This window comes from Streptomyces blastmyceticus (assembly GCF_039521185.1).
Taxonomy (GTDB): Bacteria; Actinomycetota; Actinomycetes; order Streptomycetales; family Streptomycetaceae; genus Streptomyces; species Streptomyces blastmyceticus.
Window position 1 is genome coordinate 57672 of the sequence record NZ_BAAABW010000013.1, and the last position, 230686, is coordinate 288357.

General features: G+C 69.2%; 188 protein-coding genes and 11 pseudogenes (1 of these 199 running past the window's edge). 82 read left to right on the plus strand and 117 right to left on the minus strand.

The window, feature by feature from the left end:
- The first annotated feature begins 58 nt into the window (after positions 1 to 58).
- Positions 59 to 559, plus strand: a complete 501-nt coding sequence (locus tag ABD269_RS10520; RefSeq protein ID WP_344117519.1) for an SRPBCC domain-containing protein — start codon at positions 59 to 61, stop codon at positions 557 to 559.
- A gap of 19 nt (positions 560 to 578) precedes the next feature.
- Here ABD269_RS10520 and efeB read toward each other — a convergent pair whose 3' ends face one another.
- The 12 genes from efeB to ABD269_RS10580 all read right to left on the minus strand — a co-directional run bounded on the left by efeB (position 579) and on the right by ABD269_RS10580 (position 15595).
- Positions 579 to 1856 carry an iron uptake transporter deferrochelatase/peroxidase subunit gene (gene efeB / locus ABD269_RS10525; protein ID WP_344117520.1) on the minus strand — a complete coding sequence of 426 codons (1278 nt, stop codon included), beginning with the start codon at positions 1854 to 1856 and terminating at the stop codon, positions 579 to 581.
- A 41-nt stretch (positions 1857 to 1897) separates the two neighbouring features.
- Positions 1898 to 3967 (minus strand): iron uptake transporter permease EfeU, encoded by a 2070-nt coding sequence (gene efeU, locus ABD269_RS10530; RefSeq protein WP_344117521.1) that lies wholly within the window; start codon positions 3965 to 3967, stop codon positions 1898 to 1900.
- A 164-nt stretch (positions 3968 to 4131) separates the two neighbouring features.
- The gene (locus tag ABD269_RS10535; protein WP_344117522.1) at positions 4132 to 4530 is read right to left on the minus strand and encodes a VOC family protein; all 399 of its coding nucleotides are present in this window, start codon (positions 4528 to 4530) and stop codon (positions 4132 to 4134) included.
- A 140-nt stretch (positions 4531 to 4670) separates the two neighbouring features.
- On the minus strand, positions 4671 to 5288 hold the full coding sequence (locus tag ABD269_RS10540) for a class I SAM-dependent methyltransferase (protein WP_344117523.1): 618 nt from the start codon (positions 5286 to 5288) through the stop codon (positions 4671 to 4673).
- Between the two features lie 57 nt (positions 5289 to 5345).
- On the minus strand, positions 5346 to 7235 hold the full coding sequence (locus ABD269_RS10545) for a hypothetical protein (RefSeq protein ID WP_344117524.1): 1890 nt from the start codon (positions 7233 to 7235) through the stop codon (positions 5346 to 5348).
- 182 nt (positions 7236 to 7417) lie between these two features.
- Positions 7418 to 8662, minus strand: coding sequence for an MFS transporter (locus ABD269_RS10550; protein WP_344117525.1), 1245 nt, complete (start codon positions 8660 to 8662; stop codon positions 7418 to 7420).
- 63 nt (positions 8663 to 8725) lie between these two features.
- Positions 8726 to 10021 carry an ATP-grasp domain-containing protein gene (locus tag ABD269_RS10555; protein ID WP_344117526.1) on the minus strand — a complete coding sequence of 432 codons (1296 nt, stop codon included), beginning with the start codon at positions 10019 to 10021 and terminating at the stop codon, positions 8726 to 8728.
- Positions 10018 to 11196 carry a DegT/DnrJ/EryC1/StrS family aminotransferase gene (locus ABD269_RS10560; RefSeq protein ID WP_344117527.1) on the minus strand — a complete coding sequence of 393 codons (1179 nt, stop codon included), beginning with the start codon at positions 11194 to 11196 and terminating at the stop codon, positions 10018 to 10020. Before ABD269_RS10560 ends, ABD269_RS10555 begins: the two co-directional genes overlap by 4 nt.
- Positions 11193 to 12350, minus strand: a complete 1158-nt coding sequence (gene blsG / locus ABD269_RS10565; RefSeq protein WP_344117528.1) for an arginine 2,3-aminomutase — start codon at positions 12348 to 12350, stop codon at positions 11193 to 11195. The genes ABD269_RS10560 and blsG overlap by 4 nt, the downstream gene beginning before the upstream one ends.
- Before the next feature lie 56 nt (positions 12351 to 12406).
- Entirely contained in the window at positions 12407 to 13351 is a 945-nt protein-coding gene (gene blsF, locus ABD269_RS10570) for a CGA synthase-related protein (protein WP_344117529.1), read from the minus strand.
- Positions 13339 to 14328: a cytosylglucuronate decarboxylase gene (gene blsE, locus ABD269_RS10575; protein WP_344117530.1), complete on the minus strand. Its 990-nt coding sequence runs from the start codon at positions 14326 to 14328 to the stop codon at positions 13339 to 13341. The genes blsF and blsE overlap by 13 nt, the downstream gene beginning before the upstream one ends.
- A gap of 73 nt (positions 14329 to 14401) precedes the next feature.
- Positions 14402 to 15595 carry a hydroxymethylcytosylglucuronate/cytosylglucuronate synthase gene (locus ABD269_RS10580; protein ID WP_344117531.1) on the minus strand — a complete coding sequence of 398 codons (1194 nt, stop codon included), beginning with the start codon at positions 15593 to 15595 and terminating at the stop codon, positions 14402 to 14404.
- A 511-nt stretch (positions 15596 to 16106) separates the two neighbouring features.
- Between ABD269_RS10580 and ABD269_RS10585 the strand changes: the two genes are divergently transcribed.
- The 3 genes from ABD269_RS10585 (at position 16107) to ABD269_RS10595 (ending at position 20362) form a co-directional block, all read left to right on the plus strand.
- Entirely contained in the window at positions 16107 to 17708 is a 1602-nt protein-coding gene (locus ABD269_RS10585; protein ID WP_344117532.1) for a M48 family metalloprotease, read from the plus strand.
- A 64-nt stretch (positions 17709 to 17772) separates the two neighbouring features.
- Positions 17773 to 18834 carry a hypothetical protein gene (locus ABD269_RS10590; RefSeq protein ID WP_344117534.1) on the plus strand — a complete coding sequence of 354 codons (1062 nt, stop codon included), beginning with the start codon at positions 17773 to 17775 and terminating at the stop codon, positions 18832 to 18834.
- Between the two features lie 241 nt (positions 18835 to 19075).
- Complete coding sequence (locus ABD269_RS10595; RefSeq protein ID WP_344117536.1) at positions 19076 to 20362, plus strand: condensation domain-containing protein; 1287 nt, start codon at positions 19076 to 19078, stop codon at positions 20360 to 20362.
- 28 nt (positions 20363 to 20390) lie between these two features.
- Here the strand turns inward: ABD269_RS10595 and ABD269_RS10600 are convergent, their stop codons facing one another.
- Positions 20391 to 21410, minus strand: coding sequence for a helix-turn-helix transcriptional regulator (locus ABD269_RS10600; protein ID WP_344117537.1), 1020 nt, complete (start codon positions 21408 to 21410; stop codon positions 20391 to 20393).
- 183 nt (positions 21411 to 21593) lie between these two features.
- On the opposite strand from ABD269_RS10600, the gene ABD269_RS10605 reads away from it, so the two are divergent.
- From ABD269_RS10605 to ABD269_RS10630, 6 genes are all read left to right on the plus strand, one after another.
- On the plus strand, positions 21594 to 22838 hold the full coding sequence (locus ABD269_RS10605) for an MFS transporter (protein WP_344117869.1): 1245 nt from the start codon (positions 21594 to 21596) through the stop codon (positions 22836 to 22838).
- Between the two features lie 310 nt (positions 22839 to 23148).
- A complete protein-coding gene (locus tag ABD269_RS10610; protein WP_344117538.1) occupies positions 23149 to 24183 on the plus strand; it encodes a TauD/TfdA family dioxygenase in 1035 nt (344 codons plus the stop codon).
- Positions 24180 to 26048, plus strand: a complete 1869-nt coding sequence (locus ABD269_RS10615; protein WP_344117539.1) for a non-ribosomal peptide synthetase — start codon at positions 24180 to 24182, stop codon at positions 26046 to 26048. The genes ABD269_RS10610 and ABD269_RS10615 overlap by 4 nt, the downstream gene beginning before the upstream one ends.
- A 65-nt stretch (positions 26049 to 26113) precedes the next feature.
- Positions 26114 to 26890 (plus strand): thioesterase II family protein, encoded by a 777-nt coding sequence (locus ABD269_RS10620; protein ID WP_344117540.1) that lies wholly within the window; start codon positions 26114 to 26116, stop codon positions 26888 to 26890.
- 57 nt (positions 26891 to 26947) lie between these two features.
- Complete coding sequence (locus tag ABD269_RS10625) at positions 26948 to 27148, plus strand: MbtH family protein (RefSeq protein WP_344117541.1); 201 nt, start codon at positions 26948 to 26950, stop codon at positions 27146 to 27148.
- 28 nt (positions 27149 to 27176) lie between these two features.
- A complete protein-coding gene (locus tag ABD269_RS10630; RefSeq protein ID WP_344117542.1) occupies positions 27177 to 34859 on the plus strand; it encodes an amino acid adenylation domain-containing protein in 7683 nt (2560 codons plus the stop codon).
- A gap of 291 nt (positions 34860 to 35150) precedes the next feature.
- Here ABD269_RS10630 and ABD269_RS10635 read toward each other — a convergent pair whose 3' ends face one another.
- The 5 genes from ABD269_RS10635 to ABD269_RS10655 form a co-directional block, all read right to left on the minus strand.
- The gene (locus ABD269_RS10635) at positions 35151 to 36497 is read right to left on the minus strand and encodes a cytochrome P450 (RefSeq protein WP_344117543.1); all 1347 of its coding nucleotides are present in this window, start codon (positions 36495 to 36497) and stop codon (positions 35151 to 35153) included.
- Entirely contained in the window at positions 36481 to 37677 is a 1197-nt protein-coding gene (locus tag ABD269_RS10640; RefSeq protein WP_344117544.1) for an acyltransferase family protein, read from the minus strand. Before ABD269_RS10640 ends, ABD269_RS10635 begins: the two co-directional genes overlap by 17 nt.
- Before the next feature lie 29 nt (positions 37678 to 37706).
- Positions 37707 to 38705, minus strand: coding sequence for a terpene synthase family protein (locus ABD269_RS10645; RefSeq protein ID WP_344117545.1), 999 nt, complete (start codon positions 38703 to 38705; stop codon positions 37707 to 37709).
- Positions 38706 to 38741: 36 nt separating this feature from the next.
- Positions 38742 to 40130: an FAD-dependent oxidoreductase gene (locus tag ABD269_RS10650; RefSeq protein ID WP_344117546.1), complete on the minus strand. Its 1389-nt coding sequence runs from the start codon at positions 40128 to 40130 to the stop codon at positions 38742 to 38744.
- A gap of 329 nt (positions 40131 to 40459) precedes the next feature.
- A complete protein-coding gene (locus ABD269_RS10655) occupies positions 40460 to 41311 on the minus strand; it encodes a LysR family transcriptional regulator (protein ID WP_344117547.1) in 852 nt (283 codons plus the stop codon).
- A gap of 122 nt (positions 41312 to 41433) precedes the next feature.
- Here ABD269_RS10655 and ABD269_RS10660 point away from each other — a divergent pair, with 122 nt between their 5' ends.
- On the plus strand, positions 41434 to 41907 hold the full coding sequence (locus tag ABD269_RS10660; protein ID WP_344117548.1) for a cupin domain-containing protein: 474 nt from the start codon (positions 41434 to 41436) through the stop codon (positions 41905 to 41907).
- A gap of 73 nt (positions 41908 to 41980) precedes the next feature.
- Here ABD269_RS10660 and ABD269_RS10665 read toward each other — a convergent pair whose 3' ends face one another.
- The gene (locus tag ABD269_RS10665; protein WP_344117549.1) at positions 41981 to 42889 is read right to left on the minus strand and encodes an SCO4651 family lipoprotein; all 909 of its coding nucleotides are present in this window, start codon (positions 42887 to 42889) and stop codon (positions 41981 to 41983) included.
- Positions 42890 to 43145: 256 nt separating this feature from the next.
- Here ABD269_RS10665 and ABD269_RS10670 point away from each other — a divergent pair, with 256 nt between their 5' ends.
- Positions 43146 to 43547 (plus strand): hypothetical protein, encoded by a 402-nt coding sequence (locus tag ABD269_RS10670; protein ID WP_344117550.1) that lies wholly within the window; start codon positions 43146 to 43148, stop codon positions 43545 to 43547.
- Here ABD269_RS10670 and ABD269_RS10675 read toward each other — a convergent pair.
- The gene (locus ABD269_RS10675) at positions 43544 to 44131 is read right to left on the minus strand and encodes a hypothetical protein (RefSeq protein ID WP_344117551.1); all 588 of its coding nucleotides are present in this window, start codon (positions 44129 to 44131) and stop codon (positions 43544 to 43546) included. The two genes, ABD269_RS10670 and ABD269_RS10675, sit on opposite strands and share 4 nt — an antisense overlap.
- A gap of 166 nt (positions 44132 to 44297) precedes the next feature.
- Positions 44298 to 44537 (minus strand): DUF7848 domain-containing protein, encoded by a 240-nt coding sequence (locus ABD269_RS35505; protein WP_486387800.1) that lies wholly within the window; start codon positions 44535 to 44537, stop codon positions 44298 to 44300.
- 201 nt (positions 44538 to 44738) lie between these two features.
- Here ABD269_RS35505 and ABD269_RS10680 point away from each other — a divergent pair, with 201 nt between their 5' ends.
- Positions 44739 to 45476 (plus strand): XRE family transcriptional regulator, encoded by a 738-nt coding sequence (locus tag ABD269_RS10680; RefSeq protein WP_344117870.1) that lies wholly within the window; start codon positions 44739 to 44741, stop codon positions 45474 to 45476.
- 307 nt (positions 45477 to 45783) lie between these two features.
- Here the strand turns inward: ABD269_RS10680 and ABD269_RS10685 are convergent.
- The 7 genes and pseudogenes from ABD269_RS10685 to ABD269_RS10715 all read right to left on the minus strand — a co-directional run.
- Positions 45784 to 45978: pseudogene (locus ABD269_RS10685) on the minus strand (recombinase family protein); the annotation flags it as partial.
- Positions 45979 to 46129: 151 nt separating this feature from the next.
- Complete coding sequence (locus ABD269_RS10690; protein ID WP_344117552.1) at positions 46130 to 47311, minus strand: FAD-dependent monooxygenase; 1182 nt, start codon at positions 47309 to 47311, stop codon at positions 46130 to 46132.
- Complete coding sequence (locus ABD269_RS10695; RefSeq protein ID WP_344117553.1) at positions 47308 to 48165, minus strand: SDR family NAD(P)-dependent oxidoreductase; 858 nt, start codon at positions 48163 to 48165, stop codon at positions 47308 to 47310. The genes ABD269_RS10690 and ABD269_RS10695 overlap by 4 nt, the downstream gene beginning before the upstream one ends.
- Complete coding sequence (locus ABD269_RS10700; protein WP_344117554.1) at positions 48162 to 49727, minus strand: class I adenylate-forming enzyme family protein; 1566 nt, start codon at positions 49725 to 49727, stop codon at positions 48162 to 48164. The genes ABD269_RS10695 and ABD269_RS10700 overlap by 4 nt, the downstream gene beginning before the upstream one ends.
- Positions 49706 to 50299, minus strand: a complete 594-nt coding sequence (locus ABD269_RS10705; protein ID WP_344117555.1) for a hypothetical protein — start codon at positions 50297 to 50299, stop codon at positions 49706 to 49708. Before ABD269_RS10705 ends, ABD269_RS10700 begins: the two co-directional genes overlap by 22 nt.
- Positions 50300 to 50572: 273 nt before the next feature.
- Positions 50573 to 53530 (minus strand): FAD-binding and (Fe-S)-binding domain-containing protein, encoded by a 2958-nt coding sequence (locus ABD269_RS10710; protein ID WP_344117556.1) that lies wholly within the window; start codon positions 53528 to 53530, stop codon positions 50573 to 50575.
- 57 nt (positions 53531 to 53587) lie between these two features.
- Positions 53588 to 54754 (minus strand): pyridoxal-phosphate-dependent aminotransferase family protein, encoded by a 1167-nt coding sequence (locus tag ABD269_RS10715; RefSeq protein ID WP_344117557.1) that lies wholly within the window; start codon positions 54752 to 54754, stop codon positions 53588 to 53590.
- A 97-nt stretch (positions 54755 to 54851) separates the two neighbouring features.
- On the opposite strand from ABD269_RS10715, the gene ABD269_RS10720 reads away from it, so the two are divergent.
- Both ABD269_RS10720 and ABD269_RS10725 read left to right on the plus strand, forming a co-directional pair.
- Entirely contained in the window at positions 54852 to 55616 is a 765-nt protein-coding gene (locus ABD269_RS10720; RefSeq protein ID WP_344117558.1) for an IclR family transcriptional regulator, read from the plus strand.
- 205 nt (positions 55617 to 55821) lie between these two features.
- Positions 55822 to 57612: an L-lactate permease gene (locus ABD269_RS10725; RefSeq protein WP_344117559.1), complete on the plus strand. Its 1791-nt coding sequence runs from the start codon at positions 55822 to 55824 to the stop codon at positions 57610 to 57612.
- Positions 57613 to 57679: 67 nt separating this feature from the next.
- Here ABD269_RS10725 and ABD269_RS10730 read toward each other — a convergent pair whose 3' ends face one another.
- Positions 57680 to 58093, minus strand: coding sequence for a hypothetical protein (locus ABD269_RS10730; protein ID WP_344117560.1), 414 nt, complete (start codon positions 58091 to 58093; stop codon positions 57680 to 57682).
- A 241-nt stretch (positions 58094 to 58334) separates the two neighbouring features.
- On the opposite strand from ABD269_RS10730, the gene ABD269_RS10735 reads away from it, so the two are divergent.
- The 3 genes from ABD269_RS10735 to ABD269_RS10745 all read left to right on the plus strand — a co-directional run bounded on the left by ABD269_RS10735 (position 58335) and on the right by ABD269_RS10745 (position 61197).
- Positions 58335 to 58907: a TetR/AcrR family transcriptional regulator gene (locus ABD269_RS10735; RefSeq protein ID WP_344117561.1), complete on the plus strand. Its 573-nt coding sequence runs from the start codon at positions 58335 to 58337 to the stop codon at positions 58905 to 58907.
- A gap of 136 nt (positions 58908 to 59043) precedes the next feature.
- Complete coding sequence (locus tag ABD269_RS10740; RefSeq protein WP_344117562.1) at positions 59044 to 59478, plus strand: hypothetical protein; 435 nt, start codon at positions 59044 to 59046, stop codon at positions 59476 to 59478.
- A gap of 495 nt (positions 59479 to 59973) precedes the next feature.
- The gene (locus ABD269_RS10745) at positions 59974 to 61197 is read left to right on the plus strand and encodes a glycosyltransferase (protein ID WP_344117563.1); all 1224 of its coding nucleotides are present in this window, start codon (positions 59974 to 59976) and stop codon (positions 61195 to 61197) included.
- Between the two features lie 67 nt (positions 61198 to 61264).
- Here the strand turns inward: ABD269_RS10745 and ABD269_RS10750 are convergent, their stop codons facing one another.
- Complete coding sequence (locus ABD269_RS10750; RefSeq protein ID WP_344117564.1) at positions 61265 to 61771, minus strand: hypothetical protein; 507 nt, start codon at positions 61769 to 61771, stop codon at positions 61265 to 61267.
- A gap of 188 nt (positions 61772 to 61959) precedes the next feature.
- Here ABD269_RS10750 and ABD269_RS10755 point away from each other — a divergent pair, with 188 nt between their 5' ends.
- Positions 61960 to 65304: an ALF repeat-containing protein gene (locus ABD269_RS10755; RefSeq protein ID WP_344117565.1), complete on the plus strand. Its 3345-nt coding sequence runs from the start codon at positions 61960 to 61962 to the stop codon at positions 65302 to 65304.
- A gap of 67 nt (positions 65305 to 65371) precedes the next feature.
- Here ABD269_RS10755 and ABD269_RS10760 read toward each other — a convergent pair whose 3' ends face one another.
- Positions 65372 to 66508 carry a trypsin-like serine protease gene (locus ABD269_RS10760; protein ID WP_344117566.1) on the minus strand — a complete coding sequence of 379 codons (1137 nt, stop codon included), beginning with the start codon at positions 66506 to 66508 and terminating at the stop codon, positions 65372 to 65374.
- Positions 66509 to 66741: 233 nt separating this feature from the next.
- On the opposite strand from ABD269_RS10760, the gene ABD269_RS10765 reads away from it, so the two are divergent.
- Positions 66742 to 67437: a maleate cis-trans isomerase family protein gene (locus ABD269_RS10765; RefSeq protein ID WP_344117567.1), complete on the plus strand. Its 696-nt coding sequence runs from the start codon at positions 66742 to 66744 to the stop codon at positions 67435 to 67437.
- Between the two features lie 33 nt (positions 67438 to 67470).
- Here ABD269_RS10765 and ABD269_RS10770 read toward each other — a convergent pair whose 3' ends face one another.
- Positions 67471 to 67851: a YybH family protein gene (locus ABD269_RS10770; RefSeq protein ID WP_344117568.1), complete on the minus strand. Its 381-nt coding sequence runs from the start codon at positions 67849 to 67851 to the stop codon at positions 67471 to 67473.
- A gap of 136 nt (positions 67852 to 67987) precedes the next feature.
- Here ABD269_RS10770 and ABD269_RS10775 point away from each other — a divergent pair, with 136 nt between their 5' ends.
- Positions 67988 to 68911, plus strand: a complete 924-nt coding sequence (locus ABD269_RS10775; RefSeq protein WP_344117569.1) for a helix-turn-helix domain-containing protein — start codon at positions 67988 to 67990, stop codon at positions 68909 to 68911.
- An 88-nt stretch (positions 68912 to 68999) separates the two neighbouring features.
- Here ABD269_RS10775 and ABD269_RS10780 read toward each other — a convergent pair whose 3' ends face one another.
- The 4 genes from ABD269_RS10780 to ABD269_RS10795 form a co-directional block, all read right to left on the minus strand.
- Positions 69000 to 69860, minus strand: a complete 861-nt coding sequence (locus ABD269_RS10780) for a geranyl diphosphate 2-C-methyltransferase (protein ID WP_344117570.1) — start codon at positions 69858 to 69860, stop codon at positions 69000 to 69002.
- 27 nt (positions 69861 to 69887) lie between these two features.
- The gene (locus ABD269_RS10785) at positions 69888 to 71075 is read right to left on the minus strand and encodes a family 2 encapsulin nanocompartment cargo protein terpene cyclase (protein ID WP_344117571.1); all 1188 of its coding nucleotides are present in this window, start codon (positions 71073 to 71075) and stop codon (positions 69888 to 69890) included.
- Between the two features lie 50 nt (positions 71076 to 71125).
- The gene (locus tag ABD269_RS10790) at positions 71126 to 72541 is read right to left on the minus strand and encodes a family 2B encapsulin nanocompartment shell protein (protein ID WP_344117572.1); all 1416 of its coding nucleotides are present in this window, start codon (positions 72539 to 72541) and stop codon (positions 71126 to 71128) included.
- Positions 72542 to 72984: 443 nt separating this feature from the next.
- A complete protein-coding gene (locus tag ABD269_RS10795; protein WP_344117574.1) occupies positions 72985 to 74019 on the minus strand; it encodes a PucR family transcriptional regulator in 1035 nt (344 codons plus the stop codon).
- Between the two features lie 108 nt (positions 74020 to 74127).
- Between ABD269_RS10795 and ABD269_RS10800 the strand changes: the two genes are divergently transcribed.
- The 7 genes and pseudogenes from ABD269_RS10800 (at position 74128) to ABD269_RS10830 (ending at position 80839) form a co-directional block, all read left to right on the plus strand.
- Positions 74128 to 75024 carry an alpha/beta hydrolase gene (locus tag ABD269_RS10800; RefSeq protein WP_344117575.1) on the plus strand — a complete coding sequence of 299 codons (897 nt, stop codon included), beginning with the start codon at positions 74128 to 74130 and terminating at the stop codon, positions 75022 to 75024.
- A 207-nt stretch (positions 75025 to 75231) separates the two neighbouring features.
- Positions 75232 to 76356, plus strand: a complete 1125-nt coding sequence (locus ABD269_RS10805) for a serine hydrolase domain-containing protein (RefSeq protein WP_344117871.1) — start codon at positions 75232 to 75234, stop codon at positions 76354 to 76356.
- A 46-nt stretch (positions 76357 to 76402) separates the two neighbouring features.
- Positions 76403 to 76792, plus strand: coding sequence for a cupin domain-containing protein (locus tag ABD269_RS10810; RefSeq protein ID WP_344117576.1), 390 nt, complete (start codon positions 76403 to 76405; stop codon positions 76790 to 76792).
- A gap of 43 nt (positions 76793 to 76835) precedes the next feature.
- A pseudogene (locus ABD269_RS10815) lies at positions 76836 to 77065 on the plus strand (IS5/IS1182 family transposase); the annotation flags it as partial.
- A 121-nt stretch (positions 77066 to 77186) separates the two neighbouring features.
- A complete protein-coding gene (locus ABD269_RS10820; RefSeq protein WP_344117577.1) occupies positions 77187 to 78731 on the plus strand; it encodes an alpha/beta fold hydrolase in 1545 nt (514 codons plus the stop codon).
- 45 nt (positions 78732 to 78776) lie between these two features.
- A complete protein-coding gene (locus ABD269_RS10825) occupies positions 78777 to 79475 on the plus strand; it encodes a response regulator transcription factor (RefSeq protein ID WP_344117578.1) in 699 nt (232 codons plus the stop codon).
- The gene (locus ABD269_RS10830) at positions 79472 to 80839 is read left to right on the plus strand and encodes a HAMP domain-containing sensor histidine kinase (protein WP_344117579.1); all 1368 of its coding nucleotides are present in this window, start codon (positions 79472 to 79474) and stop codon (positions 80837 to 80839) included. The genes ABD269_RS10825 and ABD269_RS10830 overlap by 4 nt, the downstream gene beginning before the upstream one ends.
- Positions 80840 to 80963: 124 nt before the next feature.
- Here the strand turns inward: ABD269_RS10830 and ABD269_RS10835 are convergent, their stop codons facing one another.
- Entirely contained in the window at positions 80964 to 81338 is a 375-nt protein-coding gene (locus ABD269_RS10835; RefSeq protein WP_344117874.1) for a cupin domain-containing protein, read from the minus strand.
- Between the two features lie 67 nt (positions 81339 to 81405).
- Here ABD269_RS10835 and ABD269_RS10840 point away from each other — a divergent pair, with 67 nt between their 5' ends.
- On the plus strand, positions 81406 to 81846 hold the full coding sequence (locus ABD269_RS10840; protein WP_344117580.1) for a MarR family winged helix-turn-helix transcriptional regulator: 441 nt from the start codon (positions 81406 to 81408) through the stop codon (positions 81844 to 81846).
- Between the two features lie 63 nt (positions 81847 to 81909).
- Here ABD269_RS10840 and ABD269_RS10845 read toward each other — a convergent pair whose 3' ends face one another.
- The 3 genes from ABD269_RS10845 to ABD269_RS10855 form a co-directional block, all read right to left on the minus strand.
- Positions 81910 to 82917: a JmjC domain-containing protein gene (locus ABD269_RS10845; RefSeq protein WP_344117582.1), complete on the minus strand. Its 1008-nt coding sequence runs from the start codon at positions 82915 to 82917 to the stop codon at positions 81910 to 81912.
- Positions 82918 to 83073: 156 nt separating this feature from the next.
- Positions 83074 to 84129: a cytochrome P450 gene (locus tag ABD269_RS10850; RefSeq protein WP_344117584.1), complete on the minus strand. Its 1056-nt coding sequence runs from the start codon at positions 84127 to 84129 to the stop codon at positions 83074 to 83076.
- A gap of 219 nt (positions 84130 to 84348) precedes the next feature.
- On the minus strand, positions 84349 to 84486 hold the full coding sequence (locus tag ABD269_RS10855) for a hypothetical protein (RefSeq protein ID WP_344117585.1): 138 nt from the start codon (positions 84484 to 84486) through the stop codon (positions 84349 to 84351).
- Positions 84487 to 84799: 313 nt separating this feature from the next.
- Here ABD269_RS10855 and ABD269_RS10860 point away from each other — a divergent pair, with 313 nt between their 5' ends.
- Both ABD269_RS10860 and ABD269_RS10865 read left to right on the plus strand, forming a co-directional pair.
- Complete coding sequence (locus tag ABD269_RS10860; RefSeq protein ID WP_344117586.1) at positions 84800 to 86113, plus strand: cytochrome P450; 1314 nt, start codon at positions 84800 to 84802, stop codon at positions 86111 to 86113.
- 123 nt (positions 86114 to 86236) lie between these two features.
- Entirely contained in the window at positions 86237 to 86662 is a 426-nt protein-coding gene (locus tag ABD269_RS10865) for a DUF3592 domain-containing protein (RefSeq protein WP_344117587.1), read from the plus strand.
- A 93-nt stretch (positions 86663 to 86755) separates the two neighbouring features.
- Here the strand turns inward: ABD269_RS10865 and ABD269_RS10870 are convergent, their stop codons facing one another.
- The 3 genes from ABD269_RS10870 to ABD269_RS10880 all read right to left on the minus strand — a co-directional run bounded on the left by ABD269_RS10870 (position 86756) and on the right by ABD269_RS10880 (position 88133).
- The gene (locus ABD269_RS10870) at positions 86756 to 86926 is read right to left on the minus strand and encodes an FHA domain-containing protein (RefSeq protein WP_344117588.1); all 171 of its coding nucleotides are present in this window, start codon (positions 86924 to 86926) and stop codon (positions 86756 to 86758) included.
- Positions 86927 to 86943: 17 nt separating this feature from the next.
- Positions 86944 to 87339 carry a hypothetical protein gene (locus tag ABD269_RS10875; protein ID WP_344117589.1) on the minus strand — a complete coding sequence of 132 codons (396 nt, stop codon included), beginning with the start codon at positions 87337 to 87339 and terminating at the stop codon, positions 86944 to 86946.
- Between the two features lie 206 nt (positions 87340 to 87545).
- On the minus strand, positions 87546 to 88133 hold the full coding sequence (locus ABD269_RS10880) for a TetR/AcrR family transcriptional regulator (protein ID WP_344117590.1): 588 nt from the start codon (positions 88131 to 88133) through the stop codon (positions 87546 to 87548).
- Positions 88134 to 88203: 70 nt separating this feature from the next.
- Here ABD269_RS10880 and ABD269_RS10885 point away from each other — a divergent pair, with 70 nt between their 5' ends.
- Positions 88204 to 89097, plus strand: coding sequence for an NADP-dependent oxidoreductase (locus tag ABD269_RS10885; RefSeq protein ID WP_344117591.1), 894 nt, complete (start codon positions 88204 to 88206; stop codon positions 89095 to 89097).
- Positions 89098 to 89203: 106 nt separating this feature from the next.
- On the opposite strand, the gene ABD269_RS10890 is transcribed toward ABD269_RS10885, so the two are convergent.
- Positions 89204 to 89767 (minus strand): cysteine hydrolase family protein, encoded by a 564-nt coding sequence (locus ABD269_RS10890; protein WP_344117875.1) that lies wholly within the window; start codon positions 89765 to 89767, stop codon positions 89204 to 89206.
- 119 nt (positions 89768 to 89886) lie between these two features.
- Positions 89887 to 90930 carry a serine hydrolase domain-containing protein gene (locus tag ABD269_RS10895; RefSeq protein WP_344117592.1) on the minus strand — a complete coding sequence of 348 codons (1044 nt, stop codon included), beginning with the start codon at positions 90928 to 90930 and terminating at the stop codon, positions 89887 to 89889.
- A gap of 314 nt (positions 90931 to 91244) precedes the next feature.
- Between ABD269_RS10895 and ABD269_RS10900 the strand changes: the two genes are divergently transcribed.
- Both ABD269_RS10900 and ABD269_RS10905 read left to right on the plus strand, forming a co-directional pair.
- A complete protein-coding gene (locus ABD269_RS10900; RefSeq protein ID WP_344117876.1) occupies positions 91245 to 91967 on the plus strand; it encodes a VOC family protein in 723 nt (240 codons plus the stop codon).
- A 100-nt stretch (positions 91968 to 92067) separates the two neighbouring features.
- On the plus strand, positions 92068 to 93456 hold the full coding sequence (locus tag ABD269_RS10905; RefSeq protein WP_344117593.1) for an alpha-amylase family protein: 1389 nt from the start codon (positions 92068 to 92070) through the stop codon (positions 93454 to 93456).
- A gap of 77 nt (positions 93457 to 93533) precedes the next feature.
- Here the strand turns inward: ABD269_RS10905 and ABD269_RS10910 are convergent, their stop codons facing one another.
- Positions 93534 to 94274: a class I SAM-dependent methyltransferase gene (locus ABD269_RS10910; protein ID WP_344117594.1), complete on the minus strand. Its 741-nt coding sequence runs from the start codon at positions 94272 to 94274 to the stop codon at positions 93534 to 93536.
- 451 nt (positions 94275 to 94725) lie between these two features.
- Here ABD269_RS10910 and ABD269_RS10915 point away from each other — a divergent pair, with 451 nt between their 5' ends.
- From ABD269_RS10915 to ABD269_RS10940, 6 genes are read left to right on the plus strand one after another with little or no spacing between them, the layout of a single operon-like run.
- Positions 94726 to 101538 carry an SDR family oxidoreductase gene (locus ABD269_RS10915; protein ID WP_344117877.1) on the plus strand — a complete coding sequence of 2271 codons (6813 nt, stop codon included), beginning with the start codon at positions 94726 to 94728 and terminating at the stop codon, positions 101536 to 101538.
- Between the two features lie 41 nt (positions 101539 to 101579).
- Positions 101580 to 106013: a beta-ketoacyl synthase N-terminal-like domain-containing protein gene (locus ABD269_RS10920; protein ID WP_344117595.1), complete on the plus strand. Its 4434-nt coding sequence runs from the start codon at positions 101580 to 101582 to the stop codon at positions 106011 to 106013.
- A complete protein-coding gene (locus ABD269_RS10925; protein WP_344117596.1) occupies positions 106010 to 106330 on the plus strand; it encodes an acyl carrier protein in 321 nt (106 codons plus the stop codon). The genes ABD269_RS10920 and ABD269_RS10925 overlap by 4 nt, the downstream gene beginning before the upstream one ends.
- On the plus strand, positions 106327 to 107121 hold the full coding sequence (locus ABD269_RS10930) for an alpha/beta fold hydrolase (protein WP_344117597.1): 795 nt from the start codon (positions 106327 to 106329) through the stop codon (positions 107119 to 107121). The genes ABD269_RS10925 and ABD269_RS10930 overlap by 4 nt, the downstream gene beginning before the upstream one ends.
- Complete coding sequence (locus ABD269_RS10935; RefSeq protein WP_344117598.1) at positions 107118 to 108299, plus strand: glycosyltransferase; 1182 nt, start codon at positions 107118 to 107120, stop codon at positions 108297 to 108299. Before ABD269_RS10930 ends, ABD269_RS10935 begins: the two co-directional genes overlap by 4 nt.
- On the plus strand, positions 108296 to 109360 hold the full coding sequence (locus ABD269_RS10940; RefSeq protein ID WP_344117599.1) for a class I SAM-dependent methyltransferase: 1065 nt from the start codon (positions 108296 to 108298) through the stop codon (positions 109358 to 109360). Before ABD269_RS10935 ends, ABD269_RS10940 begins: the two co-directional genes overlap by 4 nt.
- Before the next feature lie 204 nt (positions 109361 to 109564).
- Here the strand turns inward: ABD269_RS10940 and tgmC are convergent.
- The 9 genes and pseudogenes from tgmC to ABD269_RS10980 form a co-directional block, all read right to left on the minus strand.
- A pseudogene (tgmC, locus tag ABD269_RS10945) lies at positions 109565 to 110611 on the minus strand (ATP-grasp peptide maturase system methyltransferase); the annotation flags it as partial.
- 18 nt (positions 110612 to 110629) lie between these two features.
- A complete protein-coding gene (locus ABD269_RS35315; protein WP_425572870.1) occupies positions 110630 to 110800 on the minus strand; it encodes a hypothetical protein in 171 nt (56 codons plus the stop codon).
- A complete protein-coding gene (gene tgmB / locus ABD269_RS10950) occupies positions 110797 to 111762 on the minus strand; it encodes an ATP-grasp ribosomal peptide maturase (RefSeq protein ID WP_344117600.1) in 966 nt (321 codons plus the stop codon). The genes ABD269_RS35315 and tgmB overlap by 4 nt, the downstream gene beginning before the upstream one ends.
- Positions 111762 to 112022, minus strand: coding sequence for a putative ATP-grasp-modified RiPP (gene tgmA, locus ABD269_RS10955; RefSeq protein ID WP_344117601.1), 261 nt, complete (start codon positions 112020 to 112022; stop codon positions 111762 to 111764). The genes tgmB and tgmA overlap by 1 nt, the downstream gene beginning before the upstream one ends.
- Positions 112023 to 112326: 304 nt before the next feature.
- Positions 112327 to 112758, minus strand: a complete 432-nt coding sequence (locus tag ABD269_RS10960; protein WP_344117602.1) for a hypothetical protein — start codon at positions 112756 to 112758, stop codon at positions 112327 to 112329.
- 57 nt (positions 112759 to 112815) lie between these two features.
- Positions 112816 to 114045 carry a helix-turn-helix domain-containing protein gene (locus ABD269_RS10965; protein WP_344117603.1) on the minus strand — a complete coding sequence of 410 codons (1230 nt, stop codon included), beginning with the start codon at positions 114043 to 114045 and terminating at the stop codon, positions 112816 to 112818.
- Positions 114046 to 114338: 293 nt separating this feature from the next.
- Positions 114339 to 115277: a GDSL-type esterase/lipase family protein gene (locus ABD269_RS10970; protein WP_344117604.1), complete on the minus strand. Its 939-nt coding sequence runs from the start codon at positions 115275 to 115277 to the stop codon at positions 114339 to 114341.
- A 122-nt stretch (positions 115278 to 115399) separates the two neighbouring features.
- Positions 115400 to 116251 (minus strand): peptidoglycan-binding domain-containing protein, encoded by an 852-nt coding sequence (locus ABD269_RS10975; RefSeq protein WP_344117605.1) that lies wholly within the window; start codon positions 116249 to 116251, stop codon positions 115400 to 115402.
- Between the two features lie 28 nt (positions 116252 to 116279).
- On the minus strand, positions 116280 to 117323 hold the full coding sequence (locus ABD269_RS10980) for a peptidoglycan-binding domain-containing protein (RefSeq protein ID WP_344117606.1): 1044 nt from the start codon (positions 117321 to 117323) through the stop codon (positions 116280 to 116282).
- 160 nt (positions 117324 to 117483) lie between these two features.
- On the opposite strand from ABD269_RS10980, the gene ABD269_RS10985 reads away from it, so the two are divergent.
- Positions 117484 to 118026 (plus strand): hypothetical protein, encoded by a 543-nt coding sequence (locus tag ABD269_RS10985; protein ID WP_344117607.1) that lies wholly within the window; start codon positions 117484 to 117486, stop codon positions 118024 to 118026.
- A 20-nt stretch (positions 118027 to 118046) separates the two neighbouring features.
- Here ABD269_RS10985 and ABD269_RS10990 read toward each other — a convergent pair whose 3' ends face one another.
- The 4 genes from ABD269_RS10990 to ABD269_RS11000 form a co-directional block, all read right to left on the minus strand.
- Entirely contained in the window at positions 118047 to 122528 is a 4482-nt protein-coding gene (locus ABD269_RS10990) for a hypothetical protein (protein ID WP_344117608.1), read from the minus strand.
- Between the two features lie 61 nt (positions 122529 to 122589).
- Positions 122590 to 125418, minus strand: coding sequence for a hypothetical protein (locus ABD269_RS10995; RefSeq protein ID WP_344117609.1), 2829 nt, complete (start codon positions 125416 to 125418; stop codon positions 122590 to 122592).
- A 306-nt stretch (positions 125419 to 125724) separates the two neighbouring features.
- Positions 125725 to 125826 (minus strand): transposase, encoded by a 102-nt coding sequence (locus ABD269_RS35320; protein WP_425572876.1) that lies wholly within the window; start codon positions 125824 to 125826, stop codon positions 125725 to 125727.
- 125 nt (positions 125827 to 125951) lie between these two features.
- Entirely contained in the window at positions 125952 to 126317 is a 366-nt protein-coding gene (locus ABD269_RS11000) for an iron chaperone (protein WP_344117610.1), read from the minus strand.
- Positions 126318 to 126616: 299 nt separating this feature from the next.
- On the opposite strand from ABD269_RS11000, the gene ABD269_RS11005 reads away from it, so the two are divergent.
- Complete coding sequence (locus ABD269_RS11005; protein WP_344117878.1) at positions 126617 to 127627, plus strand: alpha/beta hydrolase; 1011 nt, start codon at positions 126617 to 126619, stop codon at positions 127625 to 127627.
- 42 nt (positions 127628 to 127669) lie between these two features.
- On the opposite strand, the gene ABD269_RS11010 is transcribed toward ABD269_RS11005, so the two are convergent.
- Genes ABD269_RS11010 through tdh form a run of 3 tightly spaced genes read right to left on the minus strand, consistent with a single transcriptional unit; the run spans position 127670 to position 130852 of the window.
- Positions 127670 to 128578: a LysR family transcriptional regulator gene (locus ABD269_RS11010; protein ID WP_344117611.1), complete on the minus strand. Its 909-nt coding sequence runs from the start codon at positions 128576 to 128578 to the stop codon at positions 127670 to 127672.
- 4 nt (positions 128579 to 128582) lie between these two features.
- Positions 128583 to 129776, minus strand: a complete 1194-nt coding sequence (locus tag ABD269_RS11015; protein WP_344117612.1) for a glycine C-acetyltransferase — start codon at positions 129774 to 129776, stop codon at positions 128583 to 128585.
- A gap of 47 nt (positions 129777 to 129823) precedes the next feature.
- Positions 129824 to 130852 (minus strand): L-threonine 3-dehydrogenase, encoded by a 1029-nt coding sequence (tdh, locus tag ABD269_RS11020; RefSeq protein WP_344117613.1) that lies wholly within the window; start codon positions 130850 to 130852, stop codon positions 129824 to 129826.
- 243 nt (positions 130853 to 131095) lie between these two features.
- On the opposite strand from tdh, the gene ABD269_RS11025 reads away from it, so the two are divergent.
- Positions 131096 to 131548, plus strand: coding sequence for a hypothetical protein (locus tag ABD269_RS11025; protein ID WP_344117614.1), 453 nt, complete (start codon positions 131096 to 131098; stop codon positions 131546 to 131548).
- A gap of 63 nt (positions 131549 to 131611) precedes the next feature.
- On the opposite strand, the gene ABD269_RS11030 is transcribed toward ABD269_RS11025, so the two are convergent.
- The 3 genes from ABD269_RS11030 to ABD269_RS11040 form a co-directional block, all read right to left on the minus strand.
- On the minus strand, positions 131612 to 131848 hold the full coding sequence (locus ABD269_RS11030) for a hypothetical protein (protein ID WP_344117615.1): 237 nt from the start codon (positions 131846 to 131848) through the stop codon (positions 131612 to 131614).
- A gap of 86 nt (positions 131849 to 131934) precedes the next feature.
- Entirely contained in the window at positions 131935 to 132387 is a 453-nt protein-coding gene (locus ABD269_RS11035; protein ID WP_344117616.1) for a nuclear transport factor 2 family protein, read from the minus strand.
- A complete protein-coding gene (locus ABD269_RS11040) occupies positions 132384 to 133232 on the minus strand; it encodes an NmrA family NAD(P)-binding protein (protein ID WP_344117617.1) in 849 nt (282 codons plus the stop codon). Before ABD269_RS11040 ends, ABD269_RS11035 begins: the two co-directional genes overlap by 4 nt.
- Before the next feature lie 110 nt (positions 133233 to 133342).
- Here ABD269_RS11040 and ABD269_RS11045 point away from each other — a divergent pair, with 110 nt between their 5' ends.
- Positions 133343 to 134281 (plus strand): AraC family transcriptional regulator, encoded by a 939-nt coding sequence (locus ABD269_RS11045; RefSeq protein ID WP_344117618.1) that lies wholly within the window; start codon positions 133343 to 133345, stop codon positions 134279 to 134281.
- A gap of 138 nt (positions 134282 to 134419) precedes the next feature.
- On the opposite strand, the gene ABD269_RS11050 is transcribed toward ABD269_RS11045, so the two are convergent.
- The 4 genes from ABD269_RS11050 to ABD269_RS11065 all read right to left on the minus strand — a co-directional run bounded on the left by ABD269_RS11050 (position 134420) and on the right by ABD269_RS11065 (position 137359).
- Positions 134420 to 135307: an NAD(P)-dependent oxidoreductase gene (locus tag ABD269_RS11050; RefSeq protein ID WP_344117619.1), complete on the minus strand. Its 888-nt coding sequence runs from the start codon at positions 135305 to 135307 to the stop codon at positions 134420 to 134422.
- A 372-nt stretch (positions 135308 to 135679) separates the two neighbouring features.
- Complete coding sequence (locus ABD269_RS11055; protein ID WP_344117620.1) at positions 135680 to 136420, minus strand: class I SAM-dependent DNA methyltransferase; 741 nt, start codon at positions 136418 to 136420, stop codon at positions 135680 to 135682.
- 166 nt (positions 136421 to 136586) lie between these two features.
- The gene (locus tag ABD269_RS11060; protein WP_344117621.1) at positions 136587 to 136901 is read right to left on the minus strand and encodes a putative quinol monooxygenase; all 315 of its coding nucleotides are present in this window, start codon (positions 136899 to 136901) and stop codon (positions 136587 to 136589) included.
- 83 nt (positions 136902 to 136984) lie between these two features.
- On the minus strand, positions 136985 to 137359 hold the full coding sequence (locus ABD269_RS11065; RefSeq protein ID WP_344117622.1) for a nuclear transport factor 2 family protein: 375 nt from the start codon (positions 137357 to 137359) through the stop codon (positions 136985 to 136987).
- Positions 137360 to 137491: 132 nt separating this feature from the next.
- On the opposite strand from ABD269_RS11065, the gene ABD269_RS11070 reads away from it, so the two are divergent.
- Together ABD269_RS11070 and ABD269_RS11075 are read left to right on the plus strand one after the other, a co-directional pair.
- Positions 137492 to 138310, plus strand: coding sequence for a MerR family transcriptional regulator (locus tag ABD269_RS11070; protein ID WP_344117623.1), 819 nt, complete (start codon positions 137492 to 137494; stop codon positions 138308 to 138310).
- Between the two features lie 238 nt (positions 138311 to 138548).
- Positions 138549 to 139016 (plus strand): nuclear transport factor 2 family protein, encoded by a 468-nt coding sequence (locus ABD269_RS11075; protein WP_344117624.1) that lies wholly within the window; start codon positions 138549 to 138551, stop codon positions 139014 to 139016.
- A gap of 492 nt (positions 139017 to 139508) precedes the next feature.
- Here the strand turns inward: ABD269_RS11075 and def are convergent, their stop codons facing one another.
- Positions 139509 to 140171: a peptide deformylase gene (gene def / locus ABD269_RS11080; protein ID WP_344117625.1), complete on the minus strand. Its 663-nt coding sequence runs from the start codon at positions 140169 to 140171 to the stop codon at positions 139509 to 139511.
- Positions 140172 to 140282: 111 nt separating this feature from the next.
- Here def and ABD269_RS11085 point away from each other — a divergent pair, with 111 nt between their 5' ends.
- Positions 140283 to 140861, plus strand: a complete 579-nt coding sequence (locus ABD269_RS11085) for a winged helix-turn-helix domain-containing protein (RefSeq protein ID WP_344117626.1) — start codon at positions 140283 to 140285, stop codon at positions 140859 to 140861.
- Positions 140862 to 140978: 117 nt separating this feature from the next.
- On the opposite strand, the gene ABD269_RS11090 is transcribed toward ABD269_RS11085, so the two are convergent.
- From ABD269_RS11090 to ABD269_RS11120, 7 genes are all read right to left on the minus strand, one after another.
- Positions 140979 to 141788: a hypothetical protein gene (locus tag ABD269_RS11090; protein ID WP_344117628.1), complete on the minus strand. Its 810-nt coding sequence runs from the start codon at positions 141786 to 141788 to the stop codon at positions 140979 to 140981.
- A gap of 270 nt (positions 141789 to 142058) precedes the next feature.
- A complete protein-coding gene (locus tag ABD269_RS11095; protein WP_344117629.1) occupies positions 142059 to 142397 on the minus strand; it encodes a hypothetical protein in 339 nt (112 codons plus the stop codon).
- Positions 142398 to 142488: 91 nt separating this feature from the next.
- A complete protein-coding gene (locus tag ABD269_RS11100; RefSeq protein ID WP_344117630.1) occupies positions 142489 to 142920 on the minus strand; it encodes a DUF6924 domain-containing protein in 432 nt (143 codons plus the stop codon).
- A 72-nt stretch (positions 142921 to 142992) separates the two neighbouring features.
- A complete protein-coding gene (locus tag ABD269_RS11105) occupies positions 142993 to 144135 on the minus strand; it encodes a barstar family protein (RefSeq protein ID WP_344117631.1) in 1143 nt (380 codons plus the stop codon).
- Complete coding sequence (locus ABD269_RS11110; RefSeq protein ID WP_344117632.1) at positions 144132 to 144455, minus strand: CPCC family cysteine-rich protein; 324 nt, start codon at positions 144453 to 144455, stop codon at positions 144132 to 144134. Before ABD269_RS11110 ends, ABD269_RS11105 begins: the two co-directional genes overlap by 4 nt.
- A gap of 473 nt (positions 144456 to 144928) precedes the next feature.
- The gene (locus tag ABD269_RS11115; RefSeq protein ID WP_344117633.1) at positions 144929 to 145318 is read right to left on the minus strand and encodes a fic family toxin-antitoxin system, toxin component; all 390 of its coding nucleotides are present in this window, start codon (positions 145316 to 145318) and stop codon (positions 144929 to 144931) included.
- On the minus strand, positions 145315 to 145611 hold the full coding sequence (locus ABD269_RS11120) for a type II toxin -antitoxin system TacA 1-like antitoxin (RefSeq protein WP_344117634.1): 297 nt from the start codon (positions 145609 to 145611) through the stop codon (positions 145315 to 145317). Before ABD269_RS11120 ends, ABD269_RS11115 begins: the two co-directional genes overlap by 4 nt.
- A 298-nt stretch (positions 145612 to 145909) precedes the next feature.
- Here ABD269_RS11120 and ABD269_RS11125 point away from each other — a divergent pair, with 298 nt between their 5' ends.
- Both ABD269_RS11125 and ABD269_RS11130 read left to right on the plus strand, forming a co-directional pair.
- Positions 145910 to 146317, plus strand: a complete 408-nt coding sequence (locus ABD269_RS11125; protein ID WP_344117635.1) for a YciI family protein — start codon at positions 145910 to 145912, stop codon at positions 146315 to 146317.
- Positions 146318 to 146325: 8 nt separating this feature from the next.
- The gene (locus ABD269_RS11130; protein ID WP_344117879.1) at positions 146326 to 147501 is read left to right on the plus strand and encodes an RNA polymerase sigma factor; all 1176 of its coding nucleotides are present in this window, start codon (positions 146326 to 146328) and stop codon (positions 147499 to 147501) included.
- 165 nt (positions 147502 to 147666) lie between these two features.
- Here the strand turns inward: ABD269_RS11130 and ABD269_RS11135 are convergent, their stop codons facing one another.
- Entirely contained in the window at positions 147667 to 148374 is a 708-nt protein-coding gene (locus ABD269_RS11135) for an SDR family oxidoreductase (protein WP_344117636.1), read from the minus strand.
- Positions 148375 to 148980: 606 nt separating this feature from the next.
- On the opposite strand from ABD269_RS11135, the gene ABD269_RS11140 reads away from it, so the two are divergent.
- Complete coding sequence (locus ABD269_RS11140) at positions 148981 to 150063, plus strand: aminotransferase class I/II-fold pyridoxal phosphate-dependent enzyme (protein WP_344117637.1); 1083 nt, start codon at positions 148981 to 148983, stop codon at positions 150061 to 150063.
- On the opposite strand, the gene ABD269_RS11145 is transcribed toward ABD269_RS11140, so the two are convergent.
- Positions 150053 to 150799 (minus strand): serine hydrolase, encoded by a 747-nt coding sequence (locus ABD269_RS11145; protein WP_344117638.1) that lies wholly within the window; start codon positions 150797 to 150799, stop codon positions 150053 to 150055. The genes ABD269_RS11140 and ABD269_RS11145 overlap by 11 nt on opposite strands.
- Before the next feature lie 289 nt (positions 150800 to 151088).
- Here ABD269_RS11145 and ABD269_RS11150 point away from each other — a divergent pair, with 289 nt between their 5' ends.
- Genes ABD269_RS11150 through ABD269_RS11160 form a run of 3 tightly spaced genes read left to right on the plus strand, consistent with a single transcriptional unit; the run spans position 151089 to position 155193 of the window.
- The gene (locus tag ABD269_RS11150) at positions 151089 to 151388 is read left to right on the plus strand and encodes a trypco2 family protein (RefSeq protein ID WP_344117639.1); all 300 of its coding nucleotides are present in this window, start codon (positions 151089 to 151091) and stop codon (positions 151386 to 151388) included.
- Positions 151389 to 151438: 50 nt separating this feature from the next.
- A complete protein-coding gene (locus ABD269_RS11155; protein WP_344117640.1) occupies positions 151439 to 154294 on the plus strand; it encodes an NACHT domain-containing protein in 2856 nt (951 codons plus the stop codon).
- A 29-nt stretch (positions 154295 to 154323) separates the two neighbouring features.
- Entirely contained in the window at positions 154324 to 155193 is an 870-nt protein-coding gene (locus tag ABD269_RS11160; protein ID WP_344117641.1) for a DUF6801 domain-containing protein, read from the plus strand.
- Between the two features lie 80 nt (positions 155194 to 155273).
- Here the strand turns inward: ABD269_RS11160 and ABD269_RS11165 are convergent, their stop codons facing one another.
- Entirely contained in the window at positions 155274 to 155648 is a 375-nt protein-coding gene (locus ABD269_RS11165; RefSeq protein WP_344117642.1) for a hypothetical protein, read from the minus strand.
- Positions 155649 to 156184: 536 nt separating this feature from the next.
- Here ABD269_RS11165 and ABD269_RS11170 point away from each other — a divergent pair.
- Positions 156185 to 157183 (plus strand): PI-PLC domain-containing protein, encoded by a 999-nt coding sequence (locus ABD269_RS11170; protein WP_344117643.1) that lies wholly within the window; start codon positions 156185 to 156187, stop codon positions 157181 to 157183.
- A 185-nt stretch (positions 157184 to 157368) separates the two neighbouring features.
- Here ABD269_RS11170 and ABD269_RS11175 read toward each other — a convergent pair whose 3' ends face one another.
- The 3 genes from ABD269_RS11175 to ABD269_RS11185 form a co-directional block, all read right to left on the minus strand.
- Positions 157369 to 158034: an N-acetylmuramoyl-L-alanine amidase gene (locus tag ABD269_RS11175; RefSeq protein ID WP_344117880.1), complete on the minus strand. Its 666-nt coding sequence runs from the start codon at positions 158032 to 158034 to the stop codon at positions 157369 to 157371.
- Between the two features lie 109 nt (positions 158035 to 158143).
- A complete protein-coding gene (locus tag ABD269_RS11180; protein ID WP_344117644.1) occupies positions 158144 to 159130 on the minus strand; it encodes a GlxA family transcriptional regulator in 987 nt (328 codons plus the stop codon).
- Positions 159131 to 159868: 738 nt separating this feature from the next.
- Entirely contained in the window at positions 159869 to 160918 is a 1050-nt protein-coding gene (locus tag ABD269_RS11185; RefSeq protein ID WP_344117645.1) for a sphingomyelin phosphodiesterase, read from the minus strand.
- 307 nt (positions 160919 to 161225) lie between these two features.
- Between ABD269_RS11185 and ABD269_RS11190 the strand changes: the two genes are divergently transcribed.
- Both ABD269_RS11190 and ABD269_RS11195 read left to right on the plus strand, forming a co-directional pair.
- Positions 161226 to 161867: a response regulator gene (locus ABD269_RS11190; protein WP_344117646.1), complete on the plus strand. Its 642-nt coding sequence runs from the start codon at positions 161226 to 161228 to the stop codon at positions 161865 to 161867.
- A complete protein-coding gene (locus ABD269_RS11195) occupies positions 161860 to 162912 on the plus strand; it encodes a sensor histidine kinase (protein WP_344117647.1) in 1053 nt (350 codons plus the stop codon). The genes ABD269_RS11190 and ABD269_RS11195 overlap by 8 nt, the downstream gene beginning before the upstream one ends.
- A 348-nt stretch (positions 162913 to 163260) precedes the next feature.
- Here ABD269_RS11195 and ABD269_RS11200 read toward each other — a convergent pair whose 3' ends face one another.
- Positions 163261 to 163461, minus strand: a complete 201-nt coding sequence (locus ABD269_RS11200) for a hypothetical protein (protein ID WP_344117895.1) — start codon at positions 163459 to 163461, stop codon at positions 163261 to 163263.
- Between ABD269_RS11200 and ABD269_RS11205 the strand changes: the two genes are divergently transcribed.
- Positions 163387 to 164541 carry a lipase/acyltransferase domain-containing protein gene (locus ABD269_RS11205; RefSeq protein ID WP_344117881.1) on the plus strand — a complete coding sequence of 385 codons (1155 nt, stop codon included), beginning with the start codon at positions 163387 to 163389 and terminating at the stop codon, positions 164539 to 164541. The two genes, ABD269_RS11200 and ABD269_RS11205, sit on opposite strands and share 75 nt — an antisense overlap.
- 182 nt (positions 164542 to 164723) lie before the next feature.
- On the opposite strand, the gene ABD269_RS11210 is transcribed toward ABD269_RS11205, so the two are convergent.
- Complete coding sequence (locus tag ABD269_RS11210) at positions 164724 to 164978, minus strand: thiamine pyrophosphate-binding protein (protein WP_344117648.1); 255 nt, start codon at positions 164976 to 164978, stop codon at positions 164724 to 164726.
- A gap of 339 nt (positions 164979 to 165317) precedes the next feature.
- On the opposite strand from ABD269_RS11210, the gene ABD269_RS11215 reads away from it, so the two are divergent.
- Positions 165318 to 165713, plus strand: a complete 396-nt coding sequence (locus tag ABD269_RS11215; RefSeq protein ID WP_344117649.1) for a nuclear transport factor 2 family protein — start codon at positions 165318 to 165320, stop codon at positions 165711 to 165713.
- 221 nt (positions 165714 to 165934) lie between these two features.
- Here the strand turns inward: ABD269_RS11215 and ABD269_RS11220 are convergent, their stop codons facing one another.
- Positions 165935 to 166942 carry a hypothetical protein gene (locus ABD269_RS11220; protein WP_344117650.1) on the minus strand — a complete coding sequence of 336 codons (1008 nt, stop codon included), beginning with the start codon at positions 166940 to 166942 and terminating at the stop codon, positions 165935 to 165937.
- A 247-nt stretch (positions 166943 to 167189) separates the two neighbouring features.
- Between ABD269_RS11220 and ABD269_RS11225 the strand changes: the two genes are divergently transcribed.
- The 4 genes from ABD269_RS11225 to ABD269_RS11240 all read left to right on the plus strand — a co-directional run bounded on the left by ABD269_RS11225 (position 167190) and on the right by ABD269_RS11240 (position 171424).
- A complete protein-coding gene (locus ABD269_RS11225; RefSeq protein ID WP_344117651.1) occupies positions 167190 to 168074 on the plus strand; it encodes a LysR family transcriptional regulator in 885 nt (294 codons plus the stop codon).
- 72 nt (positions 168075 to 168146) lie between these two features.
- Positions 168147 to 169202 (plus strand): tartrate dehydrogenase, encoded by a 1056-nt coding sequence (locus tag ABD269_RS11230; protein ID WP_344117652.1) that lies wholly within the window; start codon positions 168147 to 168149, stop codon positions 169200 to 169202.
- Positions 169203 to 169339: 137 nt separating this feature from the next.
- Positions 169340 to 170731, plus strand: coding sequence for a C4-dicarboxylate transporter DctA (gene dctA, locus ABD269_RS11235; protein WP_344117653.1), 1392 nt, complete (start codon positions 169340 to 169342; stop codon positions 170729 to 170731).
- Between the two features lie 219 nt (positions 170732 to 170950).
- The gene (locus tag ABD269_RS11240) at positions 170951 to 171424 is read left to right on the plus strand and encodes a flavodoxin family protein (RefSeq protein ID WP_344117654.1); all 474 of its coding nucleotides are present in this window, start codon (positions 170951 to 170953) and stop codon (positions 171422 to 171424) included.
- 51 nt (positions 171425 to 171475) lie between these two features.
- Here ABD269_RS11240 and ABD269_RS11245 read toward each other — a convergent pair whose 3' ends face one another.
- A complete protein-coding gene (locus tag ABD269_RS11245) occupies positions 171476 to 177451 on the minus strand; it encodes a WD40 domain-containing protein (RefSeq protein WP_344117655.1) in 5976 nt (1991 codons plus the stop codon).
- 68 nt (positions 177452 to 177519) lie between these two features.
- On the opposite strand from ABD269_RS11245, the gene ABD269_RS11250 reads away from it, so the two are divergent.
- Positions 177520 to 178728 carry an ArsB/NhaD family transporter gene (locus tag ABD269_RS11250; RefSeq protein ID WP_344117656.1) on the plus strand — a complete coding sequence of 403 codons (1209 nt, stop codon included), beginning with the start codon at positions 177520 to 177522 and terminating at the stop codon, positions 178726 to 178728.
- Positions 178729 to 178803: 75 nt separating this feature from the next.
- Here the strand turns inward: ABD269_RS11250 and ABD269_RS11255 are convergent, their stop codons facing one another.
- The 7 genes from ABD269_RS11255 to ABD269_RS11285 form a co-directional block, all read right to left on the minus strand.
- Entirely contained in the window at positions 178804 to 179670 is an 867-nt protein-coding gene (locus ABD269_RS11255) for an inositol monophosphatase family protein (RefSeq protein ID WP_344117657.1), read from the minus strand.
- On the minus strand, positions 179651 to 180331 hold the full coding sequence (locus tag ABD269_RS11260) for a hypothetical protein (RefSeq protein WP_344117658.1): 681 nt from the start codon (positions 180329 to 180331) through the stop codon (positions 179651 to 179653). The genes ABD269_RS11255 and ABD269_RS11260 overlap by 20 nt, the downstream gene beginning before the upstream one ends.
- A 20-nt stretch (positions 180332 to 180351) precedes the next feature.
- Entirely contained in the window at positions 180352 to 181314 is a 963-nt protein-coding gene (locus ABD269_RS11265) for a hypothetical protein (RefSeq protein WP_344117659.1), read from the minus strand.
- An 854-nt stretch (positions 181315 to 182168) separates the two neighbouring features.
- Positions 182169 to 183614, minus strand: coding sequence for an NRAMP family divalent metal transporter (locus tag ABD269_RS11270; RefSeq protein ID WP_344117660.1), 1446 nt, complete (start codon positions 183612 to 183614; stop codon positions 182169 to 182171).
- The gene (locus tag ABD269_RS11275) at positions 183584 to 184288 is read right to left on the minus strand and encodes a Tellurium resistance (RefSeq protein ID WP_344117661.1); all 705 of its coding nucleotides are present in this window, start codon (positions 184286 to 184288) and stop codon (positions 183584 to 183586) included. Before ABD269_RS11275 ends, ABD269_RS11270 begins: the two co-directional genes overlap by 31 nt.
- Before the next feature lie 663 nt (positions 184289 to 184951).
- The gene (locus tag ABD269_RS11280; protein ID WP_344117662.1) at positions 184952 to 185527 is read right to left on the minus strand and encodes a TerD family protein; all 576 of its coding nucleotides are present in this window, start codon (positions 185525 to 185527) and stop codon (positions 184952 to 184954) included.
- Between the two features lie 1130 nt (positions 185528 to 186657).
- Positions 186658 to 189462: a ribosome-inactivating family protein gene (locus tag ABD269_RS11285; RefSeq protein ID WP_344117663.1), complete on the minus strand. Its 2805-nt coding sequence runs from the start codon at positions 189460 to 189462 to the stop codon at positions 186658 to 186660.
- A 1125-nt stretch (positions 189463 to 190587) separates the two neighbouring features.
- Between ABD269_RS11285 and ABD269_RS11290 the strand changes: the two genes are divergently transcribed.
- A complete protein-coding gene (locus ABD269_RS11290) occupies positions 190588 to 190938 on the plus strand; it encodes a hypothetical protein (protein WP_344117896.1) in 351 nt (116 codons plus the stop codon).
- 57 nt (positions 190939 to 190995) lie between these two features.
- Here ABD269_RS11290 and ABD269_RS11295 read toward each other — a convergent pair.
- From ABD269_RS11295 to ABD269_RS11320, 6 genes and pseudogenes are all read right to left on the minus strand, one after another.
- Positions 190996 to 191172: pseudogene (locus ABD269_RS11295) on the minus strand (serine hydrolase domain-containing protein); the annotation flags it as partial.
- Positions 191141 to 191545 carry a hypothetical protein gene (locus ABD269_RS11300; RefSeq protein WP_344117897.1) on the minus strand — a complete coding sequence of 135 codons (405 nt, stop codon included), beginning with the start codon at positions 191543 to 191545 and terminating at the stop codon, positions 191141 to 191143. The pseudogene ABD269_RS11295 and the gene ABD269_RS11300, both read right to left, overlap by 32 nt.
- A 12-nt stretch (positions 191546 to 191557) precedes the next feature.
- On the minus strand, positions 191558 to 192556 hold the full coding sequence (gene gap, locus ABD269_RS11305; RefSeq protein ID WP_344117664.1) for a type I glyceraldehyde-3-phosphate dehydrogenase: 999 nt from the start codon (positions 192554 to 192556) through the stop codon (positions 191558 to 191560).
- 107 nt (positions 192557 to 192663) lie between these two features.
- Positions 192664 to 193620, minus strand: coding sequence for a GlxA family transcriptional regulator (locus ABD269_RS11310; RefSeq protein ID WP_344117665.1), 957 nt, complete (start codon positions 193618 to 193620; stop codon positions 192664 to 192666).
- A 285-nt stretch (positions 193621 to 193905) separates the two neighbouring features.
- Positions 193906 to 195441 (minus strand): AMP-binding protein, encoded by a 1536-nt coding sequence (locus tag ABD269_RS11315; RefSeq protein ID WP_344117666.1) that lies wholly within the window; start codon positions 195439 to 195441, stop codon positions 193906 to 193908.
- 167 nt (positions 195442 to 195608) lie between these two features.
- Positions 195609 to 196067, minus strand: a pseudogene (locus tag ABD269_RS11320) (TetR-like C-terminal domain-containing protein); the annotation flags it as partial.
- 258 nt (positions 196068 to 196325) lie between these two features.
- Here ABD269_RS11320 and ABD269_RS11325 point away from each other — a divergent pair.
- Positions 196326 to 196604: a hypothetical protein gene (locus ABD269_RS11325; protein ID WP_344117667.1), complete on the plus strand. Its 279-nt coding sequence runs from the start codon at positions 196326 to 196328 to the stop codon at positions 196602 to 196604.
- A 9-nt stretch (positions 196605 to 196613) separates the two neighbouring features.
- Here ABD269_RS11325 and ABD269_RS11330 read toward each other — a convergent pair whose 3' ends face one another.
- On the minus strand, positions 196614 to 197729 hold the full coding sequence (locus tag ABD269_RS11330) for a serine/threonine protein kinase (protein ID WP_344117668.1): 1116 nt from the start codon (positions 197727 to 197729) through the stop codon (positions 196614 to 196616).
- A gap of 184 nt (positions 197730 to 197913) precedes the next feature.
- On the opposite strand from ABD269_RS11330, the gene ABD269_RS11335 reads away from it, so the two are divergent.
- From ABD269_RS11335 to ABD269_RS11350, 4 genes and pseudogenes are all read left to right on the plus strand, one after another.
- Positions 197914 to 198435 (plus strand): Imm63 family immunity protein, encoded by a 522-nt coding sequence (locus tag ABD269_RS11335; RefSeq protein WP_344117669.1) that lies wholly within the window; start codon positions 197914 to 197916, stop codon positions 198433 to 198435.
- A 158-nt stretch (positions 198436 to 198593) separates the two neighbouring features.
- Positions 198594 to 199052: pseudogene (locus ABD269_RS35325) on the plus strand (winged helix-turn-helix domain-containing protein); the annotation flags it as partial.
- Between the two features lie 105 nt (positions 199053 to 199157).
- Positions 199158 to 200786: a benzoylformate decarboxylase gene (gene mdlC / locus ABD269_RS11345; protein ID WP_344117671.1), complete on the plus strand. Its 1629-nt coding sequence runs from the start codon at positions 199158 to 199160 to the stop codon at positions 200784 to 200786.
- 138 nt (positions 200787 to 200924) lie between these two features.
- The gene (locus tag ABD269_RS11350; RefSeq protein WP_344117672.1) at positions 200925 to 201287 is read left to right on the plus strand and encodes a transposase; all 363 of its coding nucleotides are present in this window, start codon (positions 200925 to 200927) and stop codon (positions 201285 to 201287) included.
- 2 nt (positions 201288 to 201289) lie between these two features.
- Here ABD269_RS11350 and ABD269_RS11355 read toward each other — a convergent pair whose 3' ends face one another.
- Complete coding sequence (locus ABD269_RS11355) at positions 201290 to 201757, minus strand: hypothetical protein (protein WP_344117673.1); 468 nt, start codon at positions 201755 to 201757, stop codon at positions 201290 to 201292.
- Between the two features lie 313 nt (positions 201758 to 202070).
- On the opposite strand from ABD269_RS11355, the gene ABD269_RS11360 reads away from it, so the two are divergent.
- Positions 202071 to 202670, plus strand: coding sequence for a hypothetical protein (locus ABD269_RS11360; protein WP_425572877.1), 600 nt, complete (start codon positions 202071 to 202073; stop codon positions 202668 to 202670).
- 25 nt (positions 202671 to 202695) lie between these two features.
- Here ABD269_RS11360 and ABD269_RS11365 read toward each other — a convergent pair.
- From ABD269_RS11365 to ABD269_RS11380, 4 genes and pseudogenes are all read right to left on the minus strand, one after another.
- Positions 202696 to 202976, minus strand: a pseudogene (locus tag ABD269_RS11365) (IS5/IS1182 family transposase); the annotation flags it as partial.
- A 504-nt stretch (positions 202977 to 203480) separates the two neighbouring features.
- A complete protein-coding gene (locus ABD269_RS11370) occupies positions 203481 to 205556 on the minus strand; it encodes an NACHT domain-containing protein (protein ID WP_344117882.1) in 2076 nt (691 codons plus the stop codon).
- A 153-nt stretch (positions 205557 to 205709) separates the two neighbouring features.
- Positions 205710 to 205850 (minus strand): annotated as a pseudogene (locus tag ABD269_RS11375) (helix-turn-helix transcriptional regulator); the annotation flags it as partial.
- A 238-nt stretch (positions 205851 to 206088) separates the two neighbouring features.
- Positions 206089 to 206409, minus strand: coding sequence for a winged helix-turn-helix transcriptional regulator (locus ABD269_RS11380; protein WP_425572872.1), 321 nt, complete (start codon positions 206407 to 206409; stop codon positions 206089 to 206091).
- Positions 206410 to 206551: 142 nt separating this feature from the next.
- Here ABD269_RS11380 and ABD269_RS11385 point away from each other — a divergent pair, with 142 nt between their 5' ends.
- Entirely contained in the window at positions 206552 to 207391 is an 840-nt protein-coding gene (locus ABD269_RS11385) for an SDR family oxidoreductase (protein WP_344117676.1), read from the plus strand.
- Positions 207392 to 207548: 157 nt separating this feature from the next.
- Here the strand turns inward: ABD269_RS11385 and ABD269_RS11390 are convergent, their stop codons facing one another.
- A complete protein-coding gene (locus ABD269_RS11390) occupies positions 207549 to 208682 on the minus strand; it encodes a serine hydrolase domain-containing protein (protein WP_344117677.1) in 1134 nt (377 codons plus the stop codon).
- Positions 208683 to 209134: 452 nt separating this feature from the next.
- On the opposite strand from ABD269_RS11390, the gene ABD269_RS11395 reads away from it, so the two are divergent.
- From ABD269_RS11395 to ABD269_RS11405, 3 genes and pseudogenes are all read left to right on the plus strand, one after another.
- Positions 209135 to 210274, plus strand: coding sequence for a TolB family protein (locus ABD269_RS11395; RefSeq protein ID WP_344117678.1), 1140 nt, complete (start codon positions 209135 to 209137; stop codon positions 210272 to 210274).
- Positions 210275 to 210347: 73 nt separating this feature from the next.
- Positions 210348 to 211348, plus strand: a pseudogene (locus ABD269_RS11400) (IS5 family transposase).
- 197 nt (positions 211349 to 211545) lie between these two features.
- The gene (locus ABD269_RS11405; RefSeq protein WP_344117883.1) at positions 211546 to 212772 is read left to right on the plus strand and encodes an IS701 family transposase; all 1227 of its coding nucleotides are present in this window, start codon (positions 211546 to 211548) and stop codon (positions 212770 to 212772) included.
- Between the two features lie 450 nt (positions 212773 to 213222).
- On the opposite strand, the gene ABD269_RS11410 is transcribed toward ABD269_RS11405, so the two are convergent.
- On the minus strand, positions 213223 to 214146 hold the full coding sequence (locus ABD269_RS11410) for an alpha/beta hydrolase (RefSeq protein ID WP_344117679.1): 924 nt from the start codon (positions 214144 to 214146) through the stop codon (positions 213223 to 213225).
- 67 nt (positions 214147 to 214213) lie between these two features.
- On the opposite strand from ABD269_RS11410, the gene ABD269_RS11415 reads away from it, so the two are divergent.
- On the plus strand, positions 214214 to 214690 hold the full coding sequence (locus ABD269_RS11415; protein ID WP_344117680.1) for a MarR family winged helix-turn-helix transcriptional regulator: 477 nt from the start codon (positions 214214 to 214216) through the stop codon (positions 214688 to 214690).
- 141 nt (positions 214691 to 214831) lie between these two features.
- Here the strand turns inward: ABD269_RS11415 and ABD269_RS11420 are convergent, their stop codons facing one another.
- The 4 genes from ABD269_RS11420 to ABD269_RS11435 all read right to left on the minus strand — a co-directional run bounded on the left by ABD269_RS11420 (position 214832) and on the right by ABD269_RS11435 (position 217509).
- Positions 214832 to 215311 (minus strand): HIT family protein, encoded by a 480-nt coding sequence (locus ABD269_RS11420; protein ID WP_344117681.1) that lies wholly within the window; start codon positions 215309 to 215311, stop codon positions 214832 to 214834.
- Between the two features lie 40 nt (positions 215312 to 215351).
- Positions 215352 to 215849, minus strand: a complete 498-nt coding sequence (locus ABD269_RS11425; RefSeq protein WP_344117682.1) for an NUDIX domain-containing protein — start codon at positions 215847 to 215849, stop codon at positions 215352 to 215354.
- Between the two features lie 126 nt (positions 215850 to 215975).
- The gene (locus ABD269_RS11430) at positions 215976 to 216314 is read right to left on the minus strand and encodes a MazG nucleotide pyrophosphohydrolase domain-containing protein (protein ID WP_344117683.1); all 339 of its coding nucleotides are present in this window, start codon (positions 216312 to 216314) and stop codon (positions 215976 to 215978) included.
- 100 nt (positions 216315 to 216414) lie between these two features.
- Positions 216415 to 217509 (minus strand): NUDIX hydrolase, encoded by a 1095-nt coding sequence (locus ABD269_RS11435; RefSeq protein ID WP_344117684.1) that lies wholly within the window; start codon positions 217507 to 217509, stop codon positions 216415 to 216417.
- Positions 217510 to 217732: 223 nt separating this feature from the next.
- On the opposite strand from ABD269_RS11435, the pseudogene ABD269_RS11440 reads away from it, so the two are divergent.
- From ABD269_RS11440 to ABD269_RS11460, 5 genes and pseudogenes are all read left to right on the plus strand, one after another.
- A pseudogene (locus ABD269_RS11440) lies at positions 217733 to 217858 on the plus strand (IS5/IS1182 family transposase); the annotation flags it as partial.
- 313 nt (positions 217859 to 218171) lie between these two features.
- Complete coding sequence (locus tag ABD269_RS11445; RefSeq protein ID WP_344117685.1) at positions 218172 to 218483, plus strand: hypothetical protein; 312 nt, start codon at positions 218172 to 218174, stop codon at positions 218481 to 218483.
- 641 nt (positions 218484 to 219124) lie between these two features.
- Positions 219125 to 220708 carry an AMP-binding protein gene (locus ABD269_RS11450; protein WP_344117884.1) on the plus strand — a complete coding sequence of 528 codons (1584 nt, stop codon included), beginning with the start codon at positions 219125 to 219127 and terminating at the stop codon, positions 220706 to 220708.
- A gap of 68 nt (positions 220709 to 220776) precedes the next feature.
- A pseudogene (locus ABD269_RS11455) lies at positions 220777 to 221373 on the plus strand (arsenic resistance protein); the annotation flags it as partial.
- On the plus strand, positions 221366 to 221779 hold the full coding sequence (locus ABD269_RS11460; protein ID WP_344117686.1) for an arsenate reductase ArsC: 414 nt from the start codon (positions 221366 to 221368) through the stop codon (positions 221777 to 221779). The pseudogene ABD269_RS11455 and the gene ABD269_RS11460, both read left to right, overlap by 8 nt.
- 247 nt (positions 221780 to 222026) lie before the next feature.
- On the opposite strand, the gene ABD269_RS11465 is transcribed toward ABD269_RS11460, so the two are convergent.
- The 4 genes from ABD269_RS11465 to pqqD all read right to left on the minus strand — a co-directional run bounded on the left by ABD269_RS11465 (position 222027) and on the right by pqqD (position 228627).
- The gene (locus tag ABD269_RS11465; RefSeq protein ID WP_344117687.1) at positions 222027 to 225575 is read right to left on the minus strand and encodes an IucA/IucC family protein; all 3549 of its coding nucleotides are present in this window, start codon (positions 225573 to 225575) and stop codon (positions 222027 to 222029) included.
- A 141-nt stretch (positions 225576 to 225716) separates the two neighbouring features.
- Positions 225717 to 226709: a TauD/TfdA dioxygenase family protein gene (locus ABD269_RS11470; protein ID WP_425572873.1), complete on the minus strand. Its 993-nt coding sequence runs from the start codon at positions 226707 to 226709 to the stop codon at positions 225717 to 225719.
- 578 nt (positions 226710 to 227287) lie between these two features.
- On the minus strand, positions 227288 to 228409 hold the full coding sequence (pqqE, locus tag ABD269_RS11475; protein WP_344117688.1) for a pyrroloquinoline quinone biosynthesis protein PqqE: 1122 nt from the start codon (positions 228407 to 228409) through the stop codon (positions 227288 to 227290).
- Positions 228406 to 228627 carry a pyrroloquinoline quinone biosynthesis peptide chaperone PqqD gene (gene pqqD / locus ABD269_RS11480; RefSeq protein ID WP_344117689.1) on the minus strand — a complete coding sequence of 74 codons (222 nt, stop codon included), beginning with the start codon at positions 228625 to 228627 and terminating at the stop codon, positions 228406 to 228408. The genes pqqE and pqqD overlap by 4 nt, the downstream gene beginning before the upstream one ends.
- Before the next feature lie 861 nt (positions 228628 to 229488).
- On the opposite strand from pqqD, the gene ABD269_RS11485 reads away from it, so the two are divergent.
- Together ABD269_RS11485 and ABD269_RS11490 are read left to right on the plus strand one after the other, a co-directional pair.
- Positions 229489 to 229641: a LuxR C-terminal-related transcriptional regulator gene (locus ABD269_RS11485; protein ID WP_344117887.1), complete on the plus strand. Its 153-nt coding sequence runs from the start codon at positions 229489 to 229491 to the stop codon at positions 229639 to 229641.
- 130 nt (positions 229642 to 229771) lie between these two features.
- On the plus strand, positions 229772 to 230230 hold the full coding sequence (locus ABD269_RS11490) for a VOC family protein (RefSeq protein WP_344117690.1): 459 nt from the start codon (positions 229772 to 229774) through the stop codon (positions 230228 to 230230).
- Positions 230231 to 230259: 29 nt separating this feature from the next.
- Here ABD269_RS11490 and ABD269_RS11495 read toward each other — a convergent pair whose 3' ends face one another.
- Positions 230260 to 230686, minus strand: partial view of a radical SAM protein gene (locus ABD269_RS11495; protein ID WP_344117691.1) — the end only. Its footprint extends 563 nt past the window's final position; 427 of the gene's 990 nt are visible here — the last part of the coding sequence; its start codon lies off the right edge, out of view — the gene reads right to left on this strand; its stop codon occupies positions 230260 to 230262.

Genomic DNA, 230686 nt, shown 5'->3' on the forward strand with positions numbered 1-230686 from the left:
GAGCTCCATTCGACCCCGGATCCCGACCGGCACCCATCACAACATCGGAGTCACTCCCATGAAGAACGGCACCATCACCTACACCACCTACATCAACACCACGCCCGAGCACGTCTGGCAGGGCCTGACCGACCCCGAACTCACCGTCCAGTACTGGGGCATGCGCTTCGAGACCGACTGGAAGCCGGGCTCGGAAATGCTGTGGGACGAGCGCGGCGGCCGCTCGGCCGACCCGGAACAGGTCGTCCTCGACAGCACCCCGCACCGGCGCCTCGCCTACACCTGGCACACCTTCACCCCGGAGTGGGCCAAGGCCCTCGGCGTCAGCGAGAACCTGCGCGCCGAACTCGCCACGGAGCCCCGCACCCAGGTCGCCTTCGACATCGAGCCGACCGGCGGCATGACACGGCTGACCGTGGTCCACGACGGCTTCGACCCGGACGGTGTCATGATCGGCATGTGCAGCGGCACCTGGCCCCTGCTCCTCTCCAGCCTCAAAACCCTGCTGGAGACCGGCACCCCGCTCCCCGAACCCGACGCGCCCGTCCACGAAGGCTGAAGGAGAGCCCAGGACCGGCTCAGCCTTCCAGAAGCGTTCTGCCCAGCCAGTCCTTCGTATCCCTGACCCCGGGCAGGGCGAAGAAGTAGCCGCCCCCGGTCGGCGAGATGTAGTCGACGAGAGGCTCGTCCTTCAGCCGTTCCTGGTTGGCCTCGAACTGCCGCTGCACATCCTGCTGGTAACAGCAGAACACCAACCCCATATCGAGATTGCCGACCTGGTCGATACCGCGGTCGTAGTTGTAACCGCGCCGCAGAATGCGGGAGTCGTCCGTCTTGGCCGTACGGGGATTGGCCATGCGGATATGGGCGGTGAGCGGAATGGCCTCGCCCTTGGGGTCCTTCGCGTAATTGGGGCTGTCGGTCTCCTTCGCCCCGTCGAGCGGCGCACCGGTGTCCTTGCGGCGGCCGAACATCTTCTCCTGCTCGGTGAGCGAGACCCGGTCCCAGAATTCGACGAGCATGCGGATGATGCGGATCACCTGATAGCTGCCGCCGACCGTCCAGGCCGGCTCGCCCAGCTGGTCCGTCACCCACACCAGACGCTTCATCTCCCGCGCGGACTCCGTGTCCGGGTTGACGATGCCGTCCTTGAACCCGAGCAGATTGCGCTGCGCGCCCGTAGGACGCGGCGCGTTCTGGAACCCGTCGATGCGCCACTTGATCTGCATCGCGCCACGCGTGTGGCGGGCGATGTCGCGCAGGGCGTGCAGGACGACATCCTGCCGGGCCCCGCAGATCTGCAACGAGAGGTCGCCGTGGCACTCGGCGGCCTGCAGGTCGTCATTGGGGAAGGTACGCATCGGGGTGAGCTTGCGCGGCTTGGAACGGGCGAGCCCGTACCGGTCGTCGAAGAGTGAGGCGCCGACGCCGAGGGTGACGGTGAGGTCGTCCGCGGGGACCGTCGGACCGAGGATCCCGCTGTCCGAGGGCGGTGCGCCGACGCCCAGGTCGGCCGGGGTACCGCCCGCGGTCAGCAGGCGGGCCCGATCGGTGATGGTCCGGAAGAGATCCGCGAGGTCCTTGCGGTTGTCGGCTATGAGGTTGAAGGACACGAAGCTCGCGGCGGCGGGCTGCGGGGTGGTGACGCCCGCCTGGTGCACTCCGTGGAAGTCGACCTTCCGGCCTTCTCCGTCCTCGTTCCCGGCGGCGTGCGCCTGCCCGGCACCGGCCTGGCCGAGCGCGAAGCCGCCGCCCGCCAAGGCGGCTCCGGCCGCGCCCGCGCCCAGCGCCGTCCTGACGAAGCCCCGGCGGCTGGCGGCGAAGCCGTCCTGTGGGCGTGCGGAGTCGGCGGTCATGTCGTGGTTCCTTTCGGGGACGTGCAACTGCGAAGCGCGGGTCAGGCGGACTTACGGATCTCGAGGAGGTCGGGGATCGGGGCCAGGTCTTCCAGCAGTTGCCCCGTGGCCCCGTTGAGCCGGGCCCGGCCGTTCGCGTCGAGCCGGTCGACCGGCGTCCACCGGCTGTCGTGGTGCGCGTTGTCGAGGAGCTTCTGCACCCGGGCGACGTCGTCGTTCACCGTGTCGACCAGCTTCGGGTCGCGCCGGACGAGCAGGGGGTGCAGGACGTCGAGGAGCTCACGGGTGCCCGCGAGATTGGCGTCCGCGGTGGCCAGAGTGGAGCCACTGCCCTGGTCGGCGGCCCCGGTGAGCTCGAACTGGAGGGTGTTCTCAAGGATCTCGTGCGTACGCAGCGGCAGGTCGGCGGGGTCGAAGTCCTGGCTGGGGAACGCCTTCTGCAGCCCCTTGGCGTCCTCGGTCAGCTGCTGCGCCGGTGCGCGCAGCTCGTCGGCGGACTGCCCGTGCCACAGGCCGTACTCGACACGGTGGAAACCCGTGAAGTCCTTGTCCCGCACCCCGTCCGGGAGCCCGGCGGTACGCCCGTTGATCTTCTTGTCGAAGTCCTGGAAGGTGCCGTAGGCCGCGCCGAGGGAGGAATAGGTGCGGTGGGCGGTGAGCCAGTCCGTACGGGCGGCGTCGAGGTCGCCGCCCTGGACGTCGGCGTTGAGCCTGTCGGTCTGCTCGGTCAGCGTGGTCAGGCCCTTGCCGACGTACTCCTTGTAGGAGCGCAGCGGGGCTTCCAGGTCCGCCTCGGAGACGGGCACGACGGCCTTGGCGTTGCCGCCGCCGCTGACCCGGACCGGCGCGGAGGTGACGGCCTTGCCGCCGGTGGGGACGCAGCGCCAGGCGTACTGGCCGCCGCCGACGGTGGCCACCAGGTCGCGGGTGGTGCCGGGGGCCAGGCCCTCTATCTCGCCGTAGACGGCGTTGGAGGCCGGGTCGACGAGGTAGACCTCGGAGGCCTTGTCGCCGGTGTTGTGCATACGGAACGTCTGACGGCCGGGCTCCGGCGCGGAGAAGCCCTTGCCGCACTCCTTCTCGGAGACCGCGATGGTCTGCCCGTCGGAAGGCTTCGAACCGCTGAAGGCGACGACGGCACCGGCGACCACGGCGGGCACGGCGACGACGGCCGTGGGCACCACCCACGCGGGGCGGCGGCGCGGGGCCTTGTCCTGGGGGGACTCGCCCTGCTCGGTCTCGCCTTCCGCCACGGCCGCCTTGGCCGCGGGCTTGGGCTGCACGCCCCGTACGCCCCGTACGCCCCGTACGCCTCGCACGAAGAGGGACAGCACCACGGCCAGATAGGCCACGTAGGCGACCACCTGCAGCCACGTCATGGCCGGGGTCAGGTTGAACACGCCCTGCACGAGCGTGCTGTACCAGGAGCCGGCGTCGATGTTCTGGCTCACGTCGAACGCGAAGGCGGCCTTGCCGGGCAGCACCCCGCCCTCCTGTAGATCGCGCAGGCCGTAGCCGAGCACGCCCGCGGCGATGACGACGAGGACGATGCCGGTGGCGGTGAAGAACTTCGTCAGGTTGATCTTCAGTACGCGGCGGTAGAGCCCCCAGCAGAGGGCCGCCGCGATCACGAGCCCGACACCGGCACCGATCATCGGGCCCGCCGACTCCCCGGCGGCCCGCGCCGTCGTCCACAGGAACAGCGCCGTCTCCAGCCCCTCGCGGCCCACCGCGAGGAACGAGGTGACGATCAGCATCCCGGAACCCATGGCGAGCGCGCCGGTGACCTTCTCCCGGATCTCCCCGGAGAGGTTGCGGGCCGAGCGCCGCATCCAGAAGACCATCGCGGTGACGAAGGCGACGGCGACGACACTGAGGCTGCCGCCGAAGGCTTCCTGCGCGGTCGCGGAGAGCGTGGCCGCGGTGAACGTGAGCACCGCCCCGAAACTCAGGGACAGCGCTATCGCGGCCAGCACACCCGTCCACACCTGCGGCAACCGGGACTTCGCTCCCGCGCGCACCAGGGTGGCGACGAGAACGGAGACGATGAGCCCGGCCTCAAGCCCTTCTCTGAGACCTATCAAGAAGCTGGGAAACGCGTCGTCCCACATACCTGTCCTTCCCGGCCCGGAGCCGGTCCACTCTGGTTAGCGAAGGCATACCTTAGCCAGGCCGACCTTGGGTGATGGCCAAGTAGTGGTCAAAAGGTCGTGTTATTCCAGCATGGTCGCTTGACGATGTGATTGTTGATCATGAATTCATTACCGGGCCACCGTCACTCGGGCAGGTTGAGCTGCCAGGAGACGCCGAAGCGGTCGTTCACCCAGCCGAACTTGGCGCTGAAGCCGTACGAGCCCAGCGGCATGAGCTCCGTGCCCTGTTCGGCGAGGGCGCCGTAGAGACGGTCGAGCTCGGCCTCGGTGTCGCACTCGACGAACAGGGACACCGCCGGGGTGAACCTGAAATCGTGCTTGACATAGCTGTCGATGCACATGAACCGCTGTCCGGCGAGTGCGAACGTGGCGCGCTGGACGGTGCCCGCTTCGCCGGGGCCGTCGGCTCCGTAGCGGGAGATGTCGACGACCTCGGCATCCTCGAACAACGACGTGTAGAAGGTCAGCGCCTCCTCCGCCCTGCCCTCGAACATCAGGAAAGTGGTGATCTTCTGCGGCATCGAGGCCACGGTGCTGCCCTCCGGGTACTGGCGTCAGCCCTTTGAGGACGAGATTAGGGCCTGCTTCCAGTACGGCCCGGGTGATCTACGTCAGCAGTCGGCCTCCGCCCAGCAGGACCGTACCTGAGGAATCGGCACGGTCAGTCCTTGCGGAAGCACTGGATGTAGGCGTCACCGCTGGTGCCGTGGGTGTACTCGGTGGTGTCGTAGGCCACGTAAGGATGGCGTTCGACGCGGATCGTGCGGAAGTGCGTCACGTACTGCCACCGGAGTTCGGGCTTGGTGCTGAAGAAGGGGATGAAAACTCCTCCGGGCCGCAGCACTCGTACGACTTCGGGCATGGTCCTGGCCCAGAGGTCTTTGTCCGTCCAGATGTGCATGTCGAGGGCGGGGTCGAAGAAGATGCCGTCGTAGCTCTCGGATGGCAGTTCGAAGATGCGCTGGAAGAAGTCGCCGCGCTCGATGGTGAGGTTGTCCGGCACCTCGGGATGGCGGGCGCGGAAGAGGCCTTCGACCTCGTCGAAGAGCTCGAGGACGCGGTGGCTGCGGGTGGCGGGGTTGCGGGCGATGCGCAGGGCCGACAGGCCCAGGCCGAGGCCCACTTCGTAGAAGTCGTGGCCGTGCTCGCACAGCATGTCGGCGCTGGCCCACATCAGGTCGCGCTCCCATGCCTGCATGGCCTGTTCGCCGCCGATGCTCAGGGTCACTTCGCCGTCGTGCTCGATGAGTTCGATCGCGGGCTCGGTCTGGTTCTTCATGGCAACCGTCCTTCCGTCCGTCGGGTGAGCAGCTGGGGCGGTGGTGCCGGGGCCGTGTCATGTGCGACGCGGTACGACCCCGAAGTGGCGCCTGGCGGTGGAGACGGCCAGGTCCTGTACGGCGAAGACCGTGAAGTAGTACGCCTGCGGCGCGGTGGCGGCTGCGAACCGCACCCGGAAGTGCACGTCCTGGGGTTGCCTGCCCGTCCCCTTGACCTTGACCGTGGCGGGTTCGGCGACGGTGTCCTCGCGCAGGTAGGTCGGTACGAACAGGCCGAGCCGCACGGGCCCGGTCCGGGACGCCGTGAGCGAGGCGCGCACCTCCAGCACGCCGCCCTGCTCGACCTCGTCGGCGGCGAACGCGAGCAGCTCCGGCGCGTCCGGGACGCGGAAGGTGACGTCCCCGCAGCGCATGCAGACCGCGCAGGTGGTGTCCAGGACGTGCGGCAGCAGTCCGCGGCGGGTGAACTCCTGGGCCGGCCGGCCGCAGTGGCAGGTGACCTGGCCGACGCGCGGGTCGAGGGAGCTGCGGTCGCCGAAGTGCGCCGGATAGTTCATGATCTCGTCTTCAGGGTGGCGGGAGACCTGTTCGGCGATCGCGTGGTCGAGGGACTGCAGGTCCGCCGCGAGCGAGGAGGTGATCTCGTCGGGTGACTGATCGGCCTGGTGGGTGGGGCGGGCCACCCACAGGTCGACCTTGCGCGCGAGCTTGGTCAGCCGGGCGCGCAGCGGGTGCCGTTCCGGCAGCAGGCCGGAGGCGAGCAGGGCGGTGAGCCGACGGCCCGTGGTGAGGACCAGGGGATCGGGCCGGTGGTCGGACGGGCCCGGCGCCGCGGGGGTGCGGTCGGGGTCGCCCGGCATGCCGAAGCGCATGAACGCCGGATACGGGTGGGAGCCCGTCAGGCTGGCGTTGAGGGTGTCAACGGAGTCCGCGCCGGTGAGCGCGGCCCGCATCCAGGCGACGTTCTCCGGCCGGTCGGAGTCGTGGACGGAGACGGCGGAGACGACGGTACGGGCGGGGCCGTCGAGGGCGTTGAGGAGCAGCTGGTACTTGGGGTCGTAGAGCGCCAGGTCGGCGAGCGGCCCGCTGTTGCAGGCGCTCAGTACCACCTCGACGGCCTCGACCCGGTGGAGGGGGACCAGCTTGTCCTCGGGTTTGTAGCACGGCAGCCCGTAGGCGCAGCGCGGGCCGAGCAGCCCCGGTACGGCGGGCACGGCCGGATTGAGGCCGCAGATGGTGAACTCGCCGAGATTGACGCTGTCGTCCTTGCCGTGGCCCTGGAACACCACGCTGCGCCACCGCGTCCCGAGGATCTCGGCCTGGATGTCGGCCCGTTCGAAGTCGCGGTCGTCGAAGACGCGCATCCCCGGCAGATGCGGCGGCCGGTCCGTGTCGGTGAACAGGCCGAGTGCCTCGACATCCGCGTCCGGGCATGCGTACTGCTTGGCCACGTGCCAGGCGACCGAGATGCCGTCGCGCCCGCTCAGCAGCGTCAACGCCCGCTCTCTGCCCCGGTGGCCCGCCAGGAGCAGGGCCCGCACCGGGGAGAGGTTGAGCCGGTCGTAGCTGCCGACGATCAGCAGCGTGCCGGGGTGCCGGTGGTGGAATCCCGTGCCGTCGCCGAGCTTCTCCTCCGTCACCCACCGGCGGGCCAGTGGCCGGGCGAGGAGCGCCACGCCGTCGGGCAGCTCGTCGGCGCCCAGGACGACGCCCACGTCCAGCGGCTGGGGGGTGCGGGTGGTGTTGTACAGCTTGTTCGCGGCGGTGAGTGCGGGCAGCAGGTCCGTGCGGCCTTCGACCGGTACGGGAACGGGCGCCGTCCCGGGGTCCGCCAGGAACTCCTCGACTGCGGCGGGGAACGCGTCGAGGGCGACGGGCCGGAACGGGGCGGTGTCCGCCACGGCGGATGGCTGTCCGTACTGCTGTCCGGTGACGGCAGGATTCATGGAGGGGTACCTCGTGTTCGTGCGCCGACCTGGAGTTCCGGCGGCGCTGGTGGCGGTGACGGTGGCGGCATTCGGCACTGACCGGTGAGCCCGGTTGCAGGGAGGAGTGAACCGGGGCAGCGGGTGGAAGGGCGGGGAACGACCCTCCCCGGCCCCGGCCTTGGCCCCCTCGCCAGCCCCGGTCATGCCGCGCACCCGGCCGTCGCGGCCGGGCCGCCGTCCAGCAGGCCGCGGCAGGCGAAGGCCACGGCGGCCGCCGCCAGGGCCGTCATCGATGCCACGGCGAACACCCCGCGCGGGCCGACGGGATCCATCAGCAGCCCGCCGACCTGCTGGCCCACGGCATCGCCGACGACGGTCGCCAGGGACGCCCAGGTGAATGCCTCCGTCAGCAGACGGGTGTCCGCGACCATGCTCACGAGTTTCATCTCGGTTGCCGACACCAGGGCGATGGGTGCACTGCCCACCGCCAAGGCCACTGCGAGAGTGAGCGGCGAGGAGGCGAACAGAGGCAGCGCCGTCCCCGCGGCGAAGGCGAGCACCAGCCACGGGAAGCGCCGGTGTGCCGCCACCTCGGACTGCGACCGCCCCAGCCACAGCGCTCCGGCAGCGCTGCCCACGCCCCAACAGGCGTAGACCACGCCGGTGCTGCCGACCGTCCCGTGCTCGTCGACGAAGGCCGGGATGGCCAGCGTCATCAGACCGATGGGCATGGCGCACACGGCCATGACCGTGGCGAGCGCCAGCATCGCCGGGGCCCTGAGCGGTCCCAGCAGACCGGACGGACCCGCGCCGTTCCCGTCCGGGCCCCTCTCCTCGCGGACGTCCTGCGTCCCAGGGGGCAACGGGGTGAGCGCCAGCCCCAGCGCACCGACGCCGCCGACGAGGGCCACCGTCGTCAGCGCGCGCCCGGCGGATCCGGAGAGCATCAGGCCGGCCAGCATCAACGGAGCTCCGATCACCAGCACTTCGGTGAGCAGGGCCTCCCACAGGTAGGCGGTCTCGCGCTCCTCGTCGGAGAGCGGCAGGCGCGCCCACAGCGACCGCATGCACGCGTTGGCCGGCGGCAGGACGGTCCCGGCGGCGAGGGCCACGGCCGGCTGTGCCCAGCTCCGCGGGCCGGTCGCCCACACCAGCGCCGCGAGCGCGGACGGGTGGAGCAGACCGGTGGCGAGGAGCACCGGACGCTGCCCCGCGCGGTCGACGCACCGGGCGACGAGCGGCCCGCCCAGCGCCATGCCTGCGGTGTACAGGGCGGCCACCAGCCCGGCTCGCGCGTATCCGCCGCCCTGCTCGTGGACCGCCAGCACCATCGCCAGCGACATCAGGTACACGGGCAGCCGGGCGGTCACGCTCCACCAGGCAGGTCCGGCCACATGACGGCGCGTGAGGAGGGAGAGGAAGCGGCTGGGCAGCCCGTTCGTCACGGTCTGGGTCTCCGTTCGGTGGCCGGCGGCGGACGGGACCGGGGCATCCCCGGATGCGGCGGGTCAGTGGTGCACGGTGCCGGCCCCCCGTGTCTGCCGGTCCGTATCCGTACCCGCCTCGGGGGCCACTTCGATCGTGAACGTGTCGAGAACTTCCCGCATACGGCTCTCCACCTCGTGGATCGTCGCTCCCGCCACGTGGACGTACCCCGAGGCGTTGTGGGAGGCGCGGCGCGCCGTGACCGGATCGCCCGCTTCCACCTTGAGAACGGCGTCGATGACCCCGGGGATACGCAGCAGTTCCTCACGAGGGGTGATGCGGCGGACGACACCCGACCCCGGCAGGGGCAGCAGCAGGTCGCCCACGCAGCGGCGCGTGCCGTAGCGGAGCGCGGGGCGACGGCCGAGGTAGACGTCGAGCGTCGCGCCGAAGACGTCGAATCCGTAGGCGTGTCCGTGGTTGGCCGTGATCTCGCAGCCCGCCGGCCGCACGCCGATCTCGCCCGCCCGGATCTCCCCGCCGGTCTCGAAGAACTCCATGTGGAGATAGCCGTGGTCGATGCCCATGCCGGTGGTGATGCACTGGAGCAGAGCCCGCAGGTCCGCGGGAGGGCCCTCACCGGTCGCGACGCTGATGTTGGCGTTCATCGCGCCGTCGACGATGTCCAGCGGGCGGCACGGCATCGCGCTGGGCCAGGCGTCCAGGACCTCTCCGGCGTGGACGAGCCCGCACACCTCCCATTCGGTGCCGCCCAGATGCTCCTCCACCATCCACTCCCGCGCCCCGAAATCGACCTCTGTCAGGGATCCGGGCCCGGTCAGCCGGAAGGTGTCCACGCAGGCGAACGAGTCGACGGGCTTGAGCACCAGCGGCCAGCCGCACAGGGCGGCGAACCGTTCTACGTCCCCCGCGTCCGCGACCCGGGCGTACCGCGCGGTCCGCAGCCCGAGCTCCCGGAAGCGGTCCTTCATGGCGGCCTTGTCCCGTACCCACCGCACCTGTTGCTCCGTCAGGTGCGGCAGGCCGGCCAGCCGGGCGAACCGCTGGGCGACGGCCTGCCGGGGTTCGGAGGGGTTGCAGAAGCGGCCGGGCCGCTCGGGAAGCCCGTCCGCCCATGTGCGATAGCGTGCGGCCTCGTCCTCCAGCGGCACGCCCTCGCGCACCCAGAACGCGGGCAGGTGCGCGGTCGCGCGCAGGTAGTCGTCCGACAGGTCCCGGCGGAGCTCGGCGAAGCGCAGCAGGACGAGCCGGACGGCCAGGGCCTCGGCCGCGTACCGGGTGAAGGTGCAGGCACGGTCGTCCGCCATCAGCAGGACGGGCCCGTCGTCGCTCATGGAGGCGCTCATGGAAGCGCTCATACGGTCTCCAGGACCTGGCGCAGGGTCTTGACGGCGAGGATGCGGTCCTGCTCGGACAGTTCGGGCGACAGCGGTACGCACAGGGTGCGGTCCAGCAGGTCGCGGGTGCGGGCGAAGCCGTCGCGGCTGAGCGCCAGGGGCCCGTCGGGGGCGAGGCTCCAGGGGAAGCCGTCGGCGTAGAGGGACCGTCGTCCGGTGAGTACGGGGTGTTCCGGCAACAAGTATTTGCCGAGGGTCCAGTTGGCGATGCCGTGTGCGGTGAGCGCTGTCACTGCGGCGTCGCGCAGTTCGCGGCTCTCGCACCGGAACCGCAGGCTGATCTTCACGTCCCCCGCGGCGCGCGGCAGGACCTGCAGGTCCGTGCGGGCGGGCAGGGCGCCCATGGCGAGATCGTGGTGGCGCTCCAGGCCGTCGAGGAGTTCGTCGAGGTGGCGGAACTGCTGGAGCTGAACAGCCGCCACGCCCTCGCTGGTGACGAGGTTCTCCCCGTAGTGGGCGTCCGGGTTCCAGGTCGGGTAGCGGCCGGGGACCCTTGCCGAGCCGTGGTCGTGGTAGCCGCGCATGGTCGCCCACGCGGCGGGGTCGCCGGTGACGAGCAGCCCGCCCTCGCCGGAGGTGAGCACCTTGTTGTGGTGGAAACTGAACGTTCCCGCGTAGCCGGCGGTGCCCACGTGACGGCCGTCGGGGAGGCGCGCGCCGAGCGCCTGGGCGCAGTCCTCGACGACGTACGGAATCCCCTCCGGGACCGGGGCCGCCGCGCCTTCCATGTGCGCGACGATCACCCGCTCGGTGTCCGGGGGCAGCAGCGTGGCGTCCAGGGCGAGGGATTCGTCGACGTCGACGAGCACCGGGATCAGCCCGCTGGAGAGGACCGCGCCCGCGACGGCCACGAAGGTGACGGCCGGGATGTGGACGAGGGCTCCGGTGCGCGGGCGGCTGGAGATCAGGGCGAGGCGCAGGGCCTCCGTGCAGTTGTGCACGGCCAGGACGTGGGCGGCGCCCAGACGTTCGGCGACGTGGCGCTCCAGCCGGGAGGCGAGGCTCTCGTCCTCCGTCTGGTAGCGGAAGAGCACGCCGTGCCCGATCGCCTCGCGCAGCTCGTGCATGTCGTGCCAGTCGAGGTAGTTGGCCCCGTAGGGCAGGAAGCGCTGTCCGAGCCTGTTGCGAAGGGTCATGGCGCATCGGTCTCCGTGATCGGGTACACCGCGGGGTCGACGGTCATCTCCCGGCCCTGGTGGTTGCGGAGCAGCAGACCTTCGGTGGTGCGGGTGAAGTACGGCCGGGCGACGGGGATCTTGCCGAGCTTCGTGGTCAGGACGTACTGGGGTACGCCGAAGCCGGTGATGTGGCCCTGGAGGCCCTCCATGATCTCCCAGCCCTTCTCGACGGAGGTCATGAAGTGCGAGACACCGGTGACGTTGTCGCAGTGGTAGAGGTAGTAGGGGCGCACGCGGATGCGCAGCAGCTCGGTCATGAGCCTGCGCATGGTGGCGACGTCGTCGTTGATCCCGCGCAGCAGCACGGTCTGGTTGCCCACCGGGATGCCGTGCCGCAGCAGGCGGTCGATCGCCGCGGCGGCCTCCGGTGTGATCTCCTTGGGATGGTTGAAGTGCGTGTTCAGCCACACCGGGTGGTACTGCTCGAGCATGGCGCACAGTTCGTCGGTGATGCGCTGCGGCAGCAGCACAGGGAACCGGCTGCCGATACGGATGATCTCCACGCTGGGAATCGCCCGCAGGGCCGAGACGATCTCCTCCAGTTTGCCGTCCCGGTACGACAGCGGGTCGCCGCCGGTGAGCAGCACGTCCCGGATCTCGGGGTGGTCGGCGATGTAGCGCAAGTCCTCGTCGTACGAGCCGCCTTCGTCGTCCCGGAAGTAGGTCCCGTCGACGTCGGTGGTGTGGAACTTGCGGGTGCAGTGCCGGCAGTAGACCGGGCACGCCTCGGTGACCAGCAGGATGACCCGGTCCGGATACTTGTGCACCACTCGGTTGGTGCGGCGGTAGTAGGTGTCGCCGACCGGGTCGGTCTCGGCGCCGTGGAACTCGGCCAGTTCGCCGGGTGCGGGGACGGCCTGCAGGCGGACGGGGCAGGCGGGGTCGTCGGGGTCCATGAGGGAGGCGTAGTACGGGGTGATGCTCCACCGGTACTTCCCGGCCGTCCCGGCGATGGCCTTCTCCTCTTCCGGGCTGAGCCGGATCCACTGCCGGGCCTTGTGCGCGGTGGTGATGCGCTTGCGCATGTGCCAGTGCCAGTCGTCCCACTGCGCGGCCGGCACCCGGGGGCGGAAGCCGGTGGGGTCGGTTGTCGTCTCGGGCGTCCCGGACATGGCGGCTCCAGGGTCGAAGGTGCCCGGTGGTGCCGTCGGGCACCGGGGCGGGGCGCTCACCGCGGGGCGAGCGAGAGCTGTCGCAGGGTGCGGGCGACGCGCTGGGCGCCCCGCAGATCGTCCAGGGCCGGATCGAGTGCGGCCCACGGCCCGTCGCCGACGTGCGCCGCCCAGGCACCGGGGCCGTCCGCCGACGGCAGGGGAACCACGCGGGCGACGCGCCCGGCCAGGTCCCGCTGGGCGTCCCCGAGCGGCGGGAGGAGGGCGAGGGGCGAGCGGCGGGCGTGAGCGAGCGTCAGGGCGGTCAGCGTGGGGGAGGACAGGAAGGCTTCGGACGAGGCGTGCAGCGCGTCCACGTCCGCCTCGGCGGCTCGTACCGCTCGTACGGCATCGTCGTGGCGGCCGTCGAGCGCACGGCGGACCATGGTGAGCCGGGTGTCGCACACCACGGTGCAGTGCCCCGTACGGCGGACCGCCTCCCGCACCAGTGCTTGCAGCGGTCCGGCGGTGAAGGCGGCCGTCTGCTCGTCCGGCACTCCCCACAGGGACATCAGCAGCAGGGTGCCCGAGCGGACCCGGTTCCGCGCCGACCGCACCGGGGCGACCGCCCCCGTGGGCCGGCCGTCGTCCTGCGGCCAGGGACCGGGCAGCCAGCCCGGCCGGTGCACACGGATCTCCCGGTGCGCGCGGAACGCGGAGTGCTCCGGCGGGCGAGGGCCCTCCGCGCCCGGATGCCCCTGCCCCGAACGCAGTTGAACCACCGCGACGCCCTTCTCCAGCAGCCGGTCGGCGGCCGCCGTGTCGTCGCAGACCAGGGCGACGTCCGGTGGACCTGCGTCCGCGCACATGCCCGCCGTGGACAGGTCGCCCAGGTGGGCGGCGATGCGTCGGCGGACCAGCAGGGAGTCCAGTTCGTCGTCGCGCGAGATCAGCAGCACCCGGCGGCGCGGGGCGGCGGACGGGAGGGCGCGGGCTCCCTCTTTGGGGGTCAGTACTGCCACGGCGCCGCCGATCCGAGCCGGGCGACGTCGTCGCTGTACCCGGCGGCCGTCGTGGAACAGCCACTGCACATCTCAGGACCGCGTTCGCGGAAGAGGACGGCGTGCTCGCGGAACGCCGGGGTGTCCAGCCGGATCGTCCCGCCCTCACGCAGCGGGGCACCGCCCGGTCCGCCGTCGCCCTCGCGGTGCGGCAGGCAACTGCACGCGTACATCCGCCCGTACTTGCCGTCGACGTAGATGACGTCGTCCACGACATGGCACAGCGGGCGGGACGCGCGCGGGGTCATCGAGTGGACGAAGTAGCGCTCCTGCTCCTCGGGTGTGTCCCCGTAGAACCGCTTGCCCATGGGAACCAGCAGTTTCCCGGGGTCGGCGTCGTAGACCGCGTCGCACACCGCCCGCACATGGCCGGGGTCGGGATAGGTGATCGACCGGTCCAGCTTCAGCGCGGACAGCTCCCACTGCCGGACGCCCGCTTCGGTCAGCACCTCCTGCAGCCGCGGCATCTCGGTGTAATTGTGGGGCCCCACCACGGTGTTGACCCTGGGCAGGACACCGAGCCCGGCGGCGATGCGCAGCCCGCGCAGCCCTCTGTCGAACATGCCGGGGGAGCGCCGGTAGACGTCATGGGTCGCACCCGACGCGCCGTCCAGGCTCACGATCACCTGGGCGAGCCCCGCCCCGGCCAGACGCTCAGCCATCTTCGGCAGCATCGCCCCGTTGGTGATGAGGGACATCTTCATCCCGGCCGCGGCGCCGGCCCGTACCAGTTCGACGACCTCCTGGTGCATGAGGGGCTCCCCGCCGGTGAAGCGCACGTACCCCACCCCGGCTTCCCACGCCTTGGGCAGCAGATCGGCGAAGTCCTCCACGGAGAAGCGGAAGGCGTCGCGGGAGAGCGCGAACTCGCACATGAAGCAGTCGGCGTTGCAGGCTTCCAGGATCCGGATGAACAGATAACGAGCGCGTTCGTGCATGCGGGACGAACCCTCCGGGCCGTTCACGGGCAGGGGCGGTACGAGTCGCGGGCGTGAAGTGCGGGGGCGGGGGTCAGGCAGGCAGGGACGCCCGCCGGAGTATGCCGAGCAGCTCACCGGCCACCTGGGCCGCGCCGCCCGTGCCGACGGCGGACGTGAGCGCACCCCAGTCGGCGCCCGCCTCGGACCGCCGCAGGGCGGCCAGGAGACGGCTGCCGAGGGCGGCGGACGTCCGCGGTCCGCGCGCTTCCCCGGCGGACCGGGCGATTCCGCCGTAGATCAGTTCCAGCGCGCTGTCCTCGCCGCCCAGCGCGCGCATGGCCAGGACCTGGTCCTCGCGGAAGACGTCGGCGGGCCAGGTGACGCGGACGGGGGCACCGACGGCCCGGCTGTGGAAGCGGCCGTTGAAGATCTGGCTGAGGTTCTGGGGCGGCAGGCAGACCGTGGGAACCCCCATGCCGCCCGCCTCCAGCAAAGTGGTGAGCCCCGGAGAGGCGACGAGGACGTCGCAGTCGGCCAGCATGCCGAGAAACTCGCCGTGGACCAGCGGCCCTGCCGTGACCCGCAGTGGTACGGGCCGTTCGGCCACGAGCTGCGCCACCGGGCCCGCGGGCAGGTTGCCCGCCACGTGCGCCTCGCGCACTCCGTACGAGGCGAGAGCCGCCAGCGCCGCGGGGAGGACGACGCGCGGGTAGACCGTCCAGTCCGCGAGCCGCGGCGCGCGCAGACCACCCAGGCTGACCAGGGCCCTGCGATAGGGAACACCTTCCCCGGCCGGGCGCCGGGCTGCGGCCGCGCCGTCGTCGATGACCGCTTCCACCCAGCGCAGTGTCTGTACGTCCTCCAGTACCTTCCGGGACTCGTCCGGAAGGTCCACGCAGCGTTGGGCGCAGTAGACGCTGACCTCCAGCGGCAGGGCGGCACGGTCGGCGCCGGTCCACAGGAAGGGCAGGCTGTCGACGAAGACGGTGGGGATCCCGGCCGATTCCAGAGCCTTCGCGACGTCCCCGTCGAGAACGACCACCGCGGCCCGCACCCCTTGCGAGCGGACGATGTCCCGGACGGCCCGCGGGACTTCACCGGGAGATGCCGGCAGGTCGTACCAGCGCTCGACCGCGTGCCCGGCGAGCACCGTGCGCCCGATCCCCGAGGCGAGGCCGACGAACCGCAGGGGAGCGGACGTCCGTTGCCGCAGAGCGGCCAGCACGGCACTCAGCTTTCCCGAACTTCCCCAGCCGAACTCGACTCCTGAGACTGCCACGGTCACGGGTGAGTCGTGCCCGGCATCGGATCGTGGGCCGGGAGCGGATCGCATCACGGAGGTCTCGACTTCCTGAGCTGCCGGGTGTCGCCGAACAGGCTTCACCGTCGCGGGCAGCCGGGGCAAGGCCGCTTACCTTTGCATTCCAGCCAGAAAACAATGATCGATGCAGTATCAATGCATTGTAGGACCATACGACCTGTCTGGCCGGGTCGGAAAATGGGAGAAAGGTTCGTCCCGAAGGGCTGCTGCGGACCGAAAGGGGGGCCTCGCGCCGCCGCGGGCAACAGGCGCGCGCCGGAGTGTGTGTCCGCCACGGGAAACGCCATGTGACGGAAAATGATGCAGAGCCGGTGCGCGCGTGACCAGTGGCCGCCGGCTGGGAGTGGGGCCGCGCAGCGGGATTCGGCGTCTGGCGAAAATGATCCGATCCGTGCGCGATTCGCACATATGATCCTCTCACTCTGATACTTCTTGATGTGGGGGGCTCTGCTCGGTGGGCGCATCTCCGCGCGCGGTGCGCGCATTCGTCCTGTTGGCCGGCTTCTATCTGGTTGCCCTCTGCGTGCTCGGCGTGCTCGCCGGGGCCGGTACCGCGGCCTGGGTCTGGGCTCCGCACCTGGTCGCGATCAAAGTGACCGTCATCTGCGCCCTGCTGGGATTCCCGGTCCTGCGGGGTGTCTTCGCGCTGGGCACGGGCACGGGGGACGGGGAGGAAGCACTGCCGGTCACCGAGACCGATCAGCCCGAACTGTGGCACGCCGTACGCTCGTTGGCCGAGCGCTCCGGGACCCGTGCGCCCGACGAGATCCTCCTCACCGGGGAGGTGAACGCGGCGGTATCCGAGGACGCCCGGCTGCTGGGCCTGTTGCCCGGCCGGCGCCGCCTGTACCTCGGCGTACCGCTGCTGACCGGCCTGACCGAACCGCAGCTGCACTCCGTGATCGCCCATGAGCTGGGCCACTACGGCAACGCTGACACCCGCCTCGCGGGCATCACCCGGCGCGGCCGCGACTGCGTGATACGGACCGTGGCCGCCTTCCAGGAGCGGGAGCACAAGCGGATCGGCAAGGAGCGCTCCCGGCAGGAGGAGGCGGCCGCCAGGCGGCTGCGCAAGGGCCGGAAGGCCAAGCGCGTGGACACCCGGGGTGCCGGTTTCGGGTACCGGATGACGGCCAAGCCGTTCCAGGCATACGCGCGGTTCTACCTGCGGGCCACCAGCAGCGTGGGCCGGCAGCAGGAGCTCGCCGCCGACCGGATGGCGGTCCGGGTCGCGGGCCGCGACGCCACGGCCTCGGCACTGCGGGAGATCGCGGCGCTCGACGCCGCCCACGACTTCTACCAGAGCCGGTACGCCCTGCTGGGCGTCGAGGCGGGCCTCCTCCCGCCGCGCGGTGAGGTCTTCGGCGGCCTGCGCCACCTGCTCGCCGACCCGCGACGCCGGTCCGATCTGGCGGAGCTGCGCTGCGAACTGCCGCCCGGCGAGAAGTCCCCGTACGACTCGCACCCCCCGGTCGCCGAGCGGGTGCGCCTGATCGAGGCGCTGCCTGACGACGGCCTCGCGGCGGCCCCGGCGAGGCCCGCGCTGACACTGCTGCGCGAGGCCCGACGGGTGCTGGCACAGCTGGAAGACATCATCCTCACCCCGGAAGCGCTGACCATGGAGCGGGCGGACTGGCCGGAACTGACACACCGGGGGATGCACGCCCTGGCGGCGGCGGCCGCCGAGCCGCTGCGGACGGCACTGGCCGCGGCGGGTGTTGCCCCGGGCAGCGCCGCGGGGGACCTCACGGCCCTGCTGGACCGTGCCGATGCGGGACAACTCTGGCTGGTCGCAAGCCACTTGCCCAAGTCGCCCGAGGCGGCGCGGGCGACCGGCCGGGCGGCGCAGGAGTTCCTGCGGCCGGCACTCGAAACCGGAATGCGGCGCCTGACGGAGCTGGCCCTGGTGGAGAAGGCCGGGGCGTACTGGGAGCTGTCCTGGTCCGACCAGGCGCGGCTACGGCTGCCGGGGGCCGCATACGCCGGTGGGACGGAGGAGACGGTGGCGGCCGCGGTACGGGCGGCTGCCGCGGGCGCTCCGGACACCGCACCGCTGCGAACGCTCCTCATGCACTGAACCCCGACTGAACCCCACAATTCGCAAATCCACGAACTCGCAACTGATCGGACCGTAGAAACCCATGCCCGGGATCCTCCCGCTCATCGTCCTCGCAGCCATGCTCTTCTTCTGGCTGCGCTCCAGGAAGCGCGCCAAGCGCGCGGAGGGACTCGCCGCCGAACTCGGCGCGGGCCTGCTGCCGCCGGAGCGCCAGAACACGGACCGGGCATACCCGGACCCCGAGGCGGAAGCCGTGCTGGCGGCCCTCTCCCGGGGCGAGTGGCAGCCCGCCGCCCAGGCGCTCGCCGCCGCGGGCACCGACTGGGAACGCCGCTCCTACCTCGTCGGCGTCGTCGCGAGGCAGGCGGCCGAGGACGACACCTGCCTGCGGGCCTGGCAGGCCGCACGCCCCGACGACCCGGACGCGGCCGTGGTCCACGCGGACGCGAAGGTGTCGCTGGCCTGGCAGATCCGTGGCTCGGGCTGGGCCAAGGACACCACCGACGAACAGGCCGCCGGTTTCCTCCGGGTGCTGCAGGAAGCCAGGGAGGACTTCGCCAGGGCCGCATCCCTCGCCCAGCCCGGCGACCCCACCCCGTACCTCCTGCAGATCCCGCTGTACATGGGCCTGGGCGCACCGCACGAGGCACTGCACCAGCTGTGGGCCGAGGTCACCGCCCGCGCCCCGTACCACTACGAGGCGCACTGGTACGCGCTGCAGTACTGGAGCGCGAAGTGGTGCGGCTCCAACGACCTCGCCCGCAACTTCGCCGCGCAGGCCGCGGCGACGGCCCCGCGCGGCAGCCTGCTGACCATGTTCCCGCTGGTCAGCTGGTACGAGCACAACGACGACGAGGCGCCGCAGGAGGCCTACGGCTGGCCGGAGATGCTGGCGCTGACCGATGCCGCCCAGGCGGATGTCGCCGCGGCGCGGCCGGACCACCCCAGGGTCGCGGAGGTCCGGCACCTGCTGGCCTACTGCCTGACCAAGCAGGGCCGGCACGAGGCGGCCCTGGGACAGTTCCGGCTGGTGGACGGCTACGTGGAGGCCCTGCCGTGGCGCTACTACAGCGACCCGGCCAAGATCTTCTGCCACGTCAGGGACAGCGCGCTCAAGGGCGCGGCAGCGAAGGCCGATGGCTGAACCCCACGGCTGTTGAGGCCGGCGGGCCGGGGGAACAACCGCCGTTGAAGGTCCGCCGGAGCGAGGTCGGCCGGCGGTGCCGGTGCGGCGGCCCGGCCCTGCCCGCCGCGCTCTGCCCCTCGGGTGCACGACAGACGCGAACACCACCCCCACTTCGGCCTGTGCCCCGGCCGATGTGGCTGCAAGGGTTGGGCTCACGACGGATTCCGAGACGTCTGGAGCGACGAACGTGCATGTCCCCTTGACCGCATTCCAACTGGAGATCTGGATATCCCAGATCCTGGAACCGAGCAGCACGGTCTACAACGTCGGTGACTACTACGAGATCACCGGCGTCGTCGACGCGGCGCTCCTGGAACGGGCCGCCCGTATCGCCGTGGACGAGGCCGGGTCGCTGGGCGCGCGGTTCGTCATGGGGCCCGACGGGGCACCGGCCCAGGAACTGGCACCGGCGGAATGGGACTTCGACGTCCTCGACCTGAGCGACACACGCGATCCCGAGGCGGAGGCCCTGGCCTGGATGCGTGCGCAGTTCGACCGGCCGGTCGACCTCACCCGCGGCCCGTTGCTCACGGCAGCCCTGATCAAGGTGTCGGCCGACCGCCACTTCTGGTACCGGCGCTTCCACCACATCCTGATCGACGCCCACAGCTTCGCCGCCCTTGCCCGCAGGACGGCGGATCTGTACAACTCCCTGCAGAGCGGGGCGCCCTCGACCCCGAATCCCTTCGCGCCCGTCACGGTCGCGGTCGAGCACGAACGGGCCTACGCGGCGGGCCGCCTGTGCCGGGCCGACCGGGACTTCTGGGAGAAGGAGGCTGCCGAATGGCCGGTCACGGGGCGTCTGAAGGCGGCCGCGCCGCCCGCGCCCGTCGCCCGGCACGGCGGCCACCATCTGCCGCGGCCCGTGGTGGATGCGATCAATGAGCAGAGCGAGCGGTTCGGGGTGTCCCCGGCGCACTTCCAGATCACGGCGGCCGCCCTGTACCTGTGGCAGGCCACCGAAGCCGACGAGGTGACCTTTGGTTGCTCCGTGTCGGGCCGCACCACCCGCAAGCTGCGGGACGTCGTCGCACCGATGTCGAACATCCTGCCGATGCGGGTGGCGGTGGAACCGGACCGGTCCGTACTGGACACGTTCCGGCAGGCGGACGGCCGGATCCGGCAGGCGCTGCGCCACCACCGATACCGCTACGAGGAGTTCCGGCGCGCGCTGTCCGCCAGACCGGGCCCCCCGGAGCAGCACGGTGTCGGACCGCTGGTCAACATCATGAATTTCGACCGCGATCTGCGCTTCGGAGCGGCCACGGGCGTGGTGCACACACTGGTCACCGGCCCCATCCCGGACCTGAGTTTCTTCTTCGACGCACGCGCCGTGAGCGAGGGTGCCGCCATCGGGGTGGAGGCCAATCCCGCCAACTACTCGGTGGAGGAGGCACAGCGCCACGCCGACGGCCTCGGCCTCCTCGTGAGGCAACTGGCCTCGGCCGAACCGGCGACGGCCGTGCGCACTGTAGGCCGGGGCTGACGGGCCGGTGCCGACGGAGCGCCGGGGCTCACTCCTGGTCCCGGACGGCCCCGCCGGCACGGAGCTGTCCGAGGAGGTAGCCGGCCTGGAAGCGGCTCGTGGCGCCGACGGCCTTCATGATCTCCGAGACATGGCGCTGGCAGCTGCGTACCGACATGCCCAGACGCCGTGCGATGGACTTGTCCTCCAGGCCCTCGGAGAGCATGGCGGCGATCGACTCCTGGATCTCACCGGAGATGCGCAGAGCGGACGCCGAGTCGAAGGTGACGGGGAACGGTGAGGCACGACGCCAGCAGCAGTCGAAGAAGGCCCGCATGCAGTGGATGAGATGGGGCTCGCGCACCACCAGCGCCGCGTGCGGATCGTCCGGCAGACCCAGCAGCGCCACCCGGTGGTCGAAGATCAGCATGCGGCAGAGGCCCTCGGCCTGGGTGCGGACCTCCGCTCCCAGCCCCGTCGTCCGCCGCACGTGCTCCACGGTCGGCTGGTGGTAGCGGGCGGTGTGCTGATAGAGCGTGCGCATGGCGACGCCGCGCGCCAGTCCTCGGCGGTCCCGTTCGGCGGCCTCCTCCAGGGCAAGGGGCGAGCGGGGGCCGCCCGGTTGCGCGGCCAGTACCTCTTCCTGGCAGGAGAGCATCAGTTCCTCGATGGTCTCCTGCACGACACAGAGGTCGGTGATCAGCTCCAACGGTTCCGCGTCGGATCGGTGTGCCCAACCCGACTCGTAGACCGGGAGCAGTGACTCGAACGTCCAGCGGAGCTGCTCGATCTCCTCGTGCTGTTCCCGGATATAGCGTTCCATCGGGCGCAGCAATCGGTCGGCGGCGACCCGTGGTGGTACGACGGTGAAGTGACCGGGCTCCTTTTCGGCGCGGGACAGCAATCGCATTTCCAGAAGTTCTTTGAGCACCCGTTCCGCGGTGTCGTAGTCAAGTCCGAGAGTGCCGAGGTCCTTTGGGCCGCATACGGCCCGCTGTGCCGCGAATTCGAAGACACCCAGAGCTTCCTGGCTCAGCTCGATCTGGCCGAACGGCCTTGAGATATTCATGGCTCTCCTGTTGTGCCGGCGCTGTCCGCCGATGAGAAGAAGCCTAGGCACGAGTGGTCAACAACCAGTCAACGTCGAGCAGAGGGGAATCTTCACGTGAAAGTGAGAGGCCGGGAAGAAAGGCAGGCCGAGGCAGGCGCGGACGGCACCGGCCGGACGGCGGGGCGGTCGGGTCGCGGCGGACTGCTGCGCCGGCACCGGGATTTCCGGATGCTGTGGTGCGGTGAGTCCGCCGGTAAATTCGGTGCCTCGGTCACGAGTGTGCTGCTGCCCCTGGCCGCGGTCTCCGTGCTCGACGCCGGCACCTTCGAGGTGAGCCTGCTCAACGCCGCCACATGGTTGCCCTGGCTGGTGATCGGACTCCCCGCCGGGGTCTGGGTGGACCGGCTGCGCCGCAGGACGGTCATGCTGGTCAGCGACGCCGTCTCCGGCGCCCTGTTCCTGAGCGTACCGGTCGCTGCCTGGCTCGGAGCGCTGGGCTTCGGTCAACTCCTGGTCGTCGCCCTGCTGGCCGGGTCGGCGGCGGTCTTCTTCCAGACCGCGTACACCGCTTATCTCCCCACGATCGTCAGCGCGGCCGACCAGGCGGAGGGGAACGCGAAGCTGCACGGCAGCGCCTCCGCCGCGCAGATCGTCGGATTCGGCTCCGGCGGACTGATCGCCCAGTCCGCCGGAGCGGTCAACGGGATGCTGACCAACGCGGCGACCTTCCTCGTCTCCCTGGTGTGCGTGGCCCGTATCCGGCACCGGGAACCGCCCCCTCCGGCCGTCGCGGCCGAACGGGGGCGCGGCGCGCTGCTCAGAGAGGTGAGGGAGGGCGTGGACCTGGTCGTACACGATCCGTACCTGCGAAGTCTCACGCTCTTCGGGGCCACCTCCAACCTCGTCCTGGGCGGCTGCAACTCGCTCCTCGTGGTGTTCCTGGTCCGGGAGGTCGGCCTGTCCTCCGGCACGGTGGGGGCCCTGGCGGCGGTCGGCGGAGCCGGTGGGGTGCTGGGCGCGCTGCTGGTACGACGGTGCGTGGCCCGCTTCGGGACCGCCCGCTCCCTGCTGTTGTTCGAGCTCGGAGTCCCCGCGCTCGCCCCGCTCACCGCGCTCACGACCCGAGGTGCCGGACTGGTGTTCTTCGTCGTGGGCTACGCGGCGGTCTCGCTGGGCGTGGTGGCGGGCAACGTCATCAAGGCGGGCTTCATCCAGGGGTATTGCGCCTCAGGGGTACTCGGCCGGGTCACCGCGTGTTCGGCGTTCCTCAACTACGGAACGCTGCCGCTCGGCGCCCTGGCCGCCGGGGGGCTGGGGACCTGGCTCGGGCTGCGCACGACGATGTGGCTGCTGACCGTGGGCATGCCGCTGGCCGCGCTGATCCTGTACTGCTCACCGATCCGCGCCCGCCGGGATCTCCCGGTGCGGGCGGCCGGGACGAACTGAGCGATTCGTACACCACCGTTCCGTATACCCCTGCCCGCCCCTCTCGTATATGTGACAGGCGCGAACACCATCCCCGAACACCCCTGGGGCGCGGCACTTTTTGCTGACAACGTGAAACCCCTCGGACCCGGCCGAGGAATCGCCATCGCATCCGGACGGGGGAGGAAGCACACCATGAATCATTCCTGGGGCCCTGCGCAGAACACGCCCCACCTTTTGACGAAGCAGTGCGACACCGGATGGGGATGAACTCTCCGGAACAGCACATGAGGAATTTCACAAGCAACGCCACGAAAGGAAGCGCACCACGATGAGTTCTGCCCAGTCCGGCAGCGTCGGCATACCCACCTGGACCGTCGAGCCCGGAAAACCGGCGACGACACAAGTCCCCAGGTTCGCCCAGGCCGACGAGGCGTGCCAGTGGCTCACCTCGATCCACTCGGAGCTGCGCGAGGCACTCCACCGGTACGGCGCGCTCTACCTCCGTGGCCTCCCGGTCAACGATGTCGACGACTTCGCGAAGGTGCGCGATGCCCTGGTGCCGCGCCGCACGGCCTACCGGGAGAAGGCCACCCCGCGCAGCAGCTACGGCAACGACGTCTACTCCTCCACCGACCTCCCGCCGAACCAGCCCATCCGGATGCACAACGAGAACAGCTACACCCTGACCTTCCCGGGGCTGCTGCTGTTCTCCTGCCTCACCGCGCCGGAGGAGGGCGGGGCGACACCGGTCGCCGACTGCCGCGAGGTGCTGCGCCGCCTGCCCGCCGACCTGGTCGCACGGATGCGCTCCGCCGGCTGGCTGCTGATGCGCACCTACTCGGAGCACATCTCCCTGGACTGGCGGACCGCCTTCGCGACCGACAGCCGGGAGGGCGTCGAGAAGTACTGCGCGGACAGCCTCATCTCCTGCGAGTGGGACGCGTCCGACGGCCTGAGCACTCGGCAGCTCCGGCCCGGCATCATCCGGCACCCGGAGACGGGCGAGGAAGTCTGGTTCAACCACATGGCCTTCTGGAACTCCTGGTCCCTGGACGAGGAGCTCCGGCAGGCCCTGCTCGACGAGTTCGGGCCCGACCGGCTGCCCTTCGAGACCGCCCTCGGCGACGGAGCGCCCCTGACCCGGGAGGACATCGACACGATCAACGCCGCATACGAGGCCGCGACCGTACGCGAGACCTGGCAGCCGGGCGACGTGATGCTCGTCGACAACGTCCTGAGCACCCACGGCCGTGACCCCTTCCGGGGCGACCGGCGCATCGTCGTCGCCATGGGCGACCCCGTGGAACTCGCGGACTGCCGGCCCACGGTGGCCCCCGCCGCACGAGAGGAGCAGGCCGCGTGACCACCATTCCCGAAGGGCCGAACGACAGCACGCAGGCCCCGGAGCCCCGCCGGGACCACCCCCTCGACCTGCTGGCCCGCTTTCAGCAGGCGGTAGTGGCCACACCGGACCGGACGGCGGTGCACGACGGAGTCAGCAGCCTGACCTTCGCCGAACTCGACCGACGAACGGCCCAGGTGGGCGAGGCGCTGACCGCACGAGGCGCCGCCCCCGGTGAACGGGTCGGCGTCAGCCTTCCCCGCAGCACGGACCTCGTTGTCGCCCTCCTCGCCGTATGGCGGATCGGCGCCGCCTACGTCCCGCTCGACCCCGCGTACCCGTCGGAGCGCCTCCACACGATGGTGCGTGATGCGGGCATCAGGACCCTGCTGACGGGCGGCGACGACCGGAGGACGTGGCCGACGGACGTGCACCCCCTCCCCGTCACGGAGCTCCCCGCTCCGGCGGACGGGCACCCGGCGCCGCCGGTCCGCACTCCCGCGCACGCACCGGCGTACGTGATCTACACCTCCGGCTCGACGGGCACCCCGAAGGGCGTCGAGACCACCCGGGGCGGCGTGGCATCCCTGGTGGCCGGGCTGGAGGGGGCGGGCATGTACGCCGAGCAGCCCCGCGTCGTCGCCTGGAACGCCAGCGTCTCCTTCGACGCCTCCGTTCAGCAGTGGGCCCGGGTGTGCCGGGGCGACACCGTGATCGTGCTCGGCGAGGACGAGCGCACCGACCCCGGCCGACTGAGCGAGATCCTGGACAGGCACGGTGTGCAGGACCTGGACCTGACGCCGTCGCACTGGCACCTGCTCCGCGACGACCTGCTGGTGCGCGCCGCCGAGGGACGGCGACTGAGGCTGTTCATGGGCGGCGAGCCGGTGCCCGAGCGCACCTGGCGGGAGCTCGCGGCCGAATGCGCCGCCGGGCGGCTCGAAGCGCTCAACCTGTACGGTCCCACCGAGTGCACGGTGGACGCCACCGCCACATGGGTCGAGGGCGACTTCCCGCACATCGGCCACCCACTGCCGGGCGTCCGCGCCCATGTCCTGGACGCCGCACTGCGGCCGGTGGCGGACGGTGAAGAGGGCGAACTCTACCTGGCGGGCGCCGGAGTGGCGGCGGGGTACGTGAGCCGGCCCGCGCTCACCGCGACACGGTTCGTCGCCGACCCGTTCGCGGCCGACGGCACCCGGATGTACCGCACCGGGGACAAGGTGCGCCGCCGCGCCGACAAGGCCCTGGAGTACCTGGGGCGCATCGACCGGCAGGTGAAGATTCGCGGCTACCGCGTCGAGCTGGGGGAGATCGAGGCCGCGCTGACCACCCACCCCGGTGTGGCGACCGCCGTGGTCACGCTGCACAGCAGCCCGACCGCCGGGGAGCAACTGGCCGCGTACCTCGTCGCGGCAGACGGCACCGAGGGTCGCACAGCGGCTGCCGTGCCGACCCCGGACGCCCTGCGGGAGCACCTGGCCGGAATCCTGCCCCAGTACATGCTCCCGACCGCGTATGTCACCCTCGACGCCCTGCCGCTGACGGTGAACGGCAAGGTCGACCTCGCCGCCCTTCCCGCCCCCGAACAGGCCGCGGATGGGCAGCCGGCCGCACAGGCGGAGGAGGGCGCGGCGCAGCACCACGCCCCGGACGGCGAGGTCGAGACGCTCATAGCGGATGTGTGGTCCGAGGTACTGGGCCGTGCGCACATCCGGGCCGACGACGACTTCTTCGCCATGGGCGGCCATTCGCTGATCGCGCTGCGCGTCGTCGCCCGGCTGAAGAAACAGCTCGGTATCGCCCTGTCCACGCGCGAGGTCTACCGGCACCCCCGGCTGAGGGACCTGGCGCAGCACGTCGAGACCGTGCGCGCCGGTCACTGAGCAGTCCCGCCGCCCCCGGCCGGTCATGCCCCGGCCGGGATCCGTTCGAGAAAGAGAGGGCCACGATGGCCGTACGACAGGACACCACCGTCATCCGGATCAAACAGCCGGACCACACCACCCGGCGCACGCTCCTCTGCCTGGGCTTCTGCGGCGGAGGCACCGGGCCCTACCACGCGTGGAGCGAGAAAGTCCCCGCGGACGTGGCCCTCTCCGCCATCTGCTACCCCGGCAGGGAAGGCCGTTTCCTGGAGCCGTGCGCGACCGACTGGGAGGAGCTCGCGGCCGACACCACGGCGGCCGTGCTCTCGGCCGTCGACGGACCGTACGTGCTGTTCGGCCACAGCATGGGCGGTTGGATGGCGTTCGACGTGGCGGCCCGTATCGAGAACTCCGGCGGTCCGCTGCCCGAGGCACTGGTCGTCTCCTCGTGCAACGCGCCCGACCGCGGCCTGACGCCCCGCGACATGTTCCCCGCGCGCCAGGACAGCGACGCGGAGCTGCTGGACTGGATGCTGAGCAACGGCTTGATGCCCGCGCACGTCCTGGAGGATCCCGACCTCCAGGAGATGGCGGTCGAGCTCATGCGCGACGACATCCGCGTCCGTGACACCTTCCGCTACAGGGCGGGAACCTCCGTGAGCGTCCCGGTGCAGATGCTTTCCGCGACCGACGACGACGTCATCGAGAAGGACGCCGGAGACCAGTGGCGCAGGGTCGCGCGCGGACCCTACCGCCACGACGTACTGCCCGGCGGGCACTTCTACACCCCGGACATCTGGCGCGACCTGCCCGTCCGGATCACCGCGCTCACCACTCCCACGGCCCCGGCCCCCGCCTGACCCCGCCCGTCCTCCCGCTCGTCCCCACCCTGCTCCTGGTCAGAAAGGACCCCTCTCGTGACGAACCCCTTCGAGAACCCTGACGGCACCTACCTGGTCCTGGTCAACGAACACAACCAGCACTCCTTGTGGCCCTCGCACCTGGCACCCCCCATGGGCTGGACCGTGACGCGCGGCGCCGCCGGCTACCAGACGTGCCTCGACCACATCGAGGCGAACTGGACCGACCTGTCGCCGAAGTCCCCCGTGGGTCACTGAACCGTTCCCGGATCTCCAAGGAAGTGTCATGACTGAAGTGCAGAACCTGCCGGTGGAACAGACCGCCGACACGGGGTACGGCAACGGCGGCTCCGGACGCGGCCGTGGACCGCGGTCGGTGCAGGAGGAGTTGCTGTGCGGACTGTTCGCTCAGGTGCTCAACGTTCCCAGCGTAGGGGTGGATGACAACTTCTTCGCCCTGGGTGGCCACTCGTTGAGGGCCGCTCAGCTGCTGAGCCGCATCCGTTCGGTGCTGGGTGTGGAGTTGGGGGTTCGGGAGTTGTTCTCCGCGCCGACGGTGGCGGGTTTGGCGGGGCGGTTGGTGGAGGGGGCGGTTGTTCGTCCTTCGGTGGTGGTGCGGTCGCGGCCGGAGGTGTTGCCGTTGTCGTTTGCTCAGCAGCGGTTGTGGTTTCTTGACCGTTTGGAGCAGAGTCCGACGTACAACGCGCCGTTCGCTTTCCGGGTGCGGGGCGGTGTTGATGCGGGAGTGCTGCAGGCTGCGGTGAATGATGTGGTGGCTCGTCATGAGGCGCTGCGTACGGTATTCCCCGCGGTTGACGGCGAGCCTTCCCAGCGCGTGCTTGGCACGGATCAGGCACGCGTTGATGTGAAGGTGGTGCGGTGCTCCGCCGAGGAACTGCCCGTGCAGCTCCAGGCCGCCGCTTTCTCCCCCTTTGATCTTGCTGTTGAGTTGCCGTTCCGGGTGTCTTTGTTCTCGGTTGATGCTGATGAGCATGTGTTGTTGTTGGCGTTGCATCACATTGCGAGTGATGGGTGGTCGGAGGCGCCGCTGCTGCGGGATCTGTCGACGGCCTATCGGGCTCGTCTTGGTGGTCAGGCTCCTGCATGGCAGGCGTTGCCGGTGCAGTACGCCGACTACGCGCTGTGGCAGCGTGAGCTTCTTGAGGGTGTAGGGGCGGAGCAGGCGGAGTTCTGGACCCGTGCTCTGGCTGGTCTCCCGCAGGAGCTTGCTCTTCCCACCGACCGTCCGCGTCCCGCGCAGGCCACCTACAACGGTGGGCTCGTTCACTTCCACATCCCCGCCGAACTCCACGCCCGCCTGGAGTCCGTGGCCCTCAACCATGGAGCAACCCTCTTCATGGTCCTGCAGGCCGGCCTGGCGACGTTTCTGACACGTCTGGGCGCGGGCACTGACATCCCCCTCGGCACGGCCACGGCCGGCCGTGGAGACGAAGCACTCGATGAGCTCGTGGGGTTCTTCGTCAATACGCTGGTGCTGCGTACTGACACTTCGGGGGATCCGACGTTCTCGGAGTTGCTGCGGCGGGTGCGGGAGAGTGACCTGGCGGCCTTCGCTCATCAGGATCTGCCTTTTGAGCAGTTGGTGAAGGAGCTCAACCCGGAGCGCACCGCCGCGCGGCATCCGTTGTTCCAGACCATGCTGGTCCTCCAGAACAACGCCGAGGGGACCCTCGACCTCCCGGGCACCACCGCCACCCCTCGGCAATTCGACACCGCACCCACCAAATTCGACCTCGGCTGGAGCCTCGCGGAACAGCGGGATGCGGACGAGAGACCTGCGGGGATCGCGGGAATTCTCCAGTTCGCCACCGACCTGTTCGACCACTCCACCGCCGAGTCCCTGTCGCGCTGCCTTGTACGCCTCCTCGATTCCGTCACCGCGGCTCCGGATGCTGCTGTCGGTGTGCTGGAGGTTTTTGAGTCGGTTGAGCAGGAGCGGGTGTTTGTGGGGCGTGCGGGTGAGCGCCGTCGTGCGATTGAGGCTGCGGGGGTGATGGAGGAGTGCGGTGATGAGCGTGGTCCGCGGTCGGTGCAGGAGGAGTTGCTGTGCGGGCTGTTCGCTGAGGTCCTCAAGGTTCCCGGTGTAGGCGTCCACGACAATTTCTTTGCTTTGGGGGGTCACTCGCTGCTTGCTACCCGGTTGCTTGGGCGTATTCGTTCGGTGCTGGGTGTGGAGTTGGGGGTTCGGGAGCTGTTCTCCGCGCCGACGGTGGCGGGTTTGGCGGGGCGGTTGGCGGAGGGGGCGGTTGTTCGTCCCGCAGTGGCGGTCCGGTCACGGCCGGAGATGGTTCCGCTGTCGTTTGCTCAGCAGCGGTTGTGGTTTCTTGACCGTCTGGAGCAGAGCCCGACGTACAACGCACCGTTCGCCTTCCGGGTGCGGGGCGGTGTTGATGCAGGGGTGCTTCAGTCAGCGGTGAATGATGTGGTGGCTCGTCATGAGGCGCTGCGTACGGTATTCCCCGCGGTTGACGGCGAGCCCTTCCAGCGGGTGCTCGATGCCGACCAGGCGTGTGTCGATGTGAAGGTGGTGCGGTGCTCTGCCGAGGAGCTGTCCATGCGGCTCCAGGCCGCCGCTTTCAGCCCTTTTGATCTTGCTGTTGAGTTGCCGTTCCGGGTGGCTTTGTTTTCGGTCGATGTTGATGAGCATGTGTTGTTGTTGGCGTTGCATCACATTGCGAGTGATGGGTGGTCGGAGGCGCCGCTGTTGCGGGATCTGTCGGCGGCCTACCGGGCTCGTCTTGGCGGTGAGGAGCCTTGGTGGCAGCCGTTGCCGGTGCAGTATGCCGACTATGCGCTGTGGCAGCGCGAGCTCCTGAACAACGTGGAGACAGAACAGAACAAATTCTGGACCCGTGCTCTGGCCGACCTTCCTCCGGAGCTTGCTCTTCCCACCGACCGTCCGCGCCCCGCGCAGGCCACTCACACCGGCGGGCTGGTCCACTTCCACATCCCCGCCGAACTCCACACGCAACTCGTATCGTTGGCCCGCGACCACGGCGCGACGACCTTCATGGTCCTGCAGGCAGGTCTGGCGACGCTGCTGACCCGCCTCGGTGCGGGCACCGATATCCCTCTCGGTACGGCTACGGCCGGCCGCACCGACCAGGCGCTCGACGACCTCGTGGGGTTCTTCGTCAATACGCTGGTGTTGCGTACCGATACTTCGGGGGATCCGACGTTCTCGGAGTTGCTGCGGCGGGTGCGGGAGAGTGATCTGGCGGCCTTCGCTCATCAGGATCTGCCTTTTGAGCAGTTGGTGAAGGAGCTCAACCCGGAGCGCACTGCGGCGCGGCATCCGTTGTTCCAGACCATGCTGGTCCTCCAGAACAATGCGGAGGGGACCCTCGACCTCCCGGGCGCCACAGCCACCCCTCAACAGCTCGACATCGCACCCACCAAGTTCGACCTCAGCTGGGGCTTTGCGGAGCATCACGGCGAGGACGGGGCGCCATGCGGAATGGCCGGTTTGCTGCACTACGCCGCCGACCTCTTCGACCACTCCACGGCGGAGACCCTTGCCCAGCGCCTGCTGCAACTCTTCAGCGCCATCACCGCGGCTCCGGATGTCGCTGTCGGTGTGCTGGAGGTTTTTGAGTCGGTTGAGCAGGAGCGGGCGTTTCTGGGGCGTGCGGGCGAGCGCCGTCGCGTGATCGAGGCTGTGGAGGAGGAGTGTGATGATGAGCGTGGTCCGCGGTCGGTGCAGGAAGAGCTGCTGTGCGGACTGTTCGCCGAGGTCCTCAAGGTGCCCGGTGTAGGCGTCCACGACAACTTCTTTGCTTTGGGAGGTCACTCACTGCTCGCTACCCGGTTGCTCGGGCGTATTCGTTCGGTGCTGGGTGTGGAGTTGGGAGTTCGTGAGCTGTTCTCCGCCCCGACGGTGGCGGGTCTGGCAGCGGGGTTGGCAGAGGGGGCGGTTGTTCGTCCCGCGGTGGCGGTCCGGTCACGGCCGGAGACGGTTCCGCTGTCGTTTGCTCAGCAGCGGTTGTGGTTTCTTGACCGTCTGGAGCAGAGCCCGACGTACAACGCGCCGTTTGCCTTCCGGGTGCGGGGTGGCGTTGACGCGGGAGCGCTGCAGTCAGCGGTGAATGATGTGGTGGCCCGTCATGAGGCGCTGCGTACGATATTCCCCGCCACGGGCGGTGAAGCCTGCCAGGTGATCCTGGCGCCCGCGGATGCGCGGGTGAAGGTGACAGTGGTGGAGTGTGCTGCCGAGGACCTGCCTTCCATGGTCCAGGCGTCGGCGTTCGCTTCGTTCGATCTTGCTGTTGAGTTGCCGTTCCGGGTGTCTTTGTTCTCCGTCGACGCTGATGAGCATGTGTTGTTGTTGGCGTTGCATCACATTGCGAGTGATGGGTGGTCGGAGGCGCCGTTGCTGCGGGATCTGTCGACGGCCTATCGGGCTCGTCTTGGTGGTCAGGCGCCCGCGTGGCAGGCGTTGCCGGTGCAGTATGCCGACTACGCGCTGTGGCAGCGTGAGCTTCTTGAGGGTGTAGGGGCGGAGCAGGCGGAGTTCTGGACCCGTACTCTGGCCGGCCTTCCTCAGGAGCTTGCGCTTCCCGCCGACCGTCCGCGCCCCGCGCAGGCCACCCACACCGGTGGGCTCGTCCATTTCCACATCCCCGCCGAACTCCACGCACAACTCGAAAACCTCGCCCGCAGCCACGGCGCGACCCTGTTCATGGCCCTCCAAGCCACGCTGGCCGGACTGCTGACCCGCCTCGGTGTGGGCACCGATATCCCCCTCGGTACGGCCACGGCCGGCCGCACCGACCAGGCGCTCGACGACCTCGTGGGGTTCTTCGTCAATACGCTGGTGCTGCGCACTGACACTTCGGGGGATCCGACGTTCTCGGAGTTGTTGCGGCGGGTTCGGGAGAGTGATCTGGCGGCGTTCGCTCACCAGGACTTGCCTTTTGAGCAGTTGGTGAAGGAGCTCAACCCGGAGCGCACCGCGGCGCGGCATCCGTTGTTCCAGACCATGCTGGTCCTTCAGAACAATGCGGAGGGGACGCTCGACCTCCCGGGCGCCACCGCCACTCCTCAGCAGTTCGACACCGCACCCACCAAATTCGACCTGGACTTCACCTTCGCCGAGAGCCGCGGCGAGAAGGGCGAGCCCCGTGGCATCGACGGTCTGCTGCACTACGCCGCCGACCTCTTCGACCACTCCACCGCAGAGTCCCTGATCCGACACTTCAACCGCGTCCTCAACGCCGCCATCACGAACCCCGAGGCCACCATCGGGTCCCCGGAGCTGCTCTCTCCGCCGGAGCGGGAGCGTGTCCTGGTGCAGTGGAACGACACCGCTCGCCCACTGCCCGACGACCGGTTGCTGCACGAGATCTTCGAAGAGCAGGCGCGGCGCATCCCCGGTGCCACGGCGCTCGTGGACGTGCAGGGTGCGTGGACGTTCCAAGAGTTGAACAACCGGGCGAACCAGCTGGCCCGGATGCTGATCGGGCAGGGCGTGGGACCGGAACAGCATGTGGCCACCCTGCTTCCGCGTACCGGAGAACACCTCGTCGCCATGCTGGCCGTGCTCAAGGCAGGCGCCTGCTACGTGCCGCTGGACCCGGAGTACCCGGTGGACCGGCTGGTTCTCATGCTGGAGGACGCCGCACCGGCGGTGCTGCTGACGGACACGGACCACGCTGCCCGGCTCCGGCCGCACTGTGGGACGACACTGTCGCTGCTGGCCCTCGACGACCCCGCCGTGCGCGCCACCCTCAGCCGGTATGCGTCCGTGGACCTCGGCCCCGGCGACCGGTCCGTCCGGCCGAGCCCGGACCATCTCGCCTACGTGATCTACACATCCGGTTCGACCGGTCAGCCGAAGGGCGTGGCGGTCGAACACCGCAGCCTTTCCAACCTGTTCCACGGCCACCTCGGCGAGGTCTACGCGTCCCAGCCGGCGGACGGTCACCGGATCCGGGCCGCACTGACCGGGCCGTTGACGTTCGACTCCTCCTGGTGCCCGGTGCTGTGGATGATGGGCGGCCACGAGCTGCACCTGATCGACGACGAGACCCGCCGCGACCCGCAGGCGCTGGTCGAGTACGTCGCCGCTCAGGCCATCGACTACCTGGAGGTGTCCCCCACCTTCTGCCGCCAGCTGATGGCCGCGGGGCTGCTGTCCGACGGACAGGCGTCGCGCCCGCGCATTATCGAACTCGGTGGTGAGGGCTGCGACCAGGCCCTGTGGACCGACCTGCGGGCTGTGTCCGGCACGCGGGTCGTCAATGGCTACGGCCCGACCGAGGGAACGGTGTACGTCTCGTACGCGACCGTCGCGGACCACGATCGGCCGACGATCGGCCGTCCCATGGGGAACAACCGCGTGTACGTGCTCGACGAGGGCCTGCGGCCGGCTCCGGTCGGGGTGATCGGCGAGCTGTACCTGGCGGGCACGGGCGTGGCACGCGGTTACGTGGGCCGCCCGGCCCTGTCGGCGCAACGGTTCGTGGCCTGCCCGTTCGGGGAGCCGGGCGAGCGGATGTACCGGACCGGGGACTTGGTCAAATGGCGCGCCGACGGGGTGCTGGAGTACGTGGGCCGCGCCGACGACCAGGTGAAGATCCGAGGGTTCCGCATCGAACCGGGCGAGGTGGAGGCGGTCCTCGCCGGGCACGACGCGGTCGGCCACGTGGCCGTGACCGTTCGCGAGGACCGCCCGGGCGACCGCCGCCTGGTGGCCTACGTGGTCGCCGGGCGCGACGGCGAGGCGGGCTCCGATCTGGACCCGGGCGCACTGCGCCGGTTCGCGACGGAGCGGCTGCCGCGGCACATGGTGCCGTCGGCGTTCGTCCTCCTGGACGCCCTGCCGCTGACCTCTCGCGGAAAGCTGGACCGGCGGGCACTGCCCGCGCCGGGCGACGGAGCGGCGGTGAGCCGCCGCGGTCCGCGGACGGTGCGTGAGGAGCTGCTGTGCGGGCTGTTCGGGCAGGTGCTCGGGGCGCCCGCGGTGGGTATCGACGACGACTTCTTCGCGCTCGGCGGCCACTCGATGCTCGCTACGCAGCTGATCAGCCGGGTGCGTTCGGTGCTGGGAGCCGATCTGGACATCAGGACCCTGTTCGACGCCCCCACCGTCGCCGACCTCGCCGAGCGGCTCGACGAGGCCGAAGGCCGGAGAGAGGACTCCCTCGCCGTTCTGTTGCCGCTCCGCAGGGTCCGTCGGTCGTCCGGCACACCTCTCCCGGGCGATGCCTCCTCGCCCCGGCCGCTCTTCTGCGTCCACCCGGCGGCGGGCGTCAGCTGGGTGTACTCCGGCCTGCTCCGTCATCTGCCCTCGGACCAGCCCTTGTACGGTCTCCAGGCGCACGGGCTCACGCAACCGGATGCTGCTCCGGCGAGCCTGGCCGAGATGGTGGAGGCCTATCTGGCGCAGATCCGGTCCGTCCAGCCGGAGGGCCCGTACTCCCTGCTCGGCTGGTCCTTCGGCGCTGTCGTGGCCCACGAGATGGCGGTGCGGCTCCAGGAGGAAGGGCAGCGCGTCGACTCCCTGGTGCTGATGGACGGCTACCCTGCCGACGGCATCCCGGTGGAGCGAACTGAGAGCGAACCGGGTGAGGGGACCGAGGACGCGGCGGAGCTCACGCACGCCCTGTTCGCGTCACTGGGACATCAGCCCGAGTCGTCCGCTGAGGACACCGGCCCGCTCGCTCTGCTCGGGGACCAGGGCCTTGCGGCCATGATCCGGGTGTTCGCCCACAATGCCCGCTTGCACGACGGCTTTGTGCCGAGGACATTCCAAGGGGACGTACTGGTCTTCGAGGCGACCGAGGACAAGGCCCCGGGCTCGGCCCGCCCGGACGACTGGCGGCCCCATGTGACGGGCCGGATCGAGGTCACCCCTGTACGGGGAGCGCACGGCGAGCTGACCCGTCCGGACCAACTCGCCCAGATCGGCCCCGCACTGGCCGACTGGTTGGCCCGACACGGGCAGTAAGGTCCCCACCGAAGTGGCCAGGTCCCGCCCGGGTGCTGCGACAGCGCACCCGGGCGGGACCTTTGGCATGGCCTCCGGTCGCGGTAACGGGGGAGACACAAGACGGTGGCACATGCAGTCGCCGGCGAGGAAACCGGGACGGCGCTTGTTCCATACGCCGTTACCTGCAGCAGATCCCGCGCCCCCCGCGGGTGCGACCGGCAGGCCACAGGCCCGGCGGTCAGGGGACCACCGGGCCTGTGTGCTGCGGCTTCTTGCGCCGCGGAAGTGTACTTCGCGAGATTGCCGCCCTCAGACCCCTATCCGTGGCTCCACGACCATGGTGAGCCCCTTCGGGTGGGTGGTGGCCGCTGCCACCTCGGGGATCGGGCGGAGGGAGCGGGAACGCAGGCGCAGGCGGGAGCAGATGACGGCCAGGGCGATGGTGATCTCGGTGGTGGCGAAGACGTCGCCGACGCACTTGTGGACTCCGGCGCCGAAGGGGATGTGGGCGCCGCGCGGTTGGGTCGCTGCCCGGTCGTCCAGCCAGCGGTCGGGGTCGAACCGGGAGGGGGCGGTGAAGAACCTCGGGTCGTGCTGGAGGGCGTACGGGCTGTAGATGACCTCGGCGCCTTCGGGGAGTGTCGCCTCGCCGAGCCGCACTTCGCGCAGGGTGCGGCGGAGGATGAGCCAGGGGGCGTGCAGGCGCAGGGTCTCGCTGATGACGCGGCTGGTGTAGCGCAGCTCGCAGAGGTCCTTCCAGGTCGGGGGACGGCCGGCGAGGACGCGGTCGAGCTCCTCGTGCAGCTGCTTCTCGACCGCGGGGTGCCGTGCGATCTCGTAGAGGGCCCAGGCGATGGTCGCGCCCGTCGTCTCCACACCGGCGAAGAGGAAAGTGATCACCTGGTCGCGGATCTGCTTGTCGGTGAGGCCGTCGCCGTCGTCGTCCCGGGCGGCCAGCAGCAGGGACAGCATGTCGTCGCGCTCGTGGCCCGGGGTGCGGTACGTGCTGATCGTCTCGTCGATGATCCTGTTGGCCACGGTGATGGCCCGCCGGTAGCGGTGGTTGCCGGGTGTGGGGACCTTCTCCCACGCGGTGGGCAGCAGCGTGCGCAGCACCGCGCCGTGGAAGAGGGTCAGGATGCTCTCCCGGAATTCCGCCGAGGCGCGCGGGCCCATCTCCGTGTCGAAGAGGCAGGCGGTGACGGCGGTCAGCGCCATGTCGTTCATGGCGCTGTCGACGGCGATCTCCTGGCCGGGCCGCCAGTCGGCCACCATGTTCTCGGCCGCGGTCCGCATCGTGTCGGCGTACTCCGCTATGCGGTCGCGGTGGAAGGCGGGCTGGATCAGGCGGCGCAGCTTGCGGTGCTTGCGGCCGGAGGTGGTGCCCACGCCCTCGCCCAGGAACTGGCTCAGTTTTTCGTAGACGCGGCCCTGGGTGAAGTCGTGGTCGCTGGTGACCAGCACCCGCCGGACGAGCTCCGGGTCCGTGACCACGTACGCGGGCATGCGGGCGACGTCGATGCGCACCACGTCGCCGACGGTGGACAGCGAGGTCATGAACGACAGGGGGTCGCGGAGCAGGGGAAGGATGTGGCCGATGCCCGGGAGGGAGCCGGGGGCGGTGGGTGGGGAGAGGGTCTCAGTGCGAGGGGACATGGGTTTCTCCTGCTGTCGCGGGGGCGGGGAGGGGAGCGGGACGGGGCCGTGCGTAGCGGCGCATGAGCGGCACCTCGCAGTACCGGTGGAGCAGGTGCGCGACGGCGAGGGACGCCGCCATGATGCCGAGGACGAGCAGGGTGGCCGTGCCCGTCCCGAATTTCCGTCCGGTTCCGGCGACTTGACGGACCGTCATGATGATCGGGTAGTGGATGATGTACAGCGCGTAGGAGGAGTGCCCGAGGGCGACGACGCGCCGGTGGCGGAGTGCGGATCCGCGCCGCTCGATGTCCTTGAGGGCGAGGGCCGGGATGACCAGGGCGAGCGGTACGCACAGGGCCGCGCCGAAGACGAAGGTCGGGGGCAGCACCGGGACGAGGAGGAAGGCGGCCACGGGCAGCCCGATGAGCACCGGACGTCGCATCCTGACCCAGCGGCCCTCCTGCACCAGGCGGGCGGTGAGGATTCCCAGGGTGAATTCGAGGAGCCGCACCGGGGGGAAGGCGTAGATGAACCAGAGCCGGGTGCCGTTGAGCGGCAGCCAGTCGTAGAGCGTGGGCCCGTCGACGAGGAGGCTCACCAGCGCCATGAGCGGGATCGCCGCGGCGACGGCGGTCCACCATCGCCACAGGTTCCCGGCGGCGATCCGGCGCAGGCCCCGCAGGAGGAAGGGGAAGAGCAGGTAGAAGAACGCCTCGCAGGATATCGACCAGGCCGGCACGTTGGGGCCGACGAAGTAGTGCGCGTCCGGTACCCAGTTCTGGACGAGGAACAGGTTCGCCAGGGCAGGGCCCAGGGGGACGTCCGTCGGTGTGGACAGCATGGGCGACGGTGTGGTGGTCACGAGGAGGAAGAGCACGGCGGCGGCCCAGGCGACCACGTGGTTCGGCACGATCTTCCAGAACCTGCGCCGCCAGAACCCGCGCGTGGTGTCGTTCCGGGGCGCCGACCAGGTCAGGATGAAGCCGCTGAGCATGAAGAAGGAGGCAACGGCGCCCGTGGCCAGCGGCAGGGTCAGGCCGAGGAGGCCGTGCAGTGCCTTGTCGCGGAACACGGAGGAGATGAAGGCCGCGTGGCAGAAGAGCACCACGAAGGCCAGGACGAAGCGGTAGCCGGTGAGGGTCGGCAGGTCCATCGGACGGGGGTCCGGCGCTGCCGGTGCGGGGGAGGCGGTGGGCACGGGGGGTTCCCTTCGGGGTCCGTCGGCCGTCATTCGCCGAAGTGCTGCGGACCGGTCACCCCGAGGTCGGGGTTGTCCACGTGGTAGCGGCCGCAGGTCAGGCTCCAGTCCTGGTTGCCGCGGGTCCACGCGGTCAGCCCGTCGAGATAGCGCCCGACCCGCGGGTCGTCGGACGTACGCCGGAGCCGTTCGGCCATGTCCAGGAAGGCGCCGAGCTCCCGGTCGTGGTACGCGACGGCCATCCCGATCGCCTCCGTGGGAGCACAGCCGTGGTGCTGCGCGAGGACGGTGATCAGGTTGATGGCTCCGGGCCAGTGCAGCTCGCGCAGGCCGGAGAGGATGTCGTTGATCCAGGAGTTGACGCGGCTCGCCGAGAGGGCGAGCGACTGGATCTCCGTGCTGCCCCAACGGTCGCCCGGCAGAGGGCAGTTCATGCCGCTCTCCAGGAGGACGAACATCACCGAGCGCAGGGCGATGCTCGACTCGCGGAGTGCGATGTATTCCTGCAGGGACGGGATCTCCCGGTTGCAGAGGTAGATGACCTCGGCCCCGGCGCCGGTGAAGTACTCGTGCAGTCCGGCGACGAACCGCTGGAAGTGCTCGGGGCCGATCTGCCGTCTGGTCCGCGCGCACAGCTCGTGCAGGGCGAGGATGTACGGGTCCTCGCCCGGCGGGGCGTCGGGGTCGTGCAGGACGCGCAGGCAGCGGAGCGTGTGACGCGCGTAGTCCATGGGCCGGCCGGCCTCGGCGGCGCGTTCCATGTACTCGTCGTCCTGCAGGAACAGCCAGATCATCCAGTCGCAGGCCAGCTGAGCGCCCTCGGCGCTGGCGTGCGGGTAGGTCAGGGCCGCGAGTCTGCCGAACTGGGCGGCGCGTGCCGCCTCTTCCTCGGCGGCGTCGCGGATGAAGCCGAACCGCCGCATCCACGCGACCGCGGACTCCTCCAGGTGTGCGGCGGCCGGGTGGACCGCGGACGGGAACGGGCAGCGCAACTGCGGTACGCGTACCGGTGCGGACTGATCGAGCATGGTGGGGGGTCCTCACTGAAGGGGGCCTACGGGGGTCTACGGGGTGCCGGACGTTGCCGGTGCCGGGCGGCCCTGCCCCGCTCCCCGTCCGGCCAGGGCGCTGAGCGCGATGCCCGGCGCGAGGAGGCTCGACGGCGGGCGCAGGGAGTGGAGAACTTCCAGAAATGTCAGGTGGACCCGGGGGTCGCGGGTGCAGGCGGCCTGCACCCGGTCCATGTAGCGCGAGGCCACGCGCTGGGACCAGGACGGCGGGGTGCCCTCGGTGTCGGGCAGGACGTTGTCGGCCGCCGCGGCCATGTCCCAGAAGCTGTTGGTGAGCGTGGTGAGCCGGCTGTGGTAGCGCGGTGAGATCCCGGACAGCTCCGGACGCCCGGTCAGGCACTCTCCGAGCAGGGCCGCGCCGAGGGCGGCCGCGGTCATGCCCTGGCCGTACACCGGGTTGAAGCAGCACAGGGCGTCACCGGTGAGCAGGAGATTGCCGGGCAGCCGTGCCCCTGGGCGGATCAGCCGACGGCGGTTGCTGGTCGCGTGGCTGCCCGTGATGCCGGTCAGCGGTTCCGCGTGGGCGATGGAGTCCGCGATGAGCGGGTCGGCCAGGCCGCGCGCGTACGGCAGGAAGTCCGGCTCCCGAGTGGAGGGCCGGTCGGCGCCGCTCCCGATGAGGGTGACGATCCACCGGCCGCCTTCGAGGGGCGCCAGCACACCACCTCGGTGCGGGCCGGGCGGCCCGCCCTGGATGTAGCAGGCCTGCCACGCGGCGCGGTGCCCCTCGGGGACGCGGTAGATGCGGCTCGCGTAACCGATGTGCGGGTCGATGACCTCTTTCGGTGGCGGCACACAGCCGAGTTGCTCCAGCCAGGTGTCCACGGGGGAGCCCCGGCCGGTGGCGTCGACCACGAGGTCCGCGGTGAGTGTCGGTCTGTCGTGGTCCGGGCCTTCGGTGGTGTGCAGCCGCACTCCGGTGACGGCCGATGTGTTCCCGGTGAGGCCGGTGACCCGGGTCCCCTCGTGGAACACGATGTTGGGTGCCGTGCGGACCATGCGCCGGACCGTCCACTCCACCAGGGGGCGGCTGGCACACACGAAGCCCAGCCCGGAGGGGAAGACCGCGGCCCACCCATGCGGATTGCGCATCGCGAGATCCCCGGCGAGGTCCAGCATGGGCGCCCCGGCACCGGTCAACTCACCGGTGAAGCCGGGCAGCAGCCGCTCCAGCGTCCGCAGCCCGCGCACCCCGAGGCCGTGCACATGAGTGGACTGCGGCACCCCGCGCCGCGGTACGGGCCCTTCGGGCAGTCGGTCCTGCTCCACCACGACCACGCGTGCAACGTGCTGGGCGAGCACCCGCGCCGTGAGCAGCCCGGCGAGGCCACCGCCGATCACCACAGCCTGGGCATCTCCAAGGCCGGCCTTGAGAGTAGTCATGATCCTCCTTGGAGGCGGATCATTGCCCTTGCGTCACTTGAGTCACAAGGGTCACATCAGGCCACGGTTGTTTGAAGAGAAGGGCCTGGTGGGCGGGGGTTGGTGAGTGCTCGGCGTATGCCCGGAGCCGAGGCGGGAGAACACGAATGGGAGTGTCGGGGGACGAGCGATCACATGGGAGCTGGACAGTGGGTAACCCGATGTTTTCAGCCAACACGAGCGAGGCCGGGCGCCCGCCCGCGCTGAGGTTGGCCGCTTTAGGTCAACGCGCTGTGGACACTTCCGCGACGCGCCGAGCCGGCGGGCCGCAGTCGTCGGCCGCGAGGCGCTCAGTCGCGGTAGACGGCGCTCGCGATCCGGACGAACGACCGGATCAGCGGGTTCGTGTCGCCTTCCTTCCACACCGCCACCACGCGGGTCGGCGCCATGTCGACCAGCGGTACGACGGCCAGCTCCTCGGGCAGGGCGTGCCCGAGCGGGGCCATCCCGACCGTGCCGTTCCAGAGCACGGCCTGCACACACTCCTGAACGGCGCGCACCACCGGACCCTCGCGGGCCTCACCGCCGCTCCAGTACGACCGCCAGACGGGGTCGGTACCGTCCGGGAACCGGAACCAGCGCCGGCCGGCCAGGTCGGCCAGTTCCAGGCGATCGCGGCGGGCCAGCGGATCGTCGGCACGCAGCACCGCGCCCACCGGGTCGACGCGCAACTCACGCACCGTCAGGCCGGTCTCGTCGAACGGCCCGAGGGTCAGAGCGACGTCGACCAGCCCGGCGCGCAGCCCACAGGTCGGATCGGTCAGGCCGGTCTCGCGGACGCGGACCTCGACACCCGGGTGCCGTCGGCGGTACGCGGCCGCCAGCCGCGTCGTACCTCGGTCGGCGCTGTCGGCCAGGATGCCGACGGTGATGCTCGCGGCGCCGGCCTCCGCGGCCACGCGCTCGCGTACCCGGTCGGCCCGGCCGAGCAGGATGCGCGCCTCGTCCAGCAGCACGGCCCCGGCCGGGGTGAGCGCGACGCCCGCGGCGGAGCGGTGCAACAGAACGGCGCCGACATCGGCCTCCAACTGCTTGATCGCCCGGCTCAGCGGCGGCTGGCTCATGTGCAACCGGGCGGCCGCCCGGCCGAAGTGGAGTTCCTCGGCGACGGCAACGAAATAGCGCAGCGTGCGTAGCTCCATGACCAGCGACGATACCCCCACGGTATCGACACCACCTCATCGGTCCTGTACAGCCTCGGCGCCCGGACGGTGGAATCGGAACATGAAAGCCGATGCGGTGAACTCCCCTGAAGGAGCGGAGAATGACTGAAGTATCGGTGGTCGGCCCGGGCGACGGCGAGACGATCCTCCTGGGCACCACCCGACTGCGCGTCCTCGAGGACGGCAGCACCACCGGACACCGTCTCGGCGTCGCCGAGACCATCCTCGCCCCGCACACGGCCGGGCCACCGCAGCACCGCCACGCCCAGCACGACGAGGGCTTCTATGTCATCTCCGGCACGGTGCGGTTCACGGTGGGGGAGAAGAACTACGACGCGGCCGCGGGCACGCTCGTGATGATCCCGCCCGGAGCCCCGCACACCTTCGCCAACCCGGGCGACCAACCGGCCGTCATGCTCACCACCTTCACACCCGACCTGTACCTCCAGTACTTCCGCGACCTGCGGGACATGATCACCGCCGGCCAGGAACCGACCGCACAGACGACCATCCGAACCATGAGCCGCTACGCCACTGTGCCCGCCACCGAGTTCGCCCCGAAGCCGGAAGACTGACGTCGGCAAGCGTTGTTCACGTCACTGGATGCAGGGCGCACTGTCACATGCCGCACCCTGCATCCCTCTCATCTCAGCCGTGCGTCCGGTAGTTCTTGCCGGCCGACGCCACGTATTCCGACCACGTGGCGACGTCCTTGCGGTCGGGTGCCTTGATCTTGGGGTCGACGCCGTAGTCCGAGAACTCCTCGGTGATCCGCCCGTCGCCCTTGGGAGACCTGCCCCTCTCCTCCTCCTTGGCGATGAGGCCCTTCTCGTCGACCCAGACGTCGATTTGCGTCTTGTCCATGCCGGACTTCTTGGTCTGCAGCAGGTACCGGTCCCGGTAGTCCTTCGTCATGGCCGGGCCCTCGTAGTGCTCCAGGTCGGCGAGCACGACCGTCCCCCGGTAGTGGTCGGCGGCACGGCCGCCCACCGTTTCACCGCCGACGTGCCGGAGATCCTTGGAGACGGCCAGCAGCGCGCTGACCCACTTCTTCATGGACCCCTGAACGCGCCGCCCGGGGTTCTCCTTCGGCTTCTCCCCGGACTTCCCCTGGGAGGGCTCCGGCGTCTTCGGGGCGGAGTCGAGATCGTCCATGGTGTACCAGGACTTGCCCGGTACGTCGCTCGTGGCCATGTACATCACCCCGCCGATGGAGAGGAGATGGGTGCCGCCGGAAGCGGTTCCCTTCGACTTCTCCCCGGAGGTCTTGGTCTCGGTGGCCTCGGGCTCGTTCTGGAACGTCATCTCGGCACGGGACTCGGGCTCGTTACCGGTCTTCCCCGTCTCGACGGTCCGGTACGAGTTCTGCTGCGTCATCTTCTCCAGGGCCGCCTTCAACACGGCAGGGGCGTCGGCCCGCTTGCCGGTCGCGTCGTCGGCGCGGCCGGAGGAACCGCCCTTGCTCTCCGACGACTTGGTGTCGCTCCCGCACGCCGCCAGGCCCATGACCAGAGCGGCGCTGGTCACCGCCATGGCGGTCTTCCGGATCGTCTTCACAGCTTTTGCTGTCCTTTGTCAGGGATGAAGGAAACGGATGGAGGCTACACGTTTTCACCGTGCATGTTCGATTTATTTACCTACTGGGTCGATCGGCCGCGGCGCGGGCTGAGAGCTGGCGTGTCCTGGCCGACCTGAACGCTCTCGACTTACCGTTCTACGGTGCCGGGCGGTCGGCGGTGGCAAGAAGCCCCGCCCATGCGCCTCGGGGGAGAAGCGCACAGACGGGGCGACCAGGGGCCTAGGCTTCGGTGTCATGGCTGAGGCTTACGTCACCAGCGACGAGCACCCGGCATGCGGGATCTGTCCGTCGCGCCGCTTCCCCCTCGGGGCCTTCGACGTGCTCGAACGGCCCTCGCGCGACTGCCCGTTCAATCCCGCCGACGGGCACCGGTACACCACTGACGGTGTGCCCGTGTGCGTGCATCCGGAGAAGGTCGGCATCCCTGCGGGGAGATACAGGACCGATGGCCTGCCCGTGGCCACGAAGCTTGCGTTGCCTGACGACGTTGCCGAGCTGGACTCGTACCTGCGCGACATGATGCACAGCGCAGCGCCGGGAGTGCTCGAATTGCTGATCGAGCAAGCCGCCACCGAGATTCCCCGTACCTTCCCCGAAGTGGACGTCATCACGGCGCTGCGCCGCGCTCTCAGTTAGCTCGCTGTGGCGAAGCCGGGGGCGAACCTTCGTCCGCCTTCGAAGATGCCCAGCGGCTCATACTTCTTGATGGCGGCGGCGCGCCGCTTCTCGGTTTCGTCCTTGCTGATCCAGAACCGCTCGTTCACCGGTCCCCATGCGGCCCGGTAGACCTGGTGCGTGTAGTCGCCGTGGTCCCAGCCGCCGATTTCCTCGCGGTCCGTGGCGTGAACGAACTTGATCCCGGTCCGCTCCTGAACACGGCTCAGCACGGTGAACTGAGCGGCAAGAGCGTGGATCATCTCATCTACGGGGACGGAGACGGGAACCTCTGCCGCGTACTCGTCACCATCCGTCATCTCGTAGACGGCCGACTTGATCGCCATTGCCCGGAGGGCTTCCGGGAACAACGGAACGGTGTCCTTCTCGACGTCGAAGCCGTCGACAAGCGCGTAGCCCGTGAAGCTCTGCCAGTCCTTGTCGTACTTGGCGCACCCGGTGCGCAGACGCTCGAACTCCGGGTCGGCCTCAATTGCCGAGAGGATCTCTCGTGCGCGCTCGGACACCCTCTCGGGAGCGGGACGAACAAGGGTAGTGTCGACCACTGCACTCTCCTTTTTGGTTGCGTGTATTTGCCGCCTCGGCCATCGAGGCGGAGGGCTCATCGGTGATACGGGTTGCTGATGATCGCAAGCAGGATCGCCAGGGCGACGGAGACGACGACCGTCGTGGCCCAGATCGCTCCGGCCCATCGGAGGGAGGCGCGTCGGATCACGGCTGCCTCATCCACGCGTGGAACGGGCGCTTAACGATCTGCGTGTAGGAGTGGTGCGACGGGTTGGCCCTGACGTGCTCCAAGATCCAGAGCGAACCAACCTCCTGGTCGGTGCTCCGGGGGGAGCCCTCGCCACACACGTCGCACTCCTGGGCGTAGGTGTGGGGCTTCGCGTCCGGCTCACGGTCGGGCCGAACGGTCCAATCAGCGTGTGCGATCACGGCACGTGTGCTCATGCAAGCCAATCCCTTCGGGCGTTGCCCCCGTCAGTGCCACAGGTGTACCGCCGGGTGCAGAGGCAGCGCGGCGACCGTCAAGGCGTCATACCGGCGTCATACATCGGTCAAAACCCGTGCCCAACTGTCGCCCAGCGCCCTACTGTCGAAGACGTGGCCGAACCCAACACGATCCTTCGCGCTGTCAGAATCAGCCTGCGCATGTCGCAAGATGATCTAGCTCTCGCCATACGTCAGGCAGGGAAGGAATCAGGTGAACCGAACGACTGCGCCAAACGCAACGTTCAGCGATGGGAGTCAGGGAACGTCCTCAACCCCCGACCCGTCTACGCCAGGGCCCTGGAGCGTGTAACAGGTCTACCGATCGAGGCTTTAGGGTTCGCCCCACCAGGGCCGAACGCACGAGCGGCAGAGTCAGCCGTGCTGAACGGTCGTGAACCAGAACAGCGAGAGGCGGCGAAGGCGCGAGCCGCAACAGCCCCAGGAGGTATCGCCCCCATGACCAAGCACGACGATCACGGAACCCTGTCCGGCATCTGGCTGTCCCGATACGAGTACCACTCGTCGGGGCGGGAATCCGACTTCACCGGAGAGCACTATGTAGTGGTACTCCAGCACGGCAACAAGCTGACGGCGCGCTCGCTGCCGGAAGGCTCTTCGAACCCGAATTCTCCGCTGATGCTCGACCTGACCGTTGAAGGAAACGTAGTCACGGGAACATGGCGCGAGGAAACAGCACGGGATGGCTACTATGCCGGGGCTGTTTATCACGGGGCTATTCAGCTCCTTGTCGAACCTACGGGCCGGAAGATGAGTGGTAAGTGGGTCGGCTTCGGCAAGGATTTCGACGTGAACACTGGCCCATGGGAACTGACCTTCAAGGACGCATCAACCTCTAAGCCCACAATGGCCGAATACAACCGGTCGCCCGGGGAATGAGGTAACGCCTGCCGTCCCCAATCGGGGATAGGCTCGGGTTCGCGCCCAACGCAGAAAGCCCCCCGCCGGCCGCCCAGCACGGGCAGTCGTCGGGGGCAGTGGCCATAAGTGCTGGGGGGCAGCAGTCCAGCTTGTACAGGTCAAGAGGTCCGGGGTCCGTGCCGACTTCGAGCCGATACAGTGCGGCGAGCACAGCCCCAGGGGGGCTGGCGCCTCACAGTCAGCTAACTCGCAGCAGATTTGCTTGAGTTCATCACATGCCACGTCGATAGGTCTCCAACGCTGCCATGGCTGCCGCGCGGGTGGCTTCCTTCGGGTCGAACGGGCCCACCTTGGACGCGCTCACGTCCAGGTCGACGGCTTCACGTCCGTCGAAGTCGATGCCGAGAGCGGCAGCGGCAAGGTCATCCGCCTCGCGCTGCCGCTCCGGGGAAGTCGTCTCGTCGGTCAGCACGGACAGGCGCACGGCATGTACACCTCCGAGTCGGGCAAGGGTCTCCACACCCGAGGTCTGATGAGTCGATTGCCCAGCGCGAGTCGATCGCCTGCCCGCGCTGGTCCGAGGGGGAAGGTTCACGTGCTCGCTAGAGCGCAAGGGGCGAGTTCTGTCTCTTGCGCGCGCAGCCGAAGCCCACCTGACGTCCTGTCGCAAATCAGTAGCCATTGGCGGGCGCGTGGTTGAGGCGGGGGCCGTAAGGAGCGCTGTCGAGCCATTGGCCGGCGCGAGGCCAGTGGGGGGCGAGGAGGGCGGCGGCGTGTTGGTGGGCGCGGGTGGTGAGCCGGTCGGCTTCGAGGTGGGCCAGGGCGGTGGCGGCGGCGGAGGAGTTGTGCAGGGCCGCGGTACGCCGTCGGCCGGCGTAGTGGGGTACGGCATCGTGGGCGGGAGTGGTGAGGGCGGTGTGGATGGCGGTGGCGGCGGCGTGGGCGTCGGCGATGCCGGAGTTCATGCCGCGTGCCCCGAAGGGCGGGAACTGGTGGGCGGCCTCGCCGGCCAGCAGGACGCGCTGGTGGGGGTCGGTGAAGTGTTCGGCGACGCGTTGGCGGAAGTGGTAGGAGGAGGCCCAGGTGACGCGGTTACGGTAGGCGGGCCCGAGCAGTGCGTGGGCGAATTGGGGAGCCAGGTCGGTGAGGTGTGCCGGGTCGTCGTCGGGGCGGCACTGGATGTCCATGCGCCAGCCGCCCTGGAACGGGACGAGTAGCACGTTGCGTTTGCCGGCGGCGGGGTGGCGGTAGTGGAAGATCCGGGCGGGTGGGAGCGGGAGGCCGGGGTCCTCGGCGACGTCGGCGATGACGAACGCCTTGCGTGAGGTGCCGCCGCTCAGGCGGATGCCGAGGCTCGTGCGGACGGTGGACCGGGCGCCGTCGGCGGCGATCAGGTAGGGGGTGTGCAGGACGGTGCTGTCCGCGGTGTGGAGGGTGACGGTGTCGCCGGTGGTCCGTACGGCGGTGACGGGGGCGTCCCAGCGGATGTCGACGCCTGTGGTGCGGCAGGCGTCCAGGAGGTGCTGTTCGATGGCGGGTTGGGGCAGGCTCGCGAAGGGAGCGCGGCGCACCTGGTCGGCGGTGTAGGCGCGTTCGAAGACTTTGCGGCCGGCCCAGAGGGTCTGTTTGACCGGCCAGACCAGGCCGTCGGCGGCGATGCGCGCACCCAGGCCGGGGTGCGCGGCGTCGAGCAGGTCCAGGGTGCGTTGGTGGATGAAGATGGCGCGGCTGCCGCGCCGGTCGCGCCCGGCGCTCTCGGCTTCCAGGACCAGGGGGTGGTGTCCCAGGGCCTTGGCGTGCAGGGCGGCGGCAAGACCGGCCGGGCCGGCGCCGACGATGATCAGGTCGGTCACGCGGTGGGGGCCAGTTGGGCGCGCAGGTGGGCGGGCATGCCGACCGAGCTTCCGCCGTCCAGGGGGATGACCGCGCCGGTGACGAACCGTGAGGCATTGGAGGCCAGCCACACGGTGGTGCCCAGGACGTCGCCGGGCGGGGCCCAGCCGCCGAGTGGGACGGCGGCGGCGCCGGTGGCCCGGCGGCGGGCGGGGTCGGCGGTATAGGCGCGGTTGACGTCGGTGTCGATCCAGCCGGGGCAGATCGCGTTGACGCGGACCCCGTGCGGGGCCCAGTCCGCGGCCAGTGAGCGGGTGAGGCTGAGCAGGGCGGCTTTGGCCGCGCAGTAATGGGAGATCTCCGGCCACTCCTGCAGCGCGCCGATGGAGGAGATGTTGATCACCGAGCCGGTCCCGCGCTCGACCATGCCGTGGCCCAGGAGCTGGGTGATGCGCACCACGCTGGTCAGGTTGAGGTTGAAGACCTTGTCCCAGCCTTCCTCGCGGACATCGAGGAACTTGGCCTGGAACAGCGGTCCGCCGGCGTTGTTGACCAGGATGTCCACGCCGCCGGTGCGCTCCAGGACCTCCTGGCAGGCGTGCGCTGCCTGGCTGCGGTCGGTGAGGTCGCAGGCCACGGGAAGGGCGGTTCCCCCGGCGGACCGGATCCGGTCGGCGACCTGCTCCAGCCCTTGGGCGGAGCGGGCGATCAGAACCACCGATGCGTGGGCAGCGGCCAGTCCCTCGGCCAGGACCGCGCCGATGCCCCGGGAGGCTCCGGTGACCACGGCAGTGCGCCCGTGCAGCCCGAACAGGGAGTTGATCCCCAGCTCGGCGGCGGCCTCGCGGGGGGCGGGGGTGTCGGTGAGGGTCACGGTCGCTCCAGGACGGTGGGTGCGGCCGGAGCCGCCATGACGGAAGGGGCGGCCAGCTGCTGCAGGGCGGCTCGGTCGAGCTTGCCGACCGCGGTCAGCGGCAGCACGGGGACGAAGTCGATGGTGCGGGGGACCTTGTAGCGGGCGAGGACGCTGCGGCAGTGCGCGATCAGGTCGTCCACGGGCACCGGCTCGGTTCCGTGCGGCACCACCAGCGCATGGGGGGCTTCGCCGCGTTCGGGGCAGGTGCGTCCCAGCACAGCGGCGTCGTGCACCGCGGGGTGTGCGCGCAGGACATCCTCGACCTCGGCCGGCTGGACGGTGTAACCGCCGGTCATGATCGCGTCCTTGCACCGGCCGGCGATGCGTACGCAGCCGTGCTCGTCCCGGGTGACCAGGTCGCCGGTGTGCAGCCACCCGTCGCCGTCCGTGGCGGGGGTGGCCTGCCAGGGGTCGACCCGGTAGCCGGGGGTGACCTGCGGTCCGCGCACCCACAGCTCTCCGGTGCCACCGGAGCCGGTCTCGGCGCCGGGGTCGGCCGGATCGGCCAGCCGGATCTCCAGGCCGGGCAGCGGGACCCCGACGCTGTCCAGGCACTCGGGACGGTCCGCATCGGCACACAGGCCCGGCCCGGACAGTTCGGTCATGCCCCAGTTCTGTACCAGCGCCACTCCGGTGCGCCGTTGCCACTCCTCGCGCAGGACGCGCGGGGCCCCCTGGCCTCCGGTGATGCAGCTGCGCAGGCCGGGCAGCGCCCCGGGGGCCAGGGCGGGCTGTCGGAGCAGGCGGGTGTACATGGTGGGTACGGCCTCGACCACTGTGACGCGGCAGTCGGTCAGCAGATCGGCCCAGCGGGCCGGGTCGTTCGAGGACGACACGATCAGCGTTGCCCCGGCCAGCAGTGTCGCGGCGGCGGCCACATGGCCGTAGGTGTGCGCCAGCGGCAGAGGTACGGCCACCACGTCGGTGGGCAGGCGGTGCTGTCGGCGCCATTGGTCCGCCACCAGGTGCAGGGCCGCACCGGTCTGCACCACGCCCTTGCAGTCCCCGGTGCTGCCCGAGGTGTGCATGATCAGACACGCGGCGTCCGGATCGCCGACGGCCTTGTCCCACTCCTCCTGCGGCATCGCTATCGTGGACGGCTCTGTCCTATCCGCTTGCGTCCCGGGCGCAGGTCCCGGGGTTCGGACGCGGGTGGCCAGGTCCAACTGCTCGCACAGCGCGGTGATTTCGTCGGCCCGTTCCACCGTGGTCAGCACGGTGCGCGGATGCGAGGTCGCCAGGATCCGGGCGACCTCCGCGCCGGTCAGCGCCGCGTTGAGCGGCGCCACCGTGCCTCCGGTCTTCAGCACACCCAGGTAACCAGCCACCCATGCCGCGCTGTTGGGCAGCAGCAGCACCGTGCAGTGCGGCTCGTGCCCATGGCCTGCCACGCCGAGATCGTGCGCGATGGGGTCGGACCACTGGTCCAGGTCACGGTAGGAGGTCGTGCCGAAGTCATCGACCACAGCCGGGTGTTCTCCCGCTCCGCGTATGGCGGTCAGGAGGGTCGGGCGGAACATGGGGCGCCTTCCGGGAGCAGGACGAGAGGGGTGCGCCGCCCGCCGCTATCGGCGGACTGCCGCGCCGGGGTCGGTGCGGCGGAGATGAACGAAGGGTTGAAAAGCTCCTGGATGCACAGCACCGGCACCGTCGGCGTCCGTGCGGTCAGTACGTAGGTCTTGCTCACGCACCGCGGTGTGCCCGGTGCCAACGGCCAGTGGGCCGCCCCCGCAGAGACAATCCTTCGCTCGTGGATCAGATCTGCCTCGGCCAGGGCGAAGCCGATCGGCCGGGATCCGTCCGCTGCCACCGCGTCGATCCGCGGATCCACCCCCAGGCGCAGGACCACCGTGTTTTCCGACACCGGCTCACCCGAGGGCAGGACCAGGGTCGTCTGCCGCACCAGGAATCGGTCCCGCTCACCCGCGCACAGCAAGAACCGGGCTGCGGCGGACACTCCTCGCCCGTCGACCGCCTCGATCCGGTGCACTTGGGCCGCGAGTGGCCAACCCACCGCGGCCTGCAGGAGCGTCGTCGTCAACCCGTCGCTGGCCAGCAGTATCCGGGTAGCCGGAGAGGCGAACACCGCCACTGCCGACTCCAGGCGCCGACGGATGCCCGCCGACCCGGGAACCGTCGCCGGGCCCGGCGGAGAGGGCGCGAGGAGAACGGGAGACGGCATACGCGACGATGCCTTTCACCTTTGTGTACGGCTGGATCCACGGCCCTCTGGACGCGACCACACGGAGGATAAACGGAAGGTGATCGGGTAGTCACATACGGCATCACCCGTTCGGGTAACGCGTCTTCCACCAGGAGCGGATGCCGGTCAACAGCTGTGCCCGCTCCCCGCGTACCAGCACGCTCACCGTGGATGGCAGTGGGGTGACGAGGAGGGGACCAGTGCCTCCTGGATCAGCTGTACGGGATGCCAGGCATCATGCCGGGTGCCGTGGAAGATCTGCTGCCGGCACGATGCCCCGGAGGCGACGACGACGGTGGAACGGGGTTCCGCCTCGATGGCGGGGAAGAGCCGGTCGTCGCCCACGGCCATGGACACCGCGTAGTGCTCGGACTCGAAGCCGAAGGATCCCGCCATGCCGCAGCATCCGGCGTCGAGTTCCTCCACCTGGGCGCCGGGGATCAGCTTGAGCAGCTCGATGGTCGCCGCGGTGCCCACCTCGGCCTTTTGATGGCAGTGGCCGTGATACAGCAGCCTGCGGCCCGCCGGCCACGAGTCCTCGCGCAGGCGCAGCCGCCCCTCTTTCACGGCTGCGGACAGCAGCTCCTCGACCTGCCGTACGCGTCCCGCGATGTCCTTCACCTTCGGATCACCGGGGAGCAGCGCCAGGTGTTCATCGCGCAGTGTCATGAGGCAGGACGGTTCACAGCCGACGATCGGCGAGCCCGGCTGTGTGGTGGCGAAGAGCGAATGGACCATGTCTCGGGCGTTCGACTTCGCCTTCTCCACCAGCCCCTTGGACAGGCTGGACCTGCCGCAGCAGCCCGTACTGGCCAGCCGGACCTGCCAGCCTGCCTGTTCGAGGAGCTCGATCGCGGCCTGCCCGATGCCCGGCTCGGTGTAGGTCGTGAAGGAATCCGCGAGGAAGGTGACCTGTCCCTGGGCGGCGGAGGCCGGAGTGGGTTTCGCGCCTCGGTGCCGGAACCACCGTATGAGGTTGCGTCGTTCGAACCGTGGCAACGGACGGGCCGGCGTGATGCCCAGCAGGCTGTCCGCCAGGCGCCGCAGAGAAGTGATCCGTCCCGGCAGGTTGGAGAGCGGCGCCGCGGCCGATCCCACTTTGTTGAGGAACCTGATGGATCCGAAGATCCTGGAGCGCAGCGGCACCCCGTGGATGTCGTGGTGGTGCGAGAGCGTTTCGCTCTTGAGGGTGGCGATGTCCACTCCGAGAGGGCATTCGCTCTTGCACGCTTTGCACATCAGGCACAGGTCCAGCACCTCATGGAGGCGCTCGTCACCGAGTGCCTCCCTGGGGTTCGGTTCCGAGAGAGCCTTGACGAGGGCATTGGCGCGCCCGCGGGTCGAATGCTCCTCCTGCCGCGTCGCCATGTACGACGGGCACATGGCGCCGGTGTCGGTCTTGCGGCAGACGCCGATGTTCATGCAACGGTCCGCGGCACCGCGCATTCCGCCGACGACCTCGAAGTCCAGCCGGGTGCGGAACCGCTCGGCGGGTGGCAGCGCCGCGTCCCGGAGGTTGTCCGTCATCGGCTGAGCGTCGACTATCTTGCCGGGGTTCATCCGGTTGTCGGGGTCGAAGAGGTGCTTGACCTGGCGCATGGCCTCGTACAGCTCGTCGCCGAACAGCTCCCGGTTGAACTCGCTGCGTGCCAGGCCGTCTCCGTGCTCGCTGGAGTTGGCCCCGCCGTACTCCTTGACCAGATCCTTGATCTCCTCGGCCACCGCACGCATCTTCGTCACCTCCGCGGGGTTGCTGAGGTCCACGAAGGGCCGGATGTGCAGACAGCCGACGGAGCAGTGTCCGTAGAACCCGGCGGTGAGTTCGTGCCGGTCCAGTACTTCCTGGAAGCGCCGGGTGTATTCGGGCAGGTGGGCGGGGTCCACCGCGGTGTCCTCGACGAAGGCCAGCGGGCGCCTGGTTCCCTCGCTCGCGGCCATGAGCAGGCCCAGGCTCGACTTTCGCACCTTCATCAGGGCGCTCTGCTGCTGAGGGGTTATCGCGTGCAGTGTGTGATAGCCGTGGCCGTGTTCCCGCCACAGCGCCGTGAGCTGTTCCAACTGACCGAGCAGCGCCGCTTCGTCGTCGCCGGAGAAGGTCACGAACAGCAGGGCGCCCGGGTTCCCGGCCAGGATCCGGCCGAGCGACGCGTACTCGATCTTCTTGCGTGACAGGTCCAGGATGGTGCGGTCCATCAGCTCGACGGCTGCCGGATCGCACGCCATGGCGTCCTCGGTTGCGGCGATCGCGGTGGCGGTCGAGGTGAAGTGCCCGACGGCGATCACTGTCCTGCGGGGTTTGGGGACGAGGCCGACCAGCGCGCGCGTGACCACCACGAGGGTGCCCTCGGACCCCACGACGAGCTTGGACAGGTCGGGCCGTTCCTCCCGGGCGATACGGTCCAACCGGTAGCCGCCGGCCCGGCGCCAGAACCGTGGGAACCCGTCGGCGATGGCGGTGGAGTTCGCCCGCACGATCTCCGGGAGCCGCCGGTGGATCTCGCCTTCCAGCGTGGGCAGGGACGCTCGGCGCGTCCATTCGGCCGTGTCGAGCGGGCCCAGACGCGTCCGGCTGCCATCGGCCAGGACCACGTCGAGCTCGCGGACATGGTCGATCGTCATGCCGTACCGGACCGATCCGCTGCCCGCCGAGTTGTTCCCGATCATCCCGCCGAGCGTGGCGCGGTTGCTCGTCGAGGTGTCGGGGCCGAACATCAGGCCCAGAGGCGCGGCCGCACGGTTCAACTGGTCCTGGACGACTCCGGCTTCGACCAGTGCCGTGCACCCTCCGGGATCGATCTCCACGATGCGGTTCATATGGCGTGACAGATCCACCACCAGGCCCGGTCCCACCGTCTGTCCGGCCAGGCTCGTGGCCGCGCCGCGGGGCGTCAGCGGGACTCCGTGCTCGGCGGCGGCCTTGACGGCGGCGGCCACATCGTCGGCGTGGCGCGGGAAGGCCACACCGGCCGGGGTGATGGAGTACATGCTGGCGTCCCGCGAGAACAGGTGCCGCGTGTAGTCGTCGAAGGCGACCTCGCCTTCCAGGTCGCGCCGCAGCCTGAGTTCCAGGTCCGGGTGCGATGTGCCACTGCCGGGCGAGGACTTGCTGGTCACGCTCATGATCCGGTCTCCTTGCGGGGGGTCGGGGGAGAGGCGGGACTCGGCGAGCGGTGCGCGTCACGGGGAACGCAGGACGTCCAGGGCCGCGTTGACACCGGACGGGTCGGTGGGCACCCCGGCCAGTTCGAGCCCCATCTGGACGCCCGCGAGGGTGCCGGCCAGGCTCAGGTCATTGAGGTGGCCGAGGTGGCCGATGCGGAAGATACGGCCGGTGAGCTTGCCGAGGCCGGCTCCGAGGGACATGTCGAACCGCTCCAGGATGATCTTGCGTACCTCGTCGGCGTCGTGCCCTTCCGGCATCAGCACCGCGGTGAGCGAGCCCGAATACTCCCGTTCGTCGGCGCAGAGCACCTCCAGGCCCCACGCCCGTACGGCCGCGCGGGTCGCCCTGGCATGGCGGGCATGGCGGTGGAAGACCTGCGCAAGCCCCTCTGCCAGGAGCATCTGCAGCGCCGCGTCGAGTCCGTAGAGCAGGTTCGTAGCCGGTGTACAGGGGAAGAATCCGCGCTTGTTCGCCTCGATGACGGGCTTCCAGTCCCAGAAGGACTTCGGGTGCGAGGTGGTCCTCGACGCTTCGAGTGCCTTGGCGCTGACGGCGTTGAAGCCCAGTCCCGGCGGGAGCATCAGACCCTTCTGGGATCCGGCCACCGTCACGTCGACGCCCCACTCGTCGTGGCGGTAGTCGATCGAGCCGAGCGAGGAGACGGTGTCGACGAGCAGCAGCGCCGGGTGGCCTGCCGCGTCGATCGCCCGACGGATGTCGGCGATGCGGCTGGTGACGCCGGTCGACGTCTCGTTGTGGACGACGCAGACGGCCTTGACGGTGTGTGAGGTATCGGCGGCGAGCTTGTCCTGGACGGACCCCGGGTCAACCCCGTGCCGCCAGTCGCCGGGCACGAAGTCGACCACGAGGCCGAGCGAGCGGGCCATGTCCTGCCACAGGGTGGCGAAGTGGCCGGTCTCGAAGCACAGCACGCGACCCCCCGGGTCGAGGGTGTTCACCAGCGCCGCTTCCCAGGCGCCCGTGCCGGACGCGGGATAGATCACCACGGGTCCCGTGGTCGCGAATACGGTCTTGACCGCTTCCAGCACGCGGAGCGTGAGGGCCGAGAACTCCGGTCCACGGTGGTCGATCGTCGGTGCCGACATCGCGCGAAGTACGCGGTCGGGGACGTTGGTCGGGCCGGGGATCTGCAAGAAGTGCCGGCCGGTGTGTGTGGTCATGAGGGTCGACCCCCATCCTGTTGTGCCGCATCGTGGCATGGCGTACCGTATGGCGACACGATGGAGCTTAGGCACCGGCCGGGGGAGGGGTCAACGGATGCAGAGTGTCCTCAACGCGCTGCGTGTCCTGGAGGAGGTGGCGGCGCGTCAGCCGATCGGTGTCGGGGAGCTGGCGCGGGCGCTGGAGATCCCGAAGAGTTCGGCGCAGCGCGCGCTGGTCACCCTCCAGAGGGCCGGGTGGATCCGGCAGGCCGGCGGGGGCTCCACCAGCTGGGTGGTCACCACCAAGGCGCTGCACGTGGGCCGGCGGGCCAGTGGCGAGCTGGGTCTGCGCGATGTCGCCGTGCCGGTGATGGAGGAGCTGCGCCGCCGCACCGACGAGACGGTTCATCTGACGGTGCCCGAGGGGGCTGACGGGGTGGTCCTGATCGAACGGCTCGAGACGTCCAAACCGGTGCGCATCTTCCTGCAGCTCGGGATGCATTTGCCGCTGCACGCCTCCGCCAACGGCAAGGCGGTGCTGGCCGCCAGCCCGGCCACCGCGATCGAGCGGTACATCGCCGAGGGCCTGCCGCGCTTCACCGGGACGACCATCGACGATCCGGGCCTGCTGCGGGCCGAGTTGATGGCCACTCAGGTCCGGGGTTTCGCGGTCAACGGTGGCGAGTGGCGTTCCGATGTCTCCGCGGTCGCGGCGGCCGTGATCGGTGAGGCCGGGCTGCCCGTGGCGAGCATCAGCGTCAACATGCCGACCAGCCGGATGACCGACGAACTCGGCGCCGAGTACGGCGCTCTCGTGCGCGGCGCCGCGCAGCAGGTCAGTGAAGCGATCGGGGTTCCGGGGCAACGGGCGGAGCCGTGAGCGGATGAACGCGGCGGAAGTCCCGCGCGGCGGCGATCTGTTGGGCGCCGGCTGCCGGACCTCTTGACGACAGGTTCCGCCACTCTCATGCTGGCGTCTGCCGGAATTCGCTTTCCGTATGGTGAAATCCGACGGTCGTATGCTCGCGGAGGATCGAGCGCTCTTGCCACACGGTCATCACCGACCGAGAAAGCGAGACTCATCCGTGTACCGCCAAGTCACAGACCCCCTGGGACATCCGGCTCTCACCGCCCTTGTCGCCGCCGCACCACTCGTGGTCCTGCTCGCCCTGCTCGGCGTCCTGCGCATGAAGTCGCACCGGGCCGCACTCATCGGCCTCGCCACCGCGCTCCTGATCGCCGTCACCGTGTACCGCATGCCACTGAGGCAGGCCGAGGGCAGTGCCCTGGAAGGAGTCGCCTTCGGACTGTTTCCCATCACCTGGATCGTGCTCAACGCGGTGTGGATCAACAAACTGCAGCGCGCCAGCGGTCACTTCGACATCATCGGACGCACCCTCACCTCCCTGTCCGGCGACAAACGCATCCAGGCCATCCTCATCGCCTACTGTTTCGGCGCGATGATCGAATCGCTCTCCGGATTCGGCACCCCCATCGCGGTCACCTCGCTCATCCTGCTCACCCTGGGGATGAAGCCGATCAAGGCGGCAGTCGTCGCCACCTTCGCCAACACGGCCCCCGCGGCCTTCGGATCGGTGGGCAACCCCATCCAGGCGCTGGCCAAGGCGACATCGCTCCCCGAACACGGTCTCGGCATGATGGTCGGCCGCCAGTCCGCGATCATCGCCGCGCTGGTACCGCTGGTGCTGCTGCTGATACTTGACGGACGCCGCGGCCTGCGCGAGGTCTGGCCCGCCGCACTGACCGCAGGGGTCGGCTTCGGCGCAGGTCAGTACCTGTGCTCCAACTTCTTCGCCTACCAACTCACCGACCTCGTCGGAGCAGTTGTGTCGACCCTCGCCCTCGCCGGACTTCTGCAGTTCTGGTCGCCGGACCGACGCCGCGCACCGGCCGACACGGAAACGCCTCTCGGTGGGTCCGTACGGGAGGTGTCCGTCGGCGGAGCCGCACCACTTGCCGCGGCATACGACGAGGTAGGCGCGGTCACCGGCAGCACCGGCACTCACTCCTCCGCAACGGCCCAGGACACCCGCGAACCCGCCGCAGGTTCGTCGGCCACGGACAGCGGCGGGCGGCCCGGCGCCGTCGGCACGATGGCACCCCCGCCCAAAGCCTCCCGCCGTGACGTACTCAAGGCATTCTCCCCGTACGCCCTGCTCACCGCGTTCTTCGGACTGGTCTGCGTCCACGGCCCGGTCCAGCGATTCGTCCAGGCCCAAGGAACCTCCTTCCCCTGGCCCGGCCTGCACGTCGCCACCGCGGCCGGGCAGCCGGTGCGCGCGGCCACTTTCGACTTCGAGTGGCTGGGCGCCGCGGGAACCGTGCTCCTGCTGACGGGAGCGCTCACCGCGCTCGTCCTGCACGTACCACCGGCGCGCGCCATGCGCTGCTACGGCCAGGCGTTCCACCAGATCCGCTGGGCCATCCTCACCATCTCCTGCGTGCTGGCCCTGTCGTACGTGATGAACCTCTCCGGCATGGCCAACTCCCTGGGCACCTGGCTTGCCGGAATCGGCGGCGCCTTCGCTCTGCTGTCCGGCTTCCTCGGCTGGTTCGGCGTCGCCCTCACCGGATCCGACACGTCCTCCAACGCCCTGTTCGGAGCCATGCAGACGGCTGCCGCGCACCGCATCGGCATCGCTCCACTGCTCATGGCCTCCAGCAACAGCACCGGCGGCGTCCAGGGCAAGGCGGTCGCCATGCAGAACCTGGCGATCGCCGCCAGCGCCGTCGGACTCCCGGGAAGAGAAGGCGACATCCTGCGCAAGGTGGTCGGGTGGAGCGTCGCGCTGCTCGTGGTGTTCTGCGTCCTCGCCTGGCTCCAGACATCCGTCCTGTCCTGGATGGTGGTGTGACCCCGGATCTGCGGGGTGAGGTCGGCGGCGCACCAGCCACGGTGCGGCCGGTGCGCCGCCGGCAGGCTCACCAGCGGGTGATGCCCATCGTCCGCGCCGCGTCGTGGATGGCCAGGTAGTGGTAAGGCGTCATGCCCGACTGTTTGACCGGAGCATTCCGGTCGTCGCGCCGGAACTCGTCCCGTGAGCAGGCCAGGAGGCTGGTTCCGTACCGGACCGGTACGGAACTGACGCCGTGGACGGGATGGGACTTGGCCGCGGTCTGGCTCCCGGCGCGGGCCAGGATGCTCCGGGCCTGGTTGTACGCGGCGGCGCTGATCTGACTCGGGTTCGCCGGCGTACGGGTGGCGAGCGTGTCGAAACAAGGCACCCTCGCCGGTTGGTTGACCTCGGCGTTGGCGGCGACGGCCGGGGGCATGGCTACTGCGAGGGCCGCGGCCGCTACTGCGGCGGCCAGTGCGGTGCGTAAGGCATGCTTCATGGTTGTGAGTCCTGACGCTGGCGGATGGTTGCGATACGAGTTCGCGATGACGGCTCGTCGGCAAACCGGTGACGGTGTGGCCGGCCGCATGAGCTCGCCGATGACGGCAGGGCCGGTCATGTCAGAACTGCCGGGTGACGAACAGGCGCATGAGACCGCCAAGTTGATCGGACCAGTATCGTCAGTCGCTGACGATACGCCTCAAAGTCAGTGACTGTCGATACCGGGGTATGCTGATCGCATGGCCGGAAGTAGAAAAGACGTGCGTGCCCGTCTCCAACGAGCCGCGCTGGAGCTCTACTCCGAGCGGGGATTCGACCGGACCACGGCCGCGGAGATCGCCGCCCGCGCCAACGTGACGGAGCGGACCTACTTCCGGCACTTCCCGGACAAGCGCGAGGTGCTCTTCGACGGGGAGGCCGCCATGACGAGGTCACTCGTCGATGCCGTGGCGAACACCCCTGCAGGGCTGGCGCCCCTCCCGACGCTGCTCGACGCCTTCCTCTCCGTCGCACCGATATTCGCCGAGAGCGACCGGGAGCTCAGCGAGCGCCGGCACCGGGTCATCTCGGCGACACCTGAGCTGAAAGAGCGGGAGCTCGCGAAACACGCGCACGTGACCGACGCGATCACCACCGCGCTCGAACATCGGGACGTGCCACCGCACCTGGCGTCGCTGGCCGCGAGGTGCGGCATCGCTGTCCTCGCCCGGGTGAGGGTCGAGTGGCTGGCGGGTGATACCCGCGACTATCCGACCCTCCTTTCCGACGCCTTCGCGGATCTCGCCTCCCTTGTCGATCCGAGCGCCGGGTAGGGCTTCTCGTCGACAGCGGTCCGCGAAGGGCTGCCGCCTTGTCGCACGCGGCTGGTGCAGCCCAACGGTGCGCGAAATAGGGTGAATTCAAGGGAAAGCGGGTCCGCGAAGCACCGTGGGGTTATAGGACGTAACCATGAAACCCGCCACGTATGTGATCGTTCCCCTGGCTCTGGGCATGGCGCTGACCACGACAACGGTCTCCGCCTCCACGGCCGCGTCCACCGCGCCCCACCCGCACCACACCCTGATCGCCCGCACCGCCACGCTCACGAACGGGGACAACGGCCGCACCGTGACCGTGGCCCATGATGACGTGATCTCGGTCAAGCTGACCGGCATCCGGGACCAGGGAAACACGTGGGTATGGAGTGCGCCGGAGGCCACTGCACGCGACGTCCTTCAGCGGACCGAGGACGGTACGTCGCCCGGCGGTGACGCGACAGCGGTCTTCCATGTGGTCGGCAGCGGCAAGAGTGACGTCACCGCCTACCGGCACTGCGTGGCCGGTCATGGCCACGTGTGCTCCCATGCCGTCGTTCAATGGAAAACCGCGGTCATCGTCAAGTGAGGACGGTCTCTCACACCGGGCGAAACAAGTGGGGCCGTCACATGCCGCAGCCGTCGGCGCTTTGCTCCAGCCGGTAAAGACCCGCCTCGTGGCTCACCACGCCCTCGCAGCCCTCGCCCGAACCCTGCCCGGCCTCACCCTCATTTCCCGGGCCCCGGCACCCCGCCCCGCCAACGTCATCCTGCGGCGACCCACTCGGCTCCACGTCACCTGGTAATACCCGGGCACTGTCGGGCGCCTGGATGGGCATCTCTGTGAGTTCGGCTCCGGGTTTCATCGGGGTTTCATCGATCGCTGCCACTGTCATCAGGTGACCTTGGCCGATCACGCTTCAAGCCGGTGCTGCCCCGAGCGTCGGCACGGTCGAGGACCCGCTGAAAACCCACACATCACACTCTCCAACGAACCCGGAGCGGTTCACCTCCGTGAGCTATGGAGAGCCCGAGTTCTGGTGGAGAGGTCGTTCAGTTGCTTCCGCGTGCCGAATCAGACCCGATGACCGTAGCCTGGATCACCGCGAGCTTTCCGCCTGAGGTCAGCGGCATCGCGCTGGGAAATATTGCGCGAGCTCAGTGGTTCGCCGCGCAGCGGGATGTACGTCTATGCCTGCTGGTCCCCGAGCCCACCGACGGAAGCCCCCTGGCCGGGGTGGGCACGCCCGGCCTGGAACTGTTCCCTTACGCAGCCAAGCCATGGCTGCCCTATCCGATGCTGCGCGTCCCGCGCCGATCCGCACTCGCGCAGATCGACAGCGCACTGGAAAAGATCGCGCCGGACCTGGTGGTTGTCATCGACCCTGAACGATCCTTCATATTCGGCTCGTGGGGAATTCCAGGACACGCTTACGCACGGCGGCACGGCGTGCCCTATGTGGCTCAGTACCAAGGTGATCACTTCAACTTCGCCCGCAGCTACCCGGTCTGGCGTCACCTGGCGACCGCGATGTTCCCGCCCATCATGCGTTACGTGTATCGCCACTTCGACGCCGCCATCTGCGCGACCCCCTACGCTGCGGACACCCTGGGCGGCCTCAGCGACGTGCGGATCGAGCAAGTTCCCTTCGACAGCGTCGACATCGACTCTTTCGGCGCCGACCGTGCCGACCCTGCCGTTCTCTCCAAACTGGCACCTGGTTACGACGGCCGCGGCAAGCGCGTGCTCTACCTGGGCCGACTCGCGCGTGAGAAGCGTCTGGACCTTGTCATCGGGGCCTTTCTCAGGCTGAGCGCCATGCCCGGCAACGAGGACCTCTCACTCTTCATCGCCGGTGACGGCCCGGCCGACATCACCGCCCAGATCAGACAGCTGGCCGCGGCCTCACCCCGGATCCACCTCCTCGGCTTCGTCCGTGGCGCCGCCCGCAGCGCCCTCTACGCCTCCTGCCATGCGTTCTGCACAGCCTGTCCCTATGAGACCTTCGGCTGCACCGTCGTCGAGGCGATGGCCTCCGGGATCCCTGTGGTCAACCCCTCCAGCGGAGGCATCACCAGTGTCCTCTCCAACGGCCGCAACGCCTACCTCTTCCAGCCCGACAACCCCGACGCACTGCTCAGCTCTCTCCGCGCAGCTCTCGACGACAACGGTCGCGTCACCGCCCAAGCACGTATCGACGCCGCCCAATTCACCACAGAAAGGTGCTGTACACATCTCCTCACCAGCTACCAACGCCTCACCGCCATGACCACCCGCAAGCGCGAGATGTGTGACCACTGCGGATGAGGAGACAGGTCCCGTCCGCGACGGGGCGTGGCGGGGGAGGGCGACCCGGCGGCGGTGCCGCCGGATGTCACTTCGTGGCGACAATCTCCCTCAGGGAGAACTCGCGCCGCTGCGGATTGTCCGCACTTTCTCCCACCGGCGTCCAGAGGTTCTTCTCCAGCTTGAACGACTTGTCCTCGGCGGATGAGCCCGTGCCCGTCCGCATGTTGACACTGGTGTCGTAGTCGTTTCCCTTGGCGCCGTACACCCGGGGGAGTTCCAGGCTCAGATATCCGGAATTGCCGCTTACGTGGAAGCAGAACTTTCCCTGCCCGACTTTGTCCACGTCCTGCATGCCCCGCGCATAGACCTCGATCAGGCCCGCCCGGTTGTCGCACGCGACGAGCACGATGTGCCCGTCGCCGCGCTTCAGTTGTATGCCGCGCTCCTGGTAGATCTTGTCGGCGTGCGGGTACGCGTAGTCCTCCACGGCGGGAGGCGGGCTGTCGGCCGCGATGGCGCCGGGGGTGCCTGTCAGTGCTGTGACGCCCATGACGGCGCCGACGGTGGCCAGCAGCCGGGATATCGGTCTCATCGATTCCTTGCCTTCGTCAAAAGTGTGTCAACACCTGGCGCCAGGCTGGCGATTCGCCATTGATACCACCGTCGACACCCGTGGGGAACATGGCAGGCCCAACCATTTCGCTATACGATCCGGCACGCTGTCGACAACTGCTCTTGCACGTCTGATCTTTGGTAGTCCCATTGAGCTTTCGAGGGGAAATGACCAGACACAGACCGGTACGGCGTGCGCGCGCCCGGAAGCTGCGCATCCAGTTCATGACGACGACGGCCCTCGCCCTGGCCGTCACGGTTTTCGGCACGACGGCCGCGAGTGCCGCCCCGACCGATCCCGGCGGTCCTCCGCTTCCCGCCGACGCGCGTGCGAAAGTGGTCGAGGCGTGGCGGACCGGTGGCCTGGCGGCCAAGGACGCCGCGGAAAAGGCCCTCACCGGCACCGACGCGGACATCATCGGCTTTCTCGGCGAGGGCCTGCAACGGGCGAACACCGAGGACGAACGCTTTGCCGTCCTGAAGATGCTCAGCTCCGCCGGAGCGGGCGTCCGCGCCGCGGCCTCGAAGGCCCTGAGCGGGTCGGACGCCGACATCGAGGCGTTCGTGAAATCCGGCTACCAGGCCCCGCTGGACGACGACAGACGGGTCGCCGTTCTGACCGTACTCAACAACAGCGAACGCGGTGTGCACGATGCCGCGCAGAAGGCACTCGCCGACGGCTCCGCGAAGGCGCTGGACGACTTCCTCGGCTCGGGTCGCCGGAAGGCCCAGGAGGAGGACGACCGGGTCCAGACCCTCACGATCATGCAGGCCGGCGGGCCGGAGGTGAGGAAGCTCGCCCAGCGCGCGCTGGACGGTACCCCCGAGGATGTACGGGAGTTCCTGGAGACCGGACAGCACCTGGCCCGGTCCCGTGACCAGGAGACGCTGACCGTCTCCGAGCTCGCCGGCGTCGCCACCGAGGCGGGCAAGCGGGCCAAGGCCGAGACCGAGGCGGCCAAGGAGGCGGGGGCCCGCGCCGAGGAGGCCGCCGCGAAGGCCAAGGAGGCCGCGCAGCAGGCCGCCCGGGAGACCGCCGAGGCCAAGAACGACCTCCTGAAGGCCGGCCGTGCCGCCAACCGCGCCGCCGCTGCCGCCCAAGGAGCCGCCGAGGCCGCGCGGACCGCGATAGCCGCTTCCAACACCGCGGTCTCCGCCGCCCGTACGGCCGCGTCCGCCGCCCAAGCCGCGGCCGTCGCCGCTGCCGCCGCAGGCCAGGCGGCCGCGCGGGCGTACTCCGCCGCCGCCTCGGCCGCGGGCAACGCGGGCGAAGCATCGGCCGCCCGGCAGGCCGCGCAGGCCGCGCGTGATGCGGCGGCGGGTGCGCGCACCGCCGCAGCCGCCGCCGGGAACGCCGCCGACGCCAGCGCGGAGGCGGGCCGTTCCGGTGCCGCCGCCGCTCGTGCCGCCCAGGACGCCGCAGCCGCTGCCGGCGCGGCGGCGGACGCGAGCGGTTACGCGGGAGAGGCCACCGCCCAGTCCCGGCGGGCCCGGGAAGCCGCCGACCTCGCCAACAGCGCGGCGGCCACGGCGACATCGGCGGCCGGCCGGGCGCAGACGCTCGCCGAGCGCGCCGCCTCCGCCGCCCGTGACGCGCACGCCGCCGCCAACAGCGCCGCCGACCACGCCGAGAAGGCCGCCGCGGCCGCGGACAAGGCGGCGGCCGAAGCGGGCAAGGCCCAGGACTGGGCGGACAAGGCCACCGAGCACGCCAACGGGGCCATCGCCGCGGCCAGGACCGCCTCCGACGCGGTGGTCCAGGCCCAGAATGTGGAGAAGCTCGCACGCGACAGCGAGAAAGCCCGGCTCGACGCCAACACGGCGCTCGGCATCGAAGAGGCCAAGAAGCTCGGGCAGGCCGACACCGAGGACCACAGCGCTCTCGCCCGCGCGCAGAGCCAGAGCGCCCTCACGGACGCCGCCGCCAAGCAGCTGATCGACCGGGCCTCCGCGCCCGGAACCGACATCAGGACCGTGGCCGAGCTCGGCCGCAAGGCGGCCGTCACCCTCCTCGGCAACAGCGGGACGTGGACCCGCGCGGCGGCCGAGACCGCGCTCTCCGGCCCCGACGAGGCCGTCGCCACCTGGGTCGGGACCGAATACAAGCGGGCCCAGCAGCAGGACGACCGGGAAAAGGTGCTCGCCGTCGCCAAGGTCGCCGGCCCCGCGCTGGCCGACGCGGCCGCGAAGACCCTGCGCAGCAGCGACCCGGCCCAACTGGAGAAGTTCCTCACCGACGACGTCTACAGCGTCCAGACCGACGACTACCGCGTCCAGACGCTCGCGCTCATGAACGGTGCGGGCAAGGCGGTCAAGGCGGCCGGCAACGCCGCGCTGGGCGATGGCGGGGTCAAGGCCCTGTACGTGTTCCTGAGCACCGGCTACCGCCAGGCCCAGGCGGAGGACGACCGGGTCGAGACACTCAGGATCCTGGGCGCCGGTGGTCCCGCGGTGCAGTCGGCCGCCCAGGTCGCGATGGCCGGACCCGGCTGGATGCAGCACGACTTCGACACCCGTGTCCAGTACCGGACCGCCCAGCAGGACCAGGACACCGCCACGCACATCGCCGCCGTCCAGTCACTCATCGCCGGGGCCGCCCGCATCGCGGCGACGGCGAACCAGGACGCCTCCCTGGCCTCGCAGGTCGCTGCGAACGCACACAACAAGGCCAAGGAGGCCGGCGAGTGGGCCACCAAGGCCCGGGCCTCGGCCGACGAGGCCGGCAGTTACGCCCGGCAGGCGGCGGACAAGGCCAAGGAGGCCGACGTCTCGGCGGCCGCGGCCGCCGAGTCCGCCAAGAAGGCCAAGGCCGCCGCGGCGACGGCCAGGCAGGCCGCTCGCCAGGCCAACTACTCCGCGACTCAAGCGGCGACATCCGCCGCCGACGCCGTGGCCTCCGCGGACGAAGCCCAGACCTCGGCCGCCAACGCCAGCCGGTCGGCCACAGCCGCGGGCAAGGACGCCGCCGCGGCGTCCCGGGCCGCGAGCGAGGCCCAGGCCATCGCGGTACAGAAGCGCTCGGAGGAGGAAGCCGCGGCGGCGGACAGGGCGGCCGCGGAGGCCAGGGAGAACGCGAGGCAGGGCCACGTTCCCGCCGACGACCCGAAATACGACCACCCCGGCACCGACAGCCCGCCGACCGGTGACGGCAAGGACTGGGCCCGCGACGTCGCCCTGTGGGCGGGCCGCGCGAGCACCGTGCTGGGCATCGGGGCGGCGATCACGGCCTTCCTCCCGGGCGCGGACCTGCTCATCACTCCCACGCTGGCCGGGCTGTCGCTCGACGCGGCCTTCCTCAGCATCGGCCTGTACTGGTACGCCGACGGGTTCGGCAGCTCTCACATGATCAGTGCCGTGGAGAACTGGGCGGTCAGCAGCGCCGGAAACATCGGCGGTAGTCTCTCGCCGTTCGCGGGCACTCTCGCCGGCAGCCGGGCGGGCAAGGTGGCATCGAAGACCGCGGAGGTCCTCTTCCAGGTCTCCTCACCCGTGGTGGGTCTGTTCGGCTGGTGACCTGTGCGCACCGGACGGCCGTTGGCTGTGAGGTCCGCCGCGGCGGACCTCACAGCCAACGGTGATCTCACGACCCGCGCTTCCACCGCTGATCGGGATTGCGGTGGCAGTCCCACAGCACCAGCGGCGTACCGTTCGCCGTGCTGCCGCCGTTGGCCAGCCCCACGCACTTCCGCGTGGGCGGGTCGGCCGCGAGGCTGCGGACCGTGTAGTCGTCCAGGAGTTGCCACCGCTGGTCGGAGCGGCCGTGGCAGTCCCAGACGACCAGGTGGGTGCCGTTCTTCGTGCTGCCCGCGTCGGCCAGGCCCACGCATCTGCCCGGGCCCGCGAGGCTGTGCAGCAGGTGGGTTTCGGGGTCCACGGTCCACCACTGGTCGGCGTGCTTGTGGCAGTCCCACAGCACCAGTTCCGTGCCATTGACCGTGCTGCCGGCGTTGGCCAGCCCCACGCACTTGTTCTGGTCGGGGACGGCGAGGCTGCGCCAGGTGAAGCGGGCGTCGGTTCCCTGGGAGACGGTTTCCCGGATCCACGGCCCGATATCGTCCAGGCGGCTCCCGACGGCGCCGGTGCGGGTCTCGTCACTGCCGAAGCAGCCCGCCTGCCAGGAGGTGCTGGCGATTCCGGCCAGCTCGGCGCGGCCGTCGCCCTCGCGGAACACCGGCCCTCCCGTGTCGCCCTTGCACAGACCGGCATCGGCCGGCGCCTTGGCGGCGAGACCCAGCGTGGTGGCGTCGACCGAGGTCACGGACAATGCGGCGGTCTGCAGGCGGTCGGGCACCCATTCGTCCTTGGTCCGCCCGTAGCCGGTCACCCGCAAAGTCTCCCCCGAAACCGGGGCGCCGGCCGCGACGGGGACCGGCACGACGTCCAGGACCGGCCGGGCCAGCCGCGCCAGCACCACGTCCCGGTCGGCGTGCGGGACGATTTCGACCACGTCGTCGACCTGCCCGGCGCTTGTGGTCAGGTCGGTACGGCCGATGGTCGCCCTGGTCTTCTGCGGCGGCGCTCCGGCGGCGGAGTCCAGCCCGCCGGGGTCGGCGAAGCAGCTGGCAGCCGTGACCAGCCAGGAGGCGTCGACCAGGACGCCCGAGCAACCGCGCTGCCCACCGCCGATGTCCAGCTTCGCGGTGAAGGCATAGGCCCCGTCGGCAACCGGCGAACCCACCACGGCGTGCGCCGTCGGCACGGCAAGTGAGGCTGCCACGACAGCCGTTGCGAAGAATCCCGATAACCGTCTTCCGAGCGAACGTCCCAACGTCATGCCCTTCCTCGGTCCACCGCACTCCGGTATCAGGTGCGTACCTAAGCACGGGTGCGAGGCCAGGGCCAGAGACTGCGCAGGCCGGGTGAAGCAGCACATGCCCTTGACGCGCCTGCTGCGCCCCGGACACTGGCGCATCAAGGGGACGCGTCAACGCTCTGAGGAAGGACAACGCCATGCCGGCCACCGAAACGCCCTCTCTGCCCCGCGTGGGCCTGCTCATCCCGTCCTCGAACACGGTCATGGAGCGAGACCTGCGGAGCAGCCTCGAGGACGTCGCCGACCTGTACTCCGCGCGGATGCACCTCGTCGAGACGACCGAGGACGCCGAGGCCGCGATGCTCGACACCTATCTGCCCCAGACCATCGAGGACATCGCGTCGCTGCGGCCGGCCGTCACCGTGTTCGGCTGCACCAGCGCCGGGGCGCTGCGCGGGCCGGACTACGACCGGGACCTCTGCGCCAGGATCGCGGATCGGACTCGAAGCCGTGCCGTCAGCACGATCGCGTCGGTGAGCGCCGCGATCTCCGGGACCGGTCGCCACCGTGTGGCCGTGCTGACACCGTACGTGGACGAACTCAACGTCAAGATCCGGAGCAGCCTGATCAGCGGTGGCCTGGAGGTCCTGGGTATCGAGGGCTTCGGCATCGAGGACAGTTTCCGTCTCGCCGAGCCGACTCCGCGGGAGATCGCGGACCGCGCACTGACGCTGATCGGGCGAGTCCGCCCCGAGGTGCTCTTCATCTCGTGTACGAACTTCCGGGCGCTGGAGGCGGTTGACGAGATCGAGTCGGCGGCCGGAATCCCGGTCGTCACCAGTAACGGCGCGGTCGCCGCGGCGGTGCGCAAGGCGTTGAGTGAGGCCCGCTGAACACGCGCCACGCCGCGCGGCCGCGGCGCGGGCTCAGGCGGTGCCGAGGGGGTTGAGGAGGGTGAAGCGCCAGCCGCCGTCGGCGTCTCGGCGGGCGATGTTGGCGGTGGTTCCGGTCGGGGCGATCCGTTCGCCTCCGGGGCCGTCGATCTCCATCGTCCAGTCGGTGACCAGGAGGGCGGTTTCCGCGCCGATGAGCGTGTGCCGCCTGACGTTCGTCAGCCTGCCGTGGGCGGCGACGGTTCCGCCGATCTCCGCACGCAGCGCCTCGGCGCCGGCGATGTGCTCGCCGGTCACCGTGCGCATGCCCGCATCCGGGGCGAACAGGGCCAGCACACTGTCGACGTCCCCGGCGTTCAGGGCGTCCTGGAACAGGATCGGCAGCTTCGCGGGGTCGGTGACGACAGAGAACATGATGAAGGTCCTTACTTCACGAAGGGAGTCGGTGACGGCTTTCCGGCGCGGTGCCCGGTGTGGCGCCCGCCGTCCGGCCGTGACTCCACGATGCCCCCGCGGCCGCCCTCAGGCCGAGGTAGAGTCAGGACCCGAGATGGTCGAAAGTGGACAGCGCGATGTCATCGACATCGCCTACGACAACCCCGACCGGTTGCACACCGGCGTCGAGGTGCTGACCTTCGATGCGCTGAAGCTGCGGCTGAAGGGGTCGGTCGCCCGTCGGCCGAGCCGCCTCGACTTCCACCAGGTCATGCTCGTGCGCGGCGGCGAGGGCACCTCGATGGTCGATTTCGTCACGCACCCGTGCACCCGCGGCACCCTGCTGCACCTGCGGCCCGGTCAGGTGCAGCGCCTGCCTTCCGGCGCGAACGGCCGCCCCGCGGACCTCGACGCCGTCCTGCTGCTGTTCACCGCCGACTTCCCACCGCCTCTGCCTGCGATGCACGAGGTGCTCCACGGATTCGGCCCGGCCGCATGGCAGCTGCCGCCCGACGCGTTCGACGCCTTCGACCGCACGGTGACGGAGATGGACGCGGAATACAGGACACTGCGAGATGAGCGGCCACCCGGCGCAACAGCGCTCGCCGGCACCGACATCGAGCTGACCGGAGCGTTGCTGCGCCAACTCCTCGGCGCGCTGCTGATCCGCATGGCGCGCCTCGCGGACCCGGCCGGACGCCTCGTCCCCGCCGGGCCCGGTACCGAGGTCTATCTCGCCTTCCGACGCGAGCTGGAACACTCCTTCGCCACCACCCGCAACGTCGAGGACTACGCCGCGCGGCTCGGCTGCTCCCCTCGGACCCTGACGCGCGCGTGCCTGGTCGCCACCGGCCGCAGCGCCAAGCAGCTCGCCGACGCCCGCGTCGCCCTGCAGGCGCAGCGGCTGCTCGCCCACACCGACCTGCCCGTGGCCGCGATCGGCCGCGCGCTGGGCTTCACCGAGGCCACCAACTTCGGCAAGTTCTTCGCCCGCGAGACCGGTCGTCCCCCGGGCGACTTCCGCCGCGCCCAGCGGTGAGAGAGGACCCGAAGCGGGCCTCCCCAGCGTCCCGTAAGGCCCCGGCACCGGGGGAGGGTCCGGTGCCGGGGCCTCGTGGGGGAGGAGGTCAGATGCGGTCCGCCGCGATCAGGAGGTAGTGGAAGCTGCCCTCCTTGTACGCCGTCAGGAAGGGGTCCTCGATCCCGGTCGCCACCGAGGAGCGTGCCCGTAGCTCCCAGTACGGAATGGTCTGGGCGGTCAGATCGACGACGTCGATGGGGACGAGGCCGTTGGCGGCGAGGGCCTTGAAGTAGGCGCTGCGGGGGTGGACGTTGCAGGTGTAGTGCTCGTCGATGCGGCTGACGGCCTTGGAGCGGCCGCCGGTGACGTCGTTGTAGCAGCCGGTGATGCAGACGTACCGGCCGCCGTACTCCAGCAGGCGGGAGAACTCGCCGAAGAGCTCGGTGAGATCGACGTACATCGTGGTCTCGTTGGTCCAGACGGCCCGGCGGGAGCCGGTTCGGAGGCCGGTGTCGAGCATGTTGCGGAAGTGGAAGCGGACCCGGTCGGCCACTCCCCGTTCCTCGGCCTGGGAGTTGGCGAAGCCGACCTGGTACTCGGAGATCGTCACGCCGTCCACCGTGCAGCCGAAGCGCTGGTGTGCCATGAAGCTGGTGCCGCCGCGGCCGGACCCGGCGTCGAGGAGCCGGTCCTGGGCCGTGATGCCGCCGAGGTGGTCGAGAAGGATCTCGGCCTGGGCGGTCTCCAGCCGGTGGAGTTCCTCGATGACGCGCCGGTCCCGGGTGTCCTCGGGGCCTTCGAGCACGGACGGGTCGTAGTCCCCGATGCCGTAGTGGTGGTGGTAGAGGCCGTCGACCTCGCCGAGGCGGAGGTTGACAGGGGCCTGCTCACTGTCCCAGTACGCCGCGACCGACTTCTGGTAGGAGGTGCGGAGGACCTTGGCGGTGTGTCCGGTCAACGAGGCCATGGGGAACTCCTCTGTTCTGCGCGGCGATCATGCCGCGTTGTAGCGTGGGGTGGTGCTGTGCCATTCGCGGTTGCCGCCGAGCCAGGCCCAGGTGCCGGCCAGGAAGCGGCGCAGCGAGGGCGAGCCGTCGGCGGCGAGGACGGCGGCCTCGGCCTCGAAGGTGTGGACGAGTTCGTCGTGGACGAGGACGCTGCGGCGTACGGCCTCTTCGAGTGAGCATTTCTCCTCGGTGGCGATCACGGTCGGGAGGTTGAACTCCAGGCCGGGGCCGGCGCTCTCGCGTGCCATCGAGTAGAGGTCGTTGACGAGGGTGGCGGCGGTGCAGGCCATGCTGAAGGCGCGGCGCACCCGGGGTGCGTAGTACTCGGCGGCGGGGACCTCGTAGCCGCCGACGGCGTCGACGAGGGCGACCATCGGCAGAAAGCTGTTGCACTGGCGGTTGACGAGGTACTCCCAGACCGGGGGCACGCGTTCGGCGGTGCGCCAGCCGGCCTCGGCGTTGAAGCCGGCGAAGAGGCCGGACATCTCGTGGGCGAGCCGTCCGAGCTGGGCGGGGGCGGCGTAGTGGGCGATGTGGTCGAGGGCCGAGCGCAGGGCGGTCAGGACGGGGTCGGCGCGCATGGCGCGTTCCAGCTCCGGGGCGTAGCGGAGCGGAAGGTGGGCCGGGTCCACGGCGGCGTTGGCGACGCACAGCCGGGGGCCGAGCGCTCGTGGATCGGCTCCGGCGGATTCGTCGTCGCAGTAGTGGTCGTCGGCCGCCCATTCCGCGAGCCCGCACTTGGCGGCGGCCAGCAGGCGGTCGGGATCGTCGGTGTCGGGGTGGGTGAGCATCAGCAGGCGTCCGAAGTCGGTGGCTCGCAGCTCCTCCGACCGGTCCGGATAGATGCCCACACCGGCGGCCCAGGAGACCAGGCGGTCGTTCACCTCCTTCGCGAGGGCGGGGTCGTCGCGGATGGCGGGTGGGCAGTACAGCGGGGGTACCGGCGCGCTCGATGCCGGTCGTACGGGTTCCGTCCGGGGCGGCTCGGCCGCCGGTGCTATTCGGGCGGCGGACGTCCCCAGCCCGGTGGGACCGGTGGGGAAGCGGGCCGGCACCCGGCGGGGTGCGGTCGGCAGGGTGGGGGTGGCGTTCCCCTGGTGGGCCAGCAGCGCGGTCACCAGGCCGGCCAGCTCGTGGGTGGCCGCGGTGGAGAAGGCGCGGGACAGCAGCGACAACCGGGTCTCCTTACGTTCTCGCTCGCCGGAACGGCGAGGCGGCGGACGCTTCAGTCGCGGTGACGGGAGACCTCGACGTTCTCGAGCAGGCCGATGGCGTCGGGGACCAGGACGGCCGCCGAGTAGTAGGTGCTGACGAGGTAGGACATGACGGCCTGGTCGTTGATGCCCATGAACCGTACGTTGAGGCCGGGTTCGTACTCGTCGGGGAGCCCGGTCTTGCGGAGGCCGATGACGCCCTGGTCGTCCTCGCCGGTGCGCAGGGCGAGGATGGAGGAGATGTTGTGGCCTCCGCCGTTGATGGGGATCTTGCCGCAGGGGAAGATCGGCACGCCCCGCCAGGCGGGCAGCAGGTGCCCGTTGACCTCGACGCTGTCGGGGTAGATCCCGCGTTTGTTGCACTCGCGGCCGAAGGCGGCGATGGCGCGCGGGTGGGCGAACATCATCCGGGTGCTGCGGCGCATGCACAGCAGTTCGTCGAGGTCGTCGGGGGTGGGCGGGCCGGAGCGGGTGGAGATGCGCTGGCCGTAGTCGGCGTTGTGGAGCAGACCGAACTCGCGGTTGTTGACGAGCTCGTGCTCCTGGCGCTCGCGGAGCGCCTCGATGGTGAGGCGCAGCTGTTGTTCGACCTGGTCCATCGGGTCGTTGTAGAGGTCGGCGACCCTGCTGTGTACGCGGAGCACGGTCTGCGCGACGCTCAGCTCGAACTCACGGGGCGTGAGGTCGTAGTTGACGAAGGTGCCGGGGAGTTCGGGCTCGCCCACGTGGCCGGAGGCGAGCTCGACGTCGGCCTCGCCCTTCTTGTTGACCGACTGCTGGTGGGTGGTGAGGTAGCTGTCGATGTGGCCGCGCAGCGCCTCGGAGCGGTAGAGGAGCTGCCGGAAGGCCGCCCAGGGCAGGGCGAGGACAGTGCCGTTGGTGGTGGCCTTGACCGTGTGCCCCCAGACCGGCTCGTCCTGCCGGAGGGCCTCCTCGCCGAGGTGGTCGCCGTCGGCGACGGTGCCGAGCACGGTGGGCTCGCCGTACTTGCCGGCGCCGATCCTGCTGAGTTTGCCGTGGGCGACGAGGAAGACCTCTTCTATCGGCTGCCCGGCCTCGACGAGTACGTCGCCCTGTTCGAAGTCCCGCTGGGTGAAACGCGAGGCCAGTTCCGTCAGGAGGCTCTCCTCCTGGAAGCCGCGCAGTGGAGGCACTTCGGTGAGTGTGGACGCCACGACGCGGACATCCGCGCCGGTCTTGATGAAACTCACCCGCCCTCGCCCCACGGTGTAGGTCAGTCGCCGGTTGACCCGGTATGTACCGGCGGTGACTTCGTTCCAGGGCAGCATGCGGGTCACCCAGCGCGAGCTGATGCCCTGCATCTGCGGTGCGGACTTGGTGGTTGTCGCCAGATTGCGGGCGGCTGCCGTGCTGAGGCTCAACTGCTCCTGTTCTGCGGCCTGTTGTTGTTCTGCGGGTGTCGTCATGGGTTTCCTCTCGCCTTGGGCGCCTTGGCGATTCGTATGGAAGCCCGATGAGGTAACCCTTGGCTACGGCGTGCCGGGAAGCGGAACGCAACCCGGCAAAACAACTGCGCCTGCCGAAATCGCAGTTGAGGTTGTTCACCTGGGAGTTTGTGGCGGCGCATGTGCCGTAGCCGGGTATTCGCTGAACTTCTCATGGGTTGGTGGATACAAGGGATTCGAATGCGCGCTCCCATTGGGTCGCAAGCTCGATCGATCTGTGCCCTGTCGGCGTCCGATGCGTGTTCCGGGCCGTGCGACGGCCGTGTCGGTGATCTCGCGCCCGGTTCGGCAAGGCGTACGTGCGTGGTGACCACACTTCGGGAGAGCTCGCGGGGCTGTAGAGAATCTTGTGAGTCCCATCGGGGCCTGCCGAGTCCGCGTCCCGGCGGCGAGGCGGATCTTCCTCAGTCGTTGAGCAGCCGCCATGCGGTGAGGGCGAGCCTGGCCCGTACCAGCCCGGTGGGTTCGGTGAGGTCGATGCCCAGGGGCTTGCCGATCTGTTCGAGCCGGCGGGCGACGCTGCTGTGGTGCAGGTGGAGGAGGTCGGCGGCCCGGCGCAGGGAGCCGGTGGCGCAGTAGGCGTCCAGTGTCTCCAGATCTTCCGGCCTGCCCGCGATCCGGGCGATCGCGGCCACGTCGGCGTTGTCCCGTGCGGAGTCCTGGGGGATCTCGGCCAGGAGCGCGAGCGCACCCAAGTCGGTGTAGCGGATGACAGGTTCGCGTGGGGTGGCGAAGCGGAGGGCGGTGCGGGCTTGCCGCCAGGATCGGTCAGGGCTTTCGGCTGTGCCGATGCCCGCGCGTACGCCTGCCGGAAACCAGGCCCGGTCGACGGTGGTGGCCAGGATGACGCCGACATCCGCGAGCCGTGCCGCCTTCACCGGGCGGGCCGGGCAGACCAGGCCGCCGAGCTGGTCGAGCGGGAGCTGCGACCGTACGGCGACGACGTGGACCGGCACGCCGGCGGTGAAACCCAGGAGCCGTAACGCCCGTGCTCTGGCTGCCTCGTCGCAGTCGGAGCTGATCGCCAGTTCGACCAGGGCGGGATCGGCCATGGTGGTGCGGGCCGGGCCGTACCGCTCGACGGCCGTCGCGGCGGCGATGGCGAGCCGGTCGAGGAGGACGTCGTCGAGCGGGTTGGGCGGGCCGGGGCGTTCGAGCCACACCGTGCCGATCTCCTCCTCGTCGAGGATGATCGGCGCCGTGGCTGACGCGGGTGACGGCGGGGTGGACGCTTCCTTGCCGTGGGGCGAGACGCGGGTCGCCCGCCCCGTGCCGTGGAGTCGTATCCCGGCGACGCACTCGGCCAGGCCCGCCGAGGCCCGGACGAGTGCCGCGAGATCCACCCGCCGGCGCATCAGCGTGTCGTAGAACGCGACGATGCGGATCGCGCCGTCGACGTACGGATCCAGTCCCGACAGCCGTACTGCCAGTGCCTCCATGGCAGAAGGATAGAAGAGCAGGGGCGCGCCGATCGGTGCGTGACCGGGGTGGGATGCGCGACGCCCGGCGGATGACCCCTCGGGGGGAAGGCCGTGAGGATGGTCGTCATGGATCCCGAACTCGAAGCATTCATACCGTTGTTCCCCCGGACCGACCTGACCGACCCGGTCGCCGCGCGCAAGAACTTCGCCGAGCTGGCCGCCGCGGTGCCGGCATCGGACACCGCGGACATGGAGGTCGAGGACCGCACGGTGCCCGCCGACCCGGACGTGGCGGTGCGGATCCACCGCCCGCGCCGGGCGCAGGGTGCCATCGTCTGGCTGCACGGCGGCGGATTCGTCATGGGCGACCGGGAAACCGAGCACCCGTGGGCCACCCTGATCGCAGAGGGCTCCGGCGCGGTGGTGATCTCGGTGGGCTACCGGCTGGCCCCTGAGCACCCGTTCCCCGCCGCCCTGGACGACGCCTACGCCGTACTGACCTGGACGGCCGGGCACGCGGCCGAACTCGGCATCGACCCGGCGCGGATCGCGGTCGGAGGCCACAGTTCCGGCGGCGGGCTCGCGGCTGCGGTGGCGTTGCGGGCGCGTGACGAGCAGGGGTCGGCGATCCGCTTCCAACTGCTCAACCAGCCGGCCCTCGACGACCGGCAGGAGACGTGGTCGGCGCGGAACTTCACCGACACGCCCTGGTTCGACCGCGCCAAGGCCACCGCGGCGTGGCGGCACTACCTGGGCTCCCGGCCCGCCACACCGTACGCCGCCCCCGCGCGGGCCGCCGATCTGTCCGGCCTGCCACCGGCCTACATCGCCACCGCGGAGCTCTGTCCGAACCGCGACGAGGACCTCGCCTACGCGCTGCGCCTGTTGCAAGCGGGCGTGTCGGTCGAGCTGCACCAGTGGCCCGGCACCTTCCACGGGTCGCAGGCGATCCTTTCCGCCGAGGTCTCGCAGCGGCAGAACGCCGAACTCGGCGCAGCTCTGCGCCGTGCTCTGGCCGAGTGAGCGGTGCATGTCGAAAGCACGGGGAGAGCCCCCGTGGCCATTGCTCAAGAAAGGACGCATGTCTTGAAGATCCGACTGGTGTTATGCGGAAGTGTGGCCGCGCTGAGCGTCTGTGCGGGCACGGTGGCGGCGGCTCCCGCGCCCGATGGGACAAGGGCCGCGCCGGTCGCCGAGACGAGCCCGGCGAGTGGTCTCGATCCCGTAGAGCTGAAGTCCGCCGTGGACGGTGTCCACCGCGCAGGGATACCGGGGGTGTACGCCGAGGTGCGCGATACCGGCCGGACATGGCGCGGTGCCTCCGGGGTCGCCGATGTCAGGACCGGCCGTCCCGTCACGCCCGGCATGCGCCAGCGCGTCGGCAGCATCACCAAGACCTTCACCGCCGCCGCGATCATGCAGCAGGTCGAGCAGGGCCGGGTCCGGCTCGACGCACCGATCGGCGACTATCTGCCGCGGCTGGTGCCGGGAGAGCGCGGGAGGAAGATCACGGTTCGGATGCTGCTCAACCACACCAGCGGGATCCCCGATTACGTCCGCTACGCGTTCCCTTCTCTGCAGGACATGTCGCCCAAGAGCTTGGACGACAACCGGTTCAGGCAGTTCCGCCCGGCCGAGCTGATCGAGATGGGGGTCGACGCGCCGCCGGCAGGCGAGCCCGGAGCCACTCCGGGGGTGTACTCCAACACCAATTACCTGCTTCTCGGCCAACTCCTGGAGCAGGTGACCGGTACGACGGCCGAGGAGTACATCACCCGGAACGTGATCGAGCGTGCCGGGCTCCGGCACACCGGGTTCCCGGCCGGGACGCGTATCGAGGGACCGCACTCGCGGATGTACGAGGCTCTGTGGGGCGTGCTCGACCCGCCGCGCGACTACAGCGTCTACAACATGTCCTGGACGGGAACGGGGGCCGCTCTCGTATCGACCATGGACGATCTCAACCGTTTCTACCGCAGGCTGCTCGACGGCAGGATCGTCAACAGGTCGTCGCTGGCGCAGATGCAGCACACGCTCCCGGTCGTCGCCCTGGACGGATCGACGATCGAGTACGGCCTCGGTCTGCACAAGGTCGGCATCCCGGGGTGCGGCACCTTCTGGGGCCACGACGGCACTGTCTGGGGGGCCTCGACGATGTCCCTGACCCGCGCCGACGGCAAGCGGCAGATGTCCGTCGCGGGGAACCTCGCGAGGTGGAACAAGGCGGACTCCTCGGGGAAGCCGCAGCACCACCCCATCGATGACGCGCTGTCGACGCTGTATCGGCAAGCGATGTGCGGTAAGGGAAACACCCAGGCCAAGAATGCCTCGCAGACCCCGGCGTTCAACTCATAGCCAGAGCACCACAGATGGAGTTCACCGCAGGAAAGGACGCATTCACATGACTGTTACCCCGATCGATCTCTTCGCCTCCTTCATCCACCTTCAGCAAGACGGCCAGGCGCACGCCGTGCAGCCTGTGTTCGACTCCGAGAGGGACGGCTGGCAGGTGATGGCTTTCCACGTCGAGACCGACGCCGACGTTCACGCAGACCATTGGGAAGTCCACCCCGAAGCGGACGAAGTCGTCACCTGCCTCACCGGCGGGATACGCCTCTGCCTCCGTCCGGAGCAGCCGGGAGACAAGGAGGAGGAGACCAAGCTGGCGGCTGGAACCGCGGTCGTCGTGCCGCGCGGGCGATGGCACCGCATCGCGCTGGACGCCCCCGGCGACATCATGGCCATTACCCTGCCGCGTGGCAGCCGCCTGGAGAAGCGCACCGAAGCCTGAAGGTCGTCCGGTAGCTGCTGGTCACGGGCGAGATGATCTTGCCGTGGCTGGTGTCATCACGGCGTCGGAGCCGTCCTGGACAGCCCCGTTCACCGGGCTGAGCCGGCGGCAGTCCGGCAATCTCGTTACCGTGCTCCGGCGGGAGGGCGCGGGCCCGGTACGCAAAAGCCGGCCGTGGAGCCTGCCGCCGGGGCACCGGGAGCGCTGGTGGCCTTGTCCTGGCGGCAGCTCGCCCCGCTGTTCAGGGTGTCCGAGTCCGCCGCCGACCGCATCCCGAACGACTTCTGATGCACCGTTCCGGTTCTTACACATTTTTGCCGTCGCTCTGCCATGCCTGCGAAGTACGCCCGGCAACGTTGTGCCCGCAACGGAGTCCGAGGCAGAGGAGAGGGCAATGACGTACAAGAGAACGGCGCGACGTGCGGGTCTGGCTGTGAGCGTGATGGCAGTGACGGCCTTGGTGCTACCGACGGCGACCGCCACCGCCACCGCGCCCATGAGTGGCCCCGCAGCCACGGCGGCACCCACCTGGTGCCCGACCGTGGGCGGGCACCAGGTCGACTGCGGCCGGCTGGACCGTCCGCTCGTCGCGGGGAAGCCGGAGCTCGGCAAGGTCAAGGTGAGTTACGCGGTCGTACGCCACAGCGCGCCCGGTCCGGCCAAGGGCACCGTCGCCGTCAACCCCGGCGGCCCGGGCGAGACCTCGATCGACAAGGCCGAGGCGTTCGCCTGGGGCCTGGAGGGCCTGCTGAAGGACCACGACCTGCTGCTCGTCGACCCGCGCGGCACCGGGAAGTCGCAGCCGATCCCGTGCGGGGTCACCGACGCCGAGTACCGCTTCGGCACGCGGGTCCAGCAGCGGGCCGCGGTCGAACGGTGCGCCAAGAACCTCGGCCCCAAGGCCGCCGGATACACCTCGGCGGCCACCGCCGACGACATCGACGCGATCCGCGCCCACATCGGCGCACCGAAGCTCAGCCTGTACGGACTGTCCTACGGCACGTACCTGATGCCGGTCTACGCCTCCCGCCACCCCGAGCGCGTGCGCTCCATCGTCCTGTCCGGCGCCTACCCCCTCGCGCTCGACCCGCTGGGGCGGCCCAGCGCCCAGGCGGTCTCGTCCAACCTGCGCCGGGTGTGCGAGCGCAGCGTCCCCGTCGCCTGTGACGGCGAGCAGGCCGTGCAGGACCTCGCCACCACGGCCGCGCGACTGCGGGCCGAGCCCATGACGGTGCCGATCACCACCGACCACGGCGTCTACCAGAAGCGGTTCACCGAGGACAAGCTCGCCAACCTGCTGTTCGAGGCGGCAAGCAGCCAGGTCGGCCTCGAGCCGGACAAGCCCTCGCTGCTCGGCCAACTGCCCCACGCTCTCGACCGCTTCGTGAAGGGCGACGCCGCGCCGCTGCGGACGCTGGTCCAGGAGGAGGGGAAGACGGGCAGCACGGTGGACCAGGCACCGTACATCGCGGTCACCTGCAACGACTACCGCAAGGCCTGGTCGAAGAACGTGCCGCTGTCCGAGCGGTGGAACCAGTACAACGCCGCGCTGGCCGCCGTACGCCCCGGTGAGCACGGGGCGTTCAGCGCCAAGGGCTTCACCGAGGGCACTACCGACGCCGGCGACGTGTGCATCGGCTGGCCGCGTGAGAACACCCCCGACCCGCAGCCCACGAAGCTCAAGCTGCCGGACGTCCCGGTCCTCGTCCTCTCCGGCGATCTCGACGCCAACACGCCCGAGGCGAGCGGGAAGAAGGCCGCCGAGCAGTTCCGCAACAGCCGGTACTTCTCGGTCCGCAACATGGGGCACGTGCCCGAGCTGGAGCTGAGCGGCTGCGTCACCGGGGTCTCCTCGCACTTCCTGCGCACCGGCGAGCCGGGCGACACCTCCTGCCTGCGCACCCTCCCGCCGATCACCGTCACTCCGGTCCGCGGCTGACGGGCCGGTGCCGTGACCGCCTCCACCACCGGCGAAAATGATCACATGACTGAGGAAACGGGGCACCGCCGGACGGTGCTGGTCGTCGAGGACGACCCGGGAGTGCGCAGCACCCTGGACCAGCTGCTGCGCTTCGAGGGCTACCGGGTGCTCGTGGCCTGCGACGGCCTGGAGGCCCTCGGCCTCCTGGAGCAGGAGCGGCCCGACCTGGCGGTGGTGGACGTGGTCATGCCGGGCCTCGACGGCCTCGGCCTGTGCCGGATGCTGCGCAGGCGCGGCGACCGGCTGCCCGTCCTGGTCCTGACGGCCCGGCACGAGGTCGGCGACCGGGTCGCGGGGCTCGACGCGGGCGCCGACGACTACCTCGCCAAGCCGTTCGCGACCGAGGAGCTCTTCGCCCGCATACGCGCGCTGCTGCGGCGCACCGAGCCGCCCGAGGACAGCGGGGCTCTGACGGTCGCGGACCTCACCCTGGACCCCGCATCCCGGCAGGCGTTCCGCGGGGAGCGGCAACTGGACCTGACCAAGACCGAGTTCGATGTTCTGGAACTGCTGCTGTGCCATCCGGGCGTGGTCCTCAGCCGGTCGCAGATGTACGAGCGGATCTGGGGATTCGACTTCGACACCACCTCCCGCTCCCTCGACGTCTACATCGGCTACCTGCGCCAGAAGACCGAGCAGGGAGGCGAGCCCCGGCTGATCCACACCGTCCGCAACGTCGGCTACACGATCCGGCCCGCATGATGCTCCGTACGAAGATCACTGCCGTCGTCGCCGCGGCCGCCGCGCTCGCCATTTCCCTCGCCGCCTTCATGTCGTACCGGGGCGTGAGCGGCCTGGTCGCCGACGAGCTCGAGCGGGGCCTCGACGACCGCACGAACACCGTCATCACCCTCCTCGCCGCCGGCCTGACCCCGCCCACCCGGCCGGACACGATCGAGCAGGTCGTGTCCGCCCAGGGGGAGGTCAGGCTGCTGGCGCCCGGTCGCGACGCCCTGCCGGTCACACCGGACGCGCTGCGCGTGGCCCGGACGGGGAAGGGAGAGAGCAGCGCGGACGTCGTCGTCTCCGGCACCGAGTACGGCACCCTGACCAGACCCCTGCCCGGCGGCGGGGCGGTCATGGCCGGCCAGAGCTACGAGGGCGCCGCGCGCGTCGACAACCAGTTCCTGTGGCGGATCTCCTGGACCACCGCGGCCGCCATCGGCTTCGCGGCGCTCCTCGGCTGGCTCGTCCTGGGACGGATCCTGCGACCGGTCCGCCGACTGGCCACCACCACCCGGCGCATCACCACCACACAGGACCTCGCCACGCCGCTGCCGCCCGCCGGATCCGACGAGATCGGCCAACTGACGTACAGCTTCGAGCACATGCTCGCCGCGCTGCGCCGCTCCCGCGCCCAGCAGCAGCAACTGGTCCAGGACGCCAGCCACGAACTGCGTACGCCGCTCACCTCGGTGCGCGGGAGCGCCGAACTGCTGCAGCGGGCGCGCGGCAGGCTCGACCCCGAGGACGAGAAGCAGATCCTCACCACCCTGGTCACCGAGACCGCCGCCCTCGACGACCTGGTGCGCGAGCTCGTCGAGCTGGCCACCGACCGCTACACGGAAGAGCAGCCCGAGGCCGTCGACCTGGCCGTCGCCGCGGAGGACAGCGCACAGCGCTTCCGCCTGCGGACCGGGCGCACCGTCCTCGTCATCGAGGACCACGCGAACCCACCGGTGCCGGTGCGCGCCCGGCCGCGCGCGCTCCAGCGGTGCGTCGACAACCTGCTGAGCAACGCGGTGAAGTTCAGCCCCGAGGGCACCCCGGTCGCCGTGCACATCGGCGGGGGCAGGCTGACCGTACGGGATCAGGGTCCGGGCATCGCCCCCGGCGAGCAGCACGCCGTCTTCGACCGCTTCTACCGCGGCCCCCGGACCCAGGCGACGCCTGGCTCCGGTCTCGGCCTGGCCATTGTGTACGACATCATCGCGGCCGACGCCGGAACCGTCTTCGCCACCACGGCGGAAGGCGGCGGCGCGGAGGTCGGCTTCGACCTCCCGCCTCACGGCCAGGACGGGCCGAACGGTGCGATGGCGCGGAGGCGTTCCTGGAGAGCGCCGTGAATCATCCCTTCTTTGAAAGGCTCCGTTGGGAGATACGTGATTCGGCGCGCCTGCGTCGTTGGTCTTCTTGAGAACGGACGTCGTGACCAGAGGCTTCGTGGGCGGCCCGGCTCGGCGGCAGTTCCTAGTTGGCCCACGGCGGCGTGAGGGTGCTGCCGTCGGGGAGTGTGGCGTTGAGGCCGACGCGGGTGGTGACCCAGATTTCCGCGGACCGGTCGGTGAGGTTGCTCAACGACAGTTCGGAGCCGGCGGGGGCCACCGCCGCGTCACCGGTGCCCAGTTCGGCCGTCTCGCCGTCGATGCTGAACTGCGGCCGGCCGGAGAGTACGTAGAACGCCTCCTCGTGACTGATGACGTGCGCGGGGGCTACTGTCCCGGCGGGGATCTCGGCGCGCCAGCCGGCCAGGTCGCCGCTGCCCGTGGCTGGGCGGATGTACGAGGTGAAGCGAGCTCCGTGGATCTCGTGGACGACGGTCTCCGTACTGCGGACAAAAGGCATGGCAACCTCCAGATGGTCAAGTAGCTTGTCCATGTAGACAAGCAGCTTGACCAGATATAGTCAAGGCATGGATGACGCCCTCGCCTTCTCCGCGCTCGTGCTCGCACTCTCCGGTCAGCTGGTGCAGGAGATCGATGCCCGCGTCTCCCAGCAAGGTTTCGAGAACCTCCGGCCGGTGCACGGCTTCGCGTTCGCCCGCGTCGCCGCCGGTGACGCCACCACCGCCGACCTCGCCGTACACCTCGGCGTGACCAAGCAGGCCGCCGCCCAACTCGTCGCGGACCTGGTCCGCACCGGATACCTGGACCGACGCCCGCACCCCGGCGACGCACGCGCCAAGCTCCTGGAACTGACCGAGCGCGGCTGGGCCGCCACCCGCGCCGCCGACGAGGCAGCGCGGTCGGCCGTCGCACCGTGGCGCGAGGCGCTGGGGGAGGCCCGATTCACCGAACTGGTCAGCGACCTGACCCGGATCGCACCACGCGGACCGATCCGGCCGGTGTGGTGAGGCGACGGGCGCCCTCGAGGCCTGAGGACTCCTGGGCATGCCGGGGAACGTTCTGGCTGCGCGTCAGTTCGCTGTGCGTGCCGCGTCGCGCAGCCTGCGCCACGTACGACTGACGGACGCCAGCCCGGCGCGCCCCGCGCCGGGGCCACCGGTATCCCAGTTCCGGGCCGTCTCGGTGAAGGTCTCCGCCCGCGTCGGTGCGACCGGTCGTCGCGTCTGCGCGGCCCGTGCGGCGAGCCGCAGGTCCTCCGGTTCGATCGTGTCGAGCTTCGCCCGGACGTGGCTGAGCAGCGTGGCGCAGGCGTCGGCGATCGCGGCCTCGCCCAGCGGGCGCGCCGGGAGGTCCAGCCCTTCGGTCAACAACTGCTCCAGGGCCGTCCTCAGGTCCTGCAGGGAGATGTCGCGGATCGTCAGCGACAAGTGGGCGGACAGTCCGGCGGCGCCCACCGCGCGGTGCGCGAAGCCGCGCGGGATGTAGAGCACGTTGCCGGGCTCGAGGACGGTGTGCAGGAGCCGTGGGGAGTGCTCGCCGTCCGGGAGCTCTCCCAGCGACCAGTCCGCCACCGCCGGTGCGTCGTGGACGTGCCAGGTCTTGCGTCCTGCCACCTGGAGGACGAACACGTCGGCGTCGTCACGGTGCACCGCGAGGCCCTGACCGCCGACGGGCGTGACGAAGAAGAACGCCTCCACATGTCGGCCGATCTCCTCGGACAGTCGCGCCGGCAGATCGCCCGTCGGGCGGTGCCATTGATCGACGTGTCGCAGAAGCAGTGTCGCCCCGGCGCGCAGGAGCGCGACGACTTTCGCACGGTCGGCGAAGCCATGGTGCGTTATGCCGTTGACCACGCGTGACGTGGTGTAGGCATCGGGCGGGACGACAACCTTGTTGGAGCGGACCATCTCCAGATAGGGGGTGCGCAGCAACCCTCCGTCGAAGGCGGCGTCCAACTCGGCAAGGTCGAATGGCGAGGCGAGTGTCTCCGGCGTGAAGACCGCAGGCTCGCGCTGCCACTGGCGGCCGGCGAAGCTCTCGACGTCGCCGACCCAGTCGGCCAGTGTGGGCGATTCCATGGTGTTTCCCGTGGTGTCAGGGGGTTCGGTGCTCGCGGCCGGCAGCGTCCGCGACGGAACGGGGGCGTGTGCGGGCTCCGTGGCGGGAGGAGTTCTGCGTGGTGGTCCCACTGCCCTCGTCGGGAACGGCAGGCGGTGCGAGGGCGCGACGCCGGATCATGCCCCGGCTTCCGCCTCGAACCGCACGGAGAGCAGGGAGCGCAGGGGAACGTGAGTCTCCTGCTGCGGGCTGCGAATGACGAGTCGGTTGTCGAAGGCGACGGTCAGCAGGCGCTCGGCCAGGGGCACGATCAGGTGCTTGGCCCAGCAGCGGGCGCCGTCGAACCCGAACGGCATGAACGCGGGCGTCTTCTCCGGGTCCGCCACACCGGCCCATCGCTCGGGCCGGAACTCCATCGGGTCGGACCAGTAATCCGGATGACGATGCATCAGGAGCGGGAAGAGCGCGACGTTGTCCTCGGGACGGATCTCGGGGTGCAGTTCGGTGTACGCGTCCCCGCCCTTGCGGAACAGCATCCACGCGGGCGGGAGCAGCCGCAGCGTCTCCCACAGGACCGTGGTGAGGTCGTTGCGGGCTCCTTCCTGTTCCCGCGCCGGGCCCATGAGCCACAGGGCGTTGCCGGCCAGTGCGGCCACGCCGTCGCAGAGGGTGGCCGTCGCTCGCCGGTACATGGCGATGGCCTGTCTTCTGTCCCGGGTGTCGGAAGCACTGCTGATCAGCTCGGCCAGCGCGGTGCGCCTGCCCTCGGCATCGGATCCCGGCCAGACGGTGACGGCGCGGTCGACGATCCGGGAGAGCGTGTCGGAGCGCGTGACGCCGCGTTTCGACAACAGGGAGACCGGCAGGGGGTCGGATGAGAAGAGCCACTGGCGCAGGTAGGAGGTGGCCGCGTAGGGCCAGGCACCGGACAGACCGCGTGCCGGGGGCGGTGGGGTCCGGATGCCCGCCATGACGTCCTGCCCCAGCGCGCGGATCGTCCGTGTCGCGCTGTCGTGGTGGATGTCGGCTCCTGCGGCGGGCTTGTAGACCGAGCGCTCCGTCGACAACACGGGGCGTGCCGCGACGATTTCGGCTATCAGGTCGCAGTCGGAGACGCCGACCGTGGTCGCGTCGATCCGGAATACTTTCTCTTCCCTGGCCAGCAGGTCCTGAATCCGCGGGGCGTATACGACGGAATGGCCGCGCACTGCTGCCGACGCTATTTCTTCCACGGGAATCCCGTCTCCATTGGAATGGCAATGAAATGCGTTTCCCGTGGCAGGCGGAGAACTCCGGGCATGGAACGGGCAGGACCGCCGCTCCGCGCCGCGGCCCGGCCTGCGGCGGAATCCGACACGGTCGTGGCCGCCGCGGACCGCGCCGGCCAGGGGGTACTCTGCGCCGTCGGCGGAGGCAGCGGCATGGCCGCGTCCCCCGCCGACGGCGGTGCATCAGATGACGTGCAGAACCCACGCGTGGTTGGCGAGGTCCTCGTCCTTCTTGAACTTGCTCACGAGCGCCTTGATCATCTTCATGACATCTCCATTCTCGGTATCGCGGGCACGACGGAAAAGGCGTGCCCGCGCCATAGTTGGAATTCGATATTCCTGTCCGGAACCCGAACTGGATCATCTAAAACCGGACCCTAACCGAAAGCGAGCGCCCCTGACACCCCTTCACGGGCGATGATTTGATCCCGGGGTCGTGCGCAAGGAATACGCAAGCAATACGCAAGCCGTGCGCAAGTCGCCTCCCCGCGACCGGTCCGGTCGCACGTAGCAGGCGTTTCCCGCCGACCGGCCGGTGCCACGGAGCCGTTGCTCGGAGGTTTGACGCTTCACCCGCGCCGTTGAGGGCACCCCTCAAGGGGAAGAAGCGGGCTGTCAGCCAGGAGGTGTGGCCATGCGTATCCCCGGTCCCGAGCCCCGGGCGGACGGTGGGGTGGGCGCTGTCGCGGCGGCGGGCGGACTGCACAACTACCAGCTGCGGCTGCACGCCGAGTACGGTCCCGTCGTGCAGTTCCAGCTTCCGGGCGCGGAGACGGCCGTTTCGGTCGCCGACCCCGTACTGCTGGAGGCCACGGCTCACCTCAACAGCCGGCCGGAGCGGCTGTTCGAGTTCCTGGACCCGCTGTTCGAGGCGGGCAATGTGCAGGTGATGGCGGCTGACGAGCACGCCCCGTGGCGGCGCCTGCTGCTGTCGGTGCTGGCCGGGCGCCCCTCCCACGAGCGGCACTTCGCGCAGTTCACCGCGCTGACGACAGCACTCGCGGACCGTTGGGCCGGCCGCGAGCCCGTCGCGCTGCAGAAGGATCTCACCGCGCTGACACTGCGGATGATCTGCGAGTACGCACTGGGGGGTGATGCCGCGGACCCGGACAGCGTCGTCGCCGCCTTCGAGGAAGTGCTCACCGAATCCCTGGGGCAGCTCTACCAGGTGCCGGTCCCGGGCACACAGAAGCAACGTGCTGAGCGGGCGGCAGAGGCTCTCGCCTACCTGCGCGCGACGGTCGACCGAGTGGTTGCCGCGCATCGCTCCGGCAGCCGGACAGACACGAGCGATCTGATCGGGGCACTTGTCGACGCCGGTGAGCGGCCCGCGCGGATCCGCGACACCGTCATGGTGACGATGCTGGCCGCCCACCACACCACCGGGGTGGCCGTCTCATGGACCCTGCATCTGCTGGGGCGGCATCCCGAGGTGGCCGAACGCGTCGCCGACGAGCTGGACCGCGTCCTCGGCGACCGTGCGGCGCCCGAGTACGCCGACCTGCGACGGCTCACATACCTGGACATGGTCCTGAAGGAATCGATGCGGCTCTACCCGCCCGGCCCGTACGGTGCGCGGGAGACGGCCGAGGCCCTCGTCCTGGGCGACTACGAGATCCCGGCCGGGGCGACGGTCTTCTATCCGTTCTGGGCCGTCCACATGAACCCTGACCACTGGCCCGAGCCGGAGAAGTTCGTACCCGAACGGTTCACCCCACAAGAGGCCGCCAAGCGGCCGAGGTTGGCCTACATCCCGTTCGGAATCGGGCCGCGCAGCTGCGAAGGCGCCGGTCTGGCCATGGTCAAGGCCGAGCTCGTCCTGGCCGTACTGCTCAAGCGCTTCCGGTTCCGTCCCGCGCCAGGACACGAAGTGACGCCGATCGAACGGTTCGTGCTGTGGGCGGCCGACGACATCCGCATGATCGTGAGCCCGCGGGTGCCGGGGTAGCGGTCGACGGGCTATCCCGACGTCTTCGTCGTCGCCCCGAGCGCGTGGTCGACCCCACCCACGAGCGGCTGCCACAGCCGCCCCACGCGCAACCGACAACTCTACGTACACGTCGTACAGCACATGGAACGCGAATGGCTCTTCTCGCTCATCCCGCTGACGATTGGCGTGATCTCCCTCAGCTTCGGCGTGTACGGACTCCGCCGTGCCGCCGCGCTCCGTCGCACAGGTGTCACCGCACAGGGTCGGATCGTCCGCCACGAAGTCAGTCGAAGCGACGAAGGAGCCACGTTTCACCACCCGGTCGCAGCCTGGACGACCCGGGACGGCCGCGAGTGCGAGTACTCATCCAGGTTCGGCCGCGGTTCCGTCGCAGGCCACTTCGGCGTGGGGTCCTTGGTCATGGTCCAATACGATCCGGAGGATCCACGCCGGTTTGCGATCCAGGGCTGGGACGTAACAACGGTCGACCTGTTGTTCACCGTGTTGGGATCGGTGTTCACAGCGGGCACGTTGGCGGTGTTGCTCGTTCGGCTGCTCACTCTCTGACCCAAGCCTGAGCCGCCCAGGCTCGCCCGAGAGCCCTGACGGCGACTGCCAGCCGTCTACCGCGGGCCCTTCGCGCCTGGCTGCCCAGTGGCCTCAGACGTGAGGCGGCAGGACCTCGATGATTTCGGCGATGCCGACGGCGGGTTGGGCCTCGTGCATGGTGATCACATCACCGGGCTTCAGATGGTGCCACTGCCCGATCTGCAGGGGAGCCAGGCGAACGTCGGCTATCTCTCCGGGGCCGAGCTGCGGCTCGAACTCCACCCAAAGCCGTGCGACGTTCAGATCTTGTCGTCCGTCTGCGGTGCGGTTACCGATGCCCCACAGAGGCCTGAGCCGACCGTCCCCTGAGAAGGCACTCTGGCGTCCGCCCTCGTCGGCCCGAGCAGAGACAAGGTCGCACGGATCGTGCCGTGTTCGGCTTCCCAGCCCCGCCACTCGCACCAACGGCGGCTGCGATCAAGCATCATCTGCCGAGCGGCCTCGGAGAGCATCTTCCAGAAGGTAATGGATACCGGATGGATATCCGCGATCTCGATGAGCACGTCGAGCGCCATCTCCCATTCCTGGAGCTCGATCTCCTTGCGAGCATCTCCGGCCGTCTGGCCGTTCTCTGCCACGGCGTCCTCGGGCAGTAGGTCAACGGCCTGCCGAAGGAGTGTGAACGCGTCATCCATGTGCTGGATTGTCGCCTGCTCCCGGGCGCCTTGTCACAGGGTGGACACTGACGAGAGGCGCACCTGACCCGTGGGGCCGTTCGTTGTATCCCGCGAAGGCCGGGCTTCGCCGTCCCCGGGGGCGAAGTGAGGAGAACGCGATCACGAGCACGATCGCTCCGGACGCCGAATTCGGCGGCGGCCTCCCAATTTGGAGGAACAGTTCCTCACGCACGTCGAGAAGGGCAGGTGACCTCCCAGGCCGCCTCGACCATCCGGAAGATCTCGTCCACCGCGGCTTCCGGATCGGCCGCCTCCCGGGCCAGCGAATAGGCGTCGATCACGAACCTCGCGATCGTCCGGCTCGCCGTTGTGGTCCGGGACAGTTCGGGATCGGCGGCGATGGCCGCGGCCAGCGTCTCCGCGTGGCGCAGCCTCATCGACTCCTCGTATTTCCGCAGGGCGGGTGATTCGTCGATCATGCGCCAGATCGGGGCGGCGCTGTCCGCTGTGCAATGTCGCACCAGGGCCTGGATCTCGTGGCGCAGCGCAGGGATGAGGGGCTCGTGCGGGGCCCGGCCGGTGACCGCCTGCGTGAGGCGTTGCTCGAAGTGGTCGTCCTGCTCGAACACCAGGGCCTCTTTGGAGGCGAAGTGGGAGAAGAGCGTGGTGACGGCGACGTCGGCGTCAGCGGCCACGTCACGGATACCCACCGCGTCGTACCCGCGTTCCAGGAAGAGCCGCAGGGCGCTGTCGGCGATCTTCTGACGGGTCGCGGCCTTCTTACGCTCACGGCGTCCGGACGGCACGGTCATGTCCTGAAGCTATCAGATACGAAGCTGGAGTGGTTCGAAAACACTAACTGTTAGCGCTACGGTCCGCCGCATGAAGAAGGTGAGCTTCGCCGAGTTCGGCGGTCCGGACGTGCTGCAACTCATAGATGCCGAGGAGCCCCACGCGGGCCCCGGCCAGGTGCGCATCGCCGTGCGGGCGGCGGGCGTGAACCCCGTCGACTGGAGGGTCCGTGAAGGCCAGATCCTGAAGGCCCATCCGATCGAGTTGCCCGCCGGAGTCGGGCTGGACGCCGCCGGGGTGGTGGACGAGGTCGGCGAGGGCGTCGAAGGGGTCGAGGCCGGCGACCGTGTGTTCGGCGAAGGCTCCAGCACCTATGCCGAGTTCGCCGTGCTGTCGGCCTGGGCCCGCATGCCCGAGGGGCTGACGTTCGAAGAGGCAGCCGGGTATCCCTCCGTGGTGGAGACCGCGCTGCGCGTCATCCGCGAGGTCGGTGTGCAGCCTGGGCAGACGCTGCTGGTCAGTGGTGCGTCCGGGGGAGTCGGATCGGCGGTGCTGCAGATCGCCCGCGACCGCGGCATCACGGTGATCGGCACCGCCGGGGTCGCGAACCAGGACTATCTGCGCGGCCTGGGTGCCCTCGCCACGACGTACGGCGAGGGCTGGGTCGAGCGGGTGCGGCAACTCGGCCACGTCGACGCGGCCCTCGATCTGGCCGGCTCGGGCGTGATCCGCGAGCTCGTCGAGCTGACCGGGGACCCGCAGAAGGTGATCTCCATCGCCGATCTCGGTGCGCCGGAGCTCGGTGTCCGGTTCTCCGGCGTGGCCGGGAGCGTGCCGGATGCGCTCGCCGAGGCCGTCGGCCTCATCTCGCGGGGAAAGCTCCACATCCCGGTCGAGAAGTCGTACACGCTCGTCGAGGCCGCGGCGGCGCACATCGACAGCCAGGCCGGTCACACACGGGGGCGCCGGGTCGTGGTCGTCTGAGCCGTTCGCGACCCCGGCCGCGCGGCGCTCAGCTCGGCTCCTGGATCCGAGGCCGCGCCTCCCCGACCGCCAGGAGTGTCGCCACGAGGGTCCCGGCGTCCTCCCGCTATTGCGGTGCGGTGGCTTTGAGCCAGTCCTCGACGGCGATGACATCCGCCCACTGCGGGAACAGTTTTTCGGTGAGGAACCGGTGCACCTCGGGGTCGGTGTCGAGGCAGGCATCAGGCAGGACGGTGAGGTTGAAATCCAGGTCCATGGCTTGGCACAGGGTGTACAGCACCACACCACTGGTGGCGATGCCGGTGAGAACAAGGCTGTCAATGCCGCGCCCCCTGAGCACCAAGTCGAGATCGCTGCCGGAGAACGCGCTACCCCGCCTCTTGGCGACCACGACGTCCCCCTGCCGGGGCGCGATGTCGTGATGGATCTCGGTGCCGGGGTCGCCTTCCGTGAACAGGCCGGCCCGCACAGCGGCGGTGAGCACCCTGTTGCGAGGGCTGACCTCTGGATTGCCCGGCCGCAACTCGATGACCACGTAGATCACCGGGATGCCCGCCGCGCGGGCGCCGTCGATGGCCCTGCTCAGGCGTGGCAGATATCCGGAGCCATCGTCGGCGATGTCCACGATGTCCCGTTGGACGTCCATTACGAGGAGCGCGCTGTTCGCCATGCTTGCCGTCCCTTTGTTACTGAGGTGGCTGAACCAGATCAACTCATTCTTGTCCAACGGTCGGCATCCATGCCTGCGGGGCCAGTTGAATTGAGAGGATCGCCGTCCTGAGGCAGCGGTCAGCTGAAGGCGAGCTCGCGGAAGCGGTTGCGGGTCTCGGTGAGCGGCTGACGGTCACGCGTGTAGTAGAGCTTGTTCGTCAGGAGGACGGCCCACGTGCCCTTCTTCGGCGAGAGCCACATGCCGGTACCTGTGAAGCCGTAGTGCACATACGTGCGGTCTGCTGGATCTGTGCCGGGGGCGAGGTGCCAGAACAGGCCGCGTACGGGCTCCAGGGCACCGGTCTGGACGGTCAGGGACTCCTCGACCCAGCTCGGTCCGAAGCCGGGCTGCGCAGGGGCCATGGTGGGGTCGAGCATGTACCGCAGGAAGCGGGCGAGGTCGTCGAGGACGGAGAAGACGCCGGCGATACCGCAGACGCCCCCGAGGAGACGGGCGGAGAAGTCGTGGACGCTGCCCCTGAGATGGCGCCCGGTGTCCTCGACGAGCTCGGTGGAGGCACACCGGGCCGCGAGGTCGGTCGGCAGAGGGCCGAAGCGGGTACGGGTCATGCCCAGGGGCTGCCAGACGCGGGTGTGGGCGAGCTGGTCCAGGGTCTGACTGGAGAGGTGTTCGGCGAGGTAGCCGAGGACGAGGGCGGCCCGGTCGGTGTATTCGACGGCTTCGCCGGGCGGCCGGTGCAGGGCCTCGTGGAGGACCCCGGCCCGGACGGCGGCCGGGTCGGTGCCGTAGAGGTTCTTGAGCTGGGCCTGCAGCGGGACACCGGCGGTGTGGGTCAGCAGCTGCCGGGCAGTGACCTGGCCGAGCGGGTATCCGATGACCTCGGGCCAGAAGCCCTCGAGGGGTTCGTCGAGAGGGAGGGAGCCGTCTTCCCAGAGGGCGCCGATGGTTGACCAGACGGCAAGGATCTTGGTGAGGCTGGCGACGTCGAAGACAGTGTCCGGCCGCATCGGGATGTCCGGCTTGGCGGGGTCGAGGACACCGGCGGTCCCTCCGGCCCTCATGCCCGCGGCGTCGCCGACGGCCCAGACCGCGCCGGGGTAGACCTTGCCGCGTACGCCGTCCGCCACGAGCTGCTTGATCCGGTCGGTGCTGTCTGCCATGAGCATCTCCGATGTCGCCGTACGGGCCCGGCTCGTCAGCGTAGTGACGGCGCCGGGCCCGGGCGGGGAACTCGGCGGGGCGGTCAGCTGATCCGGTGGCCGGGTTCGGTCAGGGCTCTGGCGGTGGCGCTGAGCGGGTAGCGGGCGAGGTTGCCTCATCCGGCCTTGAAGCCGATGGTGGCCGGCCTGTTCTGCCTGCCGTCGAATATTCGGCTGCGGGTGACGCCGGCTCACCTCTAGGCTTCCGCCCGTTCGAGGGGTTGACGAAGCGCCCTGTCGACAGCGGTCAGTCAGCGGATCGGAGATGCACAGGAATGACTTGTCAACTGTTCGCGGTCTGCTTCAATGCGAGCGAGCCGCCGAGTCTCGCGCGGTTCTGGTCCGGGGTCCTGGGGTGGGAGATGGTCGACGATCCACAGGGCGGAGCCGCCCTCCTGCCCAGCGATGACACCGGGTTCCGAATCCGTTTTCTTCCGGCCCAGGAACAGAAGGTCGGGCAGAACCGGATGCACTTCGATCTGACCAGTACGTCCCTGGAGGACCAGCAGCAGACAGTGGCCAGGGCGCTGGGGCTCGGCGCGCGGCACATCGATGTCGGCCAGCGCCCGGAGGAGGGGCATGTGGTGCTCGCCGACCCCGAGGGCAACGAGTTCTGCGTCATCGAGCCGGGCAACAAATTTCTCGCCGACTGCGGCTTCATCGGAGCGCTGGCTTGCGACGGTTCGCAGGAGGTCGGCTACTTCTGGAGCGAAGCGCTGGGGTGGCCGTTGGTCTGGGATCAGGATCAGGAGACCGCGATCCGCTCGCCGCACGGCGGTCCGAAGATGACGTGGGGTGGTCCACCGCTGATGCCGAAGGCGGGCAAGGACCGGCTGCATTTCGACCTCGTTGCACCTGACCGCGATGATCGGCAGGCAGAGGTCGAGCGTCTGCTCTCCCTCGGGGCGGCTCGAATCGACACCGGCCAGGGCAAGGGCAGCTGGGTGGCGATGACCGATCCCGACGGCAACGAGTTCTCCGTGTCGACGCCCCGGTAGCCCGGCCGGGCGTCAAGTCCCCGGGCCTGTACGGCGGTTCTCGGGCGCATTGGTGCGTGCGTGGGTGAAATCCGGATGATGGCGCATATTCTTGGATGCCGTGGGACGACATGACGTGGCACAGCCGATGGTGTCCGGCGCGGGGCGATGGCGGCTCGGTGCCCTGCTCGGCGCGTGCGGAGCGGTGGCCCTGACCGCCCTGCCGCTGGCGATGGGCTTCGGCCGGCGGGGCGGTGGCGCGTCGTCGAAGGCGGTTCGCCATCAGGGGAGCACACACCTGGGCTGGGGCTTCACCCACACCCAGCACAGCGCGGACCACGGCGAGCCGGAGGCCACGCGCAGGGCTGCCGATCTGCTCTCCGCGCGGCCCCTGCCGCAGAACCAGCACATCATGGGCTGGGGGGCGGAGAACCCCGAACCAGCGCCCGGGCGCTACGACTTCGAGGCCCTTGACGAGCGCGTCGCCCTGATGCGGGCCACCGGCGCCACCCCCGTCCTCACCCTGTGCGGAGCCCCCGACTGGATGAAGGGCGGGCGGAAGGGCCGCACCGACTGGTCCCGGCTGGAGGCCGCTCCCGACCGCCGGCACTACGCGGACTTCGCCCGGCTGGCGGGCAGGATCGCCCGCCGCTACCCGGACATCCGGCACTTCCTCGTGTGGAACGAGCTGAAGGGGTTCTACGACGAGGACCGGCGCCGCTGGAACTACGAGGGGTACACCGAGCTGTACAACCTCGTGTACGCAGAGCTGAAGCGGCAGAACCCGGACAGTCTGGTCGGCGGCCCCTATGTCGTCGCCGATCACGATCCGCCCGGCGACGGGGAGGGAACGCCCGAACTCAGCGGCGTATGGGGAGACTTCGACCAGCGCTCGGCCGATGTCGTCCGGTACTGGAACAAGCACAAGGCGGGCGCGGACTTCGTCGTGGTCGACGGGGCCAGCTACACCCGCGAGGGCCACCGGACGATCCCCGACGAGTTCGCCGCCACCGAGAAGTTCGCCGACGTCACCCGCTGGCTGGGGCGCGTCACCGGACTTCCGGTGTGGTGGGCCGAGTGGTACGTCGAGCCGCCCGCCGAGGACGACCGGCCGGGCGGCCGGGACGGCTGGAGCGAGCGGCACCGCATCGCCGTCCACGCTGTCGCGATGATGCGGCTGGCGGAGAGCGGCGCGTCGGCCGCCCTCTACTGGAACCCGCAGCAGACAGGGGACGACTGCCCGGGCTGTCTGTGGCGGAGCACCCAGCTGTACGACGGGGGCCATGAGCTGCCCATGGCACAGCTGTTGGGACGGTTCGCCCACGAGTTCCCGCCGGGGAGCGCCTTCCGGCCGGTCGTCGCCACCGCGGGGGCCGGGGCCAGGATCCAGGTCCTCGCCGATGACGCGGCCGTGCTCGTGGTCAATGCCGAGTGCCGACCGGTAGAGGCGCGGGTGGACGGGCAGGCACTGTCCCTCGCCCCGTACGAGGTGCGCTGGCTGACCCGCTGACCCGCTGACCCGCTGACCCGCTGACCCGCTGACCCGCGCATTCCGGAGGTCGGGCCGCCGGGGTGTCCGGTGCGTCGTCAGGCGCGGCAGCGCAGCATCTCCAGCGGAGGGTTGGCGAGGAAGTCCGCCCAGAAGTCCGCACCGAACTCGCGCACGCCGGCATCGGACACCGTCAGCGGAACCCAGGTCACCTCGCTGAATCCGGCCGTTCGCAGACACTGCTCGTAGACCTCGCGGCGCGGGAGAGTACTGACGATCGTGATCGGCGGGTCGAGCAGCGCCGTGGTCCGGACGCGCGGTCCGGCCTCGGCCCCCTCGCCGGTCAGCTCGGTGACGAAGCCGTACTTGGCCAAAGAGGGCCCGTCGAAGTCGTAGTCGGGTGATTGGTTGAACAGGAAGAGCTCGGCTCCGGGTGCCAGACTCCGGTGCACGTTGCGGCACATTCGCTCCATGGCGGCGACGCCCTCCGCGTAGTTCAGCAGCTGAACCGCCACGGCGACGTCGAAGCGCTCTCCGAGGGGCCGCAGTTCGGACACATCGCCGACCTCGTAGCGCACGCCCAGCGGATTGCGCTCTTCCATCTCCCGTGCCACGGCGACCATTTCACCGGAGATGTCGACTCCGAGCACCTTCCCGGCGCCGCGCCGTTTGAACTCCCTGCTGTAGAAGCCGGTGCCGGAGGCCAGGTCGAGGACCGACTTGCCGCGTACGTCCCCGACCATGGCCAGGAAGCCGGGCACCTCCGCGTACTGCATCAGCGGCAGGGCCTTGAAGCCCTCGAACGCCTCGCCGATCTGGTCGTACTGCTGCGCACTCATCGTGCTGTCCTCTCCTGTGCTTCGTCATGCCCTTGGCCCCGGCTCCCACCTCGGGGTACGCCGTGGCCTCTGGCGGGCAGTCTCTCCACACTCCGGTGGACCGTCGTACTGGCAGAAGCCACGAAGATGCCGGCATCGTCCCGGCCTCGTGTACAAGCGGGCGCACGAACTCGAGCCGATGTTCATGGGAATGAGTGAACGGATGATCCGTGAGTGAGGCCTTGAGGCTTGCTGTCAAGCGGAATATGATGCGCGGGCTCTGGCAAGTCCCCGTACGTGCAACTGTGCGCCCCAGAACCGGACTTGCTCCTCCGGTTGCGGCGTGAAACGGTGATCCGGAACGTCGTTCTGTGGGGAAGAAGCGACTGCGGAGGCGGGAGCGATCGCCCTTGCAAGCGGCTCCTCCGGCATCGTCCAGATTACGAGTCCCTGGTGGGGAGCCGCCCTCGTGGTGCAGTCCGTGATCGGTGTCAGTCCGTTCGGAGAGGCCGACGCGCGGGTCGTCGCGGCCGTCTGCAGAGCCGGTGGGACCGGTGTCCTCGACCTCGGCAGCGGAGACCGCCGCGTCCGTGAGGCCCTCGCTCTCACCCGCCGCCGGACCGGCGGCGACTTCGGCGTGCGCGTCCCGGAGGACTGTGCGCTCCGCCCGGACGAGCTGTACGGCCCGGACGGCACGGGGCCGCACACCGTCCTGCTGGCCCCGGGCGTCAAGTGGCCGGAGGACGAGGGCCGTGGCGTCACCGTGCTGGCCGAGGTCCGTTCGTTGGCCGAGGCCCGCGCCGCGGTACGGGCGGGGGCGGCCGGTATCGTCGCGCGTGGTGGCGAGTGCGGTGGCCCGGCCGGTGAGCTGTCCACCTTTGTGCTGCTGCAACAGCTGCTCTCCGACCCGGAGACGGACGTCCCCGTCTGGGCGTGCGGCGGTATCGGGCCGAACACCGCCGCGGCGGCCGTCCTCGCGGGCGCGGCCGGCGTCGTACTCGACGTACAGCTCGCGCTGCTGGAGGAAGCCGCCACCCCGCCTGCGCTCGCCCGCCTGCTGCGCGCGGCGGACGGCACCGGGACGGTCCTGGCCGACGGGCGGCGCCTGTTGGACCGCGACCGCCCCGGTGTGCCCGCCGAATTGCGCGACCGCCCCGTCCCGCTCGGACAGGACGCCTTCCTCGCCCGCCGCTTCGCCGCGGACCACCGCACGGTGGGCGGCGCCGTACGGTCGGTGCGCGAGAGCATCGACCGGGCGCTGCGGGACCCCGGCGCGGTGGAGGCTCTGCTTCCCGGGTCGGCGCTGAGCCGCTCGTTCGGCACCGCGCTGCCCGTCGCGCAGGGGCCGATGACGAGGGTCAGCGACCAGGCGCGGTTCGCCGCCGCCGTCGCCGAGGGCGGCGGCCTTCCGTTCATCGCGCTGGCCCTGGCCGGTCCGGAGCGGACCAGGTCCCTCCTGGAGGAGACCAGGGCCGTGCTCGACGGGCGGCCCTGGGGCGTGGGCATCCTGGGCTTCGCGCCCGAGGAGGTACGCGCCGCCCAGCTGGAGGCCGTGCGTGAACTGCGGCCCACCCACGCCGTCCTGGCCGGTGGCCGCCCCGCGCAGGCCGCCGCGCTGGAAGCCCAGGGAATCCGTACCTTCCTGCAGGTCCCGACGCCCGGGCTGCTCGGCCAGTTCCTCGACGCGGGGGCCAGGCGGTTCGTCTTCGAGGGCGCCGAGTGCGGCGGCCACGTCGGGCCCAGCAACTCCTTCCCGCTCTGGGAGGCCCAGCTGGCCGTCCTGACGGACTTCCTGGACGCCCGGCCGGAACGAGGCGAAGATCCGGGGATCGAGGTGCTCTTCGCGGGCGGGGTGCACGACGAGCGCTCGGCGGCGATGGTCGCGGCCCTGTCCGCCGGGCTCACCCGGCGCGGTGGTGCGGTCGGCGTCCTGATGGGCACCGCCTACCTCTTCACCCGCGAGGCGGTGGAGTGCGGTGCTCTCCAGCCGCTCTTCCAGCACACGGTGCTCACCGCGCAGAGCACCGTCCTGCTGGACACCGCACCGGGACACGTCACCCGCTGTGTACCGAGCCCGTTCACCGACACCTACCGGACGCACCAGGAGGAGCTGCGCGCGCAGGGCGTCCCCCGGCGGCAGGCATGGGAACGGCTGGAGCGGCTCAACCTCGGGCGGCTGCGCATCGCCAGCAAGGGCGTCGAGCGCGTGGACGGCGAACTCCGCGAGGTGGACGAACGGCGGCAGTTCGACGAGGGCATGTTCATGGCCGGGGAGGTCGCGGTGCTGCGCGACGCCACCACGACCGTCGCCGAACTGCACCGCGACGTCACGGACCGCGCGGCCGCCTTCTACGAGCGGCGGGCCGCGGAATGGGGCGCCGCCGAGCCATCCGGCGCGACGGCACAGCCGCCCGTGCCGCAGCCGCTCGACGTCGCGATCGTCGGCATGTCCGCGATGTTCCCCGGAGCCCCCGACCTGCCCGCCTACTGGGCCCAGGTGCTCGGCGGCGCGGACGCGGTGACCGAGGTGCCCGAGGACCGCTGGAACCCGGCCCTCCACTACGGCGAAGGGGCGCCCGCGCACGACGTCTCGGTCTCCCGGTGGGGCGGCTTCCTGCCGGGGATCCCCTTCGACCCGCTGCGATTCGGCATTCCGCCGGCCTCGCTCGCCTCCATCGAACCCGTGCAACTGCTCGCCCTGGAGGCGGCCCGCAGAGCCCTCGCCGACGCGGGCTACGCACACCGGGACTTCCCGCGCGAACGCACCGGCGTGGTCTTCGGGGCCGAGGCCGGCAGCGACACTTCCCACGCGACCACGCTGCGCACCGTTCTGCCGACCTACCTGGGCGGGCGGCTCCCGGAGGACCTGGCGGAGCAGCTGCCCACCCTTACCGAGGACTCCTTCCCCGGGATGCTCGCCAACGTCATCTCCGGCCGGATCGCCAACCGGCTCGACCTCGGCGGGGCCAACTACACCGTGGACGCCGCCTGCGCCTCCTCCCTGGCCGCCGTCGACGTGGCCTGCAAGGAACTGGCGACGGGCGCGGCGGACCTCGTCCTGTGCGGCGGCGCCGACCTGCACAACGGCATCAACGACTATGTGCTCTTCTCTTCCGTGCACGCGCTGTCGCCCACCGGCCGCTGCAAGACCTTCGACGCCGGGGCGGACGGCATCGCGCTGGGCGAGGGCGTCGCCTGCGTGGTGCTCAAACGACTGGCCGACGCGCAGCGCGACGGGGACCGGGTCTACGCCGTCATCAAGGGCGTCGGCGCCTCCAGCGACGGACGCTCCCTCGGCCTGACCGCGCCCCGGCCCGAGGGCCAGCGCGCGGCGCTGGAGCGGGCCTACGCCCAGGCCCGGATCTCACCGGCCCGGGTCGGCCTGGTCGAGGCGCACGGCACCGGTACGGTGGTCGGCGACCGCACCGAACTCGACGTGCTCACCAAGGTGTTCCAGGAGTCGGGCGCCGAGCCGGGCCGGTGTGTCATCGGCTCGGTGAAGTCGCAGATCGGCCACACCAAGTGCGCGGCCGGTCTGGCCGGGGTGATCAAGACGGCCCTGGCGCTGTACACCGGGGTGCGTCCGCCCACCCTGCACGTCCGGCGGCCCAACCCGGCGTGGCAGCCGGAGAGCAGCCCGTTCGTCTTCCACCAGCGGTCCCTGCCCTGGGCCGAGCCGTCCGGCGAACGCGTCGGCGGCGTGAGCGCCTTCGGCTTCGGCGGCACCAACTTCCACGTGGTGCTGCGCGGCTGCGACGGCGAGGCGCCACCGCGCCGGGCCGGCGACGCCTGGCCCGCCGAGCTGTTCCTCTTCCGAGGCCGGGCGGCGATCGAGGATCTGCTGCGGCTGGCGGAGGCGAACGCGTCCCACGAGCCCGCCGCAACAGCCGCCGCGGACATCCAGGACGCGACCCGCTGGCGGCCGTGGCGGCTGCGCGACCTGGCACGCACGGCGGCGCGCCGGGCCTCGGACCCGGCCGCCGGGCCGGTCACCGCGGCCGTGGTCGCCTCCGGCCTCGCCGAGCTGCCCGGGCTGCTGCGCTCCGCGCTGGCCGACCGGACGGCACCGGGCGTCTTCACGGCCGGGGCCGAACAGACCGGCGGCAAGCTGGCCTTCCTCTTCCCGGGCCAGGGCAGCCAGCGGCCCGGCATGCTGGCGGACCTGTTCACCGCCTTCCCCGAGACACACGGACACCTGCGCCACGCCCCGGCCGCCGCGATGTTCCCGCCGACCGCGTTCGACCCGGCCGCGCGGGACGCACAGCGCACCCACCTGGCCGACACCCGCAACGCCCAGCCGGCCCTGGGCGCCGCCGGCCTGGCCGTCCATGACGTGCTGTCGGACCTGGGCATCCGTCCCGACATGGCGGCCGGCCACTCGTATGGGGAACTCGTGGCGCTGTGCGTGGCCGGCGCGTTCCCCGCCGAGGCACTGCCGGAGCTGAGCAGGCTGCGCGCCGAGGCGATGTCGAGCACCATCGGGGACGAACCGGGCGCCATGGCCGCTGTCACGGCGGGGGCGGCCGAGGTGGAAGCCGCGCTGGCCGAGGCCGGGCTGGCCGGGCAGGTGGTGGTCGCGGGCCACAACTCCCCGTCCCAGACGACGATCTCGGGGCCCAGCCAGGCGGTGCGGCAAGGAATGGCCGCATTGGAAGACGCAGGCTTGCGCGTCCGGCCGCTCGACGTGGCGTGCGCTTTCCACAGCCCGATGATGGCTGGCGCGGCGCAGACCTTTGCCGAGGCGCTCTCCTCCCGTCCCTTGCGGGCTCCGGACCTCCCGGTGTGGTCCGGCCTGACGGCGACCCGGTATCCGGCGGACACGGCCGAACTGCGGGCCCGCCTCGCCGGGCAGATCGTGGCACCGGTGCGGTTCGCCGAGCAGATCGAGGCGATGTACCAGGACGGCGCGCGGATCTTCGTCGAGGCGGGCCCGGGCACCGCGCTCACCGGTCTGGTGCGCGCCACCCTCGGCGACCGGCCGCACCTGGCCGTCCCCTTCGAGCCCCACTCCGAGGCGGGACTGCGCGGCCACCTGGAGGCGCTGGCCCGGCTCGCGGTCTCCGGCGGCGTCCAGGTCGACGCCGAAGCGCTGTTCGCGGGCAGGGACGCGGTGGTGGCCGAGCCTGGGCGGACACCGGAGCGCCCCGGCTGGATCGTGGACGGGCACCTGGTCCGCACTGCGGACGGCGGGCTGCTCCCCGGCGGGCTGCGCCCGGCGCGGCGGATCGCGCCGCTGACGGGGGCCCCGGCCCCAGGTGGTGACGGGGCGAACGGGGCCGGGCGGGTGGACCGCGAGGTCCTGCTGCAGGACTTCCTGCGCGGCAGCCGTGAGCTGATCGCGGCACAGAAGGATGTCCTGCTGACGTACTTCGGCGGGGCGGGAGCGCTCCCGCCGCAGGCCCCCGCGCCGGTGCCGGCCCCGGCCGTCATTCCGGCCCAGGCCGTGGAGACGGCCGCGGCGGCGGAACCGGTCCGCCCCGCGGACACCGACGAGCCGGTGGATCTGTTGCGCACGGTGGTGTCGGTGATCAGCGAACGGACCGGCTACCCCGTGGAGATGATCGATCCCCAGCTCGACCTCGAGGCCGACCTGAGCATCGATTCGATCAAGCGGACGGAGATCGCGGGCGAACTCGTGAAACGGCTGGGAGGCACCGCGACCGGGCCGCAGATCCCGCAGGACGCGGACCTGGAGAGCCTGACCCGCGCACGGACCGCGGCGTCGATCGCCGAATGGATGGCATCGCGCACGGACGGCCCCGCCGGGCAGGCAGCCGACGAGGACCCCGCCCGGCAGGAGAACCAGGAACCGGACGACGCCATGCCCGCCGAGCCTGTCGGAGTCGCGCCCAGGCGGTACGTGCCACGGAGCGTGGCACTGGACGACGCGCCCGCACCACACGGCTCCGAGGCTCTGCGGAACAGGCACTTCCTCGTGCTCGGCGAAAGCACCGGCCTCGCCCGGGCGCTCCTCGCCCGGCTCCAGGAACACGGGGCACAGGCCACCCGTGCCGACGGGCACCCCGACCCCTCCGCCGGGCCGCTCGACGGCGTGATCCTGCTGGCCGGCACCGCCGGTCCGGTGCTGCCGGACGCCTTCCCCCTCCTGAAAGACCTCCTCGGACGCGGGTTGCGCTGGCTGCTGTACGTCCAGCAGGCCGAGGACGGTGACCGGGGCGACGGGCTGGGCGGTTTCTTCCGTACCGTCGCCCGCGAGTACTCGGACACGGTCGCCCGCCTGGTGTCCGTGCCCGGCGGGGAAGGCGACGGGACGGCGGGCGCGATCGTCGGGGAACTCCTCGCACCGGACCGGACGCCCGTCGTCGAACGCACCGAAGACGGCCGACGGCTCGGCACCGAGCCGCAGGAGGCCCCGCTGGGCCCGCTGTTCACCGACGACGAGTCGACCGGGGCCCGGGCCGCCGAGGCCCTCGGGCTCGGGCCCGAGTCCGTCCTGCTCTTCGCGGGCGGGGCCCGCGGGATCGCCGCGCGCGTCGCCGTCGCCCTCGCTGCGGCCTCCCGCTGCCGGGTCGAACTGCTCGGCCGTACCGGCATGGCCGACGCTCCCGAGCCGCCCGACACCGCGGGCATCACCGGACGCACCGCACTGCGGGCCGCGCTCGCCGCGCGCGGTGATCTCCGTCCCGCACAGATCGAGCGGGAAGCGGGCCTCATCCTGGCCCGCCGTGAGATCGAGGCGACCCTCGCCGGGATCCGCGCGGCCGGCGGCGAGGGCGCGTACCGTTCCGTCGACCTGCGGGACGCGCAGGCCGTCGAGCAGGCGGTCAAGGAGACCCACGCCCGCCACGGACGCATCGACGGCCTGGTGCACGCCGCCGGAGTCATCGAGGACCGGCTCATCGCCGACAAGGACCCGGCGTCCTTCACCCGGGTCCACGGCACGAAGGCCGAGAGCGCCCGCGCCCTGTTCACCGCACTGCGCAGGCTCCCCGAACCGCCGCGCTTCACCGTGCTGTTCGGCTCCGTCGCGGCCGTGCACGGCAACCGGGGCCAGGCGGACTACGCCGCCGCCAACGACGCCCTCGCCGCACTGGGCAGACAGTGGCACCGCTCCACCGGCACCCGGGCACTCACCGTGCACTGGGGGCCGTGGGCCCCGGACGGCGTGCACGGCGGGATGGTCGGTCCGGAACTCGCCCGGGAGTACGCCCGGCGCGGCATCGGCCTGATCGACCCGAGAGAAGGGACGCTCGCCCTGCTGCGCGAACTGACCTGGGGTGACGACGACACGTGCGAGGTCGTCCACACCGCGCCGGGGTGGTGACGGTGAATCCAGGGCCTCCCCGGACTCCCGCGCAGGAGCCGGTGGCCGTCATCGGCATGGCGGTCACCCTGCCCGGCGCGGACGACCTGGACCGGTACTGGCACAACCTCCGCACCGGCGTGGACGCCATCTCCGAGGTGCCGCCGGGGCGCTGGGACCAGGACGAGTACCGCTCCGGTGCCGTCTACTGCCGGCGCGGCGGATTCGTCGACGACCGGCTCCCCGGCTTCGACCCCGCCTCCTTCGGCATCATGCCGGACTCCGTCCCCGCCACCGAGCCCGACCAGCTGATCGCCCTGCGCACGGCCGCCGCCGCGATCGCCGACGCGGGCGGCCTCACCGCGGCCGATCCCGCGCGGGTCGGAGTGATCCTGGGCCGCGGCGGCTATCTGACGGCCGGGCTGGCACGCCTCGACCAACGGGTGCGCACCGCAGGCCAGCTGACCCGCACCCTGGGGGAGCTGCTGCCCGAGCTCGGCGAGGAGCGGCTGGCCCAGGTCCGTACCGCCTTTGAAGAGGCCCTGGGACCGGACAGCCCCGAAGCGGTCATCGGCCTGGTCCCCAACTTCACCGCCTCGCGCATCGCCAACCGGCTGGACCTGCGCGGCCCCGCCTACACCGTCGACGCGGCCTGCGCCTCCTCACTGCTGGCGGTCGGCCAGGCGGTGGGCGAGCTGGCCGCGGGACGCTGCGACGTGATGCTCGCCGGAGGCGTGCACCATTGCCACGACGTGACCCTGTGGTCGGTGTTCGCCCGGCTGGGGGCACTCTCCCGCACGCAGCGCATCCGCCCCTTCCACCGGGATGCCGACGGTGTGCTGATGGGCGAGGGCACCGCGGTGGTCGTCCTCAAACGGCTCGCCGACGCGGTGCGCGACGGCGACCGGGTGTACGCGGTGGTGCGCGGCACCGGGGTGGCCGGTGACGGGCGGGCCGCGGCCCTGGTGAACCCGGACCCCGAAGGCCAGACCCGGGCGGTGCGACAGGCCTGGGATGCCGCCGGGGTGGACCCCACGGCCCCGGGATCGATCGGCCTGCTGGAAGCGCACGGCACGGGAACCCCGAACGGGGACGCGGCCGAAATCACCACGCTGCTCCGTGTGTTCGGCACCTCGCCCGAACCGGATGCGGTGATCGGCTCGGTCAAGTCGATGATCGGCCACACCATGCCGGCGGCGGGCGCGGCGGGCCTGGTCAAGGCCGCCCTGGCCCTCCACCACCAGGTGCTCCTGCCCACCCTGCACTGCGAGGACCCCCACCCCTCCCTGCTCGCCACCCGCTTCCGCCCGACCTCGGTGGCCCGCCCCTGGGAGGCGGAGGTGCGCCGGGCCGGGGTGAACGCGTTCGGCTTCGGCGGCATCAACGCCCACGTGGTCCTGGAGGAGTTCCTCCCCACGTCCGGGAGGAAGAGATCCGCGGCCACGGCGCTCCGGGTCGCCGAGCCCGAACCCCTCCTGCGGATCGCCGCGGACACCACCGAGGGGCTGCGCGCGGCGCTCGAAGCCGAGGACGCCCACCTGCGCGCCGGAGGCGACATCGGCGACGGAGGCACCCGGCTGGCCGTGGCCGGGCCCGGCGCCGAACGCCTCGCGCTGGCCCGCAAGGTGGTCGCCCGCGGCCTGGCCTGGGGCGGCCGCCGCGAGGTGTGGTTCGCCCCCCGGCCACTGCTCGGTGCGGCCGGGGGCGGACGCACCGCCTTCCTCTTCCCCGGCCTGGAAGCCGGGTTCACCCCCCAGGGCGAGGACATCGCCCGCCACTTCGGACTGCCCCGGCCCACCTGGCAGCAGGCCCGGGTCGGCGCCGTCGCCGAGCACGGCGCCGGTGTCGTCGACGCCGGACGGCTCCTGGCCACCGCGCTGCGCCGCGCCGGTGTCGCCCCCGACGCCCTGGCCGGGCACAGCGTGGGGGAGTGGACCGCCATGGCCGTCGGCGGGATCTTCGCCGACAAGGAAGTGGACGCCTTCCTGCGGGACTTCGACCCCTTGGCCCTGAAGGTCCCGGACCTGGTCTTCGTGGCCTTCGGGGCACCCGCCGACCAGGTGGAGGCGGCCCTGGCCGGTATCGGCGAGGTGGTGCTCTCCCACGACAACGCCCCGCACCAGTCCGTGGTCTGCGGCCCCGTGGCCCAGGTGGAGAAGGTGACGGAACGCCTGCGCCACGACGGCGTACTCGGCCGTGTGCTGCCCTTCGAGTCAGGCTTCCACACCCCCATGCTGGCGCCCTACCTGGGGCCGATCCGCGAGGCGATGCAGCGCTTCACCCTGCACCCGCCCTCGGTACCGGTCTGGTCGGGCACGACCTGCGCGCCCTTCCCGCACCCGGAGACGGAGGTCCGTGAACTGGCCGTGCGCCACCTTCTGGAGCCGGTCCGCTTCCGCGGACTCGTCGAATCCCTCTACGCGGCCGGGTTCCGGGCCTTCGTCCAGACCGGCCAAGGCCAGCTGCCCGCCCTGACCGGCGACATCCTCGCCGGACGCGAGCATCTGGCGGTCACGGCCGCAACCACCGGGAGCGACGGCCTGAGCCAACTGCGACGGGCCGTGGCCGGGCTGTGGGCGTACGGGGCGGAACCCGACTTCGCCGCCCTGGCCCCCGGAGGAGGCCGCACCACCGCTACCGTCCCGCCACCATCGTCCGCGGCGTCGGTTCGGCCGGGCGTACGGCTCGGCCTGGACGCCGGGCCGGTCCACCTCGAACCCGCCACCCGCGACCGGCTCCGTACGGTACTGCGCGGCGCGCTCACCGGCGAGGGGACGGCGGCACCCGGGGCCGGGCAACTCGAGGACGCCGCACGGCGGTTCCCCGAGGCGGCACAGCTGAGTGCCCTGCTGACCGAGACGGCCGACGCGGCAGCGGCCCTCTTCGCGGCGCACGACGCCCCCCGGACGGCCGCACCGGTCCCGGAAGCCAGGGCCTCCGGCCCGGCGGCGGACCCCGCCCGGACCACCACGGTCCGGGTCGCCCTCGACACCATGCCGTATCTCACCGACCACTGCTTCTACCGCCAGCGGCCGGACTGGCCCGACATCGGCGACCGCTGGCCGGTGGTCCCCGCGACCACCATGATCCAGCGCATGACCGAGGCGGTCGCCGCGCCCGGCTCCGACGTCACCGTCGCCGTCCGCGACGCCCGCTTCCTCGCATGGCTGGTCGCCGAACCGGCCGTCGATGTGACCATGACCGTCCGGAACACCCCGGGCCGTCCGGGCCGCCGCACCGTGGAGTTCGGCCGGTACGCGCGCGCCGAGACCGAGACGGCACCCCGCCACCCCGTACCGCCCGACCGCTGGCCCGTCCCGCCCGACGAAGAGGCGCCCACCGTCTCGGCCCGGCGGATGTACGAGGAACGCTGGATGTTCCACGGCCCGCTCTTCCAGGGCGTCACCACGATCACCGCACTCGGTGCGCGGCACGTCCGGGGCGTGCTCACCGCACCGCCCGCACCCGGTGCGCTCCTCGACAACGCCGGACAGCTGCTCGGCTACTGGCTGATGGCCACCCACCCCGACCGTACGGTGGTGCTCCCGGTCGGCATCCGCGAAGTCCGCTTCCACGGCCTGGAACCCGCGGCCGGCCAGCGCCTCGACTGCCACATCCGGATCACCTCCCTCACCGAGACCGTGCTGGCGGCGGACATCCAGCTCAGCCACCGCGGAACCGTCTGGTGCGAGATCAACGGCTGGGAGGACCGCCGCTTCGACTCCCCACCCGCCACCGACGCCATCCGGCGCCGGCCCGAGCACAGCACCCTGTCCCGGATCCGGCCCGGCGGCTGGCACCTGGTCTTCGAGTACTGGCCCGACCCCGCCTCCCGCGAGCTGATGATGCGCAACCTGCTGGGCGGCGCCGAACGCGACGCCTACGCCGCCCGCCCGCCACGGGGCAGACAGCAGTGGCTGCTCGGCAGGGCCGCCGCCAAGGACGCCGTACGCCACCACCTGTGGCAGCACGGCGAGGGCCCGGTCTTCCCCGCCGAGATCCGGGTGCGCAACGACGACAGCGGCCGGCCGCACCCGGAAGGGGTCCACGGCCGTGAACTGCCACCCCTGGACCTGTCCCTCGCCCACTGCGCGGAAGCCGCCGTCGCCCTGGTACGCCCGGCCGGCACTGCACCCACCGGCATCGACATCGAGGAAATCACCGAGCATCCGGAAGCGACCCGCGACGCGATCCTCGCCCCCGAGGAGCTCCCGCTCTTCGACCGCCTCGGCGGCGACGCGCGCACCCTCATCCGTTTCTGGACGGCCAAGGAGGCCGCGGCCAAGGCCGAGGGCACCGGACTGCAGGGCAGACCGCGCGACTTCCGCGTCACCACCGCCGCCGACGACCGGATGACGGTCCGCACGCCCTCCGGCCGCATCCACCCCGTGTCCCTCACCGAGGTCGGCAACCCCGCGGGCCTGCGGCCCCGCCGCTACATCGTCGCCTGGACCGCGGACACCCACCGGCAGCACCACGAGGAGAACCCCTCATGACCACCATCCCCACACCCGACGCCGTCACCCCCCTCCCGGGAGCCGACGAGTGCGCCGTCCTCACCGAACTCACCGAGGCACTGCACTCCGTGCTCCCCGAGATCGGCCTCGAAGGCACAGCCGTCACCATGGACACCCGCTTCGTCGAGGACCTCGACCTGGAATCCATCGACCTGATCACCCTCACCGGCGAGCTCGGGCGCCGCTACGGCGACCGGGTCGATTTCCCGGCCTTCTTCGCCTCCCTCGAACTCACCGAGATCATCGAACTCTCCGTCGGCCGGATGGTCCGCCACATCGCCGGGCGCCTGGGGTGACGGCGCCGCGCCGCCCGCGCCTGAACACCGTCCGCATCGGACCGTCCGGCCGGGACACCGTCGTCCTGGTGCACGGCATCGCCACGGACAACCTGACCAGCTACTACTTCACCATGGCCCCGGACCTCGCGGCGGCCGGACACGACGTGGTGATGTACGACCAGCGCGGCCACGGCCGCAGCGAACGCCCGTCCACTGGCTACCACTTGGAGGACTTCACCGACGACCTCGCCACCCTCGTCGACGACCTGGATGCCACCGGGCCGGTCCACCTGGTCGGGAACTCCTTCGGCGGCACCGTCGCCTTCGACTACGCCCTACGCCACCCCGACCGGGTCGCCAGCCTCATGGTCGTGGAGTCCGAACCACCCACCGCGGCCTGGGCGACGAAGATGAGCACCCTGCTGGCGGGCTCGGCGAACAGACTCCGTGACGAGCAGGTCCTGCCCTGGATCGAGGGGACCTACGGCTGGCACGCGGCCCGGCTGGTCAGCCGGTCCCGCCCACTGCTGCAAGGGACGACGATCGCCGCGGACATCGCGGCCAGCCGCATACCCGCCGAGGAACGCTGGCGGGAACTCGACCTGCCCGTCCTCGCGGTGTACGGGGGCACCTCCGACCTCGCCGGCATGGCGCCCTGGCTGGAGTCCCTGCTCCCCGACTGCCGCACCCGCCAGGTGCCTGACCACGGCCACTCCGTGCTCGTGGGCGACCCACGGACCGTCGGAAAACTCATGCTCGACTGGATCGGGGCGGGACACCGGCACCAGGCGAAAGCCGTCCGCGTATGAGGCGGTTCCTCTTCGTGGTGCCACCACTCGTCGGACACATCAACCCCGCCGTCGCGGTGGCCGCCGAACTCACCGGGCGCGGACACCGGGTCGCCTGGGCCGGACTCCCCGGCCTCGTCGAGGAACTGGCAGGGCCAGGAGCCGAAGTCCACTCCTGCGAGGCACCCCTCGATCTGCGCCGACCGCCGGGGCTCCGAGGGGTCGCGGCGCTGCGCTTCCTGTGGCAGGACTTCCTCGGACCGCTCGCCACGGCGATGGCACCCGGCGTGGAACGGGCGGTCGCCGCCTTCCGCCCTGATGTGCTGGTCGCCGACCAGCAGGCGCTCGCCGGGGCTCTGGCGGCCGAACGGCTCCGCATCCCCTACGCCACCTCCGCCACCACTTCCGCCGAGTTCTCCGGCCCGCTCGCCGGAATGCCGAAGGTGGAGGAGTGGATCCGCGGGCTGTTGGGCGAGCTGCGCGGCACCATCGGCGACCCGTCCCGCACCCACGACCCCCGCTTCTCGCCGGACCTCGTCCTCGCCTTCACCACCACCGCCCTGACGGGCGAGTGCACCGCGCCCGCGCAGACCCGCTTCGTGGGCCCCGCTCTCGCCCGGCGGCCCGAACCGGAACCCTTCCCCTGGGAGCGGCTGGACCCCCGCCGGCACACCGTCCTGATCTCCCTCGGCACCGCCAACACCGACACCGGCGACCGCTTCCTCACCGAGTGCGCGGCAGCCGTACGGGAACGCGCGCGGCACGTCCAAGCCGTCATCGCCGACCCTGGCGGGGCACTCGACGGCACCGTGGGCGACACCGTGCTGGCCGTGAAAAGGATGCCCCAACTCGCCCTGCTGCAAAGGGCGTCGGCGGTCGTCTGTCACGCCGGACACAACACCGTCGCCGAGTCCCTGCTGCACGGGGTGCCGCTCGTCGTCGCCCCGATCCGGGACGACCAGCCCGTGATCGCCGCACAGGTCACCGCGGCCGGTGCCGGAATCCGTATCCGGTTCGGCCGCAGTGACCGCCATGCGATCGGCGCCGCGCTGGACGGCGTGCTCACCGACCCCCCGTACCGCGAGGCCGCCCGGCGCGTGCAGGAATCCTTCCGCGCCGCGGGAGGCGCCGCCGCGGCCGCAGCTCACCTCGAAGAATTCGCCGCCTCCACACGACAGGGAGAACCAGGAAAACCATGAACCGTACCCAGGAGGTCGCCCGGCTCCGCGTTGACTACCAGCGCGAACTCGAACTCGGCACGGAACGCTTCCACGCGCCGAAACGCACCGAGTGCCCCTGGTGCGGCTCCTCCCGGCTGCGCACCCGGCTGCGCACCGCCGACCTGCTCCAGCGCAAGCCCGGCAGCTTCGTGATCGACCAGTGCCGCGACTGCTCCCACTCCTTCCAGAACCCCCAACTCACCCCCGAGGGACTGGACTTCTACTACCGGGACTTCTACGACGGACTGGGAGCCGACCTGGCGGAATGGGTCTTCGCGGGCACCGGCAGCCGTAAGCGTTACCTCGCCAGTGCCCGCGCCCTCCTCCCGTTCGGCGCCCCCCGCCGCTGGCTCGACGTCGGCACCGGGCACGGGCACTTCCCCCAGTCGGCCAGGACGGTTCATCCGGCCACCGTCTTCGACGGTCTCGATATGAGCGCAGGAGTCGACGAGGGCAAGCGCCAGGGCCGGATCGACGAGGCGCACCGCGGCCTCCTCACCGACCTCGCCCCCAAGCTGGAGGGCAAGTACGACACGGTGAGCATGTTCCACTACCTGGAGCACACCATCGACCCGCGCGCGGAGCTGACCGCCGCCCGGACGGTCCTCGCCCCCGGCGGTCATCTGATCATCGAGGTTCCCGACCCGGAGTCCGCGATGAGCGGGATCCTGGGCCGCTGGTGGATGCCGTACTTCCAGCCCCAGCACCTGCACCTCATCCCGCTCGCCAATCTCCGCCGTGAACTGGAGTCACTCGGCTACACTGTCGTCGCCGTCGAACGGCACGAGCCGCACACCCCGTTCGACATCACCGGCGCCGCGGTTCTCGCTCTCGCCTACGCCCTGCCGACCGCCGACGACCCCTGGCACCCCGCCCCGCCCAGCGGCCTCCAGCGGAAGGCCCGCACGGCCCTGTTCTGGTCGGCCGTCCCCTTGCTGGCCGGTATGTACGGTATGGAACAGCTGCTCGCCCCGCTCCTCCGCCGGACACGGCTCTCCAACGCGTACCGGATCGTGGCGCGCAGCGGAGACGCGGCGTAACCGCCGAGTTGGCGCGCTGCCGCACGGCTCTGGCCTCCGGGATCGGGCCAGCTGTGGCCTGTCGGCGCGCGGGCCACTGACCGCGCGCTTCAGGCGAACCGCAGGAGGGGCACCGCGGGGGAGACGCCCCGCAACGGCGACCTGAACGATCAAGGTCATCGCGTACTCGGAGTGACCCCCGCCGAGTGCCCTCACCCGTGTGTGTCAGTCGCTCAGGGGCTGGTGCCGGTGCCTCCAGCGGAGCGCGGGCCTGTGCTCGATCCCGTGGGAACGCGTCGCCGTCGTGATCTTCTGGCCGCCGATCCAGTAGGCGTTCGCCTCCCGGGTGACCTGCATCCGCACTGAAGTGATGTCAGGTTTACCCGCCTCTCTCCAGGCGGCCACGGCCTCCTCGACAGCGTCCCAGAGTGCCACTGGCCCCCCTTGTCGGACGGTCCATCCCTCTTTGTCAGCGGTGAGCGCGGCGAACGCTTCCCGCCCGGTGTCGAAGAGGTACACCGTCTCCCGGCTGTCGCTGAGGGCGCGGACGAGCTGGGCGCCCGGTGCGGCGAGCTGGGCCAGGAATGCGGGCATCCAGTCCTTGAGCAGGTCGGGAGAAACACCGGTCGTGCGCTCGGTGTCGGCGTAGGCCGCGCGGGCCGCCAGGTCTCCGGAGAGAAGAGCAGGCGCCTCCGCGCGGGCCGGCATGAACGAAGTGCGGCCGATGATCCGGCCCTCAGCGGTGCCGTCTTCCTGGACGGTGAGCTTCGCCAGACCGGTGCCGTAGGACCAGGAACTGGGGCCCACGGTGGCGAGGACGATCCCGCCGGGCCTGGTCTGGCGGACCCAGGTGTACGGGATGCGGCGTACGGCACACGTGGCGATCGTCCGGTCGTACGGCGCGTTGCGGGGGTGCCCCAGGAGTCCGTCCCCGGTCACGGTCCAGGTGGAATACCCAGCCGCTTCCAGGGCCGTGTCCGCGCGCCCGGACACAGCCGGGTCCACTTCCACACTGGTGACGTTGTCCTCCCCCAGCCGGTGGCACAGCAGACCGGTGGAATAGCCCGTGCCCGTCCCGATCTCCAGGGCCTTCATGCCGTCGTCCACGTCCAGGGCTTCCAGCATCCCCACCACTGTGGAGGGCATGGTGGAGGACGAGGTGGGAAAGCCGGTGACCGGGCCGTCGGTGGCATCAGGGGTCACGTGGCCGTCGAGCTGGGTCACCCAGGTCTCATCGCGGTAGACGAGGGTCAGCCACTCGTTCTCGTCGGTGTCCCGACTGACGGGCGTTTAGTGGAAGAGGCCGTCCGGACCTGTCTCGTCCTTGAAGAACGTAGGGAGGAACAGTTCCCGGGGGACGGCTTCGACAGCCTTCCGCCAACCGGGGGTCTTCAGAACGCTACCCTCTTCCAGGCGCTCGGCCAGGGCCTGGCGGAGGCGTACGGGGTCGGGAAGTGTCACAGTGCGGCTCCTTGCTCCAGGAGATCAGCGAATGCGGCGGCGATCGGCAGTCCGGTTGCGCTTTCGAGCCAACCCCATTGGCCATTGGGGTTCAGCTCCAGCCAGTGGAGGTCACCGTCACGGGTGATGCACAGGTCGAAGCTGCCGGAAGCGAGGCCGAAGTGTTCCAGGTGGGCGGTCAGGGCCTTTTCCATCCCGGTGGGGAGGTCCATGGCCCGGTAAGTGAGGGCGCTGTAATCGGCTCGCCAGTCCAGCAGGCCGGAGTCGATCCGGATGGCGAACACCTTCGGGCCGACGACGACCACCCGTAGGTCCGCAACCTTGTCGACGCGGGCCTGGAAGAGGTGCGGGACCACGGTCACGCTGTCGTCCACCTCGTCGGCGGTGACCGGTTCGGTCCACGTGGTCAGCCCCACGCCGTCGCTGCGCCGGTAGGGGGTCCAACGCAACGCCTTGTAGATCACGTGCTGGTGCTCGGCGATGAACGCGCGTACGTCGGCCGGGTCGTTGGAGATCAACGTGGGCGGGACGGTGAGGCCGAGGCGTTCGGCCACGGCCAGTTGCATGGGCTTGTGTTCCGCCGCGTAGTTGCTCAGCGGGTGGTTCACGTAGCGGCACTTCGGCAGGGCGTACAGGGTGCCCCCGAGGCCGTGGCGGACCTGGGCGGTTGCGAACCGGGCATCCGCGTCGTCCAGGTGCGCGAAGTCGGGCCAGGTCGGGCGGCGCCAATACACGGACCGCACCCCCTCCAGGGCGGTTTTCCTGGAGGGGGTCCGGAGGTGGCCGGCTGGGGAGGCAGCCGGGCTGGCGCCGAACCGAGCCGACAGTGAGAGATGGTCACCGATGTCGGAGGGGTCGAACCGTACGACGGGGACACCGCGCTTGTTCAGCTCGGTGATCACCATGTCGGCGGTGACATCGTCCACTTCGGTGACGACCGCGACCGGTCCAGCGTCGATCATCAGTCCGGCACGCTGTCCTGGTCGTGGTCCGTGTCGTTACGGCTGTCCAGGTTGGTGGACTCGGGATGGGTCTCGGTGCCCTGACTTGAGCCGTGCTTGCCCATCTCCATGACACCGCCCCGCGCGTCGCGGAAAACGGTGGTCTGGGTGGTGGGGTCGAGTTCGGCGGTGGTGTATCCGGGCTGGTGAGCGCTGGGGTACGGGCGCATCCGGCTGACGCCCCAAGGGACGCCCAGTTGTAACGACGTAGTGGTCTGCATGGTCTTTCCTCTCCTTCCGATTCTTGTGATGGTGGTGCACCGTCCCCGCCGGGATTCCCGAACAGGCATGGAAGGGAATTCGGTCACGTCCGGCGGGGACGGAGTTCATGGGGTGGAGCAGGCCCCGGCCGCTCCGACGGCCGGCCGGGGCGTACCTCAGACGGCCGGAGCGCGATCCGGTGCCGACAGAGAGGTCGTGACGTGTTGCCCCTGATCGTGGGCGACCTCTGCGCCGAGGAGAGCGAGTGTGCCGACGGTGCCGAGTGCCCAGAGCCAGGCCAGACCGTGAAGGGTTTCCGGCGCTTCACGGGGCATCCGCCGCCCTGCGGCCCTGCACCAGTCGTTCCAATTGGTCGACGTGGGCAGCCAGTTCGTCGAGCGTGACGACGAAGGTGGATTCCTCGGAGGTGCCGTCTTCGTGATGCAGAAGGATCGGAACGGCGCCCTGCCTCGCTCGGGCGTCGTACGAGACTTCGCCCGCGGGGGTGGCGTGGGTGATCGTGCAGGCGGGGCGGAGCGTGGAGCCGTCGGCGGCGGCCGACCATTCGCCGCCGCCCTCCGGGGGCCGAAGGTGGTACGTCAAGCAGGGGTCGCCATCAGGGATGCCCACGACGATGCCGCGCTTGCATCGCTTGATGTCATAGGCGAGATCCCCGAGTTGGGGCCTCCAGCCGGGGGCCGCCTCGTGTAACGCGCGACGCCTGGCTGTGTCTTGCTCGGTGCGTCGTCCGGTCATGCCTCAGGAGGGTAGGGACTCCCCGGGGCTCGAATATGAGCCGGAGGAATACGACCCCTATCCGTCCAGGTGGAAGCGGTCGGACATCCTTCGCAGCTGCTCGCGGGTGGTCGTCCGCTCGGCGTAGACGATCCTTCGGAGCGTGGCACGGGCGATCGGGTGGTTGCGGATGAGCTGGGGCGCAATACGCTCGGCCTTCTCCAGCTCGACCAGGGCCTTGTCGCGGTTGCCGTCCCACAGCCACGCACGTGCGATGTCCATGTGGTGGTGACCCTTGCGGGAGTTGGGCAGGGCTGCCAGAGCAGCGGCGTCGGAGCGCCGGTTTATGGCCAGGGCCTTCGTCTGATCGCCGAGTTCAAGAGCGACGCTGATGGAGTGGATCTGTACGTTCCCGGCGGAGAACGTCAGCGAATGCCGGTCGTAGACGGGTGTGCCCCGACCCTCGGTCACACGGTCACTGGCCGCGCGGGCATGCTGGATACGATCCTCGGTCTCCTGCGGGTTCTGTGCACGAGAGGCGGACACGGCGGCCCGCAGTTGCAGCGAACCCCACAGGCGAAGGGCCAAGGGGTCGCCCTGGTCGTACTCGCTCTGGACGCTGCGCAGTGCCTTGTCCGACAGGGCCAGTGCGTCGTCCCAGTCGGCGGTCGCCCACATGTCCCACACCCGCATCCAGTCGGCGACAGCCGGCATGAGCGGGTCTCCGGAGAACTGGGCCGACCACGCGGCACGTTCGCAGGCCATGGCGACGAGTTCAGGGTGCCCCATGGCGTGTGCGGCCGTGTGGGCGAACTTGCAGCACACGGCGTAGATGGCGAATGCTTCCTCCCGCTCGTGTCCGGTGGAGACCTCGGCGAGCGCTCGCGCCTCGCGCAACAGATCCGGCAGGCATCGCAGGATGGCAACGTTCGCCGCGGCGTCCCGCAACCGGTGCAGCCGCTTCATGCCCTGCCACAGCTCGCCCGAGGACCGCGGGGTTCCGTCGAAGACCGGCGCCAGGTCGTAACGGCGGAGCTCGCGCAGGATCGACGTCGCCGCGACCTGCCACTGGTTCTCGGACGGTGAGCTCGTGTACGGGCGTCCTATCAGGTCGTTCGGGTGCAGGTGCAGTTCGGATGCGATCTGGTTCAGCAGTCCCACGCGGTCGAGCTCGATCTGGCCCCGCTCCATCTTGGAGACCCACCCCTGCGACTTGCCCAGGGCGGCGGCGAGGTCGGCTTGCGGCATTCCCAGACGGAGGCGGGCACGGCGTACGCGGCGGCCGATCTCCTCGGCTTCCTCCAGCATCAGCACTTCCCCCGCCCCGCCGTTGCGGGCACGTGCCGACGGTTCTTTTGGGTTCGCAGGCAAGGCATCGTGGCTCCGTCCGGTTCGCGTCATGCTCGTACGCCGAACGGTACAGAGGCGGCGCCCTGGCTGGTAAGCGTCTTCTTCTCCGACGGCACCCCTGCCCGTCACCAAGTGCTGGTACTGGATGAGCCGGACTGTCACTCCGCGGCCGCTTTCCATGGCTGGCGCCCGCACGCCCGTGATGCGCGGGCGCACCGAGTCACGCGATCGGACGCCTCCGTCTTCCGGGGTCAGCGGCTGAGGGCGTCGAGGTGCCGGTAGAGAGCCTGATGCCCGTCGGCGGTGGGGTGCAGGCCGTCGGTCAGCAGCTTGGTGTTGTCGTGCAGCGGTTCCCACATGTCGAGGTAGTCGATGTGGTTCTCGGCGCACCAGGCACGCAGAAACTCGCGCAGGGCCAGCGCTCGGGTCCGGGTGAATCGCAGACCCTCGTAGTCGCTGGTCCGCGTTTCATCGAGCCACGTCGGCCCTGCGACGACGAGTCGCGCGTTGTGGTCCAGGGCCATGGTGGCCAGCGAGCCGAGACTGTCCGCGATGTGCGTCGACAAGTCGCCGTGAGGCTGAGGAGCGGCGAGCGGAAGGGCGGAGTCGTTGATGCCGGCGGCGACGAGAAGGGTGTCGGGCAGGCGAGGGGCCAGGAGCGTGGGGGTCTGCTCGCTGACGTCGGTCAGGGTGCTGCCGGGGATGGCCAGGTTGAAGACCCGGTGTTCGGCCTCGTTCTCGGCGATGTGGGCGGCCGCCAGGCGGCCGGCCCATCCACCGTCCGGATCGCAGCGCCCGTAGGCGATGCTGTCGCCCACGATGACAATGCGAGCTGCCGAGCGCAGCGGTTTGGCATCCAGATAAGCCCAGGCGATCTCCCCGGAGGATAGGCGAACCCGTCGGCGGACGTAGTCGTCGACCTCGTAGGCATCGGCTGCGGCGAGGTCCTGGTCGGTGAGGTGCAGGACGGCGCCCTCGACCACGGCGCCGTGCTTCCGTGACAGGGTCAGGTGGACCTCAAGGCCGCTGGTGGCGATCACGGATGGGTCGGTGATCGGCAGCGGCCTGGTCGTGTAGCCCGTCAGCGACGCCGCGGAACTGGGCACGGCTTGACCGAAAAGAGCGGTCTGGACCCGCTCGTCCATCAGCGTGCCGAAGGAAAACAGGGTGTGAGGGCGGGACTGGGTCACCTTGGGCGCCGTGGCCTTTCTTCCTGGAATGATCGCGCCATCTTATGGGCCGGGTGTTCACCAGTCCGCGGCGCCCTGCGTGGGGCCGGTGGGGTCGCCCAGCGGTTCCGGCACTGGTGCGGTCACGCCAGCGGGACTCCCTCGCCCAGAGCCGCCCAAGTGAGCTCGGCGACAACTCCGGTCACGGGGAAGCCGGATTCCCCGCTCTGGAAGCCTCTCACCGCGGCGTCCGTGGCGGCATCGAACTTCCCGGGATCAAAGCTGCCTGGAGCCAGTAGGTTCAAACGGGACGGCTGGAACATTCTTTGCAGGGTTCCCACGTCATCGTCAGAGGGGCCGTCGACGGAGTTCAACTGGAGTTGAGGCCGACTGCCCGGGATCGGCAGCAACAGTGTCTCGGGGTCGCTGGGCGGCGGCTCCACCGATACGGCTGCGTTGCGGAAGAGTCCACGGTCGACCGCGTTACGCTTCACCAGATCGGCGCCTGCCATGTTGCACTCCCGTGCGGCGCGGAACCAGTCCTGGGTGTCCACGGCATTATGGAAATTGGGGAAGTTGGGCGATTTCAAGCGGTTCGGCCCCATGGCCCAGCCCAGGCTGAGGAGTCCCATCTGAGCGTCCGCCGGCCAGTCCGCGAATCCGGAGAAGAACGGGGTGAGAGCCGATTCGGTGTCGGTGAGCTTGTTGTCCACCAGAGTGTCGATCCCGGAGTCGTCGAGGTGCAGCTGAGTCGGACCGGAAGAGGTCTTGACGCGGTTCCATTCGTCTGTGATTTCGGCGTCGCTGGCGGGGGTGCCGTCGTTGCGCAGCAACTGCGCACCTGAAGCGGCCAGGTTCAGGGCATCGCTCAACGGGTCGATCTTGTTGCCGATGGCTATCGTGACGTTACCGAGGCGGTCCAGGTACATGTGATCCACTCTGCCTTCGAGCCGGGCAGAGAAGGCGGCGAAATTGGCACGTACCGAATTGCGCATCTTGCGTCTCCTCGTAGGCGGTCGGCACTCAGGCCATGACCGGTTGCACCCCGGGGTTCGGCTCGAAGGTCTCGGGCAGCAGGCCGCGCAGTGCGATGACGATCGCCACTACCAGGGCGGCCAGACGGACGGTCTGCAGGAGCCGGGCCAAGTCGCCGTGCAGGCACATGGTGTAGGTGATCAGGCCGGGCGTGTCCAGGCGGACCCCGAGTCGGACATCCACGGCGATCCCCTGGACGGTGAAGGAAGCCACCGGAAGCTCGGCGGTGGGTTTGTATGTGGTGCCCCGGGTGTACGGCAGGCCGACCAGGCCGTAGGCCGCGCTGATCTTCGCGATTTTGCTTAGCCCTTTGGTGATGCCGGTCAGCGAACGTGGCTTGACCTCATAGAACTCCTGCACCGGGGGCCGGTCCGAGAGGAAATCCGGGCGCTGGGAGAGCAATATGGTACGGGTGGGCAGGCTCAGCGTCGGATGATGGCTCTTGAGGAAATCCGCGTATCCAATGAGCCAGCCGGTGACATCGCTCCATTCGGTGGCCAGAGTGCAACCGCCGAGCTGGGCACAGTAGTCCCGGAAGACGATCGCCTCCGCGATGAACCCGAACCAGGCGGCTCCCTGTGAGGTGATGAACTCCGATACGGGGAAGCAGAGTTTGTTCGGGTCCAATTGCAGGAGGTCGTTCTTGAGGGAATCCTCGAAGCTGGACGCGAAGAGCAGATCCGCCGACGAAGCGGTGAGCAGGTCCGTCTGCGACAGGTTGGCGGAGGAGAGCTCCACTGCTCCCTCGGCCAGCCCCACCACGACGTCGAGCGCAGAGACGGTGTCCACGCCCACCACGGGATCGGTGGGGCTGAGCCCTTGAGCCGTCTTGAAGGCGGTGACGGCAGTTTCGGTCTCCGGTCCGAAATTGCCGTCGACTCCCGAGCCCGGCAGCGGCTGTCCGGCCGCCAGGAGCGCTGTCTGGACGCGCGTGACCGGATCCCCGGTGTCGCCGGACCGGAGCGTCCGGTTTCCGGCCTCGACATCGACGAGTTCCGGGCTGTCTCCCAGCAAGGCGGATTGCAAGGTCACGATGACGCTCCCATGCTGCTCCAGCGGCCTCCCTCTTCCCCACGATAGTCCGGCACGGACCGACCGCATCTTGGTCCGTGTGGCGCACCCGGCTGGGAAATCGAAAAAGCGCATGAGAAATTGGATATCCGCGATCCACACCTCGCTGAATGGGGCTCGCATGCCTGCGTATCTCACTTCGCCGGCGGCTCCGGTGGTGACGTCGGCCTCCGTTTGGGCAATCCTCGGCTGCGTGGCCGCGGCCGGTGCGGTGGGCGGCGTCATCAATGCCCTGCTGAGCGACAGCCAACTGATCCTGCCGAGGGAGAAAGCAGGGATTTTGCAGCCAGGATTCCTTGGCAACGCGCTGCTGGGGGCTTTTGGAGCGGTGATCACCTGGGGCCTGTACGGCCCCCTCAAGGATGCCGTGCTCCTGGGATCGCACTCGGTGGGTGAGCTCCCGGTGAACATGACGGTCACCGCCCTGGTGGGGGCGGCTCTGGCGGGAGCCGGCGGTGCCAGGGTTGTTTCCGCCGAGGTCGACAAGCGGTATCTGAGAAGCGCGGGTGCCAGCGCGGCCATCACCCCGGTGGACCCGCAGCTTGCCACGGCGCTGCGGACGGCCTCACCGTCCGAGGCCGCCCAGGCGGCCTCGGAGAAGTTGCAGACGGGGTCAGGAGCGCCCGCGGCCACACCGGCTTCACCGACCCGTCCTCCGGTCTAGTCCGCCGGGCGGGGTGGAGCTCAGAACTCGACGGTCTCGGCGAACACCAGGCGGTCGGCACCCGGCATCCAGGTGTAGGTGACCGTGCCCAGGTGCGGTGGCTTCTGGAGGTGAAGCGGCAGCTCGGGATCGGGAAAGATCATTTTTCTTTCCCTTCTGGTGTTTTGCTGATCCGTCGCGAGGTGCTCGTTCTCCAGGATGACGACACGGAATTGGCCCGGCTGCCGGTTCGTCGGCAGCGTCACTTGCCCGCGCCACAACGGCGAGCCCGGTGCTCCCGCAAGCTGAGCGGCATCGACGCGTACGCCGGCGCCCTGGAACCACCGCCAGCCGAGATCGTCCTGGGTGCCCGGGATGCGCTGCTGGATGCCCACCTCGATCAGGGGTGGAACGGGGTGCTCCCTCGCACCGTCGTCGTCCGGGCCGGCGCCGATGGCCGACTCGTCGGGAGACCAGTCGACACCGAGATAGCTCGGGCCGTCGACGGTGATGCCAAAGGTATCGGGGTTGCCGGGAAGGGGACTTACCGTGACGGTCCGCGGCGGCGAGAGCTGTACGAAGTCTGTCTGGACGACCCGGGACAGCTCCTGGGCGGGAAGCGAGTAGGGCTGGTAACGGGCCAGCGCCAGGCGGAGGAAGGGACAGTACGTCTCGGTGGGGGCACCGGCCACCTCGATGTCGCAGAACCACAGTGCACGCTGTGGGTCGAACTGGACCGGGTGCCCGGCCACCGAGGCCGACGGGCCTTCGGGCAGTTCTCCGAGGATGAGTCCGCTGTCCGTGCTGACCGCATTGAGGAAGCCTGTCACGCTCGGGAAGGTGGCAATCGGTCCCGACTTGAAGACGGGGTCCTCACCGTAGTGCGTGAGGTACGGTGCCAGCACATCGGGCGCCGGATACTGGATTCCGTCCGTGACCAGTACACCGAGCAGCTCCTCGTCGCCGGAGGAGAACCACGGGCGCTTGAGGTAGACGCGTACCCCGCCGGTGCGACGGCTGACACGGGTGCCGTCCGGCTGGGTCTCCCGTGACCAACGTTGGGTCGGCAGGACCGACACCACCGCCGGTGCCGCGGGCCGTGCCGAGCTGAGAATGTCTCTCCGCACGGTGTTGCCGGTGACGGTGATCCGCCGTGGGTCGTCGGCGACCTCGGACGGGAAGTACTCGCGGAACCGGCTGGTGGCGACCGCGTGGTAGTCGACCTTGCGGTGCTTGGTGTCGCCGAACTCATGCCGCGAGAGATAGGCGCGGCCCGACTCGTCGTCGGGGGACGGTGCCTGGAGGGTGATGAGGTCCTGGGGGAACGGCTCGTATGCCGCGATGGGGACGGTATCGGGACCGGTGTCGCGGGCGGGCTCGTCTTCGCCCGGCAGGTGGACCGGGATCTCGAAGACGTGCGCACTGCGGCCGGCCGTCACCGGTCCGTCCGCGTCGATGTCGTCGATCTGTTCACTCCATGACGCGAGCAGGTCCACCTTGGCCGTGCTCTTGCCATGGACCAGCAGCGTCCCGCCGATGTAGGCGAAGGTCGTTCCGGCCTCTCGGGGAGTGGTCAGGTCATCCCCGTTCAGCTTCGGCTGACCGAGGGGAGCCTCGGTCGCGTGGACCAGTTTGACGGTGCGGAACGGAGTGATCATGCGGTGACCGCCCTGTAGCGCGGTCTCCACCTCGCCCGGCCCGAGCTGCTGACCCGCCTGCTGGCTCTGCTCGACCACCCACTGCCAGATCCCCAGCTGTTCCAGGCCGCTCAGGTTCCCCTCGATCGAGAGGTAACAACTCAGCTGGAAGGTCGTCTGCTCGGCCTGGCGCAGGAAAACGGTGAGCACCCGTGCCTGAGGGTCCCAGCTCGGTGGGGGCGCGGGCGGAGGGGCTGACGGGTCGGCCACCGGGCCGGGGTCGGCAAGTTGAATCCGGAAAGGCTGCCGGTCGGGCCAGTTCTCGCCGAAGTCGATGTGCACCGACGAGCCGCCCAGGACGCCGAGGGTCTCGGGGGTGAGCTTGGAAGGGGCGAAAGCGAGGCTGCCGTCGGCACCCGGCAGGCCCGCCGGGCCCCCGCCGACAGGGAGCCCGGGCAGGCCGAACAGGGCCACACCCCGGGCGAGCGGGTCGGGCAGGTAGGGCGACTTGAGCTGGGGTTCGTGATGCAGCACATACCCCTGCTCCCCGGAGGAGGTGGTCCCGGTGGCGACCGACTCCACGCATGGGCGCCAGGTCTGGGCACCGGTGAGCGGATCGACGTCCGGGGTGAGCTTGGGCTGCCCGGTGGTCTCGTCCAACACGGGGTCGCCGATGCTGCCGCGCTCCCTGCGCGCCAGCTCGTAGGTGCTCCCGAAGCCGCTCCCGGTACCGAAGGAGGCGTCGAACACGCCGTGGGTCTCGGCCATCCCCTGCGAGGATTTGGGAGGGACGGCGTGCCGTTCGCTGGTGCCGCGGTAGCGCGTGCCGGCCGTCGGCCGGGCGGCCCTGATCTCGCCGGTGAGCGCGTTGGCGTAGTCCGCGGCGGCGGTTCCGCTGCGGCTCCGGATCACCAGCCGTTCCAGGGATTCCCCCTCGTTGAACCGTTCGCGCGGGACCAGAACCGGTGAGGACACCGGCTCGTACCGCGCATAGGTGAACTCCGTGCCGGCGGTGGGCAGAACCGGTGGGGTCTGATCCACGACGTGCTGGAAGAAATCCAGCAGCTCGGTGGCCTCGTCCACCGACAGACTGTTGCCCGCGAGATCGACCGCTCGCGCGCGGAACCGGTACCGCCGCCCGAACCGGAGCCGCGGCAAGGTCCCAGGCTCCGCCTGGAACGTGGCCTGGAGCGGCACTCCGTCGGCCATCGGCCGACTCGTCACCGTGTCCGGTCCGCTGTCGGTGACGGTCTTTCCGGGACGGGGGGCGGCCATGCTCCAGCCCTGCCAGTGCAGCAATGACTCATGGATGTGGAAGGGGGCGCCGGGATCGGGGGTAATGCCGTCCGGCCCGGGAGGCCGGGTGACCACGGGCTGCACTGTGCCCTCGTCGGTGAAGGTCAGGGTGGTCGGCCCGCCGGCGTGCTGGGGCAAGGAGTACGTCCCGATGCGCCGGTGCAGTGAGTGCCAGGTCGTCCCCGAGGCGACGTCCTGCACATCGAACCGGTAGCCCCGGACGAGGTCCTCGACGAAGAAAGTGACCTCCTGGCCGCCGGCGAGGCTGTCGTTGGCGGTCTTCGCCGCCGACATGCGGTTCATCAGCAGCGCGGCGTGTCCCGACCGGGCGATGGTCACCCCGCTCGTACGCAGCGCCGGTACCCCGGTCGCGGCCGCGCCCGAGGCGGCTGTGCCGTTCTGCCCGATCAGCGCGGAGACCATGCCGAGCACTTTGAGTGCGCCGCCGTCGACGTCCAGCTGAATCGCCTCGAAGGCACCGTCGAGCGCCAGGTTCAGCATCCCGCGGACGTTCTCCGTGGGCGCGGGCGGCGCGGAAGCGGAGCCGGGGGCGGGGGCGAACGGTGTCGCGGACGCGGCTTCGAAGAAACGGTTGCCTTCCAGCAGGTACGCGGTGAACGGGCTGTGGGACTCCGCGACGATCGGCTGGGCGAACTTCGGGACGACTTGAAGGCGTTGGGGCTGTGCCTGGCCGCTCACCGACTGGGGGAGGGCCCCTTCGGGCACCTCGAGGTCGATCACCAGGCCGAGCAACCGCATGAGCGGCGGATAGTCCGCAAGGAAGGTCAACGTCTCGTGGAAATCAAATCTGGGCGGCGTCGACAGCTGCCTCGTTGTCGGCAGTGCCTGGCCGTTGCCGCTGTGGAAGGCCAGTGCCTGAGCGAAAGGGCTGGCCGGATGTCCGGTGTCCGCCACCACAGGCGTGGGCGCATCCGGGGCGATCTCGGCCAATCGCCCGGCCACGGCCGTCGCGTCGGCGATCCGCTGCGCCGGGTCGGTGGTCCGGTCGGCGCGCAGCAGGCTGCTCGCCGCATCGATGTGAAGGGCTTGAAGCCGTGCGATATCGACTTCGGAGGCCAGGTTCGCCGGGGTGAAGGCGGTGCGTGCGATGCGCGGCTCGGTCGGGGCGGCGGCTTGGACGACGCCGGGGTAGGCGAGCCTGATGCGGTCATCGGTGAGCCGGAGAGCCGAGTTGTCGGCGGCGAGTTGCTGATGCCCTTGCTTGATCGCGGCATGCAGGGCGGCCATCGGGTATGAGCTGTATACGCGTTGACCGCCCACGTCGTCGGGGTTGGGCGGGGCTTTCACGGTCGAGTTGCCGAACAGGGCGGCCCACAAGGACGAATCCGGTGGCTGGCTGACGACCTTCGCGTCCACGGGCGGCGCACCGGGGACCTGAACCGAAAAGGTGACCCGGCCGGGCAGCAGATTCGACGGCCAGTCGGCGAAGTCCCCGCTGAGCGGGGACTCCGGCTGGTCCGCCTCGAGCCTGGGAGAGACGAACACGGACAGCCGCAGCCTGCGGTCGGTGGGGTCGCCGGTGATGCCACCCGGCAGGGCCGTCCAGATGACTGTCTGGCGTAGCGTCATTTTCTCTCCGGCTCGGGACGGCACGACGGGCCGCGCGCTGGGCTTGGGGTGTGAAGACGTGTCATACGAAGGTCCGGCAGTACATCTCCCAGTCGGGGGGAGCGATCAGGTCCTCGAACGTGGGGTCGACGGGGCCGCCCACGGCGGGGTGAGGGCTTGATCCCCGTGGAGGGAAGGCGAAGCGGCGTTGGGCGGTGAGGCTGACGTGCTTGGTGAACATCAGGAGGTGGACTCCGACGCTGACGGTGGCCTGGCCACCGACGCTGTTGGGATCGACATGCGGGTCGTATGTCAACGCCAGGTAGATCTCGACCGAGATGCCTGCCACACCAAGCAGCTCCACGGATCCACCGATGCGCAGATAGGCGGAGAAACTGAGGGAGCCGTCCGCCTTCATGGCGAAGTAGAAGCCCGCCATGACGTGCACATTGGCGGCCACCAGGCCGAGGTCCACGCTGAGGTTGGCACCCAGCTCGATCTGGCCCTCGATCGTCAGCACCCTGGTGGAGTCGACCTCGATCGCGAAGAAGCCGCTGCCGCCCACCATCGCCACGGTGACCAGGAAGGGGTTGCCGCGTTCGGAGAACGCCAGACGCAGACTCGCGGGATGCCCGTCGAACGGCAGTGAGACCACGGCCGACAGCAGAATGTTCTCCAGGCTGAAGACGGCCAGTCCCGCGCCGGGCAGCCCGAGTGAGTAACCGGCGATCACACCCTGGGGAGAGATGCGCAGCTCGGGCTGTCCGTCGAAGCCGCCGCTGGGGATGATGTCCGCGAGTTCGTTGAGGAATTGCAGCTCGTTGTCGAAGGTGATGTCCATGCCCTTCGGGACGACACTGACCTTTTTCCCCGTGCCGGCCGAGAAGTCGAGTGAGCCGAAGGAGACGTTGACGACGCCGCCGAAGTCGAGCGCGAAGTCGGTGAGCTGTCCGGTGACCGTGGTGGTGGGCTCGCCGGGCTGACCGGTGGACGACAGCGGAACAGTGGTCTCCGCGTCGATGCCCAGCGTTGAGGACTTGTTCAATGTGAGCGGGCTGGGAGCCGGAAGAGCCAATGGCGGAGCCCAGTGGAACTTCGTGGTCACCGAATCCGGCAGGCTCACCTGCTGGAGAGCCGGCAACTTCGTCAGGTCGGTCACCGGGGCGACGACGTTCGCCAGTTGGATGCCGCCGAGAAGGTTGGCGTTGAGCAGGTCGTGGAAGAGCTGACCGGCCGGGATGGCAGTGTCGCCGATGCTGTCGGCGCCGGGCGGCACCGGCCCCAGGGAGCGGGAGAGGCCTGCGATGGCGAGCTTCGGGGTCGTCAGTCCGCCGGCTTTGTCGGTGGGGATGTCGAGGGGGAGGCCACTGGCGAGTTGAGCGAAGACGCCACCGGAATTGCCTTCCGGATCCAGCAGGGTCACCTCCACCGTGTCGACCGGCTTGGAAGAGCCCAACAGATGGTCAATGGCGGGCACCCGTACGAAAGCGCGCTCCACGTAGGGGAAGCAGGGAGGATTCAGTGCCCCGGGGAAGTCGGCGGCGAAGTGGAGTGCGCCGACCGGCAATGTCGTATCGCCCGGAGTGTCCCCTTCCGGCCCGAGTGCCACATGCTGTCCGCCGAGGTCCAGCTGCCCGGATGCCCCGTACAGCTGCTGCATCTGGTTCTGAGTCATTCCCGGGGGGACGAAGAGCAGCGGCATGGTGAAGTCGAGGGTGGAGTTGGACCAGTCCGTGGTGATCACGTGGAAGGGGACGGGTCCGCCATCCGGGGCGACAGCCGCTGTCTTGGTCGTGATCCGCACCTGCCGCAGTGGCATCTGCCGATAGTGGGGGATTTCGGTGTCAGGCAGGCTGTCGTAGTCACGGTCCGGCTCCAGCACGGCGATCCAGGAGCTGGTCACAAGGTATTCGCCGTGCCCCGCGTCCTGGGGGCTGGACTTGGCCAGCTTGCGTTCGGTGATGTCGATCTGTGCTGCGCGGTTCCCCAACGGATAGAGAAAGCCCAGCTGTACGACCCGTACGCTCTGGTCACGGCCGCCGGCGACGACGTGGCGCCACGATTGGATGCCGAGCTGGGGTGCGTTCGGATCACCATCGGAGAGCCAGATCCCTTGCAGGTCGGTCCAGGCTCCCAACGGTGACAGTGCGAAATGGGTGGCACGCAGGGGTGGGGCCGGATACGCGCCTCCCGCCGGGCCTGGGGCGAAATCCGAGGACCCGGTGACGATGTCCCGGCGGAACTCGGGCTTCAGAGTGCTTTCGATCTGCGAGTCGTCGTGGCCGACGAGATCGGACGTGTACACCGCACGCAGGGCCGGAAGCACGGATTCGTCCACCGGACCATCAGGGGCGTCCGAGTCGATGACTCCCAGGCGGGTGTGCCACAGCTCGGTGACGCCGTTGTGGGTCACGGCGCCGATGGCATGGGACCACCGGCCGGACGCGTCCGGCGAGAGGTCCAGTCGGTAGGGAACCTCGAGATCGGTCTGTTGATCCGCGGGTGGACCGGGTCGGGGCTGGCGCGCTGTGAGGTCTGGAGGGTCGGGCAGGGCGTTGTCCGGAACATTGGGAATCAGGCTGTTCCAGTCGAGGAGGGCCTCCAGTGTGAATGGGATGGCCGTCACGCTGTCCGGCACTCGGAAGCCGAGCCGACTCGGATTCGCCATCCTGGACATGACGGGCGGATCAGGTTGGCCGAGCAGGATGCCGCTTCCCGGATCCACTGTGAAGGCCGGCTCGGCGATGTGCTGCGGTGGGAGGCGGACCACCATGAACGCGGGCTTGCCGGGGTCGACACGCACCAGCTGGGGTGGTTGTCCGGCCATCTCGTCCAGATGCAGATTGAAGAAGTCGAAGGTGAGGTTGAGAAGGTCGTCGGCACGTACGATGCCGGTGCTGAAGTCGGCCATCGAACCCTCGCTCCGGTGCTCTGTGTGCGACCTGGACAGATACCCTGGATATCGAACTGCCGACGGAACACCTTGAGGGGCTGAACGGGCGGTTGCCCGCCACACCGGCCGTCCGGGCGCGTCCGGACCGGATCGTCAGCCCTTTTGCGGGCCCCGGCCGCGTGCTGGTGGGTCCGGCAGACAGGCAAGTCGACGGACACCTCCCACTCGATAACGCCATCTGCGTCCGCTTCGACGTGCAATTCTTGCGCGGGTCCAGGTGCTATTGAGCTGCCGGCGGCGGAAGACCGAGTGCACCGTCTCCCACTACCCGTACCGCTGGGGTACGGCCCGCCAGGGCGAGCCGGTCCCGGCCCGCCACCAGATCCCGTCGAAGACCTGCCGCCGGTCGCGCGGCGGGCGCCCCATCCCCGGTGTCGGCAACAGCGACTCCAGCCGGCTTCCACTGTTCGTCCGTCAGATCCCCGCGAGCCGTTACAAGATTGTTCTACGTTGCCGGCTCGTCCCGGGCGGCGCTCCGGTGCCTGGCGGTGTCAGCAGATCTTGCCGGGCCGGGCCGCGGTGGCCTTGAGCAGATCCCGCAACAGGCCGAAGTCGATGTTCTCCGGTCTGCGGAACCGTAGGCAACCCTTGCCCATGTCCTGCCCGGCCAGTCGTTCCTCGAACGCCTCACGGATGTCACTGCGCATGAGATAGAAAGTGATGTACCGCTTCTGGCTGGCAAACGCGATCTCGCAGGCGCCGTCCCGCTCGTATGCGGGCATCCCGTACGCCATGACCTCGTCGAAGCCCACTAGCTCCGCTCGGCACAGCTGCTGCACCTTGGCCAGCACAGTCCTGCGTTCCTCAGGAACCTCAGTCAGGTAGCTGTCGACGTCGCTTGCCTTGCTCTGCGCCATTCTGTGAGGTTATGCCGGGTTTGAAGCCGTTATCAACATTTCAAGCACTACCTAGGTCAAGAACACCCCTCGAATCGCCTTCTTAAAGAGCTCTTAGCAGGGCTTGAGATACATGGTCCGGAGTTATCCCTCGGGGCCAGCCATCACCGGGATCCGCGGGATGCGCCGCATTGCCCCGCTCTCAGGTACCAGCACTATCCGGAGTACACACGATGACATACCCCGATACCGAAACTCCCCGTGCTGAGGGCCGCCGCCGAGGCCCCCGCACCAAGCGCTGGATCCTTGTGTCGGCTGCGATAGCCGTGCTCGGGCTGATTGCGTGGCCGGTGCTCGACTACGCCGGGGTGTTCTCCGACAAGGGCGATCCCATCAGCTTCGGCCAGGAGGACAAGCCGGGCGGGACGGGCAGTGGCAAGGTGTCCCTGCCGACCGGGCCGGAGGCGAAGTTCACCGTCTCGGGCACGGTGCCGGAAGACGGCAGCAAGATCGCGGTCACCGAGTACGCGGGCAAGAAGTCCGGGTTCAAGGGGAAGGTCTGGGTCTGGGTCCCGCCGCAGTACAAGGACCCCAAGTACGCGAAGAGCGGGTTCCCTGTGATGATCGCGCTGCCCGGTGGCGCCGGGTACCCGAACAACTACTGGATGGGCACCGACCTCAAGCTCGAGGCGAGCATCTCCAAGTGGTCGCAGGAGGGCAAGAGCCTGCCGTTCATCGTGGTCATGCCGGTGCTCAACCCCGAGGACCACGACAAGGACGCCAAGGATCCCAAGGCGGGGCAGTATTGGGACGGCAGTGACATTCCCGGCCAGCCGAAAATGGGCACCTGGCTGACCGAGGACGTCCCGGACCTGGTCAAGGAGAACTTCCGCACGATCGACTCCCGCGACGGCTGGGCCTTCATGGGGTCGTCCACCGGCGGTTTCGCGGGCCTTAAGTCCGTGCTGCAGAAGCCCGACAAATTCAAGGCCGTCATCGCCTCGGGACCGGACATCGTTCCGGACTCCCGCCTGTGGGCCGGCCACGGCAAGGAGAAGGCGGCCAACAACCCGAAGGTGCTCGCCCCCGAACTGATCCGGGCCGGGGGCCCGGACGTCTACCTCGGCTTCCAGGTCGGCACCAAGGAAACCTCAGCCATGCCCCCGATCGAGGACTTCGTGCAGCAGTACACCAAGGGCCCGATCCATACCAAGCTGAGTGTCATACAGGGCGGCAGCCACAACGCGAAGACGTATGTGCCGAACATGGAGACGGGTGGCCTGATCCAGTGGATCAGCGAGCACATGCAGGGCCCCGTCCCCTCTTCCTGACCCGGGACGCCGCATCCCGGGGCGTACCCGCTGGGCCGGCCCTCACTTCTGCGGGACGGCCGCCTTCGCGAGAGCGGCCAGCACCGGCCGGAGCAGCGGGTGGGCCTCGGCGCCGCGGCGTACCGCGGCGAAGACGCGGCGGGTCGGGGCCGTACCGTCGACCGGGCGGACCACCACGCCCGTGAGGTCCATCCCGCGGAGCGCCGAGCGGGGGACGAGCGCCACCCCGGCCGCGGCCGAGGCGAGGGCGACGACGGCGCGGAAGTCGTCGGAGGAGTGCTCCAGGGAGGGTTCGAAGCCGGCGTACTCGCAGGCCAGCATCACCACGTCGTGACAGGGGTTGCCGGGGTACGGGCCGATCCAGGGGTCCTTGACGAGGTCGGCCACCGCCACACGCGGGGAGTCGGCGAGCCGGTGGCCGACCGGGAGCACGGCGTCGAACGGCTCGGCGTAGAGGGGGACCCGGGTCAGTCGCGGGTCGTCCTTGCTCGGGGCGCCCCGGTATTCGACGGCCACCGCCACGTCCACCTGCCGGTCGAGGACCATCATCAGGCTGGCGTCGCCCTCGGCGTCCCGGACGCGGACCCGGATGCCGGGCGAGGAGGTGGCGAGCTCCGTGATCGCGGGCGAGACGACCTGCGTGATGCCGGTCGCGAAGGCCGCGACGGTCACGGTGCCCGCCTCGCCCGCGCCGTACGCGGCCAGCTCCGACTCGGCCCGTTCCAGATGTGCCAGCACGGCGTTGGCGTGGGTGAGCAGGATCTCGCCCGCGGCGGTCAGCTGCGTGCCGCGGGCGCTGCGCTCCACCAGGCGGTGGCCGGTCTCCTGCTCCAGGGCGGCCAACTGCTGGGAGACCGCCGAAGGCGTGAGATGAAGCGCGGCGGCCGCGGCCGTGACGGTGCGGTGGTCAGCCACCGCACGCAGGATGTGCAGCCGCCGTGCTTCGATCATGGCCTCAGTTTTGCATGGCGGCCCTCGCGTCGACGAACGCGTCGACCGCGCGGTTGACGTCCTCGGTGGAGTGCGCCGCCGACAGCTGTACGCGGATGCGGGCCTGACCCTGCGGGACCACCGGGTAGGAGAAGCCGATGACGTACACGCCGCGCTCCAGCAGCAGCTCCGCCAGGCGCGCCGCCTCCGCCGCGTCACCGATCATCACCGGTGCGATGGCGTGGTCGCCGGGGAGGACGTCGAAGCCCTCCTCGGCCATGCGGGTGCGGAACAGCGCGGTGTTGGCGTTGAGGCGCTCACGGAGGTCTCCAGCCGACTCCAGGAGGTCGAGCACCTTCAGCGAGGATGCCGCGATCACCGGGGCGAGCGAGTTGGAGAAGAGGTAGGGACGCGAGCGCTGGCGCAGCAGGGCGACGATCTCGGCGCGGGCGGCGACGTAGCCGCCGGAGGCGCCGCCGAGCGCCTTGCCGAGGGTGCCGGTGATGATGTCGACACGGTCCATCACGCCGTGCAGCTCGGGGGTGCCCCGGCCGCCGGGGCCGACGAAGCCGACGGCGTGCGAGTCGTCGACCATCACCATGGCGCCGTAGCGGTCGGCCAGGTCGCAGATCTCCCGCAGCGGGGCGACGTAGCCGTCCATGGAGAAGACGCCGTCGGTGACGATGAGCTTGCGGCGGGCCCCGTCCGCATCCTTCAGCTGCTGCTCCAGGTCCGCCATGTCGCGGTTGGCGTAGCGGAATCGGCGGGCCTTGGAGAGCCGGATGCCGTCGATGATGGAGGCGTGGTTGAGGGCATCGGAGATGACCGCGTCCTCCGCCCCGAGCAGCGTCTCGAACACGCCTCCGTTGGCGTCGAAGCAGGAGGAGTAGAGGATCGTGTCCTCCTGGCCGAGGAAGTCGGAGATGCGCTGCTCCAGCTCCTTGTGGACCTCCTGCGTACCGCAGATGAAGCGGACCGAGGCGAGTCCGTAGCCCCAGCGGTCGAGCGCCTCGTGGGCGGCGGCGACGATCTCGGGGTGGTCGGCGAGCCCCAGGTAGTTGTTGGCGCAGAAATTGAGGACCTCGCCGGGGCGGCCGCCCGCGGTGACCGCGACGGAGGCGGACTGCGGGGTGCCGATCACGCGCTCGGGCTTGTGCAGCCCCGCGGCACGGATCTCGTCGAGGGTGCTGCGCAGCTCATCGCGAACGGAGTCGAACATGAAGGATTGTCTCCAGAAAACGGGGGAGGAGCGGACGGGTGTGGGGCTCAGGAGGTCCAGTCGAGGATGACCTTGCCGCCGAGGCCGCTCGCGGCGTCCTCGAAGGCGGCTTCGAAGTCCTGGTGCGCGTACCGGCCGGTGATCACCGGAGCGAGGTCGAGCCCGCCTTCCAGCAGTACGGACATCGCGTACCAGGTCTCGAACATCTCCCGGCCGTAGATGCCCTTGATCGTGATCATCGAGGTGACGATGCGGGCCCAGTCGACGGGGAACTCCTGGGTGGGCAGGCCGAGCATCGCGATCCGGCCGCCGTGCGTCATGTTGGCGATCATGTCGCGCATCGCCTCGGGACGGCCGGACATCTCCAGGCCGATATCGAAGCCCTCGCGCAGCCCCAGAAGGCGCTGGCCTTCGGCGATCGGGGTCTCGGCGACATTGAGGGCGAGGCTGACGCCGACCTTCCGGGCCAGCTCCAGGCGCGCCTCGCTGACGTCGGTGATCATCACCTTGCGGGCGCCCGCGTGCCGTGCGACGGCCGCGGCCATGATCCCGATGGGACCGGCGCCGGTGATCAGTACGTCCTCGCCGACCAGCGGGAAGGACAGGGCGGTGTGTACGGCGTTGCCGAACGGATCGAACACGGCGGCGATGTCGAGGTCGACGGGGATCCGGTGCACCCACACATTGCTGGCCGGCAGCGCCACGTACTCGGCGAACGCGCCGTCGCGCCCGACGCCGAGACCGACCGTGGCGCGGCACAGGTGGCGGCGGCCGGCCAGACAGTTGCGGCACGTCCCGCACACCAGGTGGCCCTCGCCGCTGACCAGGTCGCCTTCCTTGATGCCGGTGACGTCGCGGCCGATCTGCGCGACCTCGCCGACGAACTCGTGACCGAGGGTCAGGGGAGTGCTGATGGTCTGCTGCGCCCAGCCGTCCCAGGCCCGGATGTGGAGGTCGGTGCCGCAGATGCCGGTGCGCAGCACCTTGATCAGGACGTCTGTCGGGCCGATGGTCGGCTCCGGTACGTCCATGAGCCACAGACCGGGTTCGGACTTGTGCTTGACCAGTGCCTTCACGCGACGGCTCCCGTGCTTCAAAGTGCTGTGACTTCCCGGGAGCCCGATGCTTCCCGATCCCAGGTAGGAAGCCTTCCTTACATCGGGCCGCCCGGTCCATCGAGGATTTCTTAACAGCAGCCACAGCTTCCCTTCACGCTCCGCGAGCGCAGGGACGGACACGCGGCGGCCTCCGGCATCAATGTCAGTGGCCGGCTCTACGCTCGGCGATCACTGTTGTCCGCCCGGATCGAGGGGAACCAGATGACCGACCCGATGATGGCCGAGATCGGCCGTGGCATAGAGCTGAGCCAGAGCGGCGAGAGGGAAGCTGCCCGCCGCTTGTTCTCCGGCCTCTGGGGCGTGATCGGCGCTACCGGTGATGCGCTTCATCGCTGCGCCCTCGCCCACTCGATGGCCGATGTCCAAGATGACCCGCACGAGGAACTGGTCTGGGACTTGCGGGCGCTGGAGGCGGCGGACCTGGTCACGGACGAGCGGGTGCAGCAAGCAGGTGTCGCGAGCCCCGTGGCCGGCTTCTACCCGTCTTTGCACCTCAATCTCGGAGACGTCTACCGGAGGCTCGGCGACCTTGATCGTGCGCGCGATCACCTCGCGCGCGGACGTGCCGCGGTTGGTGAACTCGGTGATGACGGATACGGGCAAATGATCAAAGGAGGGCTGGACCGGCTCGCGGACCGGTTGTCGACGACCTGACGCTTCGCCCTGACCTCATGCGTTCACTGTCTCGTCACCGATTGACTGGCCTTCCTGGCGGGGTTATTGGGGGGACAGGCTGCCCGTCAGGAGGATCACGGTCACGGGTGGCAGCAGTGCGCACCAGGCGGTGAGCTTGCGGGCTATGGCGTAGCGCATGCGTCGCGGGAGGACCCAGGCAGTCAGGAGCAGGGCGGGCGTGACGATGATGGTCGCGTACAGGCCGTAGACGATGTCTTCATCCCCGGGCAGTGCTTGGTCGACGGTGCGGCGGGCGGCCAGGCCGCGCTCGGCGCGCATCAGCCCGGGGCCCTCTTGCGAGGAGCGCCCCGGGTGGGAAGCGGATTCCAGTGGGCGATGGCGGCCTCGTCGGGCTGTACCGGCTCTTACGGGCGACCGCCCTGTGGCCATCCCTGTGCGTCGAACACGGCGACGGGGTCCAGGTAGTCGCGCCAGTGCGTCACCTTGCGGTCCTTGATGGTCACGACGGAGACGAAGCGGTTGTCGTAGGGCCGCCCCGTCCGGACCGACGTGCCGTGGACTTCGTACTCCAGGACGACCGTCGAGGTTTCGGGGTCCCGGTGCACGCGGAGGTTGTCCGCGCTGTGCAGCTTCATGTAGTCGCCGTAGCCGCTGTACAGGTCGACGATCCCCTGGCGTCCCTCGACCCGCCGGGGATACCCCGGCACGGTGATCACGTACTCGAAGACCACGTCCTCGGCCAGCAGGTCGTAGTAGTCCTCCCCGTCGACCAGGCCGTCCAGCCCCTCCTTGATGATGCGGAAGAACGGACTGTTCGCCCCGACCAGGGGGGTGTCGTCGCTGACGGTCTTGGTCACTTCGCCTCCGAGGCCCAGGCATGGGCGTTGCGCTCGGCGAACTCGCGGAAGGTCGTGGCAGGCCGTCCGGTGACCTTCTCGATGTCGCCGGTGGGCGTGGCGCCGTTGCCGGTGATGATGGCGCCGGTGAGCCAGCGCAGCATCACCGCGTAGTCGGCCGGGACGCCCGCGGCGACCGCGCCGTTGATCCACGCCTCCTGGTCGATGTCGCTGTAGAAGACGGGCCGGCCGCTCACGAAGGCGATGGTGTCCGCGACCTCACCGAAGGTGAGGGCCTGCGGGCCGGTGAGCGAGTAGGTGGAACCGGCGTGGGCAGCGGGGTCCAGCAGCGTCTCGGCCGCGACCGCCGCGATGTCGGCCGCGTCGACGAAGGCCTCCCTGCCGCCGCTGCTCGGGGTCGTGATCACGCCGTCGATGAGGGGGATGTGGCCGTCGGCGAAGTTCTGCATCACCCACGCGGGACGCAGGACTGAGTGCGTGATGCCGGGCCGGGAGGCGAGATCGGCCTCGACGGCCGCGATGTCGACCTCCGCCGGTGCCTGGTCGGCGTTGTGGACGCTCAGGTAGCTGACGTGGTGCACGCCGGCTGTCTCGGCGAGATCGAGGAAGGCGGCGACTTGATCGGCGTAGCCGAGGCGCAGGGTCGGCGTCACCAGGTAGAGGCGGTCGACGCTGGCCAGGGCGTTCGCGTGGGTGGCCGGGTCGTCCCAGTCGAACCGGACGTCGGACCCGTGGCGTGCCGCGGTACGCGGGGTGATTCCTCGCTGGGCGAGTCGGCCGGCCAGCAGCGAGCCGGACCGGCCGGTGCCGCCCAGGATGAGTGCGATGGGTGCTTCGTTGTTCATAACTCCATGCTCAAGGCCCTGAGCGAGATAGACCATGTGTAAATCGCTCGGCTTTATACGTGAAGCTCTCATGCCTTGACCCTGATGGTTGTCCTGCTCAAGCTGATCCCATGGACCTGTTGTCTGACCACCTGGTGCGGGCGCGCGCCACCGGCGCGGTTTTCGCGCGTACGGTCGCCGAACCGCCGTGGGGACTGCGGCTGGGCGGTTCGATACAGCTGTCGGTGCACACGGTCGTCCGCGGCCGGGGCTACCTCTGGCTGGACACCCCCGGCAGCACGGTGGAGCTCATACCGGGAAGCGTCACGCTGGTACGCGGCGGAGTGGACCACTACATCGGACACGAGCCGGGCGCCGAATGCCTGGAACCGGAGGAGTTCCGGGCACGCCACGCCCACGCGGGTCCCGCCGACAACCCGCGGGCCACGGTGTTCCTGTGCGGCGCCTACCGGTTCTCCGGCGACGTCGGCGGCGGACTGCTCGACGCGCTGCCCCAGGTCATGACCCTCTCCGCGGCCGACGACGACCCCCTACGGGAGGTCATCACTCTGCTGTCGCGCGAGCTGGTCCGTACCGAGCCCGCCCAGCAGATCGTGCTGGACCGCCTCCTGGACCTGCTCCTCGTGCTGGCCATCCGCAGCGATTTCCGCCGCAGCGCGACCGCACCGCGCTGGTACCGGGCCGCAGCGGACCCGCGGCTGGGCGCCGCGCTGCAAGCCATGCACGAGAACGCGGCCCACCCGTGGACGGTCCCCGAACTCGCCGGGATCAGCGGCCTGTCCCGGGCCGCCTTCGCGCGGGTATTCCGGGAGGCACTCGGCCAGGCCCCCATGCAGTACCTGACCGAATGGCGCATGACCCTCGCCCGCGACCACCTCCGCGCCGACGATCTCAGCCTGGCCCAGATCGCCGATACGGTTGGCTACGGCTCGCCCTTCGCATTCGCCGCAGCCTTCCGCCGCCACCACGGAGACCCACCCGGAACCTGGCGGCAGAGGGAACGAGCGACCGCAGACGCGCGACTGCTGACCACATACCCCGGCTCGTGAACGGTCTTCGGCCCCCGGCGGCCGAGCAGCGGGACCCCATCGTCCCACCGCAAACCAGGGTCGGGCGGTGACTCCCGCAACCAACTCGGAACGACCCTCCACCCTCGCCCATAAAGCCATGCCCGTGCCGGTGGCCGACTACGCCGACGGTCGGCCGAGTACCTCGGTCAGCCGGGAGAACCCGTCGTCGCCGTGGCCCTCGGCGACCGCTCGACGGGCGGTCGCCTGGGCGGCCCTGAGTACGCCGGCGTCGATGCCACGGTCCTCGGCGGCGTGGATGATGTGCTCCATCCCGGCCACGGCCGATGTGATGCTGGAGATGTCGCCGGGGTAGTTCCCCTCGTCGATCTGCTCCACGTAGTCGGTGACGAGATCGGGCAACAGGCCGATGATGCCCTGCGCGAACGGCCCCAGGTCCTTCGCCGCGATGTTCTCGGCCCTGGCCAGGGCGAAGGCGTGGACGACGCCGCTCATGGCAGTCCAGAAGAGGTCGAGCAGGGCCACGTCGTGAGCGGCCGCCCGGCCGTGGTCGGTGCCCAGGTGCGCGGCGGTGCCGCCCAGGCTCGCCAGCGCGGGCTGGTGGGTCCGGTAGACGGACTCCGGGCCGCTGTACAGGACGACGGCGGCGGGGCCGCCGATGGTGACAGTGGGAGTCATGATCGCGCCGTCGAGGTAGTCGAAACCGTGCCCAGCGGCCCACGCGGCCGTCTCGCGGGCCTTCTCGGGGGAGTCGGCGGTGAGGTTCACCAGGGTCCGGCCCTTGAGGGCGTCGACCTCGGGGTCCAGGATCGTGTGCACGACGTCGTAGTCGATCACGCAGACGAGGACCAGCGGGCTGGCGGCGATCGCCTCGGCGGCCGTGGGGGCGAGTACCGCGCCCTGCTCGACCACGGCGCGGGCCTTGTCGGCCGAACGGTTCCACACCGTCGTCGGATGACCGGCCTTCAGGAAGGCACCGGCCAGCGCCTGGCCCATCGGGCCCAGGCCGATGACGGTGACGGGCGATTCAGCAGGGGTGTTGGTCATCAGGTTTCCGTTCGTCGTCCGGTGATTCCAGAGGCCTCGGTGCCGACGGGCCAGATGGCTCGGGCAGCGAGTACGGCGCGCACGGTTCCTCGACCGTGCCTGGCGCGTCCCTACGAGCATCAGCGCTGCTCGCGTTGCGCTCAAGTACCCACAAAAAAGTGCGCACTTACCCTGAAGTTAGTGCTGAGCGGGGCGGAGACGATGCGGGAGCGAGGCACTGCGGCGCCTCGTGCAGGAGACGGTTCGGCTGCCTGCATGAGCAGACCTTGGAGCAGCCTTGAGATCATGCGCGAGGCGGTGCTGGAGCCGACAGCCGAGGACGGCACCGGGCCAGCCGAAATCTGACGGCCTCGCCCGTCCACCTGGCCACACTCAGTCGGCGGGCTTCTCCCAAACTGAGACGTGCTTGTGGCTCTCGTGAGTGAATGACGCCCGGGTCCATCCATCCCACCGGTCGCGCAGCCGCAGCCCGGCGAGCTGTGCCATCAGGTCCAGCTCGGCCGGCCACACGTACCGGAACGGGATGGACGAGTACTCGGCGCGCCCGTCGACGATCGTGACGTAGTTCGAACTCATCGCCTGAGTCGCGACGTTGTAAGTATCGAATGCCCACCGCGTCGGGCTGATGTGGAACGGCACGGCGTTCTGCCCCAGTGGCAGCCGACGTAGGTCTGGTACCCCCACCTCGACGACGAAACAGCCGCCCGGCCCGAGGTGGGCGGCGACGTTGCGGAAGCAGGCCACCTGCGCGTCCTGCGTCGTCAGATTGTTGATCGTGTTGAAGACGAGGTAGGCGACTGCGAACGTGCCCGCCACTCGTGTCGTCGCGAAGTCGCCGATCGTCACGCCGATGGCGTCACCGCCTGGCTTGGCGCGCAGCCGGGCTGCCATGGCCCGGGACATGTCGATGCCGTGGACCGGAACTCCGCGGCGGGCCAGTGGCAGCGCGATACGCCCGGTGCCGACGCCGAGCTCGAGCGCCCGACCGTCGCCGGCGAGCTCGGCCAGCACGTCGACCGCCGGGTCCACCACCTCCGGCCGGAACATATCCGCCACGGACTCGTCATAGGTGGCGGCGACGTCTTCTCCGAAGTAGCCGTCCTCATCGTCCATGCCCGGACCGTACTGCTCACGGCCTCGCCGACGCCTTGGTTTCTCGGGACGACCGAGAGGATCGGGTCCCCGTCCTCGCCATCCACCTCATCACCGACTCGGCGAGTTCCTCGAGCATGAGTTCCCAGTTGCCCGGCCGATCCCCGGCAGTCCTGACCTGGGGCGCTCAGCGCGCTGCGATGCCCTGGCCCTGATAGATCTCGTCGTAGTAGTGGATCACCAGGGGGCGGGTGAGCATGGCCTCGAAGGTGGCGGTGAAGCCATGTGCGGTGCGCCAGGCGAGGTAGTCGGTGTAGTTGTGCGCCTCGGTCCACTGGGTCAGGCCTGTGACATGGTCGGCGTCGTTCTGGTCGCGCAGGATACGGATCTCCTCGCAGCCCGCATGCTTGAGGCTCTCGCCCAGGATGTCCAGCAGCAGCTTCGCGACGTCGTCGCCGCAGCCGGGCCGAGCGAAGAGCTCGGCGGTGACCAGTGTGCTCATGGGGATGTTCCTTCCGCGAACGGTGGCGATTCCGGCCCGCCACAGGGAAGCAGCTGGGCGGGGCTTGAGGTTGGGCAGCGCCTTCAGTAGGGAGACGGTTCGTTGTGCACGATGATCAGGGAGCTGATCTTGCCGTCAGCGACCGTGAGGTAGTTGGTCAGGATCAGCTCGTCGGGCAGGTTCGTCTTGTCGTAGTCGCCGTCGTAGCGCGCCCGCACGATCGTCAGGGTGCCGTGGTGCGCGACCTCCGTCACGTCCATGGTGACTTTGTCGTCGACCAGTTCGCGGCGCGCCCAGGCGCGGATCGATGCGGTGCCGACGAATTCGCGGCGCGCGTCGTTGACCAGGGCGTCGTCGCAGAAGGTCGCCATGATGGCATCCAGGTCGAAGGCGTTGACCGCTTCGATGTAGGCGACGAGGATCTCGGGCAGTGCAGCGGCCCGGTCGGCGGTGTTCATGGGGGCTCTCCTTCGATGATCTCGGCACCGTGCGGTGCCTTCTCCAAAAACGTTGCGCCCTACCTCCACAGGAGAGTCAAACGGGGGTCTTCTGCTGGACCCTCCCGCGTGGGGAGGGTTGATACTGGCGCCATGCACACAGGCTTGACGGTCGGCGAGTTCTCCCGGGTGACCCATCTCAGCATCAAGACGCTGAGGCACTACCACGACGTCGGATTGCTCGCGCCGGCCGACGTCGACCCGGGCACCGGCTACCGGTACTACTCCCTGGATCAGGTGCCCACCGCACAGGTGATCCTGCGCCTGCGCAACCTGGACATGCCCGTGGCGGACGTGAGAGCGGTGCTCACCGCAGAGGACGTGAGCACCCGCAACGAGTTGATCAGCGCGCATCTCGCGCGGCTGGAGGACCGGCTCGTGCAGGCGCAGAGCGCCGTCGAGTCGCTGCGCGAGCTCCTGTCCCGGCCGGCGCACGGGTCGGCCATCGAGTACCGCACGGTCCGTGAGCAGCCGGCGATCGGCATTCGCGAGGTCGTCGACCGGCAGGACGCGGTGAGCTGGTGGCAGGGCGCCCTCGGCGAGCTGCACGGCTTCGTCACGGCCCGAGGACTGCGCCGCACCGGCCCGATGGGCGGTCTGTTCGCGAGCGAGCTGCTCCAGGACGAGCGCGGTGAGGCGCTCGTGTTCGTCCCTGTCGACGGCGACGCGCGCCCGGTCGGCCGGATCGACACAGTGGTCGTGCCCGGCGCGGAACTCGCGGTCGCGGTCCACCACGGACCTCTCCAGACCATCGATCTCACCTACGGCGACCTGGGCACCTACGCCGCACGCCACGAAATCGGCGTCGACGGCCCGCTGCGCGAGTTCTACCTGCGCAGCCCCCTCGACGCGGCCAACGAGCACGACTGGGTCACCGAGGTCGGCTGGCCCATCTTCCGCTCGAACGGCTAGCGGTACTTCGCTCGCGCCGGAGCGGTTGCGGCGTTCCTTGCTCCCGGCCCACATCTTCGCGCCGCGCCCGGACAGCGGTCTGCCGGGCTCTTGGAGGCGAGCGATCCGGCCCACACGCCCCCTCGCATGGAACCGCCCGGCAGTTCCCGACCGCTGCCCTCAGGCCTCCACCACCGGTTGAGCGGCCCCGCCACCGGTGCTCTCCTACAGGTGTCACATACTTCACGAGGGAGTCGCCATGTCCTCTCACGATTCGATCTCACCCCAGGAGGCCGCCGACCGGCTGGCCATCAGGGAGCTCATCGACGCCTACGCCCACTGCGCCGACCGTCGGGACGCCAAGGGACAGATGGCCCTGTTCACCGAGGACAACCGCTTCCTGGTCTTCATGGACGCCACCGCGTCCGAGCCGACCCAAGAACTGCACGGGCGCGAAGCCCTCGCGCCGGTCTTCGACAACCTGAACGCCTACAAGGCCACCACCCACTTCAACGGTCAGAGCACCGTGACCCTGGACGGCGACCGCGCGAGCGGCGAGAGCTACTGCCTGGCCCACCACATCTCCTACGGCGCGGATGCCGAGCGCACGATCATGATCGCGTCCATCCGCTACCTGGACCAATTTGTCAAGCGCGAAGGCGAGTGGTTCTTCGCCGAACGACGCCTGATGGTCGACTGGACCGAGACCCGCCCCAGCACTCCCTGAACTCCTCGGCCAGGCCCACCCGCACTCGGGTCCAGCTGGTTCAACCGGCGCGCGAATGCATCCGGGCACGGCCAGGGGGCGTACGGGTCGTCGAGCCCGCGCTCGATCCCCAGCTGCCCGCTGCCATGCTCGGGCGAGCCGCCTCCGCGCGCGGGCTCACTGGTGGTGAGCCGGCTCAGGATCACGAGTCCGGACCATTGCCAGCGCTGACCATGGGGCCCTGGAGGCCATGCCTCCAGGGCCCCATCGCAGTCGCGGAGCCTGCGCAGCCGCTCAGGAAATGACACAGCCGTGAGGCAGGCTGCTCCGGCCGAGCCGTGAGACAGCCAGAGAAATCGCATGTCACAGCGCTACCGCATGACAACGAAGCGGAGAACCTGCAACGGTCCGCAGGGTCTCAAAATTCGTGGGCTCCTGGTCGAGCGAGCTGAACGGGGCCGCATCCTGCGGCCCACGCCCTTCGGCAGAAGGTGGTCGCTGCCGCCAAGCGTCTCAGTTGCCCAGGCGGGCGGCCCTGATCGCGCGTTGCGCGAAGACATCTTCGCGGCGGTCTGTCATCTGCCGCAGCGCGTCCTTGCGGTCCCGCTTGGACAGCCGGTCGAGATACGTGTGGCCGAAGAGGTGGTCGGTCTCGTGTTGCAGGCACCGCGCGAAGTATCCCGTTCCTTCGATAACAAGGGAGTTGCCGTCCTTGTCGAGCCCGCGAACGACGGCGCGATCGGTGCGGGGAACCGTCATGACAGCACCCGGCACGGACAAGCAGCCCTCGGAGTCTTCAACGAGCTCGCGGCTTCCCGGGTCGGGTTCGTCCAGGACCGGGTTGATGACGTGGCCGACATGCCGGATCCCGTCATCGTCCGGGCAGTCGTACACGAACAGCCGCAGGTCGACACCGACCTGATTGGCGGCCAGGCCGGCGCCGTCGGCCACATGCATCGTCAGGAACATGTCGTCGATCAACGCCGACAACTCCGGAGTGCCGAATTCGGTCACCTCCTGGCACGGACGGCGCAGGATCTCCTCGCCCACCACCGTGACCCGGCGCACCGAACCCCGTTCCGCCTCCGGAGAGAGAGCCGGATAGGAGTCGACGGGTCGGCCTTGCACACGGACCCTCCGGTCGACGGAATGGGACCGGTCGTGACGAACAGACATCGCTGTCTCCCCCTTCTGCGAACGCCACACATGCCGCGGACGTCATCGCAGCCTGACGCCCTGGGCAAGATCCGCTTGTAAGATCCTTTGCAAAGTAGCAGACTTTGCAAAGTGACTGAAGATGACCTCAACACTCCGTCCGACCGAACCAGCGACACGGGCAACGAACTGCGCGAGCACGAGGTCCGTACAGCCCTGCTGGACCTGCTGGCCGAAGTCGGCACCGTCACGGCGACCGAAGCCGCCGCACGACTGGGCTACAGCTCCGGGCTCTGCTCGTTTCATCTGCGGCAGCTCGCACGCCACGGACACGTCGAAGAAGCCCCACACCGCGGAGGGCGCGCACGCCCCTGGCGCCTGAAGCAGCACACCCCCACCACCGGTGCACCCGCCAAGGAGCAGTTCGACGACTTGGCCCGAGGACTGGAGGACGAGAGCTGGCAGCAATGGCTCACCCAACGCGACCAGGCGCCGACCGAATGGCGCCACGACGAAGCCTTCAGCGCCGTCGCCTACCTGACACCCGAAGAGATGAGCCGTGTCGCGGACGCCATCCGACGGGCACTCGTCCCCTACCAAGACCGCGAACAACGCCCCCTGGCCCGGCCTGACGGCGCCCGACCGGTGGCCCTCATCACCCGGCTGTTTCCTTTGCTTCCCCATGCGAAAGACGAGACGAGTCAGGCCTGAGAAGTCGAGGACTGCACAACGGCTCGCCCGAGAAAATGCCACGAATCTGAGACGGCAGGCAGATGCAACGACCCGGGGGTAGCTCAGGAGAGTGAGCCACCTCCTGCTGTATGCCCCTCACCGCTTGCGAGGCACGGTGTAGTAGCCGCGCCAGGACGAGTACGCCTTCTGGCCGATATTGAAGGCCAGCACGGTTCCGTACTTGGCGCGCACGGCACGAACGGTCGCAGTAGCGTCCGGGGTGATGTCGCAGCGGAGGTAGAGGTATCCCGGTGGCGGGCACGCAGGTGCCTCCTCCACCAGCCTGTAGGGCGCCACATCCCACCTGATCGTCAGATCAGGGGCCGCGAGTTCCGGTTCGCCCATCTTTCGTCCGTCCGGATACTTGCCGTGGTTGCGGTAGTAATCCAGCGCGTAGCGCACCGACCCACCCGCGTACGGCGAGTCCTCGCCGTTCTCGTCCTGGGACCCCCATTTCGCGATGGAGGCTGCGCGGACCCTGGGAAGTACTTCGACTATGTCGTCCCGGACGCCGAAGTAAGCTACTGCCTCCATATCGCAGACGAGGGAGTGCGTGGGGTCATCCGAGCCCCACAGAGCCTGCGAGCCAGGTCTGGCGCAGTCGTCCCTGAAGCGGGTGAACACATGGTCAAGGCCGGTCACGGAACCGAGACGGTTGACCAGTGCCTGGAGCTTCTGCTCCTGCTGTGCTCTCTTGGCCCGCGCCTCGTCCGAGACGGCCAGAGAGTGCAGTTTCTGGTCATCGGGCCCGTGAGAGCAGGCCGCGGTCGACACAACCAGGGCCAGCAGGAGCAGCACCCCGTATGCCCGCCCACCGCGCCACTGCCGCCTGCCTATCCTGCTCCGCTCGAGTCCTGGCACGGCCACCCCAACCTGAATCCGCTCATCATGCACCAGCTCGAGCACCTATCAAAGCGCAGGGTTCCAGGAATCCGCAGCCGGGCGCCATGACGACGTGGGCCGGGTAGAGATCAACGGCGGATCAGGAAAAGATCCCCAACGGGTCTCGGCGCTGCCCGTCAGGCATATTTGTGAACACCCCAGAACCCATTGGCAGTTGGGGGTGCCGACGAGCATCTTCTAGAGGCCCCCCTCGCCTCCAGTAGTTGCCCCTTGCTTGGAGTCCTTCGGGGGCTCTGTACATGTCGAGTGGCCTTGGCTCAGAGGGGGCAGTGATCAGGGCGGAGGGATCGGGCCGGGCAACGGATCGGTGTCCGGGGACGGTCGCCAGAACTGTCCATCGGGGAGGTCCTGGCGCGCTCCGAGAAAGTACTCCAGTCCCTCTTGGAAGTCGATGGATCCAAGGGCGGCGTGCATCGGGCCCCAGATGTCAGGAGCGACAGGGTATTCACCGCCCATCATCCACTCGTCATCACCCAGATCGAAGAGGTGCCTGACATCAATGATCTGCTCGCGGGTCAGCGGAATGGACACCTTGAGCCAGTCATCGGCGCCGAAGCCGGCCAGGTCCCAGGCGAGATTCTTGCCGTCGACGAAGGGATAGTCGTTGGTCATTGGACCAGCCTAGTTCGGCCTCACGACTTTGGTGGGCGCAGGCAGTACGGCTTCTCCTCCAATGGCATGTTGACCTTGAGGGGCGTCGTAGTCAGAAGCCGCGGAAGATGCCGTCTTCGTCAGCCGCGTCGGCGAATTCCTCGAAGTCCATGTTCGCTATGGACAGGTTGTTCTCGATGCCCCAGAGCTCGGTCGCGATGACGCGGACCGTGCGGCCCCGTTCCGCCCAAAGGTCGACGCAGAGCAGGGGCATCTCGGGCGATGCTACGGCGACAGCGTCCACCACCACGAGAAGCGCACACTGGGGTTCGTCCGGGACCAGAGCGAGGATTTGCTCCGGCGTGAGGCCCTGGAAGGCGGGGTCGTGGAAGTACTCCACGTTCGCCAGGAAACCCTCGCCGCTGGGTGTCGCGATCGTCCGGCGGATCGCCTGCCACGCCTCCTCGTCGGTGAAGTCGGTTCTGATAACCGGGGCGCATTCGTTCATCGACGCGTCGGTCAGAGGCAGCATCTCGATCGGCATGATCCTCACACTCTCATACTGGAAGGGGCGCAGAGTATGCAGACGATGGCGAAGCGGCGCTGGGCGGCCTCTTCATTTCAGTACCACTGTCACGCCCCATCGGCGCATGAGGTCCACGACCTCCTCGGCATATGAGAGCCCGTTCTCGGGATTGATCGTGCCTGCCAGTGCCTTCAGCGTGACCTGGGAATCGTGCCAGACGAGCGTGAACGGCAAGCCGACGCCGTAACCGCCTTCCAAGTACGCCTTGAACGAGTACCAGTCCCGGCCGAAGTAGCCGCCAGGGCCCTTGAGCGCCTCGCCCACGGCACAGTGCAGGCCTGCCTCGTCCGTCACGTACCGGCCGTCGAGATGGTACGTACCGCCCTTCTCGTCCTCCTCTGGTTTCCACCGCGGGAATCGGCCCGGAGCGCTGAACTTGAGCCACTCCTTTCGCCCTTCCGGCGGGTAGCCCGCCCAAGTGTTGACGGTGCTTGGCATGCTGCGCTCGTACCAGTCCTCCCATGCCTGGCGGGCCGCGGGCGGTACGGGCTCGTCGACGCCGTCGCTGAGGACGATGTCGACGAGCGCGCCGCCGAGGACGGAGGGGCGTGTCTGCCGGACGTGCCAGTAGAAGGAGCGGTCGGCCATGGACCGCCCCTGGCGGTCGAGTACCCCGAGCATCAGGTGCTCGGCCTCGCCCTCGGTGAGCGCGGACAGCATTGGTACCCCGGGTCGGCAGCCCACCAGCGTGATCGGGATCTCCGGAGGTTCGGGTCGCTCCTCATACAGCCCGTTCACGCTCAGACAGGTCCCGTAAGAGACGGACTCGGGCCACCCGCCGTCCAGCTCGAACTGTGGCGAGTCCGGCAACTCATGCTGCCCGCTGTCGGGTCCGCTCACCACGACCTCGAGGACAACGTCGACCAGTTCGGGGTCGAGTGCATGCGGGCGTCGCGCCAGGACGACAGCCTCCGTAAGCCCCCACCACTGCAACGGCCGCACGTCATTCGACACTATGAGGCACAGCTCGCCGAGCTGCGTTGCCCCCGCTGCCAGTGGCCTGGCCTGCGCACAGCCGACGAGTGTCAGAACCTCGCGTGTCGGTGGCATCGGCTCGCGGAACAGCCCGGCCACCGCGACGCAGTGGCCCCACGCCGTCTCTTCGCCCTCAGCGTCGATATACGAGATCTCGTAGTCGAACTGCACATGCTCCCCAATGATGAAAATGATCAAGAAGTATTCACGCGCTCACTCAGGCTCAGACCCCCGTTCGGACCGGTCTGCGCCCAGGGGTACCGGAGTTGGAATAGGTCGTCCTGCCAGAAGCAGACGGCGCAGATCTCGTCAGACCAGAACCCGCTGAACATCCGGTGTCCGCAGCATGGGCATGGGAACCATCCGTCGGGAGTCGCCTGGACAGGTTGTGGCTCCGGGACAGGACCGAGCGATCGTCGCGGTCCTGCCTCCCCGACCTCCTGCTTCGCGGGAGCGACGAGACCGGCGGCTATGCCGTTCGGACCGGTGAAGTGGCCCGGGCCCTCTGAACTGGCCATTCGCGTAATCCTAGTAAAGCGCTCTTTTATCGGGAAATTTGGCGGTCCTCGATACCCTTGGTCGCCGGGACGGTTGGGGCCCCACCCGAATCATCGCGTGATGCTTGAGCGGCGTCCCGGGTCTGCAACGCGGGCGGTCCGGGCGGCGCATGTGCGGGGGCCGGGTTGCCGGCCGCCATGGCAGCCCGGGCCGCAAGGACGACTGGGATGCGGGCCATCACCCTGAGGTCGTGGTCGCCCGCGGCAGGACCCGCGTTCACGGCCAGGGCGATCAGCCGGGCCGAGAGGGACAGTTCGTGGGCAAGGGTGGCGGCAGACGTCTCGGCGTACTCAGCCAGCAACCGCTGCTCATCCACCGCCGGGGTCGCACGTTGTTCCTGCTGGTGGGCCCGGTACGCCTTGGTCTGGCAGGCGCATGGTCGGAAGGCTTCGCCATCGGCCTTCCGAGCCCCCGGGCCTCGTGCTGGCGGCGGTCAGTGGCCGGCGCTGGTCCAGGTATGCAGCTGGCGGGCGATCTGCGCGACGCCGACAGTGCCTGAGGCGGCCTCCCTGACGAGTACGACCGCGTCCTTGGGCACGTAGTCGAGGGAGTGTCCGTTCAGGGCGAGGAACGCTTCGGTCGCATGCCAGGCGAAGGCGTCGTTGGAGTGTTCCAGGCACGGCATCCGTACGAGGCTGTGCAGCAGCGCACCGGCCTTCAGGTGCTGGGAGCCGTAGATGTCCCGGCTCATCGCTCTGGCGTACACGCGGGCCACCGCCCCGTACAGCGGTCCGTAGTCGTCAACCTGCGGGTCGCCGGGGAGCAGCTCCGCGGCGTGCAGCAGGAAAGGGACGTCGATCCGCAGTGGCGGGTTCTCGCTCACGCGGCGCGACCCTCTTCCTGCTGTGGGAGGCCGGCGCGGGCCTGTTGCTCGGCGGCGCGCTGCTCGGGGGAGGGGTCGCAGTCCCCGGGCTCGGCGGAGAAGGCCTCGCCGCTGCGGGCCATTGAGGCCTTGAAGGCGTCCAGGAACTTCACTTCGACGGCCGTGGCACGCTCATAGGCGGCCGAGAGGATGTACTCCTGCATGCTGACGCCGGCTTCCTTGGCCGCGGCCGCGATGGCCTCACGCTGCTCGGGGTCGGGGAAACGCAAGCTCATGGCTTTGGGATCAGACATGATACCGACGGTATCAGTGATACCGAGGGGTGGTCAGTACAACTGTGGCGGACTTCTTCGCCCAACATGGGCTCGCCCTGCGCACTGGCCACACGGAACGGCGACCACGCGGTTCCGTGCCGATCTTCGAAGCTCTCGCCCTCGCGCCACGATCTGGACCCGGACACCGCGAGATGGCTCACCCGGGCTCATCCACGAGAGCCCAAAAAATTCGGACGGCGATGTCGAGAACCCGCGTCCGGCTCCGTCCCCGAGATGAACGCGACCACAATGGGCCGCACCAGCGAGGAGAAACACGATGGCCAAGTACCTGATGCTGAAGCACTACCGCGGCGCCCCGGCTTCGGTCAACGACGTGCCGATGGACCAGTGGACCCCGGAGGAGATCTCGGCGCATGTGCAGTACATGAACGACTTCGCGGCCCGGCTGGAGAAGACGGGCGAGTTCGTCGACGGTCAGGCGCTCGCCCCCGAGGGAGCGTGGGTCCGCTACGACGGTGAGGGGCGCCCGCCGGTCACCGACGGACCGTTCGCCGAGACCAAGGACCTCATCGCCGGCTGGATGATCATTGACGTCGACAGCTACAAGCGCGCCGTCGAGCTGGCCGGGGAACTGTCGGCCGCCCCTGGAGCGGGCGGCAAGCCGATCCACGAGTGGCTGGAGGTGCGCCCGTTCCTGGCGGCGCCACCCACCATCACGGAATGACGTCACCGATGGACGAGGCCCTGCTCAGGAGCCTCACGCCGAGCGTGCTCACCGTCCTCGTCCGCCGCGGAGCCGACTTCGCGGCGGCCGAGGACGCCGTGCAGGACGCGCTGGTCGAGGCGCTCCGGGTCTGGGCGGTCGGCCCTTCCCCAAGCTCTCGGCTGCGCTCGAGCAGGGGAGACCCCATTCGGGATGCCAAGGGCTGGCTGGTCACCGTGGCCTGGCGCAAATTCCTCGACGCGACCCGGGCGGACACCGCCCGCCGCCGGCGTGAGGACCGCGTCGAGGAGGAGCCGGCGCCCGGGCCGGCGCCCGCGGTGGACGACACGCTCCAGCTCTACTTCCTGTGCGCCCACCCGTCGCTGACCCCGGCATCGGCGGTCGCGCTCACGCTGCGCGCCGTCGGCGGGCTGACCACCCGCCAGATCGCTGAGGCCTACCTGGTGCCCGAGGCGACCATGGCTCAGCGGATCAGCCGGGCCAAGCGCACTGTCTCCGGCGTGCGCTTCGACCGGCCCGGTGACGTCGCCACCGTGCTGCGCGTCCTCTACCTCGTCTTCAACGAGGGCTACTCCGGCGACGTCGACCTCGCTGCCGAGGCCATCCGGCTCACCCGGCAGCTCGCGGCGGCCGTCGACCACCCAGAGGTGGCGGGGCTGCTCGCCCTCATGCTGCTCCACCACGCCCGGCGTGCCGCCCGGACCGCGTCCGACGGCAGCCTGGTGCCGCTCGCCGAGCAGGACCGCGGCCGGTGGGACACCGGGTTGATTGCCGAGGGCGTCGGGCTCCTGCAGGCGGCGCTCGCCCGCGACCGGCTGGGCGAGTTCCAGGCCCAGGCCGCCATCGCGGCACTTCACGCTGACGCGCCCACCGCCGAGGAGACCGACTGGGTGCAGATCGTCGAGTGGTATGACGAGCTCACGCGCCTGACCGACAGCCCGGTCGTCCGGCTCAACCGCGCGGTCGCCGTCGGTGAGGCCGACGGGCCGCGCGCCGGCCTGACGGCGCTCGCGGAACTGGATCCCTCACTGCCCCGCCACACCGCAGTGGCGGCATACCTCCACGAGCGCGATGGCGACCTGGCGACGGCGGCACGGCTGTACGCCGAGGCGGCCCACAAGGCACCCAACCTCGCCGAGCGCGATCACCTGACGCGCCAGGCCGCCCGGCTCAACGCCCGCTGATGTCGCTGACGGGTGGCGCTCGGATTTTTCCCGTGGCACTGGGCGCGCCCCCGTGGCCGGAGCGGCCGGGACTCCCTGGACGGGGCCAGGCAGTAAGTAAGGCCGGCCAGCCGGTCTCCGGGGGCCGTCGCCGACAGTGGAGCCGGTGCCTGTGGGGTTCGCCGGTTACCAAGGAACGGACGTGTCATCCCAGTTGACAAATGTTCCTGACGGCCCGTCATCAGGTAGCAGTGCCAGCCGGACCGCACCCGCGGCGGCCTCGGCGGGATCCCCGCCGTCTGTGGTGGTGGTGTTCAGATCCGTCCGTCGCAGTCCGGGGGCCAGGGAGTTGACCTTGATGTCGTCGTCGACCAAGCTCTGGGCGTAGAACACGGTCAGGGCGTTGAGCGCGGTCTTGGAGGAGCGGTAGGAGGCGAAGGCGCCGCGGTAGTGTGCCATGCTCGCGGTCGCCTGGGCCAGCGATCCGGTGCCGCTGGAGATGTTCACGATCCTCGGGTGCTCGGAACGGCGCAGGGCCGGCAGGAAGGCATTGGTGACCGTGACCACGCCGAAGACGTTGGTCTCGTAGATACGCCGGAAGGTATCGGCGTCCTCGTCCTGTGCGGCCCTGCCCTGTGCCGGGGAAATGCCCGCGTTGTTGACCAGGACGTCCAGGGTGTCGACACGCTCGGCCGCCACGGCGACGCTCGCCGGGTCGGTCACGTCCAGGACCAGTGGCCTGGCATCACCGCCGATGTCGGCCGCCGCGCGCTCCGCGCGTCCGGCGTCCCGCGAGCCGATGTAGACGGTCAGCCCCGCCTGGGCCAGCTGACGGGCGATTTCCTTGCCGATGCCCTTGTTGGCACCCGTGACCAGTGCGATCGAGATATCCATACCCTCAGCTTCACCGGGCGCCCGGTGGTCTGCCAGGGGTATTCGATACCAGGCAGTCACCCACACGGGTGGAGGCGGTGACCGGTGGCGAGGGGGTCGAGCTCGCGTATTTCCTGCGCAGCCGCCGCTGGACTCTGGGACTGCGCCGAGAGGAAGTTGCCGAGTCGGCGAACATGTCGGTCACTACTACGTCCGCCTGGAGCAGGCCCGTCGACTGGCGGCCTTCCCGGCGGATCCTCGACACCCTGGGGTCCTGCAGCTGGCCCCAGCCGAGCGCACTTGCTTGTACCGCCTCGCTCGGTAGACCGGGTACGTACGAAAACGGCACCCGCGCCTTGCGGGCTGGCCACCGCTCGAACTGCACCAGGAACACGGATCGCGGACGGAGGGGTGGCGGCGCTTCGGCCGAAGCGCGCGGCACAACCCGCGCCGTATCTCGATGAGGCGTTGGCGTAGCAGTGAGCCGCCCGCAGATCGATAGTTGGGTCCCCTTGCGTTCCCTGCACCACCCTGTCCACGTTGCCAGTGCCACCGCGGCGCCTGACACTGAAGTCGACATGGCTGTCGAGGACCTTAGGGGTGTACATGAGGCCGCCGCTGTTTCGCATGCTGGAGTGGCACGAGCGCATCGAGGCGGAACGGCAGCAGCCCGGGGCCCGGGTCTTTGTTTCCGACTACAACGGGGGACACCCGTTCGTCGAGGAGTATCTCGGGGAGCTCGCCGACACCGCCCCACACCGCCTCGCGGACGTCACCCGCTACTCCGGACTTGACGAGGACACCACGCTGCGGTCCAAAATCGCCGCGATGCACGAGCGGTATGACGGCGTGCGCTACACCATGCAGAACGTCATCCCGGGCGGCGGGTCCAGCAGCCTCCTCGGGACGTTCACCACGTGGCTGGCCCTGACCGGCCGCCGGCGGGTCCATTACGCGCCGCCCGTCTACTACAAACTCGCCTATCTCTTCCAGCGGATGGGGATCGAGCCCGTCCCGGTCGCCCGCCGCCACGCCTTCGAGCCCGATTTCGACCTCCGTCTGCCCGGCGAGCGAACCGTACTGGTGCTGACCGATCCCGTCTGGTACGCCGGACGCCGGGTCCCTTCAGCGGTCTGGGAGACCATCGCCGCGTGGCAACAGGCCACCGGATCACTCGTGTTCGTCGACGGCACCTTCCAGTACATGCCGTGGGACGGCGAGCAGGGTGAGGCGAGTGCCCGGCTCCTGGTGCAGCAGACGCTGCGCATGATCTGCCCCACCAAGTACCTGTCGATCCACGGCTACCGTTGCGCCCACCTCCTCGCCCCGCAGCACCTGCGCGAGGAACTGGCCGAACTCCACCTCAACCTCCACGGCGATGTCGCGGTCTCCGACCGGCTCTTCGCCCATCGCGCCGCCGATCTCATGCTCTGCAAGGGCAACGGTGCACTGGTCCAGCATGTACGGGACAGCCATGCGGCGCTCTCGGCCACCGGCGCCCTGATCGCACAGATGCCGATCGAGGCCGGTTTCTTCCTCTTCGCACGTACACGGGTACCGCACCAGTGGTTCCTGGCCCTCGACGCGAAGTTCTTCGAATTGGACGGCTATCGGGGCTACATCCGCATCAACCTGCTCAACACCCCCGGTGTCGAGGCACTGATGGCCACTGTCACTCCACCGGAGCGGCCGGACGGCATCAGCGGGTGAGCTGGTGCCGACGACGCCAGACACCGGCAGAGATACGGGCCAGTAGCCGGGCGGCGGGATCGTCGGCATCGTCCCCGGACGCGAGCGGTCCGGTGTAGCAGACGGCGAGCGTGTATGGGGCGGCATCCTGCGGGTGGACCACGCCGACGCTGTGCCGTAAGCCCGGGAACCATCCGTTCTTGCCCGACAGTCGGGTGCCCGGTGGCAGCTCGGCGGCGAGGTCCACCCGGTGGGCGTTGCCCTCCAGCAGCAGGAGCAGCCCCGGCTCCAGCGATTCCAGTAGTCGCACCAGGTCGAGGGCGGTCACCCGGTTGTGGACGCCCGCCGCGCGGCCGGCGTAGTCCTCGATACCGCGTGGACTGGCGCTGTCCGTGGCACCCGCCTGCCTCCAGACCCGGGCCACGGCCTCGTGCCCCACCAGCTCCAGGCACAGATTCGTGGCCAGGTTCGATGAGTGGGTGACCATCCGCCCGGCGAGCCAGCGCACCGTCGCCGTGCCGCCCAGCCGGCTCCAGGGCAGCGGATCGCTGTCTGCCGCGCGGCTGTTTCCGTACGTCTCACCGGTGACCGACCTGAAGCGATTCACCACGGGCACAGCCGCGTCCAGGTCCATGCCGCTGCGGTACAGCGCCGCCAGCACGGCCACCTTCATGGTGCTGGCGGCATCATGCGCAACCTCCGCATTCCGCAACACCACCGGAGCGCACCGCCAGGGCGCTACGACCACCGAGAGCATGCTTCATCGTAAGCCGGGGCCGGTCGTGATGGTGGCCAGTCGGGATTGGGTCTCGCAAGGAAAATCTTGCGAGACCCATTCGAGCTGACCGCCGTCACACTCACAGCGCTGCTGGTGACGTTCATGCCAGGCCTCGGCACGCTGACGCAACCGGCTGCCATCGGCCCACCAAGTCACCCTATTCCAATGTGAGTTACCAGAAACTCTCGACGTTCGCCATATGACCCCGGCACTGCAACACAGGGAGTAGAGTCCTCGGTTACCGGTGGGATAGGTGAGGGAGCACGGAGTGATCGAGTTGGCCGATGTGATCAGGGATCTGCGGGAGGAATTGGAGCGGGCGGTCGTCGCGGCGGAGGGTGAGGCGCTGCGCTTTGAACTGGGGACGATCGAGCTGGAGGTGTCGGTCGCTCTGGAGCGAACCGGGCACGCGGAGGCGAAGGTACGGTTCTGGGTGGTGGAGTCCGGTGCGGAGGCGGCCGTGGGCGCCACCTCGACCCAGCGCATCACACTGGCGTTGAAGCCGACCCTCAGAGGGTCGGGCACCGGGCCGTTCGTCTCCGGGCCCACTGCTCCTCACGAACAATGAGTCCCATGGGCAGCAGGGCATCCGAGCCGGACGGGCCCGACCCACGACGCGTGGTCCAGATCGTCACCACACAGCGCGCGGGCACGGGACGGCGCGGGTCGGGCTACCGGGTGAGTGGGGATGCGGTGCTCACCGCAGCGCACGTGGTGAGTGACGCGGTGTCAGTGCGGCTGCGATTTGTCACCGAGGACGGTGGCACAACGGAGTTACCCGGCGAACAGGCCTGGGCCGACTCCGCCTCCGATATCGCGGTGCTCAAGATCGCGAGGGATGCGAGCACCGACGGATTATGCGCAGCCGAAGTCTCGCCGGTGCGGTTCGCCCAGGTCGCTCAGCCGGTGGACTGCGAAGCAGTGGGATTTCCACGGTTCAAGCTGCGCCCCGATACCGTGTCACCGGACCGTGATGCTCCCACCTGGTACCGGGATTCCCACCACGCGCGCGGCACGACCACACCCTTGGCGAACCTGCGAGCGGGCAGCCTGGAGATCTCCGTTCATCCTCCCGAATACGACCCCGAGCCGGGCCGTTCCCCTTGGGAGGGAATGTCGGGGGCCGTGGTGTGGAGCGGCGGGTGCGTGATCGGGGTGGTCGTCGAGCATCACCGCTCCGACGGGCTCGGCAGGCTCGCGGCAAGCCAGGTGAAACGCTGGTACCGCCTCACTCCGGCCCAGGTCGGCCGACTCAACGAGCTGATCGGCCTGCCGGCCCGGGCCGACCGGCTCGCGCAGCTCCCGCCCCCGTCACGGCCGGTCACGTCGGAGCTGGACGACGCGCCGGAAGTGTGGGAGTCGGTCAGGAGACTCGCCCGCGAGGTGGACACGCAGTGGCGTCACGAAGAGCAGCGACGGCGGGTGCACGCCCCGTACCCGCTCGCCGTGCGCTTCCGGTGCACCCCCACTCGGAATCTGTTCGATCACTGGGAGAACATCCGCAAAGCCCCGCCCGGAACGGAACCAGGGTCCCTCCCGCTGGACGGCCGGCTCGACCAGATCACGGAGGTGTACGGGTCCATCCCGTCCCGTCGGCTGGTGGTGCTGGGCGAGGCCGGGTCGGGCAAGACGATCCTGACCCTGCGCTTCGTCCTCGACTGGCTGAGGACCCGCGCACCCGGCGAACGCGTGCCGGTGATCTTCGGTCTGGGAGCATGGGATCCGAGCACCACGTCACTGGATGACTGGATGTGCGGCCAACTGGTCCGCGACTACCCCTTCTTGGGGGCTCCGTCCAGTCACGGAGGAATGGCGGCCGACGTCCTGCTCGACGAGAACAAGATCCTGCCCGTTCTCGACGGATTCGACGAAATCGCAGACGGCCTGCACGGTGCGGCGCTCCGAGTGCTCAGCCGCACTGCCACGCCGCTGCTGCTCACCAGCCGCAGTGCGGAATACAGCCGGGCCGTGACGGAAACCTGTGTGCTCACCGACGCCGCCGTCATGGAGCTGGAGGGGCTCACCGTAGACGACTACGCCGGCTACCTGCACCGCGCCAGCCAACCGGCCGCGGAGGGCGGCACGCACAGCACTGTGTGGGGACCGGTCCTGGCCAAGCTGCGCGAACAACCGGGCAACCCGGGGGCGGCGAACCTCGCCGAGGTGCTCACCACCCCGCTGATGGTCGCTCTGGCCCGCACCGTCTACAGCGATTCCCCCCGGCGCGACCCCTCGGAGCTTCTGGACACCACGCGGTTCACATCCCCCGAGGCCCTGCAAGACCATCTGCTGGCAGCCTTCGTCCCCGCCGTCTACGACCCCACACCGACCGGCCGCGGCACCGGCCACCGCCCTCGCTGGCACCCCGAACGAGCCCAGCGCTGGCTCGAATACCTTGCCGCTCACCTGGATCAACTCGACACCCACAACCTCGCCTGGTGGACACTGGGCACCACCATGCGCCGTTCTTCGCGCATACTGGCGGTCGGATTCCTGGCCGCGCTGGCCTTCGGGCTGACGATGGGGATCGGGAACCTCCCCGTGGACCTGGTCGCAACGTCGAACGGGCTCCGGTTCGCGATCGAGCGGGGGCTCATGGTCGGGCTCCTGCACGGGCTCGTCGTCGGGCTGGTCTTCGGGCTCGCGTACGGGGCCATGTCCAGAAGCACACCGGTCGAGCCGTCGCGCGTACGCATACAGTTCTTCGGCGGGGACAGGGAGAGGCGTGCCACGTCCGCCTGCAGATTCAAGCTGGGGCTCGGGGCCGGGTTGCCGACCGCGCTCGTGCTGGTGCTCATCGACAGGGGCGTGGTCGAGCCGCTGGGGTTCGATGACGGACTCAACGGCGGGCTCGCGGGCGCGGCCCTGTTCCCGCTCGAGGTCGGGCTCGGAACCGGGCTCGTCCTCGGCATTATGGCCTGGCTCGAAGCTCCCATCGACATCAAATCCGAGGTCAGTGCCTCGGACCTGTTGAGCACGAACCGCAAGAACGTGATCTTCCATATGCTCACGTGGATGCTGGTGATCGGCCTCCCGGCCGGGCTCGCCCACGGACTCGAGGCCGGGCCGGTCCGCGGACTCCTGGCCGGGCTCGTGTTCGGGGTGGAGGCGGCGTTCGGGGGCGGGCTCGGGTACGGGCTGAGTTTCACTGCTTGGGGCCAGTGGGTGGCCCTGTCTCGTATGTGGTTGCCGCTGACAGGCCGGCTGCCCTGGGCGGTGATCTCTTTTCTGGACGACGCGCACGAGCGAGGTGTGCTGCGCCAGACCGGCGCGGTCTACCAATTCCGCCACGCTCGCCTCCGAGACCATCTGGCCCATGTCTTCCAGGAGCGCCACCCTGCTCACCGGTCGAGTGCGCCCGGCATGGCAGTCCGGGAACCACTCGCACCAGAACAGCGTCTTGACTCCGGGGATACTCCACAGTCCTTCATCAACGGGAACCTCAGCGGATCAACTCACGGGGATGACATATGACTTCCAGGCACAGGACGGGAAGGCCAAGGATGAGGATCGCCCTTGGAACGGCGGCGGCGTTAGGGGCCACCGTCGGAATCGTGGGAGTTTCCGGCGCCGGAACCGCGTCCGCACAACCGGTTTCGCACACACTCAAGTACACATGCAAAGTTCTGAAGATCATTGAACTGCCCTTCAAGGCGAAGATCGACGTGGACATCCCGGGGTCGGTCGCCGTCGGCGAGCCCAGCCGCAAATTCGCCATCGATGCGCGGACGACGGTGGACGCGGACCTCACACCGCAGCTCCACTCGATCGGTGTGAAGTCCGTTGAAGGCAGGGTGGACGCGGAGATCGGCGTTACCGCGCCGCAGGGCGACAGCCACCTCAAGGTGCCCCTCGGCATCCACAAGACCAGCGTCCCGGCATCCGGTTCCTTCGACGTCAAAGCGGCCGGCGACGCGCCCAGTCTCACCTTCCGCCAGCCAGGCAAAGCACGGATCACCGTCGGCGACATCACCCTGCACGTCGCCGGGAGGAAGGCGAACGGCGACACCCTGGGTCCGCTCAACATTCGGTGCACGCTGGACTCCAATCAAAGCAACGACATCGGGTCGTTCGAGATCACCAAGCCGGGAACGGGGACCGGCTCGACCACGTCCGGCACCTCGGGCACGTCCGGCCCTTCGACCACGTCCGGCGCCTCAGGCACGACGCCCTCAGGCGGCACGTCTGACGCGGCCTCCGCCGACGGGAATACGGCTCCGCCGGGCTCCACTGCGACGGGTTCCATCGCGGCCACCGGCCAGGACGCCGCGGACCTGATCCTCCCGGCCGTGGGCACCCTTGTCGCGGGCGCCGCCGCCGTCTTTTTCGGCTTGCGGCTGAAGAACCGCCGCCGCACCGCCGGAGATGACTGAGCCGACCGCTATCACGGAGCCTGGCCGGTTCCAGCCCACTCGCCGGCGGATGCGCGCCGAGACTCCTGGCGCTGTCACTTTCAAGGCCGCCTGGAGTGGACGGATCGCGCTGGAGATCGTGCCCGGTGCGATATCTGGTCGGGGAACTCGCCGCTGTGCTTCGCCAGCCCCAGCAGAACCCGCGAACTGCCCTGGTTCTTCTGAGAATCCTGATACGTTATGACGGCAAAGACGGTTCCTACGCGCATCGCTATCGAGATGCTCGGCTCCGCGTAGGCGGCCCTGGGTTCCGCAATTGCCGTGCTCTCGTTGCCGACTGTCGGCATGGAAACAGCGTTGCCCTGCTTCGACCCGGACGCTTTCCGGTTCTTGAATACGTGCCCCACCTTCCGGTCGGGCTGCGCTCTCAGCATGATGTACACGCTTCCGGAGTCACCCGGTGCCTTGTTCTGCACGGTGGCCGAGCTCCAGGCCCATGAGCAATCCTGGGAGCCGCTGCCCTTCCGGCATCGCTTCGCCCAAGGCGCGTCCCGAGCGTCCAGAGACGCCACCCCAGGGCGAGCGCGCTCTGTCTCGGCAGCGGCTTTACGTACCACGGCATGCCGAGCCGCTGCCATCAGCGGGGTGTTGGGGTGGCCCGCCATACCAGCTCATCGTGGTAGGCGCTGCGATTGCCCATCAGTTTCAGCGTTCACGCGTCCACTCACAGCGCCCGTTCCGCTGGTTCCAACTCAGCACGCATAATGGCTATTTGGCGATAGAGGCAGGCCGGGAACATGTCACGAAAACCGTCCCTGGCACGATATTTTCGTGACTGATGGACGGCCTCTCGCCGTCACGTTTCGCAGAGGGGGAGCGTCGTGGGGGCGGTGGAGACGGAACCGGCGAGTGAGGGGCGCGGCGCCCGCTCAGCAAGAGCGCGGATACGGCGCCGCACTTCGCCGCCGTACACCTTGCGCAGCCGTCCTTTTCAGGACACCGACATGAAGGAGTGCCTTTCTTGACCACTCACCTCAGACATGGCGCCGGCCCGCGGATGGTACTGGCGCTGATGGCGGCACTGTGCGGGATCATCGGTGCCACCGCGCTCGGTACGACCCCGGCGGCAGCAGCCGATCAGCGTCACGCGATCTACGCCATCGCGCACCGAGTCGACACCCTTGACGGCGTGGACGCCGCGCTCAAGCACGGCGCCAACGGCATCGAGATCGACGTTTGTGCCTGGTACAACCCGAACGAATGGCGCGCTTATCACGACTGTTCCTCGGCCGGTGAGACCCGGCATGGCCCCAGCTTCGACAGCATGATCGACCGCATTGTCTCCCACGCCAAAGCAGGGCGCCGGCTGAGTCTGGTCTGGCTGGACATCAAGGACCCGAACTACTGCGGAGAAGCGCAGAACCGCGGATGCAGCGTCGCCGGACTGCGCGACAAGGCACAGCGGCTGACGGCCGCCGGAATCCAGGTGCTCTACGGCTTCTACGAGTACCACGGCGGCAGCACCCCGGACGTCGGCGGCAGGGGCTGGAAGAGCCTGGAAGGCAAGCTCGGCAAGCTGGAGGGCATCACGACGACCGGCACCCGCGATCAGGTTCGAAGCGCCTTCAACCGGTCCGGTTCCGGGTTCCCGGCCGGTCACCGGGCGATGGACTACGGCGACAGCGATATCACCAAGGGGTTCGGCAACTGCACGGAAGCCGACCGCAACACCTGCGTGGAACTGAAGAAGGGCGCCGCGGACCGTGCCGCCGGCCAGCTCGCGGCCACGCTGTCCTGGACGACCACCTACAACGATCCGTGGTACGTCGACAAACTGCTGGGCGATGCGCGTGTGGACGGCATCATCGCGGGCTACGGCGCCTTCACCGGAGTGCGCGAGTACGACGACAGCTGGCAGTGCGCCAACGCCATCAACCTTGTCCGTGACTGGGTGAACCGCCACAGCACCACCCACCGCATGGCCACCAGCGGTGACCGCCTGTTCAGGTAGCTGACAGCCCCGGGCCGGGCCCGTACAGTCATGGGCCCCCTCAGGCCGTCGGTCGGAATCCCGGCCGACGGCCTTTCGCAGGAGGCGACGGCCTGGACGTGCAAAGGAAGGGCCGGACAGGTATTTGCGGAAGCCCCGGGGCGACGCGCGGTCATCGCCAACCTCCCACGCTCGGCTGCCCCTCCCTATCGGGCTAAGGTGGTGGCTGCCCGGACGAGTCCGAGGTACCGGTTCCAGTCCCAGTGGGGTCCGGGGTCGGTGTGGTCGGTGCCGGGGACTTCGCTGTGGGCGATGATGTGGGCCCGGTCCGCCGGGATCGCATACCGGGTGCAGATCCCGGCCGTGAGCCGGGCCGACGCGGCGTACATCGCGTCCGTGAAGCCTTCGGGCCGGTCCACGTGGCCTTCGTGCTCGATCCCGACGCTGCGCTCGTTGAACTCCCGGTTCCCGCAGTGAAACGCCACATCCAGCTCACGGACGGTCTGCGCAATGTGACCGTCTTGGCGCACGACATAGTGCGCAGCCGCCTTGTGCAGAGGATCGCGGAACACCCGCAGCGCATCACCGTAACTGCCCTGGACCACGTGGATCACAACAAGGTCCACCGCGTAGTCGGAAGGCCGCTGCGCCCGCCGCCAGTTCGCCGACGACGCACCCACCCACTCCGCCCCCGCATGATCGACAACACCGTCCGTACGCGGCCGCTCCGACCCCGCGGCGCGCCACCACCATCTCCTGAGCCCGTCCCAGCCTGCGTATCCCGCCGCGCCCATGACCGTCGCGGCACCGGCGCCCCCGATCAGCAGCCCGCGTCTGCTGATGCTGCGTGGCCGTTCCTGCTCCCGTTCCATCCGTGTCCCCCAGAGGTCCTGGCGTGCCTGTGATTCGTTCTGCTCGGACACGCGTGCGGCGTCCTCATCGGTTCCGGGCAGCGTGTTGCGGGTGCGCTGGCACAGGACCCTATTCGTTGTCCGATGCGGAGGAAGGGCTTGATGCTGGGCGGTCGGCGAACGCCGCTCGGTAGTCCTTCGGGGTGACACCCACGGTTTTCCGGAAGTGGTGCCTGAGCAATGCGCTGTTGCCCATGCCGGTTTCGTGGGCGATCTCCTCGATGTCCAGGGCGGTTTCCTCCAGCAGGTGCCGGGCATGCAGGATGCGCTGCAGGGTCAGCCACTTGTGTGGAGTGGTGCCGATTTCCGTCGTGAAGCGACGGGCGAGGGTGCGGGGTGACATGTGTGCCCACTGCGCCAGTTCCGCCACGCTGTGCTGGGAACTCAGGTTTTCCTGCATCCAGCTGAGCAAGGGTTGGAGGCTGGCTTCGGGGTTGTCCGGGACCGGCAGGTCGATGAACTGGCGTTGCCCGCCTTCCCGGTGGGGTGCCACCACCATTTTGCGGGCGATCGCGTTGGCTGCGGCAGAGCCGAGTTCCCGGCGCACCAGGTGGAGGCAGGCGTCGATCCCGGCGGCGGTGCCGGCGCTGGTCAAGATGGTGCCCTCGTCGACGAAGAGAACGTCACGGTCGACTTTCGTCAGCGGGAAACGGTGTGTGAAGTCGTCGATGTAGTCCCAGTGGGTGGTGCAACGGCGGTGGTCGAGAAGACCTGCGGCGCCCAGCACGTACGCCCCGCTGCACACCGAGAGCAGAGTCGCACCGCGTTGGTGTGCGGCGCGCAGCGCGTCCAGGACAGCAGGTGGGTAGTCCTCGCGGATCGCAGCTGCGGGCAACGCCACCAAGTCGGCATCGTGGAGTGCCTCCAAGCCGTACGACGGGATGATACGAAATCCCGCACTGGTACGCAGTGGGGCGCCGGGGTTCTCACCGCACACCCGAAAGTCGAACGGCGGCACGCCGTCCTGGGCGCGATCGACGCCGAACACCTCGCAGAGCACACCGAACTCAAAGGGGGACACTCCGTCGATGAGTACAGCAGCAACGGTGGTCAGCATGGCAGCAGGGTAGCTGGCAGTATTTTGCGGGGCAACGTCATTGCTGTGTCTGGTGATGGATGGCGAGTGTGCCGAACAATCGAGATGCGACTTTCCAGCGATAGCTGTCCAGTGCAGCCCAAGTGCAGCCATATCCTGGCCGGCTACATGGATAAGCTTCCCGGCTGGTTTATTCACGCGTACGACAGCTTGGTCTATTCCAGTCCCCTTGTGGGCATCGTCATTTTTTTGGCTCGGTCATCGATGGCTCAGGCTCAGCCGGGCCGAACTGGGATTTCCCTCCAAAAGGGGAAGATTCCTTTTCGGCCCTCTTGGTGCCATGGCTGCGTCCTATCTGGTGATGCGGTTATCCTTCGCTGTTCTCGGTCTCTTTCCGGAAACGTAATCCGCGAAGATCTCGGAAGGCCTGAACGCCGAGCTGGGAGCAGCCAAGATTCTGCTTTGGTCCGCATCCAATCCGCGGTTTGGGTCAGTGGCGCCGTGGACGGCGGCTTTCCGGAACACCAGGCCGAAGATCCCGCGCCCGCGTGGGCGCCGGAACGCGCCATGTCCACGAGCGTGGCCGTGGTGTCCTGATGCACCTGGACGCAGGCCGGGGAGCTCGTCGGCCGCGGCGCGAACCCGCCTGTGGGGCACACCCCGGCGCGTCAGCGGCTTCGGCGAAGCCCGCCTGGAATGCCGGCTCGGTAACCACCGGCGGAGGCCGGGCCGCCTTTGCGGCGAGCCCGGCCGGATGCGCTAGTTGCCGACGGTCACGCGGGAGACGATCGGTTGGTGGTCGGAGGGAATCTCGGCCAGGGGGTCGCCTCCCTTGCGCAGCCCGTCGTAGCTGACGATTTTCTCGTCGGAGATGGAGGGCTGGGTCCCCGTCCCCTTGATGTAGCCGATGTAGTCCAGCCGGTTGCGGTACTTGGCGTAGCGGTTGTTCTCGTCGCGCAGCTTGGCGCGCGGGTTGTTCACCATGTCGTAGGTGTATCCCGAGGTGTTCGGCGTCGCGAGGACCCCGCCGAGCGCCTCGTTCGCCTTGGCGACCTCACCGCTGACGCCCCCGGGTGCGTGACCGTTCTTCGGGTCCGTGGTGTAGTACTCGACGTTGAAGTCGCCGGCGACCACGACGGGTTCGCCCTTGGCCTTCTGCGAGGCCCAGGACCTGAGTTCCTTGAGCTGCTCGAGACGGACCTTGCGCGTGTTCTCGACCGGGCTGCTCCCTGCCTCGTCCGCCTGCAGGTGGGTTCCCGCGACCCAGACCGATTTCCCGCTCACGGAAAGGCGCGCGAGCGCCGCTCCCTTGTTGGACTTGTAGTCGGCGGTCTTGGAGTCGGAATTGTTGTACACGAGCTGGTGGGACTCGCTGATCGGGTACTTGCTGAGGAGCGTCACACCTCCGTTGACGACGAAGGGGGAGTTGCTGCAATTGCCCGTGAAGCTCGTCCACTTGTCGGATCCGCTGCAGTATTCGCCGACCAGCTTTGTCTGGTACGGGTAGATCTCCTTCAGTTCCGCGTTGCGCATCGCCTGGGCGTACTTGTTGAACGCTTCGTCCAGCACGACGACGTCGGCGTTCTCACGCTTGATGACAGCGGCCGCGGCCTCGCGCCGCTCGGCCTTGCGATCGCTGCCCGGGGTGCCGGCGATATCGGTGATGGACGGCAGCTGTTCCACGTTGAACGCCATGACGCTCAGGGACGGGGCGCTGTTCGCGGCCGCTGCCGTGCCGACGGGCAGCTGGGACAACAGCAGCGCTGCCCCGGCGACCGCGAGTGCTGTGCGAGGGAGGTTGAGTGCCACTTGCTTCTCCATTCCCGAGCGGATTCGGTGAGGCTGTTGGTCCCGCCTGTGGCCTTGTGGAGCGAGAGCCAAGCGGATCGAGATTCTCAATGTTGTACCAGCGTGCACATCCGGGAAATACCGCAAGGTTCTTGCGGCTTTGCCGCAACACGCCGTCGCCGGGCGTGCGATGAATTCATGGTGCGACGCTTCGACTACCGTTCGTGCGAATGGTTGACAGTGGTTGTCGCGTATCGGAGGGTGGGACGCGTCCCGTCCCCGCACAAGGAGCCGTGGTTTCCATGCGATACCCAGGACACGGTGGTTGATGACCGCTCCCGTGACCGTCGTTCTGGTCGACGATCACCTGACGGTGAGAGCCGGGACCCGGGCGCTTCTGGAACCGGAGGGTTTCGTGGTGGTGGGGGAGGCCTCGGGCGAACCCGAGGCGATCGACGCCGTGAGCACGAGTCGCCCCGATCTCCTCGTGCTGGACATGGTGCTGGAATCCGGACCGGTGCTGTCGGCAATTCCCGCACTGCTGGCGGCCGCCCCGAAGATGGGAATCCTCGTGCACAGCATGTACGAGGACGCGGCGCTCGTGCGCGGGGCCCTGGCCGCAGGGGCGTCGGGCTATTTGTCGAAGAACACGTCCGTTCCCGAACTGGTCCTGGCGGCCCGCACGGTGGCTATCGGAGGAAGCTATGTCCAACCCCCGCTCGGGGTGGAAATGGCGCATGCTCCGGTACCCCAGGAGGCGTTGAGCCCGCGGGAGGAGCAGGTGCTGGCGCTGCTGGCCGACGGGCACACCAACCGCGAGGTCGCCGCGCGCCTGACGCTGAGCGTACGCACCGTGGAGAGCCTCAGAGCCGCGCTGCGCAACCGGCTCGGCCTGGTCACACGGGCCGACCTCGTCGCCTACGCCCGGCGCACCGGCCTGATCCACGAGGCCCAGGGGTCTCATGGGTAGTGGATCCCGCGAGCGCTCCGCGATCCATCGGCCGCACGTCCTCGGCCGTGTGCATGACCTGTGCCTGGCGCTGGCCCTCCTCGGCGCGGTCGCCTACGCGGTGGACGCCCTCACCCAGGAACCGCTGCCCGTCCGGCCCGTCGCGGCCCTCACTGTCGCCTCGGCCACCGGTGTCCTGGCGGTCATGGCCCGCGCGATGCCGAAGGTCCGTGTGCTGCTGGCCATGGTGGCCTGCGGTTTCGCGGCCTTGGCCGGCAGCTGGCTGTTCCGCGCGGAGGTGGGGTACGCGGCGTTGGCCTTCCTGTTGGTGGCGATGGTGTACGCAGGGCCGGCCTGGCCCGAGGCCAGGGCGCTGTTCGGGCAGGGCAGGGCCCGAGCCCTGCTCGGCAGGCAGGAACACTACGCGGGGCTGATGGCCGGAGAACTCCACGACGAGGTGCTCCAGCTCCTGCCCCTCACAAGACGGCAACTCGATGCGGCGCTCACCGAAGAAGACCCGGACGTGCTGCGGGCGTCCGCACGCACAGCCGTGGGCCGTCTCGACGAACTGGTCTCCGTGCTCCGCAGCATCGTCGCCACCCTCCACCCCGTGGCCCTGCGCGGGCTGGGCCTGGCCGAGACGGTCCGCTCGCTCGCCGCGCGGGTGGCGGCCGAGAACGGGCTGATCGTGGACGTCACCATTGAGGGCGACCGGCTCGGGGCGCCCATGGCGAACGACGAGGCGTGCCTCGCCGCCTACCGCGTGGTCCAGGAAGCCCTCAGCAACGTGGTCAAGCACGCCGACGCGGAGAGGGTGCGGGTGTCCCTGGCGTACCGCCACCACCACGTCGTGCTGTCCGTCACCGACGACGGACGCGGCCTCTCGCGTCCCTCGCCGGCGACCGGCCCCGGGTACGGGGTGGAGGGCATGCGCTGGCGGTGCGAGGCGTACGGCGGGACGTTCTCCCTCACCTCCGGCGGCACCGGGTGCGGCACTACGGTGCGGGCCACCATCCCGATCCTCGGCGGTCGTCTTGGTAGGCGGGGTCGCCGGGCCGAGACGTGATCCAGCGGTCGTCGCGCGGGTCGGTGAGGTCGGGCTCGGACTTGACGGTCAGCCGGTGGCCGGGCCGCAGCACGGCGTCGAAGAGCTCCTCGTAGAACGGAGTGTGCAGCAACTGGCGCTCGCCCGGCGCGAGGGAGCCGCGGTTGCCGTGCGTGAACTATCCGTCCGGCTGCGGGAAACCCGCAGAAACCTTGCGGGTTAACACCGATGCCCCGTGTCGGATGACCGGAGACGATCAATTCGACGGTTCTCGCGATGGACGAGGAACGGAGCGAGGCGGTCAAGCCGCGCTCTTCGTCTTCCGGCTTCGACGCTCATGCGGCGCAGCGGCTCTGTTCAACCATGTGCTCAAACCATGGAGGGGAAGGTAATTCCATGTCGTCGACTCACTCCGGCAAGTTCCAACCGGTCGGTCGCCACGTGCGACACCACCTCATCTCGTTTGTCGCCGCAGGTGCGGTCACTGCGATCCTGTTGCAGGTTCAGCCCCCACCGGCACATGCTGCCGTTCGCCAGGACGGAGGACGAAGGCCTGTCATATTCGTCCACGGATGGAGCGGTAAGCCCGCAACATTTGACGACATGAAGAAGTACTTCCGGAGCGCCGGCTACGTCGAGGACGAACTCCTCGCCTGGGGCTACGACTCGATAAAAAAGGGAAACGAGGAGATCGCGGGCGAACTCAAGAAGGTCGTCGAAGAAAAGGCCAAGAACTCGCCCGACGGGAAGGTGGATCTTGTTGCCCATTCCATGGGCGGCTTGTCCACGCTCTGGTATCTCAGAAAAATGGGAGGAAGCTCCCTGGTCGCCCACTGGGCGGGAATCGCTGCTCCGATCCATGGAACCGCCTTGGCCGTCCAGGGTGCCGAGATGGCTGAAGGGTCCGCTTTCGTCAAGAAGCTGAACGAGGGCGAAGAGGATCCGGTCAAATCCACACCGGGCCCGACACGGTATGCCACATTCCGCTCGAATGTGGGAGAGGGCAGGACCAACGAACTGCCGGGGTACTACTGCGATGGGATCGTCGGCGGAGTGCCGAGCAATCTCCCGGTGAGGGCCGGCACGACCTCGGCCGTCAAAGGCGCAACCAATGTCGTTACTCCCTGCCTGGGGCACAACGAGATCCACAGGGATCCATGGGTGGCCAACAAGGTCATGGACTTCCTCGCCTCCCCTTACGAGGGCGTGACTCCACGGAGAGGGAACACGTATTGCGGTGACGGATACGACTACGAAGGCCGGGACGGCCTGGTGGAATCGCGCGTACAGCACTGCCTGGAAACAGATGGAAATGGAAAGGTGCGCGCGACAACCCGCGTCCGGAACTGCGCCTACAAGTGGGGAGGTGTCTGGTATACCTCAAAGAGCAACTACAAGTGCCTTCCGGAGCAATCCCATGTCGTCAAATACAAGGGTGCGGTGGTGTCGACGGGGAGCGTCGCCGACAATGTTGTCGAACGCGCCGGTGAATTCTATGGCGAATGGGTGAAGCTTCCGGGGAGCGGGAAGTATTCCGTATCCGTGAAGTACTCGCAAAATGGCCCGTACTGGGGTGCCGGTCCGGCACGGAGCGGCGAGTTCTCGCTGGACATCCCGGCGTCAGAACTGGCTGCCTCCCGAACTCCATGACCGACGTCACCCGAAGCGTGCTGCACAAGGCTGTGATCTCGGCCCGTCAGGGTGATGTTGAGGCGTCGACGGGCAGGCCAGTCAGCCCCGGGGCCGGCCGAGGGCCTCGGCGTCGCGGTGCTGAGCGGGTCGGCAGCGTCGACCCGGCCCGCCTCCCCCGACGTTTCGCGGCAAGCGCGGCTTCAGTTGTAGAGGGCCCCTTGGGCGTTGCCCCTGCCCGGCGCGGTGTGCAGGTTGACGAGCGCGGGCCGACCGGTGATCTGGGCGAAGGCGTCGGCCATGCCGACCGGGACCATTTCCTGCAACCCGAGCAGGTACCGGAAGTCGGCCGGGAAGTCCTGCAGCAAGCTCAGCTCCGAGGAGCCCGGGTTGCCGAACCAGGTGGTCAGTCCATGCGACCGGAGCAGATCGAGAGCCGCGTCTCGGACAGAGGTCACGGCTCAGCCGTGGGTCGCGAGCCACTCATGCGTAAGACGCCGGGCGCCCCTGGAGGGCGCGGTGCCGAAGGAATGCCGGACCCATGTGACGGCGTGCCTTGCCGCGGTGGGCCGAGGGCTGGTCGCGTGAACCCTTTGTCCGGCCTGATGAGTGGGTCACTTCATGAGAGATCAGACGTCTGGCAGGATCTTGTGGTGTGGCGGCTTTTTTGCCTCTGGTGGCGGGGAACGAAGCGTCGAAGGATTGTGTTGTGTCGTTCTGCCGGGCTGCGGTGATGTGACTTGGTGAAGCGGACGCATTTCAGATGACGGTGCGGGGGCAGCAGGAAGGAAATGCTCATGAGCAACAGCATCCGGCAGTTTGTGACTGCAGAGATCGAAGATATGCTCTGCGATTACTTCGATCTTATCTACACCCAGGATATGGGCCTGTTCGATCGGGTCTTTCATCCGGGGGCGGTGCTGTATTCGGCGCAGGACGGTGAGGTGGTCGTGCGGCCCCGGGATGTGTATCGCGAGGTGATGGAGGGCCGTCAGTCGCCGCAGGAGGCAGCCGCGCCGCGGCTTGACGAGATCCTGCTGATCGACGTGCTGTCGCCGGAGATTGCGCTGGCCAAAGTCCGGCTGCGGCTGTTCGGCAACACGATGGTGGACTACCTCAACCTGCTGAAGACGGACGGCCGGTGGACTGTCGCGGCCAAGCTGTATCACCGCGCGGAACCGCTCCACGGATGAGGTTCTCCGGCCTTCTCCTGTGCGGGGCCGGACCGTCGCCTCCTGCGGGAAAAGGCCCTGTGTGAGGGTGCAGTGAACGCGCGGCTGCCGGAGCAGCCGCGCGGACCCATAAAGGGCCCGGACTGCACCCGGCGCTGCGTAGGCTCGGCCACGATCTCGTCGTACACGCAACAGGAGAAGAAGACCTACGGGAGCTCACACACCGTGTGAGCTCCGGCCTTCTACTTGCCCGCGCCCTGGTGGAGCCACGGTGAAGAAGTGGCCCAGAAGATGATGTCCGCACCCAGGTAGTCGTTGGCGAAGTCGACGAACTCCTGCCGTGTGTACGGCTTCCCCGTGACAGGACTGGTGTATTCGAAGTCGGGTTCCTGTACGGCCATCGCCACAGTGCCGAGCTGGCCTCGGTACTGGTTGAAGAACCGGTAAGCATTGTTCATGTGCGGCTTGTTGTACGGGAGCAGGTCCGGTCCGCCAATGCCCACCCCGTGCTTCTTGGCGAACTCGAACGACCGCTTCATGTAGCCGTTGTCATCGCCCCAGCCGCACGGCCAGAAATTGATGTACTGCACCACGGTGCTGGTCTTGAACACCTTCTTGGCGTAAGCCGCGTTCTCCAGCTCAGCGTTGAAGTATGCGTCGCACGTGAAGTGTGTCTTGTCCTTCCCTGTGTCGATGGAGACCGAGCTCTCCGGCAGGTTGACGCCGGCGACCCGCCCGTCGAACCGCTGAGCCAGTGCCTTCAGGAGATGCTGGAACCGGTTCTGGACGTTCTTGTTCCACTGTGCCGCGACGGAACCGGGCGGGCCGGGGACAGGGCCGTCGTCGTTGAGCTGCGGGGTGACCCCTCCTGCGTATTTCGGATCGGTGAGCAGGTATCCGGGAACCCGCGCCGGAGGTTCGAAGAAGCGGTCCTGGATCTGGAGGAACACCTTCTTGTGCTGTGACTCGACCTGGCTCACCACCCGGTCGACAGCCGAGAAGTCGTAGTGGTTCTTCTCCTTCTCCAGCATCCCCCACGGGACCACTACCTGCACGCCCTCGATGTCGGGCCGCCCCAGCAGCGGTTTGGCATTGGCGTCGAACTCCCCGATGGACGTATACAAATAGTTCGCCGCATGAGTACGAGACTGTGACGGGGCCGCTGCGGCCGTACCGCAGGCCGCCACCCCGAAGCCCGTCAGTGCGGCGACGACCGCTGCAGCTCGCCTGCGACTGTCCTTCGGCAACATGCACCTCCATGATGACACCGTGTCTGTCGCGAATCGCGGCGTGAGTTCCGCCGAGAGTCCGGACCACGGCAACTGATCAGAACGTTTTGGATCCGGCCTGGACCTGCCGGTCAGCATGTCGGGGCGACGTAAGAGAAGTGTGAGAGCTGCCATTTGACGGTCCGAAGCCCGCCGCCGCACCTTGCAGGAGCGGGCGGTCACCGGGCGGGCAGGTGGCTCTCCCATGCCGGGCAGGGAGGATGGGGGCATGGACATCCGGCAGCTGGAGTACTTCCTCGCGATCGTGGACCACGGGAGCTTCAACCGGGCCGCCTCGGCCCTCTACCTTTCCCAGCCTGCGCTGTCGCAGGCCGTACGGGCGCTGGAACGGGACTTGGGCGGGAGCCTGTTCCAACGGATCGGTCGCCGGGCCGTGCTCACCGAGGCGGGAAGCGCGTTGATCGAACCGGCCAGGACGGCCGTGCGCAGTCTGGAGATGGCCCGGGCCAGCGTCGTGGCCGTCCATGAACTGCGGGACGGGCGCTTGGACATCGCCGCTATGCCGTCCCAGGCGGTCGAGCCGCTGACCACGATGATCCGGGCGTTCAGCGACCGGTATCCCGGGGTGTCCACGAACATCCGGGCCGCGTTCACCTCACGCGATGTCATCGACATGGTGCGCACCGGCGCCGCCGAGCTGGGTCTCCTTGCCACCTCGGGGCCGCTGCACGACAAAGAGGTGATCTCCCATGAGGTCGGGGAGCAGCGCTTCGTGTTGATCGCGCCTCCCGACGGGCTGTTCTCCGCGGGCAGACCGGTGCCGTGTGAGGAACTGGCTGGACAGCGGCTGATCGTCGGGCAGCGGGGTACCGGGATGCGCGCCTACGTCGACGGGCTGCGTGAGCGCGGCATCGGCTTCACCATCGCGGCCGAGACGGAGCACCGGGTGGCGATCCTTCCCCTCGTCCTTGCGGGCGTGGGGCTGGCCGTGGTCACCGACTCCTGGCGCACAACGGCCGAACGGGCCGGTGCGCTGGTCCTGGACATCGAACCGAGGACGATGCTGCGGATCGCACTCATCGGCCGCCGCGCCGAGCAGTCCCCGGCCGCGCGCGCCTTCACCTCCTGCGCCCTCGACGCCATCCAGCGCTGATAAGCCCGCCTTATCAGACAGATCGGCAGAGAGTCTTGGACGGCCCCGCGGCATGATTGCTGCAATCGGTCCATGACCCACCACCACATCGCGCTGATCCCCGGCGACGGCATCGGAGCCGAAGTCCTGCCCCCCGCCCAGCAGGTCCTGGACACGGTCGGCGCCCGCCACGGCTTCGGCCTCTCCTACACTTCGTACGACTGGTCCTGTGAACGGTACGTCCGCGAGGGCGCGATGATGCCCGCGGACGGCTGCGCCCAACTGCGCGACAAGGACGCGATCCTGCTCGGTGCGGTCGGCCTCCCTCGCGTACCGGACCATGTCTCACTGTGGGGACTGCTGATCCCGATCCGGCGCGGCTTCCGGCAGTACGTAAATCTGCGGCCGATCCGCCTCTTCGAAGGAGTCGAGAGCCCGCTGCGCCGCGCCACGGCCGGCGAGGTGGAGTTCGTCGTCGTGCGCGAGAACGTGGAGGGCGAATACAGCGAGATCGGCGGTCGGCTGAACCGAGGCTTCCCCGATGAGATGGCCGTCCAGGAGGCGGTGTTCACTCGCGCGGGAGTGACCCGCGTCCTCGACTACGCCTTCGAGCTGGCCGCTCGGCGTGGCGGGAAGCTCACCTCGGCCACCAAATCCAACGGCATCGTGCACACCCTCCCTTTCTGGGACGAGCTGGTGGCCGAGCGTGGTGCCGCCCACCCCCAGGTGGCCTGGGACCAGGAGCACATCGACGCGCTGGCCGCGAAGTTCGTCCTCGACCCGGCCCGCTTCGACGTGGTCGTCGCCTCCAACCTCTTCGGCGACATCCTCAGCGATCTCGCCGCGGCTGTGGCGGGTTCCATCGGTATCGCTCCGGCCGCCAATCTCAACCCGGAGCGCGAGTTCCCCTCCATGTTCGAACCGGTCCACGGCTCCGCGCCCGACATCGCCGGCCAGGGCATCGCCAACCCGATCGGCGCGATCTGGTCGGCAGCCCTGATGCTCGAGCACCTCGGCCATTGCCGGGCGGCCCGTGACATCACCGACGCCATCGCCATGGTCCTGGCCAAGACCGACGTGCGCACCCGCGATCTGGGCGGCAGCGCCACGACCACCGAATTCACCGAGAAGCTGCTCCAACTGCTCTGACCGCGCCACCGGCTGGGACCGTGGCCGCGCCGACAACGCCGCCCACCACCTCCGGGGCCCCGTCCGCCCGTCCGGCGCTTCGACGAAGCCGCTACCGCATCCGGCTGGGTCCCCGTTCCTCGACGAGGAGAAACGCCATGGCAGCAACCGCGTCTCCCGGCACCACCGCGTCCTCCCACGGCCAGACGCCCAAATCCTGGTACCAGCAGCCGTACCTTTGGGTCCTGACGGCCATCGTCTGCGGCGTCTTGACCGGCTGGCTCCGGCCGGGAGTCGGCATCGCTCTGGAGCCGGTCGGCACCACCTTCGTGTCTGCCATCAAGATGCTCATCACCCCGATCGTCTTCCTGACGATCGTCGCCGGCATCGGCGGCGTCGACAGCCTGCGCCGCGTCGGCAGGGTCGGCCTCAAATCCCTCGTCTACTTCCAGGCCGGAACCCTGGTCGCCCTGGCCGTCGGGCTCGCCGCCGTCAACCTCTTCCAGCCCGGTGCCGGAGTCCACGCCCGCCCCGGCGAACTTCATCTCGTCGGCGACGCCGCCCAGTACGTCAAGTCCGGCGAGAACCAGAGCTGGTGGCATTTCCTCACCGACATCGTGCCCTCCAGCGCCGTGGGGGCCTTCACCGAAGGCAACATCCTGCAGGTCATCTTCCTCGCCGTGCTGTTCGGCATCGCCCTCAAGGCCGTGGGGCCCGTCGGGGTTCCGATCGTCGATGGCGTCAACCGGCTCAGCGGCGTCGTGTTCAAGATCCTTCACTACATCATGCTGGCCGCACCCGTCGGCGCCTTCGGCGCGATGGCCTTCACCATCGGCAAGTACGGCATCTCCACTCTCACCGGACTCGGCCGGCTCATCGGGCTGTTCTACGGCACCTCGCTCTTCTTCGTCCTCGTCGTCCTGGGCGGCGTCCTGGCTCTGCTCGGAATCAACATCCTCCGGTTGCTGCGTCACCTGCGCGAGGAGTTTCTCATCGTCCTGGGCACCTCCTCATCGGAAAGCGCGCTGCCCCGGGTGATGGTCAAGCTCGAAGGGCTCGGTGTACGCCGCGACATCGTCGGCCTGACCGTACCGACGGGCTACTCCTTCAACCTCGACGGCAGCTCCCTCTACCTCTCCCTGGCTGCCGTCTACATCGCCCAGGCCACCGATACGCTGCTCTCTCTGCCCCAGCAACTCGGTCTCCTCGCCGTCATGATCCTCACGTCCAAGGGGTCCGGCGGAGTCACCGGCGCGGGGTTCATCGCCCTGGCCGCCACCCTCTCCACCGTCGGCACCGTACCCGCGGCCGGCATCATGCTGATCTTCGGCGTCGACAAATTCATGTCCGAGTGCCGCGCCCTGACCAACCTCGCCGGCAACAGCGTCGCCACCCTCGTCGTCGCCCGCTGGGAACACGTCCTCGACACCGCACGCGTGAACAGGGTCCTTCGTACGGGAATACCCGAACCGGAAGAGGAGCAGGGCAACGCCCCTGCCCCGGAACGCGCCGAGGGATGTCCCCTTCGTGGTGCCAAGAGCGTCGGTTGAGCCCGGCGTGGTCCACACGCCCTCCCGGACGGGCCGAGGTATGCGTCGACCCTGGCCTCCCCTTGTGACCGCAACCACATTCCTCTGATGTCACAGTTTCCGTTCGAGCGGTGTCCTTAAGGTGTCAGGTCCAAACGATCGGAGGTACGAGTGCGCGACGGGTGTATCCCCTTTCTGACCAGCACCACACAGACATCATCGAAGTGAAAGGGCATCATCGTGAAGGCCATCATCGTTTGCACCTCCGTGTCTCATGGCAACACGAAGAGGATCGCCGAAGTCATGGGCCAGGTTCTGGAGGCCCGTGTTGTTGCCCCCGAACAAGTCGATATAGCAGAGCTTTCCGCCTGCGACCTCGTGGGATTCGGCTCGGGAATCTTCTCGATGAGGTTCCACCCTCAGTTGTGCGAGTTCGTCCGGTCGCTCCCGGAGGGGCAACGGCGCCGGGCGTTCGTGTTCGCGACCAGTGGCCTGCCCGAACCGCGGTTCCGGCCCTATTTCGGCCCCTTCGCGCGGCTTCTCGAGCAGAAGGGCTTCGAGGTGGGCGACACCTTCTCGTGCCGCGGGCTCGACACCTGGCTTCCGTTCAGGCTCATCGGCGGCGTCAGCAAGGCACGGCCCAACGCCACCGATCTGGAGGAGGCGCGCGCGTTCGCCGAAGGGCTACGAGCCCGGATCGGCGCGGTGAGCTGACCGGTCCGGCGGCCTGAGCCGAGTCGCACCCATGATGTCGCCCTCGTCTTCTTAAAGCCCTGAGATGTCTCCAGGTGACAGTGGGGCGCCGGATGGCCGGGCGCTGAGGATCGTGGCGTCCAGGGCCAGCCGCCGTACACCTGGCAGGTGGTCGTCGAGCTCGCCCGGTTCGAACCGGCACATGCCCACCACGTGCCAGAACTCTCCTGCCACGTCGCCGTCGTACTTGTAGCCGCCGGACGGTGTCAGGGTCGCCCAGCCGCCCTGCATCCCGATCAGTGTGGCCCGTGCCGATGGGGTGCCGTCGGCCGGCACCGCCCACAGCCGGACCGTGCCGTCCGCGCCTCCGCTGGCGAGCAGCGAGCCGTCGGGGCTGAAGGCGAGGGCGAGGATACGGCCGGTGTGGCCGGTGAGCCGGCCGGCCTCGGCGCCGGTGCGGGGGTTCCACAGCCGTACGGTCCGGTCGTCGCCCCCGGTCGCCAGCAGGGGACGGGTGGGGTGGGCTGCGGCGGCCCACAGTCTTCCGGAGTGGCCGCGCAACCGGTGGACGGCGCTGCCGTCCTGCCAGATGATCGCCTGGCCGTCCCAGGAGGCGCTGGCCAGCCAGGCGTCGCCCGGGCCGTAGACCACCGCGTACACGCGGTCGGCGTGCCCGGCGAGTTCGGCGACGAGGCGGTCGGCGGCGAAGTCCCACAGGCGTACGTATCGGTCGTCGCAGCCGGTGGCCAGGGCCGATCCGTCCTTGCGGAAGGCGATCGACCGGACCCGGCCCCGGTGCTGGGCGAGGTTGGCCACGAGGGTGCCCGTGCTGCGGTACCACAGCCGGACGGTGTCGTCGTCGTTGGCGGTGGCGAGGAGCTCGCCGTCGCCGCTGAAGGCCTCGGCCCAGACATGGTCGGTCTCGGCGTCGAGTTCGCGCTCGTACTCACCGGTGGCCGCATCCCACAGATAGACGTCACCGTCGCTGCTGGCGGTGGCGACCACGGGGCTGCGGGGGTGGAAGACCGCCGATACCAGGCGGTCGCCGCGGCCGGACAGTTCACGCACCCGGCAGCCGGTGGAGGTGTCCCACAGGCGTACCACGCCGTCGTTGCCGCAGGCGGCCAGCTGGTCGCCCGCGGTGCTGAACGCCAGCCCGGTCACCTTCCGTCCGTGGCCGCGCAGGATGCGTCGGCCCTGTCCGGTGGAGGTGTCCCACAGCCGTACCACGCCCTCGTTGCCCACGGACGCCAGGAGCGGGCCCCCGTCCGAGGCGCCGCCCCCGGGGCGGAAGAGGCAGGCCCAGACCGACCCTTGGTGGTCGTCGGGCTGGCGGCGCAGCGGGGTGGCCGACCAGGTGCCCGCGTCGTGGGCGACTTGCCAGAGGCGGACCTCGCCGTCGCTGTCGCCTGCGGCGAGGAGGGTTCCCGCGGGGTCGAAGACCACCTGGTAGACGGCTCCGCCGCGGGTCTTGACGGGATCGGTGGCGGCGGTGCCGGTGACCGGGTCCCACAGCCGTACTTGTCCGTCGGTGTCGCCGCTGGCCAGGAGCCGGCCGCCGGGGTGGAAGGCGAGGGTGTACACGCGGCCGGTGTGCCCGGTGAACCGGTGGAGAAGCCGCCGGTTTGCGATGTTCCAGACGCGGACGGTGCCCTGGCCGCCGTCCTCTCCTCTGTCGCCGGTGGCCAGCAGGGCCCCGTCCGGGCTGAAGGCGGTGCGGAAGACGGCTCCGTGGTGGCCTGTGAGTTCGCCGAGCAGGTGACCGGTCGCGGTGTCCCACAGGCGTACCGCCGCGTCGTCGTCCCCGGTGACGAGCAGGGTGCCGTCGGGGCTGAAGACGGCGGTGTAGACGGGCGCCCGGTGGCCCGGGAGCCGGTGGGCGACGGATCCCGTGGCGGTGTCCCAGAGGGTGACGGTGCCTTCGGGGTCGCCGGTCGCCAGTCGGGTACCCGACCTGTCGAGGGAGACGGGCCATACGCCGTCCCTGTGGACGTCCAGTTCGTGGCGGCAGGTGCCGGCGACCGGGTCCCACAGGCGTACGGTGCCGTCCGCTCCGCCGGTGACCAGCATGTGCCCGCGGAATTTCACGGCGTAGACGCGGGCCGTGTGGCCTTGGAGGGTGCGCAGTGCCGTGCCGGTGGCGGCGTCGCACACCAGGACTCCGCCGTCGTCGCTGCCCAGTGCGAGCAGTTCGCCGCCGGGGCTGAAGGCCAGGGGCTCGGGCAGTCGGCCGGTGCGCATGCCGTAGCCGTACGGCACTCCGACGGCCGAGGGCCGCAGGCCGGGTTCGGCGGGGAGTCCGGGTGCGATGGAGGCGAACCGCAGCTCGGGGCTGTCGAGCACTTCCCTTTCGGCCGCTGTGTTGATCAGTGCGGCCTGGTACCAGCGGCTTCCGGTCACCCGGACCCCGTTGAGGGTGGCGCGTACCAGGCGGGCTCCGCGCAGGTCGGCGTCGCGCAGGTCCGCGCCGGTCAGGTCGGCGTCGGCGAGCCGGGCGCCTGCGAGCCGGGCGCCCCGCAGTACTGCCCGGGACAGGCCCGCACCGACCAGGCTGGCCCCCGTCAGGTCGGCACCGGTGAGGTCGACGCCGGAGAAGTCGCGGTAGGAGAGGTCCTCGCCGGCCAGCAGGGCGCCCCGCAGGTCCGCGTGGGCGGGGACACGGAGCCTGCTGAGCACCTTGATGGCGTTGGCCCTGGCGGTCTGCTGTGCTTCCCCGCCGCCGTCCGGCCAGTCGGCCAGGGTGCGTTCGGCCCACTCGCGGCAGGTGCGGTGGTCGGCGATGTCGCACAGGAACTCGACCGCCAGCTGGCTCAGCGGGCGGCGGGTCAGGAGCCCCAGGGCTCCCTCGGCCGTCCCGTTCAGACCGGCTGCCACCTCGCGCCCCACCAGCCACTCGACGACCGAGCTGTGGATGAAGCGGAAGAGGCCGTCGTCGGTGCGTACAAGGAGGCTGCCGGAACCGACCGCGTGCGCCGCCTGCGGCACCGACAGCCTGCTGTCGGCCAGTTCGGTGAGGGCGGTGGCCACATCGGTCAACTCGTCCAGACGCAGGCCGCTCTCGCCGCTCTCCCACAGCCGCAGGGCGAGCGTCGTCACGGCGCGCCACAGCTGGTGCAGGCTGAGACCGGGAGGGCCGCCCTGGCCGCCGCGGCCGCGCCGCTCCTCGAACTCCAGCCAGGCCGTGAAGACTTCCTCGTAGAGGCCGGCGGGACTCAGCGCGTGCCCGGCGCCGGTCACGGTGCGCAGCCGCTCGTGGTCGAGGCCCGCGACGAAGCTGAGCAGCCGCGGGTTGCGGCACATCGTGAGCAGGTCGGGAACGGCTTCGAGGAGCCGCAGGCGCCGGTCGGCGGCCACGTCGTCGCCGTAACGGGCGGCCAGGTAGGCGCGGATCTGCTCCGGGCTGAACTCCTGGAGCGCCAGCAGCCGGCGCTGCGGCAGCAGGCCGACGCGCTCGCCGAGCGCGGTCAGTACCTGTGCCTGGGACCTGAAGTGCTGGGTGCGGCTGGTGACCACGATCTTGGCGTTGTCGACGGCGGCGTCGAGGAGCACCTGGAGGTGATCGGCGGCCCGGTCGTAGCTGACGTGGCGGACCAGCTCGTCGAATCCGTCGAAGAGCAGGACGATCCGGCCTTGTCCGAGCATGTAGCGGAAGGCGCGGAGGTCGATGCTGTCCACGCCGTGGGTGGCCAGATGGGCGGCGACGAGGCCGTCGAGGGAGTGTGCCTTGTCCAGGGTGTTGAGTTCGATGAGCAGTGGGGTGAGGTGCGGCAGTTCCGTGGGCAGGCGGCGGGCCAGTTCCCGCAGGGCGAAGGTCTTGCCGTGGCCGAACTCGCCGAGCAGCAGGACGAAGCGTCCGTGCTCGGCCTCCAGGAGCCGCAGGAGATCGTCCACGATCGCGTCGCGTTCCATCGCCCCCGGCCGTTCGATCTCCCGGTAGCGCTGGGGGAGATAGAGGCCGGGCGGGTACTGGGGGTCCGCGCCGATCCGCTGGGTCTGTGTCGCCACGTAGTCGCGCAGGTCCAGCAGGCCCTGGAACTCGGTGAAGCTTCGGACGAGGACGCCACGGCGCCGGGCCAGTTCGCGTACCTCGGTGGGGAGGGGCGGGCCTGCGTGGACGAGGACGGCTTCGGTGTCGGTGCCGGCCGCGCGAAGGGTGTCGACGAGCTGCTGCGCCTCCTCGGGCCCGAGGCCGTCGGCGCAGACGGCGATGCGCTGCTGCCGGACGAAGCCCGCTTCGGTCCAGGTGGCCAGCAGCCCGGGCATGTCGCCGGGGATGCGGCGCAGATGAACCCCCTCGTAACGGACGCGGCAGACCTCGGCCACCCGTGCGACGAGGGCGTCCACGGGGCTCTGCACGGCACGGTTCTCGGGCTCCGCGCCCGCACCCCCGGCCGCCCCCGGCATCGCGGGGTCGAGGACGGGCGACGGCTCGGCATCACCCGTGGGGGACGCGGTCGGCGGGCGCGGAGGTCCGAAGACGTGCCCTGCGCTGCGCCAGGATGTCTCCCACTGCCAGGGTGGCCGGCCGGGCCAGCGGGTGAGGCCCTCGGAGGTGATACGGAGCAGCTGGTACCGGGCCGGAGCGGAGGCGCCGATGACCGGCAGCTCGCCTGTCGCCAGTGGCAGCGTGGCGGCGGTGGGGGAGTCCGGCGCGCTTCGCGGGGCGCCGTGGGGACCGTGCAGCAGCAGATGGAGGCGGGGGGCGACGAGGCGGGCGAGGGTGTTGGTGTCGCGCAGCACGGCGGGGCCGTGGCGGTGCGCACGCTCACCGGCCCAGGCGTGTTCGGCGGTGCCCCGCCCGCCGTCGATCGGCCGGCGGGGTTCCGGCGTATGGCGCATGGCTCCCAGGCGCAGCCAGCCGTCCTGTTCGTAGCGGCGCAGGGCCTGCGCGAACCAGGCGGCCTGTTCGGGGCCCAGCCAGGGGTACTGGTCGTCCGGCCGGTGGCTGTGGGCCATCGAGGAGTTGAGGCCGGCGACGACGGTGCGCAGCGCGGGAATGGGGAACAGGCTCCAGGGCTGGTCGGCGTCGAAGACGGTGTCGAGGCCCTGGTAGAGCTCCTGGAACAGGCGGGCGTAGTGGCGCCACTTTGGCCAGTAGGGCGCTCTGGGCTGCAGTTCGTCGGCCTCGCAGGAGCTGAAGTAGGCGCGGCAGGCGGCCAGGTTCACATCCTGGCTGCCGGGGACCACCACGAGCCGGTCGGCGGCCAGTCCGAGGCGGGCCCGCAGTCCGGTGAGGAAGGTCAGGGCCTGGTCGCACTCGCGTGGGCCGCCGGAGGCGGTCAGGTCGCCGGTGACGACGAGCAGGTCGGGTGCGGGTGCTCCGGCGTCGGTGAGTTCGACGAGGCTGCCCCAGATCGTGGCCTGGAGTTCTGCGGGGTCGGCTCCCCGGCCGAAGCCGGGGCCGGCGAGCTGCAGGACGGAGACTGCCTGGCGGGTGTGGGCGTCTTCGGCCGCCAGGGGGTAGACGGGCTGTGTGGCGGGACGGCGCCGCCCGTTCCGGCCCGGGTCGCCGGGGTGCGGGCCGGACGGGGGAGGCGGGGTCGGGATCGGGACGGACGGTACGGGCGGGCCGCCGGGGAACCCGGGGTGCCGTTCGGGGCGTGCCCGTCCGGCGAGCGCCTGGCCGACGCGTGTCAGCAGCAGGTCGCGTGCGGCCGGGCCTTCCTGGACGCCGACCAGGTCGACGTAGGTGATGGTGGCCAGCAGGCCCTCGACGGGGATGTCCTCGACGCGGACGGTGATCAGCCTGCGGTCGGGGGAGTCGGGGTCGGCGCGGAGGGCCGCTTGCCATTCCATGCGGCCGTAGCGGGAGGTCTCGTAGTGGTGGGAGAGTACGGCGATCACGGCGGCGGACTGGCTCACGCCGCGGTCCATGAAATCGACGAAATTGGTCCCGGGCACGAAGTCCCAGGCTTGGACGACGGTGCGGTAGCCGGCCTCTTCCAGGGTCCAGGCGATCCATGTCGCCCAGCGCTCGTCGGCCGGCGAGTAGCTGATGAAGAAGTCCAACAACCCTTGGTGCACCGCGTTTTCACGCCTGAGGACCATGAGGTCATGGTACGGAACCTCGTGCCGCCGGTCACCGTATCGGGCGGTGCCCGTGCGATGCTCTGACCATGTCTGGTGATCGCGCCTTGAGGGCTGTGAAGCGTCTGCACAGGCTGGACTGGCTGGCCGGGGGAATACTGATATGTGGTCTGCTGTGCGTCGCCACCGGCGCACTGCCGATGGGGCACGCGCGGGACGCGATGGGGCGGATCGCGCCGTTACTGGCCTTCCTCGGCACGGTCATCGTCCTGGCCGAACTGGCCGGGCGGGCCGGGGTGTTCGACGTGCTGGCGACGGGCGTGGCACGGGCGGGCCGAGGCAGTTACGGTGCGCTGTTCGTGTTGTGTGTGGTGTTCGCCTCGGTGACCACGATGACGCTCAATCTGGATACGACGGCGGTGCTGCTTACCCCGGTCATGCTGGCACTGGCCGTACGGGTCGGGATCGCGGCGGTGCCGCTGGCCATGACGACGGTATGGCTGGCGAACACGGCGAGCCTGTTGCTGCCTGTGTCCAATCTGACCAATCTGCTGGCCGCCGACCGGGTGGCGCTCGACCCCCTGGGGCTGGCCGCGCGGATGTGGGCTCCTCAGCTCGCGGCGATAGCGGTGACCATGGGGTGCCTGTGGCTCTTTTACTGGCGGCCCGGCAAGCGGGGGGCGCGGGCGTACGTGCCACCGGAGGCGTACCGGCCCGCCGACCCGGTGGTGTTCTGGGTGTGCGGGGCGGCGTGTGCGGCCTTCGTGCTGCTGCTCCTGCTCGATGTCGTCCCGCTGTGGGTGGCGTCGGCCTCGGCCGCCGCGGTCGTGGTGGCGGTCCACGCGGTGCGGCAGCGGTCGGTGCTGCGCGCGTCCCTGGTTCCCTGGCGGCTGCTGGTCCTCGTTCCGGGTCTGTTCCTGGCCGTGGAGACGCTCGATGTCCACGGGCTGCACGCCGTGCTGTCCACGGCGGTGGGCTCCGACGGCGGGGCGCTCGGCATGCTCCGCGCCGGGGCGGTCGGTGGGGGAATGTCCAACGCGCTCAATAATCTGCCCGTCTATCTGGCGACCGAGTCCGCCGTCCCCGTGGGCAATCACGACCAGTTGCTGGCATTGCTGATCGGCACCAACGCGGGGCCGGTGATCACTCCGTGGGCCTCGCTGGCCACGCTGCTGTGGTTCGAACGCTGTCACGCACAGCAGGTCAAGGTGCCGTTGACACGGTTCATGGGCACCGGCGCGGTGCTCGCGGTGGGGTCGGTGCTGGCGGCTTCCGTGGCGCTCGCGGCGGCGGGATGAAGGGCCCGCCTCGCTGTGCCGGCCGGGCAGGCCCCTGTCTGCCGGGCGCCACGCAGGGCTCTCACGTACGGCTTCTCATCCGTCGTTGACCATGTCGAGCAGGCGCGGCATGTCCTCCGGCCGTCCGGCGACGAAGCTTCGGTCGCTGTCGGGACCGGTGACACCACCGTGGAACGGCCCTCCGTCCAGAGCGCGGATCTCCACCCCCGCCTCCAGAGCCAGCAGGGCCCCCGCCGGCAGATCGATGGCCTCCGCCCGGTAGCCGACGAACCCGTCGATGTCGCCACGGGCCAGCATGGACCACGTCAGCAAGGGAGCCCACAGCTGGAGCAGCCGCCGGGAGCCGCGCTCGAGGTCTGCCTTGAGCGTGCGTGCCCGGAGGTCGTCGCGGGCCACTCCATACCCCTGGGTCCAGCCCAGCAGCGGCCCGGCCGACGAGGGCGTGCGGGCAACGGCCCTCAGTGGCCCGTGCGGCCCCCGGGCCCCGCAGCCCTGGAGCGCGGACCACGTCCTGCCGGTGACCGGCTCGTGCACCACGCCGACGACGGGCGCGTCACCCGCGCACAGGGCGATGCCGACCACGCAGGAGGCCAGACCGATGGCCACGTTGTTGCTGCCGTCCAGCGGATCCACCAGCCACGTACGGCCGTTGGCGGCGTCACCGGCCAGCACCCCCGACTCCTCGGCGAGGATCCGGTCGTGCGGGAAGCACGCCCGGATCTGCCGCACGATGACCTCCTCGGCCAGCGTGTCCAGATCGGTGACGACGTCACCGAGACACCCCTTGGGCTTGACCGCACAGGGCTGGGAGTTCTCACCCCGGAGGTACGAGCGCAGCAGCGCCCCGGCCTCGCACGCGGCACTCACCGCCAGCCGGTGCTCGGCGGCGAACCGGACGCCGGACCGTGCCGGGTCCTGCGGATCATCGGTGGTGAGGAGCATGGATCCTCCTGAGGACGGAGCCCGCGATTCGAGCGGACTGTACGGCGTCGCACTGCTCTCGTACCACCCGGTGTCCCGTGCCATGCAGCGGCCCGAGGGAGAGGTCACTGCCGCCTTGCCGGGAGCAGCCCAGCAGTATGGTCGCGGCCCTCCCGCGAGACAGCATGGTCGTGTGGAACTCCCCAGCGGGCAGGGTGTACACCTCTCCCGCGTCGCTGGTCCGCCGGACGCCGGCCTTGTAGACGACCAGACGGGACGTCGGCCGGAGTACGTCGACTCCCGCGGGATCACTGACGATCTCGAAGACACGGTGCGTGGGCCGATCCTGACGATCCACAACCTTCACCCGGACATTCACCAGCTGTCCGTATAGCACACAACTGGTCAGGTCCCAACTGTGCGCATGCACCGGCGACGTGGTCAGCGCGGTCGTCGCCCCGCGTGGCCCGTCACGGAAGACGTGGATGCAGACACCGCAGTCGCCGTCGCGTTCCACGGGAAAACAGAGAAATCCCAGGGGATGCCGGACGGCGCGTACCTCCCGCCGCCCGGTGGCGATGTCGTCGAGCGCGGAACAGGCGGCCCGCACCAAAGGCTCCGTTCCGCACCGGCCGTCCACTGCCTGCTCGAACAGCCGGTGGTCCACTGATCGGTAGTCCACGGCGCCTCCAGCTGCGCGGGTCACCTCCGGTAGGGGTTCTCCGCATGCAGCGCCTTGTCAAGGATCTCGCCCACATCCCGTTCGGAGAAGGCCGTGGGCAGAGACAGTCCGATGCTCTCGAAGAGCCGGTGAGCCTCATCGACGGTCGGTTCCTCACTCAGCGGCTCGGCCCGGCGCAGATCGACGGTAGCCGCTTGTTCCCTGCTCTGATGGAGCTCGGTGACGTAGTAGTCGTAGAGCGGCCGGTCGCGTTCCACCAGCAGATTGGCCCGTCTCGGGTCGTCCTGGGTGATGATGAGGCAGGAGTCGGACAGGTCGAACCGGAGCGTGGGCACGCCCGAGGACAGGTAGACGTCGGCCTCCAGGGTGTCCAGCCGCTGTCGGTACCAGCAGACCGCGAGCACCGTGGCGAAGGACTCCTTCCGGGCCCGGTCGGCACTCCAGGCATCGGACGGCATGAACTCCAGCCGGTGGGCGAAGGTCTGCCGGAAACGCGCGTACGCCGCACACGCCCGCTCGTCTGCCGGATTGACGATGTCGATCTTCATGGAGAGGGGGCGGCGGTGGATCCGCGCCTGCTGCACGCAGACCGGCAGCGTCACCGCCCGGAGATACGTCCCGGTCCCGCCCTTGAACACCCAGCGCTCGGTGGTCTGACGGGCCCGGTCCAGCGCCTGCTCGAGGTCGCCACCCGACAACGACCGCACCATGACCAGATCCTCGATCGCCCGCTGGGCGCCGGTCGTCGCCTCGCGGATGTCGGCCATCCGGTGCCGCCGCTCGGCGAGGTTCCCGTAGACCAGCGCACCGAGCACCAACAGGGTCGCCCCGGAGCCGATGCCCGCCTCGAAATGATGGTCGAAGATCTCCAGCAACCCGATGACCAGGGCCGCGCCCATGGCGACGACCGCGTCCAGGTTCTTGATGGTCCAGGCGACGGCATTCTCGACCCGCCGACCGGCTCCGTCGGTTCTGACCGCCATGGCCAACGCCCCTTCCCCCGGGAGAACTTCATCGTAGGAGGGGCGAGGGTGAAGGAGATAGGGAGCCGTAAGCCGGTGGTCCGCATCGCGACCGGTGCGCGGGGTCATGTGCGTCGGTGTCCTGATCCGCTGATCTGCTGGCAGCGGACTGGTTGCGTCCGACGCGCGCCGGTGGTGAGGAACTTGAGCGAGCGCCGCCAAGGAGAACTAGCGCCCACCTTGCGCTAGATGTCCGCTTCCTTGCGCTTCGGGCCAGGAGGGCCGCGGCACTCTAACGCAGCGAACGTGCAGGTCAGCGGCCCGCTTCGTCGTTTATTTCGGTCAGCCGAAACCAGTGTTACGTAATTCGGAGCACTCGATTCCACTTCTAGCCGCCGGTTGGACCTGCGACATGGGCTTGCCCGCCTTCCATCAGACGCTCGCCGCACACCAGGCCGCCCACGTCACCGTCAACCCACCCTCAAGCCGTACGCATGGAAAAGCTCCGGGGATCACTTCCCAGGGGGAATGGGCCTGCTGTGACGCGTGTACGTGATAATCCAGGCGGCTCCGCGAGCCGCCAGTACACGTCGGCGCTCCCACCGCGAACGGCGCGTAGCAGCTTCTCCGCTTCCTGACAGGGCGAGTGCGAGGTCTGCGAGGCGTTGGCCGGCCAGGGCGAGTTCGACGAGCAGCCTGGTCCGGCGGGGTCCGTGACCGGTGGCGCGCAGTGCGGTGTGCAGGTCCTCGATCTCGGACATCGCTGCCCCGATGCTCAGGTCCGCACTGCCTGCCGGCGGATTCTGTCCCTCTGACACCTGCAGTTCCCTCCCATCCGGTCGCCCGGTACGGTCAGTCGAAGGTGCGGGCCCGTCTCAGGGCCCGGTGGTGATCAGCTGGTAGAGCCCCAGTGCGCTGACCGTCGTGATCACTGTCGTGATGGCCCATCCGGCAGCCTTCATCGGGACTCCGAGGACGCGCCCGTTCATCAGTCCGGGGTGCGAAGCGACTCGCAGGAGCATGACCAGGCCGACAGGGGTGCCGATGGCTCCGGCGACGCCGACCCAGTACAGGAGCTGGATGGGAGACAGATCGGCATAGGTGGCAGCCAGACCGGCCGCGACGGACGCCCCCATCGCGGCGAAGAACTTCGGTGCTTCCCGGGGCCGGAGGGACAGTCCGCGCCGCCAGTTGAGGTGAGCTCCTGTGACGTAGGCCGTGGTGGCCATGATGACCGGGAGGGCCACCAGGGCGGAGGCCAGGAGGCCGAGTGCGAACACGTCACTGGCCCAGGCTCCGGCCACGGGGCGCAGGGACTGCGCGGCGTCCTGGGCGGTGTTGATGCGCAGACCGCGCACCCCCAGAGTGGCTCCCGTCGCGACGAGGATGAACCAGAAGACCAGCGTGGCGAAGAGGCTGCCCGCCAGGGCGTCGAACTGCCGGACGCGGTGCCACCGCCAGGGGAGTTTCTCCTCGGACTGGGAGATCGTCTGCCAGACGTAGACGTAGCTCGTGGCGGTGGTGCCGATCAGTGACAGCACGTTGAAGAGAAAGTCCTGGCTCCAGTGCAGGTGCGGGATGAGGCTTCCGCGGGCCACTGCGGCCCAGTCGGGGTGCGCCAGTACCGCGGCCACGGCGTATGCGAGGAGGGCAAGCAGAAGGTATTTCATGGCCCGTTGGAGCACGTGGTACCCCAGCAGCATCACCGCCGCCAGCAGTACCAGGGACAGCGGAGCCGCGAACCAGTGCCAGTCCTGGCTGGTGAGGAGTCCGAGGGCGGTGGCACCGGCCTCCAGGTCCGCGGCGACGGTGACGATGTTGACTAACAGAATCGACCCCAGCAGCAATCGGCCGAGAGCCGGACGATAGATCGCCGTGACCGCTTCCTGCAGATCCAGCCGGCTGGCCATTCCGACCCGGGTGGCGACCGACTGGATCACAACGATGACCGGGAACAGCAGCAGAACACACCAGCCCATGCCATAGGCGGTGTCTGCTCCGATGACGGCAATGGTCGCAACCGTGGTCGGATCGGTATCCGAGGCACCGGCGACCAGTCCAGGGCCGACCGCACGCAGATAGGTGCGCCAGGTGACAGGCCGGGCCCGCCATGTGTGTGTGCGGGGATGGCGTGCTTGCGCGCCGGGCACGTACGAAGCGGATGTGGACTTCGAACCAGGCGTTGTCGGCATGACACCTTCTCCCGCTGCCACTGGCGGTTCACGTGATGTTGCCTCTACCTGTGCGGCGCAGCCCGGGTGCGGCCCCGGTGGCGGCCATGGCCTGTCGTTCACTCGATGGCTTTGTGACCTCGGCCCCATTGCAGGCCCCACCCGTAGAGCCGGTCGAGGTCTGCCTGGTACCCGTAGACGTAGCGCGCCTCACGGCGCATGGTCAGTTGCCCGTCACGGTTCTCGATCAGCGCCACCGCGCAGGAGCGGGCATGGGGGTCTTGTTCGTGGAGTTCGACCACCAGACGTTGTCCCGTCGGCGGGTGAAGGGTGACGGCAGCGTGCACCCGACTGAAGGCCGGAGCTCCGCTGTAGATGTAGGCGAAGATCAGCAGGCGTTTGAACTGGTCGGCCTTGTCCAGGTTGATGTAGAGGGTTTCACCCGACGCAGCGCCGAACCGGTTGTCGTCGCCCAGCGTGATGTACGGCGGCCGGTGGAGGTTGCCGCAGAGACCGCCGAGTGGCTGGACCACGCCTTTCTGCCCGTCGGCCAGTTCATACATGCAGGCCAGGTCCAAGTCCACGGTCACCATGACCGGACCCTGCGCCTGCTGCCAGGGAGCAGGCCGCTTCGCCCGCCACGGGAGCAGGAGTGCCCGCTCCGGAAGGACCGCGGCCGAGGGTGCCTGCCAGGTCAGGTTCACCCGCAGAGTGCCGGCTGTCGCGCCATGGTCGGCGAGCGAGACCACCGGGTGGCCCTTGGACAGCCGGCTGTGCTGCGGATCCTTGAATGTGCTTCCCCTGGGATGACTGCGGCTGTGCATGAGGTAGCTCCACAGGCTGCCGCCCATCTCGGTCGGCGACGTGGGTGCCAGCGTGCGAGAGGAAGGCGTTTTACCCCTGCGTCGATATTCCCATGACATGGCCCACTGTCCTTTCTGGCGATCGCCTCTGAGCCGGCAGATATGCGGCACAAGATCCGGGGCTGTCCATCAAAGGGAGTGAATGAAAAAACCTTCGTGGGTGGCACAGCACTGTGTCCGCGCCGATGGGCCATCGCTTGCCGACAGGCAAGATTTCAGGTGATGGAAGGAGCCAAGGCGATGACAGGGTTCGAGAATCAGAGGGGCGAAGGCGGCCAACTACCGCTCACCGTCTGGGCAACAGCGCAAGATGAAATGCGGTCAGCTCAGAGTATAAGAATACCCAGCAGTGCATGCAAGTAAAATGCCACGCCGTAAGCCGACAGGCCCCGTGGTGCAGCGCGAATTGCGATGGAGCGGCGCCCGCAACCTTTCGCACGCTCTTCAAGCCGGCAAGCTAGCTCGGGGGCGCACGTTCAGCCGATACGAGGCCACGAGAATACAGAGGCGGGGCGGAACGACGTCGGCGACGATCGCCAACGTTGTTCCGCCCCGCGACGAACCCCAGGAACGATCGGGGTCTCACCTGCATTCCGGCCGACCGACAGGCAGGCTCCCCATCACTCAGACGCACACACCGAACTCCCTGATGATTCCGGACAGGCCCGATGAATACCCTCGCCCGACAGCGCGGAATTCCCACTCCGTTCCGTTCCGGAAGATCTCTCCGAACACCACGGCTGCCTCCGCGGAGACATCCTGCGTGAGATCACAGCGGGCGATCTCATGGCCACCCGCCTGATTCATGACGCGAACGAAGGCTCCGGACACCTGCCCGAAAGTCTTCCCGCACACATCGGCCTCATAGATGGACACCACAAGCGCGATCCTGTCCACCTCGGCCGGCAGCGTAGAAAGCTGGATCAGGATCTGCTCGTCGTCGCAGCCGTCACCACTGCCGGTGATGCAGTCACCAATGTGCTGGACCGAACCCTCAGGGCTGCGAAGGTTGTTGTAGAACACGAAGTGCCGGTCGGAGAGCACCCTGCCGGACCGGTCACACAGCACAGCGGAGACATCCAGATCACAGTCCGCCTCCGCCGTAGCACCCACCCCCCATCCAAGACCGACCGTCACCGCGGCCAGACCGGCCGCCGATCCGCTCGGCAACACGTTCTCCTTCGACAGAGAAACGCTCATGAACCCCCCTGCATCAGGTAGTCAGGACAACTCCGTCGGCGCCGATCACACTCGCCCCGGCCCCTTCCGCTCCCGAAATGCTGAACCCCGCACCACTACTGCGCAACGGCTCGGAGCGTGCGGAGGGGGCGCATGAAGAGTGCCCTGCCCTCAAATCACGCCCTACTGCGAAACTGGGGCCTACAGCTGACGTCAGTTGCTGGACCACGCGTCGAAGCACTGACCGTCGCTCACCTCCGGCAGGGGCCGGCCGCCGCCGGAGCGCACCCTGGTGGCCTCGACCGCGTCCTGCGACGGGCGCGGCGTGCTCTTCGGCAGGTTGCCGGCGCCGGTCTGCTTGCGCTCGCGGCGCCGGACGAGCTCGGGAGGCGTGGCGAGGTGCTCGCGGCTGGCTTTTTGCCACTTGCCGTACCTTGGTCTCGGCTGTTGCTTGGCGTCCGGGGCGACCGTGACGGCGAGGTTCCTCCAACGCCTGGTTCCACGCTCTATGGCGCGCTGCCGCTTCGTAGCCGTTCGGGTCCTCGGAGTGCTCCACCGGTGCCGTGGTGACACTGGTCAGGTACGCGCTCAGGCTGTGCCGACAGGCCGGGTGTTGTAGCCCCCGGCCTTTCGCTTCATCGGACGGTTTCGCCGTCCTCGACCGCATGCTCGACCTCGACTGTTCGGGCGCCGTCGGGACCGTCCAGCGCCGGCACCGTGCCCTCGAGAGGCATTGGAGTCGATCACCAGGGCCAGGCCGACGGCGCGCAGTCGGTCGCCCTGGGCCTCGACCACGGCGCAGACGACGCTCGTGCGCATGACCATCTCGGCATAGGACGTCATCGACTACGCGCGTCCGGACCGGACCGTGAACGTCTGCAGGCCCCCGGTCGGCAAATCCGGCCATCGCGACCTGTGCGGCTTGGCAGCGGGTGTTGGTGCCGAGGGGGCGTCGCGCCGGCCTCGACGATCCGGCGCGTGTCCTCGTCACCCAGGGCGCCGAGCTCAGCCAGACATGAGCGGATGCCGCTGCCGCATGCCTCGGCGACCGTGCCGAACACGTCCAACCGCGTGGCGGGCGACAGAGACAGGCCCCCACTCGGACGGATCCGGGCGGGGGCCTGTTGCTCTGGCCAAGGTGGTTACAGCACCTACCCGGCCTTGAGCACTGTCCAGTTTTCGTACGGCCTGCGACCCACACGACCCGGGTCCACATCGTTGGTGACCACGCGCTCCTTGGGAAGGTAGGAGCTGCATACGTGGTCCCAGCCGTCACAGTCCTCGTTCGGGTCGAGGTCCGACTCGATTGCGAGGAACGTTCCGTTGGCGTAGTTGGCGAATCGGTTGCCGTCCGAGAGCTGCCATTTCTGTGTGTCCTTGTTCTGGCAGGCGGCCAGGGTGACGTCTCCCCACGCGCCGTAGGGCTCGGCGATTGTCCGGCCTGCGGATTCCATGCACCACTGGCCGTCGCCGGTGGTCAGGCGCCCGTCGTGGTGGTAGGCGAACGCCTGTGTCCCGTCGTTGGCGGCCTTGTCGGTGTGGGTCAGCTTCTTGTTCGCCACGTCGGCAGTGAGGTACCGGCCCTTGGTCTGCAGGAGGACAGGGGTGTCGAACGGCATGAATCCGGGGTCCATCCAGCCCATTCCCTTGAGGGCTTTTTCGACTTCAGCGGTGTCGATGGGCTTCGGGGCGAAGTTCCAGATCGCGCACGCCTGCTTGTCGTACCAGGGACCTTCGTTCCCGCGGTCGTCCTTTTGGCAGGCCATCTCCTTGCGGGCGCGGCCGTCGATGTGGCCGTCGTAGCTCAGCTCGGCCCACCGCTCCCCGAACGGGGTCACGAACTTCTGCTGGGTGGCCTTGTCCTCCCAGAGCTTGTTCAGCTTGTCCGCCAGGCTGCGGGCCACTGCCTTGCGGATCTCGGCGACCGACCTCGTGGCAAGGGCGTCGGTCTTGGCGTCGGCGTCGGCGAACTTCTTCTCGGCAGCCCAGGTCTTGGCGCCCAGATCTGTACCTTCCGGGACCGTCCCGGACGCGTCGGCGGCGTCGATGACGCGGGCCAGCCCCTTGGCGGTGGCACGCTGGACCTCGATCGTCTGCATCATGGCCAGGCCCATCTGCACAATCGTCCGGGAGCCGCCGTTGGCCATCCATCCCTTGCTGCCGGTGTCCGAGACGACATGCATGACGCCGTCGTGCCACCGTGTAGCCATCGTGTCCAGCATCGCGGCCTTCTCCGCGTCCTTCTTCGCGAAATTGATGAACTGGTCCACGATGACCTGGACCGCCATCACGGCCCATCCGGCGGGGCCGGCCGCCTCCAGGCCCAGGAACTCGGCGCCCTCCAGCAGCACGAAGGCCGCATCGAAGCCGAGATGGGTCCAGTCCTGCTTGACCGCGTCGGCGGACAGCTGCATCAGGTTGCCCACCGCGGGCATCATCGCGGTGAGCGCCGCGGCCTTCTCCAGGTCGCTGCTGTCGGCCGTGAAAGCCTGGACAATGCCCTGGACCCACATCGCCTTGCCCGCTGTGTCCGCCAGCTTCGAGGGATTGATGCTGGCGTGGGCACTGTCTGCCTCCGCGTGCCCGGAGACCGCCTCTCGGGTCTTGTCATACGGCAGATAGAAACCGGAGGCGTCGCCCAGGGCCGCGGTGAAGTCCTTGCCGAGCGTGATGTCCTTGACGTTCTCCACCGCAAGGAGCTTCTTGCCCACCAGTTCCTCGGCGTCCGCCCTCAGCTCGTTGCGGGTCTTCTCCCAGTCCACCTTCCCCAGGCACGACGCCTCACCCGACGACGCGCACAGCTCCTTCACCCGCTCCCCGAGGCGCTTCTCCAGCCGCTCGCCCGCGGCCACTGCCTCCGAACGCGCCTTCTCCCGGTCCACGGTCGCATCCGGCGCGGGACCGCACGGATTGGCTGTGGACCTCTTGAGGAGAGCAGGTATCTCAAGGCCTTCGACGGTTCCTGCGGTGGCGCGGACGCCGGGGGCGTCTATGGCGCAGCTGTGCTGCACTCCCATCCACTTCTGGACCATGCCCCGGCTAACTTCCTTGGTCTTCCCGTTGAGCGTGACCTTGATCTTGTCGCCCGGTTCGTTGAGCTGCCGTGTGATGTTCTTCCACTCGTTGATCAGGTCCTGATGCGTCTGGGGGAGCTTCGCTCCTTGTTCCCAATTGTCCGCCAGGGATTTCTCCACGGCTTTGAAGCGTGTGGCTTCGGATACCGTGACCGCCAGACGCACTACGTCGGCCTGGACGAACGGCTTTCCGGCGCCGACCTTGAAGTCGTGGAGGTTCTCGATCGTCTGAGCCAGCAGGTATCTTCCGTACTCCGGCTTGCCGAGCCCTCCCAACTTGGCGTAATTCTCGGGGAGTCCGGTTTTCGTCACTGTTATTTTTTCGTTCGGCGGCGCACTGTTTACATTCTGGGCGTACGCTTCCCACTTGTCGTGGAAGGCTTCCAGGGGGAATATCTCCCTTCCGCTGTCCGCCTTCCTTTCCCATGCCTCGAGGTACAGATCGTCCATATTGAGCAGCAGGGTGACGGCCTTGCCTTCAGTCTCGAGCGGCAGCGCCAGATACTTTCCGTCCCGCGCTGCGTCAAGGGCCGGGATTCCGTTCGCCGTGCGGGGTGCGACGTAGGAGCGCAGATCCTCGATGAGCTTCTGGAAACCTTCCGTGTCCAGCTTGTCGAGATCAATGACGGCCCCGCCGCGGAAACCACGGTCGATGTCACGGGCCGGCCCCTGCCCGGCAGGAGCAAGCCCTGTCACGCCGCGCACGCCGGCCAGCGCGCGGGCACGGGCCGCGCCGCCGTCGGCGGCGAGAGCGGGCCCAGCGGCCAGCGGTGCAATCAGCGCCGCCAAGGCCAGGACCGAAGTGGCCGCAACGCGGCGGCCCCGCACGGGCGCGGCCTGGATCGTCGCGCGGCTGCGCCGACGCGCGGAGGCGTCCAACACGCCTTCTTCCTTCAGGAGTCGGGGCCCGGCCAGGCCATCACGCGAGGCTTTCCTCGCGCTGCGTGCTGTAAAGGCGGCTGCGACGGACTCGACCGCGAGCGGCACTCGCGTCGGCCTGTTGAAAACCGGTCTCATCTTCCTTCTCAAATTGGGCATGCCGATCCACTGGCGCCACCCGCATCGCCCCTGAACAGGGCGGGACGGTGAGCTGCGCCAGTGGACTGACGAAACGTGTCTCGGGGAAGCGAGACTGCAAGACGCGCGGCTGCAGCACGAAGAGAGTCAGGGCGGCCCTGGATATCCGGGGTGCCTGCAAACAAGCGCCGACCCTACGGGTCGGCGCTTTTACCTCAACACCTCGCGGTGTGCAACCATGTCTGGCAGCTCTTGGTGAAACGTTAGCAAGAATATGGGTTGTTCATGGTTCAATGGATGCTGACTGACGGGTGGGCGGGAGCCAAGCAGGACCCGCTGGAACGCAGGTACCGGCTCGATGCCCATGGGGATCGCCGCAGTCCGCCGCGTGCTCAATCGCATTCTCGGAGCTCGGCACCGCGCCTGCCCGTCGGGGCCGGGAACGTCGGGTAGTTGGCGCGGGCGTAGCCGCAGGGCAGCGGGAGAGATCTCCGGGAGTCCGACCACCTCCTCCAGCCGGGCGGCCAGTTTTCCGCAGCACCGGATCGACCTGGTTCGCCTCTCGGCCGGCCCCCTGGTACCCGCCGTTCGGGGGCGCCGGCATCGGACGTTGAGCCCGCTAAGGTGTGCTCGTCGGGTCGTTCGAACGAGCCCGCCGCATTCGAGGGCCGTCTCGACGGCTCTGCCGACCGGCTCCGGGGGAGCAGGCGCCGGACCGCCGGTACGCTGGCGGCCGATGCCGGAAACCGGCCACCCCTCACCACCCTCCCCAACGCCTGCGACGCCACCGGCGGAGATGCCTCGTGGTGCGGCCTCCTATGAAGGAGAGTTCCGCAAGAGAATTGCCCGAGCGGAACTGGAGCGCGTGCTCACCTCGCCGACAGTGAAGCGCCTGTTCGTCGAGCTCGCCACGGGCGTGAACTAGCATGCCGCATCAGGCCAGGTCCGCCCGGTGAGTCGTTTCCAAATGGCCGGGTGGAAAATGATCCCGTGAGTTTCGATCTGGTGGTTCTTGCGATGGACGAGTCGGCTGACGCTGCGACAGCGCGCGCGATGTTCGAGCGGTGCACGTCCGACAACCATGACGAGGGTGAGCTGGATGAGCGGGTGGTCGGGTTCTACGAGCGGCTGCGCTCGCGGTTCCCGGACCGCCCGCCCTATGCCGCGGAGTCGCCGTGGATGTCGACTCCATTGGCGGTCGGCATCGACCATGTGATCATGAATCTGAGCTTCTCGTCGCGGAGTGACGTGGCGCTCAAGACGATCAAGGAGCTCGCTGGGGAATTCCGCCTGGTCATCTGGGATCCACAGTCCCAGGACGCCTGTCTGCCGCGGACGTGAATGCCCCGTTGTTCGACCCGGCTCAGGCGTGTTCACCCTGGTGACGATCTCACGGAGGCGTTCGTCGACCAGGGTTTGCGGCGGCCAGGCCCGGTTGGGCTCTCTGTTCGAGGAGTGGGAGGCGAGAAATGTCGGGTTGCTCACGTAGTCGGGCAGTCCGGAAGTCTGGTTGAGCAGTTCGCGGATGGTGATCTTGTTGCCGTCATAGCCGTTGGCATTGACGGCGCCTGGCAGCCACTTGCCGACGGGTGTCGTCGAGGGAGAGCTTGCCCTCGGCCTCCAGCGTCCCGCCGCTCTGCATGTTCTCGATGTGGCGGGGGCTGGTGAACAGGGGCTGCGGCTCGCCGCCCGCGCGCATGTCGCCGACGGCGAGGGCCCAGTGGTCCGCGGAAGCGCCGTCGAGCCGCCGTACCGGGAGGTTCGGGATATGGACGGACGCCACCACGTAGTCCAGCTCGCGGCCGCCCTCATAGCGCCCGGCCATGGTGTCGGTCTGCAGGAAATAGGCCTCGCAGTCCGCGGACCTGTACGCCCAGCGGTGGTGCTGGATGTATCCCGCCCGGCCGACCTGCGGCAGTCCTCGCCCTCGCCGGAGGCGAGGTACCACCCCGGCGTCCGGTCAGCGGGTGGCGAGGAACTCGAGCGTGTCGATCACGCGGTTCGAGAAGCCCCACTCGTTGTCGTACCACGCGACCACCTTGACGTGGCGGCCGTCGACGCGGGTGAGGGCCGAGTCAAAGATCGACGAGGCGGGATTGCCCGTGATGTCGGACGACACGAGCGGGTCGTCCGAGTACTCGAGGATGCCGGCGAGCGGCCCCTCCGCTGCGGTGCGGTACGCCGCCAGCACGTCGTCGCGCGTCACGTCGCGGGCGACGGTCGTGTTGAGTTCGACGATCGAGCCCACCGGCACCGGTACGCGGATCGAGTCGCCCGACAGCTTGCCGGCGAGGTTCGGCAACACCAAGCCGATCGCCTTGGCGGCGCCGGTCGTGGTCGGCACGATGTTGACGCCGGCGGCCCGGGCGCGGCGGGCGTCGCGGTGCGGACCGTCCTGCAGGTTCTGCTCCTGCGTGTAGGCGTGCACCGTCGTCATGAATCCGTGCTCGATACCGGCGAGTTCGTCGAGAACCGCGGCCAGCGGCGCGAGCGCGTTGGTGGTACAGGAGGCGCTCGAGACGATCGTGTGCACGGCCGGGTCGTAGGCGTCGGTGTTGACCCCGAACGCGAGCGTGACGTCGGCGCCGTCCGACGGGGCGCTGACGAGTACCTTCTTCGCGCCCGCGTCGAGGTGGGCGCGGGCGGCCTTGGCCGAGGTGAAGCGGCCGGTGGCTTCCAGGACGATGTCGACGCCGAGTTCGGCCCACGGCAGCTGCGCCGGTTCGCGCTCGGCCAGCACCGTGATCCGACGGCCGTCGACGAGGAGGGCGTCCCCGTCGACGGTCACCGGGCGCCCGAGTCGGCCGGCCGTGCTGTCGTAGGCGAGCAGCCGGGCGAGAGTGGCGGGCTCCGTCAGGTCGTTGACGGCGACGATCTCGAGGGCGCTGTCGCGCTCCAGCAGTGCGCGCAGCACATTGCGTCCGATGCGGCCGAATCCGTTGATGGCGATGCGAGTCATGAGTGATATCCCTTCCTTTCGCCACCAGGGTCGCCCGCGGCTCGCGCTGCTGACAGTGGCGGGATCGCCATGGTTCAAAAGGATCCCGCCACGCGGTGCCGGGCGGGTTACTCGCCCCGCGTGAAGGTTCGCCGGTACTCGCTCGGTGTGGTGCCGAGGATGCGCTGGAAGTGCAGGCGCAGGTTCGCGCCGGTGCCGAGCCCGACATCGGCGGCGATCTGTTCGACGCTGCGCTGCGAGCGCTCGAGCAGTTCGCGGGCCAGGTCGATCCGGGCGCGCATCACCCACTGCATCGGCGTGTAGCCGGTCTCCTCGACGAAGCGCCGGGAGAACGTGCGCGGCGAGACCTCGGCCTGCCGCGCCAGTATGTCGAGGGTGAGGGGCTCGCCGAGCCGGTGCAGCGCCCACTCGCGGGTGGCGGCGAACCGTTCGCCGAGCGGCTCGGGGACGCTGCGCGGCACGTACTGGGCCTGGCCGCCGCTGCGATAGGGGGCTGCAACCAGACGCCGGGCCGCGTGGTTGGACGCGGCCACTCCGAGGTCGCCGCGCAGGATGTGCAGGCACAGGTCGATGCCGGAGGCGGCGCCGGCCGAGGTGAGCACGCTGCCCTCGTCGACGAACAGCACGTTCTCGTCGACCTGGACGAGCGGATGCCTGGCCACAAGTGCCCGCGTGTAGTGCCAGTGCGTCGTGGCGCGCCTGCCGTCGAGCAGGCCCGTGGCGGCGAGCGCGAAGGCGCCCGTCGAGATGGCGGCGAGCCGCGCACCCCGGTCGTGGGCGGCGATCAGTGCGTCGATGACGGCCTGCGGCGGGTCGTCGCGGTCCGGGAACCGGTAGCCGGGGACGAAGACGATGTCGGCCCACGCAAGCGCGTCGAGGCCATGGGCGACGTAGTACGCGAGACCGTCGCCACCGGTCACGAGGCCGGGTGTCGCCCCGCACACCCGCACCTCGTACGGCATGCTCGCGCGGGTCGTGAATACCTGCGCGGGAATTCCGACATCGAGCGGCTTCGCACCCTCGAGCACAAGGACGGCGACGCGATGCAGGCGGGAGGCTGGCACAGGAAGAGGTTACGTGGGCCTGACTTCGATACGCCCACCGCGCGGACCGGGCAGACGACACACCGGCCAGGCTGTCTTCACATTGCACTCCACCGCCTGTCCCGCCGCCATCGCAGCGTCGCCCGCTGGCGACCCCGATAGCCGGGGCCCACGCCGTCGGATGGTGGTGACTCTGGACACTGACTTGGCCGTCGAGGACGGTCACCACGGTCCGCGAACTGATCGGGAGAAGTGGCTTGGCAGCCAGCCCGGTCGCTCTGTCAGCGGTTCCGCCTGTGACTGACTTCATTTTGCCTGCGCGGCGCGCGACCTCAGGAGCTTCTTGTCCGGCTTGCCTGCATCTTTCAGTGGCAGCTGATCGACGAAGGTGATGTGCGTCGGTTCGTACATCGCGCCGCGCTGTTCGCGGACCATGGCCCGCAGCTCGGCTGCGTCCACCCCGGCTCCTGGGGCCCGTACCAGGGCCGCGTGCACCTGTTCCGTGTGGTCGTTATCGCGCACGCCGAAGACGGCGCTGTGGAGCACCTGGGGGTGGGAGTTGAGGAGATCCTCCAGTTCGGTGGTGTAGACATGGCCGCCGACCACGACGATCATGTCCTTGATCCGGTCGACGATGGTCGGGTAGCCCTCGGTGTCGAGGAATCCGATGTCGCCGGTGTGCAGCCAGCCGTCCCGCAGTACCTCGGCGGTCAGCTCGGGCTGCTTCCAGTAGCCCTGCATGATCATGGCGGAGCGGACGCAGATCTCGCCGCGTTCGCCGTGGGGCAGGTCGTTGCCGTGGGCGTCGCGGATGGCCATCTCGACTCCCTTCAGTACTTTGCCCGCGGAGCGCAGTCGCCCGGGGTGGGCCAGGTCGTGGTCCTCGGGCCCGAGGACGCTGATGCTGCCGGACTCGGTCTGCCCGTAGCCCTGCAGGAGGACGGGGCCGAAGCGGTGTATCGCGTCGGTGATGCGGGCCGGGGACGCCTGGCAGCCGCCGTAGATCACCTGGCGCAGGCTGGAGGTGTCGGTGCGGTCCGCGTCCGGGTGGTCCATGAGCCGGTACAGCAGTGGCGGCAGCAGGTAGAGGTGGGTGATGCGCTCGTGTTCGATCGCGGCGAGCGCCTGATCGGGGTCGAAGTCGTCCTGCAGTACCACGGTGCCGCCCTCGGCAAGCATGTGGTCGGCGATGAGTCCGGCGGCGTGCGCGAGGGTGGTTGACACCAACTGCCGGGGTCGGTCGGCGTTTTCTTCACTGGGCTTGGGACGCATCCTGCCGGCTCTCTCGAAGCTGGTGCAGATGCCCTTGGGGTGGCCGGTGGTGCCGCCGGTGTGGCGGATGGAACAGATGTCCCCGGGGCGGGCCAGGCTCGATATCGGCTCGGCGGACATGGCCGCGGCCAGCTCCAGCAGGTCGGTGCCGAGTTTGCTGACGCCGAGGGTCAGGACGTGCGGGACCGGGGCCAAGGCTGTGACCTCGGCGGCCCGCGTGGCGTACGCGGGGTCCACGATCAGCGCCTGGGTCTCCACATCGCGGACGATGGCGGCCTGGGTGTCGGTGGAGAGCTTGTTGTAGAGGTGGGTGACCTGGCAGCCGAGCAGGTTGGCGGCATAGCGGGCGGCCAGAGTCTCGGGGAGATTGCCGCTGAGCAGCGTGACGGTCTGCCCGCGCTGCAGACCCTGGGCGCGCAGTGCGTGCGCCAACTGGTGGACCAGGTCGCGGAATTCGCCGGCGTCGATCCGCCGCCCCTGGTGGACCAGTGCCTCTCGTGCGGGTGTGGCCCCAAGTGAATCCAGGATGTCGTCCACGAATGAACGGAAGGGCAGGGCGGCAACGGACATGACGGATTCCTTTGCATGCGTATTGGTCCGTTCTGGTGCACTCACGCGCGTGCGGCAGAGAACGGGGTGGCCGGGCTTCGGTATGTGGAGCTTCCCTGGCCTGCATGGCGCGTGGTGGCGGGCTTCCGGTGCCGCACCGGTTTCATGTTCCACGGTGCGGGACCGGGTCAGGGTGCGGGCTGGTTCCGCAGCAGGGCATCGAGACGGTCGAGGGTCCAGATCCAGGTGTCCTGGGCCGCGGGGGAGCTGTGACTGAAGCTGCCGGCCATCTCCAGACCGATGTGGCCATGGATGACGCTGCCCAACAGGCGGACAGCGTGCGTCTGGTCGGGCTCGCTCAGGTCATAGCCGCGCAGGATCGCCCGCAGCATCAGGGAGTGCCTCAAGGCGGCACTGTCGGCTGCCGTCTCCCGATCGAGCCGGAGCTGGGTGGCGGCGTAACGGCCGGGGTGCTGCCGGGCATAGTCGCGGCAGACGTCGGCGAAGGCGGTCAGAGCGTCCCTGCCGGCCCGCCCGGCGAGGGCGCCGGCGGCCATGTCGGCGAGTTCCTCCAGAGAGAACAGGGCGATCCGGGTCTTGAGGTCTTGGAGGTTCTTGATGTGCGCGTACAAGCTCGCGGTCTGGACGGGGATCGTGTGGGTGATCGTCGCTGCCGACGGAGGGGGAGCGCGCGGAGGCGTGTCTTTTCGGATCTTCGGAGGTTAGTGCAAGCGGATCGCGCAGGGCGGTCTGCTTGACTCAGGGATGCTCGGGGAAAGGGGCGGTTACCCGTGGCTCGTGGTGGCAGGATCCTGGCCGTACTGGCACTTTCGGCAATGACCGTGTGCGGAGGCGTAAGCGCAGCCTCTGCGCACGGGGGCAAGGACGCAGGCGGTGAGGACATCGTGGGCGGTGTCCTGTCGGTGGTGGGCAGCAGCACCAGCACGGGGCATGCCAATCAGTGTGGAGCCCCCATCGGCAGCGTGGGAGTGAAGTCGGCCTGTCGGGCCGGGCACGACCACGCTGGCCATGACCGGTCGGGCAGCGAGCGGGTGGACGGTGGGCTGCTGTCCAATGTCGCCGCCTGGAACGCGACCGGTCACAGCAACAACTGCGGTAACCCGAACGTCGCCGTGTTCAGTGACACCACCTGCATCACCGAGGACGTGCACCATGGCCACTGACCCTCGGCCTCAGAACCTGCCGGACCGCCGGGGGAAGTAGTCCTCCAGTACGCCTTCGCGATGGACGTCGAGTGTGGCGCAGTGCAGTCCACCCCCGAAGGGGGCCACGTCCCAGAACGGCACCGGGACGACCTCGAAGCCCAGCCGGTCGAGCTGTTCCATCTGTGCGGTCTCGCTCGCTTCCACGCAGACGGTTCCGGGGTCCAGCACCAGCACGTTCATCGACAGCCAACGGCTGCATGCGGACAGCGGAGGTGGTGCCTCCCGACCGGGTACAGCTGCGTGGATGACCTGCCAGTCGTTCACTTTGAGATGCTGCAGCAGCTCCTCCTCGGCGGGCCGCTCGGCGCAGTGCAGAACCAGTCCCGGGCGGAGCGGCACCCAGGTGGCGTCGATGTGCATGGGGTGCGCGTTGCCGAACGTCACTCCATGCACACGGTGTTCCGGCAGATGTTGTCGCAGCCAGCGGATCCCGGCCGCGTTCGTGGCGAGGGACCGCTGGACGAACAAGTCCTTGCCGCAGCGGGCGATATCGGCGGCATCGAAGAGCGGCTCGGCCTCGGTCAGCACCAGTTCACCGGCCCTGACCCGGGCAATCTGCGCCTCATGTGGCAGGGCGTCGTACTCCTCCCAGAAGCCTGGCCGGTACGACGCCTCGGTCAACCGGGGCTTGGGGGCTGCCTCCCAGCGCATGCCGGGGTCGGTGCGGAAGTAGGACTCGATCAACGGTCGGTGAGCCAGGTACTCGAACCAGCGACTGCGAAACGACATGGTCGCCTCTAGCAGCTCGTTCCCGATCACCACCAGGACGTCCCGCACCGGCATGGCACCGAACATGCTCCGCTGCGACCACTCAGGGGTGGCGACCGGTCGGCTGAAGTCCAGCGGCCGGGGCCGGTCGACGCGGATCCCGCGCTCTTCGAGGACGCGGGTGAAGTTGTCCAGCTGCTCGTTCGCGGCAGCCGTCATCTCCTCGGGCAACGGCCCGTACGTACCGCGCGGAAAACCGTGCTCCGGCCAGTCCCGGACGACCGCCGGCTCGGGAGCCTGCACCATGGTGCCGTCAGCCCGGCCGACGATGACGTGCTTCAGCGGATCCCACTCGTTCCAGGAGCCGACCTTCACCGAACCTCCCCCTGGTTTTCGCCCGGCGCGCCCCGCTGCCCGAAGAGGGCAAGCAGCGCAAGGCCAGTCTGGCGTCTGCCCGGCCGCAGCACGAGAGGACCGAGCGCGGCGAGAAGCGCCCATCGCCAGCGGGCGTGGTGGGCCGGCTCCCTTTGCGGATCGGCTCGATGCAATAATCGTCGCCATGACGATAATAGTCGGAGATGTGCAAGCCGCCGTGCACGCCATGTCCGCCAAGCTCTACGACGGGCGCGTCTATGACCTGGTCGGGTTCAGCATCCGGGGTGCCTCCCACCCCTACATCGAGGTTCATGAAGGGATCATCCACATGGTCGTCATGGAGCGCGGTGTGGAATCCCAGCAACGCACCACCACCGAGGACCTCGACGAGGCCCTGCACTGGATCGCCCTCTACGCCACCAGCTCCCTGGCCATGCGTTGGGAGCTGGACCAGCGGGACAGGTGGCCCGCCGACCGGGACACGCGGATCGGCTGGAACGCCAAGCAGGTCGAACTCCTCCGCCTCATCGACGCTCGGTGGGCCGAGGAGTTCCGGGCATGTATCCCCGCGCAATGCCCGGGAGTCCGGCTGGAGGACGTGGACGCCCACCCCCTCACTTATGCCGCCAAGGGCCGTGACGCCGAAGAATCCTTGCTCGCCCGGTACTGGCGCAAACTGCGTACCAAGCTCCGCGAACCGTACTGAAGCCCTCGGCGGCGCGCGCCGGACAGCTCATCACTGCTGAACTGGGAAAACACGCCGCCCTGCCCCGCATGACAGCTTCCTTACTCACTTCGGCGCTTCGAGGCGATTGGCTTGTTCGTGCAGCTGATTGACGGTCATCTGCACGCTATGCCGTCGGTATGCGCAACGCGGATGGGGGTGGGCTGACGGCGAGGGCGCGTCAGCGCGCGAGGCGGTGCGGCTGGAGGCCGCCGGGGTTCGCCGATGGGCTGGGGTCGCCGGAGGTCGCCCGCAGGCTGCGGGTGAGCTCGAAGTCGGCCTACCAGTGGCACCAGGCGTGGACGGAGGGCGGGGGCGGCCCTGGCCTCACGAGGCGCGAGCGGTCAGCGTTGCAAGCCGGCCGCCTACCTCGACCAGGGGCCTGATGCCCAGGGCCGGGACGAGGGCCAGGTGTGGACGGGTGCGCGGGTGGTCACACTGATCGGCCGGAAGTTCTACGTGTTCTACAGCGTCTCGGGCGCCACCCGCCTGACGCATCGGCTCGGCTTCAGCCCGCAGATCCCATGCGGTGAGCCGCTGAGCGAGACGAGCGGGCCGTGACCGCGTGGAAGGAGGCGGCCTGGGCGGAGGTAAAAGATTGCACGTTGAATGAACAGGGGCAAGGAGGCGGTCAGGCGGATCTCGTATGGCGTCTTTCGCTCGTGCTGTTCATGCTGGTGAGGGGGCTGCGAGGAAGGTCTTCCATGGTTTCTGCGAGTGTCCGTACGAGCGGGCCGACGGTGGCCGAGGCCGCCTTCGACGTGTTGCGCGACTTCGGGGTCACGCGGGTGTTCGGGAATCCGGGCTCCACCGAGATGCACATGTACCTGTACTGGCCCGACGACCTGGAGTACGTCCTGGCCCTGCAAGAGGGCAGCGCGGTGGCGATGGCGGACGGACTCGCGCAGCGCACCCGTGGGCCAGGGGTGGCCATCGTCCACTCGGCCGCAGGTGTGGGCAACGCGCTGTCCAGCGTGATCGCCGCGTGGCGCAATCAGAGTCCGCTGGTGCTGCTGGCCGGTCAGCAGACGCGGGCGATGCTGCCCACCGAGCCGTACCTGTCCGCGCTCGAACCCGACCAGTTCCCCCGCCCGTATGTGAAGTGGGCCCTGCAACCCGCCCGCGCCGCCGATGTCCCCGGCGCCATCGCCCGCGCCTTGCTGACCTCCCTCACACCCCCGTACGGGCCCACGTTCGTGTCCGTCCCCGAAGACGACTGGTCACAGCCAGCGGCACCGGTCCCCGCACACACCATCGTGCCGACGCTGGGCGCCGACCCCGCCACGATCACCCGCTTCGCCGACACCCTCTCCAGCGCCACGCGCCCGGCCCTGGTAGTCGGCCCGGCGGTGGACGGCGACGCCGCCGCCCCCGACGCCGTACGGCTGGCCGAGCGCCTCGGCTCCGCCGTTTACGGCGCCCCGTGGACCTCCCGGGCGAGCTTCCCCGAGCGGCACCCGCTCTTCCAGGGATTCCTGACCGCCACCCGAGAGGAGGTGGCCAAGCAGCTCGACGGCCACGACGTCGTCCTCGTCATCGGTGCCCAGGTCTTCACCTACCACGTCCACACCGAAGGCCCCTTCCTCCCCAACGGCGCGCAGTGCCTGCACCTGACCGACAACCCGGTCCACGCGTTCTCCGCCCCCATCGGCGACAGCCTGATCTGCTCCGCCCGCGCCGGAATCCGCGCCCTCCTCGACCAACTGCCGGACCGGCCCGCACACCGCACACCCCCCACCGCACCCCCGCGCCCCCAGCCCGCACCGCTCACCGCACCCCTGGAGGCATCCGCCGTCCTGCACCTGCTGCGCGACCTGGTCCCGCCCACCACCCCGGTATTCGAAGAGGCACCCTCCTACCGGAACGAGATCCGCGCCCACTTCCCGATGGAGGCCGGCCAGTACCACAACACCTTCAGCGGGGGCCTGGGCTGGGCCCTGCCCGCGGCCGTCGGCGCAGCCATGGCCGACCCCGCCCACCGCACCCTGTGCCTCATCGGCGACGGCTCCCTCATGTACTCCGTCCAGGCCCTGTGGACCGCCGCCCGCCACCAACTCCCCCTGACCGTAGTCGTCCTCGACAACACCGAGTACGGCGCGATGAAGGAGTTCACCACCCTCTACGGCATCGACGCCTTCCCCCCGCCGATCCAGTCCGCCCTCGACCTGCCCGCCCTCGACATCCAAGCCGTCGCCACCGGCCTCGGCATCACCGCCACACACGCCGACGACCCGTCCCACCTGGCCGAAACGCTCACCGCCGCCCTCACTGCCCGTGGTCCCACCCTCGTCGACGTCCGCGTGCAGGCCCTGCGCGGTACCGGCCCCTTGTAGCCCCTGGCAAGCCCAACCACGCTGAGCCGCTGCAGCCCGCATGGGGAGAGAACGAGCAAGTCGGAGGGAACGAGTAAGTCCGGGTACACACCCGAGCGCAGGTGGGGTTCAAAGATCCTCATCAGCATCGCCCCGGTCGTGAAGGTCTCCGGCCGGGGCTCCGGACGGGTCTCGGTCGCTGGCCTGATCGTGATGCGGCCGGGCTCGTGGACCCGGATGTGCCACCGGCTGCGGCGCCATACGGGGCGCAAGGGTGAACGCCGCAGCCTGTCCGAGCACGACTGCGTTGCTCTGATCGACGGAATCCACCAGCTGGTCAAGGCGCCGATCGCGCTGGTCCGGGACCGGCTCAATACCCACGTCTCCCATGCCATGCGTGACCTGATCAGCGCGCGGGACTGGCTGATGGTGTTCATCCTGCCGATCCACGATCCTCGACTGCTGCCTCGCGGCCGCCGGCCTCGCACTCGGCCTTCCACCACCAAACCCTTGAAACAGTGAGCTCAGTAACGGTCGCGCAGCCGGAACCGGAGCTCGGCCAGTGCACTCCTCGCTCGGTCGGTCAGTGGCCAATGCTTGGGGCCGGCGAGCCAGGAATCGTAGAACCCCTGCTGGGCGGCGACGGTGCCGACAGAGGCCGGCTCCGCGCGGTCGAAGATGGACACACGTCGGTAAGCGGCCCGGCCCGGCTTCAGGATGTACAGGACGCGGCCACCCCACATATCGCGGGACATGCCCGACGGGAATGCGTCGATCCTGGCTCCGTTGCAGAGCAGTTGGTAGCCCAAAGGCTCAATCTGCAGCCTGATGCGTGACATCGCCTCGAATATGTCGTCGCCGTCGGCGCTCCAGGCCCAACCGTCGCAGCTCTTGAGGGTGATGCCGGGGATTTCGCTCTCCTCGAGGAGGAGTAGCCACGTCTCCTCGACACCACCTGGTCCCAGAACACTCATCGGCACGTCGGTTGTCATTGTTCCCCCATAGTTCGCGGATGCTCGCCGGCGGCCTGCCTGCGAGGCCCAGTGGTAAGGACGGCCCTCAATGATGAGGCGCTGGTGATCCGCAGGATCCTGGCGCTTACCGCCCCCCATTTACCCGGCGAGCCTGACCCACCTTCATGACGCTCCCGTGCCGCCCTCCACCGCGATAGTTCACCTGGCGGGTCAACGGTTGCGCGCCGCCCAGCCTGCCCACCTTAGGGCTTGTCCGGTGGATCTTGCCGCGTACCAGTCGCGTAGTCTGAGGCCGCCGCTTCTGTCCCTCGGCCCCGTCAAGGAAGATCAGTTGACTCCGCATTCCCTCGCGTTCTACATAGACGTGGTCACCTCCGGAACAGTGCTCGGTGCCAAGCCGACGGACAGTCCCGACCGGGTCACGGCGATCCTGGGTTCCGATTTTGCCGAGAACTCCCTTGACGACCACAGCATGTGGCGCGACTACGGAATGGTCGAGTTCTTCTGGATGCGGGAAACACCGGACCATCCTTGGCAGGGGAACCACTTCACGCTGCAGGTGCATCGGCTGTCGTACTGGGGCGGCAGCATCGTCAACGGGGCGATTCGCGACCGGTACGGGCGCTTCGACCGCCACCTCCGGTTCGACAAACTGGAGCGGCTGTTGGGGAAGCGCGGTGTGCCCCTGGAAGACGCCCCGGACGTGAACGCTCCGACCTTTGCCCGGCACTGGCAGCCTGCTTCGCAGGTGTCCGTCATGGTGTGTCGGGCCCACGAAGAATGGCGGGAACGTCGGCGCGGCGACGACCGTATCGGAGATGTGTACAAAATCTATTCATCGGTGAGTGCCGAAGAAGTGGCACGGGACAGGGAGCGCTACGGCCGTCAGGACAGCCGGGAGCTGTCCGGCAGAGCCTCATCGGAGCCATAGCCGGATCGCGGCGAGGGTGACGGTGATGGTCCGGCCGGGTGCGGGAACGGCCGCCGCCGAGTCGGCCGACGCGGATACGTTCCATGACGGAGATGAGCTGCGGGGCGTCGCCCCACTGGCCCGGAGTGATCAGCAGGGTCAGGGGACGACGCCCGCCCTCTCCGGCGAGATGGATTTTGCAGGTGAGGCCGCCCCGGGAGCGCCCGAGCCCCTCGTCGGGACGGTGCTGCCGGGGCATACTTCTTTTCCCGGAACCCGTGGGGATCTACTACGCGCGCCGGCGGCATGCTGGTGGGCCCGGCAGGAGGCGCCCGCAGGATCGCAGATCACGAGCACCTTCGTAGTGGACATGGCCGGGATTGTGGCGCGCACCGCCGTGTTGATACCAGGCATTTTCCTAACGGCGGCGGGCAACGTCGGCGGCGTACGCGCCCCAGTCTCCGGCGGCGGCTCTCTGCCATTTGACGGCGACGGTGATGTCGAGCCGAGGGTGCGGGCGAGGACCGCGGCCAGCAGCTCGGTGGCGAGTTGGAAGAGGGCGGTCGAGTGGGCCTCTGCGAGGCGGATTCCGAGTTTGCGGAGCCGTTCACCCATAGCCCAGGCACTGATCGGTCGGCCGGGCCGGCCTCCGGGGAAGAGCCAGGGTGAGTCTGTCCGGCTGGGCATAGCGGAGCAACAGCAGCCCGGCTGCCCCCTGGAAGCCAGCCGTCCAGGACGAGCGGGGCTTCGGCGGTGTCGTGGCTCTCCTCAGTCGTGGGACTCCGTTCATGAGGATCCAAGTGCAGGGCCGCGGCGCGGCGGGAACAGCCGTTACTGCGTGGGCGCGCCGCCGCCTGGCCCGGTCGGATGCTGGGAGGCGTGGAGTTCCCGATAGGTGCGGGCGAGGTGGTCCTGGAGGCGGGCGTGGCGGAACTGGTAGACCGCGCCGGCCTGGCGGAGCACGCCCCGCTGGTAGGCGTCTTCGAGGAAGGTGACGACGGGCCAGGGCAGTCGGCCGGTCAGTGGCAGCCAGATCCGGGAGAAGGCCACCCACTGGCCGTAGGCGGTGAAGGCGAGCCCATAGCTGAGGACGCCGCAGAGGCCGCTGGTGACACCGACCTGGACTGAGGCCGAGAGGTTCCATTTGATCGGACCCAGGAGCGCCGACAGGGGGTGCACTATCACCCAGGCCCCGGTGTCGACCAGGAGCCCCAAGGCGGGGGCCCAGAGGAGGAACAGGATGGTGCTCGTCCGGCGGTTCGCGCGCAGCAGGCCCACCGGGTTGACGGCCGACTGGATGTCGAGCGGGGATTCGAGGAGGGCCTGGAGGCCGAAGGCGGGGCCGGCTCCCAGGGCGAAGACGAGTCCGAAGAAGATGCCGTCCTTGAGGCTGATGTTGAGGGATTCCGGGAAGCCGATACGCAAGATGACGCAGTTGAGCATTCCCCAGAGGAAGCCGTAGCTGAAGCCGTAGGAGACCCCGCCAGCCAGCCCGATCACGAGCCGGTAGGAGGCGCTTCGCCCGGTCTTCCGGGCCCTGCCGAACACCTTCACGCGCGTGTCGGAGGGCGGCACGGCGGTGTCCTTGGCCGCGAACATGAACCAGTACGTGGTCCCGAAGGTGAGCCCCATGAAGAGACCTGCGGCCGCTGCGTTCACGAACTGGAGCATGATGTTGTGCAAGGAGCCGGTAAAGGCGCCGACCGTCCCGAGGACGAGCGCCGTGGTCGGACAGACCGCCGTCGCGACCGCCAGTGCGGTCACCAGTGCGCGCGTGCGGCGCCGCAGTCCCGAACCGAGGCGCCACCACTCCAGGTTGGGGGTGCCGAGCCGGGTCAGGTGAACGGCGAGGTAGCCGAGCCAGCACCGGGCGCGTTCCGGGTCGACGTCCGGACGCGGCCCGCTGCGCGGCAGATGCTCCGGCCGGGGACGGTAGGCAGCGGTGACGAAGTTGTCGAGGAAGTGCTCCTCCAGTTGCTCGGGGCCGTCGAAGCGTCGGGTGTCCAGGAGCGTGGCGGGGTCGTGGCCGGGGGTGTCGCTGTAGATGGTGCGGGCGAGGGTGATCATCAGTGGGGTGGTGAGTACGGTGGTGAGGTTGATGCAGGCGGGGTTGTCGGGTTGTTCGTGCAGTGCGGTCAGGACGGGGTCCCAGGCGGTTCCCGCGGGGTCTGTGCCTGGGCTCTTGCGTGTGCTGCGTGGGAGGTAGTCGGCCAGGTCGTCCAGGGTGAGGTCCGTCAGTTCCACCGCGGCGGCGGAGGTGAGGACATCGGTCTCCGCGACGGCGGCCGCGTACTGCGCGGGCCGGCTCGTGAGGAGCAGGGGCAGGGTGGTGGCGTTGAGCGCTTCGAGCGCGGGGCGGCGCAGCCCGCCGGCGATCTCGTCGAAGCCGTCCAGCACGGGGAGCACCCATCCGGACTCCACCAGCGCGGCGGCCAGAGCGGACCCGCCAGGGCCCGGGGCGGCGAGACCCGGGTGATCGCGCGTCAGCTGCGCGGCGAGCCAGTCCCGCAAGGTGGTGGCAGTGGGGTCCCACGAACCGATACTGAAGATCACAGGGACGCTCTCGCCATGGGCCCTCGACTGCAGACGGTCCAGGACAAACCGCACGGTCAGAATCGTCTTCCCCGAACCCGCCCGGCCCAGCACCACCAGCCGCCCCGACGGAATCCGCCGATACACACCCACGACCTCGTCCAGCCGCCCACTCAAATCGAGCGGACCGTGAGCGCCCCCGGCGGGCAGGCGCCGGATGTTGGCCCAGTGATCGATCAACTCCTCAGCAACCGGCCGCCAGCACACCGGCAACGGATACGGATCATGAACCTGCCGCTGCTCCTCCTCACGCTGCCAGCGGGCAGCCACCACCTGCGCAAGCTGCCCGGCAACCTCAGCCAGGGACTCGTGCAACGCCGAACCCGGCTGCCCAGTAGCTGGTTCGACGTGGCCGGTCGAGGCGTCGGGCTGGTTCCCGTGCCCGGTCCGGCGGACGGCAGCCGCCAGCAACTCCTCACGCTCCGTCGGCCGCAGCCCGAGCGCATCGGCAAGCAGCCGCACCGTATTCACCCGTGGATCAGCACGCTCACCCGTCTCCAGCCCCCGGATGGTACGCACACCCACACCGGCACGCTCCGCCAGCGCCTCCTGAGTGATTCCCGCGTTGCGCCGCAGTTGGCGTAACAGCGTGCTGAACTCGATGGCCACAGGTCACGACCTCTCCCTCGGACATGCGTTTGCCCAGGCGAGGACTTTAGCGCGGCCACCGAGCCGGATAGGGGGGCCGGCCGCCGGAGGTCACCGGCCCGTTGGCGCATAGCACCGGCTGCCTCGGCGCGAGTTGAGCGTGGCTCAAGCCCTCCTCCTGGCGGATCAGCCGTACCAGGTCCTCGGGTTGAGGGGCTCGGTCATGCTGGATGCGCTTTCGTGGTCGGCCGCTACCGCGCTATTCCGCGTTGCGCGGCGAAAGTCGCTGTGTAATCCGGTCGAACAGCTCCGCCAGTGGCTCGCCGACGTCCCGGCCGAACTCGGTCAGCCCGTAGGTGACCTGGGGCGGTGTCGTCGGCTCGACTTCCCGCCAGACCAAGCCGTCCTGGACCAGCGCGCGCAGGGTCTGGGCGAGCATCTTCTCGCTGACGCCCTGGATGCTCTCGCGCAGTTCGTAGAACCGGAGGTCGTTGCTCCGCAAGGAGATCAACACCCAGATGCCCCACCTGCTGGTCACGTGGTCGACGACATCGCGCGCGGGGCAGTCAGTGTGAAACACCTCATACCGCTCTCCCGACTCGGCCCGTATGTGCTGCGCGCTTCCCGTCACGTGATGAGCTTACCTAAAGGTATGTCCTTATCAAGAGTTAGCCCGCCTCCTAGCGTGAAGGCCACAGAAGACATACGAGAAGGAGCTGAACATGATTGTGGTGACCGGGGCTACCGGGAATGTGGGCCGGCCGTTGACGCGGGCGTTGGCCGAGGCGGGCCGACAGGTGACGGCGGTGTCACGGCACGCGGCGGCGGTGCCGGACGGCGTCCGCCACCTGGCGGCCGACCTGGCCGAGCCGACCGGCCTTGAGCCTGCGCTGACCGGGGCGAAAGCGCTGTTCCTGCTGCTGTCCGGCGACCTGCACGCCGCCGGAGCCAACCCGGCCGACATCATCGGCCAAGCCGCGACCAGCGGGGTTCGCCGGGTCGTCCTGCTCTCCACGCAGGGCGTGGCCACCAGGCCCTTCGGCGCAACGCGGATCGCGATGCGCGCGCTGGAGGATGTGCTACGGGAGTCCGGCCTGGAGTGGGCCATCCTGCGGCCGGGCGGCTTCGCCTCCAACGCCCTGTGGTGGGCCGAGTCCGTCCGCGCGCAGCGGGTCGTCGCCGCTCCCTTCGGCGACATCGGGGTACCGATCATCGACCCGGCGGACATCGCCGAGGTCGCGGCGGCCTGCCTGCTGGAGGACCGGCACACCGGCGGCGTGTACGAGCTGACCGGCCCGGAGGTGATCACGCCCCGCCAGCAGGCGGAGGCCATCGCCGCCGCGCTGGGCTCGCCAGTGCGGTTCCACGACCTCACCCGCGACGAGGCCAAGGCCGCCATGGCCCGGAGCATGCCGGCTGAGCTCGCCGAGGACACCCTGACCATCCTCGGTTCCCCGAACCCGGCCGAACTGCGCGTCAGTCCGGACGTCCAGCGGGTCCTCGGCCGCGCCCCGCGCCCGTTCGCCGACTGGGCCGCACGCAATATCGCCGCGTTCCGCTGAAACTGGTCAGCACCGCTGGAACTGCTCGGCGTGCTCGACGATCCACTGCTGACGGTCGAAGAACCTGATCGGAAGCCGACGTTGGCGATATGCCCGTAGAGAGGGATGAGGGCGGCCATGTCAGACGGCTCTGGCCGGGATCTTGGGACGGTCTCTGTCAGGAGAGATGAGCCGCTATCACTTCGGCGAATAGGTGGAGCCAGCTGCGCCAGTGGGCCGGTGCCCAGTCGCAGTTCATCTGGGTGACGATGGTGCGTCGGCCGTCGCGGTCCCCCATGACGAAGGTGAAGGAGCCCTGGATCATGCCGCCGACGCCCCAGGCGGTTCGGCCGTTGGGCAGAGGCATGGAGCAGATGCCAGCGCCGTAGTGGGCTCCGTCGATCCAGACGTTCGGCGGCACCGGGGTGGTGGTGAACATCTCGTGCTGCTGCTGGGGCGGCATCAGTTCGCCGTGGAGGACGGCGGTGAGGAAGCGGTCCAGGTCGTCGCAAGTGGAGACGGCCCCGCCGGCGGCCCAGGCGACTGAGTCGTGCCCAGCGTTCTGCTCGGTCACATCGTGCACAGGTGCGGCGGGATCACCATCCCCGGCATTCCTGGAGTAATGCCGGGGATGGGTGCCCCGGATCTCCGTCTCGTCGCCGGGCAAGTAGGTGCCGGCCAGCCCGAGTCGGCGGGTGACCTGCGCCGCTAACAGCTCGGCGAACGGCAGCCCACCTGCCTGCTCGGCGATCATCGCGGCGAGAATGTAGTTGGTGTTGCTGTAGGCCCAGCCCTCGCCGGGCGGGAACTGGGCCGGGTGAGCGACGGCGATCCGCACCAGTTCCTCCGATGCAATCCGGTCGAAGCGGCCGGTGAGGAAACCGGGGTTGAAGAAGCGTTCCATCCTGGCGGGGTCCATGCCGTAGGGGAAGACGCCGCTGGTCTGGCGGATCAGGTGCCGGACGGTGATACGGCTGCCGTCGTGCCCGTTGCCCCGCAACAGGCCCGGCAGCCAGCGGTCCACCGTGTCGTCCAGGCTGAGCGTGCCCGCGGCGGCCAGCCGCAGCACCACCGCCGCGGTGAACGCCTTGGTCACACTGCCGATCCGGAACCGCTCCTGCGGGACACGGGCGCGGCCGCTGCGGGTGTCCGCGACGCCCGCCGCCGACCAGCAGACCCGGTCGCCGTCACGGGTCCGGGCGACCATGCCGGGCACGCCTTCGCGGACAGCGCGCTCGATCACCTCGCGCACCTGCGGGGCAACGGGGGCCATGGGCTCGTCGGCATCAGTGGGGTAGTGCGAAGCACCCATGCGACTTCTCCAATCGAACGCTGGCATCCGGGTTTTACCCACCAAGAAGCTACGGTGCGTTCGGACACTCGACAATGGAACGTTCGCCTGGGGTGACGACCGTCTGCGTGGGACCGACCGCAGCCGTCACCTGAAGTGCCGCCCCGTGGTTGTTTGCGGTCCGTAAACCGGGTTCCCCGAGGTTCGGGAGGGGGTGAACCCAAGCCGGTCACTCCGTAGTTACGGGCGAACCCCGTGGGGCCGGTGCGGCTGTTCGTCGGGGGATCGCGCGTGCCCGCACCGGAGTGACCGGTTCGGGCCTGGCCGGGCGCCTGCCCCTCTCGTACGGTCCCCTGATGGCAACAAAACCAAGACGTGGCCGGTCAGCGACGATCGTGGCCCTGGCCATGGCTGCATTCCTCGCCGCCTTGGCAGCGCCGGCCGACGCGGCCTCTCACCGACCACGCACCACAATGATCAGTGCCGCCGAGGACGGCACACCGGGCAACGACTATTCGGACACCCCGACCATCAGCGCGAACGGCAGGATCGTCGCCTTCGCATCCCTCGCGACCAATCTGGTCCCGGGCGGCAGCGCGCCGCACACCAAGAACGTCTACGTCCGCGACCTGCGCACCGCCAAGCTCACCCAGGTGAACGCACAGGACCAGGGCGCTCCGAACGACGCCAATGCCGACCAGCCCGCACTCAGCGCCAACGGCCGCTACCTCGCCTTCACCTCCAGCTGGTTAGAGTGGCCACGTCCCCACAACCCTCCGGAGCACCGGCACGCCGTCTACGTCCGCGACCTGCACACCGGACGCACCGAGAAGGCGAACGTGGGCCTGGAGGGCACCGACCGCGACGCGACAGACCCGTCGGTCAGCGCGGACGGCCGTTATGTCGCCTTCACCGCAGGGACGAGCGACCCCCTGGGGAGCCGGCACATCTATGTGCACGACCGGAGAACGGGTACCTCCCAGCGCATCAGCCGCCGGCCACCGGACGACTTTTCGGTCGCGGCAACCCCGTCGATCAGCGCGGACGGCCGCAGGGTCTCCTACGAGGGCTACAGCCCGTCGGTGTCCGGACCGGGGAACGGAAGTGCCATCTTCGTCTGGAGCCGGACCACCGGGCGCATCGAGCAGGTGGACACCCCGTACGAGGGCCCGCGAACGAGCCATAACTCCTATTCTGCGTCCCTCAGTCCGGACGGCAGGTACGCGACCTTCATCTCGTCCAACCTGACCGGCCTGCCCTGCACCGGCGGGTGGAACGACCACTACATCTACATCCGCGACCTGCAGCGGCAAATCACCTCGTGTCCCGGCATCAACGTCCGCTGGGGCAGCGAAACACCCACAGTGACCGCCAACAGCCGCTACCTGCTCTACAGCACCGACTCCCTCTACCTGCGCGACCTGCGCACCGGCCACACCCGAACGGTGAGCGTCCGTCTCGACGGGAGCCCGGCCTGGGCGTACGGGGCTGGGGCTGCGGCCGACGCACACAGCCACACGATCGCCTTCAGCTCCACGGACCCGGGCATCGCGCCCCGCGACCCCGGCGGCTACTGCCAGGTCTACGTCACCCACCTGCCCCGGCAGGACTAGGGCGCGTATCGAGTCGTGATCAATCTGGCGGATTTGCTCCACGCTATGGAGCGAATCCGGTAGAGCATCGTGCATGACACGAGTGCAACTGACGGACGAGGAGTGGGAGTTCATCGGGCCGTACCTGCCGATCGGCAGGTACGGCCCGTACCCCGAGCGGCTCCGGCAGCAGTTTGAGGGCGTGATCTGGCGATTCAGGACGGGCGGGCAGTGGCGGGAAATGCCGCAGGAGTTCGGGCCCTGGCCGACCGTCCACAACCGCTTCCGGCAGTGGCGGGACGCCGGTGTCTTCGAGGCCCTGCTGGAAGGCCTGATCGCCGAGGCCGCGAAGCGGGACGAGGTGGATCTCTCGCTGGTCAGCGTGGACTCCACCACTGCCCGCGCCCACCACGACGCCGCCGGGATGCACCTGGCACCCGAGGTTCTCGCCGCCCTGGAGAAGGCTGCCGCCGGGGAGGAAAAGGCCCGGTCAAAGGGGGCGGCCCGGAGGGACAAGACGGGCACAACGGAGACAGCGACCCCGCCCGGGAAGAGCGACGCCGCATCCGGCGCCGACACAGAATCCGGCTGAAGGCCGCCCTGCTCGGGCGATCGCGCGGCGGGCAGACCAGCAAGGTCCACCTCGCCGCCGACCGCAAGTGCCGCCCGCTCGTGCTCATCCTGACCGCGGGACAGGCCGCCGACAGTCCCCAGTTCATCCCCGTGCTCCGGAAAGTCCGGGTCCGCGGCCCGGTCGGGCGTCCCCGCACCCGGCCGGACACGGTCGCCGGGGACAAGGCGTACTCGTCCCGCGCCAACCGCGCCTACCTGCGCAAGCGCCAGATCAAGGCGCTCATCCCGGAGAAGAAGGACCAGGCCGCCAACCGGAAGAAGAAGGGCATCAGGGGCGGCCGGCCCGTCAGCCACGACGCCGCCCTCTACAAGGAGAGGAACACCGTCGAGCGCCTGATCAACAAGCTGAAAGCCTGGCGAGGCATCGCCACCAGATACGACAAGACCCCCGAGAGCTACCTCGCCGGCCTTCATCTCCGCGCCTCCATGATCTGGATCAAGGGCCTCACGCAAACCTCTTGATCACGACTCAATACCCGCCCTAGTACTCCAGCAGCGTTTCGCTATCTGGCCTGGTCAAAGGCGTCGTCGGGAGTGTAGTGGTCTGGTCGTGGATCAGGGGCGGTTCGGCCGGACCGTCCCTCCAACGTGTGGGTCGGGATTTGGTTGGCCGGTTCCGGTGCCGACAGCCTTCCAAGGTGATCGACGAGTATGCGGACGTGACGTGGGAGCGGGAACTCGACGCTCTCTTCCTGTGCATCGGCCATCGCTTCGGCCGTGCGGACCTGCGGCGTCGGATGCGGGACTATGTGCGGGGGCTTCTCGCTCCCGTCGGCCGTAAAAACGGATGGCAGCTGGCCGAGTTCGCCGGGCACCGCACCCCCGACGGCTTCCAGCGGCTGCTGAACGCGGCGAGCTGGGACGCCGACGACGTCCGCGACGACCTCCAGGCATACGTCGCCGAGCGCCTCGGTGAGGACGGCGGGGTGCTCGTCATCGACGACACCGGCTTCGTCAAGAAGGGCACCACCTCTGCCGGGGTGCAGCGGCAGTACTCCGGCACCGCCGGCCGCACCGAGAACTGCCAGATCGGCGTCTTCGCCGCCTACGCCACCACCCGCGGCCGCGCGCTGGTCGACCGGGAGCTCTACCTGCCCAAGTCCTGGACGGACGACCGGGAACGCTGCCGGGCGGCGAAGGTCCCCGACGAACGGGCCTTCGCCACCAAGGGGCAGCTGGCCAAACGCCTGGTGCTGCGTGCTCTGGCCTCCGATCTCCCACTTGCATGGGTGGCCGCGGACGCCGCCTACGGGCAGGAAGGACGCTTCCGTCGCCTGATCGAGCAGTCCGGCCTCGGCTACGTGCTCGCGGTGCCCAAGTCCCAGCAGGTCTTCGGCCCACGCATCGACCACCTGTTCGCCCAGGCCCCCGACGAGGCGTGGGAGACGATCTCGTGCGGTGACGGCGCCAAGGGACCGAGGCTCTACCACTGGGCGGCACTGGAACTGCCCACAGTCGCCGAGTTCGACTACCAGGGCGACACCCCCGTGCGCCGACGCCGGGCACTGGCCCGCCGCAGCATCAGCAAGCCCGACGAGATCGCCTACTTCCTCGCCTACGCACCACGGGAGACCACCGTGGCCGACCTGGTCCGGGTCGCCGGAACGCGCTGGCAGATCGAGGAGTGCTTTCAGGCGGCAAAGAACGAGTGCGGCCTGGACCAGTACGAGGTCCGCCGATACGTCGGCTGGTACCGGCACATCACCCTGGCCATGCTCGCCCACGCCTACCTCGCCGTGATGGCAACCGACGCGGCGGAAAAGGGGGCTGCAGAAACGCTTCCGGCACCCTGGCACCGCTCACCGTGGCAGAAGTCCGCCGGCTCCTGGCGCTTCGCCCCGGCCCGAACCGCCAAACCGGCCGGTCGCTTCGCGCGCACGCCCTGAACTGGTCACACTGGCGCCGCAGACACCAGGCCATCTCCCGCCACTGCCACTACCAACGACGACTCCACACGTTGGAGGGGCGGTCCGGCCGAACCGCCCCTGATCCCCGACCGGACCACTACACTCCCGACGACGCCTTTGACCAGGCCAGATAGCGAAACGCTGCTGGAGTACTAGGGCGGGTGCGCGGGTGGTGGTGGAGTCCACGCTGACCAGAGACAAGTTCACCTCGCCCCGCTCCGCCGCCTCGGCGATCAGACCCCCGGCAGGGCCTCGAAGACGCGTCACGCAAGAAGATCTGGCATCCCCCGCGTGAGGTTCCCATGGCGGACGCCCCCCGGGGTTCTGGGTGGCCCTCGGAGCGGGTAGGGCCCTGGCTGCCAAGGAGAGGAACGGCGGGCCAGGAGCCCGGAGTGCGGACCGCAGTCTGCATGAGACCGTCTGCCGGTTTCAGCCTTCCGCGGTGTGTGCCGGGCCCCTGGCGCGGATGCGCTGGCTGAGGAAGAGAGCGGCGCGATCCAGTGCCTCGTCGGCCTCGTCCAGGGCGTTGGCGAATGCCTGGAAGACATGTGGAACGTCAGCGGTGATGTCGAGGATGACGTCCACTCCGGCTTCCCTCGCGCGGGTGGCCATGCGTGTGGAGTCGTCAAGGACCATCTCGTTGGTGCCCGCCTGCAGGAGCATCGGGGGGAAGCCGCTCAGATCGGCGAGGGTGGCGGGGCTGAGCATGGGCTGGTGCGGGTCCTGTCCCGCGAGGTACATGGCCCCGGTGTGTTCCAGGCCCTCACGCGTGAGGAACGGGTCGATGCCCGCCTTGGTGTGCATGCTCTCGCCTGTCCGGGTCATGTCGAGTCCGGGGGAGAACGCCACGATCGCGGCGGGCATGGGCAGGCCCGCGTCGCGGGCGGCGAGGCAGGTGGTGACGGCGAGTCCGCCGCCGGCGGAGTCCCCGGCGAACGCGATCGCCGAAGGGGCTTCACCGCTGTCCAGAAGTGCGCGGTAGGCGCTCAGCCCGTCCTCGATCGCGGCCGGGAACGGGTGCTCAGGGGCGAGCCGGTAGTCCAGCGAGAAGGCCCGGAACCCGGTTCTGGTCACCAGATTCCCCGTCAGCGACATCGCCGTCTCCGGTGAGCCGACCACGTAGGAGCCGCCGTGAAAGTAGAGGACCGTCCCCGCCTTCGGAGCGCCGGCCGTCTCGACCAGTACCGCGGGCCGGCCGCCGAGCGCCGTAGTCCGGGTGTGGATCCCGGCCGGAACGATCATCTTGGCCATCATTGCCCTGAACCCGGCGCGGAGCTCCTCCACTGACCGAGGGCCCTCGGGCCGGGGCCGCCGGATCATCGCGTCGATTTCCGCACGCTGTTGCCTGCTCATGGTCTCCTCCATCGCAAGTGCATGCCAAAGAACTATATGCTCAGGCATGTAAGTTAGGATAGATGCCATGGCATCCAAGTCAAGCGGTGGCCGGGTCGACCTCCCGAGCTTCTTCGCCGATCTCGTCCGCTGCGAGACGCGCCTCTACAACGCACTGAACGACCGACTTCGCGAGCGGCACGGGATCGTCACCTCACAGTTCGAGTTCCTGTGCTTCCTGCGCGACCACCCCGGGTCCCGGGTGGCGGACCTCGCCGCCGAGTTCGCCATCGGGATCGGCGCAACCAGCAAGGGCATCGACCGCCTGGAGAAGCAGACATGGGTCATACGGCGAACCAACCCGTCGGATCGCCGCTCATCACTGCTCGACCTGACCGATGACGGCCTGCGACTCGTCGGGGCGGCGGAGGCGACCTTCAACGAAACGCTGACCGAGCTGACCGCGGGCACCCTCGACGGCCCCTCAGGGCTCGCCGCAGTACAGGGCCTTTCCGCACTGCGCTCTGTGCTCGAACGCGACCGGATCGGCCTGCCCACAGGCTGATCGGCGTGCGCATCCGACGATGTTGTGGGTACCAGGGTGAGGAAGGGGCGTCGGCGTGACCACCCAGCCCGTCGGCCCGTGAGGTTCCCGGACTGAGCTGGTGATCGCCGGTTGGATAACGGTCGTCTCCTTGCGTGCGATTCAAGACTGTTGGGTCAGGGCTTTGCGGAGCCGCGCGGTGAAGGCGCCCATTTCCTGTGGCGTTGCGTTGATGACGCCGTTCTCCGTCATGAGGGCGTGGAACTGTTGCTGCTCGTACGGGACGCCCGGAGGGAGCCCCGCGATGTGCCAGTGCACGTGGGCGTTGCCCTGCTGGCTGCCCAGCGAGTAGATGTACGTCCGCTCCGGTCGGCAGACCTCTTCCACGGCGAGGGCAATGCGGCGGACGAACAGCATCAGCCGCACGTACGCGGGCTCGTCCAGGTCCCGGACGACGTGCTCGAGGTGTTGTCTGGGGGCGACGAGGACCTTGCCGGGAAGGGTCGGCCACCGGTCGAGGAAGGCGACGTGCTCACCGTCCTGTGCGATCACGTGGTGCTCGTAGCCCGGGTGTCCGGAGAGGAACGCACAGATGAAGCACGGCCCGGTGCGGGTGCGCTCGGTGTAGGAGCCGAGGTCCATCGGCTCCCGCGCAGGCTCCCGACCGGGCTGTGGTGAGGGTTCACGCATAGGTGTCGCCCAGGTAGACCGCGCCCCGGCCTGAGCCGGCGGCCAGGGCGTCGGTGATGACGGCCGGCAGGCACGGCGGCAGCGTACGCAGCCCGGCGATCTCGTCCAGCGCGACCCACTCGACGCCGAGCTGTACGGAGTCCTGGGCGGGTCCGCCGAGCACCGTCGGCTCCCGGACGATGCGGCACCGGAACATCGCGTCGACCCGGTGCCCCGCACCGGACAGCATCAGGTGCCCGTCCGGGTGGTTGGCCTGGATGTACTCGCGCACCACCACCAGGCCTTCAGCCTTCACCCGCACGCCCGTCTCCTCGAACACTTCCCGCTCCGCACAGGCCGCCAGGGTTTCCCCGGCCTGCTGGCCGCCGCCGGGCAACCACCAGGTCCCTGGTCGCGGCCAGTCCCCACGCACCAGGAGCACGTGCTCGTTCCGTACGACCAGGCCACTCGCTGCGATCCTGATCCGTCCTTGATCCGTCACTCGCGTCATCTCCGCACGCTATTTGCCCTCGTTGAATGCGAGGCCCGACCGCCTCGTGTGAACTGACCGGAATGCGCCCTGCCTGGTGATCCGTCCGGCGGGCTGCTGCGCTCAGCGGCGCGGGGGCGTAGAGGGTCACGTCGGCTCATCGGGGTCGGCCAGCTGTGCCGTGATCGACGTCTTCAGCTCCGTCATCGTGCGACGAAAGGCGTCAGCCAGATCGACTTGGTAAAGGTGGGAGAGGATCAGCACCGACCACAGGCAGTCCGCCAGCTCGTGCTCCAACGCCGCGCGCCCTCCCGGGTTCTCGCGCGCCCCTTCTTCGGCCATGACCAGTTTGGCCAGGTCACCGACGTCCCCCACGAAGCCCAGCATGAATTCGTCCGTCCGCCAGACACGGCGATCGCGACGGTTCAGATCGTCGTACAGATCGCGAATTTCGATCGCCTGCTGTTGCATCTCGTCAAGGCTCACTGCTGCTTCTCCCTGTTCTGCCGGTTGTGGAACCGACGCGAGCCGTGACCGGGCAGTTGCACGGCAAGCACGCGGCGGTGCTCATTCCGGACAGCCCGTGCTACCGAGCCAGGGGACTTTCGGTGGGCTGGGGAGGCGGGAGTTCGGTGATCGGCTGCTGTGTGGGAGTCGGCAAGCCGAGCTTCTTCCGGGGCGACGAGGCGGCCTGCCAGAAGAGCTGTGCTGTTTGCTCTGGTGTGGCGAGGAGTCGGGCGTAGGTCTGGCCGGTTGCCTCGTCGCGGCCTGGCGGTTCCCATCCGGTGATCTGGGCTGCGTACCGGGCCCGGGCGCAGCGGCTGTTGTTCGTGTTGTCGTGGAGGTAGCCGAGGTAGAGCGGATCGCTGATACGTACCCGGGCCTCTTCCCACGCTTCTCTGCGGAGTGTCCGTTCCGGGGTGCCGTCATCATCAGGCTCTGCCGTGCCGCCGGGTAGGCATGCTGAGCCGGTGTCCTGGCCGATGAGGACGAGGACCCGGCCGTCCTCGGTGAACAGCCAGCCCCAGGCCTGCGTGACCGGCAGCTCGGCCGGCACGGGGTGGGTGTTCCATGGCCAGAGCTGGGGTTTGCGTGGGGTGCGCAGGACTTGGAGGTCGTCCAGGTGTGTGGGTGTGAGGGGGTGGCCGTCTTCGAGGATCGCGGGTCCGTTCCCGTTGATCCGCGCACGGAGTGCGGCCAGGGCGCGGCGGGCGTCGCCGGGACGCATGTGGTGGGGGAGGAGCGCCGGCTCGATGCGGCGGATGCTGGTGACCTCCCGTTCCGGCAGGCGGATACGGGCGAAGTCGTCGTCGGTCAGCGTGCCGCCGTCGAACACGTAGATCACCTCGCCCGGGAAGCCGGTTGGGTGGTCGTGTGCGCTGGGCGGCACCCAGTCGACGACGAGGGTGTGGGAGAAGCTGCGGGTGAGGCCGAGTTCTTCGTGGACCTCGCGCGCGATGGCGGCCGATGGTGCTTCGCCGGCGTCGATGGCGCCGCCGGGGAGGAGACACGCGGGGCGGTAGTCGACGTGTTCAAGGACCACGCACCCGCGGCCGTCGGTGAACAGGGCCGAGGCGCCGCTCCACAGTGCGCTGCGGCTGGCCGCGTACTGGGCGTCGGTCATCCGGCCCGACGTCGGGCTGACGTTCTTCTCATCGGAGTCCTGGTCGCGCAGCGCCATGGGAGACGTCCCTTCGGTCCGGTGGGTGACTCGTCCGACAGGGTGGCGCGGTCAGGGGATGTCCGGGAGGGCGTGCAGGAGCACGACCGCGTCGTTCTTCAGAAGTTGTTCGGCGGCACGGTGGCCGGTTTTCTTCGGGATGCTGGATGGGTCCCGTGGCGTGGGTGCAGAGGGCGGTGTGGCCGTCCGGGGCGAAGCCGTCAACCAGACACACACCCGCCTGCGGATGCCCGTCGAGAGAGCCTTCGCTCGCCTCAAGCACTGGCGCCTCTTCCGCAAAGCCCGCTGCAGTCCGAACCGACTCACGTCAATGGTCCAGGTCGTCCTCACCCTCGAGCAGCAACGCTGAAGATGCTTAGTGAACCTCTTTCATCCTCCGTTCCTGCAGGTTGGAGGATGTGCATCGCGAGCAGGGGCAGGCCCCTGACCAGCAGCGTTGAGACAGGCTTCTGTGGCTCACTCCAGCGTCATCATTCTTGCGGACAGGATGGAAGAGGTTCAGTCACCACAGGTGGCCGGGAAGGCGTTTCCTTTCTACAGATAGATCGTTTCATCGGATGTCATGCTGGTCGGCGATCACTTCGTCCCACGGCCCAGCGTGTCAAGCCCTGAGTGTCGATCATCTTCTTGAGGCGTTGCGCCTCAGCGATGGAGGAACCCCAATGAAGGACATCGCCCGTCGGAGCCTTGTGTCCTTGGCCATCGCCGTCACCGGTATGGGAGCTATCCTGGCCAGCGCCGGGACAGCCGCCGCGGATGAAGCCGCTTCGGGCCCCACCCTCTTGAGCATGCAGAACTTCCAGCAGGGTATTACCGGGCCTATCCTCAGTCCCGGCAGTGTCTCCGACCGACGGTTCCTCAACACCGACAGGCCCGCACTCGTCGACCTGAACAACACCCGTCAGGGAGTCGTGTTCTTCCCGATCGCGAACCCCGGATCGGTCAACACCGACAAGTTCATCAACCGGCCGTGACCATGAAGGTTCCAGCAGCCCTACTGGCCGCAACTGCCCTGGTTGCGTGCGCTGGCCCTGCCGCTGTCGCGCAGGACTCCGAGGCCTACCAGCGTCCCCTCGTCAGTGTCGACTGCTTGGGGCAAGGGGCCGTACTCGACCTCTTCGAAACCCGCCGATACGACTCCACCACCTACGTGTGCCGCGACCGCGGGGCAGTCCTCCTCAACGCCAGCCGCGCTCTCCAAGGCGCAGATCTCACCTTCGGCGGCAAAGACAACAAAGCTGCCCAATTTTTCCGTTGATCCCTCTCGCCTTACTGAACCTTTCTCATCCTCCGGTCGGGATGACGGTCACGACGGCATCCACAACTTGAGTGCGGGGGCTTCTGCCAGGAGATCTTGGCATTGATCGTTTTGGGGAGGGGCCTGCTCGTCGGTGCCGCGTTGCCGTCGTACCGGTGTGCTGAGGTGCTCGTGTCCTGGGTGGCGACAAGCCGACAGCGCCCTGCCGCGTCGCCCACCTGACCTGCACGACTCAGCCCCGCAGGCGCAGGATGAAAGAGGTTCAGTCTGATGCTGGTTGAAGAACCTGTTGTCTGTAGGGAGCGGGCGGAGGAATATCGCCGCCGCGGCTGGTGGCGTCCGGAGCGCTTGGACGAAATGGCTCTGCTCGGTGCCCGCACGAGACCACACGCGTGTGCCCTGGTGGATGGAGAGCGCAGGATGTCTCACGCCCAGCTGGCCGCGAGCGTCATCCGGACGGCAGCGTGTCTGCGGAAGCGGGGGATCAGGCGCGGTGATCGGGTGCTGGTACAGCTGCCCAACAGCTTGGAACTCGCTGTCCTGCTCCTTGCCCTGTGCCGCATGGGGACGCCCGCTGTCCTGGCCTCTCCCATGTTGCGCTCCCATGAGCTCGATCGCATCGCCGCGATCGCAGAGCCGACGGCAGTGGCTGTCCCGGGCATCGTCAACGGCTTCGACTACCTGAACCTGGCCCGGGCGCTGCGCTCCTGTCACTCCTCCATTGCCCTGCTGCTCGTCACTGACCGAACCCGGCAACTGCAACTGGGTGAAGCGGTGTTCGATGCGGAATGTGGCCGCTCTCCGGAGCCGGCACCGGCAGTGCGTGAAGAGGAGCTGGCCTCACCGTCAGAGACCGCGCTCTACGTGCACTCCACCGGGACAACGGGCCCGGCGAAGCTGATGGCCAGGACCCATGAGGATTACGGCTGCCTGATCAGGGCGACCAGCAAGGTCCTGGGTGTCTCATCCGACTGGGTGTACCTGGCTGCTTTACAGCTGACGCACACCTTTGCGTTGTCGAACCCGGGCTTCTTCGGCGTCCTGGCGGCGGGCGGCACCGTGGTGATCGCCCCCGCCAACCAGATGCCGGAGGCGCTCCGCCTGATCGAACGCGAAGGTGTTACGCACACTTCCACTTCTCCCGCTGGTCTTCGCCAACTGCTGGCGGTGGATCGAACGGGAAGAGACCTCTCTACCTTGCAGGTAGTACAGGTGGGCGGCGCCATTCTGCAGCCCCACGAAGTGCGTGCTGCTGCCCATGCCCTGGGCTGTCACGTGCAGCAGGTCTACGGCATGTCGGAGGGCATGGTGAGCCTGACCCGACTCGATGACTCGCCCCGCGTCCTGACCTGCACGCAAGGTCGGCCAGCTGCCGTCGGCACCGAGATCCGGATCACGACCGGCAGCGGGATCTCCGCAGCGCCCGGCGAGGCCGGCGAGCTCCTCACCCGCGGCCCCTCCGTCATCCCCGGCTACTTCCGTGACCCGCCCGCTACGCGGCAGGCCTTCACCGAGGACGGCTTCTACCGCACGGGCGACTTGGTCAAGCAGGACGAATCAGGAAACCTCACCGTGGTGGGGAGGATCAAGAACCTCATCAGCTGGAGCGGCTTGGAGATCTGCGCCGAAGAACTCGAAGCGCTGGCGGGCGTCCACCCCGCCGTCGCCGACTGCGCCGCGGTCGGAAAGCCCCACGACATCTATGGGGAGACCGTCTGCCTCTTCCTCACTCTGCGCCCGGGCCAGGACCCTCCCCTACTGGAGGAGATGCAGTCCTTCCTCAAGGAAGAAGGCATCGCGGTCTTCAAGCTTCCACAGCATATGGAGGTACTGGATGCTCTGCCCATGGTCGGGAACGGGAAGGCCGACAGAGCGGCCCTGCGGTCCCTGGCCGCCTCCCTCGCTTGTTCGCGCCCCCATCCCGACACCGGTGATCGGTGAGCCGCTGCGGGTACCGGATGTCGACCGAACGGAGTTCGGGTCTGTCCAGTAAACGGCCCTGTCTCACTCTCTCCGTCCTGCCCGGCTGGCTCGGGTTGGAGATCATCGGCCTTCACGCGCCGGTGTGGGAGATCGCCCGCAGTGTGCTGATCTTCCTCGGCATCCCACTCGCCGCCGGGTTCCTGACTCGTCGTCTGGGCGAGAAGGTCCGGGGTCGGGCCTGGTACGAGACCAAACTGATGCCCCGCATCGGCCCGTTCGCGCTGTGGGGGCTGCTGTTCACCATCGTCGTGCTGTTCGCCCTCCAGGGTGACGCAATCACCTCCCGGCCCTTCGACGTCGCGCGGATCGCGCTGCCGCTGCTGGTGTACTTCGCCGTGATGTGGGCCGGCTCGATGGCCCTGGGCAAGGCGGTCGGGCTGGACTATCCGCGCGCGACGACGCTGGCCTTCACCGCCGCGGGCAACAACTTCGAACTCGCCATCGCGGTCGCCATCGCGACCTTCGGCGCGACGTCCGGGCAGGCCCTCGCCGGGGTCGTCGGCCCCCTCATCGAGGTCCCCGTCCTGATCGGCCTGGTCTATGTCGCCCTGGCAGCCCGCCGCCGCTTCCCCCGCCCGTCCGCGGCCGCTGCCGTGCCCCAGGAAGGTTCCGCCCGTGTCTGACACCTCTTCGAAGCCGTCGGTGCTGTTCGTGTGCGTCCATAACGCCGGACGCTCGCAGATGGCCGCCGCCTTCCTCACCCACCTCGGCGCCGGCCGCGTCGAGGTCCGCTCGGCCGGCTCCGCCCCCGCCCAGACCGTGAACCCGGCCGTCGTTGAGGCCATGGCCGAAGTCGGCATCGACATCTCCGCGCGGACCCCGAAGATCCTGACGACGGAGGCCGTGCAGGCGTCCGACGTGGTGATCACCATGGGCTGCGGGGATGCCTGCCCCGTCTTCCCCGGCAAGCAGTACCTCGACTGGAAACTCGACGACCCGGCCGGGCAGGGCCTGGAGGCCGTCCGCCCGATCCGCGACGCGATCGAGAACCGCGTCCGTGGCCTGCTGGATGAACTGCTGTCCCGGTAGCCGCGTACGGACGAACGTGACCAGTCGGCGTCAGCGACGGGCGCCGGGGACGACCCGGACCCTGGTCCGCATCGTGTACCAACTCACCGCAGAGAACCGGTGATACGGGCGGCAGCCGGCCAGTCCAGATCCTGTCGTCCGACCGTCGCCCACCCAACCGCAGCCACCCAGGCCATGGCCAGGACCGAAATTACAGTGGCCAGCCGCTGGCCGTCGACAGACCGAGTTTCGCGCGATGGCCAGGTAATCACTCGTCGCGATACAGAGGGTTGGGCTGGGGGACGTAGATGTCGCCGCGGCTGGGGAACAGTCGCATGGTGGCCAGAGCCTTCTGCGGGAGGTCCGGGCCGAGAAGCACGGCGGTGTCCTGCGCCACCCGCCTGGCCAGGTGAGGCGTAGCGCTGGCCAACACGTCTGCCCGGGTTGCCTCGATGGCCGCCCTGACCACATTCCATAGGGCACGCGCAGGCAACCGGTAATCCCGCCGCAGCCGGTCGATCAGAATGCCCAGATTGGCGTGGATCACGGCGTGGCAGAGCTTGGCGCGCACCTCCTCGATGTCCTCGGTGACCGTCAGCGACTGCGGGTGTGGGGTGAAGTCGGTCCCGGCCGCGCTGAGCCGGCCCGGGTGCAGGCGCAGCCCGCCACTGTCCCGCAGCATGAGCCGGAGCGGATGAGGCTCTTGGAGTACCAGCAGTGTGTTCTGCAAATGCGCCTCGATCGCGATCCCGTAGCGCCACAACAGCGGCAACGCTGCCGAGCAGAGCAGGTCGCTGTACTCGCGCAGGAATGCCGGCGCCGCAGCGGAAGGTGCGATGCCCTCCGCGACGGCCCGGGCGTCAACCAGCTCAGTCAGCAGGGGGTGCCCGGTCACAGGTGAGCTGGCAAGCAGCGCGACGCCGCTGACCAATGCTTCGCCTGGCCGAAGCCTGTCCGCGGGGTCCGGGCGAAGCAGCGCTGACAGCCCCCGGCGCCGAAGGGGAGAACCTGATGCGCCTTCCGGTGGGGTGAAGGCGACGCCGGCCAGCTCCGGGACGAAGGTCACCCGTCCGGCAGTACGCGGCTCGGCGGCGAGCAGCCGCTGCAGTATGGAGCCAAGTCGCGGGCTATTGCGGGTTGTTGCTGGTGATATGGTTCGGCGCCCTCCGGTGAGCAGCACATCCAGAGCAAGCTTGAGCGTGAGCCGCTCACCGCTTGGGTCTGGGTCCGTGGTGACCAGGGTGCGGATGCTGGACGTCGGGCGGCATTCCAAGGCGGCTTCGGGCAGCCGCACCACCAGGCCCGCGTCGATCTCAGCACTGTAGACGGACGGCAGCACGTTCCGTGCCTGCCAGGGGTGCACCGGCACCAACACGTAGGCATCGGGGTTGTGTCCGCGTTCCTTCAGGCTGCGTACTGCCTGAGCGGTCAGGGCAGGGTAGGCCGCTGCGAGCAGGTCGCCTACCGTGCGTCCGTCTTCGTCCGGTGTCTCCAGTGCGCGGTCCCGGTGGAGGGCGGCCAACTCCACTCTCACCGTCGCGCCGGATTCAGGGGTGTAGGAGAGCATGTCGGCGGTGGAGAACCCCAGCCGGGTGCGGCGGCATGGGTGTAGGGCGTGGCCCTCGGTTTCCAGGGCGTCCAGGACGAGAGTGGCCTCGGAGGGTGAGAGTTCCGGAGGAATCGTATGGAGCAGGTTGGGAGTACCTGCGGCCTGCAGGGTCTCTCTGCGGCGTCGGGCTGCTGCCCGGCTCAGGGCCAGATTGGAGGCGGAGTCGGCCAGCTCCGCCCGCAGTCCCTCCCAGTTGCCGCTGGGGGTACGCAGGTTGTCGACGACCTGCTCGGGTCGGTCCGCCTCGTTTCCCTGGTCCGTGATGATGCCTTCGCGCCGCAGTGCCACAAGGAGGTCCCTTGCTGTGTCCCGACGCGCGTCGTCCAGTTCGGTCAGCCACCGGATCACCAGCTCCGGGTCGCGGGAGCGCAGCTCTTCCAGGACACCGGTCTCGGCCTCGCCGCGTACTTGGCGCAGTGGGTTGGGTCCTTTGACGTGGGGCTGCTCGGTCACTTGCCCGGTCAGGCGCATGCGCAGCAGGGCCTTGACCGGCCAGGGATCCTCCAGCAGGGCCAGGGCGTCGGCACAGGCGTCCGCTGCCTCGTCGGCATTGGGTGCCTGGGCCATCAAGCGGATGAATGCCTGCTGACAGGCATCCCGGACGAGAGGCCACAGGGCTTGCTCCGGACAGTTGCCCGCCTGGGCCAGGGCGGGCAGCAGCTCGCCGAGCTGGTGCCCGAAGAGCGCGAAGTAGAGCTTGGACCGTAATGTGCCGGCGTCCGAGGCATGCAGAGCGGAGCCGGGGGCCAGCGTGACCGTATGCCCCCGGCGGGCCAGACGCGAGGCGAGTATGCGGATGCTGCCGAGATCCCGGACCAGGACGCGGCTGGGCAGCCCGCCACGCAGGGCGAGCAGGGTGTTCTGCGGGTGGGCCTCCAGGGCGATCCCATACCGGGTCAGCAGAGTCAGCGCGGGTGGCATGATCAGCTCCAGGTAGCGGCGGAGCCATGTCTTGACCGCGTCTGCGCGGGAGATGTTCCCGCCTGTCAGCTCGGTGACCATGTCATGGACGACCGTCTGGCCGGTGAGCGGCGAGCGGGCGAGCAGCGCCGCGACCGGCAACGCCACCTCCCCTGGTACCAGCAGAGTTTCCGGGTCCTCGCGCAGCACCGCTCCCAGGGACCGTTGGCGTGCGCTGCGGTCGGCTCCAGCCTGTTCGGCCGGGACAAAGCAGACTCCGGCCAGCTCCCGGCAGACCGTGAGGCTTCGCATGCCCGGCTCTTCCGCGGCGATTTTCTCCAGGAGGAGCGAGAGCCGTGGGCTGTTGTGCACGGCCTGGAAGGAGACACCTCGTACCGCGCTGGTGATCTGCACCTCCAGGGCCGTCTTTATATGCAGGCCGGCAGGAGAGCCCGGCTCGCGGACGGCCAGGGTGCGGGTGGACAGGAGCGCACGCGCCGGGAGCGTGACGGCCAATGGCACGACAAGCCCAGCCGTCAGTGCATCGCCGTGCAGTTTCGGGAGTGCGTGGTCCCGCTGGTGTGGATGGACCGGCAGGAGGATGTACCGGTCGGGGTCGCGCCCGGCATCCGCCAATTCCGCCCGGGCGGCCGCCACTGCGGCGGGGAACGCCTTGCTCAGCACCGCCTCGGCCGCCGCTAGGCCGGCATTCCGGTCACCGGGTTCTGCACTGCCCTGGCCGTCTGCGCCCGAGGCTGCCTCTCGTGCCACCGCGACCAGGGGAAGCGGGAAGGCGGCACTGTACTCGGGGGCGTACCGCAGCGCGTCAGCGGCGGACATCCCAAGTCTGCTCTTGGCTGCCGGGTGCAGGGGGTGACCATCTACGATCAGCTGCTCGAACCCCACCAGCGGCGAATCGGCGGGTAGCCGGCCCAGCAGAGCGGTGAAGGGACGCTGCGGATCCCACGGTCCGCCGGCTCGCGCTTTCCCCGCCCGCCGAGCCGCCCCGTCGAGGGCCAGCGCATGGCTCTCGACGCTGGCTGCGATCTCGCTGCGGACCTGTGCCCAGTCCAGGCCGCTCACTGGTACCAGGCCACGGTGCACCAATACGTCGATGAGGCAGAGCGGTTCAGTGATCGGCTGCAGTGTGCCGGCACCGGTACGCAGTGCGACGACACCGTCGACGACCAGCCGTCCGGCCGCGTTGACCTGCCGCACCGGTATGGTCAAACCATGCTGCACGGCCTCCTTGAAGTCCAGCAGCTCCTCCCGGACCAGGGCCGAGATCAGCCGGTCGAGGGTTCTCATACAGGCGGCCCGTCTGGACTCATCAGAGACGGCGAAAGCTTCCGCCTGCTGTAACGCTGAGCACGGATCCCCATCCATCCGCTGTCCCCCAAGGTTCGATGTCCCTGCGACAGTGCAACGGGCTGAGGCAAGGCAAATGCGTCAGCGCGGTGCGGCGAGTTCGCCCCTCGGCTCGGCAAGAGGCCGCCCTGCGACCGCTGTAGACGGATTCCCGTCCACCCCGACAGGAACATCGCCGGCGAGCATGACTCGGTGCAGGATTCGCGGGCAGTCGAGATGCTCAGAGTCCTGGGCAGCCAGGTGAATCGTGGCCCGGTTGTCCCAGAACGCGATGCTCCCGGGCTCCCACCGGAATCTGACGGTGTATTCAGGCCGGGTGGCCTGGTCCACGAACATCTCGATCAGAGCGCGGCTTTCGCCCCGGGACAGCTCGACGAATCGCTCGACGTAGTAGGGGCTGATGAGCAGCAGTCGCTCCCGGGTCTCAGGATGTACCCGCACGAGCGGGTGAACCGAGACCGCCGGATTCTCCTGCAGATCCTGCACGTAGGCGTCGTGGCCGGGCAGTGGCAGGTATCCGACGCCTCGGCGGTGCTCGGCTCGCAGACTCATGGCGAGGCGCTGCAGTGGTTCGGACAGGCCGGCGTAGGCGGCCGCCAAGTTCGCCCACGTTGTGTCCCCACCGTACGGCGGGGTGGCCTCTGCCCTCAGCATGGTGGCGGCCGGGGGATCGATCCAGGGAGTCAGGTCACTGTGCCATTTGTGGAGCAGAGTGGGCCGCCGCCGGTCCAACCACTGCGCGCGGTCCTGCCCGTAGCGTTCGGACAGCCTGAGCCGGTCGACCATCGTCTGCACGTGCGGGAATGCTGCCGGAGAGGCGTCGCCGCGCGACGGAGAGACGATGGGCTCACCGAACCGGCGGGCGAACGCGATATGCCCGGCGTGATCGAGGTGCTGCTCACGGAAGAACACCACTTTCCACCGCAATACCGCAGACCAGATTGCGTCGACGACTCCGTCATCCAACGGGCTGCACAGATCTACACCGTGGATCTCAGCTCCGATATGTGTGGCCATCGGCCGCACGTCCAGCCCAGCGACGGCCGGATCCGTCGCCGCTGCCTCCTCAGACACTGCGCCTCCCGTCCATGGCTCTGACCCTCGCTTCACCAGGAGCAGTGTTCCCCGGTCAAAGTCGGGTAACCCGACCGGTTCGCAGGAGGTTGTCCGTTGTCACTGAGCATTGATCGGTTGTCACGGAACTTTGACCATTGGCGCGGCTGCCGTGGGCTGGGCATGAGTACGAGTACTCATGACACTGCACGCCCGCTGGGGGGACTGTTGCTGGATGACCACGGAACCCAAGCGCACTGGTCGGGGCCTGGCCTGGGCCCTGGCTATCGTCGAGCTGGCAGTCCTTGCCCTGATATGGCTGGCCTGGGTTTTATCCTACACGTCGTGGGACCCGCAGCACTACGGCGACCCGCCGGGCCCCTACCTGCACAAGGCTGTGTTCGTGCCGGCAGTCGCCTTGGCTGTCGCCGCCTTCGGAGTCATGACCGGTATGAAGGATGCTGGTGAACGCGCTTACGAGTCCTCCTGCCGGTACCGACGTTCAGTTTCACGCGGACGCAGACGTCGGGCACGGGGACGGGGAGACAGCCGGTCGTGGCGATCGGCAGAGGGGTGTCCACGACCGGTGGATAAGCGGTTTATCGCCGGTTCCTACCCGGTGTACGTGGCGTCCACCCCGTCCGGTCACCGTCCGGCAGCGGCTTCGAAGCCGCCTCGGTCAGTGCCCGGACGAGATGGTGGTCCGGTGACCAGCGGCATGCCGGGTCCGTCCGCGCCGCGTCTCCGGCCAGGGCAAAGGCCTGGCAGCGGCAGCCGCCGAAGTCCTGCTCCCGCTGTGGGCAACTGCGGCACGGTTCGCTCATCCAGGCGGTGCCCCGGTAGGCGTTGAAGGCCGGGGAGTGCTCCCAGATCCAGGCCAGCGAGTGGTCCTTGACGTTCGAGGGATCAAGGCCCGGCAGCGCGGACGCCGCCGGGCAGGGCAGCACCGTGCCGTCCGGTGTCACGGTCAGCGAGGCCACGCCCCAGCCGCCCATACAAGGCTTGGGCACGCCCTCGAAGTAGTCCGGTACCACCCATACGAGCTCCAGCTGCCCCGCCAGCCGCGCCCGCCACTGCTCGAACTCCTTGCGGGCGCGGGCCACCTGCTCGCGGGACGGAAGCAGAGCCTGCCGATTGGCCAGGGCCCAGCCGTAGAACTGGACATGTGCCAGCTCCAGCTTGTCCACGCCCCAGGCCAGGCCCAGCTCGACGATGTCACCGAGGGAGTCCAGGTTCTCCCGGTGCAGGACGACATCGAGGCAGAGGAACAGCCCCACCGCGCGCACGGCAGCCGCCGCCCGCTCCTTCGTGGCAAATGAACCACGGCGGCCGGCGATCCGGTCGGAGGCGCCGGGCGTGGAGTCCTGCACCGACAGCTGGACACTGCGCAGCCCCGCCCCGGCCAGCTGTTTCAGCTGCTCCTCGGTCAGTCCGACCCCGCTGGTGACGAGCTGGGTGTACAGCCCCGCCCGAGTGGCAGCTGCGGTGATCGCGGCCAGATCCGGCCGCAGCAGCGGCTCCCCGCCGGACAGATGGGCGTGCACGACGCCCAGGTCGGCAGCCTCCTGCATGACCCGGACCCACTCCGCCGTCTCCAGCTCGCGAGAACGGCGCGTCAGGTCAAGTGGGTTGGAACAGTACGGGCAGCGCAGGGGGCACGCGTGGGTGACCTCGGCTATCAGCGACCACGGGGGAGCCGTACCGGAGAGGGCATCTGTCATCGGAGCCACCTCTCGCTGCGCATCCGGCCGAGGAAGTCCAGCACATCCGCGGCCACGGGAGCGTGCGGGTAGCGCTCGGCGAGCACGGCGATGATCTCCTTGACGGAGCGGGTGCCGTCGCACAGGCGCAGGACTTCCCCTGCCTGACGGTTGAGAATTACCACGCGCTCGGGAACGATCAGCAGCTCCCGCTCTCGGACGCCGTCGTATCGCAGCACGGTGGCGTGGGCCAGCGCGGGCTCCCAGACCTCAACGGACAGTGAGGCTGTGTCCGGAGACCTCCGGCTCTGCCCCGACGACCGTGTAGTCGGGTCGCTCCCAGACATCCGCCTCGACCTCATGGGAGGTGTCCATAGGACTGCCGCCTTCCGTACGGGGGTGTGAGGTTGTCACCGTACGGCGCACGTGCGGCGCACGGAACGCGGCAAACAAGCCGGATGCCGGTCGGATCGTTCACTCGTGCGTGCGGTGTGAGTTCGAAGCCGGCTTGTGCAGGGCCTGTCCCGCCTACTCCAGCACCGATAGAGAAACGCTGCTGGAGTACCAGGCGTGGCCCTGGCCAGCTCCGAAGCGGCCATGGAGAGTGAGCCCTCCTCCGCATTGTGGTCTCGTCTGCTGCACGCTCGTATCTTCCGCACCCTGGTGGGCGTGGACGTCACCTGCTCCGACAGCGACGACATCATCGCCCCGTGCTGCCGATCCGCTACCTGCTCACTGCGGCACACGTGCTGCTCACCCTCTCCACTCCCGAACAGGATGAGGGGCTGTCGCTGGAACGGCTGCGCGAGAAATTGCACACCGCACGGGCGGCGGCCGTCACCATTGCCCGGCTGTGCCGGGCCCTGCCTCCGTGCCAACTGCCGCTCGGCAGCGCCGACCGCCCGGCTGTGGTGCGGGCCGCGTGGCCCGACGGGGTAGGCGGCCCAACTCAACAGGGACATCCCCCTCGCTGTCCTCATCGACGGCGTCTGGCGGGTCGCTGCCGGGGGAGCGACTCCTGGACCCGGACGTGGTAGCCGGGGCCCTGCTTGCCGAGTGCAGCCCGTTGACCCGCCGGGACAGCGAGGTTCTCGACCTCGCTGTCCCAAGGGCGCGCTCCCGCCGGTATCGCGGCTGCGCCCCACCTGGCGCCTGGAACCGTGCGCAACCATCTCGCCGCGATCACCGGGAAGCTCAAGGCCCGCAGCCGGGCCGACGTCATCCGTATCGCCCGCACCAACAGTTGGATCTGACGGTTCCTCCGGCCGCAGCCAATAGGACATTTGCCGACCTATTGGGCATCTAGCGTGGGTCACGTCGCAGGGAAACCTCTCTGCTCATCTCGTGATCAACGGCTTTGCCGGCAAAGGAAAGGAGCCAGTAATGGCCCAGAAGGAAACGATGCAGCGGTTCACCCCGATGCTGTACGTCAACAGCAGCTACGAGGCCGTCGCGTTCTACCGGGAGGTCTTCGGCGTCGAGGAGATCGCCGAGCGCACCATGCTGCTGTCGCAGGTTCCGGGCATGGACAAGGTTCCTGGCGCGAACCGTACGGTGGTGTACTCCAAGCTGCAGTTCGCCGACGGCAGTGGTCTGAACGTGGCCGAGCTGTCCGATGAGGGCGTCTACGCGAAGGACGGCGGCGCGGTCGTCGGCAACAATATCCATGTCGGGCTCCAGCACACCGACACGGCCGTCCAGAAGGCGGAGTTCGACAGGCTCGCCGAGGGCGGGACGGTCATGGAGCCGCTGGAGGAGAAGTTCTGGGGAACCGTCTTCGGCATCGTCCAGGACCGCCACGGCGTGATCTGGGAGTCCAACTGCTACCTGAAGCAGGGCTGATCAGTTGATGCCCCCGCCTCCGGAACCGTTCAGCGGTCCCGGAGGCGGGGGTTTGTGCTGTCCGGGGTGCGGCGGCTGACGTCGCGTATGTAGTCCTCCCAGCGTGGCAGTCCGTGGTGGGCGGCCCGGGTGTGGAGGTGGGCGGTGACCTCGCGGACGTATGAGGCGGGCATGGAGCGGCTGTTGGCGTAGGAGGTGGCCAGGCGCTGGTGGAGGCGGGGCGGCAGGTGGAGGGCGGACTGCCGGAGGAACCAGTTGCGGGCGCCGGGGCTGATGCGCATCACGTCGGGGTAGACGGTGACGGCGCCGGCCTCGGCGCAGGCGTCGACGAGCGCATTGAGGGCGGCGGGTTGGTCGCCGGCGTGGGGGATGACTGGGGCGATCAGGACGCCTGCGGGAACGCCCGCATCACGCAGGGCGGCGATGGTGGCGAGGCGGGCGCACGGGGGTGCGGCG

What these genes read in the sequence shown, in the direction of transcription:
- ABD269_RS10840 (WP_344117580.1), top strand. Translation starts at nt 81,406, where the DNA reads ATGGATGACGCCCTCGCCTTCTCCGCGCTCGTGCTCGCACTCTCCGGT.
- ABD269_RS11195 (WP_344117647.1), top strand. Translation starts at nt 161,860, where the DNA reads ATGGGTAGTGGATCCCGCGAGCGCTCCGCGATCCATCGGCCGCACGTC.
- ABD269_RS10730 (WP_344117560.1), bottom strand. Translation starts at nt 58,093, where the DNA reads ATGAAGCATGCCTTACGCACCGCACTGGCCGCCGCAGTAGCGGCCGCG.
- ABD269_RS10775 (WP_344117569.1), top strand. Translation starts at nt 67,988, where the DNA reads ATGGTCGAAAGTGGACAGCGCGATGTCATCGACATCGCCTACGACAAC.
- ABD269_RS11215 (WP_344117649.1), top strand. Translation starts at nt 165,318, where the DNA reads ATGAGCAACAGCATCCGGCAGTTTGTGACTGCAGAGATCGAAGATATG.
- ABD269_RS10630 (WP_344117542.1), top strand. Translation starts at nt 27,177, where the DNA reads ATGACTGAAGTGCAGAACCTGCCGGTGGAACAGACCGCCGACACGGGG.
- ABD269_RS11045 (WP_344117618.1), top strand. Translation starts at nt 133,343, where the DNA reads ATGGACCTGTTGTCTGACCACCTGGTGCGGGCGCGCGCCACCGGCGCG.
- ABD269_RS10825 (WP_344117578.1), top strand. Translation starts at nt 78,777, where the DNA reads ATGACTGAGGAAACGGGGCACCGCCGGACGGTGCTGGTCGTCGAGGAC.
- ABD269_RS10600 (WP_344117537.1), bottom strand. Translation starts at nt 21,410, where the DNA reads ATGAATATCTCAAGGCCGTTCGGCCAGATCGAGCTGAGCCAGGAAGCT.
- ABD269_RS11120 (WP_344117634.1), bottom strand. Translation starts at nt 145,611, where the DNA reads ATGTCTGATCCCAAAGCCATGAGCTTGCGTTTCCCCGACCCCGAGCAG.
- gap (WP_344117664.1), bottom strand. Translation starts at nt 192,556, where the DNA reads ATGACTCGCATCGCCATCAACGGATTCGGCCGCATCGGACGCAATGTG.
- ABD269_RS10810 (WP_344117576.1), top strand. Translation starts at nt 76,403, where the DNA reads ATGACTGTTACCCCGATCGATCTCTTCGCCTCCTTCATCCACCTTCAG.
- dctA (WP_344117653.1), top strand. Translation starts at nt 169,340, where the DNA reads ATGGCAGCAACCGCGTCTCCCGGCACCACCGCGTCCTCCCACGGCCAG.
- efeU (WP_344117521.1), bottom strand. Translation starts at nt 3,967, where the DNA reads ATGTGGGACGACGCGTTTCCCAGCTTCTTGATAGGTCTCAGAGAAGGG.
- ABD269_RS11070 (WP_344117623.1), top strand. Translation starts at nt 137,492, where the DNA reads ATGCACACAGGCTTGACGGTCGGCGAGTTCTCCCGGGTGACCCATCTC.
- ABD269_RS11450 (WP_344117884.1), top strand. Translation starts at nt 219,125, where the DNA reads ATGGCTCTGCTCGGTGCCCGCACGAGACCACACGCGTGTGCCCTGGTG.
- ABD269_RS10700 (WP_344117554.1), bottom strand. Translation starts at nt 49,727, where the DNA reads ATGTTCCGCCCGACCCTCCTGACCGCCATACGCGGAGCGGGAGAACAC.
- ABD269_RS11225 (WP_344117651.1), top strand. Translation starts at nt 167,190, where the DNA reads ATGGACATCCGGCAGCTGGAGTACTTCCTCGCGATCGTGGACCACGGG.
- ABD269_RS10635 (WP_344117543.1), bottom strand. Translation starts at nt 36,497, where the DNA reads ATGTCCCCTCGCACTGAGACCCTCTCCCCACCCACCGCCCCCGGCTCC.
- ABD269_RS10900 (WP_344117876.1), top strand. Translation starts at nt 91,245, where the DNA reads ATGACTTGTCAACTGTTCGCGGTCTGCTTCAATGCGAGCGAGCCGCCG.
- ABD269_RS11175 (WP_344117880.1), bottom strand. Translation starts at nt 158,034, where the DNA reads ATGGAACGGGAGCAGGAACGGCCACGCAGCATCAGCAGACGCGGGCTG.
- ABD269_RS10715 (WP_344117557.1), bottom strand. Translation starts at nt 54,754, where the DNA reads ATGACCACACACACCGGCCGGCACTTCTTGCAGATCCCCGGCCCGACC.
- ABD269_RS11015 (WP_344117612.1), bottom strand. Translation starts at nt 129,776, where the DNA reads ATGTTCGACTCCGTTCGCGATGAGCTGCGCAGCACCCTCGACGAGATC.
- ABD269_RS10680 (WP_344117870.1), top strand. Translation starts at nt 44,739, where the DNA reads ATGTCGCAAGATGATCTAGCTCTCGCCATACGTCAGGCAGGGAAGGAA.
- ABD269_RS11390 (WP_344117677.1), bottom strand. Translation starts at nt 208,682, where the DNA reads ATGGGTGCTTCGCACTACCCCACTGATGCCGACGAGCCCATGGCCCCC.
- ABD269_RS11270 (WP_344117660.1), bottom strand. Translation starts at nt 183,614, where the DNA reads ATGGGGCCGAGGTCACAAAGCCATCGAGTGAACGACAGGCCATGGCCG.
- ABD269_RS35320 (WP_425572876.1), bottom strand. Translation starts at nt 125,826, where the DNA reads ATGGGGCGCCCGCCGCGCGACCGGCGGCAGGTCTTCGACGGGATCTGG.
- ABD269_RS10875 (WP_344117589.1), bottom strand. Translation starts at nt 87,339, where the DNA reads ATGGATGACGCGTTCACACTCCTTCGGCAGGCCGTTGACCTACTGCCC.
- ABD269_RS11465 (WP_344117687.1), bottom strand. Translation starts at nt 225,575, where the DNA reads ATGAGAACCCTCGACCGGCTGATCTCGGCCCTGGTCCGGGAGGAGCTG.
- ABD269_RS10555 (WP_344117526.1), bottom strand. Translation starts at nt 10,021, where the DNA reads ATGAGCGCTTCCATGAGCGCCTCCATGAGCGACGACGGGCCCGTCCTG.
- ABD269_RS10620 (WP_344117540.1), top strand. Translation starts at nt 26,114, where the DNA reads ATGGCCGTACGACAGGACACCACCGTCATCCGGATCAAACAGCCGGAC.
- ABD269_RS11280 (WP_344117662.1), bottom strand. Translation starts at nt 185,527, where the DNA reads ATGAGCGTTTCTCTGTCGAAGGAGAACGTGTTGCCGAGCGGATCGGCG.
- ABD269_RS11250 (WP_344117656.1), top strand. Translation starts at nt 177,520, where the DNA reads ATGTCTGGTGATCGCGCCTTGAGGGCTGTGAAGCGTCTGCACAGGCTG.
- ABD269_RS10740 (WP_344117562.1), top strand. Translation starts at nt 59,044, where the DNA reads ATGAAACCCGCCACGTATGTGATCGTTCCCCTGGCTCTGGGCATGGCG.
- ABD269_RS11415 (WP_344117680.1), top strand. Translation starts at nt 214,214, where the DNA reads ATGGCATCCAAGTCAAGCGGTGGCCGGGTCGACCTCCCGAGCTTCTTC.
- ABD269_RS10995 (WP_344117609.1), bottom strand. Translation starts at nt 125,418, where the DNA reads ATGGCCGACTTCAGCACCGGCATCGTACGTGCCGACGACCTTCTCAAC.
- ABD269_RS10590 (WP_344117534.1), top strand. Translation starts at nt 17,773, where the DNA reads ATGCCCGGGATCCTCCCGCTCATCGTCCTCGCAGCCATGCTCTTCTTC.
- ABD269_RS11050 (WP_344117619.1), bottom strand. Translation starts at nt 135,307, where the DNA reads ATGACCAACACCCCTGCTGAATCGCCCGTCACCGTCATCGGCCTGGGC.
- ABD269_RS10965 (WP_344117603.1), bottom strand. Translation starts at nt 114,045, where the DNA reads ATGCTGGAGGAAGCCGAGGAGATCGGCCGCCGCGTACGCCGTGCCCGC.
- ABD269_RS11110 (WP_344117632.1), bottom strand. Translation starts at nt 144,455, where the DNA reads ATGGCCAGTTCAGAGGGCCCGGGCCACTTCACCGGTCCGAACGGCATA.
- mdlC (WP_344117671.1), top strand. Translation starts at nt 199,158, where the DNA reads ATGGTTTCTGCGAGTGTCCGTACGAGCGGGCCGACGGTGGCCGAGGCC.
- ABD269_RS11010 (WP_344117611.1), bottom strand. Translation starts at nt 128,578, where the DNA reads ATGATCGAAGCACGGCGGCTGCACATCCTGCGTGCGGTGGCTGACCAC.
- ABD269_RS10830 (WP_344117579.1), top strand. Translation starts at nt 79,472, where the DNA reads ATGATGCTCCGTACGAAGATCACTGCCGTCGTCGCCGCGGCCGCCGCG.
- ABD269_RS10940 (WP_344117599.1), top strand. Translation starts at nt 108,296, where the DNA reads ATGAACCGTACCCAGGAGGTCGCCCGGCTCCGCGTTGACTACCAGCGC.
- ABD269_RS10765 (WP_344117567.1), top strand. Translation starts at nt 66,742, where the DNA reads ATGCCGGCCACCGAAACGCCCTCTCTGCCCCGCGTGGGCCTGCTCATC.
- ABD269_RS10890 (WP_344117875.1), bottom strand. Translation starts at nt 89,767, where the DNA reads ATGGCGAACAGCGCGCTCCTCGTAATGGACGTCCAACGGGACATCGTG.
- ABD269_RS10975 (WP_344117605.1), bottom strand. Translation starts at nt 116,251, where the DNA reads ATGCGCAATTCGGTACGTGCCAATTTCGCCGCCTTCTCTGCCCGGCTC.
- ABD269_RS10545 (WP_344117524.1), bottom strand. Translation starts at nt 7,235, where the DNA reads ATGAATCCTGCCGTCACCGGACAGCAGTACGGACAGCCATCCGCCGTG.
- ABD269_RS10885 (WP_344117591.1), top strand. Translation starts at nt 88,204, where the DNA reads ATGAAGAAGGTGAGCTTCGCCGAGTTCGGCGGTCCGGACGTGCTGCAA.
- ABD269_RS11425 (WP_344117682.1), bottom strand. Translation starts at nt 215,849, where the DNA reads ATGACGCGAGTGACGGATCAAGGACGGATCAGGATCGCAGCGAGTGGC.
- ABD269_RS11055 (WP_344117620.1), bottom strand. Translation starts at nt 136,420, where the DNA reads ATGGACGATGAGGACGGCTACTTCGGAGAAGACGTCGCCGCCACCTAT.
- ABD269_RS10735 (WP_344117561.1), top strand. Translation starts at nt 58,335, where the DNA reads ATGGCCGGAAGTAGAAAAGACGTGCGTGCCCGTCTCCAACGAGCCGCG.
- ABD269_RS10935 (WP_344117598.1), top strand. Translation starts at nt 107,118, where the DNA reads ATGAGGCGGTTCCTCTTCGTGGTGCCACCACTCGTCGGACACATCAAC.
- ABD269_RS10865 (WP_344117587.1), top strand. Translation starts at nt 86,237, where the DNA reads ATGGAACGCGAATGGCTCTTCTCGCTCATCCCGCTGACGATTGGCGTG.
- ABD269_RS11410 (WP_344117679.1), bottom strand. Translation starts at nt 214,146, where the DNA reads ATGAGCAGGCAACAGCGTGCGGAAATCGACGCGATGATCCGGCGGCCC.
- ABD269_RS10745 (WP_344117563.1), top strand. Translation starts at nt 59,974, where the DNA reads ATGACCGTAGCCTGGATCACCGCGAGCTTTCCGCCTGAGGTCAGCGGC.
- ABD269_RS11075 (WP_344117624.1), top strand. Translation starts at nt 138,549, where the DNA reads ATGTCCTCTCACGATTCGATCTCACCCCAGGAGGCCGCCGACCGGCTG.
- ABD269_RS10855 (WP_344117585.1), bottom strand. Translation starts at nt 84,486, where the DNA reads ATGGCGCGGGCACGCCTTTTCCGTCGTGCCCGCGATACCGAGAATGGA.
- ABD269_RS10910 (WP_344117594.1), bottom strand. Translation starts at nt 94,274, where the DNA reads ATGAGTGCGCAGCAGTACGACCAGATCGGCGAGGCGTTCGAGGGCTTC.
- ABD269_RS11130 (WP_344117879.1), top strand. Translation starts at nt 146,326, where the DNA reads ATGGACGAGGCCCTGCTCAGGAGCCTCACGCCGAGCGTGCTCACCGTC.
- ABD269_RS11420 (WP_344117681.1), bottom strand. Translation starts at nt 215,311, where the DNA reads ATGGACCTCGGCTCCTACACCGAGCGCACCCGCACCGGGCCGTGCTTC.
- ABD269_RS10670 (WP_344117550.1), top strand. Translation starts at nt 43,146, where the DNA reads ATGGCTGAGGCTTACGTCACCAGCGACGAGCACCCGGCATGCGGGATC.
- ABD269_RS11395 (WP_344117678.1), top strand. Translation starts at nt 209,135, where the DNA reads ATGATCAGTGCCGCCGAGGACGGCACACCGGGCAACGACTATTCGGAC.
- tgmA (WP_344117601.1), bottom strand. Translation starts at nt 112,022, where the DNA reads ATGCAGACCACTACGTCGTTACAACTGGGCGTCCCTTGGGGCGTCAGC.
- ABD269_RS11040 (WP_344117617.1), bottom strand. Translation starts at nt 133,232, where the DNA reads ATGAACAACGAAGCACCCATCGCACTCATCCTGGGCGGCACCGGCCGG.
- ABD269_RS10795 (WP_344117574.1), bottom strand. Translation starts at nt 74,019, where the DNA reads ATGGAGGCACTGGCAGTACGGCTGTCGGGACTGGATCCGTACGTCGAC.
- ABD269_RS11490 (WP_344117690.1), top strand. Translation starts at nt 229,772, where the DNA reads ATGGCCCAGAAGGAAACGATGCAGCGGTTCACCCCGATGCTGTACGTC.
- ABD269_RS11160 (WP_344117641.1), top strand. Translation starts at nt 154,324, where the DNA reads ATGAGGATCGCCCTTGGAACGGCGGCGGCGTTAGGGGCCACCGTCGGA.
- efeB (WP_344117520.1), bottom strand. Translation starts at nt 1,856, where the DNA reads ATGACCGCCGACTCCGCACGCCCACAGGACGGCTTCGCCGCCAGCCGC.
- ABD269_RS10660 (WP_344117548.1), top strand. Translation starts at nt 41,434, where the DNA reads ATGACTGAAGTATCGGTGGTCGGCCCGGGCGACGGCGAGACGATCCTC.
- ABD269_RS10985 (WP_344117607.1), top strand. Translation starts at nt 117,484, where the DNA reads ATGCCTGCGTATCTCACTTCGCCGGCGGCTCCGGTGGTGACGTCGGCC.
- ABD269_RS10535 (WP_344117522.1), bottom strand. Translation starts at nt 4,530, where the DNA reads ATGCCGCAGAAGATCACCACTTTCCTGATGTTCGAGGGCAGGGCGGAG.
- ABD269_RS11275 (WP_344117661.1), bottom strand. Translation starts at nt 184,288, where the DNA reads ATGCACAGCCGCAGTCATCCCAGGGGAAGCACATTCAAGGATCCGCAG.
- ABD269_RS10755 (WP_344117565.1), top strand. Translation starts at nt 61,960, where the DNA reads ATGACCAGACACAGACCGGTACGGCGTGCGCGCGCCCGGAAGCTGCGC.
- ABD269_RS11140 (WP_344117637.1), top strand. Translation starts at nt 148,981, where the DNA reads ATGCTGGAGTGGCACGAGCGCATCGAGGCGGAACGGCAGCAGCCCGGG.
- ABD269_RS11100 (WP_344117630.1), bottom strand. Translation starts at nt 142,920, where the DNA reads ATGCCGATCGAGATGCTGCCTCTGACCGACGCGTCGATGAACGAATGC.
- ABD269_RS11220 (WP_344117650.1), bottom strand. Translation starts at nt 166,942, where the DNA reads ATGTTGCCGAAGGACAGTCGCAGGCGAGCTGCAGCGGTCGTCGCCGCA.
- ABD269_RS10770 (WP_344117568.1), bottom strand. Translation starts at nt 67,851, where the DNA reads ATGTTCTCTGTCGTCACCGACCCCGCGAAGCTGCCGATCCTGTTCCAG.
- tgmB (WP_344117600.1), bottom strand. Translation starts at nt 111,762, where the DNA reads ATGATCGACGCTGGACCGGTCGCGGTCGTCACCGAAGTGGACGATGTC.
- ABD269_RS10845 (WP_344117582.1), bottom strand. Translation starts at nt 82,917, where the DNA reads ATGGAATCGCCCACACTGGCCGACTGGGTCGGCGACGTCGAGAGCTTC.
- ABD269_RS10880 (WP_344117590.1), bottom strand. Translation starts at nt 88,133, where the DNA reads ATGACCGTGCCGTCCGGACGCCGTGAGCGTAAGAAGGCCGCGACCCGT.
- ABD269_RS11335 (WP_344117669.1), top strand. Translation starts at nt 197,914, where the DNA reads ATGACGATAATAGTCGGAGATGTGCAAGCCGCCGTGCACGCCATGTCC.
- ABD269_RS10540 (WP_344117523.1), bottom strand. Translation starts at nt 5,288, where the DNA reads ATGAAGAACCAGACCGAGCCCGCGATCGAACTCATCGAGCACGACGGC.
- ABD269_RS10895 (WP_344117592.1), bottom strand. Translation starts at nt 90,930, where the DNA reads ATGGCAGACAGCACCGACCGGATCAAGCAGCTCGTGGCGGACGGCGTA.
- ABD269_RS11445 (WP_344117685.1), top strand. Translation starts at nt 218,172, where the DNA reads ATGAAGGACATCGCCCGTCGGAGCCTTGTGTCCTTGGCCATCGCCGTC.
- ABD269_RS10780 (WP_344117570.1), bottom strand. Translation starts at nt 69,860, where the DNA reads ATGGCCTCGTTGACCGGACACACCGCCAAGGTCCTCCGCACCTCCTAC.
- blsG (WP_344117528.1), bottom strand. Translation starts at nt 12,350, where the DNA reads ATGTCCGGGACGCCCGAGACGACAACCGACCCCACCGGCTTCCGCCCC.
- ABD269_RS11230 (WP_344117652.1), top strand. Translation starts at nt 168,147, where the DNA reads ATGACCCACCACCACATCGCGCTGATCCCCGGCGACGGCATCGGAGCC.
- ABD269_RS11180 (WP_344117644.1), bottom strand. Translation starts at nt 159,130, where the DNA reads ATGCTGACCACCGTTGCTGCTGTACTCATCGACGGAGTGTCCCCCTTT.
- ABD269_RS11315 (WP_344117666.1), bottom strand. Translation starts at nt 195,441, where the DNA reads ATGTCCGTTGCCGCCCTGCCCTTCCGTTCATTCGTGGACGACATCCTG.
- ABD269_RS10800 (WP_344117575.1), top strand. Translation starts at nt 74,128, where the DNA reads ATGGATCCCGAACTCGAAGCATTCATACCGTTGTTCCCCCGGACCGAC.
- ABD269_RS11435 (WP_344117684.1), bottom strand. Translation starts at nt 217,509, where the DNA reads ATGGCGCTGCGCGACCAGGACTCCGATGAGAAGAACGTCAGCCCGACG.
- ABD269_RS10820 (WP_344117577.1), top strand. Translation starts at nt 77,187, where the DNA reads ATGACGTACAAGAGAACGGCGCGACGTGCGGGTCTGGCTGTGAGCGTG.
- ABD269_RS11025 (WP_344117614.1), top strand. Translation starts at nt 131,096, where the DNA reads ATGACCGACCCGATGATGGCCGAGATCGGCCGTGGCATAGAGCTGAGC.
- ABD269_RS10860 (WP_344117586.1), top strand. Translation starts at nt 84,800, where the DNA reads ATGCGTATCCCCGGTCCCGAGCCCCGGGCGGACGGTGGGGTGGGCGCT.
- ABD269_RS10645 (WP_344117545.1), bottom strand. Translation starts at nt 38,705, where the DNA reads ATGCTCGATCAGTCCGCACCGGTACGCGTACCGCAGTTGCGCTGCCCG.
- ABD269_RS10655 (WP_344117547.1), bottom strand. Translation starts at nt 41,311, where the DNA reads ATGGAGCTACGCACGCTGCGCTATTTCGTTGCCGTCGCCGAGGAACTC.
- ABD269_RS10750 (WP_344117564.1), bottom strand. Translation starts at nt 61,771, where the DNA reads ATGAGACCGATATCCCGGCTGCTGGCCACCGTCGGCGCCGTCATGGGC.
- ABD269_RS10710 (WP_344117556.1), bottom strand. Translation starts at nt 53,530, where the DNA reads ATGAGCGTGACCAGCAAGTCCTCGCCCGGCAGTGGCACATCGCACCCG.
- ABD269_RS10520 (WP_344117519.1), top strand. Translation starts at nt 59, where the DNA reads ATGAAGAACGGCACCATCACCTACACCACCTACATCAACACCACGCCC.
- ABD269_RS11095 (WP_344117629.1), bottom strand. Translation starts at nt 142,397, where the DNA reads ATGACCAACGACTATCCCTTCGTCGACGGCAAGAATCTCGCCTGGGAC.
- ABD269_RS10560 (WP_344117527.1), bottom strand. Translation starts at nt 11,196, where the DNA reads ATGACCCTTCGCAACAGGCTCGGACAGCGCTTCCTGCCCTACGGGGCC.
- ABD269_RS11060 (WP_344117621.1), bottom strand. Translation starts at nt 136,901, where the DNA reads ATGAGCACACTGGTCACCGCCGAGCTCTTCGCTCGGCCCGGCTGCGGC.
- ABD269_RS11245 (WP_344117655.1), bottom strand. Translation starts at nt 177,451, where the DNA reads ATGGTCCTCAGGCGTGAAAACGCGGTGCACCAAGGGTTGTTGGACTTC.
- pqqE (WP_344117688.1), bottom strand. Translation starts at nt 228,409, where the DNA reads ATGACAGATGCCCTCTCCGGTACGGCTCCCCCGTGGTCGCTGATAGCC.
- ABD269_RS11125 (WP_344117635.1), top strand. Translation starts at nt 145,910, where the DNA reads ATGGCCAAGTACCTGATGCTGAAGCACTACCGCGGCGCCCCGGCTTCG.
- ABD269_RS11255 (WP_344117657.1), bottom strand. Translation starts at nt 179,670, where the DNA reads ATGCTCCTCACCACCGATGATCCGCAGGACCCGGCACGGTCCGGCGTC.
- ABD269_RS11000 (WP_344117610.1), bottom strand. Translation starts at nt 126,317, where the DNA reads ATGGCGCAGAGCAAGGCAAGCGACGTCGACAGCTACCTGACTGAGGTT.
- ABD269_RS11355 (WP_344117673.1), bottom strand. Translation starts at nt 201,757, where the DNA reads ATGACAACCGACGTGCCGATGAGTGTTCTGGGACCAGGTGGTGTCGAG.
- ABD269_RS10790 (WP_344117572.1), bottom strand. Translation starts at nt 72,541, where the DNA reads ATGACGACACCCGCAGAACAACAACAGGCCGCAGAACAGGAGCAGTTG.
- ABD269_RS11065 (WP_344117622.1), bottom strand. Translation starts at nt 137,359, where the DNA reads ATGAACACCGCCGACCGGGCCGCTGCACTGCCCGAGATCCTCGTCGCC.
- ABD269_RS11135 (WP_344117636.1), bottom strand. Translation starts at nt 148,374, where the DNA reads ATGGATATCTCGATCGCACTGGTCACGGGTGCCAACAAGGGCATCGGC.
- ABD269_RS11385 (WP_344117676.1), top strand. Translation starts at nt 206,552, where the DNA reads ATGATTGTGGTGACCGGGGCTACCGGGAATGTGGGCCGGCCGTTGACG.
- ABD269_RS11030 (WP_344117615.1), bottom strand. Translation starts at nt 131,848, where the DNA reads ATGCGCGCCGAGCGCGGCCTGGCCGCCCGCCGCACCGTCGACCAAGCA.
- ABD269_RS10960 (WP_344117602.1), bottom strand. Translation starts at nt 112,758, where the DNA reads ATGACCGGACGACGCACCGAGCAAGACACAGCCAGGCGTCGCGCGTTA.
- ABD269_RS11190 (WP_344117646.1), top strand. Translation starts at nt 161,226, where the DNA reads ATGACCGCTCCCGTGACCGTCGTTCTGGTCGACGATCACCTGACGGTG.
- def (WP_344117625.1), bottom strand. Translation starts at nt 140,171, where the DNA reads ATGTCTGTTCGTCACGACCGGTCCCATTCCGTCGACCGGAGGGTCCGT.
- ABD269_RS10835 (WP_344117874.1), bottom strand. Translation starts at nt 81,338, where the DNA reads ATGCCTTTTGTCCGCAGTACGGAGACCGTCGTCCACGAGATCCACGGA.
- ABD269_RS10990 (WP_344117608.1), bottom strand. Translation starts at nt 122,528, where the DNA reads ATGACGCTACGCCAGACAGTCATCTGGACGGCCCTGCCGGGTGGCATC.
- ABD269_RS10925 (WP_344117596.1), top strand. Translation starts at nt 106,010, where the DNA reads ATGACCACCATCCCCACACCCGACGCCGTCACCCCCCTCCCGGGAGCC.
- ABD269_RS35505 (WP_486387800.1), bottom strand. Translation starts at nt 44,537, where the DNA reads ATGAGCACACGTGCCGTGATCGCACACGCTGATTGGACCGTTCGGCCC.
- ABD269_RS11145 (WP_344117638.1), bottom strand. Translation starts at nt 150,799, where the DNA reads ATGCTCTCGGTGGTCGTAGCGCCCTGGCGGTGCGCTCCGGTGGTGTTG.
- ABD269_RS10650 (WP_344117546.1), bottom strand. Translation starts at nt 40,130, where the DNA reads ATGACTACTCTCAAGGCCGGCCTTGGAGATGCCCAGGCTGTGGTGATC.
- ABD269_RS10610 (WP_344117538.1), top strand. Translation starts at nt 23,149, where the DNA reads ATGAGTTCTGCCCAGTCCGGCAGCGTCGGCATACCCACCTGGACCGTC.
- ABD269_RS11265 (WP_344117659.1), bottom strand. Translation starts at nt 181,314, where the DNA reads ATGGCGGTCAGAACCGACGGAGCCGGTCGGCGGGTCGAGAATGCCGTC.
- ABD269_RS10720 (WP_344117558.1), top strand. Translation starts at nt 54,852, where the DNA reads ATGCAGAGTGTCCTCAACGCGCTGCGTGTCCTGGAGGAGGTGGCGGCG.
- blsE (WP_344117530.1), bottom strand. Translation starts at nt 14,328, where the DNA reads ATGCACGAACGCGCTCGTTATCTGTTCATCCGGATCCTGGAAGCCTGC.